Annotated in this window: 213 protein-coding genes, 3 tRNA genes and 1 pseudogene (1 of these 217 cut by a window edge); 106 read left to right on the top strand and 111 right to left on the bottom strand. The window is 47.8% G+C overall.

Annotated features, from left to right (window positions below):
- The first annotated feature begins 689 nt into the window (after positions 1-689).
- From F458_RS0106745 to F458_RS0106710, 5 genes are all read left to right on the top strand, one after another.
- Positions 690-1,202, top strand: a complete 513-nt coding sequence (locus F458_RS0106745) for a GNAT family N-acetyltransferase (RefSeq protein WP_018982632.1) — start codon at positions 690-692, stop codon at positions 1,200-1,202.
- Between the two features lie 1,059 nt (positions 1,203-2,261).
- On the top strand, positions 2,262-2,576 hold the full coding sequence (locus F458_RS0106735; protein ID WP_156824185.1) for a hypothetical protein: 315 nt from the start codon (positions 2,262-2,264) through the stop codon (positions 2,574-2,576).
- Positions 2,577-3,086: 510 nt separating this feature from the next.
- Positions 3,087-3,641, top strand: coding sequence for a P-loop NTPase family protein (locus F458_RS0106725; protein ID WP_018982628.1), 555 nt, complete (start codon positions 3,087-3,089; stop codon positions 3,639-3,641).
- 630 nt (positions 3,642-4,271) lie between these two features.
- Entirely contained in the window at positions 4,272-4,931 is a 660-nt protein-coding gene (locus F458_RS0106715; RefSeq protein WP_018982626.1) for an NADPH-dependent FMN reductase, read from the top strand.
- A gap of 263 nt (positions 4,932-5,194) precedes the next feature.
- The gene (locus F458_RS0106710; RefSeq protein WP_018982625.1) at positions 5,195-6,145 is read left to right on the top strand and encodes a transposase; all 951 of its coding nucleotides are present in this window, start codon (positions 5,195-5,197) and stop codon (positions 6,143-6,145) included.
- A gap of 278 nt (positions 6,146-6,423) precedes the next feature.
- Here the strand turns inward: F458_RS0106710 and F458_RS19175 are convergent, their stop codons facing one another.
- The gene (locus F458_RS19175; RefSeq protein WP_018982624.1) at positions 6,424-7,689 is read right to left on the bottom strand and encodes an MFS transporter; all 1,266 of its coding nucleotides are present in this window, start codon (positions 7,687-7,689) and stop codon (positions 6,424-6,426) included.
- 656 nt (positions 7,690-8,345) lie between these two features.
- Here F458_RS19175 and F458_RS0106700 point away from each other — a divergent pair.
- The 3 genes from F458_RS0106700 to F458_RS19170 all read left to right on the top strand — a co-directional run bounded on the left by F458_RS0106700 (position 8,346) and on the right by F458_RS19170 (position 10,296).
- Positions 8,346-8,594 carry an RNA recognition motif domain-containing protein gene (locus F458_RS0106700; RefSeq protein WP_018982623.1) on the top strand — a complete coding sequence of 83 codons (249 nt, stop codon included), beginning with the start codon at positions 8,346-8,348 and terminating at the stop codon, positions 8,592-8,594.
- A 627-nt stretch (positions 8,595-9,221) separates the two neighbouring features.
- Positions 9,222-9,512, top strand: a complete 291-nt coding sequence (locus F458_RS0106695; protein ID WP_018982622.1) for a hypothetical protein — start codon at positions 9,222-9,224, stop codon at positions 9,510-9,512.
- A 271-nt stretch (positions 9,513-9,783) separates the two neighbouring features.
- Positions 9,784-10,296, top strand: coding sequence for a DUF2306 domain-containing protein (locus tag F458_RS19170; protein WP_018982621.1), 513 nt, complete (start codon positions 9,784-9,786; stop codon positions 10,294-10,296).
- Between the two features lie 39 nt (positions 10,297-10,335).
- On the opposite strand, the gene F458_RS0106685 is transcribed toward F458_RS19170, so the two are convergent.
- On the bottom strand, positions 10,336-10,539 hold the full coding sequence (locus F458_RS0106685; RefSeq protein ID WP_156824184.1) for a hypothetical protein: 204 nt from the start codon (positions 10,537-10,539) through the stop codon (positions 10,336-10,338).
- Positions 10,540-10,664: 125 nt separating this feature from the next.
- Here F458_RS0106685 and F458_RS0106680 point away from each other — a divergent pair, with 125 nt between their 5' ends.
- The 12 genes from F458_RS0106680 (at position 10,665) to F458_RS0106615 (ending at position 22,649) form a co-directional block, all read left to right on the top strand.
- On the top strand, positions 10,665-12,494 hold the full coding sequence (locus F458_RS0106680) for an alpha-amylase family glycosyl hydrolase (RefSeq protein ID WP_018982619.1): 1,830 nt from the start codon (positions 10,665-10,667) through the stop codon (positions 12,492-12,494).
- Between the two features lie 105 nt (positions 12,495-12,599).
- Positions 12,600-15,008, top strand: a complete 2,409-nt coding sequence (locus F458_RS0106675; RefSeq protein ID WP_018982618.1) for a TIM-barrel domain-containing protein — start codon at positions 12,600-12,602, stop codon at positions 15,006-15,008.
- 1,043 nt (positions 15,009-16,051) lie between these two features.
- The gene (locus F458_RS19165; protein WP_018982616.1) at positions 16,052-16,588 is read left to right on the top strand and encodes a hypothetical protein; all 537 of its coding nucleotides are present in this window, start codon (positions 16,052-16,054) and stop codon (positions 16,586-16,588) included.
- A gap of 66 nt (positions 16,589-16,654) precedes the next feature.
- On the top strand, positions 16,655-16,834 hold the full coding sequence (locus tag F458_RS19160) for a hypothetical protein (protein ID WP_018982615.1): 180 nt from the start codon (positions 16,655-16,657) through the stop codon (positions 16,832-16,834).
- 291 nt (positions 16,835-17,125) lie between these two features.
- Positions 17,126-17,704, top strand: a complete 579-nt coding sequence (locus F458_RS0106655; RefSeq protein WP_018982614.1) for a hypothetical protein — start codon at positions 17,126-17,128, stop codon at positions 17,702-17,704.
- A 57-nt stretch (positions 17,705-17,761) separates the two neighbouring features.
- A complete protein-coding gene (locus tag F458_RS20855; RefSeq protein ID WP_018982613.1) occupies positions 17,762-18,217 on the top strand; it encodes a hypothetical protein in 456 nt (151 codons plus the stop codon).
- Positions 18,214-18,666 (top strand): hypothetical protein, encoded by a 453-nt coding sequence (locus F458_RS0106645; RefSeq protein ID WP_018982612.1) that lies wholly within the window; start codon positions 18,214-18,216, stop codon positions 18,664-18,666. The genes F458_RS20855 and F458_RS0106645 overlap by 4 nt, the downstream gene beginning before the upstream one ends.
- A 344-nt stretch (positions 18,667-19,010) precedes the next feature.
- The gene (locus tag F458_RS0106640; RefSeq protein WP_018982611.1) at positions 19,011-19,406 is read left to right on the top strand and encodes a DUF4870 family protein; all 396 of its coding nucleotides are present in this window, start codon (positions 19,011-19,013) and stop codon (positions 19,404-19,406) included.
- Positions 19,407-19,670: 264 nt separating this feature from the next.
- Complete coding sequence (locus tag F458_RS0106635; RefSeq protein WP_018982610.1) at positions 19,671-20,270, top strand: DUF6151 family protein; 600 nt, start codon at positions 19,671-19,673, stop codon at positions 20,268-20,270.
- Between the two features lie 442 nt (positions 20,271-20,712).
- Positions 20,713-21,216, top strand: coding sequence for a hypothetical protein (locus F458_RS0106625; protein WP_018982608.1), 504 nt, complete (start codon positions 20,713-20,715; stop codon positions 21,214-21,216).
- A 236-nt stretch (positions 21,217-21,452) separates the two neighbouring features.
- The gene (locus F458_RS0106620) at positions 21,453-21,806 is read left to right on the top strand and encodes a hypothetical protein (protein ID WP_018982607.1); all 354 of its coding nucleotides are present in this window, start codon (positions 21,453-21,455) and stop codon (positions 21,804-21,806) included.
- Between the two features lie 192 nt (positions 21,807-21,998).
- Complete coding sequence (locus F458_RS0106615; RefSeq protein WP_018982606.1) at positions 21,999-22,649, top strand: YitT family protein; 651 nt, start codon at positions 21,999-22,001, stop codon at positions 22,647-22,649.
- Between the two features lie 258 nt (positions 22,650-22,907).
- Here the strand turns inward: F458_RS0106615 and F458_RS0106610 are convergent, their stop codons facing one another.
- The gene (locus F458_RS0106610) at positions 22,908-23,687 is read right to left on the bottom strand and encodes a ZIP family metal transporter (RefSeq protein WP_018982605.1); all 780 of its coding nucleotides are present in this window, start codon (positions 23,685-23,687) and stop codon (positions 22,908-22,910) included.
- A gap of 51 nt (positions 23,688-23,738) precedes the next feature.
- Positions 23,739-24,854 (bottom strand): alanine racemase, encoded by a 1,116-nt coding sequence (gene alr / locus F458_RS0106605; RefSeq protein WP_018982604.1) that lies wholly within the window; start codon positions 24,852-24,854, stop codon positions 23,739-23,741.
- Between the two features lie 152 nt (positions 24,855-25,006).
- Between alr and murQ the strand changes: the two genes are divergently transcribed.
- The 4 genes from murQ to F458_RS19150 all read left to right on the top strand — a co-directional run bounded on the left by murQ (position 25,007) and on the right by F458_RS19150 (position 31,292).
- On the top strand, positions 25,007-25,933 hold the full coding sequence (gene murQ, locus F458_RS0106600; RefSeq protein ID WP_018982603.1) for an N-acetylmuramic acid 6-phosphate etherase: 927 nt from the start codon (positions 25,007-25,009) through the stop codon (positions 25,931-25,933).
- Positions 25,930-27,078: an exo-beta-N-acetylmuramidase NamZ family protein gene (locus tag F458_RS0106595; protein WP_018982602.1), complete on the top strand. Its 1,149-nt coding sequence runs from the start codon at positions 25,930-25,932 to the stop codon at positions 27,076-27,078. The genes murQ and F458_RS0106595 overlap by 4 nt, the downstream gene beginning before the upstream one ends.
- A 117-nt stretch (positions 27,079-27,195) precedes the next feature.
- Entirely contained in the window at positions 27,196-29,961 is a 2,766-nt protein-coding gene (locus tag F458_RS19155; RefSeq protein ID WP_040610156.1) for an FAD-binding and (Fe-S)-binding domain-containing protein, read from the top strand.
- The gene (locus F458_RS19150; protein ID WP_018982600.1) at positions 29,961-31,292 is read left to right on the top strand and encodes a M14 family zinc carboxypeptidase; all 1,332 of its coding nucleotides are present in this window, start codon (positions 29,961-29,963) and stop codon (positions 31,290-31,292) included. The genes F458_RS19155 and F458_RS19150 overlap by 1 nt, the downstream gene beginning before the upstream one ends.
- A 5-nt stretch (positions 31,293-31,297) precedes the next feature.
- On the opposite strand, the gene F458_RS0106580 is transcribed toward F458_RS19150, so the two are convergent.
- Positions 31,298-33,136 carry a glycoside hydrolase family 3 N-terminal domain-containing protein gene (locus F458_RS0106580; RefSeq protein WP_018982599.1) on the bottom strand — a complete coding sequence of 613 codons (1,839 nt, stop codon included), beginning with the start codon at positions 33,134-33,136 and terminating at the stop codon, positions 31,298-31,300.
- Between the two features lie 194 nt (positions 33,137-33,330).
- Between F458_RS0106580 and F458_RS0106575 the strand changes: the two genes are divergently transcribed.
- Positions 33,331-34,704, top strand: a complete 1,374-nt coding sequence (locus tag F458_RS0106575; protein ID WP_018982598.1) for a Na+/H+ antiporter NhaC family protein — start codon at positions 33,331-33,333, stop codon at positions 34,702-34,704.
- Between the two features lie 3 nt (positions 34,705-34,707).
- Here F458_RS0106575 and F458_RS0106570 read toward each other — a convergent pair whose 3' ends face one another.
- The 5 genes from F458_RS0106570 to F458_RS0106555 form a co-directional block, all read right to left on the bottom strand.
- A complete protein-coding gene (locus F458_RS0106570; RefSeq protein ID WP_018982597.1) occupies positions 34,708-35,124 on the bottom strand; it encodes a VOC family protein in 417 nt (138 codons plus the stop codon).
- A 10-nt stretch (positions 35,125-35,134) separates the two neighbouring features.
- Positions 35,135-36,550 carry an aldehyde dehydrogenase family protein gene (locus tag F458_RS0106565; protein ID WP_018982596.1) on the bottom strand — a complete coding sequence of 472 codons (1,416 nt, stop codon included), beginning with the start codon at positions 36,548-36,550 and terminating at the stop codon, positions 35,135-35,137.
- Positions 36,551-36,688: 138 nt separating this feature from the next.
- A complete protein-coding gene (locus F458_RS0106560) occupies positions 36,689-37,987 on the bottom strand; it encodes an adenylosuccinate synthase (protein WP_018982595.1) in 1,299 nt (432 codons plus the stop codon).
- Between the two features lie 158 nt (positions 37,988-38,145).
- Positions 38,146-38,346 (bottom strand): DUF2065 domain-containing protein, encoded by a 201-nt coding sequence (locus F458_RS20405; protein WP_083928595.1) that lies wholly within the window; start codon positions 38,344-38,346, stop codon positions 38,146-38,148.
- The gene (locus tag F458_RS0106555; protein WP_018982594.1) at positions 38,339-39,499 is read right to left on the bottom strand and encodes an aminotransferase class V-fold PLP-dependent enzyme; all 1,161 of its coding nucleotides are present in this window, start codon (positions 39,497-39,499) and stop codon (positions 38,339-38,341) included. The genes F458_RS20405 and F458_RS0106555 overlap by 8 nt, the downstream gene beginning before the upstream one ends.
- Positions 39,500-39,648: 149 nt before the next feature.
- Between F458_RS0106555 and F458_RS0106550 the strand changes: the two genes are divergently transcribed.
- Complete coding sequence (locus tag F458_RS0106550) at positions 39,649-40,059, top strand: hypothetical protein (RefSeq protein WP_018982593.1); 411 nt, start codon at positions 39,649-39,651, stop codon at positions 40,057-40,059.
- Positions 40,060-40,106: 47 nt separating this feature from the next.
- On the opposite strand, the gene trxA (F458_RS0106545) is transcribed toward F458_RS0106550, so the two are convergent.
- The gene (gene trxA, locus F458_RS0106545) at positions 40,107-40,967 is read right to left on the bottom strand and encodes a thioredoxin (protein WP_018982592.1); all 861 of its coding nucleotides are present in this window, start codon (positions 40,965-40,967) and stop codon (positions 40,107-40,109) included.
- Positions 40,968-41,100: 133 nt separating this feature from the next.
- Here trxA (F458_RS0106545) and F458_RS0106540 point away from each other — a divergent pair, with 133 nt between their 5' ends.
- Together F458_RS0106540 and F458_RS0106535 are read left to right on the top strand one after the other, a co-directional pair.
- Positions 41,101-41,454: a DUF962 domain-containing protein gene (locus F458_RS0106540; protein ID WP_018982591.1), complete on the top strand. Its 354-nt coding sequence runs from the start codon at positions 41,101-41,103 to the stop codon at positions 41,452-41,454.
- A 21-nt stretch (positions 41,455-41,475) separates the two neighbouring features.
- Entirely contained in the window at positions 41,476-43,545 is a 2,070-nt protein-coding gene (locus F458_RS0106535; protein ID WP_018982590.1) for a S9 family peptidase, read from the top strand.
- A gap of 60 nt (positions 43,546-43,605) precedes the next feature.
- Here F458_RS0106535 and sodC read toward each other — a convergent pair whose 3' ends face one another.
- A complete protein-coding gene (gene sodC / locus F458_RS0106530; RefSeq protein ID WP_018982589.1) occupies positions 43,606-44,124 on the bottom strand; it encodes a superoxide dismutase family protein in 519 nt (172 codons plus the stop codon).
- 523 nt (positions 44,125-44,647) lie between these two features.
- On the opposite strand from sodC, the gene F458_RS0106520 reads away from it, so the two are divergent.
- Entirely contained in the window at positions 44,648-45,499 is an 852-nt protein-coding gene (locus tag F458_RS0106520; protein ID WP_018982587.1) for an alpha/beta hydrolase, read from the top strand.
- An 87-nt stretch (positions 45,500-45,586) separates the two neighbouring features.
- Here F458_RS0106520 and F458_RS0106515 read toward each other — a convergent pair whose 3' ends face one another.
- The 12 genes from F458_RS0106515 to trxA (F458_RS0106460) form a co-directional block, all read right to left on the bottom strand.
- Entirely contained in the window at positions 45,587-45,802 is a 216-nt protein-coding gene (locus F458_RS0106515) for a TIGR02450 family Trp-rich protein (RefSeq protein ID WP_018982586.1), read from the bottom strand.
- 97 nt (positions 45,803-45,899) lie between these two features.
- Positions 45,900-46,469 carry a Tll0287-like domain-containing protein gene (locus F458_RS0106510; RefSeq protein WP_018982585.1) on the bottom strand — a complete coding sequence of 190 codons (570 nt, stop codon included), beginning with the start codon at positions 46,467-46,469 and terminating at the stop codon, positions 45,900-45,902.
- A 195-nt stretch (positions 46,470-46,664) separates the two neighbouring features.
- Entirely contained in the window at positions 46,665-47,777 is a 1,113-nt protein-coding gene (locus tag F458_RS0106505) for a PQQ-dependent sugar dehydrogenase (RefSeq protein WP_040610153.1), read from the bottom strand.
- Positions 47,778-47,790: 13 nt separating this feature from the next.
- Complete coding sequence (locus tag F458_RS0106500) at positions 47,791-48,264, bottom strand: Dps family protein (RefSeq protein ID WP_018982583.1); 474 nt, start codon at positions 48,262-48,264, stop codon at positions 47,791-47,793.
- 102 nt (positions 48,265-48,366) lie between these two features.
- Positions 48,367-48,837 carry a copper chaperone PCu(A)C gene (locus tag F458_RS0106495; RefSeq protein ID WP_018982582.1) on the bottom strand — a complete coding sequence of 157 codons (471 nt, stop codon included), beginning with the start codon at positions 48,835-48,837 and terminating at the stop codon, positions 48,367-48,369.
- A gap of 68 nt (positions 48,838-48,905) precedes the next feature.
- Positions 48,906-48,981: transfer RNA gene (locus F458_RS0106490), tRNA-Thr, on the bottom strand.
- A gap of 99 nt (positions 48,982-49,080) precedes the next feature.
- Entirely contained in the window at positions 49,081-50,223 is a 1,143-nt protein-coding gene (locus F458_RS0106485; protein WP_018982581.1) for a 5-(carboxyamino)imidazole ribonucleotide synthase, read from the bottom strand.
- The gene (gene purE, locus F458_RS0106480) at positions 50,220-50,711 is read right to left on the bottom strand and encodes a 5-(carboxyamino)imidazole ribonucleotide mutase (protein ID WP_018982580.1); all 492 of its coding nucleotides are present in this window, start codon (positions 50,709-50,711) and stop codon (positions 50,220-50,222) included. Before purE ends, F458_RS0106485 begins: the two co-directional genes overlap by 4 nt.
- Positions 50,712-51,030: 319 nt before the next feature.
- Complete coding sequence (locus tag F458_RS0106475) at positions 51,031-53,787, bottom strand: ATP-binding protein (protein WP_018982579.1); 2,757 nt, start codon at positions 53,785-53,787, stop codon at positions 51,031-51,033.
- 35 nt (positions 53,788-53,822) lie between these two features.
- Entirely contained in the window at positions 53,823-55,112 is a 1,290-nt protein-coding gene (locus tag F458_RS0106470) for an amidohydrolase (RefSeq protein ID WP_018982578.1), read from the bottom strand.
- Between the two features lie 143 nt (positions 55,113-55,255).
- Entirely contained in the window at positions 55,256-56,521 is a 1,266-nt protein-coding gene (gene rho / locus F458_RS0106465) for a transcription termination factor Rho (RefSeq protein ID WP_018982577.1), read from the bottom strand.
- Between the two features lie 307 nt (positions 56,522-56,828).
- Positions 56,829-57,155: a thioredoxin TrxA gene (trxA, locus tag F458_RS0106460; protein WP_018982576.1), complete on the bottom strand. Its 327-nt coding sequence runs from the start codon at positions 57,153-57,155 to the stop codon at positions 56,829-56,831.
- Positions 57,156-57,256: 101 nt separating this feature from the next.
- On the opposite strand from trxA (F458_RS0106460), the gene rhlB reads away from it, so the two are divergent.
- Together rhlB and F458_RS0106450 are read left to right on the top strand one after the other, a co-directional pair.
- A complete protein-coding gene (rhlB, locus tag F458_RS0106455; RefSeq protein ID WP_018982575.1) occupies positions 57,257-58,534 on the top strand; it encodes an ATP-dependent RNA helicase RhlB in 1,278 nt (425 codons plus the stop codon).
- 2 nt (positions 58,535-58,536) lie between these two features.
- Complete coding sequence (locus F458_RS0106450) at positions 58,537-60,048, top strand: Ppx/GppA phosphatase family protein (RefSeq protein ID WP_018982574.1); 1,512 nt, start codon at positions 58,537-58,539, stop codon at positions 60,046-60,048.
- Between the two features lie 12 nt (positions 60,049-60,060).
- On the opposite strand, the gene hemB is transcribed toward F458_RS0106450, so the two are convergent.
- Genes hemB through tatA form a run of 7 tightly spaced genes read right to left on the bottom strand, consistent with a single transcriptional unit; the run spans position 60,061 to position 65,624 of the window.
- Positions 60,061-61,059, bottom strand: a complete 999-nt coding sequence (gene hemB / locus F458_RS0106445; RefSeq protein WP_018982573.1) for a porphobilinogen synthase — start codon at positions 61,057-61,059, stop codon at positions 60,061-60,063.
- Positions 61,056-62,960, bottom strand: a complete 1,905-nt coding sequence (locus tag F458_RS0106440) for a sensor domain-containing diguanylate cyclase (RefSeq protein ID WP_018982572.1) — start codon at positions 62,958-62,960, stop codon at positions 61,056-61,058. The genes hemB and F458_RS0106440 overlap by 4 nt, the downstream gene beginning before the upstream one ends.
- Before the next feature lie 16 nt (positions 62,961-62,976).
- Positions 62,977-63,744: a TatD family hydrolase gene (locus tag F458_RS0106435; RefSeq protein WP_018982571.1), complete on the bottom strand. Its 768-nt coding sequence runs from the start codon at positions 63,742-63,744 to the stop codon at positions 62,977-62,979.
- On the bottom strand, positions 63,745-64,296 hold the full coding sequence (locus F458_RS0106430) for a hypothetical protein (protein ID WP_156824182.1): 552 nt from the start codon (positions 64,294-64,296) through the stop codon (positions 63,745-63,747).
- A gap of 28 nt (positions 64,297-64,324) precedes the next feature.
- On the bottom strand, positions 64,325-65,077 hold the full coding sequence (tatC, locus tag F458_RS0106425) for a twin-arginine translocase subunit TatC (RefSeq protein WP_018982569.1): 753 nt from the start codon (positions 65,075-65,077) through the stop codon (positions 64,325-64,327).
- Positions 65,074-65,376 (bottom strand): Sec-independent protein translocase protein TatB, encoded by a 303-nt coding sequence (gene tatB, locus F458_RS0106420; RefSeq protein ID WP_018982568.1) that lies wholly within the window; start codon positions 65,374-65,376, stop codon positions 65,074-65,076. The genes tatC and tatB overlap by 4 nt, the downstream gene beginning before the upstream one ends.
- Complete coding sequence (gene tatA / locus F458_RS0106415) at positions 65,376-65,624, bottom strand: Sec-independent protein translocase subunit TatA (RefSeq protein ID WP_018982567.1); 249 nt, start codon at positions 65,622-65,624, stop codon at positions 65,376-65,378. Before tatA ends, tatB begins: the two co-directional genes overlap by 1 nt.
- A gap of 180 nt (positions 65,625-65,804) precedes the next feature.
- On the opposite strand from tatA, the gene F458_RS0106410 reads away from it, so the two are divergent.
- A complete protein-coding gene (locus F458_RS0106410; RefSeq protein WP_018982566.1) occupies positions 65,805-66,761 on the top strand; it encodes a hypothetical protein in 957 nt (318 codons plus the stop codon).
- 23 nt (positions 66,762-66,784) lie between these two features.
- On the opposite strand, the gene ilvN is transcribed toward F458_RS0106410, so the two are convergent.
- The gene (gene ilvN / locus F458_RS0106405; protein WP_018982565.1) at positions 66,785-67,282 is read right to left on the bottom strand and encodes an acetolactate synthase small subunit; all 498 of its coding nucleotides are present in this window, start codon (positions 67,280-67,282) and stop codon (positions 66,785-66,787) included.
- Entirely contained in the window at positions 67,282-69,000 is a 1,719-nt protein-coding gene (locus tag F458_RS0106400) for an acetolactate synthase 3 large subunit (protein ID WP_018982564.1), read from the bottom strand. Before F458_RS0106400 ends, ilvN begins: the two co-directional genes overlap by 1 nt.
- A 702-nt stretch (positions 69,001-69,702) precedes the next feature.
- Between F458_RS0106400 and F458_RS0106395 the strand changes: the two genes are divergently transcribed.
- Positions 69,703-70,569 carry an alpha/beta hydrolase gene (locus F458_RS0106395; protein WP_018982563.1) on the top strand — a complete coding sequence of 289 codons (867 nt, stop codon included), beginning with the start codon at positions 69,703-69,705 and terminating at the stop codon, positions 70,567-70,569.
- A gap of 4 nt (positions 70,570-70,573) precedes the next feature.
- Complete coding sequence (gene kynU / locus F458_RS0106390) at positions 70,574-71,809, top strand: kynureninase (protein ID WP_018982562.1); 1,236 nt, start codon at positions 70,574-70,576, stop codon at positions 71,807-71,809.
- 108 nt (positions 71,810-71,917) lie between these two features.
- Here kynU and F458_RS0106385 read toward each other — a convergent pair whose 3' ends face one another.
- Positions 71,918-72,241: a hypothetical protein gene (locus tag F458_RS0106385; RefSeq protein WP_018982561.1), complete on the bottom strand. Its 324-nt coding sequence runs from the start codon at positions 72,239-72,241 to the stop codon at positions 71,918-71,920.
- Positions 72,242-72,473: 232 nt separating this feature from the next.
- Here F458_RS0106385 and F458_RS0106380 point away from each other — a divergent pair, with 232 nt between their 5' ends.
- Positions 72,474-73,427, top strand: a complete 954-nt coding sequence (locus tag F458_RS0106380) for a mechanosensitive ion channel family protein (RefSeq protein WP_018982560.1) — start codon at positions 72,474-72,476, stop codon at positions 73,425-73,427.
- A gap of 198 nt (positions 73,428-73,625) precedes the next feature.
- On the opposite strand, the gene F458_RS0106370 is transcribed toward F458_RS0106380, so the two are convergent.
- The 5 genes from F458_RS0106370 to orn all read right to left on the bottom strand — a co-directional run bounded on the left by F458_RS0106370 (position 73,626) and on the right by orn (position 77,307).
- The gene (locus F458_RS0106370; RefSeq protein ID WP_018982558.1) at positions 73,626-74,117 is read right to left on the bottom strand and encodes a DUF4442 domain-containing protein; all 492 of its coding nucleotides are present in this window, start codon (positions 74,115-74,117) and stop codon (positions 73,626-73,628) included.
- A gap of 560 nt (positions 74,118-74,677) precedes the next feature.
- Positions 74,678-75,706: a sodium:calcium antiporter gene (locus F458_RS0106360; RefSeq protein WP_018982556.1), complete on the bottom strand. Its 1,029-nt coding sequence runs from the start codon at positions 75,704-75,706 to the stop codon at positions 74,678-74,680.
- Between the two features lie 761 nt (positions 75,707-76,467).
- Positions 76,468-76,542 (bottom strand) — tRNA-Gly (locus F458_RS0106350).
- A gap of 21 nt (positions 76,543-76,563) precedes the next feature.
- Positions 76,564-76,638 (bottom strand) — tRNA-Gly (locus F458_RS0106345).
- 123 nt (positions 76,639-76,761) lie between these two features.
- Entirely contained in the window at positions 76,762-77,307 is a 546-nt protein-coding gene (orn, locus tag F458_RS0106340) for an oligoribonuclease (RefSeq protein ID WP_018982554.1), read from the bottom strand.
- A gap of 85 nt (positions 77,308-77,392) precedes the next feature.
- Between orn and rsgA the strand changes: the two genes are divergently transcribed.
- From rsgA to F458_RS0106320, 4 genes are all read left to right on the top strand, one after another.
- Positions 77,393-78,427: a small ribosomal subunit biogenesis GTPase RsgA gene (gene rsgA, locus F458_RS0106335; protein ID WP_018982553.1), complete on the top strand. Its 1,035-nt coding sequence runs from the start codon at positions 77,393-77,395 to the stop codon at positions 78,425-78,427.
- A gap of 115 nt (positions 78,428-78,542) precedes the next feature.
- Complete coding sequence (asd, locus tag F458_RS0106330) at positions 78,543-79,445, top strand: archaetidylserine decarboxylase (RefSeq protein ID WP_018982552.1); 903 nt, start codon at positions 78,543-78,545, stop codon at positions 79,443-79,445.
- Positions 79,446-80,318 (top strand): DMT family transporter, encoded by an 873-nt coding sequence (locus F458_RS0106325; protein WP_018982551.1) that lies wholly within the window; start codon positions 79,446-79,448, stop codon positions 80,316-80,318.
- Positions 80,318-81,013 carry a glycerophosphodiester phosphodiesterase gene (locus F458_RS0106320; protein WP_018982550.1) on the top strand — a complete coding sequence of 232 codons (696 nt, stop codon included), beginning with the start codon at positions 80,318-80,320 and terminating at the stop codon, positions 81,011-81,013. Before F458_RS0106325 ends, F458_RS0106320 begins: the two co-directional genes overlap by 1 nt.
- On the opposite strand, the gene F458_RS0106315 is transcribed toward F458_RS0106320, so the two are convergent.
- The 3 genes from F458_RS0106315 to F458_RS0106305 form a co-directional block, all read right to left on the bottom strand.
- The gene (locus F458_RS0106315; RefSeq protein ID WP_026294541.1) at positions 80,996-81,424 is read right to left on the bottom strand and encodes a MerC domain-containing protein; all 429 of its coding nucleotides are present in this window, start codon (positions 81,422-81,424) and stop codon (positions 80,996-80,998) included. The genes F458_RS0106320 and F458_RS0106315 overlap by 18 nt on opposite strands.
- An 84-nt stretch (positions 81,425-81,508) precedes the next feature.
- Positions 81,509-82,333 carry a divergent polysaccharide deacetylase family protein gene (locus tag F458_RS19145; RefSeq protein ID WP_018982548.1) on the bottom strand — a complete coding sequence of 275 codons (825 nt, stop codon included), beginning with the start codon at positions 82,331-82,333 and terminating at the stop codon, positions 81,509-81,511.
- Complete coding sequence (locus tag F458_RS0106305; RefSeq protein WP_018982547.1) at positions 82,334-83,482, bottom strand: murein hydrolase activator EnvC family protein; 1,149 nt, start codon at positions 83,480-83,482, stop codon at positions 82,334-82,336.
- 210 nt (positions 83,483-83,692) lie between these two features.
- Between F458_RS0106305 and F458_RS0106300 the strand changes: the two genes are divergently transcribed.
- Genes F458_RS0106300 through gpsA form a run of 4 tightly spaced genes read left to right on the top strand, consistent with a single transcriptional unit; the run spans position 83,693 to position 85,944 of the window.
- On the top strand, positions 83,693-84,118 hold the full coding sequence (locus tag F458_RS0106300; protein ID WP_018982546.1) for a rhodanese-like domain-containing protein: 426 nt from the start codon (positions 83,693-83,695) through the stop codon (positions 84,116-84,118).
- A gap of 7 nt (positions 84,119-84,125) precedes the next feature.
- Positions 84,126-84,380 (top strand): glutaredoxin 3, encoded by a 255-nt coding sequence (gene grxC, locus F458_RS0106295; protein ID WP_018982545.1) that lies wholly within the window; start codon positions 84,126-84,128, stop codon positions 84,378-84,380.
- A 39-nt stretch (positions 84,381-84,419) separates the two neighbouring features.
- Positions 84,420-84,926 carry a protein-export chaperone SecB gene (gene secB / locus F458_RS0106290; protein ID WP_018982544.1) on the top strand — a complete coding sequence of 169 codons (507 nt, stop codon included), beginning with the start codon at positions 84,420-84,422 and terminating at the stop codon, positions 84,924-84,926.
- Between the two features lie 10 nt (positions 84,927-84,936).
- On the top strand, positions 84,937-85,944 hold the full coding sequence (gpsA, locus tag F458_RS0106285) for an NAD(P)H-dependent glycerol-3-phosphate dehydrogenase (RefSeq protein WP_018982543.1): 1,008 nt from the start codon (positions 84,937-84,939) through the stop codon (positions 85,942-85,944).
- A gap of 60 nt (positions 85,945-86,004) precedes the next feature.
- Here gpsA and F458_RS0106280 read toward each other — a convergent pair whose 3' ends face one another.
- The 7 genes from F458_RS0106280 to F458_RS0106250 form a co-directional block, all read right to left on the bottom strand.
- Positions 86,005-87,414: a PepSY-associated TM helix domain-containing protein gene (locus tag F458_RS0106280; protein WP_018982542.1), complete on the bottom strand. Its 1,410-nt coding sequence runs from the start codon at positions 87,412-87,414 to the stop codon at positions 86,005-86,007.
- A gap of 3 nt (positions 87,415-87,417) precedes the next feature.
- Positions 87,418-87,945: a hypothetical protein gene (locus F458_RS0106275; RefSeq protein WP_018982541.1), complete on the bottom strand. Its 528-nt coding sequence runs from the start codon at positions 87,943-87,945 to the stop codon at positions 87,418-87,420.
- Between the two features lie 12 nt (positions 87,946-87,957).
- Positions 87,958-90,084 carry a TonB-dependent siderophore receptor gene (locus F458_RS0106270; protein ID WP_018982540.1) on the bottom strand — a complete coding sequence of 709 codons (2,127 nt, stop codon included), beginning with the start codon at positions 90,082-90,084 and terminating at the stop codon, positions 87,958-87,960.
- 105 nt (positions 90,085-90,189) lie between these two features.
- Positions 90,190-90,654 carry a tRNA (uridine(34)/cytosine(34)/5-carboxymethylaminomethyluridine(34)-2'-O)-methyltransferase TrmL gene (trmL, locus tag F458_RS0106265; RefSeq protein ID WP_018982539.1) on the bottom strand — a complete coding sequence of 155 codons (465 nt, stop codon included), beginning with the start codon at positions 90,652-90,654 and terminating at the stop codon, positions 90,190-90,192.
- Positions 90,655-90,730: 76 nt separating this feature from the next.
- Entirely contained in the window at positions 90,731-91,705 is a 975-nt protein-coding gene (locus tag F458_RS0106260) for an alpha/beta fold hydrolase (protein ID WP_018982538.1), read from the bottom strand.
- On the bottom strand, positions 91,680-93,056 hold the full coding sequence (locus F458_RS0106255; RefSeq protein WP_018982537.1) for an ATP-binding protein: 1,377 nt from the start codon (positions 93,054-93,056) through the stop codon (positions 91,680-91,682). Before F458_RS0106255 ends, F458_RS0106260 begins: the two co-directional genes overlap by 26 nt.
- Positions 93,056-93,760 (bottom strand): response regulator, encoded by a 705-nt coding sequence (locus F458_RS0106250; protein WP_018982536.1) that lies wholly within the window; start codon positions 93,758-93,760, stop codon positions 93,056-93,058. The genes F458_RS0106255 and F458_RS0106250 overlap by 1 nt, the downstream gene beginning before the upstream one ends.
- Positions 93,761-93,953: 193 nt before the next feature.
- Between F458_RS0106250 and F458_RS0106245 the strand changes: the two genes are divergently transcribed.
- The gene (locus F458_RS0106245) at positions 93,954-94,706 is read left to right on the top strand and encodes a Spy/CpxP family protein refolding chaperone (protein WP_018982535.1); all 753 of its coding nucleotides are present in this window, start codon (positions 93,954-93,956) and stop codon (positions 94,704-94,706) included.
- Here the strand turns inward: F458_RS0106245 and F458_RS0106240 are convergent.
- Entirely contained in the window at positions 94,703-95,110 is a 408-nt protein-coding gene (locus F458_RS0106240) for a methylglyoxal synthase (RefSeq protein ID WP_018982534.1), read from the bottom strand. The two genes, F458_RS0106245 and F458_RS0106240, sit on opposite strands and share 4 nt — an antisense overlap.
- Positions 95,111-95,578: 468 nt before the next feature.
- Here F458_RS0106240 and argC point away from each other — a divergent pair, with 468 nt between their 5' ends.
- The 8 genes from argC (at position 95,579) to F458_RS0106200 (ending at position 103,724) form a co-directional block, all read left to right on the top strand.
- Positions 95,579-96,598 carry an N-acetyl-gamma-glutamyl-phosphate reductase gene (gene argC / locus F458_RS0106235; protein WP_026294539.1) on the top strand — a complete coding sequence of 340 codons (1,020 nt, stop codon included), beginning with the start codon at positions 95,579-95,581 and terminating at the stop codon, positions 96,596-96,598.
- A complete protein-coding gene (gene argB / locus F458_RS0106230; RefSeq protein ID WP_018982532.1) occupies positions 96,595-97,386 on the top strand; it encodes an acetylglutamate kinase in 792 nt (263 codons plus the stop codon). The genes argC and argB overlap by 4 nt, the downstream gene beginning before the upstream one ends.
- A complete protein-coding gene (locus F458_RS0106225) occupies positions 97,383-98,294 on the top strand; it encodes an ornithine carbamoyltransferase (RefSeq protein WP_018982531.1) in 912 nt (303 codons plus the stop codon). Before argB ends, F458_RS0106225 begins: the two co-directional genes overlap by 4 nt.
- A gap of 12 nt (positions 98,295-98,306) precedes the next feature.
- Positions 98,307-99,518 (top strand): argininosuccinate synthase, encoded by a 1,212-nt coding sequence (locus F458_RS0106220; protein WP_018982530.1) that lies wholly within the window; start codon positions 98,307-98,309, stop codon positions 99,516-99,518.
- 10 nt (positions 99,519-99,528) lie between these two features.
- Positions 99,529-100,911: an argininosuccinate lyase gene (argH, locus tag F458_RS0106215; protein ID WP_018982529.1), complete on the top strand. Its 1,383-nt coding sequence runs from the start codon at positions 99,529-99,531 to the stop codon at positions 100,909-100,911.
- Between the two features lie 3 nt (positions 100,912-100,914).
- Entirely contained in the window at positions 100,915-102,228 is a 1,314-nt protein-coding gene (argA, locus tag F458_RS0106210) for an amino-acid N-acetyltransferase (RefSeq protein WP_018982528.1), read from the top strand.
- A gap of 71 nt (positions 102,229-102,299) precedes the next feature.
- Entirely contained in the window at positions 102,300-102,689 is a 390-nt protein-coding gene (locus F458_RS0106205) for a hypothetical protein (protein ID WP_018982527.1), read from the top strand.
- A gap of 159 nt (positions 102,690-102,848) precedes the next feature.
- Positions 102,849-103,724 (top strand): alpha/beta hydrolase family protein, encoded by an 876-nt coding sequence (locus F458_RS0106200; protein WP_018982526.1) that lies wholly within the window; start codon positions 102,849-102,851, stop codon positions 103,722-103,724.
- A 47-nt stretch (positions 103,725-103,771) separates the two neighbouring features.
- On the opposite strand, the gene F458_RS0106195 is transcribed toward F458_RS0106200, so the two are convergent.
- The 7 genes from F458_RS0106195 to F458_RS0106155 all read right to left on the bottom strand — a co-directional run bounded on the left by F458_RS0106195 (position 103,772) and on the right by F458_RS0106155 (position 114,577).
- Entirely contained in the window at positions 103,772-105,085 is a 1,314-nt protein-coding gene (locus F458_RS0106195) for a Na+/H+ antiporter NhaC family protein (RefSeq protein ID WP_018982525.1), read from the bottom strand.
- Positions 105,086-105,353: 268 nt separating this feature from the next.
- Positions 105,354-106,394 (bottom strand): DUF2235 domain-containing protein, encoded by a 1,041-nt coding sequence (locus F458_RS0106190; protein WP_018982524.1) that lies wholly within the window; start codon positions 106,392-106,394, stop codon positions 105,354-105,356.
- Positions 106,395-106,413: 19 nt separating this feature from the next.
- Entirely contained in the window at positions 106,414-106,878 is a 465-nt protein-coding gene (locus tag F458_RS0106185; RefSeq protein ID WP_018982523.1) for a hypothetical protein, read from the bottom strand.
- Between the two features lie 906 nt (positions 106,879-107,784).
- Complete coding sequence (gene yghU / locus F458_RS0106175) at positions 107,785-108,639, bottom strand: glutathione-dependent disulfide-bond oxidoreductase (RefSeq protein WP_018982521.1); 855 nt, start codon at positions 108,637-108,639, stop codon at positions 107,785-107,787.
- Positions 108,640-108,784: 145 nt separating this feature from the next.
- Positions 108,785-109,771: a DUF4382 domain-containing protein gene (locus F458_RS0106170; RefSeq protein WP_018982520.1), complete on the bottom strand. Its 987-nt coding sequence runs from the start codon at positions 109,769-109,771 to the stop codon at positions 108,785-108,787.
- A 406-nt stretch (positions 109,772-110,177) separates the two neighbouring features.
- Positions 110,178-111,869: an NAD-dependent malic enzyme gene (locus F458_RS0106160; RefSeq protein WP_018982518.1), complete on the bottom strand. Its 1,692-nt coding sequence runs from the start codon at positions 111,867-111,869 to the stop codon at positions 110,178-110,180.
- 62 nt (positions 111,870-111,931) lie between these two features.
- A complete protein-coding gene (locus F458_RS0106155; RefSeq protein ID WP_018982517.1) occupies positions 111,932-114,577 on the bottom strand; it encodes a penicillin-binding protein 1A in 2,646 nt (881 codons plus the stop codon).
- A gap of 142 nt (positions 114,578-114,719) precedes the next feature.
- Here F458_RS0106155 and pilM point away from each other — a divergent pair, with 142 nt between their 5' ends.
- The 10 genes from pilM to F458_RS0106105 all read left to right on the top strand — a co-directional run bounded on the left by pilM (position 114,720) and on the right by F458_RS0106105 (position 125,328).
- Positions 114,720-115,784: a type IV pilus biogenesis protein PilM gene (gene pilM, locus F458_RS0106150; protein WP_026294538.1), complete on the top strand. Its 1,065-nt coding sequence runs from the start codon at positions 114,720-114,722 to the stop codon at positions 115,782-115,784.
- Positions 115,772-116,353: a PilN domain-containing protein gene (locus F458_RS0106145; protein WP_018982515.1), complete on the top strand. Its 582-nt coding sequence runs from the start codon at positions 115,772-115,774 to the stop codon at positions 116,351-116,353. The genes pilM and F458_RS0106145 overlap by 13 nt, the downstream gene beginning before the upstream one ends.
- Before the next feature lie 2 nt (positions 116,354-116,355).
- A complete protein-coding gene (locus tag F458_RS0106140) occupies positions 116,356-116,973 on the top strand; it encodes a type IV pilus inner membrane component PilO (RefSeq protein WP_018982514.1) in 618 nt (205 codons plus the stop codon).
- A complete protein-coding gene (locus tag F458_RS0106135; RefSeq protein ID WP_018982513.1) occupies positions 116,960-117,505 on the top strand; it encodes a pilus assembly protein PilP in 546 nt (181 codons plus the stop codon). Before F458_RS0106140 ends, F458_RS0106135 begins: the two co-directional genes overlap by 14 nt.
- Positions 117,498-119,270 carry a type IV pilus secretin PilQ gene (locus F458_RS0106130; protein ID WP_018982512.1) on the top strand — a complete coding sequence of 591 codons (1,773 nt, stop codon included), beginning with the start codon at positions 117,498-117,500 and terminating at the stop codon, positions 119,268-119,270. The genes F458_RS0106135 and F458_RS0106130 overlap by 8 nt, the downstream gene beginning before the upstream one ends.
- 268 nt (positions 119,271-119,538) lie before the next feature.
- Entirely contained in the window at positions 119,539-120,057 is a 519-nt protein-coding gene (aroK, locus tag F458_RS0106125; RefSeq protein WP_018982511.1) for a shikimate kinase AroK, read from the top strand.
- A 22-nt stretch (positions 120,058-120,079) separates the two neighbouring features.
- Positions 120,080-121,153, top strand: coding sequence for a 3-dehydroquinate synthase (gene aroB / locus F458_RS0106120; RefSeq protein ID WP_018982510.1), 1,074 nt, complete (start codon positions 120,080-120,082; stop codon positions 121,151-121,153).
- 60 nt (positions 121,154-121,213) lie between these two features.
- Positions 121,214-122,638, top strand: a complete 1,425-nt coding sequence (locus F458_RS0106115) for an SPOR domain-containing protein (protein ID WP_018982509.1) — start codon at positions 121,214-121,216, stop codon at positions 122,636-122,638.
- A 174-nt stretch (positions 122,639-122,812) separates the two neighbouring features.
- A complete protein-coding gene (locus F458_RS0106110; RefSeq protein ID WP_018982508.1) occupies positions 122,813-124,273 on the top strand; it encodes a sensor domain-containing diguanylate cyclase in 1,461 nt (486 codons plus the stop codon).
- Positions 124,274-124,485: 212 nt separating this feature from the next.
- The gene (locus tag F458_RS0106105) at positions 124,486-125,328 is read left to right on the top strand and encodes a Dam family site-specific DNA-(adenine-N6)-methyltransferase (RefSeq protein WP_018982507.1); all 843 of its coding nucleotides are present in this window, start codon (positions 124,486-124,488) and stop codon (positions 125,326-125,328) included.
- Positions 125,329-125,347: 19 nt separating this feature from the next.
- On the opposite strand, the gene F458_RS20650 is transcribed toward F458_RS0106105, so the two are convergent.
- The 3 genes from F458_RS20650 to F458_RS0106090 form a co-directional block, all read right to left on the bottom strand.
- Positions 125,348-125,590, bottom strand: a complete 243-nt coding sequence (locus tag F458_RS20650) for a DUF2970 domain-containing protein (protein WP_040610114.1) — start codon at positions 125,588-125,590, stop codon at positions 125,348-125,350.
- The gene (locus tag F458_RS0106095) at positions 125,547-125,843 is read right to left on the bottom strand and encodes a hypothetical protein (protein ID WP_018982505.1); all 297 of its coding nucleotides are present in this window, start codon (positions 125,841-125,843) and stop codon (positions 125,547-125,549) included. The genes F458_RS20650 and F458_RS0106095 overlap by 44 nt, the downstream gene beginning before the upstream one ends.
- Positions 125,844-125,981: 138 nt before the next feature.
- A complete protein-coding gene (locus F458_RS0106090) occupies positions 125,982-126,710 on the bottom strand; it encodes a TorF family putative porin (RefSeq protein ID WP_018982504.1) in 729 nt (242 codons plus the stop codon).
- Positions 126,711-127,130: 420 nt separating this feature from the next.
- Here F458_RS0106090 and rpe point away from each other — a divergent pair, with 420 nt between their 5' ends.
- The 7 genes from rpe to F458_RS0106045 all read left to right on the top strand — a co-directional run bounded on the left by rpe (position 127,131) and on the right by F458_RS0106045 (position 134,605).
- Positions 127,131-127,805: a ribulose-phosphate 3-epimerase gene (gene rpe / locus F458_RS0106080; RefSeq protein ID WP_018982502.1), complete on the top strand. Its 675-nt coding sequence runs from the start codon at positions 127,131-127,133 to the stop codon at positions 127,803-127,805.
- A gap of 31 nt (positions 127,806-127,836) precedes the next feature.
- Complete coding sequence (trpS, locus tag F458_RS0106075) at positions 127,837-128,847, top strand: tryptophan--tRNA ligase (RefSeq protein WP_018982501.1); 1,011 nt, start codon at positions 127,837-127,839, stop codon at positions 128,845-128,847.
- Positions 128,848-128,855: 8 nt separating this feature from the next.
- Positions 128,856-129,452, top strand: coding sequence for an anthranilate synthase component II (locus F458_RS0106070; protein ID WP_018982500.1), 597 nt, complete (start codon positions 128,856-128,858; stop codon positions 129,450-129,452).
- Positions 129,453-130,037: 585 nt separating this feature from the next.
- A complete protein-coding gene (locus tag F458_RS0106060) occupies positions 130,038-131,246 on the top strand; it encodes an aspartate aminotransferase family protein (protein WP_018982498.1) in 1,209 nt (402 codons plus the stop codon).
- Between the two features lie 22 nt (positions 131,247-131,268).
- Positions 131,269-132,312, top strand: coding sequence for an arginine N-succinyltransferase (gene astA, locus F458_RS0106055; RefSeq protein ID WP_018982497.1), 1,044 nt, complete (start codon positions 131,269-131,271; stop codon positions 132,310-132,312).
- Between the two features lie 4 nt (positions 132,313-132,316).
- Positions 132,317-133,786 (top strand): succinylglutamate-semialdehyde dehydrogenase, encoded by a 1,470-nt coding sequence (gene astD / locus F458_RS0106050; protein ID WP_018982496.1) that lies wholly within the window; start codon positions 132,317-132,319, stop codon positions 133,784-133,786.
- 12 nt (positions 133,787-133,798) lie between these two features.
- Positions 133,799-134,605, top strand: coding sequence for a DUF1338 domain-containing protein (locus F458_RS0106045; protein WP_018982495.1), 807 nt, complete (start codon positions 133,799-133,801; stop codon positions 134,603-134,605).
- 53 nt (positions 134,606-134,658) lie between these two features.
- On the opposite strand, the gene F458_RS0106040 is transcribed toward F458_RS0106045, so the two are convergent.
- Positions 134,659-135,195, bottom strand: coding sequence for a heme NO-binding domain-containing protein (locus tag F458_RS0106040; protein WP_018982494.1), 537 nt, complete (start codon positions 135,193-135,195; stop codon positions 134,659-134,661).
- A 78-nt stretch (positions 135,196-135,273) separates the two neighbouring features.
- Positions 135,274-137,553: a DNA topoisomerase IV subunit A gene (gene parC, locus F458_RS0106035; protein WP_026294537.1), complete on the bottom strand. Its 2,280-nt coding sequence runs from the start codon at positions 137,551-137,553 to the stop codon at positions 135,274-135,276.
- A gap of 216 nt (positions 137,554-137,769) precedes the next feature.
- On the opposite strand from parC, the gene F458_RS0106030 reads away from it, so the two are divergent.
- Complete coding sequence (locus F458_RS0106030; RefSeq protein WP_018982492.1) at positions 137,770-140,919, top strand: hybrid sensor histidine kinase/response regulator; 3,150 nt, start codon at positions 137,770-137,772, stop codon at positions 140,917-140,919.
- Here the strand turns inward: F458_RS0106030 and F458_RS0106025 are convergent.
- Positions 140,909-141,604 (bottom strand): DUF2982 domain-containing protein, encoded by a 696-nt coding sequence (locus tag F458_RS0106025; protein ID WP_018982491.1) that lies wholly within the window; start codon positions 141,602-141,604, stop codon positions 140,909-140,911. The genes F458_RS0106030 and F458_RS0106025 overlap by 11 nt on opposite strands.
- 450 nt (positions 141,605-142,054) lie before the next feature.
- Here F458_RS0106025 and F458_RS0106020 point away from each other — a divergent pair, with 450 nt between their 5' ends.
- Genes F458_RS0106020 through F458_RS0106010 form a run of 3 tightly spaced genes read left to right on the top strand, consistent with a single transcriptional unit; the run spans position 142,055 to position 145,480 of the window.
- The gene (locus tag F458_RS0106020; protein ID WP_018982490.1) at positions 142,055-143,071 is read left to right on the top strand and encodes an aspartate carbamoyltransferase; all 1,017 of its coding nucleotides are present in this window, start codon (positions 142,055-142,057) and stop codon (positions 143,069-143,071) included.
- 1 nt (position 143,072) lies between these two features.
- Positions 143,073-144,353, top strand: coding sequence for a glutamate-1-semialdehyde 2,1-aminomutase (hemL, locus tag F458_RS0106015; RefSeq protein WP_026294536.1), 1,281 nt, complete (start codon positions 143,073-143,075; stop codon positions 144,351-144,353).
- Between the two features lie 23 nt (positions 144,354-144,376).
- On the top strand, positions 144,377-145,480 hold the full coding sequence (locus tag F458_RS0106010; RefSeq protein ID WP_018982488.1) for an adenylate/guanylate cyclase domain-containing protein: 1,104 nt from the start codon (positions 144,377-144,379) through the stop codon (positions 145,478-145,480).
- Here the strand turns inward: F458_RS0106010 and F458_RS0106005 are convergent.
- Positions 145,477-146,400: a Dyp-type peroxidase gene (locus F458_RS0106005; RefSeq protein ID WP_018982487.1), complete on the bottom strand. Its 924-nt coding sequence runs from the start codon at positions 146,398-146,400 to the stop codon at positions 145,477-145,479. The genes F458_RS0106010 and F458_RS0106005 overlap by 4 nt on opposite strands.
- Positions 146,401-146,454: 54 nt before the next feature.
- Positions 146,455-148,052 (bottom strand): annotated as a pseudogene (ggt, locus tag F458_RS19135) (gamma-glutamyltransferase).
- Between the two features lie 376 nt (positions 148,053-148,428).
- Between ggt and F458_RS0105990 the strand changes: the two are divergent.
- Both F458_RS0105990 and F458_RS0105985 read left to right on the top strand, forming a co-directional pair.
- The gene (locus tag F458_RS0105990) at positions 148,429-149,274 is read left to right on the top strand and encodes a glycosyltransferase family 2 protein (protein WP_018982483.1); all 846 of its coding nucleotides are present in this window, start codon (positions 148,429-148,431) and stop codon (positions 149,272-149,274) included.
- A gap of 163 nt (positions 149,275-149,437) precedes the next feature.
- A complete protein-coding gene (locus tag F458_RS0105985) occupies positions 149,438-151,504 on the top strand; it encodes a catalase (RefSeq protein ID WP_018982482.1) in 2,067 nt (688 codons plus the stop codon).
- A 260-nt stretch (positions 151,505-151,764) separates the two neighbouring features.
- Here F458_RS0105985 and F458_RS0105980 read toward each other — a convergent pair whose 3' ends face one another.
- From F458_RS0105980 to glnK, 3 genes are all read right to left on the bottom strand, one after another.
- Complete coding sequence (locus F458_RS0105980; RefSeq protein ID WP_018982481.1) at positions 151,765-153,264, bottom strand: catalase; 1,500 nt, start codon at positions 153,262-153,264, stop codon at positions 151,765-151,767.
- 291 nt (positions 153,265-153,555) lie between these two features.
- Positions 153,556-154,803, bottom strand: coding sequence for an ammonium transporter (locus F458_RS0105970; RefSeq protein WP_018982479.1), 1,248 nt, complete (start codon positions 154,801-154,803; stop codon positions 153,556-153,558).
- A gap of 28 nt (positions 154,804-154,831) precedes the next feature.
- Positions 154,832-155,170 carry a P-II family nitrogen regulator gene (glnK, locus tag F458_RS0105965; RefSeq protein ID WP_018982478.1) on the bottom strand — a complete coding sequence of 113 codons (339 nt, stop codon included), beginning with the start codon at positions 155,168-155,170 and terminating at the stop codon, positions 154,832-154,834.
- Between the two features lie 229 nt (positions 155,171-155,399).
- Between glnK and F458_RS0105960 the strand changes: the two genes are divergently transcribed.
- The 3 genes from F458_RS0105960 (at position 155,400) to F458_RS0105950 (ending at position 157,698) form a co-directional block, all read left to right on the top strand.
- Positions 155,400-156,167, top strand: a complete 768-nt coding sequence (locus F458_RS0105960) for a hypothetical protein (RefSeq protein ID WP_156824179.1) — start codon at positions 155,400-155,402, stop codon at positions 156,165-156,167.
- Between the two features lie 90 nt (positions 156,168-156,257).
- Positions 156,258-157,175, top strand: a complete 918-nt coding sequence (locus F458_RS0105955) for a DUF808 domain-containing protein (protein WP_018982476.1) — start codon at positions 156,258-156,260, stop codon at positions 157,173-157,175.
- Between the two features lie 265 nt (positions 157,176-157,440).
- Complete coding sequence (locus tag F458_RS0105950; RefSeq protein WP_018982475.1) at positions 157,441-157,698, top strand: hypothetical protein; 258 nt, start codon at positions 157,441-157,443, stop codon at positions 157,696-157,698.
- Positions 157,699-157,943: 245 nt separating this feature from the next.
- Here F458_RS0105950 and mrcB read toward each other — a convergent pair whose 3' ends face one another.
- Positions 157,944-160,250 carry a penicillin-binding protein 1B gene (gene mrcB / locus F458_RS0105940; protein ID WP_018982473.1) on the bottom strand — a complete coding sequence of 769 codons (2,307 nt, stop codon included), beginning with the start codon at positions 160,248-160,250 and terminating at the stop codon, positions 157,944-157,946.
- Positions 160,251-160,409: 159 nt separating this feature from the next.
- Between mrcB and F458_RS0105935 the strand changes: the two genes are divergently transcribed.
- Complete coding sequence (locus F458_RS0105935; protein ID WP_018982472.1) at positions 160,410-160,646, top strand: hypothetical protein; 237 nt, start codon at positions 160,410-160,412, stop codon at positions 160,644-160,646.
- A gap of 15 nt (positions 160,647-160,661) precedes the next feature.
- Entirely contained in the window at positions 160,662-162,431 is a 1,770-nt protein-coding gene (locus F458_RS0105930) for a PHA/PHB synthase family protein (protein ID WP_018982471.1), read from the top strand.
- Positions 162,432-162,499: 68 nt separating this feature from the next.
- On the opposite strand, the gene F458_RS0105925 is transcribed toward F458_RS0105930, so the two are convergent.
- A complete protein-coding gene (locus F458_RS0105925; RefSeq protein ID WP_018982470.1) occupies positions 162,500-162,898 on the bottom strand; it encodes a DUF4168 domain-containing protein in 399 nt (132 codons plus the stop codon).
- 274 nt (positions 162,899-163,172) lie between these two features.
- Here F458_RS0105925 and phaR point away from each other — a divergent pair, with 274 nt between their 5' ends.
- The 5 genes from phaR (at position 163,173) to F458_RS0105900 (ending at position 167,424) form a co-directional block, all read left to right on the top strand.
- Entirely contained in the window at positions 163,173-163,592 is a 420-nt protein-coding gene (gene phaR, locus F458_RS0105920; protein ID WP_026294534.1) for a polyhydroxyalkanoate synthesis repressor PhaR, read from the top strand.
- A gap of 162 nt (positions 163,593-163,754) precedes the next feature.
- A complete protein-coding gene (gene phaP, locus F458_RS0105915) occupies positions 163,755-164,417 on the top strand; it encodes a TIGR01841 family phasin (RefSeq protein WP_018982468.1) in 663 nt (220 codons plus the stop codon).
- A 27-nt stretch (positions 164,418-164,444) separates the two neighbouring features.
- Positions 164,445-164,792 carry a phasin family protein gene (locus F458_RS0105910; protein WP_018982467.1) on the top strand — a complete coding sequence of 116 codons (348 nt, stop codon included), beginning with the start codon at positions 164,445-164,447 and terminating at the stop codon, positions 164,790-164,792.
- 114 nt (positions 164,793-164,906) lie between these two features.
- Entirely contained in the window at positions 164,907-166,124 is a 1,218-nt protein-coding gene (locus tag F458_RS0105905; RefSeq protein WP_018982466.1) for a polyhydroxyalkanoate depolymerase, read from the top strand.
- A gap of 73 nt (positions 166,125-166,197) precedes the next feature.
- On the top strand, positions 166,198-167,424 hold the full coding sequence (locus F458_RS0105900; RefSeq protein ID WP_018982465.1) for a lytic murein transglycosylase: 1,227 nt from the start codon (positions 166,198-166,200) through the stop codon (positions 167,422-167,424).
- A gap of 26 nt (positions 167,425-167,450) precedes the next feature.
- Here the strand turns inward: F458_RS0105900 and phbB are convergent, their stop codons facing one another.
- From phbB to hrpB, 3 genes are all read right to left on the bottom strand, one after another.
- The gene (gene phbB / locus F458_RS0105895) at positions 167,451-168,173 is read right to left on the bottom strand and encodes an acetoacetyl-CoA reductase (protein ID WP_018982464.1); all 723 of its coding nucleotides are present in this window, start codon (positions 168,171-168,173) and stop codon (positions 167,451-167,453) included.
- Positions 168,174-168,404: 231 nt separating this feature from the next.
- Positions 168,405-169,790 carry an MBL fold metallo-hydrolase gene (locus F458_RS0105890; protein ID WP_018982463.1) on the bottom strand — a complete coding sequence of 462 codons (1,386 nt, stop codon included), beginning with the start codon at positions 169,788-169,790 and terminating at the stop codon, positions 168,405-168,407.
- Between the two features lie 66 nt (positions 169,791-169,856).
- Positions 169,857-172,370 (bottom strand): ATP-dependent helicase HrpB, encoded by a 2,514-nt coding sequence (hrpB, locus tag F458_RS19130; protein ID WP_018982462.1) that lies wholly within the window; start codon positions 172,368-172,370, stop codon positions 169,857-169,859.
- A 104-nt stretch (positions 172,371-172,474) separates the two neighbouring features.
- Between hrpB and thpR the strand changes: the two genes are divergently transcribed.
- Together thpR and purU are read left to right on the top strand one after the other, a co-directional pair.
- Positions 172,475-173,092, top strand: coding sequence for an RNA 2',3'-cyclic phosphodiesterase (thpR, locus tag F458_RS0105880; RefSeq protein ID WP_018982461.1), 618 nt, complete (start codon positions 172,475-172,477; stop codon positions 173,090-173,092).
- 70 nt (positions 173,093-173,162) lie between these two features.
- A complete protein-coding gene (gene purU / locus F458_RS0105875; RefSeq protein WP_018982460.1) occupies positions 173,163-174,017 on the top strand; it encodes a formyltetrahydrofolate deformylase in 855 nt (284 codons plus the stop codon).
- 3 nt (positions 174,018-174,020) lie between these two features.
- On the opposite strand, the gene F458_RS0105870 is transcribed toward purU, so the two are convergent.
- Positions 174,021-174,539: a YgjV family protein gene (locus tag F458_RS0105870; protein ID WP_018982459.1), complete on the bottom strand. Its 519-nt coding sequence runs from the start codon at positions 174,537-174,539 to the stop codon at positions 174,021-174,023.
- Between the two features lie 242 nt (positions 174,540-174,781).
- On the opposite strand from F458_RS0105870, the gene F458_RS0105865 reads away from it, so the two are divergent.
- Together F458_RS0105865 and F458_RS0105855 are read left to right on the top strand one after the other, a co-directional pair.
- Positions 174,782-176,962 carry a M3 family metallopeptidase gene (locus F458_RS0105865; protein WP_018982458.1) on the top strand — a complete coding sequence of 727 codons (2,181 nt, stop codon included), beginning with the start codon at positions 174,782-174,784 and terminating at the stop codon, positions 176,960-176,962.
- A gap of 208 nt (positions 176,963-177,170) precedes the next feature.
- Positions 177,171-179,090 (top strand): methyl-accepting chemotaxis protein, encoded by a 1,920-nt coding sequence (locus F458_RS0105855; protein ID WP_018982456.1) that lies wholly within the window; start codon positions 177,171-177,173, stop codon positions 179,088-179,090.
- A gap of 33 nt (positions 179,091-179,123) precedes the next feature.
- Here F458_RS0105855 and F458_RS0105850 read toward each other — a convergent pair whose 3' ends face one another.
- Complete coding sequence (locus F458_RS0105850) at positions 179,124-179,981, bottom strand: hypothetical protein (protein WP_018982455.1); 858 nt, start codon at positions 179,979-179,981, stop codon at positions 179,124-179,126.
- Between the two features lie 204 nt (positions 179,982-180,185).
- Between F458_RS0105850 and F458_RS0105845 the strand changes: the two genes are divergently transcribed.
- The gene (locus F458_RS0105845; RefSeq protein WP_018982454.1) at positions 180,186-181,985 is read left to right on the top strand and encodes a cation:proton antiporter; all 1,800 of its coding nucleotides are present in this window, start codon (positions 180,186-180,188) and stop codon (positions 181,983-181,985) included.
- A gap of 255 nt (positions 181,986-182,240) precedes the next feature.
- Here F458_RS0105845 and F458_RS0105840 read toward each other — a convergent pair whose 3' ends face one another.
- The 12 genes from F458_RS0105840 to rpsJ all read right to left on the bottom strand — a co-directional run bounded on the left by F458_RS0105840 (position 182,241) and on the right by rpsJ (position 188,693).
- Positions 182,241-183,551 carry a 3-deoxy-D-manno-octulosonic acid transferase gene (locus F458_RS0105840; protein ID WP_018982453.1) on the bottom strand — a complete coding sequence of 437 codons (1,311 nt, stop codon included), beginning with the start codon at positions 183,549-183,551 and terminating at the stop codon, positions 182,241-182,243.
- 204 nt (positions 183,552-183,755) lie between these two features.
- Positions 183,756-184,013, bottom strand: coding sequence for a 30S ribosomal protein S17 (gene rpsQ, locus F458_RS0105835; protein WP_018982452.1), 258 nt, complete (start codon positions 184,011-184,013; stop codon positions 183,756-183,758).
- Positions 184,013-184,204: a 50S ribosomal protein L29 gene (gene rpmC / locus F458_RS0105830; RefSeq protein WP_018982451.1), complete on the bottom strand. Its 192-nt coding sequence runs from the start codon at positions 184,202-184,204 to the stop codon at positions 184,013-184,015. The genes rpsQ and rpmC overlap by 1 nt, the downstream gene beginning before the upstream one ends.
- Complete coding sequence (gene rplP / locus F458_RS0105825) at positions 184,204-184,617, bottom strand: 50S ribosomal protein L16 (RefSeq protein ID WP_018982450.1); 414 nt, start codon at positions 184,615-184,617, stop codon at positions 184,204-184,206. Before rplP ends, rpmC begins: the two co-directional genes overlap by 1 nt.
- A 2-nt stretch (positions 184,618-184,619) precedes the next feature.
- Complete coding sequence (gene rpsC, locus F458_RS0105820; RefSeq protein ID WP_018982449.1) at positions 184,620-185,321, bottom strand: 30S ribosomal protein S3; 702 nt, start codon at positions 185,319-185,321, stop codon at positions 184,620-184,622.
- A gap of 9 nt (positions 185,322-185,330) precedes the next feature.
- Positions 185,331-185,663, bottom strand: a complete 333-nt coding sequence (gene rplV, locus F458_RS0105815) for a 50S ribosomal protein L22 (protein ID WP_018982448.1) — start codon at positions 185,661-185,663, stop codon at positions 185,331-185,333.
- 11 nt (positions 185,664-185,674) lie between these two features.
- Complete coding sequence (gene rpsS / locus F458_RS0105810) at positions 185,675-185,950, bottom strand: 30S ribosomal protein S19 (protein WP_018982447.1); 276 nt, start codon at positions 185,948-185,950, stop codon at positions 185,675-185,677.
- 15 nt (positions 185,951-185,965) lie between these two features.
- The gene (gene rplB / locus F458_RS0105805) at positions 185,966-186,790 is read right to left on the bottom strand and encodes a 50S ribosomal protein L2 (protein ID WP_018982446.1); all 825 of its coding nucleotides are present in this window, start codon (positions 186,788-186,790) and stop codon (positions 185,966-185,968) included.
- 14 nt (positions 186,791-186,804) lie between these two features.
- On the bottom strand, positions 186,805-187,104 hold the full coding sequence (gene rplW / locus F458_RS0105800) for a 50S ribosomal protein L23 (protein ID WP_018982445.1): 300 nt from the start codon (positions 187,102-187,104) through the stop codon (positions 186,805-186,807).
- Positions 187,101-187,706, bottom strand: a complete 606-nt coding sequence (gene rplD, locus F458_RS0105795; protein WP_018982444.1) for a 50S ribosomal protein L4 — start codon at positions 187,704-187,706, stop codon at positions 187,101-187,103. Before rplD ends, rplW begins: the two co-directional genes overlap by 4 nt.
- Before the next feature lie 18 nt (positions 187,707-187,724).
- On the bottom strand, positions 187,725-188,363 hold the full coding sequence (gene rplC, locus F458_RS0105790; protein ID WP_018982443.1) for a 50S ribosomal protein L3: 639 nt from the start codon (positions 188,361-188,363) through the stop codon (positions 187,725-187,727).
- 18 nt (positions 188,364-188,381) lie between these two features.
- On the bottom strand, positions 188,382-188,693 hold the full coding sequence (rpsJ, locus tag F458_RS0105785) for a 30S ribosomal protein S10 (RefSeq protein ID WP_006012796.1): 312 nt from the start codon (positions 188,691-188,693) through the stop codon (positions 188,382-188,384).
- Between the two features lie 616 nt (positions 188,694-189,309).
- On the opposite strand from rpsJ, the gene F458_RS0105780 reads away from it, so the two are divergent.
- Both F458_RS0105780 and F458_RS0105770 read left to right on the top strand, forming a co-directional pair.
- The gene (locus tag F458_RS0105780; protein ID WP_156824193.1) at positions 189,310-191,526 is read left to right on the top strand and encodes a GspE/PulE family protein; all 2,217 of its coding nucleotides are present in this window, start codon (positions 189,310-189,312) and stop codon (positions 191,524-191,526) included.
- Positions 191,527-191,757: 231 nt separating this feature from the next.
- On the top strand, positions 191,758-193,458 hold the full coding sequence (locus F458_RS0105770; protein WP_018982440.1) for a potassium/proton antiporter: 1,701 nt from the start codon (positions 191,758-191,760) through the stop codon (positions 193,456-193,458).
- Between the two features lie 2 nt (positions 193,459-193,460).
- Here F458_RS0105770 and F458_RS0105765 read toward each other — a convergent pair whose 3' ends face one another.
- Entirely contained in the window at positions 193,461-194,219 is a 759-nt protein-coding gene (locus F458_RS0105765; RefSeq protein WP_026294531.1) for a sugar-binding protein, read from the bottom strand.
- Between the two features lie 278 nt (positions 194,220-194,497).
- Here F458_RS0105765 and F458_RS0105760 point away from each other — a divergent pair, with 278 nt between their 5' ends.
- Positions 194,498-195,064 (top strand): hypothetical protein, encoded by a 567-nt coding sequence (locus tag F458_RS0105760; protein WP_018982438.1) that lies wholly within the window; start codon positions 194,498-194,500, stop codon positions 195,062-195,064.
- On the opposite strand, the gene F458_RS0105755 is transcribed toward F458_RS0105760, so the two are convergent.
- Positions 195,057-198,902 (bottom strand): helix-turn-helix domain-containing protein, encoded by a 3,846-nt coding sequence (locus tag F458_RS0105755; protein WP_169334829.1) that lies wholly within the window; start codon positions 198,900-198,902, stop codon positions 195,057-195,059. The two genes, F458_RS0105760 and F458_RS0105755, sit on opposite strands and share 8 nt — an antisense overlap.
- A gap of 235 nt (positions 198,903-199,137) precedes the next feature.
- On the opposite strand from F458_RS0105755, the gene F458_RS20645 reads away from it, so the two are divergent.
- The gene (locus F458_RS20645) at positions 199,138-199,305 is read left to right on the top strand and encodes a hypothetical protein (RefSeq protein ID WP_018982436.1); all 168 of its coding nucleotides are present in this window, start codon (positions 199,138-199,140) and stop codon (positions 199,303-199,305) included.
- Here the strand turns inward: F458_RS20645 and F458_RS0105745 are convergent.
- Genes F458_RS0105745 through F458_RS0105735 form a run of 3 tightly spaced genes read right to left on the bottom strand, consistent with a single transcriptional unit; the run spans position 199,297 to position 201,482 of the window.
- Positions 199,297-199,803: an HAD family hydrolase gene (locus F458_RS0105745; protein WP_018982435.1), complete on the bottom strand. Its 507-nt coding sequence runs from the start codon at positions 199,801-199,803 to the stop codon at positions 199,297-199,299. The two genes, F458_RS20645 and F458_RS0105745, sit on opposite strands and share 9 nt — an antisense overlap.
- A gap of 18 nt (positions 199,804-199,821) precedes the next feature.
- Positions 199,822-201,078 (bottom strand): Y-family DNA polymerase, encoded by a 1,257-nt coding sequence (locus tag F458_RS0105740; RefSeq protein ID WP_018982434.1) that lies wholly within the window; start codon positions 201,076-201,078, stop codon positions 199,822-199,824.
- Positions 201,066-201,482 (bottom strand): S24 family peptidase, encoded by a 417-nt coding sequence (locus F458_RS0105735; RefSeq protein WP_018982433.1) that lies wholly within the window; start codon positions 201,480-201,482, stop codon positions 201,066-201,068. The genes F458_RS0105740 and F458_RS0105735 overlap by 13 nt, the downstream gene beginning before the upstream one ends.
- A 90-nt stretch (positions 201,483-201,572) precedes the next feature.
- Here F458_RS0105735 and F458_RS0105730 point away from each other — a divergent pair, with 90 nt between their 5' ends.
- The 3 genes from F458_RS0105730 to F458_RS0105720 all read left to right on the top strand — a co-directional run bounded on the left by F458_RS0105730 (position 201,573) and on the right by F458_RS0105720 (position 203,953).
- Positions 201,573-201,866: a YebG family protein gene (locus F458_RS0105730; protein ID WP_018982432.1), complete on the top strand. Its 294-nt coding sequence runs from the start codon at positions 201,573-201,575 to the stop codon at positions 201,864-201,866.
- A gap of 78 nt (positions 201,867-201,944) precedes the next feature.
- The gene (locus F458_RS0105725; RefSeq protein WP_018982431.1) at positions 201,945-202,658 is read left to right on the top strand and encodes an ATP-binding cassette domain-containing protein; all 714 of its coding nucleotides are present in this window, start codon (positions 201,945-201,947) and stop codon (positions 202,656-202,658) included.
- Positions 202,655-203,953 carry an ABC transporter permease gene (locus tag F458_RS0105720; protein ID WP_018982430.1) on the top strand — a complete coding sequence of 433 codons (1,299 nt, stop codon included), beginning with the start codon at positions 202,655-202,657 and terminating at the stop codon, positions 203,951-203,953. The genes F458_RS0105725 and F458_RS0105720 overlap by 4 nt, the downstream gene beginning before the upstream one ends.
- Here the strand turns inward: F458_RS0105720 and F458_RS0105715 are convergent.
- The 8 genes from F458_RS0105715 to F458_RS0105680 all read right to left on the bottom strand — a co-directional run bounded on the left by F458_RS0105715 (position 203,950) and on the right by F458_RS0105680 (position 214,075).
- The gene (locus tag F458_RS0105715) at positions 203,950-205,533 is read right to left on the bottom strand and encodes a methyl-accepting chemotaxis protein (RefSeq protein WP_018982429.1); all 1,584 of its coding nucleotides are present in this window, start codon (positions 205,531-205,533) and stop codon (positions 203,950-203,952) included. The two genes, F458_RS0105720 and F458_RS0105715, sit on opposite strands and share 4 nt — an antisense overlap.
- A gap of 432 nt (positions 205,534-205,965) precedes the next feature.
- A complete protein-coding gene (locus tag F458_RS21150; RefSeq protein WP_018982428.1) occupies positions 205,966-207,060 on the bottom strand; it encodes a methyl-accepting chemotaxis protein in 1,095 nt (364 codons plus the stop codon).
- Between the two features lie 154 nt (positions 207,061-207,214).
- Positions 207,215-208,735 (bottom strand): ATP-binding cassette domain-containing protein, encoded by a 1,521-nt coding sequence (locus F458_RS0105705; RefSeq protein WP_018982427.1) that lies wholly within the window; start codon positions 208,733-208,735, stop codon positions 207,215-207,217.
- On the bottom strand, positions 208,732-210,336 hold the full coding sequence (locus tag F458_RS19125; protein WP_018982426.1) for an ATP-binding cassette domain-containing protein: 1,605 nt from the start codon (positions 210,334-210,336) through the stop codon (positions 208,732-208,734). The genes F458_RS0105705 and F458_RS19125 overlap by 4 nt, the downstream gene beginning before the upstream one ends.
- Before the next feature lie 9 nt (positions 210,337-210,345).
- Positions 210,346-210,459, bottom strand: a complete 114-nt coding sequence (gene cydX / locus F458_RS20395; protein WP_018982425.1) for a cytochrome bd-I oxidase subunit CydX — start codon at positions 210,457-210,459, stop codon at positions 210,346-210,348.
- An 8-nt stretch (positions 210,460-210,467) separates the two neighbouring features.
- Positions 210,468-211,604: a cytochrome d ubiquinol oxidase subunit II gene (gene cydB, locus F458_RS0105690; RefSeq protein WP_018982424.1), complete on the bottom strand. Its 1,137-nt coding sequence runs from the start codon at positions 211,602-211,604 to the stop codon at positions 210,468-210,470.
- Positions 211,601-213,178 carry a cytochrome ubiquinol oxidase subunit I gene (locus F458_RS0105685; protein WP_018982423.1) on the bottom strand — a complete coding sequence of 526 codons (1,578 nt, stop codon included), beginning with the start codon at positions 213,176-213,178 and terminating at the stop codon, positions 211,601-211,603. The genes cydB and F458_RS0105685 overlap by 4 nt, the downstream gene beginning before the upstream one ends.
- 129 nt (positions 213,179-213,307) lie before the next feature.
- A complete protein-coding gene (locus F458_RS0105680; protein ID WP_018982422.1) occupies positions 213,308-214,075 on the bottom strand; it encodes a sulfite exporter TauE/SafE family protein in 768 nt (255 codons plus the stop codon).
- 196 nt (positions 214,076-214,271) lie between these two features.
- On the opposite strand from F458_RS0105680, the gene F458_RS20055 reads away from it, so the two are divergent.
- The 3 genes from F458_RS20055 to F458_RS0105665 all read left to right on the top strand — a co-directional run bounded on the left by F458_RS20055 (position 214,272) and on the right by F458_RS0105665 (position 216,886).
- Positions 214,272-214,712 (top strand): VOC family protein, encoded by a 441-nt coding sequence (locus tag F458_RS20055; RefSeq protein ID WP_018982421.1) that lies wholly within the window; start codon positions 214,272-214,274, stop codon positions 214,710-214,712.
- 292 nt (positions 214,713-215,004) lie between these two features.
- Positions 215,005-215,559: a BON domain-containing protein gene (locus tag F458_RS0105670; protein WP_018982420.1), complete on the top strand. Its 555-nt coding sequence runs from the start codon at positions 215,005-215,007 to the stop codon at positions 215,557-215,559.
- 142 nt (positions 215,560-215,701) lie between these two features.
- Positions 215,702-216,886, top strand: a complete 1,185-nt coding sequence (locus F458_RS0105665; RefSeq protein WP_018982419.1) for an MFS transporter — start codon at positions 215,702-215,704, stop codon at positions 216,884-216,886.
- A gap of 3 nt (positions 216,887-216,889) precedes the next feature.
- Here F458_RS0105665 and F458_RS0105660 read toward each other — a convergent pair whose 3' ends face one another.
- The 6 genes from F458_RS0105660 to F458_RS0105635 form a co-directional block, all read right to left on the bottom strand.
- Positions 216,890-217,375 carry a hypothetical protein gene (locus F458_RS0105660; RefSeq protein ID WP_156824177.1) on the bottom strand — a complete coding sequence of 162 codons (486 nt, stop codon included), beginning with the start codon at positions 217,373-217,375 and terminating at the stop codon, positions 216,890-216,892.
- A gap of 123 nt (positions 217,376-217,498) precedes the next feature.
- Positions 217,499-218,764, bottom strand: a complete 1,266-nt coding sequence (locus F458_RS19115) for a sensor domain-containing phosphodiesterase (protein WP_083928591.1) — start codon at positions 218,762-218,764, stop codon at positions 217,499-217,501.
- A gap of 1,115 nt (positions 218,765-219,879) precedes the next feature.
- Positions 219,880-220,302, bottom strand: coding sequence for an antitoxin Xre/MbcA/ParS toxin-binding domain-containing protein (locus tag F458_RS19110; protein WP_018982416.1), 423 nt, complete (start codon positions 220,300-220,302; stop codon positions 219,880-219,882).
- A 142-nt stretch (positions 220,303-220,444) separates the two neighbouring features.
- A complete protein-coding gene (locus F458_RS0105645) occupies positions 220,445-221,005 on the bottom strand; it encodes a CBS domain-containing protein (RefSeq protein ID WP_018982415.1) in 561 nt (186 codons plus the stop codon).
- Between the two features lie 63 nt (positions 221,006-221,068).
- Positions 221,069-221,374, bottom strand: coding sequence for a hypothetical protein (locus F458_RS0105640; RefSeq protein WP_018982414.1), 306 nt, complete (start codon positions 221,372-221,374; stop codon positions 221,069-221,071).
- Positions 221,375-221,521: 147 nt separating this feature from the next.
- Positions 221,522-222,814 (bottom strand): NAD(P)/FAD-dependent oxidoreductase, encoded by a 1,293-nt coding sequence (locus F458_RS0105635; RefSeq protein ID WP_018982413.1) that lies wholly within the window; start codon positions 222,812-222,814, stop codon positions 221,522-221,524.
- Between the two features lie 226 nt (positions 222,815-223,040).
- Between F458_RS0105635 and F458_RS0105630 the strand changes: the two genes are divergently transcribed.
- Positions 223,041-223,508 (top strand): DUF2721 domain-containing protein, encoded by a 468-nt coding sequence (locus tag F458_RS0105630; RefSeq protein WP_018982412.1) that lies wholly within the window; start codon positions 223,041-223,043, stop codon positions 223,506-223,508.
- 34 nt (positions 223,509-223,542) lie between these two features.
- Here F458_RS0105630 and F458_RS0105625 read toward each other — a convergent pair whose 3' ends face one another.
- On the bottom strand, positions 223,543-224,163 hold the full coding sequence (locus tag F458_RS0105625) for a flavin reductase family protein (RefSeq protein ID WP_018982411.1): 621 nt from the start codon (positions 224,161-224,163) through the stop codon (positions 223,543-223,545).
- 169 nt (positions 224,164-224,332) lie between these two features.
- On the opposite strand from F458_RS0105625, the gene F458_RS0105620 reads away from it, so the two are divergent.
- A complete protein-coding gene (locus F458_RS0105620; protein WP_018982410.1) occupies positions 224,333-225,379 on the top strand; it encodes an alpha/beta fold hydrolase in 1,047 nt (348 codons plus the stop codon).
- A gap of 21 nt (positions 225,380-225,400) precedes the next feature.
- On the opposite strand, the gene F458_RS0105615 is transcribed toward F458_RS0105620, so the two are convergent.
- Positions 225,401-225,679 carry a hypothetical protein gene (locus F458_RS0105615; protein WP_018982409.1) on the bottom strand — a complete coding sequence of 93 codons (279 nt, stop codon included), beginning with the start codon at positions 225,677-225,679 and terminating at the stop codon, positions 225,401-225,403.
- 149 nt (positions 225,680-225,828) lie between these two features.
- Between F458_RS0105615 and gpmA the strand changes: the two genes are divergently transcribed.
- The 3 genes from gpmA to F458_RS0105595 all read left to right on the top strand — a co-directional run bounded on the left by gpmA (position 225,829) and on the right by F458_RS0105595 (position 227,831).
- Positions 225,829-226,575, top strand: a complete 747-nt coding sequence (gpmA, locus tag F458_RS0105605) for a 2,3-diphosphoglycerate-dependent phosphoglycerate mutase (RefSeq protein WP_018982408.1) — start codon at positions 225,829-225,831, stop codon at positions 226,573-226,575.
- Between the two features lie 138 nt (positions 226,576-226,713).
- Entirely contained in the window at positions 226,714-227,286 is a 573-nt protein-coding gene (locus F458_RS0105600; RefSeq protein WP_018982407.1) for a flavodoxin family protein, read from the top strand.
- A gap of 98 nt (positions 227,287-227,384) precedes the next feature.
- A complete protein-coding gene (locus F458_RS0105595; RefSeq protein WP_018982406.1) occupies positions 227,385-227,831 on the top strand; it encodes a DUF3859 domain-containing protein in 447 nt (148 codons plus the stop codon).
- On the opposite strand, the gene arsB is transcribed toward F458_RS0105595, so the two are convergent.
- From arsB to F458_RS19105, 3 genes are read right to left on the bottom strand one after another with little or no spacing between them, the layout of a single operon-like run.
- A complete protein-coding gene (gene arsB, locus F458_RS0105590) occupies positions 227,828-228,841 on the bottom strand; it encodes an ACR3 family arsenite efflux transporter (RefSeq protein WP_018982405.1) in 1,014 nt (337 codons plus the stop codon). The two genes, F458_RS0105595 and arsB, sit on opposite strands and share 4 nt — an antisense overlap.
- 12 nt (positions 228,842-228,853) lie before the next feature.
- Positions 228,854-229,324, bottom strand: coding sequence for an arsenate reductase ArsC (locus F458_RS0105585; protein WP_018982404.1), 471 nt, complete (start codon positions 229,322-229,324; stop codon positions 228,854-228,856).
- Positions 229,325-229,326: 2 nt separating this feature from the next.
- Positions 229,327-229,662: a metalloregulator ArsR/SmtB family transcription factor gene (locus F458_RS19105; RefSeq protein WP_018982403.1), complete on the bottom strand. Its 336-nt coding sequence runs from the start codon at positions 229,660-229,662 to the stop codon at positions 229,327-229,329.
- Positions 229,663-229,936: 274 nt separating this feature from the next.
- Here F458_RS19105 and F458_RS0105575 point away from each other — a divergent pair, with 274 nt between their 5' ends.
- Positions 229,937-230,686, top strand: partial view of an alcohol dehydrogenase catalytic domain-containing protein gene (locus F458_RS0105575; protein WP_018982402.1) — the 5' portion only. The gene runs 204 nt beyond the window's last position; only the first 750 of its 954 coding nucleotides appear in the window; its start codon is at positions 229,937-229,939; the stop codon falls past the right edge of the window.

The raw sequence follows: 230,686 nt of genomic DNA, 5'->3' as shown, positions 1-230,686 counted from the left end.
AGAAAGGTCTTCGTTCTTAACAGGATATGGGGAGAAAGGGTGGGAGATTATCGCGGTTGACAAACTTACTTACACTTTTCGTAGGCCTATTTCTAGCTAGTTCGACTACAGTAAGCTCCCGTAGCCACTTGCGCTGGCTTGTAAGGATATAATTTCGCGAATGTAGTGGCGATTTATTGTCTCCCAGAGCTTAACGGTTGGTCTTGCTTGATATACCCGGTGTTAAGCAACGAAATAAAAGGATTTATTATGAATAAGATGGTTACTTGCCCTATCAGTTGCACTTTTATCTACATCAACGCTTGCAGATGATAGGTTTGGTGTATCTATTGGTACTCCCTCTCTGGTTAACTTTGTTTATAAGGGTCATGTCGCAAATCTTCCTATTCAGGTGTCAGCGGTTATTGAGGAGACACTTACAGAGGTATCGAAGTTGGCTACCGATTTGTTGAACGCAGAGGCGCATTTTCATGGGGTGGGGTTTATGTTGAAGCAGGCATTTCTGTTGGTTCAGGGGGTTACTTTAATCCACAACTGTTGATTCAGGCGGGATACCTCTGGCGTTTTTAGATCCAGCCAATCATCACGCTTAACACGATTGACCGCAGTCGCTGGAAGACAATCTCCACACAGATTTGTAATTGCAACGCTATGGTTACACCGTTAAGCGAAATGCTTAGGAATTTGAATTGATACCGACATTGAAAGCGAAAAGAATCTGTCTTCGACCCCACCGTCTCTCAGATTCCAAAGATGTTCAGCGGTTGGCAGGCGAAAAGATTATTGCTGAAATGACCGCTAACATCCCACACCCCTATGCTGATGGTGTGGCGAAAAAGTGGATTTCAAATCATGCCGGCAGGTTCAAAAACAGAGAAGCAATTACGTTTGCGATTCAGCTCTCTGAAACTAGGGAATACATAGGCACAGTAAGCATCACCCAAATCGACCGCTTTTTTGGAAATTTAGGTTATTGGATTGGTACTCCATATTGGGGTAATGGTTATTGTACTGAAGCTGCCTGCTTAATCATCAATTATGCTTTTAATGAGTTTGGCCTGAAATTACTCTACGCCAGGCACCTACCGGAGAACCCTGCGTCTGGAAATGTTATAGCCAAAAATGGCTTTGAATACAAAAGTCACGTGTTAGTTGGCCACCGAGAACTCTTGCATTATGAGTTGTCGTTTTGGAAGTGGTAAGATATTCAGAACAAAAGACTTTAAGCTCACACCTCTTTCCAGCAGAGAAACTTTATAAATCGCTGAATATTGATAACTGAGGTTTAAAATTTTTCCACTGCTCTTTTATAGTTCGCTAGCGATCGCTATGTCTTCCTTATTTGCATCATCCCTATTGGTTTTCCTAAACGATTATCCCGTGATACTGGTGTAAAGTACTTAGTTACACTGCTTGCTATAAATATCCTTATTTTGTGTGCAGCACAATTACTCATAGAACCTAAGATAAAAACCAGAATAGATTTACTAATAACCATCCCCGCATTATGCTTTCAGTTATTTTCTATATTTTTATTCTTAGAGCTGAGTAAATGATGATCCGATCAATAGTAATTTATCTGGTTTTTTATTTCCGTAACAGCCTCTTACTATAACTTTTGCACCCAGTAAAGCTGTGCATAGAACATAAAATGAGGCATTAATTCAGCCCGAATTAGCCTCCCAAACTCGGATGTAGAGCTTGGCGTGCTGAAGGAGCAGGAGCGCAACATTATTCACTATTGTCTGCAGAAAAGTAATAGTGCCTACGGACATCGTATTTTAATTTTAAGCCGGGTTATTCGCTCGGATAAATGCAGCTATATGATCAATAATGAAGTGTAAAAAAGCTTTATAAAAAACGATCATGAAAAGCCATAATTCCTGTTTATCTGACAAAAATTAACTATCATAATCCATCAAGAGTATCACCCTCAACATACACGCGGGCCTGTGCACTGTACTTAACAATCAACCCTTGTATTCATTTTCTGCCTGCTGCAGTATTGTCGTCTTAGAAAACTGTTCACTCTTAATTTTTACAAAAAATAAAAACATAATTTTATATCTTTTCATCGCTGGTTATGCCTAATTCAACTCACAGTTATTGATTCAAGCTGACTGGATGTGCCAGATTTACTTATGTTACATACCCTTTATTATTGCGAAAAATAATAATAATTAGATTATGCCACCTTTTGTTGGTGCAATGTTATCTTCATGGCCAGAGATTGGCCGAAAGTAAAAAATAAGGATATCCTTGTGAATAAGATAATCACAACTCAGTTCAATATTATTGCTACCCTTGCATTAATATTTGTTGAAATTCTTCATACAGCAGTAACGCATGAGTCGGGCTCTTCAAGTGGTGATACCTTAATGGCCACCTATGTAAGTTCTGACCTAAGCCTCCTTTTTATATTAATAAATATTGGATTACTTTCGGCCTTGATAATGTCCGGATTATTTAAACACGTATGGAATGCATTAATTTCCGATATTTTCAATCTAAGAGAAATTGTATTTAACGAAGCTTATGCTGTTTGCATCATTGTTTCCTGGGTTCTTTGGGGTTAGTGATGACAAGCGTTGTTACCTATTTTTACTGGGCATAAAAATAGATTACATTATAATAAAGTACTGGCGAACGTGATAATTTGCGCTATATTAGTCCTATAATATAGAAAGGGATTTTTATGCAACCTTACAAAAACATCCAGTCTCACAATTTGACCTTATTACTACTATTAGCACGAGTAACTGCTTATCTTGGCATAGCAGCATTGTGCTTTTCAGTTTTTATTTTAGCCTTCGTCGCTCTTACCAGTGGCTTTATGACTACTATTGCAAGTCTTGTCTTTCTACCTATCTCACTCGGGGTTCTGCTTATATCGGGAGTTATGGCAGCTATTGTAGCCGTCGAGGAAAACTATAGAATCAGGACGTTGCACCTTGTAGGCATTGACAAATTATAGACGCCATAAAATTACTCGAGTTGCTCGTTGGAACGCGTGTTCGATAACTCGTTGGATCGCGTGTTCGATAAGCAGTGCAGTCACTTTTACTATTCAATGTATCCGCGGCCGGATGGGGGATGGGGAAGACAGTCTCACCGTAAGGGAATATAATTTGAAAATTGTTGTTTTTGGCAATTCTGGTTCTGGCAAATCCACCCTGGCGTTGAACATGGCACGGCGGCATAACCTGGCGCATCTGGATCTAGACACTATCGCCTGGCTACCCTCTTCTGTGCCTGAAAGAAGACCTCATGAACAATCGAGGGAGCACGTAGAGCAGTTTACCCACCACAACAAATATTGGGTAATAGAGGGGTGTTATTCTGATCTTATCGAACTTGTTATAGAAAAAGCCTCTGAAGTTATCTTTTTAAATTTACCCGTGAGCATGTGTATCGACAACGCCAGAGAGCGCCCGTGGGAGCCGCACAAATATGCCTCTAAAAAAGCTCAGGACGCGAATTTGGATATGTTGATAGACTGGATAAAGCAGTATGAAGTGAGAGATGATACGTTCTCCCAAAGCGCTCATCAACGTCTGTTCGACGCGTTCACCGGTGCTAAAAAAGAATACACCTCCAATGTGCCACACGCTGAACTGGCCAATATAGTAAGCCCATCCTAAGTGCCCGGTCGAGTACCATAATCATAGTCACGGTTATTGTTGATTAAACAATAACTTGGTACCTCCACACATAGCCGCGGTAAAAAGACATCAAAAGCGGTGCAATATTTTATTCAACAAAATAAATATGTTTATAATATTTCTCCGTTTCACTCGGCCCGATGAAGTTGCAATAACTGAAAGTTGAAGTTAGGTTGCAAATTACCGGGCGAGGAATATTTTTTATTGGCACTGATATAAAATAAAGTATATTGAACGGATCAGGGCTCGATTTCGCCTCGCTAACACTATACTAAGGAGAGGTAATGAGTAGTATGCTGAAAAAACTGGAAAAACACAGAGCAGAATCAGAGCAGAAACTGATAGTTTTCTGTGGGATAATTGCGTTGCTTTTATTGAGCATTGGTTTGAGCATAGTAGCGAATTTATTTTTATTATCACCCTCGGCTGACCTTGCTATTCGGATAATTGGGTCTGCCGTTTTGCCAGCGTGTAGTGCCGCTTACATCTTTTATCATTATTACCGACAACACTTAACAGGCTATCGATAATTCATCACTTTGGCTCCCTGTGTAGACCGTGGTGGCTTTACTCCTGATTAGTGAAGCCTAATCATAAATAAGGCATTAGATGAAATTCTTAGTTTTTCTGGGCAGTCTTCGCGATAGTACACCACCACGACCAGCCCGCCTGGGCGTTCGGGTTACTGAAGCGATTTTGGAATGTATGACCACTTGCTACGCGCAGCATGAAACAGAACTGATTGATGTTAAGGATTTTCCGCCGGATGCTATTTTTAAACCCCACTTTGCATATCCGGAAAACAAAGCCCCTTCTCAGCTCAGGGCCCTCGCTGAGAAAATCAAACATGCCGATGGGTATATCATGGTCAGCCCCGAATATAATCACACTATGAGCCCGGCTTTGGCCAACCTGTTGAACCATTTCGGCAGTTCTTTGTACTCATATAAGCCAAGTGCAATTGTTACCTATTCTGCCGGCCAATGGGGTGGAATGCGTGCCGCAGTAGGCATGCGCACATTTCTTTCTGAGCTCGGCTGCTTACCAGTTTCTGCGATGATACACGTTCCCAGAGCTCAGGAAACATTAAACGAAGACGGCTCGCTAAAGTCAGAAGAGAATAAAGATGCCTGGTTTAATTATTTTGGCCGGACATTGAATCAATTAGCCTGGTGGGCACAGGCCACCAATGAATATCGGGAAAAGGTCGATCCTCATTCATTGATAAAATCTTTTAAAAATTCTCCGCTTGAGCGCAATGCCCCCTGACACTCTGCAGCGCAACAGTCGCTTATCCAACCTGCTCACACCGCGGCTATAGTTAAGGACAGTCACCTGAAGGATGACAGTTTGAGACGCTCACTTTTACTATCGTTTAGGACAGTCACCTAAAAGAGGACAGTTTCAGACGCTCACTTTTACTGCCGAACTTTTTGTCCAATTCACGTATCTCCGAATATGGCCCTGAGTACAGTATAAATTTGTTGCTGCATCGGCATAATGGCAACATCTTTTTTGTTTGTGTTACGACCATGCCACGACCCCGCAAAAGCCTTATAAACCTTAACGACACCTCTTATTATCACTGCACCTCACGCTGTGTGCGCCGGGCGTTCTTGTGTGGTAAAGATAAGCAGACAGGGAAAAGCTACGAGCATCGACGGCAATGGGTAGAGGACCGCCTGCTATTGCTCGCTGACGTGTTTTGCGTTGACGTCTGTGCCTATGCCGTTATGACTAACCATACACATGTGGTATTGCGCATCAATAAATCCAAAGCCAACTCACTATCTGATAGTGAGGTTATCAGGCGCTGGCATAAATTGTATAAAGGTATGGTGCTTGCCCGACGGTATCTCATCCCTGCTGAGCAACAAACGCTTTCAGAAGCTGAAATTGAAACCGTAAAAAGTCTTGCACAGGTGTACCGCCATCGTCTTTATGATATCAGTTGGTTTATGCGACTGCTTAACGAATATATCGCGCGGCAAGCCAATAAAGAAGATGATTGCACCGGGCACTTCTGGGAAGGAAGGTTTAAATCTCAGGCGCTTATGGATGAAGCCGCCCTGGCAGCCTGTATGGCTTACGTGGATTTGAATCCTATCAGAGCTGGTATCGCTGACACACTTGAAACATCGAGTCACACCAGTATTAAAATGCGAATTGTCGCCGCTGAAGTAAAAACACAGCCTGCGCCTCTTCTTTCCCTTAAAAACAGCTTAGGAGATGCTGAAACGGATGCGCTACCTTTCCACATTGAGGACTACCTGGGGCTGGTTGAAGTAACCGGCCGTTACTTTCATCCAGAAAAGCGAGGAAAAATTAGTCAAACCACACCGGGCGTGCTTTCTCGCCTCGGTTTAAACACAGAATCATGGCAATTAATGGTAACCGGCATTGAAAGCGCTTTCGCAACATCCATAAGCATTGAGGAACTGAATAGACGGCGAAGCAGGCTCCTGGCAAATCGCACTGGCTGAACTTAGTCACGTAATCGTTACACACCGCTCTGTTTACCGCACCCGCTATGTATTGCTCATAGGCTTAAATACACATCCCAGAAAAGCTATCTGCCGCATTAGTACCAAGATCGCCTTTGTGTAATTTCGACGTTCAGCTTTAAAACATTTTTGTATTAATCACGTCCAATACAATTTGTATTGCTTTATGTAAACATTTCTTTTGCTCATAGTGACTGTCTTTTGGTGACTTTTCTGTGAGTATGCCACTTATAGAGTGACTGTCCCTTATATGTTTCTCATAACCGCTCATGAGTTTCAATTTCAAGCAATTGTTCTTGAGCAATCTCATCTTCTATACGCGGATCAAGTGTCGCCGCTAACGGTGATTGTGTTACATCCGACGCACTGAACACATAATCTGAATGCGCCATGCGCTCTCTGTTCTGACGACTATTTATTAGAGTGAGTAAGCTAAACATCATCGCAGATAAGACTGCAATAGCGCCGTATAAAGAGGTATGTCCCAGCAACGTCATGATTTGTGCTAACGCAATTGAGCCGATGCCCGCCCCACAGCCAAATATCACAAGCAGTGCTGCCGATACACCGACTCGCTCATCATCTGAAACTCTTGAATTCGCCAATGCAGAGGCCAGTGGGTACAACGTAAATGCAAAGGTGCCAAACAGATAGGAGAGTATGAACATTTGAGCCTCGCTTAACTCTTCCATCATAAATGCGGCACCTACAATAATTAGCGCTATAGCATTAAACCTCAGCAGAAGGCTTCGTCTTACACGGTCGGAAAGAACGCCCATAGGCCACTGCGCCAACAACCCTGCTACGATAGCCACAGACATAAACAAAGCTATTTCCTGCGCATCAAACCCCGCTTGATTAGCAAACACAGGGGCCAAGCCGTAAAAACTACCATTTATTATCCCGGCAAAAGCCATAGCTGTAAGTGATTGCGGCACCAATTTAAAGTAACTTAGCGTACTCGTTTCCAGAGGTTTTATCGGTCTAGGATGAATCCGACGTGTCAGCGCTATGGGTACAATTCCAACTGATACGACAAAGCACACGAGAAATAAAGGTGCATAATCCAGCGTCTCAAACTGCGCCAAAGCTAATTGCCCCAACACCGTGCCCAGATATGACGTGATCATATAAACAGAAAATACCCGGCCGCGTTGCTCATGGTTGGCTTGCTCGTTGAGCCAACTCTCCAAAATCATGAAATTACACATCATACCGATACCGACAACGAGCCGAAGCGCTAACCACACATAAAGGTTATCAATGACACCATGCAGAGAAACACACGCTGTAACTCCCGCCGTACAAGCTGCAAATGAACGAATATGCCCCACTGACTTAATTAAAAAATAGCCAACCTTAGCGCCGAAAAGCAAGCCCAGGTAATACAAACTAGTTAAAGCACCTATCCAAATAGTTGAAACATTTTGCTGGCCGAGATAGAGGGCAAGATAGGTGGTAAGTAGCCCCATACCACCAACCAGAAAGAAATTTGCCAAGTATAAAGAGAAAAAAGCGCGCACGCAGCCACCCTGAGAATAACGTTTCGCTAACGATAGTTGTTTTTTGTATATTTCGATAATACTTTATCAATAACAGGTAAAAATATTGTCTCCCCCACCACCGTAGCGCTTCATCCACTGACTGTACTCAACCTTCTATCATGTTTGGTAACCCCAAAGCCTAAGTAATCCGACCAATATTTATTAGGGACAGTCACTATGGTGATAGACGCGTTCGATTGAGTACTTAAGCTCATAATATCTTTGGTAGGCAGTCTTTGGAGCGTTTTTAAGGAACTTTGTAACGAACAAGCTTACTGAAATATTATATCTATCCTCCTTTGCTCTTCGGCTGAAGAGCGTATTTTCCAGGACCAGTCGCTTCTGCTCTCACATTTCTGATTTTTTCTGGCAGTATCTGGAGAATGTTACCTGCGCTTTTTTTCAAAACTTATAGTATCCTGCTATGCACGATGACTTTGCAGCCTCAGCACTATTTTAGATGGATGACGATAGATGGCCGGACGCTGAATAGTTATTAAATATAAGTTCGACTGTCGTGTCGTAATGAAAGAGGCATTTGCTGTCAACACCAGAGCCTTTCTTTGCCAAAAAAAGACTCTTACTTTATCAATATTGAAGTTATTCATTGAATATGAATATTATCTGGAAAACATATGAAACTATTGGTCCGAAACTTAGATCGAGCAACTACTGAGGAAGAACTGAAAAGTCTTTTTGAAAAATTTGGTTCGGTGCAATCATGCAATTTAGTGATAGATTCAGATACCGGTAAGTCCAAGGGATTTGGTTTTGTTGAGATGCCAAAGGTAGTTGAAGCGAAGGCCGCATTGCAAAATCTTGATGGCACACCAATTGGCGATAATAAAATTCGAGTCAGAAAGGCCGAGAATAAAAAACTTTAGTCTTTTTTAGCGCTTTCCCGCGACCTATACCATATCGCTTCCACTTTTTGCTTAATGCGTTAGCTGGCTAACAATATTGTAAGGATTTACTCCTTTCAAGTCTGATAGCGTCTGGGTATTTTATATCTGGTAAAGCCTGTTGTCGCCAGGCGAAGTCAAGTGACTGTCCATTGTTTGCTTAAAGTGACTGTCCGTTGTCTACTGCTATATCGCTCCCAGCTATCGTTTAATGCGTTAGATGGCAATAATCTTGAAAGGGTTTACTCCTTCAAAGTCTCATAGCCTCTGGATATTTTATATCTGGTAAGCCTTTAAGCACCAGACAAAGTCGAGTGACTGTCCAATGTCTGTCGCAATGCCTGTCGCTAAGCATTTTTTCACTGCTAAAACAGAGTATTCCTGATGCGAAACCGCACTCTTTGTTTGCTTTTCTTGCCATATACTGGCCCAGGGTAGAGCTGACTCTAAATTGCCCGATTAGATAAAGTATAGAAAACGCTTTACCTCACTAATCAAGACACAAGCTCAGGTATACGACGTACGTTTGGGAAAATAAGCTCCCCGCTATTTTGAAATAATAACCGGGACTACGAAGTATTTTTACCCCAGTAAATAAGGATATGTTCTATGTCGAAAATAAAACCCGTTGTGCCGAATCGCATTGTGGCCGGTATATGGCTGGTTTTATCAATATTGCTTGCAGGGACTGCCATTACGCTGATGTCTGCTGGTTTAATCTTATTGGTACCCGCGATATTGGGTTTAGCCTGGCTGGTGTTTGTGATGGCAAGACAGCGCACAGTTACCCTGGCGCTGCCAGTAGAAAAATATGAACGGTTAATGCGCTGGTCAGGCCTGATAACCGCGCTTTGGGCAAGTCTTGCCACTGCGCTGACCGACCTAATATCTCTACCATGATCGGCTAAAGCACTTCACCTTTATGGTACACAAAATGCAGTTAACTGTCTGCTTCATAAAGAGTTATATCTCATAGTGAAAAGACAATGTTGAATCTGATCGCACTATAGTACAAAGGATGATGCCATATGATAGCGACACGCAAAAATTTAAAAAACATACATTATTGCAGGATTAACCAGACGCTATATAATTCAGATAATCGTAGAGTCAGCGTTTAACTTTCCGTAAGTAGGATAACAGACGGCAAACTTTTCAGAGATTCGACAAGATGGAAGCGTTTATTCACGGTCCGACAGGCGCAGTTCACACTATTTTTGCAAGTGCAGCACTCCTACTTGGCGCGTTTGTTCTGTTTAAGCCTAAGGGGACAAAACAACATCGAATATATGGTTACCTGTACGTAGTTAGTATGCTCTTGCTCAACATTACCGCCATTCCTATCACCAACATGACAGGCAGTATCGGTTTTTTCCATGTTTTCATAGTAATTAGTCTGCCCACGATACTAATGGCCATGTATTACCCGCTTTTCGCCCGGACAACGAAAAACTGGATGATCAAACATTTTTCGTATATGTACTGGAGCTATGTAGGACTTATCGCCGCTTTTATTGCTGAGGTTATGGTAAGACTGCCATTGCTTATGGGCCAGTCCAGCCCGTCCTTTGAACAACCTGGATCTGCAACAGCCAGCATTTTCACTGCTACAGTTATAATGTTATTTGTGATGGCAGTGGCTGAGTACCTGTTCAGAAAATACCGTCGCCAATTATTTCATTAATCTGCTTTGTTAAACGTGTACTCATAGATGAGCCTTGATTTAAAAGTCGTGCAGAGAACTTGCCAGGTCAATTTGCACGCTCCCCACTTGCCACTTATCGGTACCCCCTTCGATGCCCCACAATTTACTATCAAAGCCAATAAGCTTGTCAGTTACTTCTCCACTGTAATCCGCGGGCTTGTATGCTGTTGCCAATAATACCTGCCTCGCAAGCTCTGAATACGTATGTATATTCCTTAACATGGTGTTAACCGTTATGCTGAGTGGATCGAATACCAACGGAACCTTATATGCACCATTTAACTTTCCGAACATTTTGGCGTTGCGCCGCAGTGATGATTAGCGCTACGGCCCTCCTCTCCTGCACTATGAGTGAAGAAAACCGTCTACACAAAAACGAATCCGCCAGTTCTGCTGACTCGACGAAAAACGCCGGCAAACCCGTGGTGTATCAGGTTTTCACCCGGCTTTTTGGCAATACCAATACTACCAATAAACCCTGGGGTACACTGGCAGAAAACGGTGTAGGTAAATTTGATGATTTTACTGATACGGCTCTCACGGAGATCCGTAAATTAGGGGTTTCCCACATTTGGTATACCGGCGTTCCTCATCATGCACTGGTTACTGATTACACCGAATACGGTATATCCCAGGATGATCCTGATGTGGTTAAGGGACGCGCGGGTTCCCCTTACGCGGTTAAAGATTATTACAGCGTAAACCCTGATCTTGCTACCAACCCCGCCAAACGCCTGGAAGAGTTTGAAGCGCTTATTGCCCGTACCCATGCCCATGATATGAAAGTGATTATTGATATAGTCCCTAACCATGTAGCCCGTGATTATGAATCATTAGACTCACCAAGTGACGTCAGTGATTTTGGGGCCAATGACGATACCACGGTCACTTACGCCCGTGATAATAATTTTTATTATGTGGTGAACGAAGATTTTGCGGTACCGCAGGACGATAATTACATCCCGCTGGGTGGTGATTCCCATCCGCTTGCAGATGGTAAGTTTGTTGAAAGACCGGCAAAATGGACGGGCAATGGCGCCAGGGCCGCGCAGCCTTCGATAAATGACTGGTACGAAACAGTCAAAATCAACTATGGTGTGCGCCCGGATGGCAGTTATGACTTCCCCAGACTCCCCGCTGGTTATGCCAACAAATCTTTCTCTGAGCATGCTGCATTCTGGCAGGGCAAGTCTTTACCTGACTCCTGGTACAAATTTCGAGACATCGCTCACTACTGGCTGGACAAAGGCGTCGACGGTTTTCGTTTCGATATGGCTGAAATGGTACCTGTAGAATTCTGGTCGTTTTTAAACTCATCGATCAAGATGAAAAACCCGGAAGCATTTTTACTGGCTGAGGTGTATCAGCCGGCTAAATACCGTACCTATCTGCATCAGGGTAAGATGGACTATCTTTATGACAAAGTTGGATTTTACGACACCCTGAAAACTGTCATGCAAGGCGACGGTGATGTCTCTTCGCTACTCAAAAGCCACCAGCAGGTTAGCGACATTGCTCCGTCAATGCTCCATTTTTTGGAAAACCATGACGAACAACGTATCGCGAGCCCGGAATTTGCCGGTGACGCCAGTAAAGGTAAACCAGCCATGGTGGTCTCTTCGCTAATCAGCGCTTCTCCCATCATGCTTTACTTTGGTCAGGAAGTGGGCGAAGACGGCAGTGAAGAAACCGGCTTTGGCGACCCATCCCGTACGACTATTTTCGATTATGCCGGCGTACCTGCGCATCAGCGCTGGATGAATAATGGTGCGTTTGATGGCGGCCAGCTGTCCGCCGACGAAAAAGCATTACGTAACTTTTATCAGTCTTTGTTGACAATCGCTGCGACGAATCCGGCAGTTAATGGCGAGCTGATCAGCTTACACGATGCCAATCTGACTGACTCAAAAAATTATACCGAGCAGCAACTTGCTTTTATTCGTGCGCAAGGAGATAACCGGTTACTGGTAGTAACAAATTTCTCTGACCAAGCTGTAAAGGATCTGACAGTCACTTTGCCCCCTGGTGTTGTAAAACAACTGTCGCTACGCGCGGAACATCCGCTACGTGGTGAGCTTGACTCTGGCAATGACGCTACTTTCAAGCAGACAGAAAACAATAGCCTGGCGGTCACTTTGTCACTAAGGCCCAATGGTTCTCAGATTTTTTCATTTTAAATAAGTCCGTCATCAGAGCCGTATTGTCTGCGGTTTTGATGAATAGATGCTTCGTGCGAGGCTTTTCTGTCCCGCACGCCATTTTTTAAACAGTGGTAACGAATAATGAAACATCCATTACGCTTTGGAATAAACCGGTGGCTGGCCCTGGTACTCTTGATGTGCCTGCCACTACTAACACAGGCTCGAAACCTCGATGATATTGCGGTTGACGAAAACGCTGTTACCCTCAATCTTTCCGACGGGGTGAACGTATCGCTGCGATTCTTACCGTATAACAGTGTAGAGGTGGAATATCATGAACCTGGCGAAGGTAACTTACCGGGCCTGGCACTTGCGCCACAGCTTTCCCCCCAGCGCCCGGCGATTGAAAAAAATCAGTCCGGCTATGTATTAACAGCAGGTAAGGTCAGCATCAACGTTACTGCATCACCGTTTAAACTGACATTTGGCTATCAGGGTGAAGTCAAAACCGCTGAAGCCTCGGGGTATTTTAATACGGCCACTTTACGTGGCTTTCGCTTTCAGCTGAAAGCGGACGAAAAGCTTTATGGCGGCGGCCAGCGAGTGCTGGGCATGGATCGTCGCGGTCACAAAATGCCGCTATACAACCAGGCGCATTACGGCTATACCACTGAATCTGACCAGATGTACTACTCATTACCCGCCGTACTGTCTTCCTCTGATTACGCTATTTTGTTTGATAATACGGCAAAGGGCTCACTGGATATCGGCGCCAGCGAAAAAGATATTTTACAATTTTCCGCCGTAGCGGGGCGCAGAGCATATATTGTGACCCTGGGCAACTCCACCCGTGATGTTGCGACAAACGTGGTAAGTGTTACCGGCCGCCAGCCGTTGCCCTCGCGGTGGACACTGGGTAATTTCGCCTCACGATTTGGTTACCATACAGAACAAGAGACCCGCGAGGTCGTTCAACTGTTTCAAAAGGAGGATATGCCCCTTGATGCAGTCGTCTTGGATTTGTACTGGTTCGGCAAAGATGTCAAAGGCCATATGGGTAACCTGGAATGGGACAGCAATGCATTTCCTGACCCTGAGTCTATGATCGCTGATTTCAAACAACAGAATATTAAGACAATTTTGATCACTGAGCCTTTTATTCTGACGTCCTCAGCCAAATACGGTGAGGCCACTTCCGCTGATGCACTGGCAAAAAATATCGCTGGCGGCCCGAAAACCTTTGATTTTTTCTTCGGCAATACCGGCTTGGTGGATGTGTTCAGTGACGGTGGACAGGCATGGTTTTCGGCCCAGTATCAACGTTTGCTAAAGCAGGGTGTCGCTGGATTTTGGGGAGACCTTGGCGAGCCTGAGGTCCATCCTCAGGATACCCTGCATCAATGGAATGGCCAGCCTGTTACTGCTGATGAAATCCATAACGCTTACGGCCACAAGTGGGCTCAGCTGGTGTACAACACTCTGCAGCAGGCACAGCCTGAAAAGCGACCTTTTTTACTGATGCGCGCTGGCTTTTTAGGCTCACAAAGATATGCCATGGTGCCCTGGACCGGCGACGTCAGTCGCAGTTGGGGTGGACTAAAGCCGCAGGTTGAACTGGCGCTGCAAATGAGTGTTTTTGGTCTGGCTTATACTCATAGCGATTTAGGTGGTTTTGCCGGGGGAGAGGCCTTTGATGCGCAGCTATACTTGCGCTGGCTTCAGCTCGGTGAGTTTCAACCGGTGTTCCGCCCTCACGCCCAGGAAGACATCGCCCCGGAGCCGGTATTTCACAGCCAGCGGGTAAAAAATGTTGCCCGTAAGATATTACATGAGCGATATGCCATGTTGCCTTACAATTATTCTTTGATGGCAGAAAACAGCCTGACCGGCATGCCGCTTATGCGCCCGCTAAGCTTTTATCACGACTCCCCAGAATGGTTTGATCATGTCGACAGCTTTTACTGGGGTCCCTCGCTACTGGTCGCGCCGATCACGGAGCCAGATGTGAAACAGTGGCAAGTCTCTTTACCGCCGGGAATTTGGTTTGAGCGAGAAACAAACCAGCGCTATGAAGGTAATCAGCAGGTAAGCGTTGCTACCGATATCACGTCCATCCCCGTATTTATTAAAAATGGCGCGATAATCCCTAAAATTGAGGCTGTTAACAATACGGCGCAGGCTGATTTCAGCCGCCTTCAGGTGCATGTCTGGGCCGGTCAGGGATTTAATCAAAACACCTTTACTTACTTTGAGGATGATGGCGTCTCAGTCATAGCAGCTGGTGAGCCCCCCGCTTATCAGATTAAATTTAGTGTAAAGCCAGAAGATAACCAGATTGCACTGAGCGCGCAGGCAAAAGGTGAATATGATTCGATGCCTTCCTCACGCAGGATAACCTGGCATATTCATGGTTTAACCACTAAGCCTGCGGGTGTGACGCAAAATGGCCAACCTATAAATAACCAAGCTGTTAGCTGGAGCTCAAATAACCAGGTGCTGAAGATAAAACAGGATTTTAATGCCACGACAGCCGTGATAATTACTCCATGATATCTGGACAGTCACTGCATCGTAAGATGTAAGACCGTAAAATGTGGACAGACACTGCTTAATAATCAGCGGTACCCATTTCGCCACCGGGCGATTTAGGCATTGTCTTTCCCACCCGCAATATCAGTTGCAGTCTTCTACTTCTCAATTAAGGCCTTTATGAAATGGTCCAATGCAGTGGACAGTCACCGCCTCAATGCAGTAGACAGTCACTAAATCACAACCTGCAATGTCCACTTTAATTGGTAGCTTCCGTCATTATGGCATAGAGAAACAGGACTTCTAGCGATTCACCGACTCTTTTCACGGCTGAGGTTAAAAGGTGGACAGTCACTACTCGTAATATCCGGACAGTCACTAAAATCATCCACGCCCACCTTGCCATTAACCTCGGCTGTCCTACCTTAACCGCACATATCTTCTGGCCGATTTATCAACAACTTCACGGATGAACAATGAAATTACTTATCCTCTTTACCATATTCACGTTGGTACCATCAAACTGACAGCCTAATGGGGATGAGGCTTTTAATGAGGCATCCCTTAGTCTGCAAGGGCAAATGTTTGAAACCTTGTCACAAAAACCCGGGCGGTGCACACAAACCGGAATATGCAACTTAAATACCTGTACGCAGTTTATGGCCTCATTGTGGAACAGCCCGGGACTTTGAGCAGCTTGAAAGCTTTTTTGCCAACCTAAAAAAGTTACATCGCCATTGATACTGATGCCACCATACACGGTGTTACGGCAACGCAAACTGTTGGCCAACCGCTGGCACTGATAATAAATGAAAATACTGAACAGCATAAAAACTGCGGCAAACCGCATAACCATTTCTGATGTCTGAAAAGATAGTCGCACTGCTGGCCACGTTACAATCACATCGTATCTTTTGGTTTCTGCGCTTATGTTCACAGTCACACGTTGTAACAATTGCCATGGTGACGATATGAAAATTTTCTTTTAGCCTGAATATTATCCATTGAGTGGCTAATACACATTAGTCACCATATTTGTTTTTTTTCAGATATAAGGAAATAGTATGTTGAAAAAAACGTTGTTGGTTGTCGCCGCCCTTTCTTTATCTTCAGTGACATTGGACAGTCTCGCTCAGGGTAATCCTTCCTCATCACAGCCGCCTCCCCCTCAGAACCTGCGCACTTCGGTCGGCATTGGCGCCGGTATTATGTACAGCGGCCTCGGTGCAAATTTTGCGTTAGTTTCCGAGCACGATTTGAAATATGTTTCAGCAGGCTGCCGGTATGATGATGAATGCGGCTTTGGTATTGGGTGGATAAAGACCGACCTGATTGATACCGGGTCTAATAAACATGGTTTAGGCCTGTATTTTGCCAAGGTCGATGAAGAAGTATCACGCTCCAGATCAGTGTGGCAGTACGAAGACAGGGTCGTTTATCACACAGAGCGCAAGGATGTGTATGGAATTGGCGTTAGCTACACCTACTTTTGGAATGGCATTAATCAGCCGGGCGTGACCTTGGGTACCTCTGCCCATATTAAAAATTCAGATGACGACAATCGCCTGGGTGTTGGATTGCAATTGGGATATCAGTTTTAATCTGCTAAATAAGGTCACGAGATGGTCGCATAAATGGGCACCGAGTGATTTCAAAAAGGAAATATTATGATGAATACTCTTTACCGGATAGTGGTCGCACTGGCCTGTTTGGCGGCAGCGTTTACTGCGTATAGCTTCGGTCATGAAACGGGTATGTTTGTATTTGTCGTAGCCGGCTTTGCCCTTGAAGGAGCCTTCTGGCTAAAGCTTTTTCCCACTAAGAAAAAGACCCAGCCCCTTCTGTAGCAACGGTTGCGCATTGCGCCGCGGATCCGGGCTGTATCGAAAGAATAAAACCATCGGCGTGGATACTTTCACAAGTATCTCTTTGTTGATGGCCGGTTTACTAATTCGGTTGGTACTGCTTAACTTTTGCTTTAAGCGAACTTACAACAGATAGAACAGCATATCCGTTGTCAATTTCCAGACTGGGTGCTTTTTACATTGACCACACAATCATCACACGCGACTATACTGATGAAGTGCTGTATATGAAACATGCGTATCCACTGCTATTCAATCATAAGGAATGTGATAATGAAGTATTTATTGCTAGTCTTGCTCGCCAGTATCATAACCGCTTGCGTGTCAGGTCCGCCTGAGGCGGGCATCAATAAAGCATACTCGCAGAACGGTGCGATTGTAACTTCTCCATCCCAGCCGGGTTGGGTCTTGTTGGAGCACACCACCAATACAGTGGTTTTTGCCAGAGCATTGGCTGATAACCATTCAGTGGTCGCCAATACCTACTATTTCTGGATAGGTGACGCTGCCAGTGATGCCGTCTTTTTTGAAAAAATTATTGAAGGCAGAGAACAGACAAATAATAGAGAGCGCTTTAATCAGCTTGTGGTCGATTATCACGAAACCACATTTAAGGGCCAGCCATGCCTGAAATATCGTGGTGTAGCCGAGTACCAGCGCGACCCCACTAAAATTCCCGATAGCGATGACTATTTTAGTAATATCGGCTATATCTGCAGAGCCCCTTCTGATGCGGCCAGTGCGCTGTTAATGGAAGTCTCTTATCGCTCCTCATCAAAACAACTTCCCGTAAATATCGAACACATTGCCGACACCTTTTTTGCCGACATAACATTGACAGATAGCGACTAACCAGGGATACCGGGCAGCCCGCCCTCAGTCGGTTAAGAAAACATACAAAAGGATTTGATGGACTATTCAACGCATACCTGCAAACAATTTATTGCAGCATGGAAAATCGCAGATTCCCACCTGAAGGATCTGCAGCAGCATACTATTCGAACAAACCTGAACAAGCCCCCTACGGTAGTCCTTGCGGCGGGCCTGTCAGCTTACGGCAAGGCTAAGCGCTATAACTTCCTAAAATATCTCTGGCGTAATAATCGGATGGATTTTTCCCCCAGTCCTGCTGCGGGTAAACAACACTCGGGCCCCTGTTCGCATTGCTATTGGAAGATCAGTTGCAGAACAAATCGTAAACGCATCGACCATGCAATAATAAGGGGGGGTGCATTTAGCAGCGTGCTCATCAGTGTTAGTTGCACCGCTGGTAGCAGAAAACACTGGGTTAAAGAAGCCGGGCTTAAACTATCCGGCGTTTTATTGTGTATTGCCGGCTGCGTTACCAAAAAGGGGTTTCAATGACACTGGTCCAGTCCCGTCAGCAGCATTTCATTGCATTACTGATACGCTTTACCCTTTTTTTACTGTATACCATCGTTTTTTGCTTCTTCCTGTCTCCATTCACAGAATCAAAACAACTTCTGGTAGAAGTAGCCACAATCTGGCTGGTGGTTAATGGCAGCATTTTCATCTGGCTGGCGCTTTTTAATTCGGGCCATTCAAAGCTTGCTGAGCACAGCCTGAGGCTAGGTGAGAGTGGCATTACTTACTCGCGCTTTACCAAAAATTCATTTATTGCCTGGCAGAATATAGCAAGCTGGTGCATTAAGAAGGGTCTCAATGGCTCTTTTACCATTCGTGGAGAAGATAAAAATCACATCGCTTTTGGTTACTTCACATTTTCGTCACAGCAGCGCGAGCTTATCGCTGAAACGCTTCACCAGCACTGCCCGGACAAAAGACAATACTAAAACTACTGCTTTCGACAATGTTTAGTTTATCACGTTGACCAGTAACAAAACCGCGGCTGATTAACATCAGTCAGTCCTCACTTTCACTGAGCAGGGAAAGTCTTAAACATGGCACTGGAAAATCACCGAGAAACCACAGTAATGCTGCCACAGATAAACCCACTGGCGAATTAAAGTAGGGATAGCACCATCCCGGTGCCTGGCTTATCACATGGCTTATCTAAGTTTTTTGTCTATTTATCATGAATTTAAAAAATACTATCTACTGAAGCTAATTTATTTTATGGTAGCAATGCACAATCCAAATTAATCAATACACGCACAATTATCAGGAGAGCAAAGGGATGTCAGAAACTCAGCATAAGGAATCCACTGTAACGCACCCCCCCACCGGTCCAGTAGCTGACTCATCATTATCCGAGGCGCAACAACAGGCTAAAACCCACGCGCTGGTAGCTTATGTCTTTATGGTTCTGGGCTTAATCACCGGAATTTTCTGGCTGGCGGGCGCTATCTGGGCCATGGTGAAAAAGGGCGACGCGCGGGGTACGCTGTTTGAAGATCATTACGCTAATATCATTAAAACATTCTGGGTAGGCCTGGCGGTCACTATATTGAGTCTCATTCTGTCAGTTGTACTTATTGGCTACATCACGCTTTTTGCAGTATGGATCTGGTCAATTTATCGCATCATCAAAGGTCTTGCGCGGCTCACTTCCAACAAGCCGTATTATCAGTAATCGCCTTTGTAACGCCTGCGCTTTTACTGCTTACTTACGCGACTCACTGGTAAATCTTATCGTGGTAGGCTAAGGTCTACCACTACGGGAGCTTTTCTACACGAGCAACCTGTATAGCTGATTATTTTCAGGCTAAAGAACCCATTTAGTATTCCCAGTGTTGTCGGTATCGCTTTGTCGCTGCAGACAAAATATGGAACCTGTTGAACATAGCTTCCCCTTACGTCTTAACAACTCATTTTGATAGCAGAAGGAGGCGCAGCGATGGATCATCCACTTTCCTGTGAATGCAAAGGTATTCAGGGGCATGTTCGTCCCGGGGCCGTTGCCAGTCGCGTATTATGTTACTGCAAAGACTGCCAGGCCTTCGCCCGTTTCCTGCAAGTAGAGGATACCGTTCTTAATGTTCAGGGCGGAACCCATATCGTTCAGCTGGCTGCTTCGCGCGTGTTTTTTTCGCAGGGTAAGGAGCATCTTGCGGTTGTTCGCTTAAGTGAGCACGGGCTGCTTCGTTGGTATGCCAGCTGCTGCAATACGCCGATTGGAAACACTCTTCCTACCAGTCAGCTGCCCTTTATTGGGCTGGTGGATAACATTCTTAATCAGGCGGCTATACCCAAAGATTTTCCAGGCAAAACTGCTGTGGTACATACCCAGTCTGCTATTGGCCAGCCTAAACCTGAAGCTCACGGATTGTCAGGCACAATGTGGCGTTTCTTACGCATTGTGGCAAAAGCTCGTATGTCTGGCGCGTACAAGCGCTCGCCGTTTTTTACTGATGAAGGTAAACCTGTGGCGACACCCAAGGTGCTAACCGATGAGCAACGGGAAAGCCTGAAACAAGCACCGCGCTCTTCAAGGTAATAATGTTAAATGTTACGTTCATTGTGAAACCGCAGTCAATTGACCGGCAGTATCTGTGTCCCGGAAAAGTCGATCGGTCACTAACATAGAAATGAAACAGCGTCTTTTCCCTACTTTCTTCTCGTAGTCAACAAGCAGATACAATGAATGCGTTTCTCGGGCTGCTGTATGACCGGATTAGCCAGGGTATTATACTCGACTTTGACAATACCGATGAAATAGCCCAATTTACAACAGATTACCGACCCGCTTCATCAAACTAAATGACCAGGCTTCGCTGATAGTACTGGTGCGACCGATATTCCAAAGACCCTCTCGTTTGTATAAGAAAAAATCACGCTTATTACACTAAAGTTTAGTTTCTTAACCTCACTCTCTGGACTACTTTTTTAGTATCGGACTCCGCCAGGCTTGGCGACAGTGAAATTACAGGGAATGACTCATGGCCTATCAGCGTTGGCAGAATACAGCAGACAGCGAACGATTGTTAACCCCGCGACTATATCGGGTAATCTTTATCCTGCTTTGCCTTAGTGTGCTGTTCATAGGACTGCACTGGATGATGCTCTGTTTTTTACTGCCGCTAATAGTGATTCACGAAATTGCGCTGTTTGGAGCAAGAAAACCAAGCTTGTCGACAACCACCATTTGTCAACATAGTCCCTGGCAGGTGTTGCGCGCCTCAGACGGTTATCTGTATATCGGTAATCGTGCTCTGCCTTTATCCTCGATAACCGAAGTTACACTGAACTGTCACCCAAATTATGTGGCTTTGCAGTTGCCCTACAACAGGACTGATAATTTTTTTCCTGAAGTAAGATTCAGTCCTGTATATCTGCCGGCAGTAAAAGCGTTTATCCGGTTGCGTATGCCTGATTCCACAATGCGTGTTACTGAATCAACTGAGGCGATAGTATCTTCAGGTACCAAACACCCTGTGAGTTGATTACTAAAGCAAACGCGGTTGCTGGGCTAAGACTACCGAAGATCACTGTTAACCCGCTGCAACCTATAAGGTTACATAACTATATTATTATATTTTGACAGCTGTTATATGAAAGAATTCTAGGAATGGCTGGGGCTGTTGTATATAATTTGTTAAAACGCGTAAGCGCGTTATGCTGGTGCTGTTGTTACGCGACAGGGGCGCCTGGTTTCTCCGGGTACATAAGAGGGCATGCTATGTCTGTCTACCTTTGCATTAGCGGTTTTTTATTCAGCGCATATCTTATTGCCAACTTATGGGCAATGCGTTCAAACCGATTAAATCAGCCTTGTTATGTGCTAACAGACATGGATGGTCTGGTTGGGGTGCGGCATAACAGTTTGTCTCGCCTGTTTGCTGGTTTTGCTACACTGGTACCCAAGCAGCATATTCGCCGTATCCAGGTATCATCAGACTGCCTTATGCTATTTACCCACGCCGACGATTGTGTCAATATCTGGTTGTCTGACCGCTACCTGCCAATTAATGCTCACTACGCAAAAATGCTTTTCCCCCAGGCAGAGTTTATTGAGACGCCTTTCTTACCGTAAATTTTAAGTTTTACTGCCAATATTTACAAACATAAAACAGTGTATTAACGGTTTATACAACATTCGTAAAGCTAGCCTACCGCCTGACGTTTTTGCACCACTTTGGACATCCTCCCTGCCCCTCGTGATTACGTCTTCTAGCCGTATAATTGCGCCCGATTTGTAATACTCAGCTTCGGAAGATTTAGTCATATGCAAAAAACACAACACGGTTTTATTGAAGACCTTTTTGCGCTGGTCTGTGCCGGACTCTTTGTCGCTTTTGGTGTTTATCTGTTTCAGTCGCAAGACCTGATGGTAGGTGGTGCAGCCGGGCTTGCGCTGTTGGGAACCCATGCGTTACCAATGGATTTTGGGGTCCTGTTCTTTATTATAAACCTGCCTTTTTATGCGCTGGCGTGGACGCAGATTGGCAAACGCTTCACCATTAATACATTTATTTCGGTGACCACTGTATCGGTTCTGTCAGAGCAAATTCCAAAATTTGTCGATATCTCCAATGCGAACCCGCTATTTGCTGCGATATTCGGTGGTATGTTGATAGGCGTGGGTATGCTTATCATGTTTCGGCATACATCCAGTTTAGGAGGCGTAGGTATTCTGGCATTCTTTTTACAGGGAAAGTACGGCATTCGCGCGGGGATGTTTCAGCTTAGTGTAGACACCATTATTCTGCTCAGCGCACTCATTTTCATTGACTGGCCACTGGTAGTCATCTCTGTGCTGGCAGCAGTTTGTCTGAACATGGTCCTGTCACTCAACCATCGTCCGGAACGCTATGATGCAGCACCACGTGATCGCCAGCTTCATGCCGACCCTGGCGCTCAGCCACAGGGCAGTTAACCAAGTGTGTTGAAATTAAAAGGGCTGCCCGATGCAGCCTTTTTTTGTGCAAAAAAACCCGGCAAATGCCGGGTAGGAATATGAGGATGTCTTCACTGCTTGTTGGTATCTCACGCAAACCACGCGTTAAACAACGGATGATTTTTTGTTTTCACTGCCAGTGGGCAAGATGATACTGGCAAATCTCCCAACGCTCAGGCGACATAAGGATTATAGCGATAAATCAGGGTCTTTGCTGTTAGTCTTTCGGCTAATTTTTTACAGTAAAGTATCCAACAACATCATCAAAATGAAACCGCCCAGTAGTGTAAATGTGGCTAAATTCTGATTCCCGTTATTATGTGTCTCGGGAATAATCTCATCACTGATAATAAACAGCATCGCGCCGGCCGCAAATGCCAGTGCCCACGGCATCAACATTTCCAGACTGGCCACGGCCACAGCGCCCAGCAATCCGCCCACCGGCTCAACCAGTCCCGATGCAATGCCTATCATTGCCGAGCGCAGCGGCGTATAACCCACCGATAACAAGGCAACAGATACAGCAAGCCCTTCGGGAATATTTTGCAACCCGATACCAATTGCCAGCGTGACACCATTTTTCACTTCGCCACCGGCGAAACCTACGCCAACGGCCAGCCCTTCAGGAAAATTATGCAGTGTAATCGCGGTTACAAACAACCAAATCCTGCCCAGTTTGTAGGTATCGCCACCTTCACGGCCCCGGGAAAAATGCTCATGGGGCACATACTGGTGAATGATAAACAGAATCGCTGCACCCAGAAACGTGCCGCCGGCAACGGCTAAGGGTCCAGCGTGTTTCCAGGCGTAATTTTCTGCGCCATATTCCAGAGCAGGCAGCAGTAAGGAGAAAAAAGTCGCTGCAAGCATAATTCCGGCTGCCAGACTGAGCAGACCGTCTTCCATAGGACGAGACAATTTGCGGATGGTGAATACACCAAGCGAGCCAAGGGCCGTTCCTGCACTGGCGCACAAACTGGCCATAAAGCCCATAAAAACTACACTACCTGGGTCCATATTTTTCTTTTTTGCTGGTGATTATTAATATTAGCAAGGGGCATGAGTCGCCTACCGATGGCGAACAATGCGCGGAACCCTTGGCGAGACACGGGTCATTAACTCATAGGAGATTGTGTTGGCACAAGCGGCTACCTCCTCAATACGCAATTGCTCTCCCCATAGCTCAACCATGTCACCAACCTGAATCCCTGCAATATCAGTTACATCGACGGTAAGCATATCCATCGACACACGCCCGGCCAGCGGTGCACGCTGACCTCTGATGATGACGGGCGTTCCATTGGGGCAATGACGGGGATAGCCATCAGCATAGCCTACGCCTACCGTTGCGATCAGGCTGTCCTGACGAGCGCGCCAATACTCACCATAGCCGACTGCATCACCGGCTTTCACCTCCCGTAACGCAATGACGGATGCACTTAGCGTCATAGCTGGCTGTAACCGTGCCTGATAGTCAGCAGCATGAATCGGATCACTACCAAAAACACCCAGCCCTATACGATTCCAGGTACCATGCGTATCCGGCCAGCCCAGTGTTGCAGGCGAATTGGCGATACTCACTCCCAGACCGGCAGAAGCGGCCAGTGTATTAAACGTCTCGAGTTGCTGTCGGGTCGCGGTATTTTCTAAATCATCGGCACAGGCCATATGGGTTAACAGTACGCAGTCTGTGGTGAGAATATCACGGTATTGATGAAGCGCTCTCGCTGCGTCAGCAGGGGTCATTCCCAGACGGTGCATGCCAGTATCTATTTTCAGCCAGATAACCGGTGGACGCTCCGGCGTCATATTTCTTATCCAGTCGAGCTGTTGGCTATCGTGTACCACTAAAATCAGATTTTCGTCCCGGGCCTGGACACATTCTTCCTGCTGATGCGGCCCCTCAAGCACCACCAGAGGCGCGTCTATACCGGCCTGCCGCAATTTTATTGCTTCTTCGGTAATTGCCACCGCAAAAGCTGGTGCTATACCCTTTAAAATTTGCGCAATATTTACCGCACCATGCCCGTAGGCATCGGCTTTTATAACCACCATAGACTGGCTTTCCGGGGCCAGTCCATTCAGGTATTCAAAATTATTGATAATGGCATCTGCGTGGATGATAGCCTGAGTTTGTCTGCTCAACGTAATAGTGCTAAATGAAGGATTTGCCGTTAGTGGCATAGTAGCACGAAAATTATCAGGCAGAGATATCGCATAACCGTCGCCGGTAAATTATTTGCGATAGGTGGCAGGGCTGGTATTTTGGTAGGCTTAAAGACTTTATGCAGACAGTAGATACTGTCTGACTTTACGACTTAATTAACAGGTATTTCATGACAGGCAATGACGATACGTTGCTGAAGCAGCTTGATACGCTGATATCAGAAGGCAGAAACCCGGCCACAATGGCCATCGATGAAGGGACATCGCTGGAGATTGTGCGTAGCATCAACGACGAAGACCATAAGGTGGCGCCAGCCATCGCCAGGATTGCTCCACAAATTGCCGAGGCGGTGGATCTAATAGTTGCCAGCCTTAACCGGGGCGGGCGGCTCTTTTATGTCGGCGCGGGCACCAGCGGCAGGCTGGGTATTCTTGATGCGGTGGAATGTCGACCGACATTTTCTGTACCTGACTCACTGGTTGTCGGCATTATTGCCGGCGGGGAGCCAGCCGTCATGCACGCCGTTGAAGGCGCGGAGGATAACAGCGACGCGGGCTGCTCCGACCTTAAGGCTTACAATATCAACGCCAGCGACATCGTAGTGGGTCTTTCAGCCAGCGGGCGTACACCCTATGTCACCGGGGCGCTGACTTGTGCCCGTGAACATGGCTGTGCCACTGTCGGAGTAGCCTGTACGCCCGACTCGCCGGTGTTGCAAGCAGCTGATGTGGCCTTATGCCCGGTGGTGGGGCCTGAAGCACTCACCGGCTCCACGCGCATGAAATCTGGTACAGCGCAAAAAATGATTTTAAACATCCTGTCGACGGCCGCTATGATCCGACTGGGCAAAACCTACCAAAATCTGATGGTGGACGTAAATGCCAGTAACCAAAAGCTCAAAGCCCGAGCTATACGTATCGTTATGCAGGCTACCGACTGCGACGCCGCAACAGCGCGAACAGCACTTAACGACTCAGCGCAGCAGACCAAGGTGGCTATTTTAATGATTCTCACCGGGATGGATGCGAAAGCGGCCAGACAGTCACTGACACACCATAACGGTTTTCTTCGACGCGCAGCAGAGACCTCATCATGATACGACTACTTTTTCTATGGCTGGCTCTGGTTACACTCGCCCTACCGGCGGGCGCTATTACTGTGGGCGCCGCGCAACCCGATAATTATCTTCCGCTACTTCAAAATAAACGGGTTGCAGCTGTGGTAAATCAAACCAGCCAGACCAGTGACGCCCATTTGGTGGACTTTCTTTTAAACCAGAATATCAACGTTATAAAGGTAATGGCGCCTGAGCATGGTTTTCGCGGTCAGCAGGCGGCCGGAGAAACTGTCATTGACAATATGGATACTAAAACCGGTCTCCCGGTGGTGTCATTGTATGGCAAAAATAAAAAACCATCTCCTGACATGCTCAGTGATGTAGATATATTACTTTTTGATATTCAGGATGTCGGAGCTCGTTTTTATACTTACATAAGCACACTGCATTATGTAATGGAAGCCGCAGCCGAGCATGGTGTTGAGGTACTTGTGCTGGACCGGCCCAATCCAAACGGCGCGTTTATCGATGGCCCGGTCAGACAGCCAGGCTTTGCATCGTTTGTGGGCATGGATCCCTTGCCGCTGTTACATGGTATGACCGTGGCTGAGCTGGCCAGAATGATAAAAGGCGAACGCTGGATCAATGCCGCTGAAGCGTTAACATTGCATACGGTGCCGGTGGCTGATTATACGCGCACCATGCCCGTAAGGCTGCCTATCGCGCCCAGCCCCAACTTACCTAATCCAGCCGCCATCCGGTTATATCCGTCGCTGTGTTTATTTGAGGCTACCAGTGTCAGTGTGGGCCGGGGCACCGAGTATCCTTTTCAGCTTATCGGACATGATAAGATTCGTCTGGGTGATTTAACGATTACTCCCCAAAGCCGCCCTGCAGCACCCTCTCCGAAACTGGAAGGCGCTCAGCTGATGGCCCGGGATTTACGCCGCTCCACCCTGGCTGGGTTTGACATCAGTTTGCTGATTTCAACATACCAACAATTTACCGAAGCAGGTGAAACATTTTTCACCCATCCTGATTTTTTTGACAAGCTGGCCGGCACTGATGCGCTGCGAAAAGCCATCGTGGCCGGCCAGAGCGCGCAACAGATTGAGCAGCAATGGAAGGCAGATTTAGATGCATTTAAACAACGTCGGGCGGCCTATTTACTGTACCCGGAATAAATAAACCGGTTGCTTGCACTGGCGTTATCCAATTAAATGACGTTATGACTCCTGATTGTGAAAACTGACGTGTCTGAAGAAGCGCTGTATTGTGTAAAAAATCACTGGGACGCCTTCATGGATCAGCTGGAAGGGATACTAAACCCCGAACAGCTGATTAAGGATATCAGTCGTCGGCTTGCATACAGCACAGATGCCAGCTTTTATCATTTAACGCCCAGGCTGGTACTCAGGCTGAATAATGCCGGTGAAGTTCAACGTGTGCTCAGGCTGGCTTGCCGCTGGCTGGTGCCAGTGACCTTTCGCGCCGCCGGTACCAGCTTATCCGGCCAGGCCATCAGTGACTCGGTTTTACTACTGCTCAGTCCGGACTGGCAACAGTCGACCATCACGCACGATGGTAAGCGAATCACCTTGCAACCCGGCATAATCGGGGCGCAGGCAAACAAACTGCTGGCTCCCTACGGGCGTAAAATTGGCCCGGATCCGGCGTCTATTGCCACCTGCAAAATCGGCGGTATTGCGGCAAACAACGCTTCGGGTATGTGTTGCGGCGTTAAGCATAATAGCTATCACACATTAAGTGGCCTCACTTTTATTCTGGCTGATGGTACACAGGTTAATACTCAGGATAAGCATTCGGTAGCGCAGTTTTATCAAAAGCATCAAGGTATTATCAAAGAGATTGAACAATTGCGTGATGAGGTCAGGGCAAACTCTGCATTAGTTGAAACCATCCGACATCAGTTCAGATTCAAAAATACCCTCGGATATGGATTAAACGCTCTGCTGGATTTTGACGAGCCGGTAGAGATTATCAGTCACCTGTTGATTGGCTCGGAAGGGACACTTGGGTTTATTGCTGATATTACCTACCAAACGGTACTGATACCCCCACATCGTTATACTGGCCTTTATCTGTTTGAATCAGCCGACCAGGCCTGCGCAATTATTCCCACGCTGGCCAACGCCGGTGCCGACGCGGTAGAGCTGATGGATGCGCGCGCGCTGAACTCTGTCGCCAGCTTGCTGGCACCATTTTCCACCAGGCCGATTGCCCCGGATAATGTGGCGCTCCTTATTGAGCTAACTGCAGATAATATGCATGCGCTGGAGCAGGCTAAAGGCACAGTTGTCGGGGATTTCGCGCACGCCGGCTCGGTGTTACCGCTGCAACCTTTTACCGCCGACCAACAGGTTATAGATACGCTCTGGAAGATCCGTAAGGGACTGTTTCCGGCAGTCGGCGCCGTCCGCGAAAATGCCACTACCGTCATCATTGAAGATGTGGCATTTGATATTAACCGGCTGGCCGATGGCCTGCGCGCGCTGGCTGTGCTGTTTGCACGTTATCAGTATGATGAGGCGATTATTTTTGGTCATGCGCTGGATGGCAATGTGCATTTTGTGTTTACCCAGCGCTTTGACACTGCTGAACAGATTGAGCGTTACCGACAGTTTATTCATGATGTCAGCAACCTGGTCGTTGGGGAGCTAAACGGAACATTAAAGGCCGAGCATGGGACCGGGCGCAATATGGCACCTTTTATAGCACTGCAATGGGGCCATGAAGCAGCCGCGGTGATGCGCCGTATTAAGCAGATCCTGGACCCGGGTGATATTCTTAATCCCGGCGTTATCATCAATAATGATTCACAGGCACATTTGAAGCACCTCAAACAGCTTCCAGCCGTTGATCCCATCATTGATAACTGCATTGAATGTGGATTTTGTGAGCCTCAGTGTCCTTCAGCCTCGCTCACACTCACACCGCGACAGCGCATAGCGTTGATGCGCAGAGCTTCACTGCTACCTGAAGAGACCCGTCAGGAAATCGATAACGCATTTGCCTATTTAGGCGATAAAACCTGTGCTGCCACCGGCTTGTGTGCTACCGCCTGTCCGGTGGGAATTGATACCGGTGAATGGATTAAGCAACGCCGTTACAAAGCACACCCGAACGCCCTCAGTAGCATGGCCTCTGACCTGTCCCGCGCGCACAAAGTTGCCCGTGGTTTTTTACGCACCGCAGATGCACTCTCCCCGGTGATTGCAAAATCGCGCCTGAGTAAATTTACCGCTTTTTTGCATCAGGTTAATGACGCTATACCTGTGTATCCGGCCTCGACACCTTCAGCTGCCCGCGTTTGGCAACAACGCAGTAAGTCGTTTGAGGATAAAGTGGTCTATCTGGTCAGTTGCCCCAACCGAATCTTTGGCAGCGATAAGTCTTCTTATAATCTGGCCGATACAGTAGTCAGCCTGCTTAATAAAGCGCACATTGAAGTGCGCTACCCGCCTGCAATGCCATCCTTGTGCTGTGGTCAGCCATTTGACAGCCATGGCAACCAAACCGCAGCCCGCTCGTATCGCGAGTCGCTGCAACAGGCATTGGAGCAGGCCAGCGAACATGGTCGCTATACGGTGATTACAGACAATGGCGCCTGTGCCCTGAGCAGTCACAATTTTCCTGGCATCAGGATGATGGAGATGGCGCAATATCTGTATGAAGTGGTTGCCCCGCGTCTGCACATCACACCTCTGACAGATCCTGTGGTCCTGCATGTAACCTGCAGTAGTCAGCACCTGGATTCAGGAAAGGCGCTAAAAGCGCTGACCCGGATGCTGTGCGAACAGATCATCATTCCGGATCACATTACCTGTTGTGGTTTTGCCGGGGACAAGGGCTTCACCACACCGGCGCTGAACCAGGCTGCACTGGCTCCGTTACCCGCTGCACTTGCAGAAAACTGTCAACGCGGCATCAGTAACAGCCGAACCTGTGAAATCGGTCTGCGTCAGGCCAGTGGCATCCCTTACGACCATATCGTATATCTCATGAACGAAGTTAGTAAGCCTTTACAAACTTCTCGGATAGACTAATGAGCGCGTATATAACAACGCTACTGGCGCAATACGATGCTTTACACTGGCGCTGTCTGACCAAGCCGCAGCTGACACCGGATGATATCTATCCGGTAATGCAAACGCTGGCCAGACTTCCCGGCATAAAGCTGACATTACTTGGTCATTCCTATGCAGGCAGACCGATTTATCAATTGGAAGCCGGTAGCGGCGATGTTCGTATAATGGGCTGGACACAGATGCATGGTGATGAGTCTACGGCAACCGCTGCTGTACTTGACTGGTTTCACATACTGGGCCACCAGATTGATGCTGTCGCGCCCACCTCGTTGCTGCAGCGCTGCCGGCTTTGTTTTATTGTTATGCTCAATCCCGATGGTGCGCTGGCCAACACGCGACGCAACGCCCAGGGGATTGATATAAATCGTGACGCCAGAGCCTTGCAAACTCCGGAAGGTGCGCTGCTAATGCAGCAGGTAAAACGGTTTGCACCACATCTGGCATTTAATCTTCACGACCAAAATGCCTATTACCGGGCCGGGCATGCCAGCCATGCACCGGCGACCCTGAGTTTTTTTGCACCGCCTTTTGATGCCAGCCAAGGAATCGATGATAAACGCGACAGGGCCATGCACACTATTGCCAGTTTATACCAGATGCTCAGCGTGCACTTTGATGCGGGCATTGCCCGCTACGTCGATGCCTATTCTGCGCGTTGTTTCGGCGATACCATTGCCCGGCTTTGCAGTACAATCCTGATTGAGAGCGGCGCATATCTGGGCGACCCGTGCCGACAAACCGCCCGTAAAATGAATGTGGCAGCACTGCACTATGCGACGCTTAGGCTTACCGGCACTGTGGATGAAACACATCCCCCGGACTACTTTAGTATTCCTGAAAATATTGAAGATGGCATGTGTGATTTATTGCTGCGCCATGTTCAACTTGGCAGCACATCATATCGTTATTTTGCCGATGTCAGTATTAATCGGATTGCCGAGCATGCGTTGATTACCGATGTGGGCGATTTAAAAGAGCGTTGTGGTTTTACTGAACTTGCCTGTGATGACTGGCAATTACTGGCCGATCGTCCTTATCGGGTTCATCAGCCACTGACGCTCACAGATACTGTTTACAAAAAATTGCTCAGGCAAGGTTATAACCGCCTTATAGACAGCGAGGACTTACTAACTGTTCGCACTAGTCTGCCAGTGGTTATTTCCAGATGCGCTGGTGATGGCCCTGATGCGCCCGATACACTGCGCCAGAATATTCGCCCGGCGCTTATTTTTACCCGGCATGATACGCCCTGTATCGCCGTAGCAGACTGCACGGTTATTCGGCTGTAATCGCGCTAGTGGTCAGCCGGTATATCAATGGTTACCGGTGAACGACCCATAGGCGTATGAATTCCCAGCAACGTTTTTGCCAGCGAAGTAAATACCGCGCCGCGTGCCTCACCAGCCTCCGTCACCTCCACGTTATAGCCAAATGTTGCCAGTTGCACATCACTGAACGGATAAAAGTCGGCCACATTATAAGGCGCTCGCATAGCCACAAACACCGTGGTAGCGTTGCCGGTTTCAGCGGTTTTCATCAGTGTTTTCAGAAAATTGTGGCGACGTGGTAACGCGGTCCGTCGGTTTAGCGCACGTGGGTCATCCAGCCCGCCCATCTCTGCCACTGTATGCTGTGGGGTGATATCACCCACAATCAATACATCGTCTGGATACCAGGTTTGCCAAGGTAAGGTAGCCGGCGTATCCAAAAGCGCTCTGCAAGCCACCGTCAGCGTTTTATTTAGATTGCTTATTGCGCTAACTATGGCCCGACAGCGGGCAGCATCAGGCATCACAATGCGCCAGCGACCTGACTGCGAAAGCGGCAGATTGCCCTGCCCTCTGAGTAAGGTTATTGCCGCATCGGCCAGAGCTTGCTCGGTCTCCAGCGAGGCTGTGTCGGGTAACTTACTGGCAGTTTGCAGGCGTTGTGACAGCGGAGCCTTAATATAGCTGCCTACATCAAATTTTGTCTTCGTCCGCGCGATGCGTAATGCCGACGCTTGCATTGCGCCGAGCTCCTGTGCGTTTGAAGTGATTTTCCGCAGCAACGCTTTGCGTAACGTATGAAATTTGGCGATGTCACTTTTGTTGCGGATCACAAATGGCATCAGCGCAATATCCGCGCCCGCCTCAAATGTGCGCTGCAACGCTTGAGCAGGTGTAAAATAATGAGCGATGCCTGCCATATCCATGGCATCGGTAACAATCAGCCCGGTGTAACCCATCTCTTCTCTCAACAACCCGGTTAATATCTTCTTTGATAAGGTGGCGGGTATCACCTGCTTGTTGCCGTTACGGGTTTGAATGCGGGTATCATCCAGCGCCGGATACTGAATGTGCGCTGTCATTATCATTGCCGCAGAGGTACCGGAATTAATAATGTGTTTAAACGGCTGTAAATCCACGGCCTCAATCCGGCTTTTATTATGGGTGACCAGGGGTAAGCCAGTGTGACTGTCCACATGGGTGTCACCATGTCCGGGGAAGTGTTTAATCGCGCTAAGCACATTATGTGATTGCAATGCCTCAACAGTAATTGCGCCGAGCCTGGCAACATGCTCAGGAGACTCACCGTAACTGCGCACATTAATAACCGGATTGGCCGGATTAACATTCACATCTACCGAGGGCGCAAAGTTAACATTAAAGCCCAGTTGTTTCATTGATGAGGCCAAACCGCTGGCCACTTGTTGAGCAAACTGCTCATCCGCCGGCTGACCAGCTGCGCCGATAGCCATATTACCCACAAAGCGGGTTGCCATATCATCAGGAATACGTGCCACCCGGCCACCTTCCTGGTCAATAGCAATAAACAATGGCGGCAGATTATGTGCCGCCATCAGCGTTTGTAACTCATAGTTGAGATTGACCAGTTGGCGGGTATTTTCTATGTTCTGCGCGAACAGAATGACACCGCCGATCCGCCCGGTTATCAGTAACGACTTCACTGCATCCGGCAGATGAGTCATGGGAGTGCGACATTCAGCTGACGCGGTCGAATCCTCACAAAAATAGCGAAAATCCAGCATCAGCTTTTGCCCCAGCCAGGTTTCAGGCTCATCACTTAATGCGGATTGGGCAAGACAACAACACGATAAAAAAGCAGAAAACAAAAACGCTACGGTACGCATAAGCACCCGTTGTGAAGCAAAGATGGTCTGATACTACTGCACAGCGACGGAAAATTAAATGACTGGTGGCGCAGGCATCGCATGAATCGTTTGCAACAGGTATCATAAGTCATTATTGCTGGTAACACTTTTCCGACACCCCTTGATCAAGGTGTTCAACACCACTTACAACAATAAAATACAGGATTTACTACATGGACTGGCTGTCTGTTGTCCCCCCACTTGTGGCCATTGTGGTCGTCTTCTGGAAAAAAGAAGTCATCATGGCACTGCTACTGGCCGTATTGAGCGCAGAGGCACTGATTCTGTGGCAGACCTCAGGCAGCCTGCTGCTCTCGCCCATTACATCGATGGAGCGGGTGATTGAAGTCGCGGCCAGTCCGGGCAACACCCGGATTTTACTATTTTCTGTGATGGTAGGCGCCTTGCTGGCTTATATCAGGGATTCCGGCGGCGTAGCGGCAATGGTTAACTGGCTGACACGTAAAGGTATTGCTAAAAGCCGCCGTCAGGTAGGCGGGCTAACCATGGCAACCGGTATTGCGGTATTTATTGAGTCTAATCTGAGCGTACTCACCTCAGGCATATTTGCCCGCGGCTTATTTGATAAATTTAAAATGAGCCGTGCCCGCCTGGCGTATATTATCGACAGCACCAGCGCGCCAGTCTGTATTCTGATTTTGCTAAATGGCTGGGGTGCATTTGTCCTGGGCATGCTGGAGACCTATGAATTACCGACATCAGCGGTGAGTATTCTGTGGGGTACAGTACCACTGAATTTTTATGCTTTATTTACACTTGCGATTGTTATCTACACCATTGTTCGCGATAAAGTGCATGGGCCTATGGCCCAGGAAGAACGTCTTCAGCATCTGCAGCAAACCAGCCTGGACAGTGAGCCTGCCACCAAAGCGCGCTTTATGACAGTGCCTCTGTTGGTAATGGTCAGCAGTATGGTGGGATTTATGTTCTGGACCGGCAATGGTGTGCTGGCTGATGGCAGTGGCAGCAAATCGGTGCTTTATGCCACTATGCTGGCCACCGCTGTTGCGTACCTGTTGCTACTGGGCCATAAGCGATTTACCCATCATGAAGCAGTTAAGGTAGGTTTTAAAGGCATGGGTGAACTGTTGCCTCTGGTCACTATTGTGTTGCTATCGCTGACACTGGGCAGCAGCCTCAAAGTATTGGGCACAGGCGTATTTGTGTCAGGTATCGTGGGCGAATACCTGCCTGTAGTATTGATTGTGCCGATGCTGTTTCTGGCCGGCGCGATCATGAGCTTTACCACAGGTACATCATGGGGCACTTTTGCTATTCTTGTTCCTATCGGCGTGCCCCTTATCCAAACTCTCGGCCTGCCGCCATCGCTGGTGATCGCGGCTATTTTAGGCGGCGGTATTTTTGGCGATCACTGCTCACCGATCTCAGATACATCAGCGGTTTCATCGATTGCCGCTGGCTGTGACCTGCTCACCCATGTTCGCACGCAGCTACCTTATGCGCTACTGGCCGGTGGCATGACACTGTTCGCCTACTTTGTTGCCAGTGTTTTAATGATTGATTAGTACCTAGCTGGCGAAAAGCTGATCCGGGTCGGCAAAAGCTTTAAATTCCAGCGCATTGCCGGCCGGATCCCGGAAAAACATTGTTGCCTGTTCACCCGGCTGGCCTTCAAAACGCACATAAGGCTCAATAACAAATACGATATTCGCTTGCCTGAGTCGATCGGCCAGGCTTCTCCACTGTGTCATGGTTAATACCACGCCAAAGTGAGGAACGGGAACAGCGTGGCTGTCGACCGCATTCTCACCGGCCAGAGCTGGCATTTTTTCAACCTCGTGGGTAACCAGCTGATGGCCGAAGAAATCCCAGTCAATCCACTGGGTGTCACTGCGCCCCTGCTCACAGCCCATAATCTGAGAATAAAATGTTTTTGCCTGGGTAAGGTCATCCACTGGAATGGCCAGGTGAAATGGTTGCGGCATGAATACGCTCCTATAATAGTTTTTTTAGTGCAGACAGCTTCCAGCTCGAAAAAGGTGCATATCGAAGCTTCACGTCCAGCCAGAACTTACGCACCATTACCGCTTTAAGATGACTGAGTTGATCAAAGCCGGCTTTTCCGTGATAGCGCCCTATTCCACTGTTGCCTACACCACCAAACGGCAATTCCGGGTTAGTCATGAACATCATGGTGTCATTGATACATACGCTGCCTGCACTGACTGTTCGAATCACATGTTCCTCTATTTCCCGGCTACCGGTAAACAGATATAACGCCAACGGTTTCGGCCTTGCCTTTAGTGCTACCAGGCTGTCAAAGATTTGCGGGGTGGTAACAATGGGCAGTATTGGTCCGAATATTTCTTCCTGCATAAGTCCTGAGTCAGCCGCCGGGTCATCCACCAGTGTCGGTGCCATTACACATCGTTCATGATCAACCTGCCCGCCACTGATAATGTTTGCACCCTCAAGATAGCTTTCGAGTCGGTGCAGATGCCGCTTGTTAACAATTTTTCCGTAATCAGCGCTGGTCATGGGCGCTTTACCGTACTGTGCGCGGATCTCTTTAATAATGGCTGCAATCAGCGCATCTTTCACACAGGCTTCAACCACAATGTAATCCGGCGCTACGCACGTTTGCCCGCAATTCATCCATTTGCCCCACACGATCCGACGGGCAGCCACCGCAATATCTGCAGATCGCTCCACCAGACACGGACTTTTGCCACCCAACTCTAACGTTATTCCACTTAGATGCCGTGATGCAGCTTGCATTACGATTTTGCCCACGGCTTCTCCTCCAGTATAAAAAATATGATCAAAAGGCAGTGCCAGCAGATCAGTAGTTTCGTCCTTGCCACCTTCGATCACAGCGATCGCGGTATTGTCAAGATACCTGGGGATAAGTTTTTGGATAAGGCTGGACGTGGTTGGCGCGAGCTCTGAGGGCTTCAGTAGAACACAATTTCCTGCAGCCAGTGCTGCAATACAGGGGGCAAGGATTAACTGCAGCGGATAATTCCAGGCGCCAATGACCAGTACAGTACCTAAAGGTTCGGCGATAACATAGCTTTTACCGGGTTGAGCGACCAAGGGCGTCGATACTTTTCGAGGCTTTGCCCAACGTTTGAGACAGTGCAACGTATGTTTGATATCAGAGAGTAAAAAACCAATTTCAGAAGTCCAGCTTTCTGCCTTAGATTTACCCAAATCCTTGTACAGCGAGTCCTGCAGCGCATCAGACTCATCTTCCAGCAACCTTTTCAGTGCTGTCAGCTGACTCTTTCGCCAGCCTGTGTCAAGGGTTTTGCCGGTAGCAAAAGTTGCGTTAAGCTGATTAAAAACAGTCTCTACGCTTTGTTGTTCTGACACCGTGTTGTCAGATGGACGGGATGACGATTCCTGCATATAAGATATCGCTGCAATGGTAGGTCCCTGCAGTATATCAGAGCATCAGGAAGTTGAAAGAAAGTGGCGCATCAGAGCAGAATTATTCACCACAGCTTGTGAGCACAAGCTGTGGATAACTTTTTGGATAAAGTGTGATCACGCGTCGTAAGGATGACGCAAAATGATCGTTTCACTGCGATCCGGACCAGTTGAAATGATATCCACCGGTACACCCGTGATCTGTTCAAGACGTTTAATATAATCTTTTGCTGCCTGCGGCAGTGCATCGTAGGATTGCACGCCAAAGGTATTATCCGACCAGCCAGGCATTTCTTCATAAACCGGCGTAATACGGTCATAATCATCAGCTGCCATAGGCGGCACATCTTTTACGTTGCCCTGTGCGTCCTTATACCCCACGCATATCTGTAACGACTCGAGACCATCCAGTACATCCAGTTTTGTCAGACACAAACCAGTAATGGAATTAATCTGCACGGCGCGCTTCATGGCGACTGCATCAAACCAGCCAGTACGACGCTTGCGGCCAGTGGTAGCACCAAATTCATGGCCCTTTTCACCTAAATGCTGGCCTACATCGCAATCCAGTTCGGTGGGAAACGGACCCGACCCGACGCGCGTGGTATACGCTTTTACAATACCCAGCACGTAGTCAAGATTCAGCGGCCCAAAACCAGCGCCCGTGGCCACACCGCCAACCGTCGTATTTGACGATGTAACATAGGGATAAGTGCCATGATCGATATCCAGTAAGGTGCCCTGCGCACCTTCGAACATAATCGGGATACCGCCTTTATGAGCTTTATCCAGTGTATCGGTAACATCCACCACCATGGCTTTAAGAATATCAGCCACTGCCATGGCTTCTTCATACACTGTATCAAAATCAACGGCGTCTTCTTTGTAATATTCTGTCAGCGTGAAGTTATGTACATCCAACACCTCTTTCAATTTGGTTTTGAAATCTTCAGCGTTGAACAGATCACCTACACGTAAACCGCGGCGAGAGACTTTATCTTCGTAGGCAGGACCAATACCGCGACCGGTAGTACCGATAGCACGGGCGCCACGGGCTTTCTCCCGGGCCACATCAAGGGCGATGTGATAGGGCAAAATAAGAGGGCAGGCTTCGCTAATTTTGAGACGTTCACGAACAGGGACGCCTCGTTCTTCCAGCATTTTGATTTCGGTCATCAGCGCTTCAGGGCTCAGCACAACACCATTGCCGATAATGCAGGTAACATTATCACGAAGAATACCTGACGGAATTAAGTGCAAAACGGTCTTCTCACCGTCAATTACCAGTGTATGACCAGCATTATGGCCGCCCTGATAACGAACCACATATTTTGCACGGTCAGTCAGAAGATCTACTACTTTACCTTTACCCTCGTCACCCCACTGGGTGCCCAGTACCACTACGTTCTTAGCCATGAGTCGAATGCGTAAAAAAATTAGGCGGGGATTCTACCAGAGATCATCCACCCTGATCATCTGTTTTTGCGCGCAATTTGTGCACAATGCAGCGCGATTGCGGTGGTAATAGGTTAGTACAATTATACTGATGTTTTTGATTCGAAAAATCCGATATATCACGGATTGAGAATGATTACCAGAATAACCCCGCTGATTACTAACAGTGCACCCGTTTGTCGTAATGCGCTCCCTGGCGACTCGCTGAGCTTTCGCATCACCCGTTGCCAGCGATTGGGAAATAATAATGGCCCCAGACCTTCGAGAATGAGAACCAGCGCTATAGCCAAACCCAGGCAACTTTCCCAGGAACTACTCATGCTTCAGACACGCCAAGTCAATATCTTCGGCATCATGATACAGACCAAACCCGAAACGTAACCGATTGCCCCGATAATCCGTGAGGATATGATGAGAGCGCAAAAATTGAGCAAGCATCTCAGTGATATGTTCATCTGGCAGATTAAAAGTGAGGAAATGCCCACAGGCGTCCGGATCATCCACCATCAGATTATCACGGTTTAATAATGGGTGATTTTGCGCATCCAGATGCGTCAGAAAGTGTGCCTGAATTGCCTTCACATGTGCATAGATTTTATCCACTGTTATTTCATGTTCACGAAAAAGTGACAATACCGCCCTTAAGCGATATAGCGCACAAAAATCCATGGTGGCGCCGGCAAATCGCATCCCGTCAGCAGCATAATTAACCTGATCTGACCGTGGCTCGTGCAACTCGCCGAACTCAGCAAACCAGCCAGTATAGACGGGCCGCTGTTTACACGCTTTGGGTACATGCGCAAAACATACGCCTTCGCCTGCCTGCGCATATTTGTAGCCGCCGCCAAGATAGAAGACGCGATGTGCAAGTCTGCTAAGGTCCGTAGGCATCGCCATAAAACCATGGTAGCCATCTATAACAATCAATGTTTGTGCGTTGTCAGCCGCTTCTACAATTTGGTCAAGCTGACTGACGCTATAGCCAGAATTAAAAAACACTTGACTGAGAAAAATCATATCCCAACGGCGTTTTTTGATGGCATCAATAAAGCGCGTAGTAAAGGTATCGAAAGGTTGAGTCGCTACCTGCTCGAATGTGATCGCCCCGGTTTCATTCAACCGGTTAATCTGGCGGTTAAAACTGTGAAACTCACTGTCGGTACTTAGTATGGCCGGCTGTGCCGAGAAATCCAGACAACTGAGTAATCGTGCCACCAGCTCATGGGTGTTTGGCGCAAATACAATTTGTTCCGGCATGCCTGTGTTAAGTATGCCACTTATTTCCTTTTGTACCTGCGGTACGGCATGCGAGAAAATATGCGTCCATTTATCATCAACATAGCGGGCGCTGTCTTCCCAGTATTCAAGCATCGCATCGCGGGTAACATCCGGCCAATAGTAATGACTATGGCAAGTGTAATGCTGCTTTGATGCATTGGCGGTGAGAAACCGCCGATAAAACTGTTTGTACATTAGCACGTCACCTTGTAAAAATTTTGTAAACCTTAACAAAAAAATTTTAGTTCGAGTAGTTGTTCTAATGCCGGGATTTTCGTATAGAATTGAGATAAGCAAGCACTTACTAGTGCTTTATCTTTTATTATCCGGTGTCAGTACATATTATGCGATTTCCCAGTTATGGTCAGTACAGCCTGGAAACGTCAGGCAATATGGTCGAAGTTTATGCCACCGGCGCCTGGTCGATGCCCACTACACGCGCATTTGTCGATGAGCTGAAGCTACTCGCTGAGTCTTTTGAGCAGCCCTGGTCTGCACTGCTGGACGGACGCCGCTGGATCTTAACCACACCGGAGTGTCAAAAAGTATTGGCTGATGCCATTGTTATGTGTATTGAAAATAACTTGAAGCGGGCAGCCTACGTACTGGATGCCGGCATGGTTAAACGGGCTCAGATTGAACGTACCGACCCTAATTTGCAAACAAGACAAAATTATCCCGACTACCAACGTGATTACTTTTACAGTTATTTTGATGCGCTTAAATGGTTAAAAGCCCAGGGATTTGAGCCGTAACAAAAAAGCCTGCTGGTGCAGGCTTTTGCCGGGATAGGGTGGCAATCTTAGTACAACAGGCTGTATATTTTGCGTCGCCACAACGATTTTTGGGGATCACCGTCTGCCAGGGCGTTAATCATATCCAGCATGATTTTTCTGGCCTCACCAAAGCTCAGGTCGGTTAACAGAACCTCATGCAATAACGGCAATGCCTCATCAACTTTATGGGCCTGTTGGAGCTGCACTGCCAGGTCAACTTTCAGTTGCAAATCATCTGGGCGCTTTTTCACAGCCTCTTCCAACTCCCGTAACTCCGGAGAGTCAGCAGCCTGTTCTGCCAGTTCTACCTTACCGGTCAGTGTATGATAACGCTGATCCTGATCCGCCATTCGAATGGTTTCAAGTTCAACTTTAGCCTGTCCCACCGAGCCGGTCTCAATCAGGCAGTCAATATACAGATATTTGGCATCGATATTATCCGGGCTTAAATCCACCGCTTGTTTAGCTAAGGGAAAAGCACTTTGATAATCCCCCTGCTGTACCAGTTGTGCAGCTTTTTCCATTTCTGCATCACCGGGCTGAGGCAGATATTTTGCCAGCATTTCACGAATCTGGCTTTCTGTCTGCATACCAGCAAATCCATCTACGGGCTGGCCCGATTGAACGACCATAACGGTAGGCAGGTTGCGGATACCAAACTGGGCAGCTATTTCCTGCTGTTGTTCGCAATCAACCCGGGCCAGAATCATATCGTTTTTATATTCTGACGCGATTTTTTCCAGCATCGGCATGAGGTCTTTACAGGGCTCGCACCATTGCGCCCAGAAATCAACCAGCACCAATTTTTCCTGGGACTGCTGGAGAATCACTTGCTGGAAATTCTCAGGGGTAATATCCACCACATTGTTTTCGACTATGTTGTCCATCATATCTTGCCCGCAATTGTTAGATTTGCCTGATGATATGGGGCAAACCACCGAAAAAACAAGCCATCCGGGGTTTGCATTGATGTTCACGCAGACGTAGAGTTAACAGAATATTTACAAGGGTCTGTTGGTTATGGCGGAACACTCGCGTTATCAGAGCTTTAAAGATTTTTATCCGTATTATTTAAGCGAACATGAAAATGCCAGTTGTCGCGTATTACATTTTGTTGGCAGCTGGCTGGTACTAGCTGTCATCGCGGTAACTGTTATCACCGGACAATGGTGGTATTTACTGCTTCTTCCTGTGATTGGTTATGGCTTTGCCTGGGCAGGTCACTTTTTCTTTGAAAAAAACCGCCCGGCAACATTTTCGTATCCACTGTATAGCCTGATGGGTGACTGGGTTATGTTTAAAGATATCCTGGCGAACAATATCTCACTTAAAGGGCGCGCATATGATAAGCGCAACGTTCATAAATCAGAATAAAACAAACAATGAGGACAACACATGGGCATAAGAAAAATATGGTTGGGGGTAAGTACCGCTGTACTTTCAACCCTTTCCTACGCGCAAACTGCTGAGGATACACTACCCGATACGCTTCAGTATGAGGATGTGTTTAACATTGAGTACGCTTCCTCGCCCTTCTTTGATAACAGCGGTGACACCTTGTATTACGTGCGGCGCAGCATGGACATCATGGCTGACCGCACACTGTCCTCTTTATGGCAGATTGATTTGTCTGCCGGCGAACACCGCCCTTTCCTAACAGATAAAGGCAATATTTATCAGCCTGTTATATCGCCTGATGGTAAAAAGCTGGCCTTCGTCAGTGATGAAAATGGCAGCGCTCAACTCTACGTGCACTACATGGACAGCGGATTACAGGCAAAGCTGACCAGTTTGCAGGAACAGCCGTCGAATATAGTGTGGTCGCCGGATAGTCAGCAGCTTGCATTCACGGCCTTTACCCCTACCCAACCTAAAACGCTGTTTAGCGATATGCCGGGTAAGCCGGACGGTGCCAAATGGGCAGAGTCCGCGAAATACATTGAACGCACCCAGTATCGCTCAGATGGTGCCGGTTACCTGCGTGACGGCCACAGTCAGATTTATGTGCTCCCCATAGCAGGCGGTACTGCACGTCAGCTGACCACCGGTGATTATCCCAACAGTGGCAACCTGAGTTTTTCCAGTGATGGTAAGTGGCTTTACTTTGCTGGCGATCGCGCAGAAAACTTTGCGCTGCACCCGCTTCGCTCGGATATTTATCGGGTAAATACTGATACCCGACAGGTAGAACAGGTAACCACTGTAGAAGGTCCTGAAGGTAATCCTAAGGTAAGCCCTGATGGCAAGTATCTGGCGTTTACACAACTCAATGACCGTAAAAAATCATATCAAAACACAGATTTGGTGATCATGAAATTACCATCAGGTGAAATGATTCGCCTGACCAGTAATCTGGATCGTTCGCTAGGAGCTTTTGAATGGGCAAGCGACAGCAAGTCACTGGTATTTGCATATCAGGACCAGGGCAATACGCGCCTGGCCCGGAGTAGTCTGAAAGGTGATATCAGTAAAATGGATGTGAGCATAGGCGGACAATCACTGGGACGCCCCTATACATCAGGTGAATTTGCCATTGCCAAAGATGGCACTGTGGCCTTTACCACAGCCGATCCTCAGCGCCCGGCCGATTTGGCAATTGTTGGCAAAAACGGGCAGCCTAAGGTTCTCACAGCGCTTAACGAAGATGCTTTTGGGCATCTTAATCTGGCCCAGGTTGAGAAGCTAAATGTGCAGGCTTCTGTCGATGACCGTAATATCGACGCCTGGATTGCTTACCCACCCAATTATGATAAGAACAAGTCATATCCTATGATCCTGGAAATCCATGGCGGACCGCACGCTGCATATGGCCCGCACTTTTCCATGGAAATTCAGTTAATGGCCGCAAAAGGCTATGTTGTGGTCTGGTCAAATCCACGTGGCAGCTCTTCCTATGGTGAGGAGTTTGGTAACCTGATTCATCACAATTACCCTTCCGATGACTATCAGGATCTGATGGATGTGGTCGATGCAGCCGTTGCTAAAGGAAATATTGATAAAGACAACTTGTTTATCACCGGCGGTTCTGGCGGTGGTGTCCTGACAGCCTGGTCCATTGGTAAGACCGATCGCTTTGCTGCAGCGGTGGTGGCAAAACCGGTTATTAACTGGGTAAGTTTTGCACTTACCGCTGACGCCTATCCTTACTTTTCACAATACTGGATGCCGGGTAAACCCTGGGAAGTTGCTGACCATCTGTGGGATCATTCGCCATTGTCTCTGGTAGGAAATGTATCAACGCCCACATTATTGCTTACCGGCGAAGCTGACTATCGCACACCAATCAGTGAGTCTGAGCAATTTTATCAGGCCCTGCGCCTGCAGGGGGTAGACTCGGCCATGGTAAGAATACCCGGCGCATCTCATGGTATTGCAGCCAAGCCTTCAAGGCTTATCCAGAAAGTTGGCAATATCCTGGCCTGGTTTGAGCGTTATCGTAACAAAGAGAGTTCAGCAAAAAATTAACGCAAACGGATAAAAAAAGGCGGATAACTCAAAGTTGTCCGCCTTTTTTAAATTTCACATCTATTTTATGACACCGCAGGCTGCGCGAGGACCGCCGCCGCCGAGTTTTTCCGGCGAATCAGAATAGTTATCCCCGCCAGCATGGATCATAAGTGCACGATCCTGTACATCGTTCAATGTCAGACGTGTAGCGATGACGGGATGTTTAGCTTCGCCATCTTCACCCACATACAGTAAGGGCAAATCCCCCATGTGACTGTTATCAGACCATGGCAACCCATGGGAGCCTGTGTTCTCCGGATCGTAGTGACTGCCTGCCGCGCCAGCCGGGACCTTTTCGCCATTTTTCATAGCGCTATCACATGACGGGTTTTCATGCACATGAAAGCCGTGTCCACCAGGCTCAAGTCCGCGTAGCGAGGGGGTAAAAACCACGCCGTCATCGTGCTGTTCAATCATGACTGTGCCCATCTTTTCACCTGACTGTGGGTTCATCATTTCGACTTGCATAGAATCTGAAGCCGCCTGCGCGCTTAAAGCGGCAAGGGAAAAAGGAATTGCTGCTAACCATTTTTTCATTGATCGGTACCTGTTGTTAGTTTGAAAATACCCGAATGCTCTGACAGGGTTAGAAGAGAAAGCTCTCCTTTGTTGATGTTGTTACAAGGTTTTACAGGCGAACAGATCATCTCCCCATGATAATCGCCCATCGGTGACGTCATATTTAATGACTCTATAATGCCTCGACAAGCCAGTCAGCCGAGGGGCTAACGGATCCGCCTGATCGACGCTTATAAAAGATTGCCAAAAACCGCGTTGAAGCGGTGAAACCTATCTTGCTATCGACATTAACTATTAATAAAAAACTCTTTTGAATAAGTTGTTCAAAGGGGCGCGTCGACAAATGATATTCACCAAAAAAATTGGGCCCATTCAACGTGGTATCCGAATTATCATGCATATCTGTATACGAATGCTTTGTATATCCGGGATTTACAGTAGCCTCCTTTATGTGCGCTACAGCAAATAGTGCTAACTCCAGCGGCCCGGTGACCAACTAGGATAATTGAACCTTCCGATTAATACGCCAGTAGTAAATGGCATGAAACTTCTAATCATTTTACTTACATGCGCTTTGATCAGTGGCTGCGCGAAAGTGCTCTTTGCCACAGCGAATACGGCTACCCTGACTTTTGAGGGAAAGATCATTGATGATGTGGCATATGGCCCGGAAGCGCGCCAGCAACTGGATATTTTTGTGCCTGAGCTTAGCAGCGGTGAGTCCGTACCAGTGGTGATATTTTTTCATGGTGGTCGCTGGAGTTTCGGAAACAAAGATCAATATGAGTTTGTCGGTACAAAGCTGGCCTCAATGGGGTATATCGCGGTATTGCCGAACACGCGTCTTTATCCAGAGGTGAAATTTCCAACCTTCGTTGAAGATGCAGCGCAATCAGTAGCCTGGGTTCAATCTAATATTGGGAAGTATGGTGGCAATGAGCAACTGTTTATCAGTGGGCATTCCTCTGGCGCGCATATAGGCGCGTTGGTGGTTGCTGATGAACAGTATTTAAAAGCAGCCGGCGGCACTGTTTCCTTTATAGATGGTTTCATAGGCCTGGCGGGACCGTACGACTTTACACCTAAAGCCGATGACTTGAAAAAGATGTTTGGCCCGCCTGAACACTTCCCTGAGATGGTTGTCAGTCACTATATTGATGGCGACGAACCACCATTCGCGCTTCTTTATTCCCGGGACGATGATAAAGTTCATATTAGTAACCTTAAAAAACTTAAGGCGAAAATCGAACAAGAGGGCGGTAGTGTGGAGACCTTTTTATATGATGAAGGTGGTCATACGGGAACTGTCAGTGCATTTAGTTGGGCAAATCCATCAGATTTGCCCGTAGTAAAAGATATTAAGACGTTTATTGAACAGCAGTCATCGCCATAAGTGCAAGTGAAAACAAGGTCTGTGCTATAAACGGAAAGTGGACGCTGCGGTACACTACCGATAACTTATCGTACGATCCAACAACGGTTACTTCCAACCCTGGCGCCATTGTTTCTCATTCTTAAATTCCCGCCAGTTGACAGCATATTCATGCTTGGACATAACAGCCTCCAGCGTGCAGCTGATAACGCTACCATCTTCATCGAACCCCACTTCGGTGACTAAAAAATGTTTTTCTTTATTGACCGGCTTTACCGCTGTCCATTTACTGTGGATAAGTTTAGCCGGATTAATCTGATTCATACTTTTACACCTTTAGCGTGATACTTCTACAACTGAATATTGCAGTATTTTTCTTCATTTGCCCCTCATACCATTGCGTGGAGGGGGTCGGGCGTCTTCAGTATTTTTGGCTATCAGGCACAGCTTCCCAGGATAAAGTAAATGCTCCACGCAAACTGCCTGGCGCAAAACCGGTAGCTTCATCGTTGGGATAATGCGTATCGATAACCGCTTTAACATCCTGTCCCACCGATGCGCCGTGGCAACCGGTACAAACCGGGCGAGTGACAATAGCCCGCATGTAGCGAAATTCACCTTTTTGCGCATCATAGTAACTGGCTTCTGGGATGTGCTCACTGTCAGACTTCAGGCGCTTAGCAAATTCATTAAGCTGCTGCTTCTCCCAGGTATCTGGTGTATTGGCAGGATTTCTTAGCTTTAATGCGGTTCTTCCAACTGTCCAGCCAGCACGGTTAAAACGCTCAGTGACAGGCATTGCCGCAAGATGACACTCACTGACACCGGCAGGAAAACCGCCCTGTTGTATCGCATTTTGCAAACGTTCTTTTAGCGCATCACCCAACATCTTCGCTTTTTGTCTTGCATCAGCTACGGAAGGCGGCTCAGACGCCGCAATAGTAATAGTGGCAAAGCAGGATAAAACAACAGTGCTCAAAACCCGATGCATAATCTTTTCCTTCTATAAGGCGCTTATCAGGCGTTTTGGCGTCACTGATAATCTATTATCAGTATAGTGCGCCTGCAGCAATTGTGTATAACGATGGAAGGCCTCGCTGACTGCTTGATATTGTCGAAGCGTTAAAATGGACTGTACTGGTGAAGGTCAACGCTAAAGCCAGCAGATGCTGACTTTAGCGTTGAATTAGTTTGCTGGTGACAATTGCAGTAATTTGCCTTTAGGAGCATCGGTAAGTACGTAAATCAGCCCGTCCGGGCCAACTTCAACATCGCGGATGCGTTCACCACGATCTCTTAAATACTCATGCTGCTCACCGGGTTTATCTCCATCCATTTCTATACGTCTTAGATGGGTGAATTTTAACGCGCCTACCAGCAAATCACCTTTCCAGTCAGCAAAAACGGATTTATCATAAAAGGCCATACCGCTGGGCGCAATGGACGGATCCCAGTAAATCACTGGTTGCTCCATGCCTTCCTGCTTTGTCTTTTCAGATATGGTACTGCCATCATAATCGATACCGTAGGTAATTACAGGCCACCCGTAGTTAGCACCCTTACGAAGTTTGTTTACTTCATCCCCACCTTTGGGCCCATGTTCCATCGCCCAGACTTCTTTCGTTTCAGGATGCATTGTCAGGCCCTGTACGTTTCGATGGCCGTAGCTGTATATTTCCGGTGCATCACCATCAATAAACGGGTTATCTTCCGGCACTGAGCCATCGGGCCGGATTCTGACAATTTTGCCAAAATGATTATCTGTATTTTGTGCTTCGTCCATGTACTTGTAACGATCACCTAATGTGACGAACAAATTATTGTCTTTATCAAAAGCCAGCCTACAGCCAAAATGAAACCCATTATCGACCAGCGGCTCCGCTACAAAAATGGTAGAGACATTTTTCAGCGCATTATTTTTTAATGTCGCCTTGGCCACAGAACTGCTGCTGCCATTCTCGCCCTTTCGGCTATAGCAGAAATAAATCGTTTGGTTTTGGGCAAAATCCGGATCTACCTGCACATCGAGCATGCCGCCCTGATTAACCGCCTCAACCGCTGGCACGTTTGCAACAGGTTCGCTCAGTCCGTCTTCAAAGGAATATTGCCGTAAGCTGCCGGTACGCTCGGTAATCAGCAAATTACCATCGGGCAAAAATGCCATTCCCCAGGGATGGGCAAGTTCTGTCGCCAGCTCGTTGACTTCGATATCTTTTGCATCTGCCGCGACCGTCGCGGCCGAGACCAAAAGGCCTGGCAGCAAAACTGCCAGGCCTTTTACGTTTAACAATTTTTTCATAGTTAACTTTGTATTAATTAGCGGTTTGCGCACGTAACATCCACGCAGTTTTTTCGTGGATTCGCATGCGGTCAGAGATCAACGCAATGGAGGATTCATCGTCGGCATCCTGCGCCATTTTAAGCGCGGAACGACAGGTTTTAACGACCTGTTCATGACCATGACACAATAGGCCCACCATCTCTTCAGGCTCAGGCACACCTTCTACTTCCTCAATTGAGCTGAGTTCGGAAAATGCTTTATAGGTGCCCGGGGCAACGACGCCTAAAGTACGAATACGCTCAGCGATATCATCCACTGCTTCTGCCAGCTCAGTATAATGCTCCTCAAACATCAGGTGCAGTGTACGAAACTGCGGCCCGGACACATTCCAGTGAAAATTGTGAGTTTGTAAATATAATGTGTAGGAATCCGCTAACAGTGCTTTTAAACCGTCTGCAACACTATTTCTGTCAGACTCCGAAATACCTATATCAATCTTATGCATCATTCGCTCCTTTATCTGTTTTTGCGATGAATAGAAGATGTTTTTATCTGTGGTTTAGATACTGATAGATGTGCGCTTTGGATTACCCCGAGCAGAACGCACCTAATCTGAATGGTTATGATGACCGGATTTACCATTATCGCGTGCTTTCACTTTAAACGCCTGCATAACGTCATTCGTCTCTGCGAATTTAAAAGTAACGGTAATGCTGTCACCTACCGCTAGCTGACGCTTGAGCCCCGTGAGCATTATATGGTTACCGCCGGGCTGAAACTGAATTGTCTCACCAGCGTTGATATCCAGTTGCTTCATCGGGCGCATACTGATCATCCCCTCGTCCATAACTGTTTGATGAAAACCGGCTTTATCCGCCACTTTTTCATCCACCAGAATGGTTGTCAGGCTAATACGCTGAGTACCGTTATTGGTCAGCGAAAAATAGCCGGCAGCAGACGTTGCCATAGGGTAAGTAGCGCTGAAATAACTGTCAGAGATGTCGACATCGCTTTTGTCCTGCGCCCAGCTAAACTGAGTTATCGTAAGAAAAAACAGACAAAAGACGCGTAGCCACATAGTTGCTCCATGGATAAACTTTTTAATCCATATTACAACGACCGGGGAAAGAAGCAAGGAAGAAAGAATGGTGCCGACTGCCGGAATCGAACTGGCGACCTACTGATTACAAGTCAGTTGCTCTACCAACTGAGCTAAGTCGGCACACATAGGGTGCATTGAAAACGCTTTGCGCTAATCAACGGTTGCGTATTTTAGTCACACGCGGCGGCTTGTCAATAGATTAACGCCACCGCTTGCCAATTATTTATATGAACGCAGCCTGTATGCTTCTTTTTCGAGCTCTGGGAAGTATTCAGTCGGGACATAACTCATCAGTTTGTGCAGTTTATCGCCTAATTCATGATAACTGGTCGCAGTCAGATTAATATGCCCCATTTTGCGCTTTTCACGAACAGATTTGCCATACCAGTGCAGGTCGCAGCCAGGAATACTGAGCAAGTCTCTGGAGAACGCGCTGCAGCCGATAACATTGACCATGGCAGAGGGTAAGATAGCTGCTGTATCACCTAATGGCAGACCGACAAGTGCCCGCAGATGATTTTCAAACTGACTGGTGTGGGCGCCGCTTAAACTCCAGTGACCGGAATTATGAACCCGCGGTGCAAGCTCGTTAACCAGCAGTTTATCCTGGCACTGAAACATCTCAACGGCCAGAACACCGACATAATTCATTCCGTCTGCCAGCGTCCGAAAGATCGTTTCAGCTTGCTCAACCAGTGGTTCACTAAGCTGCGTAGCCGGAGCCACTGACACGTGTAACTGGCCTTTGTGATGAAGATTTTCTGCCAGTGGATAAATCTTAATCTCGCCTTTTTTGCTGCGCACACCGATAAGCGATAGCTCACGCTCGAAATTCAGCATTTTTTCAACAACCAATGGCACCGTCTCTAAATCCAGGCCCGCCAGTTCCTGTTTTATTGCCTGAAGCTCATCAACAGACTTCAGGCGCCACTGGCCATACCCGTCATACCCGTCGCGGCTGGCTTTAATGATCAGCTTGTCACCTAACGCCTCAATACAGGCATCCAGTTGATCAATCTGTGTCACAATTTGGTAAGGGCAGTTTGCAACCTCGAACTTTTCAAGAAGATGCTTTTCGCGAACGCGGTCCGCGCCTACCATGATGGCATCCATGGAAGGCATTAATTTATCGGATTTAGCAGCCTGCTCAAGCAAGCGCTCTGGGACATGCTCAAATTCTACGGTCAGCGCATCAGCTGATTCAATGGCCTGCACCAGGCTTTGTTCCAACGGTCGCTTACTTACCGGGTGCACTACACTGTCATCCTTAACATTGACGGCCTGAACTTCAATACCCAGCGGCGCACCTTCCAGATACATCATCTGGGCCAGCTGGCCGGCCCCGTAAACCAGTACTCTCATTGATCAAGCTCCAGGTTTGCATTTTGTAGCACGGTATCAGTTTGCTTACAGCGAAAAGCAATAATTGCATCTTTAACTGTTTCATCCTGCAGGGCAACAACCTGGGCAGCCAGCAAACCAGCATTAGCAGCCCCGGCTTCACCAATGGCCAGCGTGCCTACTGCAACGCCTTTAGGCATTTGCACAATGGATAACAGGGAATCCAGGCCGTTTAGCGCTTTTGATTTGACCGGGCAACCGAACACCGGAAGATGCGTATGCGCAGCGATCATCCCTGGCAAATGGGCAGCTCCGCCAGCGCCGGCAATAATACAGCTATACCCTTGCTCGTCAGCCGATTCTGCAAATTCCACCAGCAAATTAGGGGTACGGTGGGCTGAAACAACTTTCGCTTCAAAGTCCACGCCAAATTCTTTTAACATCAACGCAGCCTGCTTCATCGTAGGCCAATCTGATGTAGACCCCATAACAATTGCAACTTTAGCCATGTAGTGCTTCTCCACTGGATAAGGACAAAGTGTATCGACATGCCGGAAATGATAAGGTTATCCGGTGCCTTTGAAGGCGCCAGATTGTAGCGCAAAAAGCCCCTAAAGCCTACCGGTGAAAAGAATCGGAAGTACACTGAACAGGGCATTACTTTTGCCCCTCATTTTCTGTGTGCTGAGGTTATGAGGATTTGCAGTATGGCCATAGACAATTGTTTTGCTTTCCAGCAACGTTATCCAGGTAATTACTGCAATCGCTGGCAGATATGCTTCTATAAGCAATTAATCTCTGGCACTTACCATTTTGCCAGTAACGCTGTTAGCGGGAAATGAACCGCGCCAGCGCCGAAACAAGTGCCTCGCGCCTGACAGGTTTAGACAAATACAAGTCCATGCCAGCTGCCAGACAGGCATGTTTATCTTCATTAAATGCATTGGCGGTTAGCGCGATAACCGGCGTATGCTGATTTATACCGGTGGACTTACGCAAACACCGGGTTGTTTCAAAGCCATCTTTTACCGGCATTTGACAATCCATCAGAATCACATCAAAGCGTCGTTTTTCCAGTACCTTTAAGGCTGTTTCACCCTCCGGCACACGCAAACTTTTAAGTTCAAGATGGCTAAGCATATCAATAACAATTTGTGCATTGACATCATTATCCTCGACCACCAGGACCCTTGCATCAGGCCGGAGCAGCACGGCCTGCGTGTTGCAGCCCTTTGCGAGCGTCTGTTCGCCTATATTCAGCGGTAGCTGAACAGTAAATGTTGAACCCTTGTTCAGCTCACTATGAAGGTTTATATTTCCACCCAGAATATGCACCAGCTTTTGCGTAATAGACAGGCCCAGTCCGGTGCCACCAAAATTTCGGGTGGTGGACGCATCTGCCTGAGTAAACTCTTCGAAAATTTGCTGTTGCTGCTCCGGGCTGATACCTATTCCTGTGTCAGCTACCTTGATCGTTAAAATACTCTGTGCATAGCTAGTCTCAAGCATAACATGTCCGCCTGGCGTGAATTTTATGGCGTTGCTGAGTAGATTGTTAAGTATTTGACTGATCTTAACCGGGTCGCCCTGCACAAACTCCGGGATGTCCAGATTGTGGGACGTTACCCTGGTCCCTTGTTGTTCAGCCGATTGTTGATAAGTAGCCACCGCCGTTGCCAGTAATTCCGGCAACGCAAAACTGACAGACTCAGTTATCATTTTACCGGCTTCTATCTTGGTCAGATCCAGAATTGCATCCAGAATCATTAATAGTTGTGTTGCTGACTGTGCAATCGTGCTTACCCGTTTGAAGGTAATTTCATCCAGATCCTGTTGCAGAAGATTGTCGCAGTTACCAATAATGCCGTTCATTGGCGTACGTATCTCGTGGCTCATGTTTGCTAAAAACTCAGTTTTAGCCTGACTAGCCTGCTCAGCATTACGCAATGCCTCTTTCAACGATTCGGTTTTTTGTTGAACATGACTTTCTAACGTATTGTTGAGCTCTTCAAGTTGCCGGTTTAAATCCTGTTGGCGTTGGTGGGAAGCCGCGAGCTTGCCAAAAGCAAATTTTAGCCGCTGTTGTAACTGCGCAAAGGCCTCATCCAGTGCGCCAATCTCTCTTAAATAAAGCCGACTGCTGTGTTCAATGGCCAGCGTGGTAGGCGTGGTCGGATTAAAATGCTTAAAGTGCTGCGCCAGACTCTGCAATGGCTTTGCCAACAGAAAGGCAATACCAAAGCCAGCTAAAAATCCAAGCGCACAAATGAGCACCATCAGAGCCAGCGCGGTAAGAACATATTCACTGATCATACGTTCATAGCTTTCCACATCGTAATACAGACTGATCTGCCACGGCGCGAGAGTCAGGTTTGCACTGCGGTGCAACCATGTAATGTTATTAAATTGATGTAGCCCCTCACAATACTGCGCTTCACAACGCATAATCGCTGGTTTTTTTAAACGTTCGAGGCCCAGGGCCGCAGAAGCAAAAATGACTTTGTCATCACTGTCCTGAATGAGAATAGAAAACCCCGGAATATTTTGCCCGTCAAAATAGGCAAAACTATCCAGCGATAGGGAGCCCTCCAGAATGCCTGCGAACTGACCCGCTGTATTTTCTATTGGCGCAGAGATTGCCACAATAATATCATCACCAAATCCGCGGCCTTCAAATGCTTTAGAAATAAAGGGTCTGCCGGTATCGGCCACGACTGAAAAGTAGGGACGCTCACTGACATTGGTCATCTCCTGCGCTTTGGCACGGTGCATCATTCGTTCAGGAAAAGCTCCGGTTATCTCCCCCTGTTCATCAGTAATTAACAGAGTAAGAAAACTGGGGTTGGCAATAGCCAGCTGTTGCAAAAGAACCTGAGGAGTGACGGCGGTTGAAGATAACAACGCAGCACTTTGTACTACTGCAGACTGGTGGGCCGAGATAAAGCTGTTCAACTGCTCTGAGAGCACAAGTGTGCGCTGCTCAAGATAAAGATCGATATCATCCATCTGATCGATCTGAACACTGTAGATATGTAGATAATTGACCACCATGTTGCCCAGGAAAAACACAGCGGCAAACAAGTAGGTCAATAAAGGCCGAAAGCTCACTGGCGCCGAGTCTCTGGAGGGTCTAACGGCGAATACGATCAGATAAATGAGATGCCCCCCTACCAGCGCTGTGATGCCAGACAACCAGGTCACCACTACCGAAGTCAGAGCCACAACCAGAATCTGATCATTGAACCCGTACTGTATAACCGCCAGGGCCGGAAGCGAAAACAGCGACCACAATACGCCTGCTATGCTCAGCGCTTTAAAATGGCCTCTGCCATAACACAATAAACTGGTGATAAATGGCTGGGCGGTGAGAACCAGCAGAGCCAGGTAATTGTCGTAGCGCCACCATAAAGGTGCATAAATCAGGGTTATCAGCCAGAACGCGATACGAGGGGGGCATAACAAAGCAACGGCGATAGCCATTACCCCTCCAAAGGCAGCGACGCCTTCGGAGATAATGGGTTCTGGCAGAAAATTTAAAATAGCACCGAGGGCAGTAAAAACTACTGCAATAACTGCTGACTGCACCCTGCCCTCTACATCAATTTGACTTCAGGTAAACGTTAATTGTTTTTGTTCATGTAGTCTATTGTCATATTGGTTAATAGACTTACGCCTAATTTCATGCCTTTGTCGTCAACGTAAAACTCAGGTGTGTGGTGTGCAGGTGATTCTTCCACTGACACATCAAGCGGTTTTCCGCCTACCCAGAGATATAAACCGGGGACTTCTTCCTGGAAAAACGAAAAGTCTTCCGCGCCGGTCACCGGTTTGGATAACAAGACATTATCCTCGCCCGCTGTTGCTTTGAGTGTTGGTAGCATTTGCGCCGTAAGATCAGGATCGTTAAATGTTATCGGGTAGCTGTAATCCAGCGGTAAAGTCAGCTCGGCTTTAGCTCCCATACTACTGGCAATGCCCTGCACTTTTCGCTCCATTGCTTCATAAATATGTTCCCGGGCATCTTTACTCAAAGTACGAATGGTGCCAACCAGTTCGACTTCCTCAGGAATAATATTAGACCGGTTGCCGCCATGAATAGATCCTACTGATACTACCGCAGCACTGTCGATTACCTTGATTTCCCTGCTTACGATAGTTTGCAGCGACATCACCATCTGGGCGGCTGTCACAATAGGATCGACGCTTTTCCACGGATACGCACCGTGGGCCTGTTTACCCTTGATGACAATTTTAAACGGATCTACAGCAGCCATAGCACCTTCAGGCGTATAGCGCACTTTACCGATATCGGTATTAGCATTGATATGAAGCCCAAAAATCACATCCACGTCGGGTGACTTAAGCACGCCTTCCTTAACCATAACCTCAGCGCCGCCTTTTTCCCCTGGCGGTGCGCCCTCTTCAGCAGGCTGAAATATAAACTTGACCTTGCCGTGCAGCTGGTCTTTCATTTGCGATAAGACCTCGGCAGCGCCCATTAGCATGGCCATGTGTGTATCATGCCCACAGGCATGCATTACAGGTACGGTATTGCCGTTATACTCGGCAGTTTTGGTAGATTTCCACGGTAAGTCATTGCGTTCTTCAACCGGCAACCCATCCATATCAGCCCGCAGTGCCACAACCGGGCCTGGTCGGCCACTGTCCAGCACAGCCACAACACCGGTTTTTGCTACTTCTGTAGTGATCTCCACATCCAGTGTTTTTAAGTATTCAGTGATATATTTGGCAGTTTCGAATTCACGGTTTGAAAGTTCTGGATTTTCATGAAAATGGTGCCGCCATTCGATAACCTGCGGCTCCACCTTGTCTACCAGCTCATTCACACTTTGCGCAGCGGCGGCACTACAAGCCAGACTCAGTGCTAATCCTAAAAGTGTTTTTTTCATGTGTATTCCCCTTATTATGTTTTTGTACAGTACCAAAAATAAACAGGACAGGGGAATAAAGATCATCGGCGTTCAGAGCAACCACATTTTTCGGGCATAAAAAAGCGCACATTAAGTGTGCGCTTTTTAGAACAGATACTGCGTTAGCTCTTCTGACGCTTCATTGCACCAAAGAATTCATCATTCGTTTTGGTCATGGAAAGTTTGTTAATCAAAAATTCCATGGCATCAATTTCTGACATCTCATGCACAATCTTACGCAGGATCCACATTTTCTGTAGTTCATCCTGGCTGGTCAGCAATTCTTCACGACGTGTCCCTGAACGATTAAAATCAATCGCAGGGAAAACACGCTTCTCGGCAATTTTGCGGTTCAGGTGCATTTCCATATTACCTGTGCCTTTAAACTCTTCGTAGATAACTTCATCCATTTTAGAGCCGGTATCAATCAATGCGGTAGCAATGATGGTCAGGCTGCCGCCTTCTTCCACATTTCGCGCTGCGCCGAAGAAACGCTTGGGTTTATGCAATGCGTTGGCATCGACACCACCGGTAAGGACCTTACCTGACGATGGAATAACGGTGTTGTATGCACGTGCCAGCCGAGTGATTGAATCAAGCAGAATGACAACATCTTTTTTATGCTCAACCAGCCGTTTGGCCTTTTCAATAACCATTTCAGCAACCTGAACATGGCGACTGGCTGGCTCATCAAAGGTGGAGGCAACCACTTCACCCTGGACCAGGCGATGCATCTCGGTCACTTCCTCAGGACGCTCATCAATGAGCAAGACCATCAATTCACATTCTGGCTGGTTCGCAGCGATAGATTGCGCAATATTTTGCAGCAGGAGTGTTTTACCTGCCTTAGGCGGCGCAACAATCAAACCACGCTGGCCTTTGCCAATTGGTGACGCCAGATCTAAAACCCGCGCGGTAATATCTTCAGTAGAACCGTTGCCTCGCTCCATACGAAGGCGAGAGGCGGCATGAAGCGGCGTGAGGTTTTCAAAAAGGATTTTATTACGGGAGTTTTCAGGCTTGTCGAAGTTAACTTCGCGAATCTTTAGCAGTGCAAAATAACGTTCACTGTCTTTAGGAGGCCTAATCTTTCCGGCAATAGTATCACCGGTGCGCAGGTTGAAACGTCGAATCTGGCTGGGCGATACATAAATGTCATCGGGACCGGCTAAATACGAAGAGTCAGCAGAGCGAAGAAATCCAAAACCATCCTGTAGAATCTCCAGAACGCCGTCGCCAAAAATGTCTTCACCGCTTTTGGCATGGGCTTTCAGAATTGAGAAAATGATGTCTTGTTTTCTGGCTCGCGCCATATTATCCAGGCCCATTTCTTCGGCCAGGGCAACCAACTCACTGATTGGTTTGTTCTTTAGTTCTGTTAAATTCATACTGGTGGGTCTTTGTGTGTGCTTGGACTTCGCTTACAGACTACTCGGTCACTTATTCATTATTAGAAAAGGTTTGTATACCCAGATTCGGGCTAGCAGAACGCTGCTCAGATGAGAGCTACCAAAACGTTAGCACCATAATTGCGATGCGTCCAGCATTTTACTCAACACAGGGCAAAAAAGATCGATTTTTTATTCTTCCGGCAATACTGCCGGTATTCATTACTTTCAACACCATACACAAACTTTGCAACAATCCAATAAAAAAGGCATCCCTGAGGATGCCTTTTTTTGCACACATTTCGCTTTACAGGTTTTCGTTCAAAAATTCTGTTAGCTGTGCTTTTGATAACGCGCCAACTTTTGTCGCAGCTACATTACCACCTTTAAAAAGTAATAACGTAGGAATGCCACGAATGCCATATTTTGGCGGCGTTTCATTATTTTCATCGACATTCAACTTACCAACTGTTAACTTGCCTTCAAACTCGGAAGCAACTTCTTCCAGAATCGGCGCGATCATTTTACATGGTCCGCACCATTCAGCCCAGAAGTCGACTAGCACAGGACCGTCAGCATTGATAACGTCTGCTTCAAATTTGTCGTCAGTTAACTGGATAATATTGTCGCTCATTCTGTTCTCCATCGATTGGTCAGTCGCTGATTTGTTCAGCCACACCATAAGTGTTATAAGAAACTGTCTTTTTTAATGCAAGCACTGATAAGCTATAAGCTATGCAAACAACTCATTTAACCGAAACAAACTTTTCCGATTTACCTATCAATGACAAGGTACTTTCGGCGCTTCAATCAGCAAATTTCACCCATTGTACACCGATTCAGGCTTTAGCTTTACCTCCATTACTGGATGGTCTTGATATTGCCGGACAAGCCCAAACCGGTACCGGTAAAACTATCGCGTTTCTGGTTGCTACGTTCCACTATCTATTGGCTAATCCTGCCAAAGATAACGCGGATCCGAAAGGCCCGAAAGCAATAATTATGGCACCGACCCGTGAACTGGCCATGCAAATCTACAATGACGCCAAACCCCTGAGTGAACACACCGGGCTATCACTTGGTTTGATATATGGGGGTGAAGGATATCAAAGTCAACGCGAATCGCTTGAAGAAGGTGTCGATATTATAATTGGCACTACCGGCCGTATTCTGGATTATTATAAGCAGAATGTATTCACTTTGAACCATATTCAGGTGGCCGTGCTGGATGAAGCCGACCGTATGTTTGACCTGGGTTTCATTAAAGATATCCGCTTTTTGTTTAAGCGCATGCCCGCAGCGTCTGAGCGTCTAAGTATGTTATTTTCTGCTACCCTTAGTTATCGGGTGCAGGAACTGGCTTACGAGCACATGAATAATCCTACGCATGTTCAGGTTGAACCTGAAACCAAAACCGCCAAACGGGTCAGTGAAGAGCTTTTTTATCCCTCGGACGAGGATAAGATGCGTTTACTGCTGACACTGATGGAAGAAGAATGGCCCGAACGCGCCATTGTTTTTGCCAATACCAAGCATACCTGTGAAAAGGTTAACGACTGGTTAGAGGCTGATGGTCACCGGGTCGGTTTACTCAGCGGTGATGTGCCCCAGAAGAAGCGTATGAGCATTCTGGATGATTTCACCAAGGGCAAACTGGATATACTGGTGGCCACCGATGTCGCCGCCCGCGGCCTACATATTGATTCAGTCAGCCATGTTTTCAATTACGACTTACCTGACGATGCAGAGGATTATGTTCATCGGATTGGTCGTACTGGCCGGGCGGGTAAAAGCGGGATTGCAATCAGCTTCGCCTGTGAAAAATATGCATTGAATCTGCCGGCCATTGAGCAGTACATTCAACATGCTATACCTGTGACCGATTACGATCGTACCGCGCTGCTGGAAGATTTAAAGGCACCTCGTGCACGCCAGCGCAAACGTACGCCCAATGCCCGTAATTCCAATCGACGTGGCAGAGGCCGGGGAAAACCGTCAAATAAGAATAACTAAGTATGCAGCCTGAAATCCAACACGATACGTTGGTCCACAGTGAGCACTATGCCGCAGTAGACCTGGGGTCAAACAGTTTTCATATGGTCGTTGTCCATGTGGTTAATGGCAATGTTCAGATCATTGGTAAGGTCAAACAGAAAGTTCGTTTGGCTGCCGGCTTGAATGAAAACTTGGAGTTGGACGACATTAGCATGGAGCGAGGTTGGCAATGTTTGCAAACCTTCGCTGAACGTCTGCAGGACATTCCCCCTTCTAATATTCGTATCGTGGCCACGGCCACATTACGTCTTGCTACTAATGCTCAGGTTTTTATTCAAAAAGCTGAGCAAATTTTAAACCACAAATTAAATGTTATTTCCGGCGAAGAGGAAGCCCGGCAGATTTACCTTGGGGTAGCATATACATCTGCCAACCAGGGGAACTCACTGGTTATCGATATCGGTGGCGCCAGTACCGAAATCATCATTGGCAATGACATGCAGCCTATTCATATGAAAAGTCTGGACATGGGTTGCGTGACATTTATGGAGCGCTATTTCTGTCAAGGTGCCATTACTCAGGCTAATTTTACTGCAGCAAAAGCGGCTGCCGGCGAGCTGTTAGACACTGTCAGTGATGCGTTTTTATGTTTCGACTGGCAAAACTGTCTGGGCGCCTCGGGTACGCCACAGGCAATCACCGAAATTCTCGTTGCCCAGCAAATCAGCGATGCAATTCGTCTTGATTATTTATACGAGCTAGAGAAACAGTGTATTGATTGCGGCTCTATTGAAAAGCTTGATATCAAAGGCCTGGAAGAGAACCGTAAACCTATTTTCCCCAGCGGCCTGGCTATACTTATTTGTCTGTTTGAGAAGCTGAATATCACAGCCATGAATATTTCAGCCGGGGCGCTGCGCGAGGGCCTTATCTACGGCATGCTGGATAATTTGCAGGAAAACGACCGGCGTGTTCAAACCCTAAATCATGCAATTAGCCGTTACCATATCGAAAAATCCCACGCCGACTCGGTGCGAGGGATGTCACTTAACCTATGTCGCCAGCTATGTGCTCAGACAGCGATTTGCCATCTCGACACAGAAGCGGTGCTCGGTGCAGCTGCAACGTTGCATGAAATAGGTTTGCATATTGAATATAAAAAACATCATCAACACGGCGCCTATATTCTTTCACATATCGATTTGCCCGGTTACACGCGTTTGCAGCGACAGGCAATTCGTGACCTGGTACTGTCCCATCGCCTGAATATTAATCTCAAAACCTTTGACGATTATCACGCCGACCTGAAGCCGATGTTGTTGGCGCTGGTGAGAATCTTGCGCATCGCCACAGTATTGTGTCTGCGCCGTCACAATAAGCACATTCCCGATGTGCAACTAACCGTTAATGATGATCGGTGGACACTGACACTGCCTGAAGGCTGGCTTGCCGGTCACCCGCTTATCAATGCTGAACTGGCCAATGAGACCTGGTTGCAGCATCGTGCGGGATGGGACCTGGATTGTAGGTGACAGCCTGTCAGCCTAGCGGTTGAGCAGCTCAGCTGCATCGGGGGCAAAATAGGTCAGGATGCCGTCCGCGCCGGCGCGTTTAAATGCCAGCAGAGATTCCAGAATGACACTGTCCTTATCCAGCCAGCCATTCGCAAATGCGGCCTGATGCATCGCATATTCCCCGCTAACCTGATAAGCAAATGTTGGCACCTGCAATTCCTGTTTACAGCGACGCACAATATCCAGATAGGGCATACCTGGTTTTACCATCACCATGTCGGCCCCCTCCTGTAGGTCCAGTACGATTTCGTGAATGGCTTCATCACTGTTGGCCGGATCCATTTGGTAGGACTTTTTATTACCGCCTTTGATATTGCCGGCTGAGCCTACTGCATCACGAAACGGACCATAGTATGCTGACGCGTATTTTGCAGAATATGCCATGATGCAGGTGTTAACATGCCCAGCCTTTTCCAGAGACTGACGAATAGCGCCAATACGGCCGTCCATCATGTCCGACGGGGCGACCATATCTGCCCCCGCTTCAGCATGAGATAAAGCCTGTTTTTTCAGTACCTCTACCGTTTTGTCATTAAGCACATAGCCATTTTCATCTATTAGCCCATCCTGCCCGTGGGAGGTAAATGGATCCAGCGCGACGTCGGTCATGAGAATGATGTTATTAAAGTGTTGTTTGATTTGTCGGACCGCCTGCTGCACCAGCCCCTGAGGATTAAACGCTTCACTGGCGCACTCTGTTTTATCTTCAGAAGGGGTGACCGGAAACGGCGCATAAGTGCGTATACCAAGGTCCACCAGCCTTTCGATCTCTTTAAGCCACAAATCCACAGATAAGCGATATACCCCAGGCATGGAAGGCACTGCTTCGCGCTTATTGGTCCCGGGCAGAATAAATATCGGATAAATTAAATCAGCGGTACTCAACTGGGTTTCAGCAACCATGTCGCGCAGAGCATCATGAGCGCGCAGACGACGCATTCGCCGTGAAGGATAGGTAGAAAATGTCATACAATCTGTCCTGATAGTAGTTCTGCTTTGACCTGATTGCGGCCATTATTTTTAGCAGCGTAAAGTAATTTATCGGCATGCTTAAACAGTGCCGTCTCATCGTTATCGCTGGTGATGACAGTGCAAGCAGCCCCCGCACTGATGCTGATATGAAGCTGGTAACCATCAATCTCAAGGGTTTTACCTGTCACGGCCAAACGCATTGCTTCGGCGACCTGCGTGGCGCCTGCTATGTCCGTGTTGGGCAACAGCACGACAAACTCCTCACCGCCATAGCGGCAAATATCGTCACCAGGTCGTTTTAACTCGTCTTTTAACAGTAGAGCCATCTGGCACAAGCAGGCATCACCCACAGCATGTCCGTAGTTATCATTAATTTTCTTAAAATGGTCAATATCAATCAGTACGATAGACAGCGGAGTTTGCTCGCGTCGGCTGCGACGACTTTCTGCTATTAACCGCTTATCAAAGTGACGGCGGTTGCGGATGCCGGTCAGCGGGTCAATGGTGTTAAGGTTGGATAGTTCCTGATTAGCATCTGATAATTCTCGCAGCGCAACTTCCAGCTCCAGGGTTCTTTCCTGCACCTGATATTCTAAATCTTTCTGATACTGTTGCTGCACATTGAGCAAGTCTTCGCGCGCTTTAAGCATGGCTTTTTCCTGGGTCAGGGCCTGCTCTTTGATAGAAAAAATCTGCTCACGATTGTGGCTGTAATTTATCGCCAGGACCAGCGCCAGCAACAATGTCTCAACACTGGCACCCAACATTAACAATAAATTCGATGGCACAGGAGACGTTATGACACCCAGATTGTCTAGACTGACAGCAAACGCACTAAGCAACAGAATAAACCAGGCAAATGCATAGTAGCGGGCAATTTTTACGCCCTTGATGGCAATCCAGACCCCGACACCCAGCGCAAAGATCACACTGATGCTTACCATGATAAGAAAGGCTCTGATTAGTAAGCCATATGGTAGGATAAAACTAACCAGCAAACTAAACAAAAACAGAACAGCGAGGGCTTTCAGGACACGGGATAAAGGTCGGCTGAAACGCGATACGTTAAGGATCCTGTCGGAAAATAAAACCGCAAACATGATGGTGGAATTGGCAAACACAACCACCGCCCGCCCCTGAAACCAGGTTTGCTCCGGCCAGATAACTGCATAGCCGATACCATGCATTGCAGCAATAGTAAGTGCTAAGGAAAAAACATACCCCGAATACACAAAAAATGTTTTACTGCGGTTGGTAATAAACAAAAAGAAATTACTGGCTCCAATCGCACACAGCAGTCCCAGAAAAATACCCAGCATCAGATTCTGGGTGGCGGTATAACTGACAAAGCGGTCTTTCTGCCAATATCTAATGGGTAGTTTAAGCGAGCCTGAGCTTTCCACCCGCAAATAAATATCGAGTCGCCCGGCATGCTCGGGCAACTCAAAAGCCAGCGTAGGCACCAGTAACTCTCTTGCATCATAGCGCAGTATATCGCCGCCGATGGCTTTCTTAATCAGCCGTTGCGAGCCGGGGTCGACGATGTAAATCTCCACCCTGTCCAGCAGCGGATAGTTGATTTCCAGAATATGATCTTGCTGGGCAGCTTTATCAGGCAATGAAAAGCGAAACCAGTAACCCCTATCATCCATCCCCAGGTTGACGGGGTTTTCCGTGGTTAACCAGCGGCTATCCGGTGTAGCGAGAATATCAGTCAGAGACAGCGAAGAGGCAGGCGCAGAATGCTCAGCAAAATAGGATAAACCTGTAATACTGGCTTCGTTGCTCTGGTAAGGCGTTAAGGTTTTATAAATAAAAATAAGAAAGCCGGCAATAATAATAAATACCAGCAACAACCAGCCATCATAGTTTCGTTGCGCCTTTGCGTTTAACAGCATCGCGTTAAACCTTATATCAGATTCCGAATAAGCGAAATGTATTGGTAACACTTGCCGACGCAACTTCCGTTACGGGGCGACTCATCAACGTTGCTACCTGCTCACCCACCGCACGGATAAATGCCGGCTCATTATTACGCCGTCGTGGACGCTGATTTTTGGGAAACAGATATGGCGCATCGGTTTCAAGAATAAGTTTATCCAGTGGCATCTCGGGTATCGCGGCGCGCAGGTCTTCTGCGCGCCGCGGATCACAGACCCAGCCGGTGATACCAATATAAAGACCCATTGATAAATACGTCTGCATTTGCGCCTGCGTTCCCGTAAAACAATGGGCAATACCGCTTAGATTATTAATACTCTCAAGACAACTGAGCTGTTGGTCAAAGGCATCTCGCTCATGCAGATAAACCGGCTTATGCAGGCGCTCGGCAATTTCAAGCTGCGCGTTAAACACAGCGATCTGCGTATCCGGGGGCGAAAAATTGCGGTTGAAGTCTAATCCGCATTCGCCCACGGCCACCACTCCAGGCCCGGTCGCGAGTTGTTCAAGACGTTGTAAGTCGTTATCACTGACATGCCTGGCATTATGCGGATGTACACCGATGGTGTAACACAGTGTATTAGGGTATTGCTGATACAGCACGGCGGCGGTATCCCACTCTTGTGGGTGGGTGGTGATCATGCAAAGACGGGTGACATTTGCCGTCAACGCATTAGCGATAACCGCATGCGGATCAAAGCGTTTGTCCAGTAAATTTACCCCTGCATCAAACCACTGCATTTATTTCAGTCGCTCCACTTTTGTTCGCCGACTGGTGCCTTCAATACCCAGATAAAAGACGCCCATGAAGCCGCGTTTGACAACTGCTATATCATCCACCTCGCCATGAAAATACTCCTTTTTTTTCTGCTGCCAGACCATACCGTTTGCCAGCGTATAGATGCGGTTTCCACGGCGATTTTCTTCAACACTAACTACCCTGCTGCTTATCTCATTGATTTCTTCACCAGGCTCAGGGCGATTTTCTAAGCCAAATTGCCGCTTTTTCTGTGCAGCCGACTGAGGTGCTGCGGAATTAGCCGCTTGCTGAGGGATGCTTTGTTCAGCGTTATCGGCAGTATCATTGTCAGAGGAGGCACCATTTGAGCCAGACTCTGACTCGGTGGCTGACCCGGCAAGCTCTTCAGCAGCCAGTGTGTCGAAGCATGTTAAGCGTTGCTTATCACCGGTTATCTTTGCACACTGCTCTAGTGATACCGGCGCTTTAGCGACACTGCTGTTGGCAAATGCCAGACTCAGCAGCGTGAGTAATACAAGTTCTGTCCGTGGCATTATTGTTTTTCTCCGATAATCAATTGTTCTATCCATCCGTAGCGGTGTGATCATCCTGTTCATCATCATTTTTCTTACCATAAAATCCGCCCACAATGACACCAATTTCAAAAAGTAACCACATGGGCACTGCCAGTAATGTCTGGGAAATAATGTCTGGGGGGGTCAGCAGCATGCCAATTACAAATACCCCAACAATGACAAAAGGACGCTTAGCCCGCAGCGAGTCTGCATCGGTGACGCCCGTCCAGCACATCAGAATAATGGCGATAGGAATTTCAAAGGATACACCAAATGCAAAAAACAGTTTTAAGACAAAATCGAGGTAAGAAGAAATATCCGTACTCACAGTTACACCGCTGGGTGCGACGCTGGTAAAAAACGCGAAGGCCAGTGGAAATACCACGAAGTAAGCGAAAGCCATGCCAGCATAAAATAGCAGGGTACTGGAGACCAACAGCGGTATAACCAGCTTTTTCTCTGTGGTGTACAACCCCGGCGCAATAAAGGCCCATACCTGGTATAGCACATAGGGAATGGCGATAAAGAAAGACAGTACGAGGGTCAGCTTAAAAGGCGCGAAAAATGGTGATGCAACATCAGTTGCAATCATGGATGCATTTTCAGGCAAGACTGCCATTAACGGACTGGCAAGATAGTGATAAAGATCTTCGGCAAAATAGACCAAACAAAGAAATACGACAAGTACACTAAGTAGGGCACGAAGAATTCGATTTCGCAGCTCCACGAGGTGCGAAATCAGATTATTGGTGTCAGTCATTGCTTTTTCTTATAGGGTTCTTGTACAGACTCAGCGGCTTCCTTGAGCTCATCGACGCTTTTCTGCAAATCTTCAGAGACGTCTTTGAGACCCTGCTGCTCTGCTTTTCTAAGATTTTCGTGTAGCTCGTGTACACGCAGCTGATGCTCCACCTCTTGCTTAAAGCCACTGGCGGCATTGCGCACGCTGCGCACTGTATTTAGCGTAGAGCGAATAGCCCCGGGCAAGCGCTCTGGTCCCAACACTAATAGTGCGAGTACGCCAATAACAAGCAGTTCCCAAAAACCGATATCAAACATCAGGACTTTTCTTTAACATCGCTCTGCGTAGTGGTAGTGGATGCTGTTTTATTTTTATTATCCACTTTCTGATGCTCAGTAAAATCGGCATCGCCCTGCTGATTTTTTTGCTCGTCGTCATCAACAGCTTTTTTGAACCCTTTAATGGCACCGCCCAAATCCGAACCAATGCTTTTCAAACGTTTCGTGCCAAATAACAGAACGACAATGGCAAGTACAATCAGCAACTGCCAGACACTAATACCCATAACTTTCTCCTTTGCACGTATTGTTACAGTATGCCATTGCCTGTCTTTGCTTTCACCACAATATTTCGTGAACAAAAACTTGCTGTCAGATAAAGATTCATACGTATTTACGGTTCTGTTTGACTTCGTTTGAATATAACTTAATGCTGAAGACAGGAAAGCTAAGTTGTAAGGCAAGGTATGGCGTGTTTATCACTGATGTTCTGTTCGTTACTGGCGATGCCCGGTGACATCATCACTGAGCCGGCAGTGTTGCCTGAAACACCGGTTATCACCACACCGGACAATTTGCCCGATACCTGGATGGACCTGTGGCAACGTAATCTGACCCAGTCAATGAATTACACGGTGCAACAACTCGACAGTTTTTTTGCGCTGAAGGGCTCCAACCGGCATGAGGATGCGCGCGCAGAAGGCCGGATAAGCCTTGGCTGGGAACCCAGAAGCCGTGATTTAGCTGAGTTTGATGTACGGTTTAAAATTCGGGTGCAGCTGCCGGCATTAGAAAACCGGGTTGATCTGATGCTTAGCGATGATGAGGACAGTCAGCAAAATGCCTCCATCAAGGCGGCCCGTCAACCTATCGAGCGCCGCCGACGTAATACCACTATAGCGTTGCGTTACCGATCCAGTGATAATGCCCGCATGTCCTATAAGATAGGCACCGGCCGCCGCGGTCAGATTTACACTAAAGCCCGCTATGCCGATATGGCTGCGTATTCGGACCAGCTGGCGCTATTTTATGATGCCGAGGCATATGCTTTCACCCGTGACCAGTTTGGCGCTGAATTGGGCGCCACCGTTCAGTTTATTAGCCAGAGTGAGCATGTTTTCCGGTTCAATAATCGCTTTTTCTACCGCGATCGCTTTGAAGATTGGGTATGGCGTCATGAGGCGCAGTATCTGCAACCGGTGGACAATAAGACCGCCGTCATCTACACCTTGTTTACTGAAGGCGAATCGCGCCCTAATTACCGCTTGGGTGAAGTGTATACCAGCGCCAGGTGGCGTTCGAACCCCACCCGGGACTGGCTGTTTTTTGAAGTTGAACCTTTTGTGCTTTTCACCCGGGATGAAGGATTCAAACCTTCCTATGGTGTGGCACTGCGGGTCGAAGCGTATTATGGCAATCCGTAAGCGGGTGGCTGTTGACCAACCTGTCAGGGCCGCAACGCTCTTTCACCACGGGCTAAGCCACATACGCCGGTACGTGAAGATTCAATAATCTCCGCACACTGATTGATGGTAGTTGCAAAGGCATCGAGTTTATCGGTGGTACCAGTAATTTCAATGGTGTAGTTACTGGCGTTTACATCCACAATCCTGGCCCTGAAGATATCCGTATTGCGCTTAACTTCCGCGCGCATGGTCTCAGTCCTGGTGGCCACTTTTACCAGCATCAGTTCACGTTCAACGTGCGCATTCTCTGTCAAATCAACCACTTTGAGAACATCAATGAGCTTATTTACCTGTTTCGTAATTTGCTCAATGACTTTATTATCCCCGTGGGTGGTGATGGTCAAACGAGACAACGACGGGTCGTCAGTAGGCGCTACGCACAGCGAGTCCACATTATAACCGCGCTGCGAAAACACACCGACAATGCGTGACAGTGCGCCCGGGGCATTCTCCATTAACACCGAAATAATTCTTTTCATCAGGTGCGCTCCGTTTTACTAAGCCGCATATCATCCATGGCGCCATGTTTAATTTGCATCGGATAGACATGCTCATTCTGATCAACAGCTATATCCATAAATACCAACCGATCGGTGTAGCTAAAGCATCTCTTCATTGCCTCATCCAGCTCATCGGGGTGTTCTACTTTGATACCCACGTGTCCATAAGCTTCGGCAAGTTTGACAAAGTCAGGCATAGAATCCATATAAGAATGCGAATATCGCCCTTTGTAATTCATATCCTGCCATTGCCTGACCATCCCCAGCGCTCGGTTATTCAGGGAAATAATTTTCACTGGCAGGTTGTATTGCAGACAGGTAGAAAGTTCCTGAATGTTCATCTGAATACTGCCATCGCCGGTAACCACCACTGAGACTGCCTCCGGATGCGCAAACTGAACGCCCATAGCAGCGGGCAAACCAAAGCCCATGGTGCCCAAACCGCCGGAATTAATCCACTGGCGAGGTTTTTTATAAGGGTAATATAGTGCCGCAAACATCTGGTGCTGGCCAACATCTGATGAAATAAAGGCCTCACCACCGGTGTGTTTGTACAAAGACTGAATCACAGCCTGGGGCTTGATACTTTCTTCGCTCGCAGCGTAATTAAGGCATTGCCGGGAACGCCATTGATTGACCTGCTCCCACCACGGTGATATCCGGGTGCGCTGCTCACTAAGATCATGCTTATCAAGTGCACTGAGCAGCTGTTGCGCAACCTTGTCGACGCTACCCACCACAGGAATGTGAGCGTTCACCGTTTTTGAGATAGATGCAGGGTCAATGTCCACGTGGATAATATCAGCGTGAGGACAAAACTTATCAACGTTGTTAGTAACCCGGTCATCAAACCGTGCACCCAGCGCTAAAATGCAGTCTGCATTATGCATGCATTTATTCGCTTCGAGGGTACCGTGCATGCCCAGCATTCCGACAAATTGTTCATGGGTACCGGAAATAGCACCAAGCCCCATAAGTGTGCAGGTAACCGGCGCATTGAGCCGCTCGGCAAGCTCTGTAACTATCGCTGAGGCATCACTGGCGATGGCTCCGCCACCCACATATAAAACAGGCCGTTTTGCTGTGGTCAGTGACTGTACCGCTTTTTTAATTTGCTTAGCGTGCCCTTTTTCAGTGGGGTTGTAAGAGCGCATGCTGACATCCTGGGGGAACGAATAAGGATGCTCTTCCTGCACATTAACAATGTCTTTGGGCAAATCCACTACGACAGGTCCGGGCCGGCCGGTATTAGCAATATAAAAAGCCTTCGCGATAGCTTCAGGAATATCGACGGCACGCTTGACCAGAAAACTGTGTTTTACAATGGGACGTGAGCACCCCACCATATCGGTCTCCTGAAACGCATCCTCACCGATATGCATTGAAGGCACCTGGCCGGAGAGCACGACCATAGGTATTGAATCCATATAAGCGGTAGCAATACCGGTAATTGTATTGGTTGCCCCCGGTCCGGAAGTAACCAGTACGGTGCCTGTTTTACCTGTAGAGCGGGCATATCCATCTGCCATATGGGCAGCAGCCTGCTCATGGCGTACCAGAACGTGCTTAACCTCATCTTGTGCAAACAGTGCATCATAAATATCCAGGACCGCACCACCGGGATAACCAAACACGTGCGTAACACCTACATCTTTCAACGCCTCCACCACCATGGCGGCGCCCGACATCATTTTCACTGTCGTCTCTCCTCTGGTTGCCCGGAAATAAAATATCGCCTATAGCCGGACTATATCGAAGGACCAGGAAAGATAAAACAGTAAAAACACAAAAAAGTGAAATATATGTTCTCGTATAGAATATAAATAGGACAAACAGTTCGCATGAATGCTATAAAAACCGGAAATTAGCAATATTTAACAACTTTATAACATTGCTCGTCACTCATGAAATGGCCCCTTTCAGGTGTATCTATTGTTGGCCCTTGTTGATCTGCTTCATTTTCATTACGGTGCCAGCCTCCTAAGTAAATACTGGCAGTTTAAGGCCGGTGTATACGCGCCATGTACTTATGGCAGGCGCGCTCTGCTAACGTTGCTGGTGGTCGTGTTTCCCTAGCACTTCTATGTAACCTCGTTCAAGGTCGGTGGCTGGCGCCAGGCTATCTTCCTTTAATGCAGTCAGGAATGAGCCATACGCTGCTAAAGCGCAGCGCTCTGTTCTGAGCGCAATGTAAAAATTCTGATAGACGTTTTTTTAGGGTGAAGAAAAGGTGATGTCAAACCAAGTCTGTCAGGATCCTCAAATGTTCATGTGACTGTCACACAAGAAGCGCCAGCTGGTTAACTTATAGCTATTTTTATCATTCACGTAACGCGGTACTTGCAACTTCTTTGCTTTGTTGCTCCTATATGGTGCTAAGCAGATGTAAAGGTAACAAAATGCGCGTTTGGGCTCTTTTAATCGGATTAATCGTTATAAGCGGATGTCAGATTGGTCCGTCTCCCGTTAGCCAGCCGCCTCAACTGGTAGAAACAGACTGGGGAATTTATCCTTTTGCAGAAAATGTGAGCTTCAGCCAGGTGCTGCAACTAGACTACCGGGAAGCCGATAAAACCCTCAGCTACGGCAGTGATCCGCTGCAATTTGGTAAGTTATGGCTGCCTGCTGATACCAGAGTCGCCGCCCCGCTGGTTATCTTTATTCACGGCGGCTGCTGGCTATCAGACTACGATCTGAGTCACAGTTACGCCATGGCCACAGCATTAGCCCGGGCCGGCTTTGCGGTATGGTCTGTGGAGTACCGGCGTACGGGTGATCCGGGTGGGGGCTGGCCGGGAAGCCTTCATGATGTAGTCCAGGCCATCAACTATATTCAGTTGCAAGACAATGACGCTGTGGATCTTCAGTCTGTTACACTTACGGGGCATTCTGCCGGCGGCCATCTGGCAATGCTGGCTGAACCACAAGTCGCGCGCCCCATAACAAATACGCTGGGTCTGGCCCCTATTATAGATATTGAAACCTATGGGCAAGGTCAGAACAGTTGCCAGCGCGCCACTCATTCGTTTATGGGCGGAACCCACGCACAGCGCACCGCTGAATATGCACGGGCAAACCTGTTAAATGCTAAGCTGAGGGGTGATGTTAACATTCTGTCCGGTGAACTGGACACGATTGTGCCGTTACCGGCAAATCCACTGACAGATAAGGCATTCAGGCAGGTTCCCGGGGCAGGACATTTTGACTGGTTGCATCCCGGAACGCCGGCATTTGCGGTCTTTATCGAACTATTAAAAAATAAGTGAGCCTATGACGTTATACACTATTGAACAGCTGGATGACCAGGATCCGCTCGCCGCGAAACGGGCGCTGTTTGACTTACCTGAAGATGTTATCTATCTGGACGGCAACTCGTTAGGCGCCCTACCCCATGCCAGTATTCAGCGAGTACAGGAAGTGGTGACGCACCAGTGGGGCAACGACTTAATCGGCTCATGGAACAAACACGGCTGGATTGACCTGCCGCAAAAAACCGGTGATAAAATCGCGTCCCTGCTCGGTGCCGGCCCCGGACAGGTTATTGTGTGTGATTCGATTTCAGTGAATCTTTACAAATTGCTGATAACAGCGCTGGAGATGCAGCCTGGTCGAGCCACGGTGGTCTCAGAACAAGGTAACTTTCCGACCGATTTATACATGGTTCAGGGGGTGCAGGCTTTACTTGGTGAAAAACGCTGTAATTTACTCACAGTAGCGGCCGATAGTATCGAACACGCACTTACCGAAGATGTAGCGGTATTGATGCTCACCCACATTAACTTTCGCTCAGGTCAGCTTCACGATATGCAACGCCTGACCCGGCTGGCCCATGCTAAAGGCATTCTGGTCATCTGGGATTTGGCGCACAGCGCAGGTGCTGTACCGTTAAACTTAGATGACTGCGGGGTGGATTTTGCCGTTGGTTGTGGCTACAAGTACCTCAATGGCGGCCCTGGTGCGCCTGCTTTTTTATATGCCGCCACCAGGCATCATGAGAAGATAAACCAGCCTTTAGCAGGTTGGATGGGCCATGCTAATCCGTTTGCATTTTCACAAGACTACCAGCCGGCGCCTGGAATTAAGCAATTTTTAGCCGGAACACCGTCGATAATTGCAATGGCTGCTCTGGATGCTGCTTTGGATGTATTCAACGATATTGATATGACCACAGTTCGTGAAAAATCTGTAGCATTGACCCAGCTTTTTTTACAGCTCAAGCAGCAACACACCGACCTGGATGAACTGATTTTGTGTTCACCCGAAGATACCAGCCAAAGAGGCAGCCAGTTGTCTTTTTGTCACGACGACGCGTATGCTATTTGTCAGGCCTTGATCGACAATGGTGTAGTGCCGGACTTTCGCGCCCCGGATATTGTGCGCTTTGGCTTTACTCCCTTATATTTAAGCTTTGCTGATATCGCCAATGCTGTAGAAATATTGCAAAAGGTGATGCATGAAAAGCGCTACCAGAAAGACAAATATAAACAGCGTGCAACGGTGACGTAAGTTATCGCAAGTATTATTTGCAAAAAAACGAGCAAAGTGAGGAAAAAGCGGCATTGCTGCTCCTTTTTCGGCTCACATTGATAATAAATGCCTATAACTTAGGCCCGATCAACGGCTTGGCGAATCACGTGCGGTAAGGGATATCTTTGCAGCCAGGGGCTGGATGATTCTGGTCAGCCCCGAAATGCTGCCAGCGTCGCTTTTTGTCCACCGACAACAAAGAACGCTGCTGCCTTTTCTCAGGTTGCAGTGCCATTTCTCATACGTGGCATCAAAGCTACGATAAGCATCTGTCTGCTCCCAGCCGTTCTCCCTATAACTGGTCAATATATTTTCAAATGTATGCTCAGCAATGCCCTCAATAATTTTTAAATCGTTGCGCTTATAGTTTAAGGCAATTAGCTTGTTTCTTAGCATGGCTATCAGTTTCATTTTCCACCTGATACAAATTGAATGAGCGCAAACGCCTGAACATCCTGGGTTCGAAGTGCATACACATCCATCATTACTGTCTACTTGCTATGTCTGACTGATTGCATCTTATTCGAGCACCTGCTTTATAAGGTCGGCACTCGCTGATTAAACGTTATCGACAAAGAATTTGCCGCAAAGATCGCGGGATCATATACACTTAGCCATCTGGTTATCAATTCAATTATCGCCAATGAGAAATCAATTCTTCTATGTTGCCTTATTTCTTTTTAGTTGCCAGACGTTCGCCCAGAATACGACCGCTCAGAACAAAATAAGCGCTGTGGAGGATCTTTCCCCCCATGAAACACTTGAAAATACAGTGGTCAACATTGTTCACAGCTTTATAGAACACCTGCCGTATCTATTGGCCGGGCTACTGGTCCTGTTGCTGACGTGGCTAATGGCAAATGTGTTTGGAATGGTAGTACGCAAACTAACCCGACATATGCGACAGTCCCTCAGCGAGCTGTTTGAGCGGCTTACCCACATTGGTGTGTGGGCACTGGGCCTGTTACTCGCTGCTATGGTAGTTTTTCCGGGTTTAACGCCGGCCAAGGCTCTGGGGGGCCTGGGGTTAGCATCGATTGCTATCGGTTTTGCATTCAAAGAAATTTTTGAAAACTTTTTTGCCGGTGTGCTGTTGCTGTGGAAATACCCTTTTGAAAAAGGTGATTTTATTGAATGCGAATCTATTCTGGGAAAAGTGGAAAATATCTCTGTGCGCATGACCACCATCCGCAAAACTAACGGCGAGCTGGTGGTGGTACCTAATTCATTTTTATTTAAAAACGCAGTGAATGTACTGACTGATCAGGATTTACGCCGTATCACTATTATGACCGGCGTGGCCTACAGTGAAGATGCCGATCGCGCTGCTAGTTTATTGGAAAACGCCCTGGCAGCGTGTAAAACTGTAGACAGCCGTAATCCTGTGCAGGTCTTTCTTAATGGGTTTGGTGACAGCAGTATTGATATTGAGGTTACTTGGTGGACGGGGCCTACACCGCTAGATCACAGACGATCGCGCAGTGAAGTGGTCAGCGTAATAAAACGCACTCTTGATGAAGCCGGCATAGAGATCCCATTCCCTTACCGTACAATGACATTTAAAGACCCGCTTATGATCAGGCAGGAGCCAAGCTAAGTGTGAAAAGGACAGCGCGTACAGAGGCAAATTGGTTGTTTTGTCGTTAAAGCTGAAGCTTGAAGAGCCCCGCCCGGGTCAGACAGGTAACCAGCCCGGGCGGGTCAATAGCAAAGTCAGTGGCAGCGCACCAATCACGCTGGTTTACAAGTTAAAACTGCTGTATAAAACCTGACGGGCGCGGTCAACTTGGGCTGTTCAGCGTTTTCTGGGAACCCATGCCCACAGCATTTCACAAATTACAGGTTCAATGCCTGTAGCATCAGTAACCTTGACCTCAACCAGTACTTCTCCCTTATCCAGTTCATTCATTTGCCTGATTTGCTCGTCGGTCAGCCTGGCCACGGCTGTCATATTACCGCTGGCTCGCTTTACATAATTAAGCTTCATCGATTTGATTAATGGAAGCTTGTCACCGGGCAGGTTTGTTCCAACCACAAATCCGGTGGCAGATTCAGCCAACAACGCCATGCCTGCAGCGTGCACACTGCCAATGTGATTTTGTACTTTTTTATAATTTTTCTGGCGGAAGGTAACAGATTGCAAGTCGGTACTGAGAATATCCAGACTGACGGTGCGGGTCAGCTTTACCTTAAAACGGAACATCCAGGTCAAAAGACGACGGGACAGCCAGGGCGGGTATGTATTAACTTTTTCCGCAAAGGCGCGTAATGGATTGGATTTAGCCATAATAGTTTAATCTGTTAGCTGGTAAGACCAGTACAATAGTGTGTACGCTACGCAATTGCAACTCTCTGTCAATTCGCTCTGACGTTGCAAAAAAATATTTCATCTGTTCTGAGATAGCTTTTTGCCAAACAAGCTATTTACCACACTTTAGTAAATATAAAAATGCTGATTTTGAGCAGCCACCTCAAGTGATAAAAGGGGCTCGGCAGGGTGTTTGCGACTGGTTAAATTTCCAACAGCACTGCAATTAAGGCTAGTCTAATGGGCCTTAAGTTAGTAGAAAATATGCTTAAAACACAGGTCGCAGCTTATTATTATTGTTATTACATTGAAATCAGGATTTATTATTTGAAATCTGCTACCCAGCGCAGTTTCTACAATTGAGATAAGCATTATGGACAGTTAAGTGTAAGCAGCTGGTTTATCGACACGTAAAATGGACATGCGTTTATACGCTTCGAAATTTAACTAAACAATACGGTGCCGTCAGGCAGTGCCGTCGTCATTGGTAAGTAGCAGGCACCAGAGCGTTGCTGGGGCCTTTTTCAACTGATGGCGCTTTAACGAAATATCTCGAAAAACGCGGCGGTGAAATAGATGCCAAGCATCGCCACGCTTTCGACCCCGATTCCCCCGGGTCCGCGACGTTGCCGTGCAATTAATCCGGCTAACAGGATAGAGGTCATCAGAATACCGGTTCCCAGCCAGTAAAGATCTGACGTACCCACCGCATGGTAGAGAGACCCTTCGCGATACGATATATCAGAAAAAACCAGAAATAGCGTATCAAAGGTGTTGCCGCCAATGATGCCACCGACAGCCAGTTGCAAAGCACCCCGCCGTACCGCCACCAGGGTGGTTACCAGTTCCGGAAGCGATGTGACGACCGCGGTAATGAGCGACCCAACGAGACTGGCGGTGAGCCCGAACCGGGTTATAAATATGCCGCCAATTTGACTGATAACCCAGCCACCTGCGCCCATTACCAGCACAAGGCCGATGAACGATACGATAGGCCCCCGTGCGGATTTATGGGCTTCGTTCTCGTTTTCGGGCTCATCCTTTCGAGTTTCAAAGGTCATTACTGGCTTCCACATCGGTGTTTCAGAGATACTCGATGAGACGCCGACACCATACAGGTACGTGACAAAGAGTACCCCGGAAATGGGATGCACGCCGAAATAAGCGACCTCAGGGCCGGCCAGCGCACAGAGCGGCATAGACAGCAGCACTATTAGCATAACGCCCTGAAAAAGATTGGTGGGCTCCGCTGCCGCATGTTCCAGGTTGACCTTTTTGTAAATCGTATCGGCGATGGCCAAAAACAGCGTTTGCGCCGCAATTCCACCCACTGCGTTTGAAAAGGCAAATGAGGCGTTGCCATCGAGCGCAGCGTTGACTGATACAACCACACCGGCCAGCGATGTCGCGCCGCCAAGAATCAGACCACCGGCCATCGCTTCGCCCATGCGAGTACGATCAGCGATAATATCGGCAAGCCGTGTGGCCCGAATGGACGACAGCACTACAGCTACACAGGCAACAAAAAACGCAGCGAGAAGCAGCGTTAGGGATAAGGACTCGAACATGGGCGGTCAAGGTCCGTGTGACACAAAGAATAATCACAGTAAAACATCACCCGGCGCTATACAACAGGTTTTATTTTGTAAACACTGGTTGGGCGCTGGCTATCATGGGGTGAGTACTTGTAGCGATTAAACCAATATTGCGAATAAAAAATTCAGGGCAATTTTTTTGATAAACAGCGGCGCGTAAGCTAGCCAACTGGCAGAAGTTCAATTTGCTGATAATAAGAGGGTGGTTGATAGCTAATCATCTATAGATGCTCCGGCTGAAAACCTATCGGGCAACAAATTTATCCGCTACGCTTATGATTTTTGTGATCAGGGATTGGCATAGGAATATCAGGTGAAAAAGTTTATAAACTACGCATGTATAGCAATCGCCTTAGTGGTAGTAGTCACTTATGTATCAGAGGGTTTATGGGTCGATGGCTGGGGCGGAGTAGCTACCATTATGGTCGTCTTTTTTGCATCCTCAGTAACCATATTTACGTTGACAGGCGTTTTTTGTATATGGAAGTTTTTCACAAAAAGTTCTGAACAAATACCTGTCCCACTACTCATCATGTTGTATTTCTCCGGTTTTTTTCTACTGATACTTTTTCTTATAAGGCTCGGCTAAATAAAAATGTTTAACCGGAGGCGGAGTATCGTAGCTTCAAATCAGTTTGAGATAAAAAACGAGATGCGTATCTGGCAACCACGTTGTCGCGACCTGTCGCGAGACGTAACTAAACCGGAAGCTGATTTAAGAACATAAGAGAATTTGGAGCGGGAAACGAGATTCGAACTCGCGACCCCAACCTTGGCAAGGTTGTGCTCTACCACTGAGCTATTCCCGCACTTTGGATATGACTGAAAATTGGAGCGGGAAACGAGATTCGAACTCGCGACCCCAACCTTGGCAAGGTTGTGCTCTACCACTGAGCTATTCCCGCACACTCTACTTTTCAGTAAATTTACGAAACGGCTGTCCCGTAAAAGTGGAGCGCATTGTACAAAAATTCTGGCAATGCGCAATACCTAAATGCTACAAAAGTGCAAAAAACCGAAGTGACTGACTAAATACTAAACACTTTTTCACGATAAAACTTCAGTTCTTCGATAGATTCACGAATATCGTCAAGCGCCAGATGCACACCTTGCTTGGTAAATCCTTCCAGTGCCTCGGGTTTCCATCGGCGGGTAAGTTCTTTGATAGTACTGACATCAATACTTCGGTAATGAAAATATGCCTCCAGCTCTGGCATATATTTAACCATAAAACGGCGATCTTGACCGATAGTATTGCCACACAAAGGCGATTTTCCCGCATCAACATAGTCTTGCAAAAACGCGATGGTCTGCTCGGCAGCCTGCGCTTCATTAATGTTACTTTCCTGACAACGCTTGGTCAGCCCGCTTTCACCATGGGTTTTGGTACACCACTCGTCCATGCCATCCAGAATATTATCAGGCTGGTGCACTGCGATAACCGGGCCTTCAGCCAGAATATTCAATTGGGGATCGGTAACAATTGTGGCAATCTCGAGCACTTTACAGGTTTCTGGATCGAGCCCGGTCATTTCCATATCGATCCAAACCAGGTTCAAATCATGTTTACTCATTTATCGATCCTTTTTCTTTTAACGTGGCACCAGGGCCATACAAACGTTATGATTGAAGCAGTATACGCTAACTTATCATGGAATCGTGGCGAAAAAACCAAAACTCACTCAACGGCAAAAACGTCAGGTAGCGACAAATCGCAAGCGTCGCCTGGATGATAAACAAAATACGCCTGCAGCTAAAGCTGACGCGGCTAATTTACAGGCCGGCACAGTCATTGGCCGCTTCGGCAAACACGCTGATGTAGAAGATTCTGCCGGCGCTGTCTCTCGATGCCATATCCGCCGTACTATTGACTCGGTGGTTTGTGGCGATAATGTTTTATTTGATGCTGGTGAAAGCGTTCAGGAAGGCGTCAGTGGCGTGATAGAGATTGTGCAGGACAGACAATCGGTACTCACCCGGCCGGACTTTTACGATGGCGTTAAACCCATTGCAGCAAATATCGACCAAATCATTATCGTCAGCGCGGTTATCCCCAGCTTGTCACTGAATATTATCGATCGCTACATTGTGGCCTGTGAAGATATTGGCATTACACCGGTTATCGTGCTGAACAAAGTAGAACTGCTTGATGATGCTACACAAGAGCAAACACGCGAGCTTTTGGCTGAATATGAGGCGCTGGGTTACAAGGTGCATTACACCAGCTGCAAAACACAGCAAGGCATTGAAACATTAGATGCGTTGTTAAATGACAAAGTAAGCATTTTTGTCGGTCAGTCCGGGGTGGGTAAATCAAGTATAATAAACCGCGTTTTGCCCGATGCTGATGAGGTGGTTGGCGAGGTATCGGATAATTCAGGGCTGGGCCAGCACACTACCACGGCCGCTAAATTACTGCACCTTCCGGCTGGCGGTGATTTAATCGATTCTCCTGGAGTGCGGGAGTTTGGGCTGTGGCATCTGCCTGTTGAGCGGGTTACCTGGGGCTTTATTGAATTTCGCGATTTTCTGGGTGGCTGCAAATTCCGCGACTGCAAACATCTGAATGATCCCGGCTGTCTGATTCGGCAGGCTACAGAGGAAGGAAAAATCAGTCCGGCCCGCTATGCCAGTTATCATCGGATCCTGGCATCCATGGAAGAAAACCGGCCAAGCCACAGTGGTCCTTTCTGAATATCCGCCAATAATGGTTGCCGTTATGCCATCCGGCAACCTCTCATAACCGTAAGATCCTTTTTATCCGCAAAAGATACGGTACAATCTCGCTGTCAAAAAAAGGAGAAGCACTGTGCTGGACTGGTTAAAAGTCAATCTGCAATATTTGTTACCCAAGCATCTGATTTCCAGACTGATTGGTAAACTTGCTGCCGCCCGGGCCGGAAAGGTCACTACCTGGCTTATCAAATTGTTTATCAAACATTATAGGGTTGATATGCATGAGGCGCTGTATTCTAAGCCTGAACACTATAAAACCTTTAACGAGTTTTTCACGCGGCCGCTTCAGCCTGACGCGCGCCCCATTGAAGGGGACGAGAAAACACTGGTGCATCCGGTGGACGGCGCAGTCAGTCAGTTTGGCGATATTCTTGATGACAGTATTTTTCAGGCCAAAGGGCATAACTATAGTCTTACCTCGTTATTAGGCGGTAAACCTGAAGTGGCACAACTGTTTAAAGGGGGCAAGTTTGCTACGGTCTATCTGGCACCGCGCGACTATCACCGTATTCACATGCCTGTGGACGGTACGCTGACTGACATGATTTATGTGCCTGGCGAACTGTTTTCAGTTAACCCACTTACCGCCAGCAATATTCCTGGCTTATTTGCCCGCAACGAGCGGGTGGTTGCCTTATTTGACACGCCTGTCGGTAAAATGGCGATGGTGCTGGTCGGCGCCACTATCGTGGCAAGCATTGAAACTATCTGGGCAGGGACCATTTCGCCACCCGCCGGTAAGAATGTGCAACACTGGCAATACGACACAGACACCGAGTCGAGTGTGCATATTAAGAAAGGTGAGGAGCTGGGCCGGTTCAAACTAGGCTCTACCATCGTTGCTTGTTTTGAACCCAATGCCATTGAATTTGCTGACCTGACGGCCGGACAGGTTACCCGTTTAGGGGAGCGTTTTGCCGAACGAAGTGATGTAGCTGAACAGCGTATACCAAATCAAGATCAAGATCCGGTCTAGATGGATCCGGTAAAACGCAGCCTTATCACGCTGCACCTGACAGTCATTTTACTGGGCGGAACGGCACTTTTTTCCCAGATTATCCCGTTATCTGCCAGAGATATCACGCTGGGCCGTTCGGTATTTGCCTGTATTGCATTAATTGCCTTTCTGGTACTGACCAAAACGTCACTTAGGTTAAACAGTAAAAAAGACTACGCCGTAGCGGTGGCGTTGGGTGTGCTTATGGCCATGCACTGGGTGACCTACTTTGCTGCTATGCAATACGCAGGGGTCTCTGTAGGCATGATTGCGTTATTTACCTTCCCGGTTATCACTGTGCTTATTGAGCCATTTTTTGAAAAAACACGATTAGCCTGGCAGGATTTTTTCAGTGCAGTGGTGGTTTTTGTTGGCATTGCACTGATAGTGCCGGAAGGAACCATCAGTAACGATGTGACGCTGGGCGTCGTTGTGGGAATTATCTCGGCCGTACTCTACGCCATACGCAATCTGGTACATCGTCAGCATTTTTCTCACTACTCCGGCGCTAAAGCTATGGCCTGGCAAATTTTACTGGTATGTCTATGTCTCATCCCATTAAGTACCGGCGGGTTACCTGAGGCATCCTGGTCCACCTGGGGCTTGCTACTAACGCTGGGCACGCTGTTTACAGCCCTGCCTCATGCTCTTATTGCTGCCTCTTTGACACACCTTAAAGCGACTACATTTTCACTTATCGCCTGTATGCAGCCCTTCTACGGGGTATTACTGGCAATCGTATTATTGGGAGAGTCACCAGGCTGGAAAACCCTGTTGGGCGGGATTCTTGTGACCTCCGCGTCAGTCTACGAAACAGTGAAAACCCACAAACATGCAAAAGGAGCGCGTTAATGTGGATACTGGCACATCGTGGCGCCAGCAAGCAGGCCCCTGAGAATACCCAAAAGGCGTTTCGTCTGGCGATGGCCCAGCAGGCTACCGGAGTAGAATTTGATACGTATCAGGTAGAAGACGAAATTATCGTGATTCATGATCGGCGACTTGAACGGACGACTGACGGACATGGCCAGATAAATAATGCCAGCCTTTCCTATCTGCGCTCTCTTGATGCAGGCGACGGCGAACCGATTCCTTTTCTTACCGATGCTTTACGATGTTTACCTGACAACACAATATGCAATGTTGAAATCAAGTCACTGTATGATATTCCGCGCTGGTTGCTGGCACTGGATGCAGCGGTCAGTCAGACTGGATTTAACCGGGACAATCTGATTGTTTCATCATTTAACCATCGCTGGCTGAAGCGCATTCACCAGCTTGAACCTGAGCTAAAGCTTGGTGCATTAACCTCCTCTTATCCCGAAGAGGGCGTAGCCTTTGCCAAAAAGCTCAATGCCTTCTCCGTGCACGTCAGTCTGGATGTGGTGGATGAAGAACTGGTGAAAATGGCTAAAGAAGAAGGGTTGCCAATTCTGGTGTTCACCGTGGACAACCCTGAGGATATGTTAACCCTGCAAGCCTGGGGGGTTGACGGTATTTTTACCAACGTTCCGGAACAAGCAGTAAGCTTACTTGGCAGCACCTGACAACGAAGGCGCATAAGCCAGTTTTCGCTGATACCGCGTACGCCGGATTAGACGCATATTGATAACATGCGCCATGACAATAAGCATAGCACCGGTAGCAATAGTGAATGGCTCAAACTGCTCCCCTAAAATATTCTTGTGCCAGTAAATAAGACCACCAGTGGCAATTATTGCAACCGGATAGTACTGACCATGAAAGCGAAGCGTACCCGCAATAAGCGCGATGCCGCCAATAAGCATTGAGATGATTAGTATGGTTCGCTCAAACCAGGTCTGAGCAAAAAATGTGGAAGAAACCAGCGGCAACAATGGCACCAGAACGGGCAAAGACAGGCAATGAACCGCACATAAGCTGGAGATCCATATCCCTAATTTGTCCAATTTTGATGGATTGTCGGTAGATAGTGCCACGCGCGTCACCCAGTCTGGTTAATCAATAAACGTTATAATATAACATTCCGTGCTATTTCTAAACACTTTCTGATAATTTTAATTTTACTGGGGCGCACGCTGCGCAGGTACAGCAACTGACACATCGTCTGTTGTTGTTTCATGAGAAGGCAAAATATGGCTCACTGGCACAAGCTCAGCGCCATAATCGCTCTGCAATACATCGTTGAGAAAGGCCACCGTTTCCGGGTAAGGGTGGGCTATCGCCACGGCTGTTCCCTGTTCGTGGGCGCGATGAATGAGTCTGGCAAACTGCACTTTCATAAACGACAGAGTCGGCTCGTGGTCCAGAAAAATGTGCCTACGCAACGCCGGCACACCCAGCTTAGTAGCAACGCCTTCAGCGACAGACTGCGCACTGGTGCGACTGTCCATAAAAAACAAACCGCGCTGTTTGATCACTTGCATAATCGCTTGCATAGGCAACGCCTGCTGAGTGAGTTTACTACCCATGTGATTATTTACTCCCACCGCCTGGGGCAGTTCATCCAGGGAACGTTGCATCTGTAGTGTAATATCATCAGGCAGCATGTTGCTGGTCAGTCCCGCTGGCCCTAAATATTTTGCGCTAAGTGATTCCATGGGCATGTGTAACATAACTTCACGGCCCTGGGCGGTGGCCTGGGTAGCCAGCGGCCGGCTAAGTGGCGTAAAAGGTAATACAGAAATGGTCACTGCAGTAGGTAGCGTCAATGCCTGCCAATCAGTCTTGCGGTAGCCTAAGTCATCCAGAATAATAACAATTTTTGCCTTGCTTTCAGCCTGCACATTTATCGCAGGAAAAAGCAGCGCTAAGATTGTAATTATCAGGCTATATTTTGCTAACGTCCTGAACGGAGCCAGGCAATATTTGGATAAGTAAAAAAGCATTTATATGTTCAGCCAGGATGCCGGATTAAGCGCCTTGCCTTTATGTCGTATTTCAAAATAAAGATTGGGGTAACTCTGGCCGCCGCTTTGACCCACCAGCGCGATTGTGTCGCCCTGAGCCACTTTATCGCCAGCCTGTTTCAGCAACGCCTGATTATGACCATATACGCTCATGTACCCTTTACCGTGATCCACAATAGCCACTAGACCGAAGCCTTTAAGCCAGTTGGCATATAGCACCTGGCCTGCGGCAATTGCGTTGACTGAGCGGCCTTCAGAGGCTTCTATAACAATTCCTTTCCACCGCACCTGACCTTGCCGTCGTTCGCCGAACAAACGGCGGACACGTCCATCAGCCGGCACCGGCAATTTGCCTTTGGCCTGAGCCAGACCATCCATCGTTTGCTTGGCGCGTTCAGCTGCCCGTCGAGCTTCTTCCACTGCATTAATCAAGGCCTGTTCTGAGGCTCGCAACTCCTCTACCTGGGCTGCATCTGTGGCGATTTTCTGGTTGAGTCTTGCCAGTGTTTGCTCCCTGTCTTGTTGCCGGGCCAGAAGGGTCGCCTTTTGATTTTGTTGGCGGGCTAATAACTCATTCAGTTCCGTGGCTTTTTCTTCCAATTGAGCATTAACCTGCTCAAGCCTGGCCACATTTGATTTAAACCGGTTAATTTCGTCCTTACGCGCCTGGCTCACATACTTGTAATAAGCCAAAACTCGTTCGAATGATTTAGCCTCCTGTTGGTAAAAAACCATTTTGGCGTAGTCATAATGCCCTGCCATAAAGGCGCTACGTAACTGACTGGCAAGCATGGACTGCTGCTCAACAATGGCATCTTTAAGGGATTGCTGCTCAGCTTCCAGTTCTTCCTGCTGTCGACGATTCGCCATAAGCGCCTGCTGAGTATCATTGAGGATTTTGGCCGCTCGACCAATTTGCTGTTCTGACTCTGCCAGAATTGCCTGTAATTCCTGGGCGTTAGCCTGATTAGCTTTAAGTGTTTCCTGACGTTGCTTTAGCTGTGCCTGTAATTCTGCCAGCTTTTCTTCTGCCGATTCCTGCGCCAGCACATTGACACCACCCAACATGAAAAAACACGTCAGGACGCGCCATAGCGTCAATACGCTTCGATACTGCTGATTATTCATGCATAAGGTCTGATTCCATCATTCTTGAGACATTTCACCAGTTTTTCTACAGCCCGGCAAGTTAAGCCTCGCCGCAGACTGATGAGTATGGCCTTATTCTGATGCGAAGAAACACAGACTTTTGAGCAAAGAAGGCGCCTCAGCGCTGGTTTCTCAGCTGATTTTCTATATACTTTGCTCTCTTTTTTGTGATCTGTAAGGTTAGAAGTCATGGATCAGCTCATCGAATTTGCAAGCAACAACATTATTCTTGCCGGCCTGTGGGTAGCACTGGTTGTCATGCTGGTATACAGTTTTATCAGTGGGCTTACCTCCCCGGTGAAAGAAGTCGGTACCCACGAGCTTACCCAGCTGGTGAATAAAAAAGATGCGATCGTCCTCGATGTCCGGCCCCCCAAAGAATACAGAAGCGGCCATATTCTGGGCGCCAGACAGATAAAACAGGAAGAAGTTAAAAACCGCGACTTTAAGAAGCTTGAAAACCAGAAAGACAAACCCATTATTGTTGTATGTGGCGTAGGCAATAATGCACGAACCATTGGAACAGCAATGGCAAAAGCAGGCTTCAGTGACGTCAGAATTTTAAAAGGCGGGATGAATGCCTGGCAAAGTGCCAGCCTCCCCCTCGCGAAATAGGACTTTTATGAGTAAGGTAGAAATTTATACCAAAGGGTATTGTCCTTTTTGTCATCGTGCTAAGGCGCTGTTAGATCAAAAAGGCGTCAGCTATACGGAAATTGAGATTGATATGCAGCCAGAGCGCCGTGATGAGATGATTACCCGCGCGAATGGCGGGTATACAGTTCCTCAGATATTCATCGGCGAACATCATGTCGGTGGGTGCGATGAAATGTACGCACTGGAAGCCCAGAACAAACTTGATGCATTGCTCGCGTAAATGCGAAAAATGCAGATTAAAACATAACTAGGAAGCAGCATGGCAGAAGAAAATCAAACAAATGGCGCACCTAACGCAGATCAGGCACAGCAGGGTCCGCAATTTAACATTCAACGGATTTACACCAAAGATATTTCCTTTGAGTCACCAAATGCACCAAGCGTTTTCACCAAAGAATGGAAACCTGAGGTAAAACTGGATCTGGACACAAAAACAGCAGAACTGGAAACTAATGTTTATGAAGTAACATTATCAGTAACGGTCACGGCATCATTGGGTGAAGAGACTGCGTTTTTATGTGAGGTACAACAAGCGGGTATCTTTGCCATCGGTGAAATGCCGGAAGCAAACAAAGCCCATACCCTTGGCTCATTTTGTCCCAACGTACTGTTCCCGTATGCCCGTGAGACCATTTCCAATCTGGTAAATCGTGGTACCTTCCCGCCACTGAATCTGGCGCCGGTTAATTTTGATGCCATCTTTTCTGCATACATGCAAAAGCGTGCACAGCAGGGTCAGGATGGTCAGCAGCAGTTAGACGCGTAATCCACCAATTATGCAAAACTTAGAATCTATTACGGTTCTCGGGGCGGGGTCTTACGGCACCGCCCTTGCTTTTTGTCTGGCCCGAAACGGTAACCCCACCTACCTGTGGGGCCGCGATAAAGCCCATATAGAAGCCTTACAGTCGTCCCGTGAAAACGCGCGGTATTTACCTGGCGCACGTTTTCCTGACGCACTGATTGCTGATGCCGATCTGGCCCGGGTTGTTAACGCCAGTCGGGACATTCTGGTGGTGGTACCAAGCCATGCGTTCAAAGCGATGCTGACCGCTATCAAGCCTTTATTACGTGATGATCACCGAATTATCTGGGCTACTAAAGGCCTGGAGCCCGGCACTGGCAGATTATTACGAGAAGTGGCGCTGGACATTTTGGGCGATCAATATCCATTAGCCGTGCTCTCAGGTCCAACCTTCGCCAAAGAAATGGTAGCCGGCCTGCCTACCGCCGTGTCATTGTCATCAACCAGTCAGTCCCTGATCGATGACTTTGCCTGTAAGCTTCATTGCAGCAAATCTTTTCGGGTGTATAAGAATCCCGATTTTATCGGTGTACAGTTAGGTGGTGCGGTTAAAAATGTTATTGCTATAGGTGCCGGACTTGCTGACGGGTTAGGATTTGGTGCTAATGCGCGCACGGCCCTCATCACCCGTGGCTTAGCAGAACTTACCCGGCTAGGGGTTACGTTAGGTGCCAAACCAGAGACATTTATGGGTATGGCTGGTCTGGGCGATCTAGTCCTTACCTGTACTGATAATCAGTCCCGAAACCGTCGCTTTGGTCTCGCCCTGGGTCAGGGCAAGGAAGTAAATGCGGCGATGGAAGCGATTGGACAGGTGGTGGAAGGTTACAGGAATACAGAAGAAGTCCATACTCTGGCCCAGAGGATGGGCGTTGAGATGCCTATCTGCGATCAAATCTATGCTGTGCTTTACCAGGGCAAATCTCCTAAAGAAGCGGCTGTGACGCTTTTAGCCAGAGATTTGAAAAACGAATTGTAAGCCTGAGCAGATAACATTCTTTAACAAAAAAGCCGCTCTAATCAGCGGCTTTTTTATTCACTATGCATCTTTGTATAATGGATGCCCTGCCCGCCACCAGCACCAGATGGCCAGTAGCAACAGTGCTATATTGATCTGCAGTGATGCCACCGACATAAATGCTGCCTGATGGACAATAGCATAGCCTGTCAGTAGCAATATGAGGCTTATTGAAGTGGTTCTTAACCAGAAGCGCCTGTTCAAGCCGGGTATTATCACACTGAGTCCACATGCCAGTAACAATAAGGCCCAGAAACTAAGTGTGGTTGCCACAGGCAAAAACAACGCACCTAAAGCACTCAACGATAGCGCACTGACACTCCCCCAGACAACTGCACTCCATACACGCGACAACCTTGGCGGGTTAGTCTGTTTTACCAGCCATATATCCATGCCTGAAACGCAAAGCGCGGTGAGCATTATTCCCAGAACGAAATAAAGCCCTTTCACCGGCAGACCGGCGAAGTCGCCAAAATGCAGCCGATATATGGAGTAGATAAGCTGTTTTCCCCAGTGACCGTCGTCATAATGCGCAGTATCCAGAAACTCACCCTGACTATTAAAACGGTAATTTTCTGAGTAGATCAGCTTGTCAGTGACCTGTGCATAAATCTCTATAAATTGTTGCGGTGTCCCTACATCATGAACCGTCAGAAAAATCGGTTTATGTCCCGTATCCATTTCATTGAAGTGGCTGATTGCGGTGTCCACCGCCGGAAAGTTCGTCGGTTGTGATAATACCGGCTCAGGCGTGAAGACCTTATCCATAACGGCCTGGCGATCGCCACCTTCATCTACTTGCGCGACCAGCGCCAGAATAAGACCCGCCATGCCAAAATAAGTGCCGGTTACGCCTATCATCAAGTGAAACGGCGAAGCCCAGACCCCAAACCGATTGTGTAAGTCGATACGGCCGGCCTGTCCGCTGCCACCCCGGCGCCATTTGAACGCATCCCGGACTAACTTTTTATGAGCAAAGAAGCCAGTGATCACCAGCATGCAGATCACTGCGCCTAACGCACTGACCGCTATCATTCCAAATGAGGAAGGCAGATGCAGATAATAATGCAGATCTAGCACCATCTGCGACCAGTCAAACGCCTCTTTTTCCAGTAAGTTCCCTGATTTATCAGCAAAAAAAGCAGTATGATCATTTTCCACCACCAAGCGTGGGATACCCGAGGTGGGAAAAACAACGTAATAATGCTCGGTCTCTTGCGGATATTTATCAGCAAATGTAGTCAGCGCCTTATCTACTGCACGAGGGTTTACCTGTTCAAACTCCTCAATCTGAGGTTGCTCCCACCTTTCCAGTTCCTGGTTGAAAACCACGACAGTACCAGACAGGCAGATTAAATATAAAAAAGCACTTATAAAAACGCCCACCCAGCGGTGCGCGTTAAGTGCCGGCTTTCGTGAAAATATACTCATTAATCAGATTACCAGTGTCACGCCAAACACGCCGGTAAGCGCAAGCTGCCAACCCAGAGCGCGCCAATGTTTGTTTCGGCTCATAAAATGAAACATCATACCAGCCCAGAATAAAGGCTGAAGAACCACGCAAATAGCCAGCTGCCCCGCGTCTTCAACAGGCAGCAGGCGGCTAATACTTACGGCCAGAATTAAGCTGAGCCCAAGCTGCGCAATCAGCAAAATAGCACCGGTAGTGATATGGCCAGCAGCTTTATGCCAGGAAATGTCCAAAGCCCGTAAAACCGGTTTTTTCCTGTCGAAGGGCTTGAAGGAGCGTTCAGCAAAAATTCCCGCCCAGACTATGATACCGGGTAGAAACAATGCCAGAAAAACGGCCTGCTCCCAGCCACCGGCACGGCTGAACGCAAAGGCGCTCAGCCCGAGTAACGGTAACGCGCTCACCCAGGCAATCGTGGTGCGCTGACGCCAGCTCAGGTAAACCGCAGCCGACGCCATTACGCAACTAATCAGGGCAAGAATACTATACACGCTGTTTTCCTATCAGAACTGGTACGTCAGTGACGCATTAATATTTCTTTCTAAGCCCGGAAAACAATCTCCGCGGGTCAGACAAGATGTCAGATAGGTTTTATCAGTGAGGTTGCGCACATTGAGCCGCGCTGTGAGGCGCTCACTAAGCATTGTTTCAACCATCAGGTCGACCAGCGTGTAGTCAGGCGTTTCATAGCGCAATGTCGCGTTTTCCGACACACTTTCACCTACATACCGCACCCCGGTCCCCATACGCCAGTCACTTAGCATTTCAGGCTCCCAGGTTAACCATAATGACGCATTACTGTCAGGCTGTCCGGCCAGCTCAAACCCGTTGGGGTCTTCAGCATCCAGCACAGACGCGTTGAGCTCTGCAGTGAATTCACCCATTACAAAGCGGCTTTCAAGTTCAACCCCGGTAATGGAGGACTCCCCCTGTTGCTGTCCGGCTTCTGCAGGCAATGTATTAGGATTCGGCAAGTTTGAAATTTCAATATCGTACCAGGCCACTGTTATAAAGCCGGGAATTGACTGAAGTGCGTATTTAAGACCGGCTTCATACTGACGCCCCTCTTCCGGCTTCAATTGATTTCCATCAATGCTCAGACCTACGACCGTTTCGAAAGATTCTGCATAGCTGACATAGGGTGACAAGCCATTATCAAAGCGATACAACACGCCGGCAGAATAGGATGTCTGCGAATCTTCCTGCGTGGTTACCCCGTTGTCGTTATCAACTTTGTCATGGCGTAGTCCCAATGTAAAACGCCACTTATCCAGTGAAATTTGATCGGACAGATACAAACCCAGATCGCGCACGGTCTGCTCGGGCTGATCGTTATATATCGCATCAAACACGCTCTGTTCAGGCGCCCCGGTATATTGAGGGTTAGCCAAATCGAGCGCATAACGGAAATCTCCGTCAAAGGCGCCGCCACCGGTAAAGTAAGCTGAATTTGTGTCAGTAGTGACATGCTGATACTGCACGCCGCCAAGGAAATTATGTGTTAATGGCCCCGTTTGCACCTCTTTGCCAAGACGCACGTCAATGGCTTTTTGTTCAAAGGTGTTGTCTGCCTGATAGAATGTTCGTGCGGCGGTGGTATCGGTAGGTGCTACCTGCATACCGGTAAACGCATTCAGATAACGGCTTACTCCGGCACCGGTGAATACCGGCCACGCCTGATGATAGTCAGCTTCGCCATCTCGCCACAACGCGGTAAACGTTAACTGCGTCGTATCATCAAACGCATGTTCACCAAGCAGGGTTAACTGCTTTGACTCTGTCTTATAGCGATTAAAGTCCGGTTCACCGGCATAGACATTTTGATCAGGCAGATAACTGCCATCTGGTAATGGATTCAGGGTACCTTCGATAGGAATAAACTGCGCAGCAGTATCGCTGTCAGTATCCTGGAACATACCAATCAGCGTGATTTTAGTCGCATCAGTAGGGGCGAAGCTAACCGAAGGCATTAACAAGCGCGTATCATCATTCACATAATCAACCTGGGTATCTGCATCCCGGTAAATACCCACAAGTCGACCCTGCCAGACTTCATCACTGGTCAGCGCGCCATTGACATCCACATTCAGCTGCTTTTTGTCAAAGCTGCCATATTCGAGCATAATTTCGCTGCCCACAGACATATTTGGTGTTTTGGATACATAATTTACCAGACCGCCCGGCGACCCCTGACCGTAGAGCACAGAGGCTGGGCCCTTTAACAATTCAACCTGTTCCAGAGTATACACTTCTGCGCGTGTTGAATTGTAGCTGCCAAATAACTCTTGGATTGAATCGCGGTAGCGCGGCACAGTCAGGCCCCGGCTACTGATGGCATCGCCTCGCGTGGCAAAACCATAAGTTTCGCCAGTGACACCCGCCATATAGGTTACCGTTTGCGACAGGTTGAACGCGCCTTTATCTTCAAGATCAGCAGCAGTTTCGATAGAAACAGAACGAGCCAGTTCCACGATAGGAACATTTGACTTGGTCGCGCCAAAGGCGCTTCTCACCCCGGTGACTTCAATTTTTTCAACATCAGAGGCGTCCGGTTCGTTTTGTTGAGCAACAGAGGAAAATGCGTGCAGCGCGCCACATACAGACAGCGCCAGAAGAGTTGGTTTATTCATATAAATAAGTGTTTGTGTGTATTGTCCCTAAGATGCGGCTATTCTAGCGAGTCATCCCACCGTTGTAAACAATAACGATTCTTATTTACATGCGCATTCACTAATTTACCGGGCGCCCGGATAGCCGAACTGACGCCAGCTCTCATACACAAACACCGACACTGCATTGGATAAATTCATGCTGCGACTATCCGGCAACATAGGGATTCGGACACGATTTTCAGGCGGCAATGACTGGATAAAATCATCGGGCAGCCCGCGTGTTTCGGGACCGAAAATCAGCGCATCACCCTGCTTATAGTTTACATCTGAGTGAAATGAACGTCCTTTGGTAGTGCACGCCAATAAACGCCGGGGATGATGAGCATCAATATATGCTGACAAATCTGCATGGCGCTGAACATTGGCAAACTCGTGATAATCCAGACCGGCACGACGTACGCGCTTATCATCCCAGTCAAAGCCTAATGGCTCGATAAGATGCAGCGCAAAGCCGCTATTAGCACACAAGCGAATAATATTACCGGTATTGGGCGGTATCTCCGGCTGGTAAAGAACGATATCAATCATGGTGATTATCCTGGCTTTAGTCGCGGTAAGGATATGCTGGCGACCCTGCGCCGACAAGCTTTACATCATCTGAGCGTTACAGGTGAGCATAAAAAAAGCGCAGTATGGACTCCATTGTCGGGCGGCGATATTCATCAGATTCGATCAATAACTCATGTTCAGCGCCGGGGATTTGAGTAAAAGAACAATGGGGCATTTTTGCTGCCACTACCTGCTGAGCGGCATTATCCACCACTTTATCAGCGCCGGCACTTAATAATAATGCAGGTAAACGGATCTGATCCGCCTGCTCGTGAATAACCTGCATGGCCGTGCGTGCTGCCGAGAGCCATTGGCCGGTGACGCCGCCAAGCTGAATCTCGGGGGACTCATCATACAGTCGTCGAAACCAATGATAGCGTACCTGGCTATGCGTAAGTTTGTTAGCTGAAAACGGAACGGGATTATAATCGGATTGGCCGAAAAAAAAGTCAGCGGCTTTCCCCCGTCTTTCGGAGCGCTTGTTGCTCATCCACAAAAGCAGATTTGCAATGCTGTCAGGTAACGCCGGGCGAATTCCGAACATTGGTGAGCAAAATGCCGCGCAATCAAAAATGTCTGGGTAGCGTAATACTGATAAAGCGCCAATAGCACTGCCCATGGAATGACATAGCAGGGCCAGCCTGCCGACCTGACGCGGCTTTACCACTTGTTGGTAAAATGCTGCCAAATCCTGTACATAATCATCGAACGAACTGACATACCCATGATGAGGATTATCCGTCATTCTGCCGGAAAGCCCCTGGCCGCGATGATCAAGAATGAAAACCGCCAACTGATGCTCATACAAGTCATAGATAACTTCTTTATACTTGAGCAACGACTCAATGCGGCCTGAACTAATAACCACTGAGCCCTGACAATTCTCGGGAATAGTCCAGGCGTAGCTTACCGGCACGCCATGTTGTCCCTCAAATTGTCCATGGGTTACCTGAGTGTCCCAAAAGGGCTCTATAACCGTTTTCATATGGCGGGTTAGTTCATTTTCAGTGGTCAGCTTTATCTGGATCATGATGTTGCGTTATCGGCACCTTAAGAATGACGGATAAGCCCCCAGCTTCTGAAGGCTTGGCTAAGATAGTGCCATGATGCGTGGTCACCGCGGCTTTTGCAATGGCCAGGCCCAACCCTGCCCCGCCGGTTGTTCTGTCGCGGGCAGAACTTACCCGGTAGAAAGGTTCAAATATCGCCTGGCAGGTCTTTTCAGCTAAACCGGGTCCATCATCATCTACCTGAAAGTACCAGTAGCCGGATGAAATACTAACAGTCACAACGACACGGGATACCGCATACCGAATGGCATTTCTAAGCACATTTTCGGTCGCCGCTGAGATAAGTGGCTGGTCCGCTGTGACGGTGATTTCGGGCACGCAAGACACTGTAATGACTTTGCCTGCCTGACTGGCCTCAAAATCAGCATCTTCCAGGATAGTAGTAAGTAATGCTGACAGGGTATGTTGCTCAAATTTGGCGGGTTGCACTTCGGCCCGTGTCAGGGTCAGTAACTGCTCAATCAATGCCTCCATGCTGTTTGCTTCTTTTTCAATCCGGGCCAGCGTGCGGGTTTCCATAGGTTGCTGGCTGGCCAGACCCAGCGCCATTTGCAGACGGGTCAGCGGTGAACGTAGTTCATGGGAAATATCTGCCAGCAAACGCTGCTGAGACTGCCACATGGTTTGTAATTGCGCTGCCATACGATTGAAGTTTTGCGCCAGCTCAGCCAATTCATCCCGACGCTGGCTGGCCAACCCCACCCGGGCCTCAAGGTCGCCTGCAGCCAGACGCTGACTGGCTTGTTGAATGCGATGGATAGGCTTAACCAGGGAGCGGGCAAACAGCCACGATAAAAAAATGCTTACCAAAATACCCGTACCTATCCACCAGCTGACCATTTCAAATGGCTCAGCGGGACGTTTCCGATCGGTGAGAAATAATGTGTACGCATTATTTTGAAAACCAAAATGGCTTGGACCCAATAAAATTCTGCCTTGCTGCTGTAATGCAATAGGCGCTTGCTGATGTTGTATATTATTCAGGTGCTGGCGAAATTCAGGGCCCAACAAGCCTGGTGCGCCAGGCCCGATAATGTCACCTGCTTTATTCAGAACTATCAAATGATAAGGCACTGCCCTGCTTGTTCTGCGCAGCGCACGGGAAAGTGACTGTCCACGCTGTGCAGCGTCAGCAAGTAACTGGTTGGTTTTATGCAATGCTTCTATCTGTCGCTGGGTCGGCGTAGTCAGTGCGACAGCGTCGTTCCAGGCACGGCTTAACCAAAACGCACTGCCCGCTGTGACCAGTGTCGTGAGCCAGAACCATAAAAACACGCGACCAGCCAGACGCCTGGCGGGATTGAATACCATCACCCGGTCACCAGCAAGTAGCCAGCCCCCCTGATGGTTTTTATTTTTTCTTGGTCCGACACGATTGCAAGCTTTCGGCGCAGATTGCTGACATGCATATCAATACTGCGATCATAGGCACTTAGCTTTTTTTCCAGGACACGATGAGATATGGCTTCTTTAGTGACCCGTTCGCCAGCATGCGTCATCAACAGGTGGAGTATAGAAAACTCGGTTCCGGTCAGAGTCAGGGGTTGCCCTTCGCATTCAGCATACTGGCGAGCGGCGCTGATAAGCATTCCATTGATTTTTATATCCTGCTGATGGCTTAGGGAGGTGGTTAACGCCAACCGGCGCAAAATAGCGCTGATTCTGGCCAGTAGCTCACGGTGATTAAATGGTTTTGGCAAATAATCGTCCGCACCTAATTCAAGCCCCAAAATACGATCGTAGTCATCACCCCGGGCTGTTAGCATCAAAACCGGTGTTGAATGGGTAGTCCGCAGTCGTTTAAGAACCTCGAACCCATTTAGCTTTGGCATCATCACATCCAGCAGGATAAGATCAAAAACGTCCTTACCAGTGGCGACTTGCAGACCGCATTCGCCATCATTTGCCAGCGTGACATGCAGTCCTTCATTTTCCAGATAGTCTTTGAGCATGCTGGCGAGCTCTGCATCATCGTCAATAATTAAAATGCGGTGAAGAGATTCGGATGTATACATAAACGTTTTCTCACAACAGCGGGTTAGTCAGGTTGCCTGATTTCATCAGACCACAGCCACAGGCCACCTATATTAGCTTAAAGCCAGAGTAAATCCCGCAACTGCCAATATCTTTACACAAGCTTTACACAGTCCAGACCCTTCTTTGCAGAAAAGACTTTTACACTGAGTCTCGTCAACTCAGGAGATAGCAATGAAACAACCACTACTAATCGCAACAATCAGCGCAGTCTTGTTCACCACATCAGGGCTAGCAAGTGCAAAGAATCACCATGGGCAGCAACGGTCTGGTATTCCACGGGTCTACCACTCGCTGAACCTGACCACCACGCAACAGGCCCAGATTCGAGAAATCGTAACGTCATTGCGTCCGCAGAACCGTCAGCAAGCAAAACGGAATCATGCTGACCTAATAGAATTTGAAAATGAGAATGCATTTCTGGCGGCGTTTAGCGAGCGCATCCAAAAACACAAAGAAAAAGCATTAGCGCGCGCTAAGGCACGCCATGAGATCTATCAGTTGCTTAGCACAACACAAAAGCAGGCGCTGAAAGAAAAAGGAGCCCGTAAGCCGGCTCGCAAACATCACCCAGAGGGCCGCACTGACGGGCTTCCTGCGCACTTTGGCGCGTTAGATTTATCGGCTGCGCAAAAGCTGGCAATCACTGCCATTGTCAATGCCGGTGTGGAGATTAAACGGGACACAAAACAACTATTTTTACGTTTGCGAGATCAAGAACGCGAAATGATTTATGCCGAAAACTTTGATGAAGCGGCCTGGTTGGATTGGTTTGATACCTATGCTGGCGAAAAGCGCACTGCGGCTCTTAGCAGGTTTCATCGTAAAAACGGGCTGATTGCGCAACTGACCCCAGCGCAATCAGAAATGCTCGCAAAGATGCACCATGCACCTAAACGAGGCCATCACCGGAGCAGGTATTATTAATATGCCGGTTTTTCAGGGGTGAAATCCTGACTCAAAAACAACGGCGAGGTCACTATCAGATCCGCCGTTGCGCTGGTACAGGCTACCGGAATATTCCATACTGAACAAAGCCTGAGCAAGGCTTTGACATCGGGGTCGTGAGGCGCTGGGTTTAGCGGGTCCCAAAAGAAAAACAGTGCATCCAGCTCACCTTCTGCGATTTTTGCACCGATTTGCTGGTCCCCGCCCAATGGACCACTTTTAAGACGCTGTACCGTTAACCCGGTTTCTTCGTTAATACGCTGACCAGTGGTGCCTGTAGCAACTATGTCACATTGTTTCATTATGCTTAGATGTTTATTTATCCACGTTAAGAGTTCGTTCTTTTTATGATCGTGGGCGACCAGAGCTATTCGTTTTAACATATCGGTGAACCTGTTTTTTAGCTGTTAAGCGCTCTTTATAGGCTGATAACCAAATGATTTCAATGGCCGAATATACTTTCAGACCGATTGTTTGAAAGTATATATCAAGTGCTTACAAGAAGTGTGAACATTGGTAGCAGATCTGACCAGAATAAATATTTATATAAATTATTTGAATATTTATTCTAATTAGGTAAGATGACTCTTCGTCCCGTTCAACCGTCATTTTCATTAGGATACTTGTATGACGAAAACATTCGCAGGCTATTATCCATCAGATGATGCCTCATTACCGGTTGTTACTCCCTCGACTCGCTGCGTTTCGCGGTGTGCCCGACGACGTTTTCCCGCATAGCACGCGTATATACGTAGCCCACCTTTTAGCTTTATCTGTGTATTCGGTCGCCCTCTGGCACCAGGTGATAAAGGTAGAAGGTGCTTTTTTACTTTCTTGTCTACACTGTCATTATGTTAAAAGTATCAATTATTGGCGCCAGCGGTTATGCCGGGGCGCAGTTAGTCGAATTAGTCAGCAATCATCCGCAGATGGTACTCAAACGCACGCTGGTCTCTGCCCAGAGTGATGACGCTGGCAAAACAATAACCTCATTGCATCCCCGGTTATCTCATTTGCCGGCTATGGAGCTAGAGCCGGTCAGCGATAATCTGATTGAGCTGCTGGCCAGTACCATGGATGTGATTTTTCTTGCTACCCCCCACCAGGCCAGCCATAAATGGGTAGAACCTTTAAGCGCCGGCAATGCCAAGGTCTTGGATCTCTCCGGAGCCTTTAGATTAAAAGACACTGAAGTATTCAAACAATATTACGGTTTCTCCCATACCGCGGATACCGCACTGGCTAAAGCTGTTTATGGGCTGGCGGAATGGTATCCGCAGGAAATTGCCGAGGCCTCTGTCATTGCGGTGCCCGGATGTTACCCCACTGCCGCATTGTTTGCCCTTAAACCACTGATGGAAGCTGGTTTGCTGGATACACAGGTTCGTCCGGTTATCAATGCAGTCTCAGGCGTGAGTGGTGCTGGCAGAAAGGCGAGCCTGACCACCAGCTTCTATGAAGTCAGTCTGCAGGCCTACGGTGTTCTTGGTCACCGGCATACGCCTGAAATTGAGGCTTATGCTCACACCCCGGTCATTTTCACGCCTCATTTAGGCAACTTTAAACGAGGTATTCTGGCCACGGTTACCGTCAAAACGGTACCGCAAACCAATCCGACGCAACTTGAGAATGCGTTTAAGAGTGCTTATCAGGATAAGCCACTAGTGCGGCTTTTGGACCATTTCCCCAAAGTGGACGATGTTGCCCTGACCCCATTCGTGGATGTTCACGCTAAACTTGATACAGATAGTGGCTATGCGGTTATTGGCGTGGCTATCGATAATGTCATGAAGGGTGCAGCTTCTCAGGCTATACAATGTGCAAACCTCATCAGCGGTCTGCCTTCAGAAAAAGGATTACTTTTTTCATGATGTCTCATCCTGTGGTTTTAAAAGTAGGCGGCGCGCTGCTTGATAATAAAGAAGCGGCGCGCCTGCTCATGCAGCATATTGCACAACTGCAACAAGAGCGGGCGGTCGTTTTGGTTCACGGTGGTGGTCCTGTGGTCGAATCGATGATGAATAAACTGGGGCTGACCAGTCACAAAATCGATGGGTTGCGGGTGACGCCCGATGCACACATGCCGGTGGTATGCGGCGCGCTGGCAGGCACCGCTAATAAACAACTGTGCGCGCTTGCTATAGCCGGCGGACTGACTCCCATTGGATTGTCCCTGATGGACGGTAACATGATTCACTGTCAGGTGATGTCTGCTGAGTTAGGGGCGGTCGGCCTGGCCTCGCCGGGCAGTAGCGTATTACTGGAGATGCTTATTAGCGAGCAGATGCTGCCGGTTATAAGTTCTATTGGCTGTGATAATGAGGGACGTTTACTCAACATCAATGCTGATCAGGCCGCCACTGCCATCGCTCAGCTTTTGGGCGCTGAATTGTTATTACTGTCAAACGTTGAGGGAGTGCTGGATGACCAGGGGCAGCGGCTGCCCATGCTGAACCGTCAACAACTGGCATCCCTGGTCGAAACCAAGGTTATCACTGAAGGCATGAAAGTGAAAACCGATGCTGCGCTGCAGGCCGCCAATGAGTTAGGTCGGGCTGTCTTTATCGCCAGCTGGCAGGCTTCACCCCAGGACATACTCAACGCCAACACTGGTTCACAGATACAACCAGACGCTGCACACGCCGGAGAGATTTCATGAAACAGGATTTACTTACTTTTGCAGACTGGACGCCCGAGGCCATGGAGCAACTGCTGACATTGGCCCAGACGATAAAGCAATCGCCTGCTCGCTATGCCAATGTACTAAAAGGAAAATCAGTGGTCGCGCTATTTGAAAAGCCGTCGCTGCGAACCCGGGTAAGTTTTGATATCGGCATTAACAAGCTGGGCGGACATATGGTGTATCTCGACAGTCAGGCCGGTAAACTGGCTGGTCGAGAAGATGCCATAGATGTTGCCGCCAACCTGTCCTGCTGGGCAGATGCTATTGTGGCCAGAGTATTTTCCCACCGTACCCTGGAGCAATTTGCTCAGGCGGCCCGGGTACCGGTGATAAACGCCCTGTGTGATGTTTACCATCCCTGTCAGGCACTGGCCGATTACCTGACCATTTACGAAACCTTTGGACAGGTAAAAGGAATGACGCTGGCTTATATTGGTGACGGTAATAATGTCACGCATTCTTTGTTGATTGCCGGTGCGTTACTTGGCTGTCATCAGGTTGTCATCACCCCTGCAGATCATAATGTTGACCAGGCTGTAATAAAAAAAGCCCAGTCAATTGCCCAGTCCACTGGCGCCCGTATTACACAAAGTGACAATCTGAGCGCAGCGAAAGGCGCCGATATATTGTACACCGATACGTGGTTATCGATGGGTGACGATACGCCGCTAGCAACGATTAAAGAAAAATTCATGCCCTATCAGGTTAACGAAGCCCTGATGCAGCAAAGCGGTGCACGGTTTGTGATGCACTGCCAGCCAGCCCACCGTGATTTAGAGATAACCGGCTCGCTGATCGACAGCGACAGTGCATTATTAATGACCCAGGCGGAAAACCGCATGCATGGGCAAAACGCTATTTTAACCCAGTTGCTGGGTGCGTAAGAGGATTTGGAAATGACTAAAAAAGTAAACAAAGTAGTACTGGCTTATTCCGGCGGATTGGACACATCTGCCATCGTGCCCTGGCTTAAAGAAAATTACGACTGCGAAGTGGTCGCCTTTGCCGCTGATGTGGGTCAGGGAGACGATGAACTGGAAGGACTACATGATAAGGCCATCGCCTCTGGCGCCAGTGAATGCCATATCGTTGACCTTAAAGAGGAGTTTGTAAGAGACTATATTTATCCCACTATCAAAACCGGTGCCGTTTATGAAGGTGAATATTTACTGGGTACGTCAATGGCACGCCCGGTTATCGCAAAAGCCCAGGTTGCGGTGGCGCGTAAGGTTGGCGCCGATGCGCTGAGTCATGGTTGCACCGGTAAGGGCAACGATCAGGTGCGGTTCGAAAGTACCTTTGCGGCGCTGGCACCAGATCTACAGGTCGTCGCTCCCTGGCGGGAATGGGACATGGTGTCACGGGAAGACTTGCTGGATTATCTGGCCCAACGGGATATCCCAACGACGGCTTCTGCCACCAAAATTTACAGCCGCGATGCCAATGCCTGGCACATTTCTCATGAAGGCGGCGAGCTGGAAGATCCCTGGCAGGAGCCGTCAAAGCAGGTCTGGACCATGACGGTAGATCCGGAACAGGCGCCTGACCAACCTGAGCGGGTCACAGTGTCTTTTAATAAGGGCGAATTGACCCATGTGAATAACGAAGCACTTTCGCCCTATCAGGCACTGGAAAAGCTTAATACACTGGCTGCAGCGCACGGCGTGGGGCGAATCGACATCGTCGAAAACCGGTTAGTTGGCATGAAATCTCGAGGATGCTATGAAACCCCCGGCGGCACGGTGATGATGAAAGCCTATAAAGCACTGGAAACCATGGTGCTGGATAAGGCCGCCTTAAAATACCGTGAACAGATCGGTCTGGAGTTTGCGCATGTTATGTATGACGGGCGGTGGTTCACCGCCTTAAATGATGCCTTATTGGCTGGCGCAGACGCTTTCGCTCAAAAAGTGACCGGAGATATTGTCGTTAAACTTTACAAGGGTACCGCTACCGTAACCCAGCGCCGTTCTCCTAACAGCCTTTACTCAGAAGACTTTGCCACCTTTGGTGCCGATGATGTCTACGACCAAAAACACGCCGAAGGCTTCATCCGTCTGTTCAGTTTATCCAGCCGTATTGCTGCACTGAAAGACCAGCACAAATAAGGAGAAATTTATGGCGTTATGGGGCGGCCGATTCAGTGCTGGTAGCAGTAGTATGTTTCGTCAGGTCAACGACTCTCTGCCATTTGATCAGGTAATGGCGGTGCAGGATCTGCAAGGCTCGATAGTCTGGTCAAGAGCGTTGTATAAAGCGGGAGTGTTGACTGCCGATGAACAGAAGCAATTGGCACTGGCACTTAGTGAACTAAAAGAACAGGCAGAACAGGGCTTGCTGGATTTCTCGGCCAGTACCGAAGAGGATATTCACAGCTTTGTTGAGGCAGCGCTGATTGAAAAGCTTGGGGATACTGGCAGAAAACTGCATACCGGACGCAGCAGAAATGATCAGGTTGCCACGGATTTTAGGCTGTGGGTGCGCGCCCACGTGACTTCTTTACGTGAAGATTTGCACACTGTTTTAGGTGCATTGCTGAACGTGGCCGATCGTCACCGCGAGGCCATTATCCCTGGCTATACGCATTTGCAGCGTGCCCAGCCGGTCTTATTCGCCCACTGGTGTCTGGCTTATGTGGAAATGTTTAAGCGGGATATAACCCGGCTGGAGGATTTGACCACACGCCTTAATCAGTGCCCCCTGGGTTGCGGCGCACTGGCCGGTACAACCTACCCGGTAGACCGTCATGCTATTGCCGAAGAACTTGGGTTTGATGGCCCCTGCCTAAACAGCCTGGATGCAGTCTCTGACCGGGATTTTGTACTGGAGCTGTTGTTTTGTGCCAGCACCAGCATGATGCATATTTCACGTATGGCAGAAGATCTGATTTTTTACAATTCAGGGGAAGCCGGCTTTTTACAGCTGGGTGATGCAGTAACCTCCGGCTCTTCATTAATGCCGCAAAAGAAAAATCCTGATGCGCTGGAGCTGATGCGAGGTAAATGTGGCCGGGTATTTGGTGCCTTGCAATCGCTACTGGTCACGATGAAAGGCTTGCCCCTGGCATATAACAAGGATATGCAGGAAGACAAAGAAGGCGCCATAGACACAGTAAACCAATGGCATTGCTGCCTGTGCATTGCCGCAGAGGTGTTGGACTCACTGAGCCTTAACGAGTCACGCTGCCGTGAAGCCGCCGCACAGGGATTTGCTAATGCTACCGAGCTGGCTGACTATCTGGTGGAAAAGGGCATTCCGTTTCGTACCGGCCACGATATTGCTGGTCAGGTGGTTCTTAAAGCTATCCAGGAAGGCTGCGCCATTGAAGACTTATCCTTAACTAGCCTGCAGGCAGTCTGCGATAAAATTGATGAAGATGTTTATCCGGTATTGCAGCTTGAATACGGTATCAACAAGCGCAATATACTCGGTGGCACCAGCATGCAAACAGTGAGTGATGCGCTGGATAAAGCGTTGTCTGAGCTAGCGGCAAAGGATTAAACAATGGTTTTACAGCACCAGGAAGGGATTAAACTGTTCCGGAACTCGCTCCCGTACATCAATGCGCACCGGGGCAAAACGTTTGTGCTGATGTTTGGGGGAGAGGCCATTGAGCATGACAACTTTGCCAATATCATTCACGATATCGCCTTGCTGGCGAGTTTAGGGGTCAGACTGGTACTGGTACATGGGGCCCGGCCCCAGATTGATGAGCGGGTGGCTTTAAGAGCCATCGAAAGTCGCTTTGCCAATGGCGTGCGGGTAACGGATAAACCTACGCTGGAGTGTGTCAAAGATGCGGCTGGCTCTGTGCGCTCTCAGATTGAGGCGTTATTGACAATGGGCCTGCCAAACTCGCCTATGCATGGTGCGCAAATACGTGTTTGTACCGGTAACCTGGTGGTTGCCAAGCCTATGGGTGTGCGCGATGGTATTGACTTTGAAAACACCGGGATGGTGCGACGTATCGATACTACCGGCATCAACGACCATCTCAATGATGGTTCTATCGTTTTATTGTCTCCCATGGGCTACTCTGCCACCGGTGAGGTGTTCAACCTGTCTCACGAAGATGTCGCCACCCAGGCCGCCATTGCGCTTGAAGCAGACAAGATAATCGTTTTTTCAAACTATGATGGCGTGTACAACCAAGATGGAAAACTGTTGCGCACCATCGAACGGCCGCTTCTTGAAGAGATGATCGCATCGGGCCAGATCAATACTGAAAAAACAGTATTACGCGCACTAACCACCAGCGTAGCAGCGGGTATCCCCCGGGCCCATTGCGTCAGTTACGAAAAAGACGGTGCTCTGTTGCAGGAATTATTTACCCGCGATGGAACCGGCTCTTTAGTATTAGAGCACCATTACGAGCAACTACGCCCGGCTACCATTGACGATGTCGGTGGTATTTTAAATCTGATAAAACCGTTGGAAGAGAGTGGCGCACTGGTTAAACGCTCCCGTGAACGACTGGAAAGTGAGATTGATCAATTTATTGTCATTGTGCGCGACGGCATGATTATCGGATGTGCCGCTTTGTATCTGTACCCGGAAGATAACTGCGCAGAGCTTGCCTGTGTTGCCACTCATGCTGACTACCGCGGTAAAAATCGCGGCGAGCGTATCCTCGAGGCGGTGAAAAATCGTGCCCTGGAAAATCAGATAAGTACACTATTTGTATTGACCACCCTTACCGCCCATTGGTTTCTTGAGCAGGGTTTTGTACCAGCGGATATAAGAGTTTTACCCGGCGCCAAAAAGGAACTGTATAACTTTCAGCGTAATTCCAAAGTATTCACCCTTGCATTGGGCTGACACGAATCTGCATGGCATTGCCGGTTATTCTCACGTAGAATCTCGCGTGCGCAACCAGAAAGGCTCATGCTATGAATTACCGCTTAATCTGCTATTTTTCTCTCTTTATTTTTCTTGCCGGCGGCTGCAGCTATGTAAAACAGCCCAATGACAGAAAAATGAAGAAGCTTCTTTCAGGCATGCCTGAGTATGCGGCTGAAGAAGATTTTGGTAACCGTGATTTTCGTTTTCTGATAGTCAGAGATGGTGATAGCGTTACGGAGCCTGCGGTTCCCGAATGTCTGGTCACCCGGTTTGGAACGAAAGAACTATCCAATACCAGTTATGAACAAGACAGTTATGCATATGAGAAATATGCTGCGGTAGCCACTGTCTATGCCAAACATTTCAACGCCGCCTTGTTAAGAGCATTAACTCAGCGTGACTGGGATAAATGTGACAGCAATATACCCGCATCTTAAACGTAATTTTACTGTTTTGTATGAATCTGCATTTTATTTAAGCAATCGCACACTCTGTAGTGAATTAGTCCGGCTTGCCATTGTCTATACGAAGCCAGCAGGGTTGATTCTTCTTGCTGAATAGCTTCTACTGGTAAGATAATGGTAAGAGGAAGACATATGCAAGAGCCTGTTACGCTTCAATGCGAAGATGGCTATCGGTTGTCAGGTACACTTTTCAGGCCCACTAAACCGCTGTGCGGGGCAATAATAATCGCGCCGGCTACAGGTATCAAACGGCAATTCTATACAAATTTCGCAACCTTTTTAGCTGATTACGGATTTGCCGTACTGACTTTCGATAACCGTGGGATTGGTGAATCCGTCAATACCACATTGCGTAAAAGCGATGCCGACCTTATCGCCTGGGGAAAGCAGGATATGCCTGCTGCCCTCAACACAATAGAAAAGTATTTTCCCGGACAATCATATTTTCTTGTGGGTCATAGCGCCGGTGGCCAGCTGATTGGCCTGATGAACAATGCACATAAACTAAAAGCTTTCATAAACTTTGGCAGCTCTTCAGGCTCGCTGCGAAACATGCGATTGCGTTATCGGCTGAAAGCGCACTTCTTCATGAATTTTTTCATCCCTCTTTCAAATCTCATATTCGGCCATACTAAAGCGCACTGGATAGGCATGGGTGAACCCCTGCCCAGAGGCGTTGCACGCCAATGGCGGCAGTGGTGCAATGGCTCAGGCTATGTTCAAACCAGTTTTGGCAAAGAGGTTACTGAACATTATTATTCCAGCCTGACAATCCCTTCTAAGTGGATTATTGCCAGTGATGATGATATTGCCAACGAAGCAAACCTTAAAGAAATGATTGCGGTGTACGAAGGTAGCAATGCCCGCTACTGTGTCCTTTACCCGGCTGCTTTCGGTCTGGATGATATTGGCCACATGCGCTTTTTCTCCCGCCATTCCCGGCGCCTGTGGCCATTAGTGACGAACTTTTTCGATGAACATTTACAGCCAGAGGGAGGTACGTTTTAGTCGCAAGACAATGCGATCTTCCTCTTCTCGTATGATTTCTTTGCGATTTAAAGACTCGCTTCAACTGGCTGGTTAAACTTCGGCCATCCGGTGGCTACAGACAGCAGGCCAAAAACCATCAACATCATTGGATACCAGCAATACAGGGTTAACGAAAGTGGTGAGATCCCACCAATAGCGGCTGCCGTGAGCAGTTGCGGACTGTATGGCACCAGGCCCTGACAGGCACAGGAAAAAATATCGAGTAAACTGGCAATACGCCTGGGGTCAGCATCATATTCGCCACCTAAATCTTTAGCAATGGGGCCGGCGGTAACGATAGCGATAGTGTTGTTCGCGGTGGTAAGATCCAAAAAACTTACCAGCGATGCGATACTCAATTCCGCGCCCCGCTTTGACCTGACTCGCCGGGTTAGCAAACGAATGAGCCAGCTAATGCCGCCGTATGCGCTCATCAGCGCCACAATACCGCCTATGGTGATAGCGATGAGTGCCAGGTTCTGCATCCAGTCCATACCGGTCTGAATACTGGCAAACAAGCCCAGCGTATCCAATGAGCCGTTTAAAAGACCTACTGCGGCAGCGCTACCAATGCCACTGGCAAGCACCAGAACGACATTCATTCCAATAAGGGCGCAGCCTACAATAATTACAAAAGGCAGCACATTGATAAGGTCATAGGATTTCTCCTCCAGTTGTGGTGGGTGCCCCACATCCAGTGAAAATAAAACAATTGCAGTTAAGATTGCCGCCGGCAGAACCACCAGAAGGTTGGCTTTAAACTTATCGGTTAACTTTACGTTTTGGCTCCGGGTTGCGGCGATTGTGGTATCTGATACAAAAGACAAATTATCCCCAAACATTGCTCCGGAGATAACTACGCCCAACAATAGTGGCACCGAGAGGCCTAGTGATTCAGCAAGCCCCACACCAATAGGCGAGAGCGCCGTAATTGTGCCCATGGAGGTTCCCATGGCAAAAGAAATAAAACAGCAAATAACAAACAAGCCGGGTAAGATCAGAGACTGCGGTACCCATGTCAGTGCCAGATTTACCGTAGCATCCCGGGCACCAATGTCGATGGTCAGCGAATAAAACGCTCCGGCCATCAAAAAGATAATGACCAGCAGGATGATATTACTATTACCACCACCCTGGCAAAACAGCTGCACTTTTTCAGTTATCGACAGTTGTTTGTCTTTAGGCTGCAGCAACAGTGCATAGCCAGCAGCCAGCATAAATCCGACCAATACCGGCATCGCGGTAATGTCACTGGTTGCCACACCAGCGCTGATAATCAGCGCGACAAAAACAAATATTGGGGTGATACCCAGAATGTTAGGGGATGGAGAGGACTGCATTGCGCTTACACCAGAATGAAAACTAAAGGTCAGCGCAGGAGCCTAGCGCATCTGCCGGTGCTTTCAAGTAATTACTTAGGCTAAAAAAAAGTAAATTATTCTCTAAATTCAGGTGTACGGGGTCAGACTCGATGTGACAAGTACCCGTTTTTAAGGTGCCGCTGTCAGATTAGGATTAAGCGAGTACACTTAAATTGGTAATTGGCTAAGTCTGCCGCCGGCGCTATGTTAATATAATGGTAACCAGCGCTTTACTTCAAAAAAGCGTCTATTTCTCACACTCATTTGGCCAGCCGTACTTCTCCACATAATCCCGAAGATTTTCAGCATCTTTGGCATACCTTTTATCTTTTTCAAATCGGTCTTTAACCGATTGGTGTATAGATACTGTACCCTTACCGTGCGCTATACGTCTCATGTGCTCGCCTCTCAGTCGGTAAAAATGCCGTTTAGAAGGGTTGAGTTTTGGTAATTGACTGGCTTGTGTGGCTTTCGTCCAGTGCAGCTCTAATTCCAACCCGAACTGGCTCGCTTGATTAGCCATCCACTGCATGGGAATGTGTGACGCTAAATCTCCATTGTCATCGGGTTTGAGGCCACCTCCTACATCACTGTGATAGCCGCAAAACCAGGTTTGCTTTAAATCTAAACCAGGTACCGGATCCCATATAGCGGGCATAAAATCTTCGCGTCTCTCATCTATCGCCAAGGCATGCCGGGCTACTCGCACATTTTTGCCTAATTTGGTGTCATAGAACTCATCACGATCTTCAAAAAGGCCTAGAAAAGATATGGGAATGCCTAATGCGCCAACGGTATCCCAGACACCCACAAAAAATACTTCCCGGCTTGGATGACTGTACTCTTTGCGAAAGTTTACCGAGTTCTCGCCGGAGGGCTTATTTTGTGCTCCCTTTTTTCTGTATATAGTGAAAGCGTCTTCAACGCGGTTTGCATGTTCGCGTTTTAAAATGCCGCAATTATTAATAAGGCCACACAGAGAGCGTACAGTATATGCCCCTCGACTAAAGCCAAACAAAAAAAGTTTGTCACCCGCAGTATAGTTTTGGATTATATACCGATAGGCATCCTGAATATTTTTCATAACGCCTTTACCCGTAATACCGCCACTTAGATTGTCGTAATAACTCCCGATCCCCCAGTCGTAAAATACTTGCTGAGCAACGCCCTTCTCTGTCACAGGGTTTATTGATCTGGCAAACCTCAGTACGTTAGTAGGCAAATCTTTTTTTGCATCCTTTTCCGGACGATTCCAGGTACCATCACTGCAAATAACAATATGTTTCATGAGGATTTCTCCTGCAATTTTACGCTGCCATTAGTTCAGACTGGTCTGCATCCTTTGCTTTATAAAAATCCCAGCCTTTTCGCGCCGCGTTGATGATGACACCAATGACAAAACGAATAGCGATGAACTCTGCCGATTCCGGTAAATACGGAATATCGATTTTTTGATTCGCAAGACCTGACAGTCTGCTTATCAGACGTGTGGCTTCATCATCTGAAAGGCCCTTATCGACACTTCTGACCAAGCCATAAATTTCATTAGGCAAGCTGTCATACAGAAAGCCATCGACTTTGAGAACGACCTTGATAAGAATCTTCTCTTCCGTAGTTTCGCCGATGATGGGAACATTGATGAGATCGTTAAGTCGCTCAGCAAGCGCCTTCACTTCATCCTGAGTCATCTTGCTGCGTTTACCCGGTGGGGCGTAATATTCATCTAATAGTTGTTTGAACTGCTCGTCAGTCAAATCGACAATTTTTGGCATAATTGCTCACTCCTCATAAACGTTGAGGGCGATCGTAGAGAGACGGGCTAAGCCTGGTCGCACTACTACACAAATTCGTTGTCTCTTATAGCCAGACAGCAAAGATAGGTCTCACAGCAAGTAGGAACTATGTAGCCGTTAATTCAGCGATGTATACGGCAGGGTTTAAAGCATATGCATAGTCAAACTGAGATAGGTATATTAACTTGGCGTTACTAAAGGTATTTATAGACTACGCGTTGAAAAGTGCCAAATCAGAGGCACAGATAACAGAGTAGCGATATAAAATTGCACCGCCACTCTTAGACGATCATGGTAGCGTTAGTAATATAGCGCCAGGGAAGAATAGAAATGGAACCAGACTACTCGACTTACAGCCTGAGAGATTTATTAGAAGCGCGGGAGGCAATTGATAAAGCCGCTCATCCGCTTCGATACTTCAAAATCTGTCAGAAAGTAGAGGACAGAGTTAAGCAACCCGCTAATCTGAAGGCATATCACAACAAAGGTTTTATGGCAGTAATTATTTATATAAAAGCCATGATGCTGTTCGCTGGATTCTATTTTTACTTATCAGCTATATATTGCATACACAGAAGGGCATATTTCATGGCAAGGACGGTCAACATATTATGCAGAACGACATCCAGAAGCCTTCAATCTTACCGTGATAATAATTATCGCACTCCTAATCTTTAGCTTATACATCGTGTTTTCGAACCACTGGATAAAACGAAAACCGGATAAATAGGAATGACAGTCGCCTGAAACGATAAAAGATAAGCTAAACACAGTGGACCTACTGTTTGTGTATGAACCCTTTTACAAAAAGAAATTAATACTGGACACTATCCACCATACGAGAACATTCTATTCAGGGGGCAAGCAGCGTTGCCCCCAATGATTCTACTTCATCGCTTTATCGATATCGCTGGCTTTGTGGCGCTCTTTCAGTTGGGCGTCATCACCCCAGAAACGATTCACAATGATGCCGCGCTGCACCGCTTTACGCTCCGCGACTTGCTTTGCCCAGCGCATTAGATGTGTATAGTCCTCTACCTGCAGAAATTTTGCTGCATCGTACAACTTACCCAATACTAGATTTCCATACCACGGCCAAATCGCCATATCAGCGATAGAGTATTCATCCCCGGCCATATACTCATTAAACGACAGATGCTTATCCAGCACGTCCAGCTGACGTTTGGTCTCCATCGTGAAGCGATCAATCGGGTACTTCATGCTATAGGGAGCATAGGCGTAAAAGTGGCCGAAACCGCCGCCAAGATAAGGTGCTGAACCAACTTGCCAGAACAGCCAGTTGTTACATTCGGTGCGGGCAATAGGGTCCTCAGGCACAAAGCGTTCAAATTTTTCGGCCAGATACTGAAGGATTGAGCCTGACTCAAAAAGTCTGATAGGTGGATTTTGTGAGTGATCCATCAAAGCGGGGATTTTTGAATTCGGGTTTACACCCACAAAGCCGGTGGAAAACTGATCGCCATCACCAATGGCCACAGGCCAGGCGTCATAGTCGGCTTTTTTCACGCCGGCTGCCAGCAGTTCTTCCAACATTATGGTGACTTTTTGACCGTTGGGGGTGGCCATGGAGTAGAGCTGAAGATCATGTTCCCCGACCGGTAAGGCTTCTTCATGAGTAGGGCCCGACGAAGGTCGGTTAGTTTTGGAAAACTGGCTGCCGTCTTCTTTTTCCCATTTCCACACTTTGGGCGGGGTATATTGGCTTTTCTCTTTGCTCATTATCGCTCCGTTGCGCATAGTAACTAATAGGCTAGGTACGCGATATATCTGATTTTGGTTGAGCGGTTATAAAAAAGGGCAGACACATCATGCCTCTGCCCTGTTAAATAAAAGGCGAGCCTTCCGTTGCTCGCAAACTGGTTAGCTAGTTGAATGTCACCGGGGTTGTTTCACCCGCCACGACGACCGTTTCTTCAACTGCCTGAAATTCAAAATCTTCATCTGTTTCCGGCTCATCCTGGTACGCCAGACAACTAAATGCGAGGGTATAATCGCCAGCCGGCACATAACCAAGAGTAAAATTGTATGTGTCTGCGGTGTCGTCATAGATAACATTGGCTGACGTTACAGGCCGAATCTCACCGCTTTGAAGGTCAGCATCATCACCCAGCATAGACGTATCAAGCGCAATTCCCTCATACAAGTACACCGCATTGCCCCTATGCGCATCTGCTTTAACCATACAGTCTGCGTCATTTATAAGCCCCATAGATACTCTCCCCAGTAGCGTCCCGACCGTATCATTCCGAACCAGCCTTACACCTCTGGGTTTGAGAAAAACCTCGTTTTTCCCCACCGGGTTGACTAAGCTTTTGCGCAAATCAAACTCTACAGTGAATGTCTGATCTGTTTGCGGTTCGGCAACAAATCCATCAAGCTTCAGCTTTTGTCCAGGTACCGACAGCGGATACGTCCCCGAGTCCATAACAATGTACGAATCCTCTTCAATAACCATGCGTAGGTGGCTATACTGGCCGGAGGGAATTTCAAAATCGTCTATCAGATTGACAAATTTCTCTCCCTGCAACGTGAGTAAATCAATCATTCGCGGGCTACCGGTAGAGTCGCTGACATCAATGATGATGGGATCACCGTTGCCGATTAACTCAACTTCCCTGAAATAGACCATCACTTCTGAGGCGTTATCTACCGGGGCATCTGAAATGTTGAGCGTAAAGTTTGTAATAAAACGCTCAGTATCTGTATTTTGATTTTCCGAGACTGTGTCACTATCGCTTCCTGAGCCGCCACAGGCACCAAGTGCAAACAACAAGGGCAAACACGCTGCATTACGCAACTTTTTCTTGATTACAGGGACAGTTACATTTTCTGTCAGTACTAGGTGCAACAAATCGGTTTCCTTTCGTTACTGTAAATCCGCCACCTATAGCAACAAGCCGTCGTGACCTGACGTATGCCCAAGGTTAAGCGACAACTGTGCCACATCAACAAACCGCTATATTTTCATAAACTTATATATTTTTTGTGCAAGAATGGAATAGCTACAAAAGAGCAAATGTTGCAGTCCTGCAACACTTGACTGTAAGCGTTATCATGAGATCAGGCAGATGCTCAGTTATTAACCAGGATAACCATCAGGATCACTTGCCTTTATTTTGCAAGGTGTGGCGGGTCAGACAATTGCGGGAAAAAGCGCGCAAGCAAAATATGTTGCCAGATACAGACAAACCATTAACAGGCTGTCAGTACATACAAAAAAAGCGGCCAGGCCGCTTTTTTTAATTTATGCCAGAAACTTAAATACTGACACGCTTATAAGGCCGGTATTCCGGTTGCCAGAAGTTACGTTCGATACTTTCCATTAAGGCTTCCTCAGTCATTTCAAGCGCCAGGTCCTGCTCCATAGCAACCCTGCCGACGGCATAGGCTATCTGCCTGCCTAAGTCAGCAATTTGGGTCAGCGGGGGCAACAGTTCGCCGGTGCCGGTATTTGCCAGTGGTGATGCTGACGCTAGCGCATTGCTGGCAGCCATCAACATTTCATCACTTATCAGTCTGGCTTTACTGGCGATGACACCTAAGCCGATACCTGGAAAAATGTAGCTGTTATTACATTGCGCAATAGGGAATGTTTTCCCTTTATACTCAACAGGCTTGAACGGACTGCCCGTGGCAATAACCACCTCACCGTCGGTCCACTCGATAACCTGTTCAGGTCTTGCTTCAACCTGGCGGGATGGATTACTTAAGGGGAAGATGATAGGAAGTTCACAGTTAAGCTTCATAGCCTTCACCACCTGCTCAGTAAACAAGCCGGGCTGACCGGAAACCCCAATCAGAATATCAGGGTGTACGCAGTTAACCACATCTAGCAGAGACGCATACTCACCAGAAAAACTCCAGCTTTCAATCTGCGCAAGCGGCGTAGCCAACTTGCTTTGGAAATCCCGTAGATCACTCATCCCTTCGGTGAGCAGTCCATACCTGTCGACCATGAAGATTTGTCGACGCGCCTCTTCATCAGATAAACCTTCATGTCGCATTTGCTGAACCAGCATTTCAGCGATACCACATCCGGCCGAGCCAGCGCCGACAAAGACCACGTTTAAATCTGACAACTTCTGCGACTTCATTCGACAGGCCGCCAGAATAGTCCCCAGTGTCACCGCTGCGGTCCCCTGAATATCATCATTGAAACAGCAGATTTCATCGCGATACCGATTTAACAGTGGCATAGCGTTGGGTTGAGCAAAATCTTCAAACTGAATCATGACTTCGGGCCAGCGGCGCTTTACTGCCTTGATGAACATATCGATAAATTCATCGTAATCCTGCTGCCCGATACGCGGGTGCCGTGCGCCCATATACATAGGATCATTGAGCAGCTTTTCATTATTTGTGCCCACATCCAGCATCACTGGCAATGTGTAAGCCGGACTAATACCACCGCAGGCGGTATACAGCGATAACTTCCCGATGGGAATCCCCATGCCACCAATTCCCTGGTCGCCCAGACCAAGAATACGTTCTCCATCGGTCACTACAATAACTTTGACCTTTCGTTTCGTAGCATTGCGAACAATATCATCCAACTGATGACGCTCTTCCCACGATACAAACAAGCCTCGTGAGGAGCGGTATATATCAGAAAATTGTTCACAGGCATCCCCCACTGTCGGGGTATAGATAATAGGCATCATTTCATCTATATGGCGCTGGACCAACCGATAAAACAACGTTTCGTTATTGTCTTGGATAGCCCGAAGATAGATATGCTTGTTAAGCGGGTCATCAAACGTGTTGTACTGCATATAAGCGCGTTCGACCTGCTCCTCGATGGTTTCAAAGCGCGGTGGCAGCAAACCGGTCAGATTGAATGAAGCTCGCTCCCGGGCTGTAAACGAACTGCCCTTGTTCAACAGCGGTGTTTCTAATAATGAAGGCCCGGAATGGGGGATGTAAAGATATCGGTTTTCGTCTTGGGACATTGTTCTTCCGAATGTTAGTTCAGGCAATCTCTGCCCTGAGCCCTCTCAGGTACAAAAGTGAGTTAAAATATTTCTTCTGGCTCAGGCGCGTTTTTTGTATTTTCTTGTGCAGGATCGACAATATCATCATCTCTGACATAACTTGTCGGTTCTGTTCCTTTTTCAAAATACTCAAATAGTGTCGTATGGTCGGTGCGCCGGGTCAACTTCCCACTGGTACGATCAATTCGCACCCGCACAATATCTTCCGGGGTCGGCAAGGCGGCCTCGGGTTCTCCATCTAACACCACCTGCATAAACCGAATCCAGGCCGGCTGCGCTGCATGCGAACCGCTTTCACTGCCAATCATAGCGTTGCCAATCCAGTTGAACCGATCAGGATTACGATTGATCAGGTTCTGATTTCGGGTAGCGCGACCCAGATTGCGGTTCATATCATCAAACCCGACCCAGGCCGTTACCACCAGGTTTTTTTGAAAACCTGAAAACCATGCGTCTCTTGAATCGTTGGTAGTACCTGTTTTGCCTGCCAGGTCATTGCGCTGCAACAGATTTTTTGCCCGCCAGCCGGTCCCCATCCAATAGGTTTTTTTATTCCAGCTACCATTAGCCTGCACACCGGTACGCATCATATCGGCCACCAAAAAGGCGTTTTGCGCACTGATAACCCGCGGCGCCGGACGTTTGGCCGGTTCACCCGGTGAGGTCTCCAGACCTACATCCAATGCCTGCGCCAGGCGCGACTCAACATCGTTTTGCATTTCATCGCTGTCTTCATCGCACTCGTCACAGGCCCAGACAGGATCCGATTGCCATAACAATGTGTTTTGCTCATCAAGCACTCGATCGATAAAGTGAGGGTTTATTAGATAGCCACCATTGGCAATGACTGCCATGCCGCGGGCAACCTCTAGCGGCGTATGCGAGCCTGACCCCAGCGCCAGGGTTTCATCCCGTGGGATATCTTCACGGGCGAAGCCAAACCGTTCAAGGTAGGTAGCAGTATTATCCAGCCCGACGCCCCGCAGCAGACGCACCGACACCACGTTTTTGGATTTCCCCAGGGCGACCCGCATCCGAATAGGTCCATCGTACTCCGGAGGGGAGTTCTTAGGGCGCCACGCCACGCCCGTCGCCTGATTCCATTGATTGATAGGCGCATCGTTTATAATCGAGGCGGTGGTGTAGCCACTGTGTAAGGCGGCTGAATAAACAAAGGGTTTGATATTTGAGCCCACCTGCCGCTTGGCTTGCGTGGCACGATTAAACTGGCTTTCATAAAAGCTGTAGCCACCTATCACTGCCTGTGCTGCACCATTTTTTGGATTCAGGGCGATCAATGCACCACTTGCTGTGGGCAGTTGAGCTAATCGCCATTGGCCTTCTTGTTTACGAATATGAATGACCGCACCCTCGCGAACAATATCCGCAGCCACCTCTGGTTCGTCACCCTGACGGGAGTCGGTAATATATGGGCGCGCCCAGTCGATGTTCTGCCAGGTTAACGTTCGCTTCTGCCCGTCAGCATCTACCACCTCTAGAGACTGCTCCAGTACCTCAGTGACCACTGCCGGCACCAGTGGACCAAGCCGCTTGTAAGCATTCAGTGCATCGACGATCTGCTGGTGATTCCAGGTTTGCGCAGTGGCTACCGGCTCATCTTCATCATTTTGTGTACTTGACGAGTCACGTTGAGATTTCGGCAATGTCTCTTCTTCGGCTTCAGGCTGATTCCACAAATAGCCCAACGGTCCACGGTAGCCGTGGCGCTCATCATAATCATGCAGGTTTCTGACCACTGCATTTTGAGCGGCTTCCTGAATTTGGGAGGGCGCGGTGGCATAAACCTGATATCCGCCGGTTTCGGCTTCTTCTTTGCCGTAAATCTCAACCATTTCATTGTAAATGAGATCCGCCAGATACGGCGCACTAACCTCAATTTCAGCACCATGTTTTTTCGCGGTCACCGATGCTGCGTTAGCCTCATCAAATTGCTGCCGGCTTATTAACTGCTCATCCAGCATGCGCAATAAAACCACCCGGCGACGCTCTACCGCGCGGTCTGGCCTGCTGATTGGATTTAGCACGGATGGTGCCTTGGGCAGACCAGCGATGGTTGCCATTTGGGCCAGGTTGAGTGCCTGCAGGGGTTTGCCATAGTATACCTGGGCAGCAGCACCAACCCCGAAGGCACGATGGCCGAGCTCGACTTTATTCAGGTAAAGCTCAAGGATTTCTTCTTTGCTCAGCAACTGCTCCATATGCCAGGCAATAAAGATTTCTTTAATCTTACGGATGTAAGTTTTCTCACGCGTCAGAAAGAAACCGCGGGCCAGCTGCATGGTGAGCGTACTGGCACCCTGTTGTTTTTCGCCCGTTACCAGCAAATTTAATGCAGCCCGTCCAATTCCGATAGGGTCAATCCCCGCATGCTGATAGAACCGGCTGTCCTCAGTGGCCAGTATCGCATCAATCATTTGTTGCGGAACTTCCTCAAGTTTCACTGGGATCCGCCGTTTAACTCCATACTGAGAGATGAGCTTGCCATCACGTGTGTAAATACGCATGGGCGTTTGCAACTTAACATCCTTCAGAACAGTGACACTGGGCAGGTCTGGTTTGATATAAAAATAAATACCGATCAAGGCTGCTGAGCCGATGATAGCGCCGATAAAAGTAAGAATTAAAAGGGATTTTAAAAACTTCACGAAGACTTCATTACCAAGGCCGAAATGCCCAATTGATTAATATTCTATACGTACGTGCTTTTATGAGAACCATATATTCAAAAAAAGTGCGTAAGATTCTAATTTAAAGCAGACCCCAAACTTTGGATCACCGGTTACCACCATGAAATCGTTGTTTAGGAAAAAGATGCCGTCTATTGTGGGCCTTGACATAGGCACTCGTCAAATTAAAGCGGTGCTAATTGAGAAATCCGGCGACCAGTGCAAACTGGCGGGCTTTGCCTGTGAAATGATCAACAAAGAGGCCTTTAATGAACGCGAAATCCGTGATTTCGATGCGGTGAGCCTGGCCCTCAAGAAAGTACAAAAAGCACTTAAAGTAAAAGGGAAACACGTAGCCATTGGGGTTTCCGGCACATCTGTGATCACAAAGATAGTACAGATGGAGCCAGACCAGAGCGATTATGAACTGGAAGGTCAGATAGAAATAGAAGCTGACAGCTTAATTCCCTACCCCCTTGATGAAGTGTATCTGGACTTTGAGGAGCTTGGGCCAAGTAAAAGCCATGCAGGTAAAGTAAATGTGCTGTTATCAGCAGCGCACAAAGATATGGTAGACAACCGTATTACGCTTGTCAGAGAAGTTCCTTTTGAGCCCAAAGTTGTTGATATTGAGGGCTATGCGCTGGGCAATGCCCTTACTCATTTTTATCCGGCTGGTAAAGATGAACGGCTTTGCTGTATCAATATTGGCGCCACGCTGCTGCAGGTTTGTGTCTGGCAAAATAACGAAGTGATATATGCCAAGGAGCATACCTTTGGCATGGGCATGCTGGTGCAGGATATCTCTGTGATTCAGATGCTGGACAAAGAAGAGGCAGAAAGACAGTTGCTGGCGAAAACCCTGACCGGGAATTGGCAACAGGAAACCCTGCCGATTTTCACAGCCAACCTGGTCCAGCAAATTAACCGGGCACTGCAGATGTATATCAGTACCGCCCATGCAGAGCGTCCATCCAAATTATTATTAAGCGGAGGGGGCGCGACACTGCCAGCGCTCACCGATGCACTGCAGCAGGACCTGGGTCTGGATATCGAGATATTTAATCCGTTCGCTAATATGCAAATTGGTGAAAAAATTGACGCTCAACGTCTGCACGATGTCGCCCCGCAATTGGCAATTGCTGCAGGTCTGGCAAGCCGGAGTTTCGACACATGGCACATGTAAATCTGCTTCCCTGGCGCGAACAACAGCGCCAGTTACAAAAGAAAAATTATTTAGGCTCGCTGGCTTTGGTGGCCCTGATCATCGGCTTTATTTTCTGGAGCGTCGGTCAGGCCATTGATCGTCAAACTCACAACCAAAATATGCGCAATACATTTCTTACTCAGGAAATTAATAAGCTTGATGCGCAAATTTCCCAGATACAGAAAATAAAAGAAAAGAAAAATGCCATCGAGCAACGCATGGCTCTTATTGGTCAGTTACAGGTAAGCCGCAATGTAGCGCCACGTATTTTTCACGAACTGGCGCAAATTGTGCCACCGGGCGTTTCTTTTCGCTCCATGCAACGCTCAGGAAACCTTATAACCATTGAGGGCATCAGCGAGTCGAATAATCGTCTGTCCGATTTTATGCGGCGACTTGAAAACTCCAGTGTCTTTTCTGCCGGCGATCTTTCATCAATTGTCGCTGATACCTCGGCCGCTGATGCTGTCAGTGGTTTCACTCTGACCTTTAATATCAGTCCGGATGTTGCGCCAGTGTCGGCTGACACCCCTACCAAGAAGAGTTAGCGATGAAGTTTGACGTAAATAAACTTAAAGAGCTTAACGAACTGGATTTCGAACAAGTAGCAATCTGGCCGAAGGAAATTAAGCTGGTGGTTGCTCTGTTTGTGGCTATTGTGGTCGCGTTGCTTAGCTATTGGTTTGTAGTCAAACCCAAACTCCCTATTCTGGAAGCTGCGCAAAGCAAGGAAGCCGAGCTTAAAATGCAGTTCGAGGCCAAGTACCGTATCGCCGTCAATTTAGACGCTTACAAGGCCCAACTGACCCAAATAAAGCAAGACTTCTCCTCAATGTTGCGTTCACTGCCAACCAGTAATGAAACGCCGGGGTTACTGGACGATATTACCTATGTGGGTACATCGTCTGGCCTGACTTTTAAAGTCCTTAACTGGCAACAGGAAATTCCCAAAGAGTTTTATACGGAACTTCCCATCCAAATGGAAGTAAGTGGCGACTACCATAGCTTCGGCCAGTTTGCTTCCAAAATCGCCGATCTACCACGTATTGTCACACTCCATGACTTCAAGCTGGACCAGCAAAATCAGCGTTTACAGTTACGTTTGCAGGCCAAAACGTACCGTACAGCATTGACCGGTGTGCAGGAGGAAAACAATGAAGCTGAGTAACGTCATTTTTCCGTCACTTTGTGTTGGCCTGCTATCTGCATGTGCGCCCCAACTGGATGATTTGACAACGTATACTAATCAGATAAAGCAGAAAACTCAGGTGCGCATAGAGCCCTATCCGGAGTTTTCCTCCCAACCTGCGTTTCAGTATTCGTCTGCAGATCGTCGTAGTCCGTTTAAACGACCCGTCGACCGCAGTGAACCGCTGGTGACAAAGCGCCAGACCAATTGTTTGCAGCCTGATTATGATCGTAAAAAAGAGTCACTGGAACAGTATGGATTAGATGCGCTGGCCTACACCGGTAGTTTTAAAAGCCAGGGAACCGAATGGGTGTTATTTAAAACTGCTGACGGTTCCTTACTGAAAGGCACGAAAGGCAGCCGCATCGGTTTATTTTACGGCACAATCCAAACCATTAACCGTCAGTCAGTAAAAATAGAGCAGTTGCTTCCCGATGGTGCGGGATGCTGGCAAAGGGAAGAAACCACGCTGACGTTAGCCACGCCAGCAGGAGAGAACAATAATGTCTGAGCGATATATTTTTAATAAACGACTAGGTCAGTCGAGTCGGGGCAAAAAGATGCTTTTCGGCAGTCTGCTGGTTTTATTTTTTATCATGAATGGCATGCCGCTGGCAGGAGCACAGGAAGATCCGGTGTTGCTGGACCCCTACGAGCAAAACGAAGACGGTTTCAATAATATTCTGACCAATATCGATTTTACCCGGGCCAAAAATAATACTGCAGTGACCCTGGTTTCCTTTGAGAACGATAAGGTTAATCCGCAGTTGGTAGAAGCAAAGGGTCAGCTTACCGTTAACTTACCTGGTGTGGCGTTGGCTGAAGAACAGTTTGTAGAACTTGACGTGACTCAGTTTGGTACTGCGGTTACGCATATAGAAAGCTTTCAGGATGAAGATTCTGCTCGCCTGGTCATCGATTACGTTGATCCGGTTTTTGCGCGTCACACCATGACAGAAGAAGGGCTTCGGATTGAAATTGAGCCTATGAGCGAAGAAGAGCAGGAAGCACTCAACAGTAAATCAAAATACACCGGCAAACCTATCTCGTTAGATTTTCAGGATGTGCCGGTGCGCCAGGTCTTACAAATTATCGCACAGGTGAATGATTTCAATCTCGTTACCACCGATACTGTGACCGGTAACGTTACTATCCAGCTATCGGGAGTGCCCTGGGATCAGGCGCTGGATATGATTTTGCGTATCAAAGGATTGGATAAACGGCTAGATGGCAACATTCTGTTGGTAGCACCTTCAGAGGAGTTGGCCGCGCGCGAAACCCAACAATTGCAATCAAAGCAAAAAGTAAAAGAGCTGGCGCCTATGCAAACGGCCAACATCACGGTTAATTATGCTAAGGCTCAGGAAATGGCGGCCATCCTGAAATCTGAACAGGGCGGGATACTTAGCGAGCGTGGTTCAGTCAGTGTGGATGAGCGCACCAATACCTTATTGGTTAGAGATACCCAGGAATCCATCGATCAGGCAAGAGCAACCATAAACGCGCTGGATATCCCGGTAAAACAAGTACTCATTGAGTCACGTATGGTCACCGTCCGCGATAATGTCGGTGAAGAACTTGGCGTACGCTGGGGTATCACTGATCGCGGCACTGATACCAGTGTTTCTGGGTCGTTGGAAGGCGCGGATACTGCTGCCGGTGGTGTTTTACCTTCCGTCAACAACCGCTTAAACGTTAATCTTCCGGTGTCCAGCGCAGCCGGTCGAATCGGGTTTCAGGTGGCCAGCCTCGTTGACGGCACCATTCTTGATTTAGAGTTATCTGCACTGGAGTCCGAAAATAAAGGTGAAATCATCGCAAGCCCGCGTATTACGGTGGCTAACCAACGTGAAGCTTACATTGAACAAGGTACCGAAATACCGTACGTCCAGGCCACGTCTTCAGGCGCGACCTCGGTTGAGTTCAAAAAAGCGGTGCTCAGTCTACAGGTAACGCCCCATATAACGCCGGATAATCGGGTTATTCTGGATCTGGTTGTAACCCAGGATACCCGTGGTGAAACGGTATCTACCTCGACCGGTCCGGCAGTGGCCATCGATACTCAGGAAATTAAAACTCAGGTATTGGTTGAAAATGGAGAAACCGTAGTATTAGGCGGTATTTTCCAGCAATTAAGCACCGATGATATTTCTAAAGTGCCTCTGTTTGGTGACTTGCCAGTCGTTGGCCGGTTATTTAAAAAGAGCTCTCAAGTGTTTCAAAAGCGCGAACTTCTTATCTTCGTTACACCCAAAATCGTAACTGAGACACTCTAAAATCCGCAAAATCTGAAAAAGGCGTCTCAGGACGCCTTTTTTTGTCATTTATCCGCTGCTAAACCACTGTTTTTCAAGCACGTCGATTAAAACAACAACAAAACTTGCATCGACATAGATGAAACTGAGATAATCCCGCTCTCGAAATTAAAGCGAGGTTCTGGAGTGGTGCTTATAAGTCGAGATTATGAGCACGCGTAAATGGGTAGGCTGAGAAGATGGAAGACGCGCCACCCCTAACATAATGAAAGTTGTGATATAAGCAAATATGGCTGAAAAACGTAATATCTTTTTGGTTGGCCCAATGGGCGCAGGCAAAAGTACCATTGGCAGACATCTGGCAGACGAGCTTCACCTTGATTTTTTTGACTCGGATCAGGAAATCGAACGACGTACCGGCGCTGACATTGCGTGGATTTTCGATTTAGAGGGTGAAGAAGGCTTCCGCAAGCGCGAAGAAAATGTCATTTACGACCTCACTGATAAGCAGGGTGTGGTGTTGGCTACTGGTGGTGGCTCCGTGATGAACAAAGACGTTCGTAATCGTCTTTCGGCACGGGGTATCGTGGTATATCTGCAAACTACCATTGATAAGCAGGTTGCGCGGACTCAACGCGACAAGCGTCGCCCATTGTTGCAAAATGGCGAACCCGAAGTAGTTCTGCGTGAGCTGGCAGAAGTGCGCAATCCGCTTTATGAAGAGGTAGCGGATTATGTCATTGATACCGATGACCAGTCTGCGCGCGCCGTCGCAAATCAGATTGTCAGTAAAATTGGTTTGTTTTAATTAAACGTCAGGAGTTGCGCTCATGTCGACGCTAACAGTGGATTTAAACGAGCGTAGTTATCCTATTGAAATAAAAGCCGGTCTGCTTGAGCAGACTGGCTTTTTTATGCCCTATATAAAAGGGCCGTTGGCGGTTATTGTCACCAATGAAACAATCGCGCCTTTGTATCTGCAAAAAATCATTGAGGCCTGCGGTGACAAGCAGATAGAAACCATTGTTATCCCCGATGGTGAACAATACAAATCGCTGGCCCAGTACGAAAAAATTATGACGCGGCTGCTGGAAATCAACGCTTCCCGGGATACTACACTGATTGCCCTGGGTGGCGGGGTAATTGGCGACTTATGTGGTTTTGTCGCCAGCACTTATCAACGTGGCGTTCCGTTTATTCAGGTCCCCACTACTCTGCTTTCGCAGGTAGATTCATCGGTCGGGGGAAAAACAGCGGTGAACCATCCGCTGGGTAAAAATATGATTGGCGCATTTTACCAGCCAGTCTTTGTCGCTATTGATACAACCACCCTGAATACGCTGCCAGCCAGGGAGTTTGCTGCGGGGATGGCCGAGGTTATCAAGTACGGCATTATCTATGATGCTGACTTTTTTGCCCAACTAGAACTTGCCGTTGATGCGCATCTGCAACTGGATGAAGCAACACTGACACAAACTATTTATCGATGCTGTCAAATAAAAGCTGAAGTCGTGGCACAGGATGAGCGTGAAGGCGGCTTGCGCGCCATATTGAATTTAGGCCACACCTTTGGTCATGCCATTGAGGCCGAGCAAGGGTACGGTAACTGGCTGCATGGTGAAGCTGTAGCTGCGGGAATGGTAATGGCCTGCAGGGCTGCACAGCAATTAGGCTGGCTTGATACTGAACAGACTCAGCGGGTGGCGGCGCTACTTAACGCCTTTGCATTGCCCACCGAAGGCCCTGCATCAATGTCATTTGATGCTTATCTGCGGCATATGCGTAGAGATAAAAAGGTAGAGGCAGGCCAGATCAGGTTTGTCCTGCCCCGAGGAATAGGTAAAGCTGAAGTAACCCGACAGCTAAGCGATGAAATGCTCAAAACCATACTTGTCAGACAGTAATTAGCGGCATCTGAATGACACAATCTGGCAAAGGTCAGCATCGGTCAACAGGGAGCGCACATGCAATCATCACTGCATGAACGACTGGAATATCTGATAAATTACTCGTCTCAGCTGATTTTTGTCAGCGGCGATTCTGTCGCGCAGCAGAAAAAGACACTTGACGCATTTGTCTTTAATCAAAACGATGATACGGACATTGCTTATCTAACAGCCAAGCCAGGCCTGGAACTGTCAGATTATCGTCTTCAGCTATGTCATCAGCTACTGGGTCAACAGGTCGGTAGTTATGTCCGCCCCCTCAACGAATTACTTGCAGCGTTAAATGAGCATCAGGGCCCGGTTCTTATTACCATTACGCAGGCGGAATATTTACCTGACGCGTTGTTACAGGAGTTATGGGATCTCGTCCTGCAAAGTCGCTTTGCCAGCAATAAGCAGCATCTGAATGTCTTGTTGTTCGGACAATCAGCCTGGGCCGAAAGTGCAAAACAATGGCTTCCTGCGAAAAACACCAGCACGCCGTTACTTATCAGCAGTCAGTCGGTAATGGCGCGACAGGTTGGCTCTGAGCTGGATGAAATGATAAGCCAGCGACGCCAGGCTTTTCAGGCCCGCCTGGATGAACGTAACGTAGAACAGTATAGTGCACCCAAAAATCGCTTAAAATCCCCCTGGTTGTGGGGTAGCGCGGTGTTGACCTTTGTGGCCTCTTTTACCGCAATTTTCGCCTGGCAATATGAAAGTGAGCTCGGCGCACTGTTTTCCCCTATTGATGATGATTCTGTTGAGGCTGTATCACCAGCTCCACCTGGCAGCGCTTATCAAGAGCTACTGACTGCTCCCGCACAGACTGTTTTAGACAATCAGTCTCAAAATACAGTCAATGAAGATGAGGCTGCCGAGACCAGCGCAACCGGCTTCAAAAGTGAGCAGTCAACTATTACTGATTGGCAGACGGCGGTGAAGAATATGAAAACAGTCAATGCTTCAGATAAACAAAGGGATGAAGATGCCGGCGATTCAACTTTGACAGAGAAAAGCTCAACGAATGGTGTAAGTGAGGAGCCAGTTCCCTTTGTCGATGCGGCGGTTGCTGCAGAATTGTTGGCAGCCATAGAGAACCAAGAGGCGGCACTTCCTGAAGCGAGTCCTTCTGCCGATAAAACGGCTAAGGACACTGGGCTGGATAACACGACGCTGACTTCTCTACTAACTGCCGATGACTTTGTTATTCAACTGGCAGGTTTAAAAGATAAGGCCCTGCTACAGGCTTTTATTTCGGATCATCAGTTACAGGATAAGGTCTGGATTTACCAAACTCAGCGTTACGGTGGTTCGTGGTTCGTGTTACTTTTTCGACAGCCGTTTGGCTCTGTTACAGAAGCCCGTCAGGCGATGGCACTTTTACCTCACTTTCCGGGGAAAAAAGATGCCTTTGTCAAATCAGCGAGCCAGGTACTTAATGAATTAAAGACGTCCTGAGGACAGAATAACCACTTTTGCCCTTTCACCAATAAAAGTTCTGTTTTTTATAAAACGTGATCAAACCCACTTAGTCTAATGTATAAGTACTATCTCATTAACCGGATATGCGCCTACTTGACATCATATTTTTCGGGATTTCAACGGGTTGTCCCGACATAGACAAGTAACCACATGCAAAAATATTCTCAACTAATCACACGTCCTCGCAAACTCCAGTATGGTATTTTGTCACTGCTCGCTATTGCTGTTCTGGTGGGTTCAGCATGGGTTCTGACTATCGCGCAAATGCCCGGTAAACAGTCTTTGGGATTTCTTGGCTCGTACGGTACCGCTGTTTTTATCTTTGAAGCGATTTCGGCGATATTGCTCTACGCTCATTATCGAAGAACCGGCCTGCTCACCTTCGCGGTACTCGCCATGGCCTACCTGTGGGTTACGGTGCTGGCTCCTTTTCAGGTAGGGCTGTTAACAGAAAATCTGGATACATTTTCGTTGATTACAGCAACAACCGGTGACGCGGCGTGGTTGTGGATAGCCTGGCACATTGGTTTTCCCGTGCTTATCACAGCGGCTATGATTGTGGATGGTAGCTATCCGATTATTACCCGTCGTATACGTCGATGGAGTTTGGTCCTATTTGGCTCTGAACTATTAATTATTGGGGCTATTCTGGCTGCAACTCTGTTGTCCTGGTTTGAATTACCCTCTCTGGTCTCCGAAACGCGTCAATTTTCCGATGCGCTTTCATTGATCTACGGTCCGGCTGTGATGTTTTGTTGTGCCATGGCACTTACCGTGGTGGTGGTAAAAGGTAAATTTGAAAATGCCATTTATTCGTGGCTGGCGCTGGCGATGCTCGCAGCACTTTGTGAGGCTATTGTGGTTGTTTATTCTGGCTCCCGGTTTAGCTACGGGTGGTACGCCTCGCGGATCTTAAATTTAGTGTCGTCAGCAGCAGTGATGATTAGTTTGCTGATTGAAAATGTTCATCTGCAGCATAAAGTGGTAAAGCAGAATCAAACACTTAAAAGAATGGCAACTATGGATGAATTGTCTGGCCTTTCCAATCGCCGGGAACTTGACGAGCGTCTCAAAGCAGAAATAAAACGCGCTATGCGTGATCGCACTACCACCAGCATGATTCTACTGGATATCGACAAATTTAAGCAGTTTAATGACACTCATGGTCACCTGACAGGTGATTTGTGTCTTAAGCACGTGGCCAAGTGTCTGCAGCGTAATATCTTAAGGCATACTGATTTGGCGGCCCGTTACGGCGGTGAAGAGTTTGCTATTTTGTTGCCAAATACCAGCGAGGATGATGCCTTTGACCTGGCCGAGCATATTCGCAAAACCATTGCCTATTCTCCAATCGTGATGGAGGACGGTAAGATGTTGTCAGTTACCGCTAGTTTTGGGGTCGCATCGCTTGTTCCCAGTCAGGCAGAAGATGCCACGGAATTGCTGAGTATTGCTGATGCCTCACTTTATAGTGCTAAAAGAGCGGGTCGTAACTGTGTACAACGCCCTTCTCAATCATGGCATGCCAGCCGTGAGGCACTGGAAAAGAAGGTCTCTTCAAACACCCACTATTTGCGTGGAAGAACCGTAAGCACCGGGCAAAAGCGTTGAGTGGAGCATGTCATCTTTAGGCGTAATTGATGCTAAGTTCATATTGTTGGTTGTCGCGATCGATGATGCCGGATACAATCACTTAACTGGGTAATGTGTTGGTTCGCTTCGTCTGACTTTTTTTAGCGCTACACCTGCCAAATAGTAACAGTCCATTTCGATTTTGAAGCACAAGCGTGACTTCGACTGCGTGTAGGTATTAATCAATCAGCATGACGCAAAAGAAAAGCCGGGCCTTTTTGAAGTGGGCCGGGGGAAAGTACAGTCTGGTAGAGCACATTAATGCGAGGTTGCCACAAGCTAACAAACTCATAGAGCCTTTTGTTGGTGCTGGCTCAGTGTTTCTGAATTCCGACTACAAACGATATCTGCTTAACGATATTAATCCTGACCTCATTAATCTTTATAACTTGCTCAAAGCACAGCCTGACGCTCTGGTTTTTGATACGCAGCGTTATTTCACGCAAGCGTTTAATCGTGAGGATGTATATTACGCACTGCGTGAAGAGTTTAATTCAACCAGTGACGATTATCATCGGGCTGTATTGTTCGTTTATCTTAACCGTCATGGCTACAATGGCCTATGCAGATATAGCTTATCCGGGCGGTTTAACGTGCCGTTTGGCCGGTATAAGAAACCCTATTTCCCTGCAGAAGAAATGTATCGGTTTGCTGAAAAAGCGCAGCGTGCCACTTTCACTTGCCTGCCATTTGAAAAGATATTTTCACGGGCCAGAAAAGGTAATGTCATTTACTGCGATCCGCCCTACGCCCCTATTAGCAAAACGGCAGCATTTACCAGTTACGCAACCCGTGGTTTCGGCATGGACGCACAGTCGCGTCTGGCTTCGCTGGCCCACCAAACCTCTACCCGCCGCGGTATTCCCGTATTAATATCTAATCACGATCTACCCGTAATACGTGCATTGTATCAGGGAGCATCCATTTCAATGTTGTCGGTGAAACGCTCAATAAGTCAAAAGGGGTCACTGCGCCGACCTGCAGCCGAAGTGCTGGCCTACTTTCCACCGCCAGAGATGGCAAACGCTTTATAACAAAGTCTGCCATGTCGTATTAGCTTGTGATTATCAATACCAGTGCTAGTAAGCTAAGTACCAACAACAGAGTAAAAATCACACCGACTATAATAAAAGGCAACGGCGAGCCTTCAGAAAAGTCCCGCTGATAATTTTGCTGACTTTGCACGCCAAACGCGCTGGCCAGCACACTCCCTATAACTGAGATGATTCGAGAACGAGGCTTTTCAGACTTATTAGCTGCCTGTTCCCGAGAAACGACCGTCTGTTTCGCCGCCATACAGAAGCTCCATTAAGTCGAAAAAGTGAAACTGGAAGGAAAGAGAATTGCCAGAGACCCAGGCTTTCCAGCTGATCTGTTCATTACTGTGGCAGGGTTGAAAGCCTATCAGGCGCTCTGATGAAATATCCGCCACTGTCGCAGACTCACACTGTCCGAGGTCATCTGTGATATGCACGGCGACCAACATCCACAAGCCAGCTGAAGCACTCCCCAGAGCAGCCAATGTTTTTACCTTTTCCCTGATAAACATAGTAGGCTCTTCGTTTAAAATTTAACCTCAGTATAATACAGTGTTAAAAATGAACAAGCTGATCTTTAGCGTAGGTAAATAAAAAAACCGGTAGAGTTGAGGGCTGGTTCCTCTACCGGTGTGGTTCAGGTATGTCTGTTATAGCTGAAAATCGACACCATAGGATACAACGAACTTTATTTCGTCGTTATCAAAACCACCGCCAGCTGCAGGCTCGCTATCGTCCATATCGGTGCCGGTTATCGCAAAGGCAAAGCCATCTTTTGACAGCGATACAGCCCAGTCAATATAACTGTCTGTTAATCCATTAAATGCTTCAGCGAAATCGCCCTGATGATGGCCAACATGCAGGCCAAGTTCGGTGCCGTTCATCACAGGCATAGCATAATCTAACGACACGTAAGTTGCTTTGCCAAAACCAAAATCCTGCCCCGGGGCTTCATCGGCTTCTGTATTGGCAAGCACGTAAAGACTTACGCTCAAATTTTCATATCCGATGGAGCCGTAAATTTCACCAAAATCAAATTCAGCTTCTGAATCATAGTTATAATACAGGTAACCCACGTCGTAACTGAATCCTTCAGCCATGCCAGCAAATCCGGCATACAAATCGTGTTCATAAGAATAAACATCATCGGCCCCGTACTGAACGTTTGACGCCCAGGTACCAGCATAAAAGCCACTGTCGTGAAAGTAATCAATACCACCCTGGACGGCGGCTTCATTGGTGGTTTGTGTCAAACCGCGCCAGATATAGTTGTTGGTTACGCTGACATTGGCTGTGAGGTCGTCCGCATAGACTGGCGCGCTGATAACAGAAGCGGCCAATAACGACATAATTACAGGGGCAAGAAGTCTCTTTCTCATGGGTGTTCTCCAAAACGCGTTAAGTCGATAATATTTAAGTTTTTTCTGTCATTTCTTATTGTTGGGATGACTTAACGCAAAAGCGGTGCCCGCCAGTGAGGGTAATTAGATAAACCCTAAAAAAAATGCATAAATAGCTGTTTAGTATGAATAAATATTTTTACTATACGAACTCGCCCCGCGCTCAGGATAACCACCTGCTTATACGTGATGCACCAATTAGCAGCAGCCTGAAAACCACTGCACAAAAAAAGCGCAGGCAGTATAAGCGCCGCATCACGGTAGTATTAACCCATGAAGTGGCGATAAAAATACGGTAGGCTTTCTGCTTTACTTGCCTGGTGACGGACGCTTACATCAAGACTGTGGCACCGTTATAAGCTCTGCAGGCATTAACTTACTGAAATCAGGAACATTAGTATGTCTGAATTTGTCATTGCTCCGTCTATTCTGGCGGCGGATTTTGCCCGTCTTGGTGAAGAAGTTGACGCAGTACTAAACGCCGGCGCAGATGTGGTTCATTTTGATGTGATGGATAATCATTATGTGCCTAATCTGACTATCGGTCCCATGGTTTGTAAAGCGTTGCGCGATTATGGCGTGACAGCGCCGATTGATGTTCATCTAATGGTTCAGCCTGTGGATGCGCTGATTGAAAAGTTTGCAGAGGCAGGTGCCACTTATATCAGTTTTCACCCCGAGGCCTCGGCACATGTTGATCGGTCAATTCAGGCGATCATTGATGCAGGCTGTAAACCGGGCTTGGTACTGAATCCGGCCACGCCATTACATTATCTTGACTACACACTGGACAAACTTCATCACGTGCTGGTTATGTCGGTAAATCCCGGATTCGGTGGGCAGGAGTTTCTTGCTTCCACCTATGATAAACTTCGCGGTGTTAAGCGTCGCATTCAGCAAAGTGGTAAAAATATTCGAATTGAAATTGACGGTGGCGTAAAAGTGGATAACATTCGTGCCGTAGCTGAAGCAGGCGCAGATATGTTTGTGGCGGGTTCAGCCATATTCAACGAGCCGGATTACGCGGCTGTCATCAATAGCATGCGTCGCGAGCTGGAACAGGTCGCACGTTAACCATTACTACCAATTAGTTTCAGGAAGCATCATGAGTCATAAACCTATTGTTTTAAGCGGCTGCCAGCCATCAGGGCAGTTAACCATCGGCAATTACATGGGCGCACTTAAACAGTGGGTATCGATGCAGGACGATTTCGACTGCCTGTATATGCTGGTTGACTTGCATGCAATCACAGTGCGTCAGGATCCTGAAACGCTCTATAACGCCTGCCTTGATGGTCTTGCATTGTATCTTGCCTGCGGCATTGACCCTGACAAAAGTACACTATTTGTACAATCTCATGTGCCGGAGCATGCACAATTATCCTGGGTGCTGAACTGTTATGCGCAGATGGGCGAACTAAATCGCATGACTCAGTTTAAAGACAAGTCGGCCAAAAATATGAATAATGTAAATGTTGGTTTATACGCTTATCCTGTTTTACAGGCAGCTGACATTTTACTGTATCAGGCGGATAAGGTACCGGTGGGAGAAGATCAAAAACAACATCTTGAATTGACGCGAGATATCGCAACCCGCTTTAATAATCTTTATGCGGGTGACGTTTTCACATTACCGGATCCCTACATTCCAGAATTTGGGGCGCGTATCATGAGCTTACAAGAGCCCGATCGCAAAATGTCCAAGTCTGACACCAACCCGAACAATTTTATTGGCTTACTGGAAGAGCCAAAAAAACTGACGAAAAAGATTAAACGCGCCGTTACAGACTCCGACGAACAGGCCAGAATCTATTTCAATCCGGCAGAAAAGCCAGGGGTTTCTAATTTGCTTACTCTGCTGTCGCTGGCGACGGGGAAATCTGTTGAGACCCTGGTTCCTGAATACGAAGATAAAATGTACGGTCACCTGAAGGGCGATGTGGCTGATGCGATTGTCGCGCTGGTTGAACCTATTCAGCAAAAATTTCAGACGCTTAGGAACGATCGCGCGTACTTAGACAGCGTAATGAAGGCGGGGGCCGCTAAAGCGTCGGAAAAAGCCACTGTGACGCTCGAAAATGTTTACAAGGCAGTAGGATTTATCACCAAACCGTAGCGCCCCCTGTGTTGTTACTTATCGATAATTTTGATTCGTTTACCCACAACCTTGCCCGGTACTTTGTTGAACTGGGCGAGGACGTTCAGGTTATACGCAATGATCAACTTTCAGTCGCCGACATCGACGCGCTGGCCCCGCAAAAAATTGTGATATCACCCGGACCTTGCACACCCGACCAGTCAGGGATAAGCCTTGATGTAATCCGCTATGCCAGTGGCCAGATTCCACTACTGGGGGTATGTCTTGGTCATCAGGCCATAGGGCAGGTGTTTGGAGCAAGAATAATCGGCGCACGGCATATTCTGCATGGCAAAGTCTCTGCGGTAAATCATGCTGACAGTGGTTTGTTTACCAATCTACCCTCGCCCTTCAATGCCACCCGATACCATTCTTTGGTCATCGATCCTGCCACACTACCAGCAGAGTTTCAGGTTGATGCCTGGTGTCAGGAAAGTCAGGACTATCGCGAAATTATGGCGATTTCGCACATCACTAAACCCATTTGGGGAATTCAGTTCCACCCTGAATCCCTACTCACTGAGCATGGACACATTATGTTGAACAACTTTCTGTCCCGGGCACGCACTTTTCGCTCTCGTTAACCGCAGCTCTGATATAGCTCCACAACCTGATTTTGAGCGTGGTTCAGATATTCTCTATAGTAAACACTTTGCATCATCTCTGCCTTTAAAAAGCAAACCGCACCTCTTGAGCCGACGTATTATAGCGATAAAGAGCGCAGAGCAGTGCTGGGATATGCGTACCTGGTTGGTCATCTTCTTAAAAAACAATCAGCAGCAGCTTTTTGTGACAGTAGGCTACCTGTTTGCCGCAAATGGTGAAACCTGCCGGAATTTTCAGACTGGTTGGTATCTGACTAACGACTGATAAAAAATTTTGTGGGTAATCATGCAGGCGTTCCAGACTATCGGCAACCGTACCTGATTATCTAATGCTCATCTTCATTTACGCGTTATGTCTTCGCGACACACTCAGCACCGGCACTAGATAGTTATTCACTTTTCGTGCAAAAGAAGCCAAACCCCTTGAAATTAAAGGGGTTGAGGCTGGTAGCGGGGAGACAAAAGGCGCTATTGATGACATAATATTGACCAAATTAATTTTCTTATTGTGTTTCAGCGATGCCGATTTCAGGCCTGAAACGCCGGATGAAGAGGTAATTACCTATGAATGTAACTCGCGCAACGTTTGATGAAGTAATGGTTCCTAACTACAACCCGGCCGCGATGGTTCCGGTACGTGGAGAAGGGTCTCGTGTTTGGGATCAGAACGGTGTTGAGTACGTCGATTTTGCCGGCGGTATTGCAGTAAATGTACTGGGTCATTGCCATCCTGAGCTGGTCAAAGCACTGAATGAGCAGGGCAGTAAACTGTGGCATCTGAGCAATGTGTTTACTAACGAGCCAGCGCTTCGTCTGGCTACTAAATTAACTGACGCCACCTTTGCCGACCGCGTCTATTTTGCCAACTCAGGGGCTGAAGCTAACGAAGCAGCACTGAAACTGGCAAGACGCTGGGCGCTGGATAAGTTTGGCGAAGAAAAAGATCAGATCATTGCGTTTAACAAAGGCTTTCATGGCCGTACCTTTTTCACCGTAACGGTCGGTGGTCAGGCTGCTTATTCCGATGGATTTGGGCCGAAGCCCGGCGCTGTCGAACATTGTGAATATAACAATCTTGAAGCGTTTGAAAAGCTAATTTCAGATAAAACCTGCGCGGTAATGATGGAGCCGCTACAGGGCGAAGGTGGCATTATCTCGCCCGACCCGGAATTTGTAAAAGGTGTTCGCGAGCTATGCGATAAGCACAACGCCCTGCTGATCTTTGATGAGGTGCAGTCTGGCGTAGGTCGTACTGGTCATTTGTACGCATATATGGGTCTGGGCGTGACGCCCGACATTCTGACCTCAGCGAAGTCCTTAGGTGGTGGGTTTCCTGTCGGTGCTATGCTGACGACTACAGCCATTGCTGAGCATCTTAAACCTGGTACCCATGGTAGCACCTATGGCGGCAACCCGCTGGCGTGTGCGGTAGCAGAAAAAGCACTGGATATCGTAAATACACCGGAAGTACTCAATGGCGTTGAGGCTAAAGAAGCACTGTATCGCGAACTGCTTGGCAAAATTAACGATAAGTACCATGTCTTCGAAGAGATTCGTGGCAAAGGCATGCTTTTAGGCTGTGCTTTGAACAAAGACTATGAGGGTCGCGCCCGTGACTTTTTGGTGGAATCTGCTAATCAGCACCTGATGGTACTTATCGCGGGTGCCAATGTGGTGCGTTTTGCACCATCTCTGATTATTCCTGAAGAAGATATTCGGGAAGGTCTGGCGCGTTTCGAGCGTGCTGTTGCAGCGGTTGTTGAAGCCAAGTAATTAACCAGTTGAGTCTGCGAAAATGAATATTATTCGTCCAATCAGACGAAGCGATTATCCATCCTTGCACGAAATTGCTGTGGAATCTGGAATCGGCTTTACGTCGTTGCCGGTCAACAAAGAGTTGCTGAGTAACAAAATAGAGCGCGCTGAGAAAGCTTTCTCCAGCCAGGTCGATGGGCCTGGTTGCGAGTCTTATCTGTTTGTTATGGAAGATACGCAAACCGGTAAAGTAGTCGGAACCACAGGTATCGAAGCTGCCGTAGGGCTTGATGATGCATTTTACCATTACCACATGGGTAAAGTTGTGCACGCGTCACGAGAACTCAAAATTCACAATACCGTGGATATTCTGACTTTTTGTAATGACTACACCGGTGTTACCGAAATTTGTACACTCTTTCTGCGCGAAGGCGCCAGAGGGGGCATCAATGGACGTTTTCTGTCGAAAGTCAGATTTTTGTTCATGATGGAGCATCGCGAGCGTTTTGCTGAAACCATCATCGCAGAGATGCGTGGGGTCAGTGATGAAGAGGGGCAATCCCCTTTCTGGCAGTGGCTGGAAGAGCATTTCTTCTCAATGGATTTCCCGACTGCTGATTACTTATCAGGCATCGGTAATAAAGTCTTTATTGCCGAGTTAATGCCAAAATATCCTATCTACGTGAATCTGCTAAGTACCCGGGCACAGGAAGTAATTGGTCAGGTGCATGAAAAAACCCGGCCTGCCCTGCAGTTGTTGCAGGAAGAGGGGTTTAGTTGCCGTGGTTATGTGGATATTTTTGATGCCGGACCCACAGTCGAGGCAAATCTGACGCATATCAGAACTGCCCAGGAAAGTCAGAAGCTGCCCATTATTATCGACGATCAGACAGCAGCTCAGGGCCGTAGCTATTATATCATCAATACGTCAGTAGAAGATTTCAGAGCAGTGGCTACCGAGATGGTCGTCAGTGAAGAACAGCAGGTTGCGGTAATCTCGCGCCAGGCTGCTGCGGCTTTGAATATCAGTGCTGGAGAATACGTGCGCTTTGCGCCCGTTCATTCAAGATCAAAAACAGGATAACCAGATGCAATCAACACACTTTATCAATGGTGAATGGGTCGCCGGTGAAGGCCATGCCATCACATCAATCGATCCGGCAAAAAACGCAGTTATCTGGGAAGGCCAGTCGGCCACTGCACAACAGGTTGATCTGGCAATCAAGGCTGCCCGACACGCTGCGCCACAATGGGCCAGAAAAACCGCTGAAGAACGCCTGACTATAATTAAAAAGTTCAGCGAGCTTCTTGAAGAAAACAAAGATGCTCTGGCAAAAGTCATTGCCCGGGAAACCGGTAAGCCAGAATGGGAAACGGCCACAGAGGTGGCTGCCATGATTGGTAAAATCGGCATTTCAGAGAAAGCTTATAATGAGCGCACCGGCACAGTGGAAAACTCCGTACCGGTAGGCAAAGCATACATCCGCCATAAGCCTCATGGGGTGGTGGCTGTGTTTGGCCCGTACAATCTGCCAGGCCACTTGCCCAACGGGCACATAGTACCAGCACTGCTGGCTGGCAATACGGTTATTTTCAAACCCAGTGATCTGACGCCAATGGTGGCGCAGGAAACCATTAAGTTGTGGGAACAAGCGGATCTGCCAAAGGGCGTACTGAATCTTGTCCAGGGTGAAGTGGAAACGGGTAAAGCCCTTGCCTCTCATGCCGGCATTGACGGCTTGTTTTTCACCGGTAGCTCACGCACCGGTAAAATACTCCATGAACAGTTTTCCGGCCATCCGGGTAAGATTCTGGCGTTGGAAATGGGTGGCAATAATCCTCTCATTGTTAAAGATGTCGAAGATACCGAGGCCGCAGTGCACGATATCGTGCAATCTGCGTATGTAACGTCAGGGCAGCGCTGTACCTGTGCACGTCGGGTTTTTATTCCCGCCACGGAACAGGGCGATGCAATACTGTCTCGCCTGATTGAGGTTGCTAAGAATATACGGGTCGGCGACTATGATGCTGAAGAGCAACCATTTATGGGTGCAATGATCTCAGCGCAAGCCGCTAAATTAATGGTTGATGCACAGGCAAAGCTTGAAGACATGGGCGCCAACGTGCTGCTTCGTCTGACGCAAAGCGACCCTGAAAAGGGCTTTGCGACACCAGGCGTGATAGACGTGACTGGCATACTTGATAAGCTGCCCGATGAAGAACACTTTGGCCCCATGCTCAAAGTGATCCGCTATAACGATTTTGACAGTGCCATTGAGGAAGCCAACAACACCAGCTTTGGTTTGTCCGCCGGTCTTCTAAGTGATAGTGCTGATGACTGGCAATATTTCTTTGACCGCATCCGTGCAGGCATCGTGAACTGGAACCGCCCTATTACCGGGGCTAGCAGTGCGGCGCCATTCGGAGGCATAGGCGACAGTGGTAACCATCGCGCCAGCGCGTTCTATGCAGCTGACTACTGTGCATACCCAGTGGCATCTGTTGAGCTTGAAAAAGTGACATTGCCGGGCAAGTTGAGTCCTGGCCTGTCTTTGTAAGAGGGAGTTTTTATGCACACTAATGTTGATACCCTATTTGAACATCTGTGGGAAGATTATGTAGATATCACGCCATCTGCTTACAAGATTCATGAGTTGTTGGCAGATAGCGAAGATGGTGACGAAATCGTCAATGATCATGTTGCGTTTCGTACCTTCAACTTGCCGAAAACATCGCTGGACAAACTTGCAGCGCACTTTCTTGCTCTTGGCTATGAAGAAAAGGGCGAGTATGATTTTGAAGCAAAAAAACTGGATGCCCGTCATTTCGAGCATCCTGATGAAACCAAACCCAAGGTTTTCATCAGTGAATTGCGCGTTCTGGAGTTGTCAGAAAAGGCCCAAAAAATTATCCATCACTTGGTCGAACAAATGGACGATGAAGCTGTTGAGGCTGACAACTTTTTGTACTCAGGCAAGCACTGGACTGTCTCTAAAGCAGAGTACGATATGCTACTTGAAGAGTCTGAATACGCTGCCTGGCTGGCAGCGTGGGGTTTTCGTGCTAACCACTTTACGGTGAGCGTTAACTTCCTCAATAAGACGCAGGAGTTGGCTGACGTCAATCAGATGCTTAAAGATGCCGGCTTTACGTTAAATTCGTCGGGTGGTGAGATTAAAGGCGGTGAGTCTGTGTATTTGGCCCAGTCAGCAACCATGGCAGACCACGCATATGTTAAGTTTGAAGCTGAGTCGAAAATGATTCCAAGCTGCTTTTATGAATTTGCCCAGCGTTATAAAATGCCGGATGGCAAATACTACAAAGGCTTTGTTGCATCATCGGCTGACAAAATCTTTGAAAGTACCAATACCAAGTAGATAAGATACAAAAAAAGCTCAACAGTTTTCTGTTGAGCTTTTTTAATCCGCAATCAAACCACACTTAAACTGAATTCATAAGTATGAGGGGTAGCGGTTTTTATCGTTTCTCTGGTTAACTCATCCCCAAAATGCGCAGCGGCTCCATCCATTAAGCCTTCTGCCAGCGCAAATAAATCTCTGGATGATTCATACCTCAACCGCATCGCTTTCTCGGTACGTGATAACACCGTAAAGTGAGGTAGATCTGCATCCGGATAAAGTGCCTTTACCTGAACGTGAATATCATCGTCCAGTACCTCCAGCACATCAAGCACCGATTCGCGCCCGGCCATAACCTGCCCGTGGGATTGCGCCAACCGCCCAAACAGATAAAAGCCAAAATCATGCTGAAGATTATCGAACGTCTTACCGGTTTTTTCTTCGAGTACTTGCAGAATTTTAACCAGATCGTCAAACGGGTAACGCCCTACTGCTATATAACTTCCCTTTGTTTCCAGACCTGCCTCCTGAACAATCTCATCAGCAAACTCCGGAGAGACCTTTTCTTCCAGCATCTCAATCAAGGATGTAAATACAATTCCCAGCATTAATATATTTTCCGGCCTGTTGTTTTAAAGGTATCGTTCACTGACCGGGGCGCAGCATGTAAACATCGCTGCAAGCGATCAGGCGGAGGAACTATCCGGTGATGCAGGCAGAATGATTTCAATATTATCCACGCGCTGTAATCCTCTGGGTAATTTATTGCCCCGACGTCCCCGCTCACCCCGATAGTGCTCAAGATCAGAAGGGCTTAGTGTCATATTGCGTTTACCGGCATGAACCTTTACAGATGCGTTTGCCGGAACCACGGTTAACACCTTAACAAACTCTTCGCGGCTTTGTGCTTTTGCTGACGGAATATTGATGATTTTGTTTCCTTTGCCTTTACCCAAACTGGGTAAGTCGGTCAACGGGAACAGCAGCATACGCCCTTCGTTGGAAATCGCCATACACAAGTCCGATTCAGGATTGTTAACCCTCACCGGCGGCAATACTTTTGCTGCCTTGGGCAGATTCAGATAAGCCTTACCTGCTTTGTTTTTGCTGACCATATCGGCAAAACAACCAACAAACCCATAACCGCCGTCTGACGCCATCAGAAAACGTTGTTCATCGGCCCCCATCAGAACGTCGATAAACTGTTCACCGGCTACCATGTTAAACCGGCCGGTAAGCGGTTCTCCCTGGCTTCTGGCTGAGGGCAGCGAGTGGGCATCACAGGCAAATGTACGCCCGGTAGAATCCAAAAATACAGCGGGTTGATTACTGCGGCCCTGGGCACTGGCCTGGAAGCCGTCTCCTGCTTTGTAACTAAGGCCTTCTACATCAACATCATGACCTTTGGCAGCGCGTCCCCAGCCTTTTTCAGATAACACCACGGTAACCGCTTCACTGGGAATAAGTTCTTTTTCAGACAACGCTTTGGCTTCGGCGCGCTCAACAAGTGGTGAGCGCCGATCATCACCGTACGTTTCTGCATCTGCCAGAATCTCTTTTTTGACCAGGGTTTTCAGGCGTTTTTCTGAACCAAGAATTTTTTGCAATTTGTCCCTTTCGGCTTCCAGTTCAGACTGCTCTCCCCGAATTCTCATTTCTTCCAGTTTGGCCAGATGACGTAGTTTCAGCTCAAGTATTGCTTCAGCCTGCTTTTCCGATAACGAGAAACGCGCGATTAGTTCGGGCTTGGGCTTATCATAAGTACGGATAATCTCGATGACTTCGTCAATGTTTAAAAAGGCAACCAGTAACCCTTCGAGAATGTGCAGGCGTGCAAGCACCTTTTCCAGTCTGTAACTCAATCTGCGGGTGACTGTATCTTTCCGATAAACCAGCCACTCGGTAAGTATGGTGCGTAAATCTTTGACCTGCGGACGCCCATCCAACCCAATCATATTCAGGTTTACACGATAATTTTTCTCCAGATCCGTGGTCGCAAACAGATGCTGCATCAACTGTTGAGTGTCAACGCGATTAGAGCGCGGTGTGACCACCAGACGAGTCGGATTCTCATGATCTGACTCATCACGTAAATCACTTACCATCGGCAATTTTTTAGCCTGCATCTGGGCCGCAATCTGCTCTAGTATTTTCGCGCCCGAGGCGTGGTGCGGTAGCGCTGTAATAATGATATCGCCCGCTTCCTCGCGATATACCGCGCGCATTTTTATACTGCCACGGCCAGTTTCATACAACCTCGCGATATCCGCACGCGGAGTGATGATTTCAGCTTCTGTTGGATAATCCGGCCCTTGTACCCACTCCAGAATTTCATCCATGCTGGTTTTGCTGTTATCCAGCAGTGCCGCGCAAGCCTGAGCAAGCTCTCTAACGTTATGGGGCGGTATATCAGTGGCCATCCCCACCGCAATGCCGCTCACCCCGTTTAGCAGGATGTGAGGCAGACGGGCAGGTAAAACCTTGGGCTCGTTAAGGGTGCCGTCAAAATTAGGGATCCAGTCAGCGGTACCTTGTCCCAACTCGTTAAGCAGTATTTCAGAGAAGCGCGAAAGCCGTGCCTCGGTATAACGCATGGCCGCAAACGATTTAGGATCATCGGGCGCACCCCAGTTACCCTGCCCGTCAACCAATGGGTAGCGGTAGGAAAAAGGCTGCGCCATCAGGACCATCGCTTCATAACACGCAGAGTCACCGTGGGGATGGAATTTCCCCAGGACATCGCCTACTGTTCTGGCTGATTTTTTATATTTGGCGGTCGCACTGAGTCCCAGGTCAGACATGGCATAAATGATTCGCCGCTGAACCGGCTTCAGGCCATCGGCGATATTCGGCAAAGCCCGATCCATGATGACGTACATGGAATAGTTAAGATAAGCATCTTCAGTAAAACGGCGTAATGGGAGCTGCTCAACCCCATCCTGACTAATCGTGATTTGGTCGCTCATGGAATATTCGTTATTGTTTAATACCACTGCATCTTCAGCCATTGTGGGGCAAAGCAGGGGGTAACGCAACTTAAGGCGCATACCGGATAACAGATTAATCCGCTCTGGTATCGCATTGTAGCCGCCACTTTTGTCCAGCCTGCTACACCTAAACTTTGAAAACTACCCAGAAGTGGTGTTTTAATAAGACCTTTAACGTTTACCGATACTGGCACAATGCGCGTAGCATCTTTTCTTTGGTTTATTATTACGGTGGCACTGAGTAGCGTTGGGGCGCAAGCGCAAACCACTATTCAGTTATTTGATGAAGATGCCAGCGTGGATCTTTCCAGCAATTTTGCCATTTATCGGGAGACTGGCATCCCGCTGACTATCGGCGAGGTGCTGGAACGCAAGCGCCAATTTCAGTGGTATACCGAGAAAAATCCTAATTTCGGCTTTCGGGAAAATGGTATGTGGTTGTCCACCCGTATCAGTAATGTCAGCAATCTCTCCAACTGGATTTTTACCATTGACTTCAGCCAACTGGATAAAGTGGACTTTTATCTGGTATCGGGTGATAAGGTTATCCTGCAAAGTCATCAGGGCAAACTTCAGAGCGAGCAGCGTTTTCGCGTTCCCACCTTGCGCGCGGATTTGCCTGTGGCCACCCCCCTTGAACTGTTTTTACGTGTTCAAAGTCACTCTTCCAGCCTGATAGTGCCTTTAAAAGTTACCCCTGAGCCGATTCACAGCACTATCTGGCAGATAGACAGTACTATGTGGGGACTGTTCTACGGCGGCCTGATTATTCTGGCGATTTATAATCTGGTGCTTTTCTTTCAGGTCAGAGAGGCCAGCCTGCTGGCCTATGTCTGTTATGTAATCGCCGTTATTTTCTGGCAACTGATATGGGGCGGCCATATTCAGGCATTTAGCGCCGGCCCCACGCCGGCCTGGCTAGCCAGTCACACAGAACTTATGTTTGTTTTCGTTGGCATGAGTTCCGGCATGTTCTCCATTTTATTTCTCAACACTAAAAAAAATGCGCCTACCGCTCATCCTATTGTCATTGCCATGTTGGGACTCCAGGCATTTGTTGGCCTGATCTGTCTGCTCCACCTTCTACCGGTGACCTGGAAGCACAACCTGGTCTACGGAGCTGGAATGGCAGGTGTATGTAGTTATATTTATGCTGGCTTTGAAGCATTCTTCAACCGTTTTGAGCCAGCTCGTTACTTTATATTTGCCTGGACGATGCTATCGGCAGGCGCAATTGCCGGCATGCTTAGCCTAATGGGTCTGTTACCCTCGAACCAGTTCATCACTTATTGTTTTCAGGTCGGGGTTTTTCTGGAGTCTGCACTGTTTTCAGTTGCACTGATTCAAAAAAGCAGAACCCAGCTTGAAACCGAGGTTCAGCAGGCAACAGACGATTTGCGTAACAACATGGAATTAATTGAAGAGCAAAATGCCCGACTGGATATCGCGCGCAAAGATGCAATAAAAGCCAGCAATGTTAAATCTCAGTTCCTGGCTAATATGAGTCATGAAATTCGTACCCCCCTTAACGCTATACTGGGCTTTAGCCGCGAACTGGGTAATGCTCCGTTGCCTGCCGATCAGCAGGAGCAGGTACGCATCGTAAACACGGCAGCGGATAATCTGTTGAGTATCGTGAACGATGTGCTGGATTTTTCCAAAATCGAAGCAGGTAAGTTACAAATTAATAATCAGCCGTTTTCTCCGATAAAAGAAATTGAAGAGCTGGTAACCATTATGTCTAAATCAGCCCACTCCAAACGGCTGGAATTTGTTTTTGACATGGATCCACTACCAGAAAAGCTGATTGGAGATTTGTTTCGCATCAAGCAAGTCCTCAACAATTTGCTAAGTAATGCGCTCAAGTTTACTTCCAGTGGCTCGGTCGCCCTGAGAGTCAAAAACAAAGCCCTGGCACATGGCCTGCAGGAAATTGAGTTTGTTATCGAAGATACCGGTATCGGTATCAGCCGACAGGACAGAAAAAAACTCTTCAGCGCATTTTCGCAACTGGATGATTCAACTAACCGCAGTTACCAGGGAACGGGGCTAGGGCTGGTCATCTGTCGGGAACTGGTGCGTCTTATGCGCGGCGAAATGAAGCTGCGCAGCGATCCCGGTCTGGGCAGTATCTTTACCATCAATTTAAAAATGAATCGGCTCAGCCACAAATACGCTATGGCAGCCACCAACAGATGGAAGGACAAGCACGTAGTTATTTTTGATCCCGTGCCGGCAACCCGGCGAGCCACTGCAGCTATGTTGTGCAATCTTGGGGCTCAGGTAACCAGTGCTGAGAGTCTAAGATTCTTAAAGCGCCTTGACCTAAAACCCGACTATTTATTTGCCACTCTTCCGGTTAGCAAGCTTAATTATCGCGATGCAATGCTCAGTGAGCTGGTGCAAATTCCCGCTGAGCGACGTGTATTGTGGTATTCCGGTGCCGATCCTATTAATCAGTACCCCAGTCTGGCGCAGCATTTTTATTCAAAAATCCGGATGCCTGCAACGTTAACTAAGCTGGAAGACTTGCTTTATCACAAAGCCAGCGATCTTAAAAACCCCTTACAAAGCAAGTTGGACAGCTTGCCGCATGCCCGGGTTTTAGCGGTAGATGATATGGAGATGAACCTTAAGCTGCTACAAACCTGGCTTCGAACCAGTCCGCTGACACTGACGACCTCCACCAGTGGTGCGGATGCGGTCAACCGTTGTGAAACCACTGAATTTGATATCATCCTGATGGATGTACAAATGCCCGGAATGGATGGTCTGCAGGCCACCAAACGTATACGCAAAACAGCGTTAAACATGGGCACCCCCATAATTGCTGTCACAGCGCACGCGTTTAAAGAGGAGCAGGAGCGCCTGCTGGCTTCGGGTATGGACGACTATTTGCCCAAACCCATCAACCAGGCTAGCCTGGTCGAAATTATTCGCCGCTGGTGTCAGTCAAATGCACCACCGTGCCAGTCAAAGTCAACGCTCGACTGGGATTTAGCGGTGGAACGTACAAACCGTGATGATGATACTGCCCGAGAGTTGCTGGCTGATTTTGTCAGGCTTTTACCTGATTCCATCCGGCAGATTAAGGCTGGCTGGGAGGACTCTGACTTTGGGGAAATGCAAAATGAAGTACACCGGCTCCATGGCGCATGCTGCTACACCGGTGTCCCAAAGCTCCAGCAGCTTGCCCATGATTTAGAAAGCGCATTAAAACGAGACAAAAAAATGCTGGTTGCTGAGCTGTTACCAGTATTTTTAGAAGAAGCAGTCGAGGTGATCAGCGAGGCAGATGTGTGGCTGGACAGAAGCCGTCCCCTGCCCTCACAGGTTAGCGATTAGTGATGTCATCACGGGCCTGCTGACAATCCCGCATCAGATGGACAAAATCCGTTGGTGAGCGGTCCAGATCCGATGATGATACATAGATATCATAACCCAGACGCGCCCGCAGTTGGGTCATGCGGTTTGCCAGCATCGCTTTGATCCCGGTGAGTACTTCACCAGTTTCCAGCGTGTAATGTTTATCATCAAAAAGCTCTTGGTTAAAGCAATCACCCGAGGCACAGTTTTTATCAAAATTGTGTAATAACAGGGGCCGCTGCTCCATCAAAAGGTGGGTGGCGAGTCTGGGCGATACAGTGCTTAAAAAAGGGGCATACTCCTTCAGCCGAATCCCCACCGCTTCCAGATTTACATGTTCCAGTCCCTGCTGCACCCGGGGACAATCCACGCGCTGAACATTATCCCACTCGATAACCCAGTTACCACGACGATGGTGATACAGGATGTGCTGAGGCGAAATTTCTATGCTGTGGTCAGGCTCCCGGAGTTTGAACCAACCAACCAGAAGGGTAACCAATGAGGCGCTGGTTAAAAAAATACCCGCGAGAAACAGCCAGGACGGGGCCAGAACCAGACACAGGACAGAAACAGCAAGAGCTAGTCCACCGATAAAAATTGTGGTGATCCCATTGCGCTTAGAGGTAGCACGGATAAGAATTGGCGCGCTTTCATTCGAAGACATAAAAATAAACCACCATCATTATAATCGCCCAAATCAGATACAGCCGAATGCGACGACATTTTTCGCAATTGGTATGCCACCATCGGGAAAGTACTGACCGCTGTTTCTTTTGCGTACTCATGCGCATAAATTAATGCCCTGTTAAGCGAGGGTATAGAAGCACCTGGAGTGAGGTGACAATGTCCGCCTAATCATTCTGACACAACATTTTACTATGCCCGCTAACGTTCGCCTTAAAGCGCGCTTAACGTTGGTTATGCACAAGGATATCAGCGGTATAGTGGGTTGTGTACGCTGCGCCTTATAGTAAAGTTTACCCTGTTCGCAGCGCGAAACAAAGACGCACTGTGTTAGACATTTTTCATTTACCGCCGGGCCACCAGCAATGCTCTACAGGGGGGTGACTTTTTGCTATTCTAACACCGTCCCTGTTTAACTATGAGACCATCGATGACAGAGTTTACCGGTAATCATATTCTTTCCGTTGATCAGTTTGATCGAGACGCGATAGAAAAAGTGTTCGCAGTAGCGGCTACCATGCAGCCCTATGCACGCCGCCAAAAGCGTACCAAAGTGCTGGATGGTGCTATTCTTGGGAATCTATTTTTTGAAGCCAGTACCCGCACCCGCGTCAGTTTTGGAACAGCCTTTAATTTATTGGGCGGAGAAGTGCGGGAAACCACCGGGATGACCAGTTCTGCGTTAGCAAAAGGTGAATCCTTATATGATACAGCCCGGGTGTTAAGTGGTTATTCTGACATTATCGCCATGCGTCATCCTGCGGCCGGTTCGGTCAGCGAATTTGCCCAGGGTAGCCGCGTGCCGGTGATCAATGGTGGCGACGGGGCCAATGAACACCCGACCCAGGCATTGCTGGATTTGTACACTATCTTGCGTGAGCGTGAATACCAGGGTAAAGGGATTGATGGCCTGCATATCGCGATGATCGGTGATTTACGCTATGGTCGCACGGTGCATTCGTTGTCACGCCTGCTGAGCCTGTTCAATAATATTCGCTTTACCCTGATTTCTCCTAAAGAACTGGCCATGCCCCAACCCATCATTGATGCAATTGAAAATGCGGGTCATCATCTGACTATCACTGAGTTACTTGAAGGCAACATGGATGCCGATATTTGCTATCAGACCCGCATTCAGGAAGAACGTTTTCCTTCTCAGGAAGAGGCAAATAAGTACCGTGGCAAATTTCGTCTAAATCAGTCAATTTACACCCGTCACTTTCAGTCCAATACCGTTATCATGCATCCGCTGCCCCGAGACTCTCGTGCCGAGGCGAATGAGCTGGATAACGATCTGAACTTAAATCCGAACCTTGCCATATTCAGACAAACTGATAATGGCGTTCTGGTCAGAATGGCGCTGTTTGCGCTGACTCTGGGCGTAGAAGACAAGTTCACGCAGTATGAGCGTGACGTTGTATGGTTCAGCAACAAGAGTAATGAATAATATGCAAAAATCCGAAGCCCTCTTTGCCCGTGCGCAAAAAACTATTCCTGGCGGCGTAAATTCACCAGTGAGAGCGTTTAAAGCGGTGGGTGGCACGCCCCGTTTCATAACCAAAGCCGACGGTCCCTACATGTGGGACGCTGACGGTAAGCGTTATATCGACTATGTACTATCCTGGGGACCGATGGTATTAGGGCATAATAATGACAAAATTCGTGAAGCGGTTATTGAAGCTGCCGCCAGTGGTCTGAGTTTTGGCGCTCCGACTGAAGCTGAAATTCTGATGGCGGAAAAAGTGAACCAGATGGTTCCTTCGATGGAAATGGTCAGAATGGTGAACTCCGGCACTGAAGCGACGATGTCATCTATCCGCATTGCCCGTGGCTATACGGGACGCAATAAAATTGTGAAATTTGAAGGTTGCTACCATGGGCATGCAGATTCGCTGCTGGTAAAAGCTGGCTCCGGGGCGCTGACCATGGGGGTACCCAGCTCACCGGGTGTGCCCGATGAGGTAGCCAAACACACATTAACTGTTGAATTTAATAATTTAGACAGCGTCGAGGCGGTGTTTAAAGAACACGGTGACGATATCGCCTGCATTATTGTAGAGCCGGTAGCTGGCAATATGAATTGCATTCCACCGGTGGAGGGCTTTTTAGAAGGGCTCCGCGCTATATGTGACAAATACGGCACCGTACTGATTTTTGATGAAGTCATGACCGGCTTTCGGGTTTCTCGGGGTGGTGCTCAGGAGCGGTACGGCGTTACGCCTGATATTACCTGTCTGGGCAAGGTTATCGGCGGCGGTATGCCAGTAGGTGCTTTTGGTGGCAAGCGCGATATTATCAGCCATGTTTCGCCCACCGGACCGGTTTATCAGGCTGGTACATTATCCGGTAATCCCGTCGCAATGGCAGCGGGTTTGGCGGCACTGACCCAGTTACAGCAGGATGATATTTATCCGGGAATTTACCGCAGCACTGAACAGCTGGTAAATGGTATGCAAGCGCTGGCCGACAAACATGGCGTTCCAATGACCACCAACCATGCCGGAAGTATGTTTGGGGTGTTTTTTACAGATGTTGAAAAAGTGGTTAATTACCAGCAAGCTATAAACTGTAACACTGAGCAGTTTAAGAAATTTTATCACGGCATGCTGGATCAGGGGGTTTACCTGGCACCAGCCTCTTATGAAGCAGGGTTCGTTTCCAGCCAGCATGATGAAGCCGTTGTGCAGGACACGCTCGACGCGGCGGATGTGGTTCTGGCCACTTTGTAATGTGACGTAAAAAAGAGAAAGATGTGACTGACTACACCCTGATGTTACTCATAATTATTATGATTCTGGCGAGTTATGGTGTAGCAGTCACTGTTTTATATATTCGGCGTCGTACGCCTGCCCCGTCCGATGAACAAAAATTACTGGCTCAGCGACAGCGACCGCAGGCTTCCTCCGATCAGGACAAAGAGCGCCTGTTTGCACAGCGCGCCGATGATGCTCTGAAACTCACCAAAACATTTCAAAAGTTTATTCCCCGTCAGTTTGTGGATCATTTTGCTAAACACGGTAAAACAGAGCTTGAGCTGGGCTACGCCGACGAAGATGAAGTTGCCATTTTATTTTGTGACATTCGTGGCTTTACCGGTCTATCTGAAAAGATGGTTCCTCATCAGTTGATGAGTTTTTTAAATTCTTATTTTTTGCGAATGAATGAGCCCATCCATCAGAATCATGGTTTTATTGATAAGTTTATTGGCGATGCCATCATGGCGCTGTTTGACCACCCTGGCGGTACGCCTTCACACAAAGCCACAGATGCATTAAATGCTGCGCTGGATTTGCGCAAAGCTCTGGCACTGTACAACGAACACCGCAGAAAAAGCGGCTACCAGCCGGTTGATATTGGCATAGGCATTCACTACGGCCCGGTTATCATTGGCACCGTAGGATCAGAAGACAGAATGGATACCACCGTCATTGGTGACAGTGTCAATATTGCCTATCGACTGGAAACACTGTCGCCCATTTACCATGCTGACATCATCGTCAGCGCCACAACACTGGATACGGTAGACACCACACTTGCCCGAAAAACCCGGTTGCTTGACTGGGTGCGCGTAAAAGGCCGGCGGGCGCCGATTGAAATTTATGAAGTACTGGCTCATTTACCAGAAGATGAACAGACAAAAAAGAAAGCCGCGGATGCAGCTATTCAAGCCGGTATAAAGCAACGTAAAGCACAGCAATGGGATGCTGCCACGGCATTTTTCACTCAGGCACTTGAGCAGTCACCACAGGATCCTCTGCCGACCCTGCACCTGGCGGCAATCTCACAGTTGCGTCAGGCCACACTGCCTGAGTCCTGGGATGGCGCTATCGTAGTTGAAACCACCCACCCGCGTTAAGTTATACGTTCTCCCATACTGCGTATGAATGTTACCGAGGGTGCAAAGTAGGCGCCACCGGTCTGGGCACTGGTAAAATCTAACCATCGGTCGTAATCGCCTTCACTGTTGCCATAAATCTGGCTGTGCAACATCGCTTTAAAGGGTTGCGCGGAAGCAGCACAGCTGATAAAAAACAAACCTTGTTCATTCATATCACCGTAGGGCATACCCTGTTTGACCATACTGGGTAAGTCATTTTGTGCGCCAGATGCGGCTGCCCTGACACAATGAGAAGACGACGATTGTTCAGGGCTGGGCAGATTGTGCTCGCGGGTCAATCCCATAACCTGTTCTTGCTGGCGCTGAGAAAGCGACATCCAGCGTCTGAGGTCGTGTCGGTATCGCTGAATATGAATGTAACTGCCGCCGACAAAATCTGGCTCTTGCGCCTGCACCACGGCGACCTGCCTGCGCTTCATGCCGCGTGGGTTATCGGCACCGTAAATATAGCCATTCAAATCCCGCCCATCCAGATAACGAAAACCTCTGGTTTGATCTACGAGCTCCACATGCAAATGCAGTAATGCCATGATTTCGATACCAATTGCGTGGCATATATCAAGCCGGTCAGCCCGAATCTGAATAAACAGATCGGTGGGTGTATTGGGTGCAGAGCGGTCTTCGCACTGCATTTGAGGGAAAGGGGCCAGACCTTCAGGAATAGGGCCCGGATAGAGCTCAGTCCAGTAGCCTGCACCTACCGCCACCATCCCGGTAACCATTGCCTCAAAATGTTCATTTTCATAATGGTCAAAAATGTCCATTACTCTGGCCAGCTTTTCTTTTATCGCATCACTTTCGTCATCCACAACATTAAGCGACAGATATTGGGCATGTAAGTTTGGCTCGGCACATACGCCTTTTTGCGGCTGGCTCATGCGTTTTTCCTTTGCCACCTTCAGGTGGTTGTTTTCGTTATCTTTTAAGTGTGGCTAATAGCCAGCCGCTTGTCCATCTTTACGGCTTTCTGAGGCGCCGATATACAGCTGACGTCTACTATCCAACTGAATGGCCTGATAACCACCGTACAAACCTACTGCAGGTTGCAGCGTATGACCCATTTTCATAAGCTTGCGCTGCGTTTTCACTGGTATGCCTGATTCCAGGTGGACCTGACCGCCGTCCTCCATGCGCTCACCGGTCGGGCTGGCTGATCCGGTATGGACCACGCGTGGCGCATCGCCGGCTTCCTGAAGGTTCATGCCAAAGTCGATAAGATTCATGATAATCTGAGCATGCATTTGCGGCTGAGTGGCGCCGCCCATAACACCAAAGCTTAGCCACGGTTGCCCGTTACGGGTAACAAACGCCGGGATAATGGTATGAAAAGGTCGCTTACCCGGCGCATACTCATTGGCATGCCCCTTTTGCAAGGTAAATAGCTCACCCCGGTTTTGCAGAATAAAGCCCAGTCCTGGCGGCGTCATGCCTGACCCCATTCCCCGGTAGTTGCTTTGTATCAGCGAGACCATATTACCCTGTGCATCGGCGACTGTGAGATATACGGTATCACCATCATTGAGGCCTGCATCCACCCGCTTTGCGGCTTTATCCGGATCAATCAGTTGGCGACGTTTTTTCGCATAGTCTTTGGAAATAAGTTGCTTAACCGGTAGCTGCCCGAATGCCGGGTCGCCGTAGAATTTCGCCCGGTCTGCAAAAGCCAGCTTTTTAGCCTCAACAAACGTGTGAATATAGTCTGCAGAGCCGAAACCCATACCTTCAACATCATATTGCTCCATAATGTTTAGAATCTGCAGGGCCGCAATGCCCTGACCATTAGGAGGCAGCTCCCACACATCATATCCGCGGTAATTGGCAGACACCGGCTCAACCCACTCGGACTCGTGGGAGGCTAAATCATCATATTTGAGATACCCACCCTGCTCTTTCATGTAGGCGGCAATAGTGCGCGCGATATCACCTTTGTAAAACGCATCGGCACCACCGGTAGCGATTTTTTCATAGGTACTCGCCAGTCCTGGATTTTTAAAGATATCGCCTTTTTGCGGAGGGTTTCCGTCGGGTAAAAACACCTCGGCAAACCCGTCGTATTTACCAATGCGCTGAGTATTCACAGCCCAGTAGTAGGCGATAAGTTCGCTGACCGGAAATCCGTCTTTCGCATAGTTGATGGCAGGTGTCAGGATATCCTGCATAGGTAATGAGCCGAACCGATTATGCAGCTCAAACCAGCCATCCACCGCACCTGGTACTGAAACAGGCAACGGACCAAAGGGCGGTATTTGCGTGAGTCCTTTTTCGGCAAAGACGTCTTTTGTCAGTGATTGAGGCGAGCGGCCCGATGCATTGAGCCCATACAGCTGTTTACTTTCAGCATCCCAGACAATGGCAAATAAATCACCGCCAACGCCAGCGCCGGTAGGCTCCACCAGCCCAAGCACTGCGTTAGCCGCTATGGCAGCATCCACTGCGGTTCCGCCCTGTTTGAGTATATCCAGCGCTACCTGGGTGGCCAGTGGCTGGCAAAAGGTTCGCCGGTGACACGATCATATGCCACAGCAGGCATTACAGCTACCACTAATAGATAAATCAGCCAGCGCATCTTTCCTTCCTCTTTAGTAAAAATGTTTTATCTGCTTTTAAATCATACTATTTACTGTATGTAATATTTTCCTGACTTGTTTTACTTCTTTATCGCTAAACAAGCATTACGTGCATTTTTCCCATTGACACTTATCAAGCGATATCAGTGTAAGCAACTGATACTGAAATTCATTTATTTTCCGCTACCAGTTTTATCACATTTTCTGCGCGATTTGACAGATTGCTGGCATAAAACCCGCTTATCTTCAAAACAAACATTAACGTATTTTCATTTTCGTGTTTGATCGTGTCATGTGTGAACAAGATGCATTCTTGCGTCTTAACATCAGGAGGACCGTATGCATCAGGAATTTAGTGTTGTCACCATTGTAAAAGGACGTATTCGACAGCTGACTAACCTGATCAAGAGCATAGAGAAAAGTAACGTTCTGCCTGCAGAGTTTATCGTTGTATGGATGGCATCCCCCTGCAGCGAGTCTCTTATTACCAGTAAACACTTCGCAATTCAGCATAAGTTTGTTGCTAATGACCAGTTGCCTATCCCCAGGGCCCGGAATAAAGGACTGGCAAGCGCGCTGAGCAGCCATATTGTTTACCTTGATGTCGATTGTATCTGTGGTGCTGACACGCTGGCACGGATGGTTGCAGCCCTACAACCGGGGCGGGTGGTAACCACTCAGATAGCGCATTTACAGGCACTTGCAGAGCATACTGATTACGAGAGGCTGGCTGCTCAGACGGTTGACCAATTGGATTACCCCGGTGTCCCGCTAGAAACAGATATCTCCATGTCAGCGTTTCATACCACAGCATTTGCGCTGCACGCAGAGGACTTTAACCGAACAGGTGGTTTTGATGAAAGTTATTCCGGGTTCGGGGTTGGCGATGTGGACTTTGCAGCGCGGTGTGAAACAAGCGGTATTCATCTCTACATCTTGCCCGACAAAATTTTAAGACAATTTCATCCCAGAGTAGAGCCGCCCATCAATCATCTGTCAGATATTGTGCACAATGCCGCTATTTTCAAACGTAAATGGGGTACCTATCCGGTAAAAAACTGGCTAAACCAATTTGCTGATGAGGGGCTGATTAATGACGATTTTAATGAAAACGGCTTAAAGGTTCGTCGGCTCCCGACAAAAAAGGAAATCAGTGAACATATGATTTACACCCCCGATTACTAGTGTAAGGGTGAGATTAAAGAAATTTAATCGCTTTTTCTTACATTGCGAATCGGGAAAAACGATGAACGTAAATGATTAAATATTTGTAAAAGTGATGTTGTACCTACTTATGTGTTGTGTGGGGTTTATTCTAAACGACAAACGATAGAAGGGATCGTAAACCATGGCTGAATCCTTTAAATATAAAGGCAACAAGGGGAATGGGGGTGAACTGCACCAGCTTCCTGAAGCAGATGACCAGAGAATGACCACTGCGCAGGGATGCCCTGTCAGTGATAACCAGAATTCATTAAAAGCAGGAGAAAGAGGCCCGACACTGTTAGAAGACCAGGTCATGCGCGAAAAAATATTCGCTTTCGACCACGAGCGTATTCCTGAGCGCGTGGTACATGCCCGCGGATATGGTGCCCACGGCTATTTTGAATCTTATGGCAACGCCTCTGATCTTACCTGCGCCGATCTTTTTCAGCGTAAAGGTGAAAAAATACCTGTTTTCACACGCTTCTCAACGGTAGCAGGTAACAAGGGTTCAGGAGATGTCGCCCGAGATGTGCGCGGCTTTGCCGTAAAATTTTATACTCAGGAAGGTAACTGGGATTTAGTCGGTAATAATATTCCGGTGTTCTTTATTCAGGATGCAATGAAGTTTCCTGATCTTATTCATGCCGCCAAACAGGAGCCCGATCGAGGTTTCCCTCAGGCACAGACAGCCCATGATAATTTCTGGGATTTCGCCAGTCTGTCACCTGAATCTGTACATATGTTGATGTGGGCCATGTCAGATCGAGCAATTCCGCGTTCTTTCCGATTCATGGAAGGGTTTGGCGTTCACACATTCAAGTTTATAAATGCAAATGGCGATGAGAAGTTCGTCAAATTTCACTGGAAACCTACATCAGGGCTTCAGTCAGTGGTTTGGAACGAAGCATTGAAAATCAATGGGGCAGATCCTGATTTCCATCGAAGAGATCTCTGGGACAATATTCAGGTCGGTAACTTCCCGGAATGGGAACTAGGCGTGCAGGTCTTTGACCAGGAATTTGCAGACAATTTTGAGTTTGATGTTTTCGATGCGACAAAACTTATCCCTGAAGAGCAGATTCCGGTAACCAAAATCGGTAAAATGGTGCTCAATCGTGTGGTCGACAACTTTTTCGCAGAAACCGAACAAGTTGCATTTTGTACGCAAAACATTGTTCCTGGTATAGACTTCACACAGGATCCGCTGCTGCAAGGTCGTAATTTCTCTTACCTGGATACCCAGACTAAGCGTTTAGGCGGCCCCAATTTCACTCATATTCCTATTAACGCTCCGCAGTGCCCTATGCGACATTTTCAGCAGGATGGGCATATGGCAATGAAGAATCCAAAAGGCCGCGTCAATTATGAACCCAACTCCTGGGATCGTGATGAGAACAATCCGCGGGCCTGCCCGGCACATGGTTTTAAGAGTTCCTCGCAACATATTGAAGGAGACAAGCTGCGGTATCGTTCTGAAACTTTCTCAGATCATTACAGTCAGGCATTGCAATTTTACAACAGTCAGACCGACGTTGAAAAAATGCATATTCAGAATGCTTTTGTTTTCGAGCTGTCTAAGGTGGAAAAACAGGCAATCCGGGAACGCGTGGTTTCCCATCTGCTAAATGTAGATGAAGATTTGGCACACGCTGTTGCTAAAGGGCTTGGTTTACCGGAAATGCCGGAAAAAGCAGAAGCAGCAATGCCCACTCGTACCGATCTTAAAGTATCTGATGCACTGAGTATTCTTAAAAACGGGCCAGCTTCTTTCGCGGGTCGTAAGCTGGGTATTTTCTGTAGTGATGGTGCAGACAGTGAGCAATTAAATTCGCTAATCACCGCAGTGAAAAAAGAAGGTGCTATGCATGAGGTTATCGCACCTACTATCAATGGGGTTACCTTATCAGACGGTTCACACATTGAAGGTAATCAGAAAATAGATGGCGGCCCTTCAGTGCTTTACGATGCGGTAGCGGTACTTCTTTCTGACAAACAGGTAGACGAGATCTGTAAGGTTCCTGAAGCAAAGGATTTTGTCATGGATGCGTTTGCACATCAGAAGTTTGTTATCTATAACGATGCTGCGAAAAAGTTGTTTGATGAGTTAAATCTTACGGCAAAAATGGACGATGGCTTTATTGATATTACCACCAATGAAGCAAATAAAATCATCGGCAATCTACGTAACCTGCGTTTCTGGCAACGCTAAGTAACAATGCATGCCTCATTCGGGGCATGCTTTTTCTTTTTCCACCTGTTTGTAAATAACAACTTCTCTCTTAATTCCACACCTTTTCATCTGCAACATCATCTTATTTAATACTGATATTGGCACATGTAAAACCCAGTAAGCTTTGTGCAAGACTACTGTATTATTTGTCTTAAGGGCGGTCTTTTTTCCATAAAAAAACGCCCTGAACGGGGTTACCGCCGGGCGCTTTTTTATTTGTATCAGATTATTGCGAAATACTACTGATCATCCATAGGCGTATCATCCGTCACAGGTACTGCATTAACATCAGTATCCAGCGCTTCTACCGCGTTTCTTACCCCTGCAGCATAGTCCGGATGCACTTTTTCAAGTACCGCATACCAGCGTTCTTTAACACTATCAGAACACGGTCCCATTGCTGCAGCATAATTGTTGTACAGGCGTTGTTTATGATCATCACTAAACATATTGTACAACGCGCGCGGCTGCTTGTAGTCAATGTCTGACTCTTCCTGATAATAACGATCCGCATCACCATCAATACGTAATGGTGGCTCTTGTACCGACTCATCAGCCACAGGACCATCGTACTGATTTGGCTCGTAATACGCATCGGGGTTGCCAAAATCGTTGCTAAAGAATCGCATTGCACCATCTTTATGGTAATGGTTTACCTTAGCATTTTTCGGCGCATTTGCTGGCAGAGCCTCATAGTGCGTGCCTAAGCGGTAACGATGCGCATCGGCATAGGCAAAAACCCGTGACTGCAGCATTTTATCCGGACTGAACCCAATCCCGGGAACAACGTTAGAAGGACTATACGCGGCATTCTCGACCATCTGAAAATAGTTTTCAGGAACCTGATTCATTTCAAGTTCACCCACTTCAATCAATGGGTAATCATCGTGGGGCCATACTTTTGTGATATCAAACGGGTTATATTCCTGTTGACCAGCCTCTTCTTCCGGCATCACCTGAATATACAACGTCCACTTAGGGTACTCGCCAGATTCCACTGCATTAATCAAATCTTCCTGATACGATTCACGGGTTTTACCAATCAGAGATTCCGCTTCCTCATTGGTATAGTGTTCATGGCCTTGCTGAGTTTTAAAATGAAACTTCACCCAGAAACGTTCACCCTTAGCATTCCACATACTGAAGGTATGAGAACCATAGCCATTCATGTACATAGGGTTTTTGGGTATACCGCGATCCGACATCAAAATAGTGACCTGATGCACAGACTCAGGTTGCGCTGCCCAAAAATCAAACATTGCCTCGGGGCTACGTAGGTTTGTTTTAGGGTGACGCTTCTGCGTACGGATGAAGTCAGGAAATTTATAGCCGTCGCGAATGAAAAAGATAGGTGTGTTGTTACCTACCATATCCCAGTTGCCCTGTTCGGTATAAAATTTCAGACTAAACCCGCGCACATCACGCTCTGCATCGGCGGCACCTGATTCACCGGCAACCGTTGACCAGCGACTCAGAACATCAGTGGTTTTACCGATTTCAGAAAACATATTGGCACAGGTATATTGGGTGATGTCATGGGTTACCTTAAAGGTTCCCTGTAACCCCCACCCCTTCGCGTGAACAGTACGTTCCGGGATCCGCTCCCTGTTTTGATGGGCAAGCTTTTCGATAAGCTGATAATCATCAAGTAATAGCGGGCCGCGGGCGCCCGCAGTCTTTGAGGTTTCATTGGTAGGTACCGGCGTACCGGCTGAAGTAGTAAGCGTTGGCTTCTTCATAATTATTTCCTGCTAACTATAGTTAGTATGATTACTCTAATGCAGCACCTTTTGATTAATCGTTTTTCTGTATTCACAACTTTTATAAACCAGATTGACGATATACCACCGCTATCATTGCACTGCGTATGTTAGCTTTAGCAATGAAGCGCAAAGGTTTTTTGGACCAGCGGACACCGCTGGAGTTTTTTCTCATCGGCAAACATGTTTTCGAAGGCAATAAAAAAGCCCCGCAAGCGGGGCTGAATGAAAGGATTTGGGCTTATCTGATTTATTATTTTGCCCGGTTGTTTATTTGCGGCTTCCGACAAAGTCAGGATAGGCTTCAAGTCCGCACTCGCTGGTATCTACGCCATCAAATTCTTCTTCAGGCGTTACCCGGATACCCATTATGGCTTTAATAACTAACCAGACGATAAGACTGGTAACAAAGACCCAGATGAAAATTGTCAGAGCGCCCAGTAATTGTCCGCCAACACTTGCCCCTTCATTAGTCAGAGGGACCAGTAATAAACCAAGCAAACCAACCACACCGTGAACAGAGATCGCTCCCACTGGATCATCTATTTTCATCTTATCCAGGGTCACAATGCTAAAGACCACTAACAGGCCACCAATTGCACCAAAGACAGTGGCGATCAGAGGAGTTGGAGTGGAAGGCTCGGCAGTGATGGCCACCAGCCCCGCTAATGCACCATTTAGCGCCATGGTCAGGTCAGCTTTACCAAACATAACACGAGCTAATAGCAGCGCTGCAATGGTACCGCCTGCGGCGGCCGCGTTGGTGTTCATAAATACAACGGCTACTGAGTTAGCACTTTCTACTGTAGCGGTTGCTAATACCGAACCGCCGTTGAAACCGAACCATCCCATCCACAAAATAAACGTACCTAATGTGGCCAGAGGTAAGTTGGCACCGGGGATTGCATTGATTTTGCCATCCGCCGTATATTTTCCTTTGCGGGGACCCAGAATAAGCACACCAGCCAGAGCCGCTGCCGCGCCTGCCATGTGAACAATACCCGACCCTGCAAAATCTGAAAAGCCATTGTCGCCCAGTGAATATAAGCCAAATACTGATTCACCACCCCATGTCCAGGCACCTTCCATTGGATAAATGAAACCAGTCATAATCACAGCAAAGGTTAAGAATGCCCATAACTTCATACGCTCAGCAACAGCACCGGATACAATGGACATCGCAGTGGCGACAAACACCACTTGAAAGAAGAAGTCGGCAGACGGTGCGTAGGTTGCAGCATCGCCTTCAACATCAGTCGCACCATCGCCGACGATGCCACTTAAAAACCAGCTGAAGTCGTCACCTCCATACATGATGCCGTACCCGCAGACCATATACATAGTGCAGGCAATAGCATACAGAGAAATATTTTTAGTCAGAATTTCGGTGGTATTTTTTGCCCGAACCAGACCGGCCTCAAGCATGGCAAATCCGGCAGCCATCCACATGACTAACGCGCCACAAATCAAAAAGTAAAAGGTATCCAGTGCATACCCAAGTTCAAACGTGATTTCCATTATACTCTCTCCGCAATCTTATCGTGGGTTACAACGCGTCAACGTCTGACTCACCAGTCCGAATCCGGACGGCTTGCTCGAGATCGTAAACAAACACTTTACCGTCGCCGATTTTGCCGGTTTTGGCTGCGTCGGCGATGACCTCCACAAGGCGATCTACCTGGTCATCCATTACGGCGATCTCCAGTTTCACTTTCGGTAAAAAGTCCACCTGGTATTCCGCGCCCCGGTATAGTTCGGTATGACCTTTTTGACGTCCGAAACCTTTTACCTCAGTGACGGTCAAACCCTCTACTCCGACTTCTGAGATGGCTTCGCGAACATCATCAAGCTTGAAAGGCTTGATAATCGCTGTAACTAGTTTCATGTGCAGCTCCAATGGTTCGATGGTGATGTTATGGCACATTGCGTGCGTTTTTAAGCAACAATTCAAAAGCCAAGCCACAAATTAATATTTATGAAAATCATATATTTATTCATTTTACCACGCAGTAATTTTGCTTTTTAAGCACCTTTTTGGTGCAACCAGGATTTGATGCGTTATTTTTGTGCAATCGTTACTTTCTTTTTTGTGCACGTAGAACAGGGTTTTATCAGTGACAATGGATGTGTTGGTCATTAACACAATGACAGAGGGCAAAACCGATTTATCCGACCGCTTGAGCGGTAAATGGCTGCGTAACAAAGATAAATATGGTGCATGGGCGGTCGCCATCACCGCACATGTTTTGACAGGTGTAACGATTTGGTATTTTTCAGCAGTTCCTGAATATCTCTGGCAGTCACCGGCCACCAGGCCAATCGAAGCCCGCTTGGTATTTCCGCTGGCGGATACGACAAAACCCACCGCCCCGTCTGAGACGACAACGGCGATAACAGAGGGTGTTGTCTCGTCTTCTTCTGCAGCACAGGCACCCCGCTCTGCCCCGACTCACACCAGTCGTTCTGTATCCGCTGATGAGAATAATAGCGTCACTGAATCAGCACCAGGTTCATCCCAAGCGCCGTTGTCTCAGGCAACTCCTGCAGAAACAAACCAGGTCGAGCCGGTAGTAAGTGCATCGGGTGCCCTGAATGAGTATTTTGCCCGCGAACAGCAACGTCACATTTCAAAACTGGGTGGGGCAAACGCCAGGCGCGCTTTGGAAGAAAAAAACCATCCTCGTATAGTTGATCTGCGTAAAGGAAAATCTGTTGCAATATCCGAGTTCCCCATTACCAAAAAAGTGCGCTGCGACAATACCGCCAATAAGATTTTAACAGCGCTAAGCGGATATGCCGGCGGAACACTGCGATGTTCGGATACACCGGATATTTCACCCCACATTGATAAGCGTCTGCGAGAATCAGGCGTCAACCAGTAAGCGGTTATTTTAACCTGCTGCGATAATGGGGTGACAATCCATAGACTGGCGGTATGCTGTGACAAATAAAAACAGTGAGGATATTCAAATTTGGCTGCTGCAAACTTACTTGCGTTAATTGATGATATCGCCACCTTGCTCGATGATGTCTCTGTGATGTCTAAAGTGGCTGCGAAGAAAACCGCAGGGGTGCTGGGGGACGATTTGGCGTTAAACGCCGATCAGGTCCGTGGCGTCAAGCCAGACCGGGAGCTTCCCGTGGTCTGGGCTGTGGCTAAGGGTTCCCTGCTTAATAAAGTGATTTTAGTGCCCGCAGCGCTATTAATCAGTGCGTTTATCCCGGTTCTCATTGTTATTCTGCTGGTCCTCGGCGGTCTTTATCTTTGTTTTGAGGGAGCAGAAAAAGTGCTCCATCGGTTTTTTCCCCATCATACCGAAGCAGAGCGGGATCAGCGTCTGGCCCAGCTAGCGGATGCAGATGTCGATCTGGTGGCGCTGGAAAAAGAGAAAATTAAAGGTGCTATCCGGACAGATTTTATTCTCTCAGCAGAAATTATAGTAATAGCGCTGGGCAGCATCGCAGGTGCAGATTTTACTACACAGGTAGCAGTATTATGTGCCTTGAGTATCGCTATCACAGTAGGTGTGTACGGGCTTGTGGCTGCAATTGTGAAAATGGACGACGTGGGGCTCTACCTGCTCCGCAAATCTCTTACTGGCAACTTCAACAGCGTTCAGAAAATTAGCGGCAGGGCGTTGCTAATTACCGCCCCACTGCTTATGAAAACGCTGGCAATCGTCGGTACAATAGCAATGTTTCTGGTCGGGGGTGGCATACTTACTCACAATATTGCGCTGATTCATCATTTTGCTGGTGCAATCATCTCTGGTATTGCATTACCCGAGGTCATAGTCAGTTTGATAGTAGACGGCCTGATGGGCTTTCTGGCCGGCGCGATTGTGGTGGGCGTCGTTGCGCTGCTTTCTCGTCTACGTAACACTACCTGATGGGTCAATTCTTAACAGCTCGTTAGCAATCTCAGTTACAATCAGGTGGTCAACCTGACCATCTGCTTGTGAAAAAAACCACTTTTTAGCGACACCCTTCTTCCTAACTCCGCTACGTTTTCACCTTAAAAATTAAAATCATTAATTTTCAATGCCTTAAATTTAATTTTTGGAGTGGCACAACTCTCGCTATAGCTATAGCGACTTACTACTTACTGGCTGCCAGTCGTACCGAGCAGTATTTACTATGAATTAAGGAATGAAGATGAAAACTGTTATCAAACTTAGCTGTGTAGTCGCGTTTAGCATGGGTATCGGTACCGCCCACGCCTGTGAAAAAAGCCCTCTGGAAACTGAAGCGCAGCAGATGCTTGCCGCAACGGCGGAACAAACTAAAGCGGAAATTCGTATGGCCACGCGTCATGATCTGAGTCAGGAATGGTTGCTGGCACCTGTAGATCACCAGCCAACGCTCACCGCGAACACTGACTCTGCCGAGACTATCGGCGATGACGATGCGTAAAAGGACTGTCATTATGATTATCAGTCAAACTGCAGTATTTCTGGCGGCGATGGCACCGCTGGGCGCTTACGTAGCAAGTGTTCTAATATTTTCGGGCGTGCGCAAGCTGTTTACTTTACGTTAATTATTCTCCCTGGATGATCCTGAACTTTTGGATCCCCCTTTAAGGCAATATTGATGAACCTTTCGGCCAGGCCTGTTTGCCGTATCTTTTTCAGCAATATTGCGCTTAAAGGGGTTTTTTCTTAAAACCAGCGTTCCCACCAGCTTTTTTCGTCATCTGCGTCGTTTTGTTCAACCGCCTTACCCGCGCAATCACTTTGTGGTGGCGGCAGTACATCCTGTATTGCCGGAACACTCAGTGAATTGGGGCACCCCGGTATAACCACCTCACCAGTATTCTGATCAAAATGAGCGATTCCCAGACCATCAGGAAAGCGCCTTGATAGTGATTTTGGACTTTGCAAACGCTGATAATTAATAAATACGGGTAAGGCGCCACTGGCTCCGGTCAGATTTATATTTTCATTGTCATCATTACCTACCCAGACCGTGCTGACATTATTTCTGTCAAAACCACTGAACCAGGCATCGTGATAATCATCGGTGGTACCGGTTTTGCCAGCCATGTTGACGTTGGGAAACACCTTACCAAGGCGTTTTGCTGTTCCTTCCCGGGTGACTTTATATAGGCCGTAGTTAAGTAAATAGGTAGCAGCTTCATCAGCGCGCTGCGAATAAAATTCCGCGTGTTTCCACAGTAAGTTATTACTGGCTGACATCACAGCGGTCACACTGTGTAATGGTACATAGCGGCCATTATTGGAAATGGTCTGGTACATCTGATTTGTTTGCAAAGGCGTCATAGTTACCGCCCCCAGTGTCATCGCCGGCACCTCTTTGATCTGCGTCTCAACGCCCAGCCGCCTGACAGTACGGGCAACCTTATCCAGCCCTAGTGACATACCCAGATTAACAGTAGGCACATTCAGCGACTCCACAAGGCCGGTGATCAATGGCACGCTGTCACGGAACGCTTTATCGTAGTTACGCGGTGACCACATCTTACCGTCGTTGCTTTTTAACGTAATCGGTTTATCTTCCAGGGGCGTGGCCAGATTATATTGAGTAGGATCTTCAAGCGCGGTCAGATAAACCGCGGGTTTAATCAGAGAACCGATTTGACGTCTTGCATCAATTGCGCGGTTAAAGCCACTAAAACCTGCATCCCGTGCACCTACAATAGCCCGGATACCGCCGCTACTGATATCGGAAACCACCATGGCCCCTTCCAACTTCGCCTTCCGGTTTTTTTGCAAACTGCCAAGGGTGGAAGTCAGCGCCTTTTCAGCTCTTCGCTGTGCATAAATATCTAACGTAGTAAACACTTTGACGCCTGAATCCCGCAGACTTGGATCAGCAAGAATATCATTTAACTCCAGCCTCACTTTCTGCATGTAGGCAGGATGTTTACCACTTGCCAGACTTGCACCTGAAGCTAAATCCAACGGCGCATCAAGATATTTTTCATAAGCTTTGGCAGTGATTTCGTTACTTTCAAACAAGAGCCGCAAGATGAGGTTTCTGCGTTCGATTACCCGCTCTGGAAAGCGCCGTGGATTATAGTAAGACGGGCCTTTTATCATTGCCACCAGAGTGGCAATCTCAGGCACATTTAGCTCATTAGCAGGTCGATCAAAAAAATAGTAGCTTGCCAGACCAAACCCGTGTACCGCTTTATTGCCATCCTGGGCGAGAAATACCTCGTTCATGTAAGCCTGCAGAATCTCGGTTTTGCTGTAACGGGCATCAATGATAACCGCCATAACCGCTTCCTTCGCTTTTCTGATTAGTGATTGCTCGCGGGTCAGATAGAGGTTCTTAACCAGTTGCTGCGTCAGGGTACTGCCGCCCTGCACCGTGCGGCCAGCTTTCAGGTTGGCCACTAATGCTCTGAGAATTGATAATGGCGCCACCCCGTGATGATCGTAAAAGTCGCGATCCTCCACCAGCGTCAGGGTTTTGGGTAACATCTCAGGTACCGAATCCAACGTTACCAGCATGCGATCTTCTCGGGAACCGCTGACGAGCCGGGTTACCAGCCACGGTTCGAGTCGAATGCTGTTAATCTGGCGCGCAGCGGTATTATCGGTAATATTGGCAATGCGCTTATTGGCCCAGTTGATGGTAATTTTACGCAGCGGCTCAGGACCGTTGGCAAAATGAAACGCGCGGCGCATGACTATCAGCTTACCATTCCAGTAAGCATATTCTCCGCTGCTTTTGGGGGTAGTGACCTTGCGGTAGCCCAATAACTCCAATTCATCCAACACTTCCTGAGGCGTAATCTCAAGACGCTCGTTTAAGATCAGCGGGCGAGCAAATATTTGCGCAGGCACTTCCCACTTATTGCCTGAAAATGTGTGTTTGATCTGCGCATCGAGATATATGACGTATCCCGCCATTACGATGGCAGCAACAATAACAAGTTTTAAAAACAGGCCAGAAAATAGCCCGCGATTTTTTTTCGCTTTAGTTTGTTTTTTAGCCACTTATCATGCCATGATGAGAATACACTGCGTGGATTCTGCGTGTTTCCCTGCGCAATTTCCAGTGTATTGGCTGTCAGATTGGCCACGGTAGTGTAAGTGAGCTGTCTGCACTTGCTTAACCGTCTGATCATTAGACACTTTATTCGTGAGGAACGAATCATGAAGATTTCCATCGATGTCGATATGTCGCCCCAGGAAGCTCGGGAATTATTTGGCTGGCCCGATCTAAGCAAGCTCCATGAAACCACCCTGTCGGCTCTGAATGAGCAACTTGCCGGCGGTAATCAGGAAGCCTTGTTGGAAATGCTGAAACCTTATCTGTCCAATAGTCAGAATGCTTTTTCAATGTATCAGAAGTTTTTTGAGAATATGGCCACGCAAGGCCAGAAAAAGTAGTCACAGGAAGGTTTTATGCAACAGCAAGATTATAGTGATGTGATGAGCATGCTGAATCAGTATGCCACACAATTTAATACCATGGTGCATGATATTCTGGCTAAGCGTGAACCCGGCGAAACAATACCGGGCATGTTCGATGCCGAGCGCTTTTCGCAGTTACTCAAAGATAATGTAGAAGTGGACACCGCCAGCCTGATGCAGCATCACATGGCATTTATGAAAGAACAAAATGCGCTGTGGCAACAGGCGACAAAAGCAATGCTGGGTGAAAAGATGCAGCCGGTAATTGACGAAGACAGCTCGGATAAACGCTTCGCCCATACTGACTGGCACAGTGATCCCGTATTTAGTTATCTTCGGCAGTCTTACCTGATTAATGCAAAAATGTTCCAGGGCATGGTGGATTCCATGCAGTTCAGTGACCCAAAGGCCGCGGAGCAGGTGCGTTTCTATACACGCCAGTATATCAACTCAGTTTGCCCCACCAACTATTTACTCTCTAACCCGGAAGTTTGCGAAGAAATATTAAAAACCCGGGGGGAAAATCTTGTCAAAGGTATCAATAACTTTCTCAAAGACCTGGAGCACAGTCCATTAGAGGCGTTCAAAATCACGCAGACACCGGCCGATGCATTTACGGTGGGAGAAGACCTGGCCACAACCCCGGGTGAAGTGATTTACCAAAACGAACTTTTTGAGCTGATTCATTACACACCTACTCAAAATAAACATTACGCCCGGCCTGTGCTGTTTGTTCCACCTTTTATCAATAAATACTACATTCTGGATTTGAACGAGAGAAAATCGGCAGTCAAAGGTCTTTTAGATGAGGGGTTTTCTGTTTATATGATGTCGTGGGTGAACCCGGATGCCTCCCTGGCTGATCAGGATTTCACAGATTATATGCACAAAGGCCCAATTACGGCGATGGATATTGTAGGCAAAGTTAGTGGGCAGAAAAAAATTAATATGGTGGGCTTTTGTGTTGGCGGCACACTACTTGGTATGACCGCGGCGTATCTGCGCGCTAAGAACGACACCCGCATCGGCTCTTTGACGCTGCTTACCACGCTGCTTGATTTTACTGAGCAGGGAGAGATAGGTAATTATCTGACGGAAAGCACGCTGCCAGTCATGGAGCAAAATGCAGACATCAAGGGCGTTTATGATGGCCGGATCCTGGGGCTAAGTTTTTCTTTGCTGCGTGAAAATAATTTATTCTGGTCTTATTTTATCAATAACTATCTTAAAGGCCATGATCCGGCGCCGTTTGATATTTTGTACTGGAACAGTGACCCTACCAATATTACGGCAGCCTGCTTCAAACAATATGTACGTACAACGTATTGGGAGAACAAACTCAAAGAACCGGGCGGTATTACGATTGATGGCATTGATATCGATCTGAGTAAAATTGACATGCCCGTGTATTTTCTTGCCACCATGGCTGACCATATTGTTTTGTGGCAAGGCGCTTATAAAGGTACGCAGCTGGTAAAAGGCGAAACGCGTTTTGTTTTAGCGGGCTCGGGACACCTGGCAGGAGTCATAAATCCGGTTAACGGGGGTAAATACCCACACTGGATTAATACAGACTTACCAGCACAAGGCGAAAAATGGTTTGAAGGTGCTGAAAAAGTAGAAGGATCGTGGTGGCCAGATTGGTATTCCTGGATGCAGGCGCAAAACAAGCAGAAGGTTACTGCAATCAAACCTGGTACGCATAAAGATTACCCAGCGCTGGAAAGTGCGCCAGGGAGCTACGTTAAAAAAATGCTGTAAATATTGTGGGCAATAAAAAAGGCAGCGGTTGTCGCTGCCTCTTTATAATTACATAACCACATGATGTCTTAGCTATTTTCCTGCTGGTTTTCACGCGCTATAGTAAGCACACGTTCACGCAGTGTTTCATCTGTTTGCACGCGCTGAGCAATAGTAGTGTATTTATCTACTGTCAGGCCGGTCTTCTCTATTTCATCAACCATTTCAGCCTGAGCCTGCTTCTGAATTTTCTGTGCTTCTTCAGGGCTTTCTACTTCTTTAAACTTTGGATCATACTTATTGGCAACTGTGCTTACTGCTTCCATTGCCATAGTGAATTTTTCCAGTGTAGCGTCATCGTACTTAGCCATTTGCTGCTGTGAGGATTGCTCCATAGACTGCTGTGAGGAAGATTCCTGCGCCTGTGCGGTAAAAGAGGCACATGCAATAACAGCGCTAGCGGCGAACGTTTTAACAAATTTGTTCATACTTTGACTCCAGGTCAGTGTAAATTTGCCCCGTCTAAGAGGGCGCTCAATGTAATACAAGCCAGATTCATACCAAGATCCTGTGTTGGTCATGGATCAACGACTTATCGTTATCTGTCACGCTAACATACCTAAATACGTTGACGAAAGGGTGAGAAAACTGTAGCTAACAGCACACACCACCATGATGAAAACTGACGCTGTTCGGATTGTCTTGCTCTGCTCCAAGGCATTCGCTACTCTGATGACAGCGCTTCATCACCACTGGTGCAAAATGATTACCATAAAAAAGTATCCCAATCGCCGTTTATACGACACGTCAAAAAGTCAGTATGTAAATCTCGATTACATTAAAACCCTGATTGATGAACGCGAGGATTTTACGGTTATAGATTCAAAAACCGAAGAAGACATCACCAAGTCTCTTTTACTGCAAATCATCAGTGAATCTGAAACCGATGAGAACCAGTCTCTGCTAACCAACTCATTGCTCAAACAACTGATTCGTTATTACGACACCGATATGGAAATTTACGTGCGGCAGTATCTCGAACAAAGTCTGGTGCATTTTATTGAACAACAGGACCAGGTTCAGGGCATGATGAAAAACATGTTGGATAATAATCCTTTCAATATCTTCAATAAGATGATGGAGGAGAATATTCATATGTGGACAAAGAAGCCTAAGAAATAATTCTGTGCTGCATCGCAGCAGAAAATGACATTTCTATATAGCCAATCAGTATAAGTAGCCATGCTGCGTTGCAGCAAAAAAAGTTGACGAAGCGCTCTCACCTGTCTATTATTTAAACATCGCTGCTGCAGCGCAGCATTTAATTTGATGAGGGAGACTACTATGTTTGGCTTTTTTTCAGAACAGCTGAAATCGACTACCAACCCTGTTCAGTCGTTATTTACCACCAATGCAAAAACACTCGAAAGTCTTGCACAACAGCAAACTGAATTGTGGACCGGCATGATGTCTGATGGGGTCAAATACATGAAAACGGTTAGCGTCCAACCCGAAATCAAAACGATCTTAGCGGCTAATAATGAATACGCAGCCTCGGTTCGCGAGCGATGGGTCAACAGCTCCAGGGCGACACTACAAACCCTGGCTGATCTTCAGGCTCAGAGTACCGAGACGGTAGCACAGACAGCGGAACAAACCACTGAATCAGTTAAACGTAAAGCCAGTAATGCAGCAGATTCTGTCACCACGTCTGCTGAGACTACGGCTAAATCTGCCGATGAGATGAAACAGCAAGCTGAATCTACCAGCAAAGCGGTATCTCAGTCTGTGAAGCAGGCAGGTGAGGCAACAGCGCAGGCCAGCGAAAAAGCTGCGCAATCGGTGACGAGTGCAGCGGACAAGGCGACAGCAGCGCCCACTAAGACAACCCAGAATAGTAGCACGTCGGCGAGCACGGCCAAGACCCCGGCCCGCACACGAAAAACGACGGCTTCGCCAAAATCAGGTGCAGCCAAAAAAGATACTGATACCAAATCAACCAGTTAACCTTTCGTTATACTTTGGAGATAGACCATGTTTGAACAAATGAATGAACAATTTAAAACTGCAATGAAGCCAATGAGTGATTTGGCCAGCCTTAATCTTAGCACCATGCAAAGCCTGGCTGAAAAGCAGACCGAGCTGTACTCAACAATGATGTCTGAAAGTATGAATTATTTTGAGCAGCTTAGTGGCAAAAAAGACGTTATGGCTGTGGCTGAAACACAAAAAGCATATGTTGAGTCTATGCAGGAAAAAATGGCTGATACGGCGAAAAGCTCTTATTCAATAATGAGTGAAGCGCAGGAGAAAGCCGGTGAAATGGTGAAAGGAATGAGCGATTTAATGACTTCTTCCTTCGCCAACGCGACAAAGAAGTAATCTGAATCAGGCTGGCAGTTCTGCCAGCTTTTTTTATTATGTAACACCAGACCCTGCCCGCTTGCTCATATCATTGACTGCGCTGACCCAAACCTTGTTTTTCGGAGAAATGTGATGAATTACCAGGCTTATGATTACCTGACTCGTACCGCGAATATCATGCATGAAGGCTTGAGCCTGATAAATTCGGTGGTAAGTCATCCGGCGAACTTGTATTCGCACACATTGCCGGGCCGTATAACCCGTGCGTCTCTTGAGACCGCTATGAGACTTACCCAGCGCTATGAAAAAATGGGCTTTGACATCAATGAAGTTACAATCGATGGCAAGCATCACACCGTGCGTGAAGAAGTCGCTGTCAGCTACCCCTTTTGTGATCTGATTCACTTTAACCGAAAAGGTGTTAAAGATAACCACAAAGTATTGTTGGTAGCTCCGCTTTCTGGTCATTTTGCAACACTGCTCAAAGGTACCGTAGAAGCATTGTTGCCCGATCATGAGGTTTATGTGACAGACTGGGCAGATGCAAAAGAGGTTCCCTTAGAAGAAGGGCCTTTTACGTTTGATTGTTATGTGGAATACCTCGTCTCTTTTCAAGAATTTCTCGGTCCGGATACGCATCTTATTGCGATTTGTCAGCCTACTGTACAAGCACTGATTGCTACTGCTGTGTTGGCTGAAAAAGGCAGTGATTGCGTTCCCAAAACGCTGACGCTAATGGCGGGTCCGCTGGATACCAGCAAAAACCCAACCCGTGTTAACGAGTTTGCCCAACAGCATTCAATGTCCTGGTTTCGCAACGTTGCTATCATGAAAGTGCCACATGGTTATCCTGGTGAGGGCCGCGAAGTGTACCCCGGGTTCATGCAGCTGGGCGGCTTTATTAGTATGAACCAGCAGTCGCACATGCGTAAGTACGGAAACTTTTTCCAAAACCTGGTGTATGGAGAAGAAGAAGACGCAGATCGCTTCCGTGCTTTTTATGATGAGTACATGGCTGTGCTGGACATCCCTGCTGAATTTTATCTGGAAACAATAGAACGTGTTTTCAAAAATAATGAGCTGGTTAATGGCGCCATTACTTATAAAGGTGAGCCGGTCAACTTTGAAGCTATTACTGATACTCCCCTGCTTACTGTTGAAGGGGCAGATGATGATATCTGTGGTTTAGGCCAGACAGAGGCCGCACAGAAAATATGTAAAAGCCTTCCGGCCAATAAGCGGCAGCACTATATTCAGCAAGGCGCTGGGCACTATGGCATTTTCAGTGGCTCAAAGTTCCGTAAACATGTGCGGCCTTTGATTACAGAATTTATTCATAAGAACGACTGATATCGCATAATTTAATTCGCCTGCGGAAGCTGCTTTAAGATAGCATGGTGGCTTCCCGATTCGAGGTGAATGTATGAAACGTATTTTAGCCGTGGTATCAGCCTTAGCCACAACCACCTTTTTTTCTTCTTTTACGAATGCTCAGGCTCAAAATGAGAATAGTTTTGAGCAGTGCAAATCGCGCTTATCATCCCAGGCTGTTGATGAAGGTGTTGCCCGCACTGTGGTAGACGATGCGTTCGCCAGTATTGCGTATCAGCCACGGGTTATTGAGCTGGACCGCAGCCAGCCAGAATTTGTGACTACTTTTCCGTCTTATTTCAGTAAGCGCGTTACCGAGTGGCGCGTCAATAAAGGCCGTGAGCTTATTGATGAGCATAGTGAACTACTGAGAAACCTTGAGCAGAAATATGGCATACCTCCCCATTATCTGGTGGCATTCTGGGGGCTGGAAACCAACTATGGTGGCTACAAGGGCAAAATGCCGGTACTTAGCTCACTGGCTACATTAGCCTGTGATCCGCGCCGAAGCACTTATTTCACGCAAGAGCTGATGACGGCACTTAAACTGATGGAACGAGAATCATTGTCCGCCGATACTATGGTGGGCTCCTGGGCCGGAGCCATGGGGCATACACAGTTCATGCCGTCTGCTTATTATCAGTACGCCACAGATGGCGATCAAAACGGCCAGGTTAACCTATGGGACAGTGAGGCCGATGCCCTCACCAGTGCCGCAAATTTTCTGGCTAATTTAGGTTGGGAGCCCGGCTTTCGTTGGGGCCGGGAAGTTTCCCTGCCGGATAATTTTGACTATCGTCTGTCAGGTTATAAGCAGCGCCGCCCTATTAGCGAATGGGCAGAAAAGGGTGTTACGTTACCGCGGGGCGCAAAACTACCTGACAGTGACATCGAATCATATGTTGTGGTGCCAGCAGGCCATGAAGGGCCAGCGTTTCTCGCCTACCATAATTTTCGGGTCATTATGCGCTGGAACAATTCCGAATTCTACGCCATTGCTGTGGGCCAGTTAGCAAACCAACTTGCCGGCAGCGATGGACTGGTATCGTCATTACCTGACCTACCGGCTTACAGCCGCGATGATATATTGCAAATGCAGAAAAAGCTGAACCAGAAAGGCTTTGATGTAGGCAAGCCTGATGGCATCCTTGGTCCGGCGACAAGAGCCGGGATCAGAGAATATCAGTTAGCCAACGATCTTATTGCTGATGGTTTTCCTACGCTCGAGGTCATGGACTCATTAAACGTACAACTTCAGGCAGACACTACGTCCGCCTGACGTTGAATTTAATGCCTGGAGGGCGGCTAGTACATGTGCTGGCCGCCATTGACGGAGATGGTAGATCCGGTGATAAAAGTCGCCTCATCATCGACCAGGAATAAAACTGTTCGGGCAATGTCTTGTGGTGAGCCTAACCGGCCGACAGGAATCTTGGCGATAATTTTTTGTAACACATCTTCAGGCACTGCGCGGACCATATCAGTATCGACATAACCGGGGGCAATTGCATTTACGGTAATACCTTTACCTGCACCCTCCTGCGCCAGCGCCTTTGTGAAACCGTGAATACCCGACTTTGCTGCGGCATAGTTTACTTGTCCGTACTGACCGGCCTGTCCGTTGATGGAACCAACATTAACAATGCGTCCAAACTGACGATTACGCATGCCTTCGATAACGGCTCGCGATGTATTAAAGCAAGACCCCAGATTGGTTTTAATAACCGCTTCCCATTGCTCTGCATCCATTCTGTGCATCGTACCGTCACGGGTAATTCCTGCGTTGTTTACCAGCACATCTACCGGCCCATAATCACTTTCTATCTGCGCTATGGCATCTTTTGTCTGTGCATAATCTGATACATCAAACTTTATTGCCGCAATACCGGTTTTGTCCATAAAACGCTTGGCTGCCTCATCATTTCCGCCATAGTTGGCAACCACTTTATAGCCTGCGTCTTTGAGCGCCACGCTGATAGCTTCACCAATACCACGCGTCCCTCCGGTAACCAGTGCTACTCTGCTCATAATTCTCATCCTTTCTGGGTTGTTTAATATCTATGCTAACAACTCAGTATAAGCACGAAATCTGCACAACAATAGAGCAAAAATTAAACTTTTTTAGATCATATGTTAAACATATGTAAATAAAACCCTTTCCATATATTAAAAGCCTTATTAATCATCATGTTAAATCTTACTATAGCGATGTTCTCCAGCGCTGGTCACTCCTCCGACCAAATGAGTGATAAGTCTGTTTCATTTATCCTTATGCAACCGCGTCCAGGCTGCCATTGAACCCTGAAATACATCGATGTGATGAAAGCCTTGTTTTTCAAGAAAACTGGCGGCTACTGTTGCACGCATTCCTGAGCCACAAAAACAAGTGTAATGTAGGGTTGAATCAAGATTTTTAAATTCGGTAAAAAGATGCCCCAGATACAGATGTTCGCTGTGCGGCAAGGCCTTAGTATTCACTTCTTCCTGCTTGCGAACGTCCAGCAGACGCCATGACTGAGATCCTTCGTCTATGCGATGGGCTACCGTTGCAGCTGAGACCATTTCAAGAGCACCAATTTTGTGGTCGATATCGTTTTCGCCGGTCATCACGGGAAGCGCAGTAACATAACCGGGAAACCAGCTGTAACCCATGCGCTGAAGTTGTAACGCGGTGTCATATGCCTGCGCTGATTCGTCACATACGATAATGATCGGTTTGTCATATTGCAGAAACCATCCTCCATATGCAGAAGCCAACCCGCCGGGTAGAAATACACTGCCTTTAATATGTGTCGAACAGTATGTGCTGATGGCACGAACATCAAGAAGTTGAATCTCACCGTCGCTAACCTGATCATACACCGCATCGGCCTCTCTTTGTGGCAACCGGGGCAGTGAAATGGGAGCAATCCGCTTCTGCTGACCGATAGAATTATACCTCTCCATTTGTTCAAAATAAGGCGCATAATAATGGGTTTCGCTGAGTTTTTTGTCGATAAAAGCTTGTCTGTCGCGGACTGACCATGCCGGATTATGACGTCTTTCGTAACCCAGCGTGGTGAACTCACGGTCTGCCATTCCAGCGCCGCATACTGAACCTGCGCCGTGGGCAGGATAGACGATCACCGTTTCCGGAAGGTCGAATAATTTCTGTAAGCTATCGTAAAGCAGCCCTGCAACATGCTCTTTTTCATCAGGATAGAAATCAGTCCGCCCGACTTCATTGACGAAAAGGGTATCCCCGGTGAAAATTGCTACGGGTTCGTCGCTCACTGCGTTATCGCTAACACTGATACAGATACTGTCTTTTGTGTGGCCGGGAGTTTCAATAACGGTAAGGGTTAGCGCCCCAACCGAAACTGTGTCATTACTCTGCACACTTTGTGCGTATTCTATTTTAGCGTCCGCATTAATTCCGTGATAAACCGGTATATCGAGATCCTCGCCCAACGCCGCGGCGCCCGAAATAAAATCCTCATTGCGATGGGTTTCGATCACGCACTGAATACTGACATTTTGGCGGGCTGCCTCATCCAGATACTGTGCTATATCCCGCTGCGGATCCACAATAAACGCTTCCCCCTGACTGGAGACCAAATAAGACAACTGCGCCAGACCGGTGGCTTTGAAACTGACAACTTGCATAAGGATTCTCCTGAGCAAATGATGTACGATTATTACCTTTCGAACTGTGCAGCGAGATCAAATATGTCAGTCTGTATACTTTTTTGTGCGGGTGGTAGGCGTGGCTGATGCGGGGTCGTCAGGCCAATAATGTTTTGGGTAGCGCCCCTTCATTTCCTTCTTGATTTGCTGGTAACTTCCCTGCCAGAACGCAGCCAGATCCCGCGTCATCTGCAAGGGTCTTCCGGCGGGTGACAGCAGTGATAACGTTACTGGATAGGGCTCATGCCCCACACTGATGGATTCAGTACTTCCGTACATCTCTTGCATTTTAACAGCTAAAATCACCTGCCCGTCAGCACGGTAATTCAACGCCCGTTTATTGCCCACAGGCACAGTAACCATCTCCGGTAAAAAGTGCTCAAGCGCATGCTGCTGAGGCCAGGGGAGCGATTGTTGCAATAATGTCCGCCAACCAATTTTGCTTACGTCGTCCCAGCGTTTGCAAAGCGCCAGCTGTTTCAGCAACGTGCCTTCATCCAGCAGTGATAATACAGATTGAGAGGTTTGCGGCCAGGGTTCAGGTAGGTCGAACGCCTGGGGCTGGGGCAGGTCAAGCTGGACTGCCAACCTAAGCCGGTGTAACCATTGGCGGGCTGGTTCGGACAGGGGTAATGCATTATCATCCAGCGTGCGCAGATATTTGAGCCAGGCTACGGCAATGGCTTTTTTACCCGGCCCGGCAACCGGTTCGCTATTTAGCAAAATCTGATGAAAGCGGGTGATTTTCCGCGCTTGCATCTGGGCCTGCTGGGGATCATAACTGACCTCTTCGGATTGTTCGAAGCCGTCCTTAAACCAGGTTTTCACTGTTTTTTCAGTTAACGCTTCAGCCAGCCGGATTTTTACCTGAGACCCAATTTGCTGACCATCAAGTACGGCTAGCCACTTGCTGTCTGGCACCCGCCCTGCCCATTCAGCACCTCTGCCGTTGGCCATTTTCCACTGATCGTTTTGCCAGTAAGCAAGATGATCCTCATAAGCAAATGCAATCGCCAGAGCAATGTCTTCAGAATGAAGGTCGTGGGGCGCGCAAAGCCGATAGTCAGCAGAACTACTGATAAGTCTTGTCCAGTATCTGTTAGCAAGATTACGTAAACGCTTCAGCCTGCCACTATCTAATTTAACCAGGGCCTCACTCACCGTAGATGCCTGATTTTTTCCGCTATCTTCGGCCAGTGCCGCGACCCATACTGCTGCCTGAAACAGACCAGGGCCATGAGTGGCTATATTTTGGCAGGATTTACTGAGCATATGGGCCAGGCGGGGATGGCAGGGCAGACTGGCCAGCTCACGTCCGTAGTTTGTGATAACCGCTGTACTGGCAGTATTTTGAGTAACCGCCCCTACTTGCTGCAGGGTGGTAACGGCACTGGCAGTCTGTGCTGCAGAAGGCTGATCCAGCATCGCCAGTTCGCTTAGTTGAGTGCCCCAGCTTAACGCTTCCAGAAGCACCCCGGTCACGTCTTCCCGCAAAATTTGTGGCAGCGCATAGGCCGCTAACCGATCTTGCTGCTCTTTACTCCACATCCTGTAACAAATACCTGGCCTGAGCCTGCCCGCACGACCTTTACGTTGGGTGGCGGAGGCCTGTGAAATCATTTGTTGATTAAGCTGTGTGTAACCGTTGACAGGATTAAATACAGCGACGTTTTCCATTCCACTGTCAATAACCGCGTCAATATTTTCAATGGTCAGGGATGTTTCGGCCACATTAGTAGCCAAAATGACCTTCTGCCGGCCATTCGGGTCTGGTCTGAGCGCACTGGTCTGGGCATCTTTGGTTGCTGCCCCATACAACTGATGAATGACCGGCTGAGATGATGGCGTGTGCTGGTTGAGTAATTGCGCAACTTTGTTGATGGCGCCCATTCCTGGTAAAAAGACCAGTACATCCCCTGTTACCTGCTCACACGCCAAACGTGTATAGTGCGCCACTTTTTCATGCAGCAGATGGCCTGGCACCTGCCCGCTGTAATGCTCCTCGACATCGAACATTCGCCCCTGGGCAGTACAAACATGCGCATTAGGTAGAAGCTGTTTCAACGCAGCAGTATCCAAAGTGGCCGACATCACCAGTAGCCGTAAATCCTCGCGCAGCCCCTGCTGCACATCCAGGGCCAATGCCAGACCAAAATCACTGTGAATGCTGCGTTCATGAAATTCATCGAAAATAATCAGCCCCACCTCACCGAGTTCCGGGTCTTGCTGTATGCGACGGGCCAGAATGCCTTCGGTAATAACTTCCAGCCGGGTTTGACCCGACACGGCGCTCTCGCCCCGAATGCGATAGCCCACCTGCTGGCCCACCGGTTCGCCGAGCAAAGTGGCAAGATAAGCGGCAAGACTTCTCACCACGACGCGGCGCGGCTGCATCAGAAGAATTTTTTTCCCGGTCACCTGGGTCAGTAATGCCAGTGGAATAACGGTGGATTTTCCGGCCCCCGGCGGTGCCGCCACAATGGCATTAGACGTTGTCAGGGCGTTGGTCAGCTCACTTACAATTGAATAGGCCGGGAATTGTTTAAGATGGTGCTGCATAAATGGATGTATTAATCAGATAAAACTCACTTTATCCTATTGTACGTACTCAACAAGTAATTGCATGAGTATTACTGCAAGTTACAAATGAGAAGGAGTAAGCAATGACAATGCGGTGTTTTATCGGGCTGGATTTGCCCCCGGCCACAAAACTGGCGCTTGAAGCCTGGCGTAAAAAAGCGCTGCCGGAGGTAAAAGAAAAAGCACCAGCCAAACGCGGCGCCAAGCCGGCAAAGACTGCAGAACCGGTAGCCGTCCCCACTGTTAATCTGCACATTACATTGGCGTTTCTGGGCACTATAACACCTCGTCAGCATGAAGCAGTTATGCGGGAAATGGAAACCGTTAAGGGTCAACCATTTTCCTTACGCCTGAATACCACGGGGATTTGGGACGGCCCCAAAATCTTACAGGCGGCCCCTGAAGAACCTGACGACGCGCTTGTTGAGCTAGCTCGCCAGGTGCGCAAAGCGGCCCGGCGTGCCGGCGTTGAGGTGGACAATCAGCCCTATCGCCCCCACGTGACGCTGGTGCGTAAAGCCACATCGATGCTACCACCGCCACTGTTTACACCCGACATTGAAGCCAGCTTTGATCAGTTTCACTTATTTGAATCTTTCAGCCATCCGCAAGGTGTCCACTATCCGATTCGTCACAGCTGGCCATTGCTTCCTAATCTCTCGGTAAGAGAGCGGCTAAGACAAGGCCTGCTGGACGAATAATATCAACAGTCCTTTACATCCGCCTCAGGCATGAGTAAAAAGAAACCAACATTTAGATATTTACGTCATCATGAAACAAACATTCAGACTGGTTATTGACTGCCCCGATCAAATTGGCCTGGTGGCCAGCGTCTCGCAATTTCTGGCCGACTACGGGGCTACCATTGTCGAAGCCAGCCATCATACCGATCTGCAAACCGGCCGCTTTTTTATGCGACATGAAATTGGTACCGCCAATCTGAAGCTTAGCTATGATGAGTTTGTTGAGGCCTTTACGCCGCTGGCTAATGAATATCAAATGCAATGGAAGCTCAGTGATTCTATTCAACGCCAGCGGGTGGCCTTACTGGGCAGTGTAGAATCACATTGTCTGGTGGATTTGCTTCACCGCTGGCACACCGGCGAGCTTTATTGCGATATTCCCTGCGTCATTTCTAATCACCCCCAGATGCAGGAGTTTGCTGACTGGTATCAGGTACCTTTTCACTGGATTGATTTTAAGGCGCTGGGCAAAGAGGCGGCCTTTGCGCAAATTCAAACGTTGCTTAGTGATTACCAGATAGATTTAACAGTGCTTGCCCGATTTATGCAGATTTTGCCTCAAACGATGTGTCAGGCTCTGGACGGTAAAGCCATCAATATCCATCACAGCTTCCTGCCGTCCTTTGCCGGCGCGCGTCCCTATCAGCAGGCGTATGATCGTGGTGTAAAACTCATTGGTGCCACTTGCCACTATGTCACTCAGGACTTAGATGAAGGCCCCATCATTGAGCAAAGCGTCAAACGCATCAGTCACAGTGACAACGCGCTGGATATGGTTCGCAAAGGCAAAGACTGTGAAGTCACCGCACTGGCTCACGGGGTACGCTATCATCTGGAAGACCGCGTTATTATCCACCGCAATAAAACCGTGGTGTTTGCCTGACAGTTAAACCACCACCCGGCGTGAGCGACGCATAAGCTGAACATAAAACCAGCTGTTAGATAGCGCGAAAAGCAACTCGGTGATCGCCACGCCCCAGGTCTGATTGATGATTGCGTAAGCGGCAAAGACCACAGATCCGCTGATCATGCACAATCGCAGTCCTGCTTCTCTACAATGCAGTTCACCAAAACGATACAGGATAAAGGTTATCAGCGGCATTATCTCAAGCCAGCTGGTTTTGCCTGTTTTCAGGTTAATATAACCTATCAGCAGGGACATCATCACGATTAACAGGACTGTGAGTTTTTGCTTCACTAATTTATTTGTCACCAGCCGGTAAGTGGTACTACATCCTGCAACAGTCATGACCAGCGCGCCAGCCCAGGCATGCTGAAAAGCCATCAGCGAAGCGATGGTAATACACAACCCCAGGTTCAAAAACAGCAACTTTCTTTCAGTGCTGGACCAGAAAGACAAAATCGCTATGACAACCGGCGCACTGTGCATCATCAATTCAACCATTTGCCTTCTCCTCTGCCCGCTACTGGCTAAAAATCAGGCGCAGTCTAATCCCACATGCCCTCTATGCTCAAGGACTTTTTGGTTACGAATTTGTGACGCCCTGTAACACCGTAATGACATGAGGGAAAACCGATGAATTTACAGGTTTGCGCGGTGATGACAGGGCGATCCTATTTAACTTGTTGACGGTATCCTCTAGTATAAAAAAACCTACACAATGATAATTAACGACAGGAAGAAAAATGGGAAAATTTAAAGCCTCGATGACAGCGGCTGCAGTGGTACTCGGGCTAAGTGCCTGTAGTAGCCAGACAGACACCGACGCTATGGACAATAAGGTAGCAGCGGAACAGCCCCAGTTCGATAATGTCTTATTACAGCAATATCAAGGCCCTTATGGCGGGGTGCCAGCGTTCGATAAAATGCAGCTGGAAGATTTAAAACCGGCCTTGGAAAAGGGTATGGCAATGAACCTTGCCGAGATTGAACAGATTGCCAACAACCCGAATCCTCCCACGTTTGAAAATACTATTGCAGCAATGGAAAGAGCGGGTAAGCCTTTGGAACGGGTTTTCACCTATTGGGGCATTTGGAGATCGAATAAATCGAGCCCTGAATTCCGCGAAATTCAGACAGAAATGTCGCCCAAAATCTCCGCGTTTTTTACCAAAATCACACAAAACGCAAAACTCTTCGAGCGGGTTAAAGAAGTTTACGAAAGCGATGAACTGGACAATCTTACTGAAGAAGAGCAGCGTGTCACCTGGCTGACCTACAATAACTTTGCACGCAATGGCGCCACCCTTGATGGTGAGAAAAAAGAGCGCTATGCACAAATCAATCAGGAACTAGCCAAGCTACATACCCAATTTTCCAATAACATTCTCGCTGATGAAGAAGGTTATGTCACTTACATTGACGAAAACGAGCTAAGCGGCCTGCCCGAATCATTTGTTAAAGCCGCCGCAGCTGCAGCAAAAACCCGAGGTCGTGATGGCGAGTACGCTATTACCAATACACGTTCCTCTATGGATCCGTTTCTGACCTATTCTGATGAGCGCGAGCTGCGCGAAAAAGTATGGCGCACCTATTACAACCGGGGTGACAATAACGATGCTCAGGATAATAATGAAATCATCAAACAAATTTTAACGTTGCGGGACGAACGCGTTGAATTGTTAGGTTATGATAACTATGCCTCCTGGCGGTTAGAAGATCGAATGGCCAAAACACCTGAAAATGCCATGGATTTAATGATGAAGGTATGGCCGGCGGCCACCGCCCGGGTTGAGGAAGAAGTGGCTGATATGCAGGCTATCGCCGATGAGCAGGGCGACGACATCACAATTAAGCCATGGGATTACCGCTATTACGCAGAAAAAGTGCGTAAAGCAAAATACGACCTGGATTCTAACGAAGTTAAACAATATCTACAGTTAGGCAAGCTCCGGGAAGCGATGTTTTATGTAGCAGGCCGTTTGTTTAACTTTGAGTTCACACCCATCGAAGAAGGCACAGTGCCGGTATTTAATCCTGAAGTAAAAGTCTGGGAAGTGACCGACAAAACCTCTGGTGAGCATATTGGTCTATGGTACCTTGACCCGTTTGCCCGCAAAGGGAAGCGCTCCGGTGCGTGGGCGACTACCTACCGCGATTACATCACTTTTGATGGTGAGCAAACTGTACTGGCGTCCAACAACTCTAACTTTGTACAGGGCGCAGAGGGCGAGCCAACACTTATTTCATGGGATGATGCAGAAACCTATTTCCATGAATTTGGTCATGCCCTGCATTTCCTGTCTGCCGATGTAGCCTACCCAACCTCACACTCTGGTGTGCGTGACTACACGGAATTTCAGTCACAGTTGCTGGAGCGCTGGCTAACCACTGATGAGGTTATCGATAACTATCTGGTTCACTACAAAACCGGCGAGCCAATTCCTGATGACCTGGTGGCGAAGATAAAACGTGCATCTACCTTCAATGAGGGGTTCAAGACCACAGAGTATATGGCCTCCGCTATCATGGATCTGAAGTATCACACCATGGATCCGGAAAATATCGACCCAGATAAGTTTGAAAAAGAACAGCTTGAGAAGCTGGGCATGCCAGAAGAAGTGGTAATGCGCCACCGCAGTCCGCATTTTGGCCATATCTTCTCTAGCGAAGGCTATGCTGCGGCCTACTACGGCTACATGTGGGCCGAAGTACTTACTGCAGATGCGGCCGAGGCGTTTGCCGAAGCACCAGGCGGCTTCTACGACGAGGAGATGGCTGACAAGCTGGTTAAGTACTTATTTTCTGTGCGAAATGCCATGGACCCGGCAGAGGCTTATCGCAAGTTCCGGGGCCGCGATGCCAAAGTCGACGCGTTGATGCGAGACCGCGGTTTTCCACTGCCTGATGAGCAAGAGAAAAACTAAGCATCTGACCTTAACCCGCCGCGCCCGCGGCGGGTTTTAGTATGCATCCCGCCTTTCACCGCCTCTTTTTTGACCACCGCAAAACCTACCGCCGTTTTTATCTCAACTAAAGATAACTGATGTCGATAACGATAGTTATAAGCAAACACTCTTAATAGTCGTCGTATCGTTATAGCAACCCCGGCGCCTGCATTGTTGTGGTAATAACATGAAATTAAGCATCTTCAGCATTAAACAAAAACTTATCTTTCTCCTTATCATTGCCGTGCTGGCTACCACTATTCTGGTGAGCATCGTCAATCAATTACTCACCCGGGATCTTATCCGTTCATCTGTAGAAAACTCAGAGCTGCCCAATATTGTAAAACGACTGGCTAACCGTGTGGATAAAGAAGTCAGTATGATGGCGGCCGTGGCACATAGTATCGCCACCAACCCGGACATTCTTAAATGGTCTGCTAGTGGTGCCCCGGCGCAAGGTGAACAGTCTATGGTGAATTATTTAAATTCGCTGGCCAGTTACAATAATCTTAGCGTGGCATCCTTTGCCGATCGGCAGACATTCAATTACTGGAATCAGGAAGGGTTTTTGCGCACGCTGAAAAATGATGAGATGGATGGTTGGTTTTTTGCTTATAAAGACAGTGGCCAGCAAACATCTTACAGCTTATACAATGATCCGGTCAGAGGATTCCAGCTTTACGCTAACTACCAGCAAGTTGATGGGCGCGGCATGTCTGGTGTGTCTAAATCGGTTGATGAGTTGGTGGGTATACTGAACCAGGTCAGAGTAGCCCAGACCGGCAAAGTCTTTCTAACGGATGCATCAGGTACAGTTATTGCGCATTCAGATGAAGATAAACTTGGCAACAGCACGCTGGCTAGCCTGACCAACGAAGCGACCAGCAATCAGCTTCTTACCAACAGTAATTTTACTCTGGCGGAGTTTGACCACAGCCGTGGCGGTTTTCTCTTAGCCGCCAGCTTTATTCCCAGTGCAAACTGGTATGTGGTGGCCCAGGTACCAGAGCATGAATTATATGCGGATCTAAACACCGCCACCCAGGAATCTTTGATTTGGTCTTTAGGTGTCGCCGCGATTTTTGCGCTAATCGGGGTATTGTTTGCAGCCTCGATTACCCGCCCACTAGAGCATCTGGCTGATGCTTTTCAGAGTCTGGGCCGTGGTAACGGCGATTTGACCAGCCGGTTGCCAAAACCGCCACAAAAAGAAATGCGCAGACTGGTGGAAGGATTCAACCAATTCATTGAGTCACTGCACCAGACCATTTCCTCCATCGTCACTGATAGCGAACAGGTTCGCCTGGCCGCCGGTCAGGTTACTGAAAGCACGCGGATAACCCGTTCTAATAACCAGACCCAACGCGACCGCACCGTTCAGGTCGCCACCGCTGTCACACAGATGGCAAGCTCTGTACAGGAAATAGCGCGTTCCGCTCAGTCAGCCGCTGATAACGCTCAGCATTCAACCCAAACGACACATCAGGGACATTCACTGACAAAAAACACGGTTGTTCAGATTGATGCCCTGGCAGATCAGATTGCCAAGGTTGCTGATACCATTTCAACATTGAATACGCATACCTGTGCTATTGGCAGTATTTTGGATACCATCAGAGGTATTTCAGAACAAACCAATTTACTGGCCTTGAATGCGGCTATAGAAGCTGCCAGAGCCGGCGATCATGGCCGGGGCTTTTCGGTGGTGGCCGATGAAGTACGCACACTGGCGCAGCGCGCTGCGGAGGCGACCGACGAAATCCAACAGAAGATAGACAGCTTTCAAAAAGACAGTGAACAGGCTGTGAGCCAGATGCAAAATAGTCGTGAGCAGACCTCTGCAGTCGTTCACAGCGCCCGGGAAATTGATGAGCTGCTTACCACCATCGCGCAGAGTACCCTACAGATTAATGATATGAACACCCAGATTGCCACCGCCACAGTGCAACAATCATCTGTGGTAGAAGATATAAATAAAAATATAAACGAGATTAGTGACAACAATGAGGACAATCTGGCGACAGCATCTCAGTTGGTCAGTGCCAGTGAGCAGTTGGATCTGGTGGCGCAAAACCTGTCCAGACAGGTAAGTCATTTCCGCCTTTAACCCTTGCAGGGCGGCAATGTGCTCGTGCCGCATTTACTGTAGTTTCACGCGAATCAGTCTGGCATCCTGTAGCGGCGAGGCCTCCTGGGTGAGCCAGACTTCTCCGCTTGCTGCCACACAGACGCCCTCAACCTGACCAAAATCTTCAAGTTCGCTTATCCCGGTAACCGCGTAGGTCTCGCTTAATGTCGCCAGAAAGGGTCGCAGGAAGCCCAACAGGTTGCTGGTGTAACCGACGACTACATAGCGCTGATTGTGCTCGTCCCAGTCTGCGCCGGTAATAATCCCGGGCAAGCCATCGATGTCGGCTACCGGTGTGAGAACCTGGGCGGTTGGGGAGGCGTCAATTTCATAAACATGGGCGATGTCACTCTCCCAGCTTTTAGAAAACATAACCAGTTTGTTGTTCTTTATAGTCAGCGCTTCCGCATCGTAATCATGGTTGTAAGGGAAGTTTGCTGCAGGGTTGTTGCCTTCATATGTTAGTCGGTATGACTGTTCTTTTTGATAGGTCTGCCGGTTTACCTGCCGGATGGAGACATAGTTACGCTGCCCGCGATTATTGCCGATATCGCCAATAAAAAAGAAATCATCGTTGGCGGTAATGGCCTCTATATCTTTATTGGGCAACGATAATTCCTCAAGCCGGCTAATGGTGCCCTGATCATTAAGAAAATATAACGTCGATGAATTGCCGGAATCATTTACCGTGACCGCACCATCTTTAGTACAAAAAAGTCCTGAGCTTTCGTTTATTTCATCGGGCAACGGTGTATGTTTAACCATTGTCACCGTTAGCGCAGATTGGGGGGTAGAGGCGGCACATCCGCCGGCTCCCACTGTGATAAGTAATACAAATAGTATGCTTGCAGCGATAATGCTGTGATTCATCGACGTTACTACCTCAAAAATATGAACGCTTTTGCTTCGTGGCGACTGATAAATGAAGACGGCCAGTATGCAGACGAGGATCACAACTGTTTCCCCCTCGACTCATCCGTCTTGCGCTAAAAACAGTACAAAGCATCAACTATAAAAACTTCAACACGCTTCGCGCAATCTTAACAGCGCATTGTATTTGTAAGGGAATTTACCTTGTCAGAGTCATTAATCAGTCTAGTCAGTGTTGGCCTGCTATCAATTGCCTGCCAGTTTCTGGCCTATAAGATTCGTTTGCCCGCCATACTTCCGCTGCTTCTTGTGGGGATTCTCGTGGGCCCGGGACTTAATCTGCTTAATGCAGATGATTTATTCGGCGATTTATTATTTCCAGTGGTATCGTTGTCAGTCGCAATAATCCTCTTTGAAGGGGCACTGACGCTGCGTTTCAAAGATATTCGCGGCCATAGCAATATGGTCAGAAACCTTTGTAGTATTGGCGTGCTGGTAACCTGGATTGTGTCGACGCTGGCCGCGCATTATGCATTAAGCTTATCCTGGCAGCTGTCATTTTTGTTTGGCGCGATCGTTACCGTGACAGGCCCGACTGTCATCATCCCCATGATTCGAACTGTACGGCCCCAGAGTAACGTTTCCAACATCTTGCGCTGGGAAGGGATTATCATCGATCCAATCGGTGCCCTACTGGCTGTTTTAGTCTTTGAATATATCGTGGCTTCTCAGGCAGAGGCGATTACCCACACCCTGGTGGCATTTGGCAAGACCGTCGGCATCGGTATTGTTCTGGGATTGTTGGCCGGCTACTCACTGGGTTACTGTCTGCGTAAAAAATGGATCCCCCATTATCTTCAGAATACTGCTGTTCTGACCATTGTGCTGGGCGCCTTTGCTGCATCAAACTATGTTGCTCATGAGTCAGGATTGCTGACAGTTACCATTATGGGCATGGTGCTGGCAAACATGAAAAATGTCGACGTCGACGATATCCTAGAATTCAAGGAAACCCTCAGCGTACTGTTAATTTCCGGGCTGTTTATTTTACTTGCTACCCGTCTGGAGTTTCAGGCAATCGCCAATGTTGGATCGGGTATCGTGCTGGTTCTGCTTGCAGTCATGTTTGTAGCCAGACCATTATCGGTGGTTATCTCGGCAATCGGCACCCAGCTTAACTGGCGCGAGATAGCGCTGATTAGTTGGATCGCTCCCCGCGGTATCGTGGCAGCCGCCGTCTCTGCCTTATTTTCGCTTAAACTGGAACAAATCGGCTATGAAGGTGCCGGTGTTATTGTACCGATTGTATTTCTGGTGATTATTACTACCGTTGTGGTCCAAAGTCTGACCGCCAAGCCAGTGGCATCGCTACTTAAGATGCGTGCGCCGCCGCCCAATGGTTTCTTAATTTTTGGTGGCAGCAAATTCAGCCGGCTTATGGCTGAGGAAATGATTGCCCAGGACATTCCGGTTACTATTGCAGATACCAACTGGGATGCTGTCAGAGAAGCCAGAATGCTCGAAATACCGGCTTATTTTGGTAATCCGGCATCGGACCACGCTGCTCGTCACATGGATATGGATCGTTTAGGCAGAGTCCTGGTAATGTCCCCTTACAAACAGCTTAACCCTGTGATTGCCTATCACTTCGAATACACGCTTGGCAAAGACAAGGTGTGGGGCCTGAATACTAATGAGCAAACTGCACGGCCTAGTCATCAGGTTGGGGAAAGATACGCAAAACGCACAACACTGTTTGATGAAGGCGTTACATACGGTTATCTGGCCACTGCGGTGTCACATGGCGCTGTCGTAAAGACAACCCGCATCACTGAAGAATTCACGTATGAAGATTATTTAGAACAGTATGGAGATCGGGTGATTCCGCTGATTGCCATTGATGCTGAAAATAGATCACATGTAATTTTACTGGGGCAGGATTTAGAGGTTGCACCGGACTGGCGCCTAATCAGTCTTATTCGTTCAGAGGATGAGCCTGTTTAAAAAAATGCACCCTGTCTTGTGACAGGGTGCGTCTCCCTGGAGGTATGGAAAGGCGGCGTTTTATTAAGAAAAACAGAATGGTTATTTTTTTACCTGCTCTATTCCACGGCTAATATTTTGCAAACAACAAGCCAAGATTATAAATCATTGTTTTATATAATTATTGTAAATTTTTGTTTATAACCACTCTGGCCAGTAGTAAAGTATTGGTGCAACATGTCTTACCAGTGCACCAATGCTGGGTTCACTTTACAATCAGTTAGTAATTTTTTGCAGACAATATAATGTCTTATCCAACGCGCCGCTGTTTTCAGCAAGGACCTGCTTTGCGGCCTGTCCGGCCTCTGATGCTTCCGCAGGCCTGTCAATCCACCGTTGAATACAACGTGTGATCTCCGCCGTATTGCCTACTACATGCAAAGCGCCGCTACTTTCTAAATACTCACAAATAACCGGATTATTGTAAGTGTGTGGCCCCATCATGATAGGTATGCCAAAAGCGGCTGGCTCAAGCGCATTATGGCCGCCACGGTCTGCCAGCGACCCACCTACAAAGGCAACATTCGCGCAGCTGTAAGCTTCATTCAGGCGGCCCATTTCATCCAACAGCACAACCTCGGTTTCATCATCACAGGCCTCGTTAGTAGACGTGCGAACAAAACGCTTATGTTTGCTGGCCAGAAGATCGGCAACCTCATCAAAACGTTCAGGATGCCGGGGCACCAGAAAGAGAAGCGGACTGCCAGTGCTCGGACCGGGCTGCAACTGGTCAATAGCAGCAATCAAAGTTTGCTCTTCAGGTGCGTGAGTGCTTCCGGCTACAATTATAAACCGGGTGGAACGATCAAGATTATTGAACTCAGCGTTCAGTTCATCGCCCAGTGATACTGCCTGATCGAACTTTATATTGTTGGTCAGAACCAGATTTCCTTCAGGCATTCCCAGATGCAGATAGTTATTATAATCACGCATCCCTTGTGCACATACACAGGATAATTTTTTCAGCATAGGCAAAAACAGCCCGCGCAGTTTCCCATAACGCTTAGCAGAGCGATCAGTCATACGTGCATTCACAACCATTACAGGAATCTGCTTTTTCCAGCAGGCATGAATAAGATTAGGCCATAACTCTACTTCCGTGATGCATACCGCTTTGGGACGAATACGCGACAGCATCCAGCGCATGGAAAATGGAAAATCAAAGGGTAAATAAAAGTGGTGCACTGTTTTGCCAAAAATGGCGCGCACCCGAGCTGAGCCTGTGGGCGTGGTCGTGCTGATACTAATTGCAGCTGTTGGCTCATGCTGCATGATCTGGCGAATCAGACAGGACGCGGCGACAACCTCACCTACAGACACACAATGAAAAAAATAGCCGCCGGTTTGCTCAGGTCTGGCAACGCAACCAAACCGCGACAAGAAGTGGCGACTATCATGGCGCTGTTTGCGGACACCTCGTTTTAATAGACTGAGGTAAGCAAGTGGCGCCGCCAACACCAGCAGGATGCTATACAGCCATCGTAGTGCTGTTTGTGCAACAGTTTCTTGATAACGGTGTTGTTCCACGGTTCACTCCTGTTTACGTTGACCCAAGGCGATAAGGGCAACCTGATAGTGGGACATAGCAGTTAATATGTATTATACAGATAAGATTTCTTTTTGCGTGTCTTGCCAGAGTACCTTGAGCAGCAACGGTAGTGTGCCAGTCTAACAGACACAAAAAAGCCGCTCCTGAGAGCGGCTTTTTTAGTTTCTGCAAAAGCAGCGCGATTAAACGCCCGCTTTTTCTACAACGCTAACCAACGTCCAGGTTTTGTTCTTGGACAGAGGACGACACTCGCGAATAGTCACGGTATCGCCTTCATTGGCAGTGTTGTCTTCATCATGGGCGTGAAGTTTAGTAGAACGCTTCATGAACTTCCCATAGATAGGATGCTTAACGAACCGTTCAACAACAACAGTGATAGTTTTATCCATCTTGTTGCTAACCACACGACCTTGTACTGTACGAATTTTTTGCTCAGTCATTACGCATCAGCCTTTTGAGTCAGAATGGTTTTAACACGCGCGATGTTACGACGCACTTTTTTCAACTGATCAGATTTTTCAAGCTGACCGGTTGTGTGCTGCATGCGCAGGTTGAACTGTTCGCGTAGCAGGTTCAATAACTCTGCATTCAGCTCTTCTACGCTTTTCTCTCTCAGTTCAGTCGCTTTCATTACATCACCGTCCGAGTTACAAAGGTTGTTTTAAATGGCAGTTTTGCCGCTGCCAGTTCAAACGCCTCACGTGCCAGAGACTCAGGAACACCTTCCATCTCATACAGAACACGGCCAGGTTGAATTTGGCATACCCAGTACTCAACGTTACCTTTACCTTTACCTTGACGAACCTCTAGCGGCTTCTCAGTAATTGGTTTATCAGGAAAAACCCGAATCCAGATTTTACCCTGACGCTTAACGTGACGAGTCATAGCACGACGCGCTGCTTCGATTTGGCGCGCAGTCATACGACCACGACCAGTTGCTTTCAGGCCATATGTACCGAAGCTTACTTTGCTACCTGCAACAGCAAGACCACGGTTACGACCTTTATGCTGTTTACGAAATTTCGTACGCTTAGGTTGTAACATGATTAGCCCTCTCGCTTAGCGCTGCGGCCTTTCTTCTTAGGTTGAGCAGGTGGCTGCTCATGGTTTGTAGGCAATCCGCCCAAAACTTCACCTTTGAAGATCCATACTTTCACGCCGATGATACCGTAAGTAGTAGACGCTTCTGATGTCGCATAATCGATGTCTGCACGGAATGTGTGCAGCGGAACGCGACCTTCGCGGTACCATTCTGTACGTGCGATCTCTGCACCGCCCAGACGGCCACTAACTTCTACTTTGATACCTTTAGCACCAAGGCGCATTGCATTTTGTACCGCGCGCTTCATCGCACGACGGAACATAACACGGCGCTCAAGCTGACTAGAGATGCTATCAGCAACTAGCTGACCATCTAGCTCTGGCTTGCGTACTTCAGCAATATTGATCTGAGCAGGCACACCGGCCAGCTTAGATACGTGGTTACGCAGCTTTTCTACGTCTTCGCCTTTCTTACCGATAACAACACCTGGGCGTGCTGTGTGAATAGTCACACGTACACTCTTCGCCGGGCGCTCGATAACAATTTTAGAAAGAGAAGCGTTTTTCAGTTTCTTTGTCAGGTACTGACGTACCTGATGATCGTTGTACAGATTATCCGCATAGTCTGAAGTATTAGCGTACCAGGTAGAAATCCATGGTTTGCTGATACCCAGGCGTATACCTGTAGGATGTACCTTCTGTCCCATTATCTACTCCTAGTTATCCGCTACAACCACAGTGATGTGACTGCTACGCTTAAAGATACGGTCTGCACGGCCTTTAGCACGTGGCTTGATACGCTTCATTGTTGGACCTTCGTCAACGAAGATCTTAGCGATACGCAGCTCGTCAATATCGGCACCGTCATTATGCTCAGCATTTGCAATAGCAGACTCAAGTACTTTCTTAACTAATCCTGCGCTCTTCTTAGAGCTGTACGTCAAAAGCTCAAGAGCTTTCTCAACGTGCATTCCGCGAACCTGATCCGCAACCAAGCGTGCTTTTTGAGCCGACGTGCGGGCAAAACGATGTTTAGCTAATGCTTCCATTTTCCTACCCCTTAACGTTTGCTTTTCTTATCCGCGATATGACCGCGGTAAGTACGCGTTGGCGCGAATTCGCCCAACTTATGGCCGACCATTTCGTCACTAATAATGACAGGTACATGTTGGCGACCGTTATGGACCGCAATGGTCAACCCAATCATATCTGGGATGATCATGGAACGGCGTGACCAGGTTTTAATTGGTTTACGCTCGTTCTTTTCCACTGCAGCCTCTACCTTCTTCAGCAAGTGAAGGTCAATAAATGGACCTTTCTTGAGAGAACGTGGCATGGTGAATCCTCGCTTTTACTTGTTACGACGACGTACGATAAGTTTATCAGTACGCTTGTTGCTTCGGGTCTTCTTACCTTTAGTAGGAGTACCCCAAGGTGATACTGGGTGACGGCCACCGGAAGTACGTCCTTCACCACCACCGTGTGGGTGGTCTACCGGGTTCATGGCAACACCACGAACAGTAGGACGGACACCGCGCCAGCGCGTTGCACCGGCTTTACCCAGAGAACGTAGCATATGCTCTGCATTGCCAACTTCGCCAATTGTGGCGCGGCAATCAGACAATACCTTACGCATTTCGCCAGAACGCAGACGCAAAGTAACATAGTTACCTTCACGAGCCAGGATCTGAGCGTAAGCGCCGGCAGAACGTGCAATCTGTGCACCTTTACCAGGCTTCATCTCGATAGCGTGTACAACTGAACCTACCGGCATGTTACGCATAGGCATAGCATTACCAGCTTTAATCGGTGACTGTGTGCCAGATTGAACCTGGTCACCAGCTTTAATTCCTTTAGGAGCCAGCATGTAACGACGCTCACCGTCTGCATACAAAACCAAAGCAATGTTTGCGGAACGGTTAGGATCGTATTCCAGACGCTCTACAGTGGCTGGAATGCCATCTTTATTGCGTTTGAAATCAATCAGACGGTAGTGATGCTTATGACCACCACCAACGTGACGTACAGTAATACGACCGTTGTTATTACGACCGCCATTCTTGCTGTTTTTTTCCAGCAAAGGTGCGTAAGGCGCACCCTTATGCAGGTCGTGGTTAATTACTTTAACAACGTGACGACGACCGGCAGAAGTTGGCTTAGCTTTCATTAATGGCATTTCTAATCCCCTTCTTACTCAGCGCCACCGACAAAGTCGATGTCCTGACCTTCTTTAAGCGAAACATACGCTTTTTTCCAGTCGCTGCGTTTACCGAAAGACATACCGTGACGCTTAGTCTTACCTTTAACGTTCACAGTGCGAACACCTTCAACTTCAACTTCAAACAGCTTTTCAACGGCTGCTCTTACTTCAGCTTTAGTTGCGTCTTTCGCTACTTTAAATACAACAGTGTTGCCGGTTTCAGCAGCCAGTGTTGACTTCTCTGAAACGTGAGGTGCTTTAAGCACCTTCAGTAGACGTTCTTCATTCATACTAACGCCTCCTCAAGCTGTTTAACTGCATCAGCAGTGATTAGCACTTTTTCAAATGCAATCAGGCTTACAGGGTCGATACCAGCTACGTCACGAACGTCAACCTTATACAGGTTACGTGCCGCAAGAAACAGATTTTCTTCTACTTCTGCAGTCACGATCAGAACGTCGTTCAATTCCAGATCGTTAAGTTTGCCAACAAGATCTTTTGTCTTAGGTGCGTCTACACCGAACTTTTCAACCACAACCAAACGGTCCTGACGTACCAGTTCAGACAAGATGCTTCTGATCGCACCGCGGTACATTTTCTTGTTAACTTTTTGCTCATGGTCACGAGGCTTTGCAGCGAATGCGCGGCCACCACCAACCCAAATTGGGCTGCGGATTGTACCGGCACGTGCACGGCCAGTACCTTTTTGACGCCATGGCTTCTTACCGCCACCACGAACTTCAGCGCGAGTTTTTTGCGCTTTTGTACCCTGACGAGCGCCTGCACCGTAAGCTACAACGACCTGGTGTACCAGAGATTCGTTGAATTCACGTCCAAAGGTCGCTTCGGATACTTCAAGAGCGCTTTGCGCGTCTTTCAATGTTAATTCCATCAGTTCACTCCCCAGACGTTACGCTTTAACAGCTGGCTTGACGATAACGTCGCTGCCAGTTGCGCCAGGTACGGCACCTTTAACCAGTAACAGGTTATTTTCCAGGTCAACACGTACAACTTCCAAAGATTGCGTAGTCACTTGCTTGTTACCAAGCTGACCAGCCATTTTCTTACCTTTGAAAACTTTACCTGGTGATTGGTTTTGACCAATTGAACCAGGAGCACGGTGCGACAAAGAGTTACCGTGTGTCATACGTTGTGAACTAAAGTTCCAACGTTTGATAGCACCGGCAAAACCTTTACCTTTAGATGTACCTGTTACATCAATTTTTTTAGTGTCGTTGAAGATTTCAACAGTGATTTCACTGCCCACTTCAATATCGTCACCTTCGTTGTCTCCCAGGCGGAATTCCCAGAAACCGCGACCGGCGTCAACACCTGCTTTAGCAAATTGACCTGCTTCAGCTTTGTTGATGCGGTTCGCTTTCTTGGTTCCAGCAGTAACCTGAAGAGCGCGATAACCGTCAGTATCATCAGTGCGTAACTGAGTAACTCGGTTTGGGGTCGCTTCAATAACAGTCACAGGGATAGATGTGCCATCTTCAGTGAAGATGCGAGTCATACCCACTTTACGACCGACTAGACCAATCGCCATTGTTATAACCCTCTCTTGTTAGCCCAGGCTGATTTGAACATCAACGCCGGCAGCCAAGTCCAAACGCATCAGAGCATCAACTGTTTTATCAGTTGGCTCAATGATGTCTACCAAACGCTTGTGAGTACGAATCTCATATTGATCACGTGCGTCTTTATTCACGTGAGGAGATGTCAACACCGTATAGCGTTCTTTGCGAGTAGGCAGAGGAATTGGACCGCTGACCTGAGCACCAGTACGTTTCGCCGTTTCAACGATTTCAGCCGTAGACTGATCGATCAACTTGTGATCAAACGCTTTCAAACGAATACGAATTCTTTGATTTGGCATCGATTAAGCTCCAATCGAAAGAACAAAAAAATTCACCCTTTCTCTTCCCTTTTTGGTACGGAAAGAAAGGATGTGCGTAAACCGGTGGTTCCAAATCGGAACCCTGTTCTTATTTCTAGCACGCCAGCAACAGGTTTTGACATCCCTAAGGATTGGAACGCGTTACTTTGGCATCCACCCTAAAAGCAGTGTGGTTGCGGCTAAAACTTTTTGCCCTTACTTGGGCAGAGGCGCGCATTATATATAGATAAGACTAATTTGCAAGCCCTATTCGCAGAAAAAGTAAACAGCGGCTGTTTTTGTCAAATAATGTTCAAGCCCGGCCTTCCTTTTTATTCACTGTGTAAATGCATTGCTAATGCAAACCAAGTAAACGCACCTTTAACGCAGTTTCCCAACGGCTTCTTTGCCCGGTTGTGGGAGGCCCGGCTAGTGGCGCAGACGGCTGTACATTAGCACTGAGTGTCGACTAAAAGATTGCTGCGTTCATCCGATAAGTATAAGGTGAAGATTATTCTGACAAATTCTATTAGTAAATGAATTCCTGCTCTGAGCTTTGCTTAACGCAGGTACAATGATTCGACAAAACGACGGCGCAGTTAGCAGATTAGTAATGATGATAAACAGTGACCAGCATAAGCTGGATGAAATAAGTACAACCCTGAGTAACCACTCAACCTTAATGGGCGCATATTCTGAACTGGAAAAAATACTATTATCGTTATTTGATGCATCTCGCATGAGTATTTTTCAGCGTCGTCGCCAACATCAGGATTTGGTTGCCCGTTTTAAAACCGGCAAGGAAACCACGGAAATCAAGGTTCCTATCAGCCCCTTATCCATTGCCGGGTATGTTGCCCTGGCACAGCTACCTGTTCTTATTAGCGATCCCTATGACACTAATGAACTGGGCAGTGTTCATCCCCGCCTGCGCTTTGCGGATAAGTTCGATAAGTCCAGCTCCTTTAAAACCCACAACATATTGTGTGTGCCTATACTCAATGCAGGCGTGCTGCTGGGTGTAATGCAAATAATTAATAAAAAAAATGGCGCATTCGACGATACCGACCTGGATCTGGCCAGACAAGTCTGTGAAATTCTGGGCCAGAAATTTCGCTACGAACTCGGTGGTACAGCCAACCCTTTCGACTCTTTGTTGCACCAGGGATTGATAGAAGAGCGCGCACTTAAAGAGTTACTTGATAGCTCGCAGGACCACCGTCATGTCGTACAACGCCTGATGACCGAATCCCGGTTGTCAGAAGCCCAGATTGGCAATTCACTTTCAATACACTACCAGGTGCCGTATCTGCCATATCTACCCGACAAATACCATCTTTATCAAAATGACAGTAAGCTGAATCTGTCTTATCTGAAACGTAACGTAGTGGCAGTGATAGCCGACGTTCACGATAATCCCATCGTACTAATGGCGGAACCCAACAATGCGGCCCTGCTCATGGAAATCGAAAGCGCCATGGGGATTGATGCCTACGACATTGCGGTGGGTCTGCCCACCCAGATTCTTCAGTATCTGGGTGAAGGTAGTGGCGGCGCGGCGCCCGGTGAGATGAGTGAAATTCTGGATGAAATTGGCTCATCGTCTGATGAGAATGATGAACAAGCGGATGAGTTGTCGGACGATGCACCAGCAGTAGTTCGCTTGGTCAGCCGCATTTTACAAGATGCCAAACGACTAAATGCGTCGGATATTCACGTGGATCCGGAAAAGTCCGGCCCCACCCGTGTGCGTATGCGTATCGACGGCGTCTGTCGCGATATGAATCAGATCCCCCGCGGGCACCATAGCGCAGTGATAGCGCGAATCAAAATCATGTCCAATCTGAATATCGCCGAAAAACGTGTCCCTCAGGATGGCAAGCTTACATTTGGTATGAATGGCCAGCCCGTTGAAGTGAGGGTAGCGACTATTCCTACTGTCGCCGGTGAAGGTGTAGTAATGCGTATACTGGCCTCTGGTGGCGCCATGCCAATTGATAAAATGAACCTCGCTCCGGCCAACATGGCGCGCCTGGAAACTATGATCAAAAAGCCGCATGGTATATTGCTGGTAGTGGGCCCAACCGGTTCCGGTAAGACCACCACCCTGCACGCTGTTTTAGGCTATCTGAATTCACCGGATAAAAAAATCTGGACAGCAGAAGACCCGGTAGAGATTACCCAGGCCGGACTACAGCAGGTTCAGGTGAGCCCTAAAATTGGCTTTACCTTTGCCAACGCGCTGCGAGCATTCTTGCGGGCCGATCCGGATATCATTCTGATTGGTGAGATGCGGGACAAAGAAACCGCCCATGCCGGTATTGAAGCTTCCCTGACGGGTCACCTGGTGTTATCCACACTGCATACCAATTCAGCACCTGAAACCATAACCCGCTTACTTGATTTAGGCCTGGATCCGGTGAACTTTTCCGATGCCTGTGTAGGTATACTGGCTCAGCGCCTGATTCGGACGCTTTGTAGCAACTGCAAAGAAACCTATCCTGCCAGTCAGGAAGACATTGCGTTTATTCGGCGTCAGTACGGTGATAAACACATCGATGAGCTTAATTTGCCCGAGCCTTTGATGCTGTATAAAGGTGCCGGCTGTGATGAATGCGGCGGTACCGGCTACCGCGGACGTACCGGCGTTCACGAACTATTGGGTATGACGCCAGAGTTACGTTCGCTTATTTACAAAGAATCCAGCGTTGCAGCGATGAAGTCCCAGGCTATGAACGATGGCATGCGTACACTGGTACAGGATGCCTTATTTAAAGCAGTTAAAGGCGATACTGATATCGCTCAGGTACAGATAATCAGCGGCGCAGAATAATCTTACCGGGTAGTTTCCTGCCTGGTAAGACAGGTGATTTACCACGCTGAGAGTTGCTGCTTTCAGCGTCAACTTATATTCAGTTAAACCTAAATTCCCGGTTAGGCTTATACATGTTTGTTTATGGCAATATCACGCTGCAGGATCGCCTTGCCCCGCTGTCTGCACGTATGTCTAGCCGCTGGCATATTGCTAATCTTTTGTCGCTTCTTACCAGTTAGAGAATCGTGTATGTTTGCTGTCGATTTTGAAATCCTTATTGCCGCTTTACTACTTTTTGCCGGCATACTGTCCAGTAAACTATCACCCCGTCTCGGCTTACCCATGCTGGTGTTATTTTTAATTGTCGGCATGCTGGCTGGCGAAGCCGGGATTGGCGGTATACAGTTTGATAACGCCACCACAGCGCATGCGTTAGGCACGCTGGCGCTGGCTGTCATACTTTTTGATGGGGGGCTGCAAACCTCTATGTCGGCCATCAGGCTTGCCTGGAAACCTGCATCTTTGTTATCGACCGCGGGTGTGGCGATTACTGCCGGTATCACCGGGGTAGCTGCTGCATATATTCTGGGTATTCCCTTATTGGTAGGGCTCTTACTTGGCGCTATCGTAGGCTCTACCGACGCTGCTGCTGTTTTTTCTATTCTGCGAAGCGCTGGTATTCATATAAAACCACGCCTCAAATCGACCCTGGAAATTGAAAGTGCGTCGAATGATCCCATGGCTATTTTTCTGGTGGTCGGCTTATTAGAGCTTATTACCGGAGACATGACCCTGGGCCCGGATATGGCCCTTCTATTTATTAAACAAATGGGTATCGGCGCCGTCACCGGGCTTTTTATTGGATGGGTTGCCATCAAAATGATCAACCGTATTGAACTTATCGCTGCCGGTTTATATCCGGTTCTAATTGCGGTGTGTGGCGCTATCGCATTTGGCGCAGCGGCATCACTGGGGGGCAGTGGATTTCTGGCAACATTTATAGCCGGTGTCATTATTGGCAATAGTCGGTTTGTATTTCAGCAGGCCACATTCTTGTTTATGGACGGGCTGGCGTGGCTTAGCCAGATTGCCATGTTTGTGATGCTTGGATTGCTGGTCAATCCACCACTTTTACTTGATGTATGGGCAGAAGGCCTGGTAATAGCTATTATTCTGGTGTTTATCGCCCGCCCTTTGGCAGTCGCCCCCCTGCTTGCCTTGACCGGTTTTTCCGCTCGCGAAACAACGCTGATTTCCTGGGTGGGGTTACGTGGTTCTGTCCCTATTATCCTGGCGATTTTTCCTTTACTGTTTGGGATAGATGAGGCTGGCCTGGTCTTCAATGTAGTATTTTTTGTGGTACTGCTGTCAGCAACCGTGCAAGGCTCAACCTTACCCTGGGCTGCTCGTAAACTCAAACTTACCCAGTTGCCTCCGGCCTGCCCCGTTAAGCCTCTGGAAATACCTTCGCTGGGCGGGGTGAACGCAGATATTGTAGAAATTGTATTGGGCGAGCGGTCACGCGCCTGCGGCTATACTCTGCAAGCTCTACCGCTACCCGAGGGCGTTAACATCGTGATGTTGGTCAGGGATAAAAAAGTGCTCCCGCCTCAACCCAGTACTAAGTTGCAGCCTGATGACCATCTGTTTATTACACTGAGGCCGCAATTGCGTGCCTATCTGGACGCCCTGTTTCACTGCAGCGAAGAATCAGTGGATACGTCGCTGCATACTGCGGTTCAACTTTCCGCGGACACGCCACTAAGTGCCCTGGCCTATTTTTATGACGCGCCGTTTGCCGAAGATGACCACAGACTTGCCGCCCACTTCCTTGAAGAGCATCTCACAGAAGTCGAAGCCGGTGCGCTGGTTGAGCAGGCCCATTGCTCATTGGCAGTACATACTCTGGAAGAGGGCATTATTCGCCAGGTTACTTACTCCCCGGGTTGACATTACCATGCCGTCTTCGGTTTAAGCTCCAGCTTCCCGAACACGGAGGCGTCAATATAGCCGCGGTTTTTATCGCCATTTACCGGTTCTATCGCATGGGACCCGATAAAATGTTCGCGCGTATCGCTGCCATCGTTATCGCAATAGGCCAACATAAATCCAATGATTTTGTTAGCTTTCAGGTTTACCGGATCGCCGGGAGAGGCGGTGTTAAATGTATCAGGGTAAAGCTTAACAGCCACCTCCCAGACAATACGGTAAGGCGATTCTGTTTGGCGTGTCCATTTACTCGTTACGTGATCGTTAAGCAGGATGACGCTGTTGTCGTTTTGCGCGTTACCAAAGTCAGCTACATTACCATCCAGGGCAATATGGTAAGCGAACGCATTGAAACTGTATAAATGGTTGCCACCAGAGGCATCTTCATCGATAAAAATTTCCAGACAGTCATCGTCCCAGTATGCGTCCTTTGGATCAGGATGGGTATCAATGAGGACATCGTCAGTGATCTCTGCCAGCAAATACAGATAGTCTTCATCCCAAAGCAGCTTGTATCGTCCTGAAAAATCTTCGCTTGTCGGCATATCACCTATGATGTGGTGGTCCAGCGCGTACCAGTCAGCATGTTGCCAGTCTTTCTCTTGCGCCTTTCCATCAATGGTAATCTTTGACGTAGCCGGGTATACAGGCTGTGGTGAAGACACTGCCTCGGCAGAACAACTGGCACTAGCCAGCAATAAAAGTGGAAATAAGCGGTTCATGGACGTCCTTTTGTTAGCAATTGCATAATTTTTACAGAAGTTGTTGTCAAAAAGTGTCAGCTTTTTAAACAGTTTTCCATCGTGCACTTTGGCCACTTTTAAAAGACTAAAAATTGTACTTGTTTTTCAGTTTGTTAAGTGGAATTGCCAGCTGTCAATTTTTTGGCACTGTCAATGCATCAATATTAAAGCGGTGAAGGACACAATCGCAACGGTTTTCGAAAACACAGACTGACATGAGGGCGGTGCTGTTTTGATAAAACAGCCTGATACGATAAATGACGCTTAATCAATTACCTGCTTATGCTACATCTTTAGTCCAGGCTCAGCGTGAAACGCACGTTTCTACGGAAGCAATCCCGCGCACTGCACGCATACCATCCGGCTCTGGCCTCAATACTGATGCGGAAGGTCAGCGCGAACATAGCCATCAGAATGCCCGGGCATATCATGATGCATTAAGATCTTCTCGCCGTCGTCGTAAATATGATACTCCGCAAGTGTTACGTAAAGATAGTACAGTCACTTCATTGCCTGAAAGGCAGTGGAAAAATGCAGCGGCTGAAGAAAAACGCTGCCCTTCTACCGGGATTTATACTGACTGCGGGAATGACCATAATGTCGATGCGACCATTCAACAGCTACGTGACAAAGCGTTGATGCTGCAGTTAGTTATAATGAATAACCCGGGTGGTTTTTTTAGTGCGACATCCCGTACGCTTCTTGAGCGCTTGAAACATATACAGCATGTTTTGCAGCGCGAGGTGGAACACGAGGCAGAACGACTGAGACATTACCAACCCAATACAGATCGTTGTGGTAATCTGATTGATGAAGTCAGCTAGCGGGCGCTTCCGCGATACGATCCTGGTACTGGCTTGGCGTTTCGTTACAGCTGGCTTTAAAGCTTCGGCTAAAATACGAGGTTGTATTAAATCCCACTTCGTATGCGACTTCCGTAACCTGGTGTCCCTGACTCAACATAATTTTCGCCCGATGGATACGATATTCCTTCAGGGTTTCGCTAAAACTCATTGCAAAAATAGCCCTTAACTTTCGCGACAATTGCCTATCACTCATCGCCAGAGCGCTGGCGGCCTCGAGTTTGCCAAATCCTTCCTCTTGATAATGCGCTGCCAACAGATTAATAAACCGTGTGTAGAAAGCCTGATCCCTGGCGTTTTCGAATTCGGGAATAGCGAAAGGTGAGAGGGCGTTGACGCTATTTTTCTCATGAGAACTCCGAGCATGCCGGCCCACCAGGTTATGAACAGTATAGCGTAATTCACCAATATCAACCGGTTTGACCAACACATTGTCAATACCAAGATCAACACACTTTTGCATTATATTGGTCGAGGGCACTTCGCTGATAAGCAGAAAAGGAATATGATTAAACCGACTGTCGGCCTTCATTGCACTTATTAGCTGGTACCCATCACAATAGGGCATGTTCGTGTCGCTGATTACCAGACAGGTTGGCACAGCTGCCATAACCTGTAATGCATGCTTACCATCAGTTGACTCAAGACAGTTATAATCTGACTTTAGTGCATCAGCAAGATACTGACGCATGTCGGGGTTGTCCTCCACAATCAGAACAACTGGCCGATTAGTTTCTACCCGGGGCAATTTGGGTAATACTTCCGTGACCGCCGGAGCAGAAGCGCTAAGCCCTTCAGACAGGTTTATAAGCGGCAGATAAACAGAAAAACAATTGCCTTTAACCGGGTCGCTATCAAGCCCGAACCAACCTGCATTGGCCAGTGTAGCTTCTCTTACCAGCGAAAGCTTAGGCGACCAATCCCCCTCTGTTTTATCCCCGTAGCTGGCCACATTATCAAATATACTGGCTTGCTCTTCCTCGCTCATGGCGGGCTCTGAATCGCGTATCTGAATAACCAGGTGCAGTGCCTCACACCGAGTATGTAGTGCTATCTCAGTCCCTTCAGTACATCGCTCTAAAACGCTGGTAACCAAGCTATAGAATATTTTTTCCAATGAGCCAGACAATAGGGTAATAGCGCCGGTAGCGCGCAACCGCGTCGACAAACAAATATTCTTTTGGGAAATTACCGGCTCAAGATTAGCCAGCAGCCTGGGGATATGTTGCCTTATCTGGTAGGTCTGTTTTTTGCGCTTTTTAGATTGCTCCAGCTGTTCTATTTCAGTCATCTGGTTGATAAGAAGATGCAGCCGCTTTGCATTTCGAGCCATTACATTGATGCGCTGGCCATTGCCGGTATCATTTGGGTTTTCCTTAATGTACTGCAACGGCCCTAGTATAAGCGCCAGCGGCGTCTGTACTTCTCTGGCGACCTTAAGGAAAACCTGATGCTTGCGGCTTAAGAGCGTTTTTATGTACGTTTGCGTATGAGTAAGCTCGTGACGTTGTTCATCGACTTTACCAGACAACGCCTCACTCTGTGCATTCAAACGCTTTTTCAACGCGCGAATTCCAAAGCTAAGTACAACAATAAAAATAAGTATATAGCAGATAAATGCATAGAGAGTCAGCCACCATGGCGGGGCGACGTGAATAATAAGCGAGTTGATTGGGTTTGGTCGGTTGCTGACCTCGAGAACAGTCCTACTTTGGAATATATGTTCTCCCGGAGATAAATCGCTAAAAATAACTTCACTCTCATTACTATCAAGTGATACCCATTGACCATCTATACCATGCATTCGATACTGAATTTTTAGGCTTTCATAATCCAGATAATTTGCCACACCCAGTCTGAATACAATTGAATCTTTATCTGATTCAACTTCCATTTTAGTAGTACCTTCAGAAAAAAGGCTCGTTTCACTGAGATGAGTTTTCTTTGACTCTTCTTTTTTATTTATCGATATCGCTGAAAAAATATGAACCGGCGAGGAATGGTTAAGATACTCTTTGATACTTTCTCGAAGTGAATTGTGGTTGATTATATAAATAAATCTATCGCCGTAAACAGTTGAAATACTGCTCGTAGATCGGATTGCATCGTATTCAAAATCGTTATCTGAAATGCCAAACGTGCGGTCTAGCGGGACAGTGATATCTTTTTTGCTATCAACGTAAAACAATCCTGTGTTAGTGGCGACCAATAATTCCGAGCCAGAAATGCTTCCAATGCCTCTCACCACGCTTTCTTTCAGGATGGCATTATCATACTGGCTATCCTTCTCTGCTATTTTCAATAATGCTCCCTCTGCAGAACAGGTCCACACTTGCTCGTTTGGGTATATATGTATGCAGGCAGTATTCCAGTCCAGGCCTTCGAACGCTTTTTTAAAAACTACTTCTTTATCAGCATTTATCTCTGCGTGATATCCTCCCTGACCAACAACGCCAACATAAATAGGTCCTTCTAAATTATTATTCGAAAGTAGGCTTACCTCACTGACAAAAGGTAAAGGTAATGCCTTACCGTGCTGAAAGCGATAAAGGTTGTTTCCCTGTTTAGAATTTACTACTAAGAAACTTCCGTTTTCACTTAAAGCCGTATCGGTAACTACTCCATTAATTTGGCTTTTTGCAAATATGTTTTCTTTGCCAAGAACCCCTAGAGTACGAAGAGACACACTATAGACATTTCCATCCTCATCAATAACATCGACGCCCTCCGGGAACATTGAAAGAATCCAGGTTTTTTTCGTTGTTGGTAGAGTTATGCGTTTTGAACTATTACTGCTAGAGTCATAAATCGTTACTGCTTTGGGGCTTGTGTACCAAAAGCTGGTTTCGTTTTTAAACGCTATATCGTTAACCAGTCCCGTTTCTATTATTTTATTGTGATTTAAGATTTGTAAGTCGGTTGCATATTCTGGAATAACAAACAAGCCACGCTGAGTATCAGCGCCATAGAGATTACTCTGTTCATCGAATGAAAAACGCCACACGATTTCAACAAAAGCAGTTTGAAATGATGGAAACAAGTGGGTAGGAAGTTGCAACAGCTCACGGTCTTCGTCTACCGTAAACAATCTTTCTGCGGCCACCCATAACCTGCCATTTGGTGCTCTTTTGATTTCATAAACGGGCTCATTCTGCTCAATTCCAATATCTGATGGTCTTGCTGTGACATGTGATATATGGTTACTTTTGAGATCAATACGATGAAGCCCTAAGTCAGAACCAATAAATAAGTTATCTTCTTCTGCATAGAGAGCTGTTAATTTGCTTACTGCGGGAAAGAATTCTTCTATAGAATAGGACACCAACCTTTTTGTTAATTTGTTATAAGCAAACACGCCTTTTCGTTCTTCAATCCACCATAGTTTTTCCTTATGAACATCAAAAGAAATAATATTGCGATTTCGGCCTTCTAATATTTCCGACAGCGCACTTACTTGCTTGCCTGACTCTAGATTGAAAGCAGTTATGTCACTACCGGTGTTAATAAAAATAATCTTATTACGAACTTTTAGGCTCCAGGCCCTGGCGTGCAAAGTATCTGGAACAATCTTCAAGCGCTGGGGCTCCGCAATACCCGGCCACAATGTATAAATTCCGTCGCCGTAAGCCACAAAGACTAAGCGGCCATCTGATAGCGCCGAAACCTCAGTTATAAAGTTGCTCTTGATTATTGAACCCGGAGCGGACTTTGAAATATGAATGACTTCATTACCTATAAGCCCGAATAGGCCGTTTTCAGATCCAAGCCATATACCTGTAGATGTGACTTTTACTGACAAAATAAGTCCAGTCTTATAGTCGGAAAACGCTTTTGTTACTTGCAGGGGAGTTGTGCTGAAGGCGGCAACACTTTTAGATAGCAGCACTATTAAAATTGGGACAACCGGAAGAAGATACCGCATTGATTACATCCTTGTCCTGATATTGAAACATAGAACTTCAAGCGTTCTATACTAAGACTCCAGCTTCCATTGGAGGCTTTTCAACGACATATTTTAAATATAGGGAATGTATATGAAAAAAGGTATTAGCCAAAAGTTGAATACGCTAACGCAGAACGAAATAGAAAAAGTCTCAGGTGGCTTGGTTTCAAAACAGCACTTTGTTGTTACCCATTACGATGAACGCAATATCCTTCCAAGGCTTCCTCCAATAGGCAACCCCAAAGGGCCTTCAAACTAATAAAAATCGCATGCCCGCGCGCTCCGCAGCAATGCGATCATACTCAAAGTCACCTACATACAGGCAGCGGCTGGGGCAAAACCCCCACTCCGCTGCGATATTGAGTAACGCTGTGGGGTCAGGTTTTGGCGGGGCATCTTCGCGCGTTAGTATTTTAGCAATTGGAATTTGATTTGTTTGTATCTTTATCCTGGTCGCTGGCCGGCTGTTGCGGGTAACGATAGCCATTGGCACACCCTGTTCCCGGGAGGCTTCAACCAGCGCTTTACCATTGCTAAGCCAGCGCGCGCCCCTAGCGTCACTCAGTTCCTGTTCAATAACAAATGCAGCCGCCTTGTTTCGCAGCGTCTCGTCACTGATTTCATCAATAAAAGTAAGAATATCCACCTCGGCGGGACAACCAATCTCTTTTCGGATTTGCGTAAAGTCCAAACTCGATTCCACCAGCGTGCCATCTAAATCGAAGATAACACCGTCAACATTTGCAAAATCGATCATATTTTTCTACCCATCCGCTTAACAAAGAATTTTTGGAATATCGCGCCAGTTCGTCGTGTAGTGTGGCGAAAGAAAATTTCGCTTCATTGACCACTTTACGTCAACCCCTTTGGCCGCGACGCCTAATGTATTCTTACCATAACGACGGTTAATCAGGTCCATGCATTGCATTAATTCTGGTTTAGATTGACGTGATTCAAACAAGTCTGGCTGAATCTGATCCTGCGTACAGATGTCAATCGCACCTACACCACTTTTGTGAAATCGAATACCTGGCTGATAAATCTCACGGGCAGCCTGTGTAGTGGCGCGCACCAGACTACTGGTGTCATTTACCGGATAGGCGAATGTATGCTGAACTGACTTGTGATAATGCCCTTGCACCGCGAACGGATTGGCGTGAGCAAAAACCGTTATCACTCTTACCATGCTATTTTGTGCCCGCAGTTTTGCTGCCACCCTTTCAGCATGCCAGGCCAGTGACTGACGTAGTGCAGTTAAATCGGTCACAGGAATACCAAACGCCCGGGTCGAGAAGGTCTGCTTTTTCTCGGTAGGTAAACTGGTCCAATCAAAACAGGGGGTTCCGTTAAGTTCCCTGATGGTGCGTTCGAGTTCAACCGAGAATTGAGCTCGCATGGATCTGGGATCAGCGGCTGCTAATAATTTTGCTGAAGTGATTCCCATATCATTCAGCCGTTTAGATAAGCGTTTCCCTACGCCCCAGATATCATTGGCTTGCAGCTGCGCCAAAACACGATCTAAAACACTGTCATTTACAAGAATTGCTTTGCCCCGGCCGGTTTTACGTTTCTTAGCAACATAGCTAGCCACTTTAGCTAGCGTAGGGGTCAAGCTAATGCCTACGCTTACCGGCAATCGCAGCTCCTGATACACCGCCTCTTTTATTTTTTCTGCGTATTCATGCCAACCTTCCTGAGGCACCCACTCACCAAAGTCTAAAAAGCACTCGTCAATACTATAAACATGCTGACGGGGCCCAAAACGACCGATGATTTGCATCATCTTGTTGGATAAATCGTCGTACAGCTCGTAGTTAGACGAGCGGATGATTGCATTATGTGAGCGCAGCATATCCTGCACCTTGTAATAGGGACCAAACTTTTTTACCCCCAGCTGCTTTGCCTGGTCGCACAGGGCACATATGCATCCATCGTTGTTGGTCAGCACGACCACCGGTTTATTGCGAATGGCCGGGTCGAAGACTTTTTCTGCCGCAGCATAGAAACTATTAGCATCGACTAACGCAAACATTGCGCTAACTGCCGGGTGTACCGATGCAGACGTACAGAACGAATCACAATCCCTTCCTCTTCAAAAGTGTCGCCTTCTCGAAGCTTATGCCCGTACTGATTGCTGCCTGGTGAAAGCAGTGTGTGGGTATTGCGATCGAACAATTTACACACAAAACTGCCATTAAGGTTAGCCACTACAACATCCAGGGGAGAGGCTATCGCAGCACGGTCAACGATGAGCAGATCGCCATCAAAAATGCCTACGCCAGTCATAGAATCACCGCTGGCCTGACCGATAAATGTGGCGGTGGGATGCTCAATTAGCAGCTCATCCAGATCCAGCTTGAGCTGACGGTACTCCGCCGCCGGAGACTCAAAGCCGCTAATTCCAGCCTGTGCAAAAACAGGAATAACTTTTAACATACTGCATATCTCAGGTTGCGTTTTATACTGTTTGTATATACAGTATTTGTAGTTGTCTCGTTAAAGTCAAATTATAAATCGGAGTGCATCATGGCGATTACCGTACAGTATGTCGTAACACATAAAGAGGTTGAAAAGCTTGTGACCACTGATAAAAAAGCTGCAGATCAGTACGATAAGATGCTTGATACTGCTGACAATCTGGCCGGATTCATGACGGCTATGGGAATTAAAATGGAAGAGGCAAAGATGGAAGAGCTATCCATTTTGCTGTCAAAAAATAAGGATAAAGTAGGCAAGCTGCTAAAAGGCACAGCGCTTAAAAATGTGCTTGAAGACGGCAGTGCAGATGTGGTGACCCTGAAAGCAGGAAATGAGAACTAAGCACAAACCGTTGTGGCGCTTTTTTTATCTCACAAGAGTTGTTATAACAGCAGCATATTTTTATAACAACTGAACCGAATGACCGAACCTGCCCAGATAAAAAACGATACATCCGCTGATTTGGCAGTTTGCATGACGGGCGTTACCTTTGCCTACGACAAATCAGCGTTGCCGGTTATTGATATAGAATCCTGGGAATTGCCCAAAGGCCGACATATTTTTATCTCAGGCGCTTCGGGTTCAGGTAAAAGTACACTGCTGAATCTTTTGACGGGTACGCTGCAAGCGTCATCCGGCAACATAGAGTTACTGGGAAAACCCTTTTCAAAGCTATCCGCTCGTCGTAAAGATGCCTTTAGGGCGCAAAATATCGGTGTAGTATTTCAACAATTCAATTTGATTGGATATTTAACCGTTTATCAAAATCTGGCTGTAGCTGCTTATTTCGCGAAAAATCAAACCGTGGATGTTGCAGCGAGAGCGACGACCCTGCTTAATAAACTGCAGCTTCCGACTGATGTGCTACATAAACGTGCAGACTTGCTAAGCGTGGGACAGCAGCAACGCGTCGCTATCGCCCGGGCTCTTATCAATGAACCTTCGCTGGTCATTGTTGATGAGCCCACATCGGCCTTAGATGCTGATGCCAGAGATAAATTCATGCAGTTATTGTTAGAAGCAACAGCACACAGTGCTGTTATCTTTGTCAGTCACGACAAGAGTCTTGCACAATACTTCGATGAACAAACAGATATGTCCTGCCTCAATCGGCCCTCTGGGAGCCCTGTATGATTGGTAAAATTGCACTAGCCAGTCTAAAACACCGTCGCACTTCTGTGCTCTTAACCCTCATTTCTATTGTAATAAGTGTGAGTCTGTTACTGGGGGTTGAGTTTATCCGTGGTCAGGTAAAGCAAAGTTTTACCCGCACAGTGTCAGGGGTCGATTTGATTGTTGGTGCGCCCACCGGCAATCTTAATTTATTGCTGTATTCGGTGTTCCATATGGGCAACGCGACCAATGGCATTAGCTGGGAGCAGGTGGATAAGCTTAAACAAAATAAGCTGGTAGACTGGGTTATTCCTGTTTCTTTGGGTGATAGTCATCAGGGCTACCGAGTAGTGGGCACAGATAATCGTTACTTTTCTCATTATCAATACGGCGATAAGCAGAGTATTCAGTTTGCTAAAGGCGGGCCTTTCACAACAAAGCGGTCAGCAGTGGTTGGCAGCCAGGTAGCTGAAGCATTAGACTATCAGGTTGGAGATGAGATCGTTATCGCACATGGCCTGGGTAATGTCAGTTTCAAGCAGCATGATGATCATCCATTCAGGGTAAGCGGCATCTTGTCACCCACCGGTACGCCTATTGATAAAGCGGTGCACGTTACTTTACAGGGCGTGGAAATGATGCATGAGAATGCACGGCGAGGCACCTCGCGATCTATGCGTATACAAAAGCCTGAGCCTGAAGCAGCGCTGTCTGCTGAAGAGCCCGAACATGCCCATCACGAAGATAAACATGAAGCCGCTCAGCTAACTCAGGTTACCGCCATTTTTGTAGGGTTAACCAGCCGGGCGGCTGCCCTTCAATTGCAGTATCAGCTAAATCAGAATAATGAGGAGCCGGTACTGGCAATTCTGCCCGGCATGGCACTGTCACAGTTGTGGCAGCTTATGGGGGGCATCGAGAAATTATTGCTTGGCATTTCGGTACTAATATTAGTTGCCTCATTGATTGGCCTGATAACCATGTTGCTGGCCAGCATGCGGGAACGGCGCCACGAGATTGCGGTATTACGAGCCATGGGGGCGGGCCCGGTGGCCATTTTATGGCTGGTTCAGACTGAAGCGCTTTTGCTGGCACTGGGTGCATGCCTGATAGCCCTTGGACTCGACTCACTATTGTTTGTCGGCCTAAAAGATTTTCTAAGCACAAAGTTTGGTTTATTCATCACCGGCAATCTGCTCACGGTTAACAGTGGCGTAATCATTATCTGTGTATTGGCCGCCACCTGGCTATGCAGCTTTGTACCAGCGCTGGCGGCTTACCGCCAGGCCTTGCATGCTGGGTTAAGCCAGCGTTAATCGCCCACTCTGCCGGCACTGGAAAAACGGGTAATTACAGAGTTAACCTGCGCCACCGTTTTGCGTAATTGCTCGCTGGATTCCAGCGATTGCTTAGACGCTTTTTCTGTATCCTGAGCGCCATCAGCAATATCCACAATTTGTTGATTAATGTGCTCGGCAACGCTGCTTTGCTCTTCGACGGCAGATGACATTTCAATAGTCTGGTCAGCAATAATACTGACCGCCTGGTTAATTTCAGCCAGCGTGGTGCGCGTCTCTTCCACGGTTTCAGCACCGCGGGTAGCAGCATCCAACCCGGCATCGGAAACACGCACTGCTCGCTCGGACCGCTCTGCCAGAATTTGAATAATATTATGAATTTTGTCTGTAGACTCTCGGGTCTTAGACGCTAAAGAGCGCACTTCATCAGCAACAACTGCAAAGCCTCGCCCTTGTTCACCGGCTCTGGCTGCTTCGATTGCTGCGTTAAGGGCTAACAAATTAGTTTGTTCAGCAATAGTTGAAATAATACTGGCGGCCTCGCCTATATCACTGGTGGACTGAGCTAACTCCTGTACTGTTGTCGCAATGGACTGTACAGCCTCTTTCAGCTCATTGATTGACTGTAACGCCATATCCGCTTTGTTATTACCATCTTCAACATTTTTGGATGCCTCGCGTGCACTACTGGCATTTGTCTCGACCCGCTGAGCCACCTCATTGATAGCTTGCGACATTTGGTGTACTGCCGATGCTATTTGCTGAGTAGCCTGGTTTTGTTGAGCCACCACACTACTAGCACTAAGAGCCTGGTCGTGTGTGCTATCGGCAATGCTATTAAGACCATTTGCGGCATCTTCAATCCTGGTGAGAGCGGTACGGGATCGAGCCAACTCACAGCCTAATACCAGTTTAGCTCTGGCTTTATGGCCCACATCTGAAAAATAAGTCTGTGCGACTGTTTGATCGCTGAAGCTTCCCGGACTAAGTCCGATAAGCGCTTCCCAATCCTTGCGTTCGCTCCACCGAGCCCACAAACCAGCAATTATAAAGCCAGCGGCACTGGCTGCCGCCGGCAGGGATCCACTGATGCCACCGACTATTCCTGTAGTAATAATTCCTGGCACTAAATACGGCAAGCTATCGACCAATAAGCCCTTACCTGCTCGCCCTGCACTGGCAGCATTCTTGTCCTGTCTAAGGCGCTGATAAACCTCCTCTGCTCGATTTATTTCGGCGGGCAAGGCTGGCACACGTACCGATTCATAGCCGACAATTGCACCATTTTCATAAACCGGTGTTACAAACGCAGAAACCCAGTAATGATCGCCGTCTTTACGGCGATTTTTAACCAGGCCCATCCAGATATTTCCGGACTCGAGGGTTTGCCACATTTTTTTAAATACCGCCTGTGGCATGTCGGGATGGCGAACTACATTATGATTTTTCCCCACCAGCTCATCTTTCGCGTAACCACTCACCTCGATGAACTGCTGATTGCAATGTGTGATAACGCCGCGATTATCTGTTGAGGAAATAAGACGATAGTCGGTTGGAAAACTATATTCCCGATTTGTGACAGGCTGGTTATTTCGCATATATTATAGTCTCCGTCCTTCCTTGAAAGTTGTTACCGGCAAAGCGCTGACCAGCTTTACGTCAAAGCCAAACTGATCGTTGTTTTACCAAAATGTGCTCAAATGTGAGAGAGCCGGGTTACCACTCCTACGAAGTGGTGAATCGTAGAACTACTAGCGCGGTAATGTGTTGAAAAATTACTCGTCGTGTCAGGCCATTATATCGGCCACCTACGTATTCTAATAAGTATTCAATTCAATACATAAAAGTGAATGCATATACAGAATCACCACTACAAAGGTGGCGTAAGTATAGAAAAAAATGAGAGTTTTTAAAGTCAGGGGAAAGAAATGTTGTCATAGCCAGGCTGGGCGCCTGGCAGAATGTATATCTATTGAAATATCGAATGAGGGTAGATTGGGAAAGACCTGCGTCTGCCCTAACCGTTATTATCAGCGCATTACTTCGCCGGCGAGACGGTCAAGTAGCGTCATCGTCTCCTGACTGGCCTGCTCCATTTCATCAATAAGACGATATGCTTTTTCTTTGTCATTATTTTGCATAGCCACTAACGCTTCTGTGCCAGCACGGTGCACTTTTGCATGGGGGATATCCAGCCGCGTAAAAATCTCACTCTGTGCAATGGGTTTACCCGCTTGCTGTTGATACCATTGTCCCAGGCGGCATGTGCGGTGATCCGCAAAGTCATCAGCGTGTTTTTGACTGTCGCCTTTGATTACCGCATAAACCTCACTTTTCCAGGCAACGTGGTCAAGTTTGACCGTCTGAATAAATGTCTGGTGAGCCGCCACAGTAATAGTTTGCTTCATGCTGCCGCAAAAGGTGACCATCTTATCGTAGTCCTGACTAAGATCATCCACCCCCGAAGTCAGGTGGCTATTATTATCCTGAAGCTCTGACACCGCACCAACTGCCGCTTTCGTTGACTGAATAATTCCCTTGACCAGCTCTGCCACCTCGCTGGCCGACTTGTTTGTTTCATTCGCTAACGCCCGAACTTCATCAGCGACCACACTGAACCCGCGCCCTGCATCGCCGGCACGCGCTGCTTCTATTGCCGCATTAAGCGCCAGCAGGTTGGTCTGGTCGGAAATACTGGTAATGGTACTGACAAACTTGTTGATACTATCGGCAGTATCCGAAAGACCTGCAATCCGCTCACTCATCTGCCCCATCCGATTATTGAGTGCTTCCATCGCCTGACTGATGCTTTTCAGTGAGGCGGAGCTAGAGGTGACCAGACTATCAATGTCATTCAACTTATGGGTTTCATTACTGATAACGTCATAAGAATTCGCTACTGTTTCGCGAATGCCGACGACCTGATGCATTGATTCCATCAGCGCAGATGTAAGCATATCGCTGGCGTCTGCGTCAGTCTGTTTTTTCAACACACTATATCGGCTGCGTTCCTCATCCAATGCAGTTTCAAGATTGTAAACTTTATCTTGTAATGCTGCTTTTTCCGCCTCAAGGCGGGCTATCTCTTGTTGTTTTTCGTCAAAGGAAGATTTTAAGACGAACATAACCGCCTCTTAATAAGTAAATGATGTCAGATGATACTGACAGGGTTAAGAAAAACCTATTGGTCAAAAGTCCCGAATTGGCACCCACAAGCATCAGGTCGTAATATGTAAGAGGTATATCGGCTTATCAGAGGGTTAACTTTACTGTTATTTTTCAGATACTCGCCTGCTGATCAGTAACGGTCAGCCCGCTATTCATAACGACAGTGCAATCCACCCTGAGCGACGACGCACGGATGTGGGTTGCAATAACAATGAGATGGGTGTGAGATAATGTATTAAAAAGACTGACCAGCTTGCTACGGCTAAAAACATCCAGCCCCTCAAAGGGCTCATCCACCAACAAGACTTTTTTATTGGTCAATAGTGCGCGGGCAATAGCCAGACGCTTACTTTCGCCGCCGGATAATGTGCGCCCGCCAGCACCCAGCCACTGACTGAGTTCGGTTAGGTAGCCCAGCCCGACGCTTGCGAGCACCTCCAGCAACTTATCATTACTGCACCGACGCGCCGGGTCAAGATTGTCCCGCAGCGTAGCCTGCAAAACCGTGGGCGCCTGCTGAACATATAGCCAGGGCTCAACAAGGCCCTGAGGCAATGACAATGTATCGCTGTATTTTTTGCCAAAAAAGGGAATTTCCCCGGCCAGCGCCTGTAGCAACGATGATTTACCGGTGCCGGAAGGGCCACTTACAGTAACAATACCGCATTGGGGCAATACAGTATCCACCGGCTCCATAGGCCGTCCGCGTGCCGCGAAGCGCTGTAACCGTATCTTCCCCACAGGCGCGGTGATAACAGGCACATGGCGCAGAGATAAATCTGACAGTGCCTGGCGCGCCTTATTAAAACGAGCCGCAAAAGTAGCCGTGGCCGCAGATCGACCTAACCAGTCTGGCGCTGCCAACAAAATCATCGGTACAATCATCGCCAGAGGATTGTGCAAAACGCCGGCAGCGGGCCAGGCAACCATGATTATCACCATCAAAAACGCCAGCGCCTGAATAGTCCAGACGGCTTTTTCGGACAGCGACTGTAATCTATTTTCCAGTGACCAAACTGGCATCGCCGTAGGTCGGTTATGCTGACCCGGCGCGTACAAATGCCATAATGAACTGGTCCGCAAATAGGCTTCACTGCGTTCAGCCAGTGCCTGTTCAGCCAGAACCTGCTCGGCCGCCACATCCAGGCTTTTCACCACCACGCCAATTGTAATAGCCAGCCACACCATTCCCAATACCACAATAAAAATGGTACCGGGTAACACCAGATAAAGACCTGCTGCCAGCAGCGCCGGAAGCACGATAACGGCCGTGGCAACCTGAGCAATACAGGCCACCCATACCGATGCGACTGTCTCCGTATGTGCACTTAGCGCCTCAGCCAGTTGCGCCCGGCGTGCAATGCGATGATGTAACAGACGACCAAACAGACCGTCCCGTAATACCGCTGTGCGCGCCAGTAAGTCTTTGTGACCTACCCACATATGCCCGTAACCGGATGCGATGCGAATTAATGCCAGCGCTCTGATTGCCACAGCAGGTAACATATAGTTAAACCCAATCGGTGCGACTGCACAGGCGGCAATAAACCAGGCTGAAACCACCAGAATCGACAAGCCCGCGATACCATGCAGGACAGCCAGACATAAAGACACCCACGGCGTTGATTTCATATATTTTCCTGAACCTGACGAATATGCTGATCCTCAATGTGCCAGATAGCCGAGAACCAATCTTTTTTCAGTGATTTGTGCGACACCCATATGACGGTTTTGTCCTGACAACAGTGTCGAATCAGCCTGCATATGTTGGTATGCTGATCTTCTGGTAAATGCGCTGTTGGCTCATCAAGTAACCAGACCTGTGCATCTCTTAACAATAACCTGGCGATGGCAAGCCGTTGTAGCTCGCCGCCTGACAACGCGGGCACATCGCCCATCAGTGTGTCCAGTCCCGCCGGCAGATTACTAATGGCACTGCCCAACCCCACCTGCTGCAATTTGTGGTACAACTGACTATCGGGATAGGCGTACCCAAGGCATAAATTTTCACGCAAGGTTCCGGGTAAAAAAGCGGGTTGCTGGGTTAGCAATACTGCTCTACCAGCCAACTTATGAGAGGCCTGACGAAAACCCGCAAGCGCCTCAAGTAGCGCAGTTTTCCCTGCTCCGGAAACCCCGGAGACCTGCACCCAGTCTCCAGGAGTAATTCTGAGCTCTTTGGCTTTAAGCAAGGGCATCTGCATAGTAAAATCTGATGCGCTAAAGCCGCTAAATATTTCCGGGGTAGACTTGTCCATCACTGTCGGCCCAAGCAGTCCTGCCAACGCCTCACTGGCTGCTTCAGCCTGCGCTTTTTGGTGATAAAACTGTCCCAGCTTTTTAAGCTGGCTAAGTAACAGTGGCGTAGTTAGCAGCACCCACAGACCTGAAAAAAAGGTTACCTGAGGGCCCATCTGTAATTCTCCCAGCAGGCTGAAGCCGATATACACTGCGATGAGCGCTACGGCCAGGGTTGAGAAGAAATCCAGCACCGTCGAGGATAAGAATGCCACGGACACCACTTTCATCGTGCGTATATTCAATGCCAGACTGGCATCTTTAAGATGTTGTTGCTGTACGACGTGTGCGCCAGTACCTGCCAGTACGGGAAGTGCCATTAACCGGTCGGAGAACAAACTTCCCAGACGGGTTAAAGCCGTGAACTCCCGGCGGTGAAGGTACGCGGCTCCCTTACCCACCACAATCATAAACAAAGGCACTACCGGCAAGGTCAGCAGTAACATGGCGCCGATAAAATAATTCATATAAAAAATAACCGTCAAAGCAATCAGCGGCACAATCACTGCAACATATTGTTGCACGCAGTAATCTGTTCGCCAGTTGACGATGGCGGGGATATGTTTTTGCCACACCAACTGCCAGTGATAAACCGGCCTGGTTCGCACCAGCGCATGCTGACGAAGCATGAGCTGCTGACTGAAACACTGTTCAAGAATGTACAGTTGACGGGTTCGCAACCGGTGAGCCAGGTGCTGACCTATCCCTTCTAGAATCCAGTGACCAGTTAACATAATCGCCAGACCAGCCGTTATCAGTGAATCTGCAGGCTGACCAGTGACAATCCACTGGTCGGCGATAGAGGCAAAAAAACCAAAGGCAGCGATGAGCATCAACGCCTTACCCACGCTTACGGCAATAGCAGGTGTCAGCCCCGGCAGTGCCACATGACTAAGCTCTGCATCCAGCCACTGCTGTAACGGTGATTGCCTCATTTTTCTGCCTTACGCTTGGTTATCGCTACGGTCCATATCTTCGGTAGATTCCAGCCACATTGCATTGATGATGCCGAATGCACAGGCCAGAAGAACCCCCAGTATCCAGGTGAAGTACCACATAATGTCTCCTAATAAATAGCGTGTGATTTATCCAGGTCGTCTGATTTGAGACGCCCCCGCATGACATAAAACCCGTAAGCGGTATACCCCAGCACCAGAGGAACAAAGATACAGGCGACAACAAACATAATTTTTAACGTCATCAGACTGGACGTGGCGTCCCACATTGTCAGGCTGGCATCAGGCATTACTGTGCTTGGCATCAGAAACGGAAACATCGAAAATCCTGCGGTCAGTATGATGCCGCTTATCATCAGGCTGCTGCTGACAAAAGCCCAGCCTGGCCGTCTTGCTTTTGAACACCCTGCGCACATCAGCCCACCAACAATACCAAGCAGCGGTGCAACGACCATCCATGGGTAGGCGGCGTAATTGTTCATCCATGCTCCCGGTTCCTGAACCACCGATTTAAGCAACGGATTAGACGTGCCCTGGGTATCCAGCGAGGAGGTAATAACAAACCCCTCGATGCCAAAGGCAATCCACAGGCCTGCCACAATAAATAGCGCTACTGTTGTCAGCGATAAAATAACTGCGGTAGCCCGGGCCCTCACTTCCACAAAGCCATCTGTTTTCATTTGCAGCCAGGTGGCCCCGTGATTTAGCAACATAGATACCGACACCAGCCCTGTCAGTAGCGCAAAAGGTGTTAACAGTCCGAAAAAGCTGCCGGTATAAGTTGACTTAAGGGTGTCATCAAGCTCAAAGGGGACACCCAGAAGCAAATTACCAAATGCCACACCAAAGATGAGCGAAGGGACGATTCCGCCGGCAAACAAAGCCCAATCCCAGCCTTTGCGCCATTGGGCATTAGGTAGTTTACTGCGGTAATCGAAACCAATCGGCCGCATCCATAATGCAATCAGCGTAAGCGCCAACGCCAGGTAAAAGCCTGAAAAAGCGGTAGCATAAATCATCGGCCATGCCGCAAAAATCGCTCCTCCGGCGGTGATGAACCAGACCTGATTGCCATCCCAGTGTGGACCAATCGTATTAATCATCACCCGGCGCTCTTTGTCGTTATGCCCAATGATGGTGAGCAGGGCGCCCACGCCTAAATCAAAACCATCTGTGATGGCAAAGCCAATCAGCAACACCCCGACCAGGCACCACCAGATAATTCGTAATACTTCGTAGTCGATCATGCTCTTACTCCTTCATCAGTGCTCAGTCCAATGGTGTCATTGATGTGGTCATCATCCTCGGGCGGAACCGGCCCTTTTTTGGCAAATTTTTTCATTAAAGAGAAGGCGATAATGAACATGACTGTATAAAACACACTGTAAAGCACCAGAGTAGTTACCACGTCAGATACACTGAGATTTGAAACTGAGGTATGCACCGGCAGTACTTCGGCGATTGACCAGGGCTGACGACCATATTCAGCAACGAACCACCCGGCTTCGCAGGCAATCCAGGGTAGCGGTAAACTATACAGGGAGGCTTTCAGCAGCCAGCGCGGCTGGGTGATTCGGTGTTTGGTACTGTAATAAAAGGCAGCAATGAATAGCGCCAGCATTAAAAAGCCGCATACCACCATCAGCCTGAATGACCAGAACAAGGGTGCTACCGCAGGAATACTGTAGTCCACGGCTTTAGCCAGCGCGGTATCGGTTGGGTTAGTAATGTCGGTGGTGTAGGGCTCCAGCAGCATAGCGTAGCCAAGGTTGTCCTTATGCTGGTTAAACAGCGCCGTTTCCTGCTCACTGGCCTCGCCTTTGCGTACCTTGTCCAGTTGCTCGTAGGCAATGACGCCAGAAAGAATCTTTTGCCGATGCGCTACTTTAAGATCTTTTAAGCCTGTCACTTCCTCATCCAGTGAGCGAGTGGCAATAAGCCCCATCAGCCAGGGAATTTTCACAGCATACTCTGTTTGTTCTTTTGCCTCATTGGGAAGGCCAAAGAGTGTAAATGCGGCAGGGGCCGGGTGGGTTTCATACTCCGCTTCTACCGCGGCTAATTTGACTTTCTGTACATCGCCCAATTCATAACCGCTTTCATCACCAAGGACGATAACCGATAGCACAGAAGCAAGACCAAAGCTTGCGGCAATGGCAAATGAGCGGCGGGCGAACGCAATATGTTTGTGGTTAAGCAAGTAATAGCTGGAAATGGCCAGCACAAAGATGGCACCAGTCACATAACCGGCAGACACCGTGTGGACAAATTTTACCTGAGCGACCGGATTGAACACGACCTCCGCAAAACTGGTCATTTCCATGCGCATGGATTCAAAGTTAAATTCAGCGCCCACCGGGTATTGCATCCAGCCATTGGCGATGAGTATCCAAAGCGCAGAAAAGTTTGAGCCCAGGGCCACCAGCCAGGTCGTCATAAGGTGCTTCACCTTCGACATTTTGTCCCAGCCAAAAAAGAACAGCCCGACAAATGTGGATTCCAGAAAGAATGCCATCAGCCCTTCAATGGCCAGTGGCGCACCGAATATGTCTCCTACATAGTGAGAATAGTAAGACCAGTTCATACCGAACTGAAACTCCATAGTCAGGCCGGTCGCAACCCCGATGGCAAAGTTTATCCCAAACAACTTGCCCCAGAACTTTGTCATTTCCCGATAAATTTCTTTACCGGTCATTACATATACTGACTCCATGATGGCAAGCAGGAAGCTTAAGCCCAGAGTCAGTGGCACAAAAATGAAGTGAAACATGGCAGTCAGTGCAAACTGCCAGCGCGATAGTTCAACTAACGTATCGCTCATGGTGTGTCTCCTTAGTACAAATTCAGATTCTCAAACGGGCATGAGAATCCACTGCGCTAAGTGGACCACAGATCAAAAAAGCAATACTTGATCTAACGCAAATGTTCCGAAAAACCAGATAACAAACAGTCAGTAAAACAGGGTACAGCCAACCTGATACAATAAACGCAGAGCCAACAGCGTAACTATCCATTTAAATGCACGCTTAAAATGCCCGGTAGGTATTCTCACCAGCATTTTCAGGCCAACCCATGTTCCCAGCGTACCGCTGATAACCATTGCCAGGATTAAAAACGCCCACTGGTAAATAGCGAACCCTACGAAGGTGAACACCACCCCCTTGAGGGCGTGCTGAACCGTCATGCATGCTGCAAATGTTGCCGTTAACCTGAGCTTGTCATCATAGTTTCGGTGGATAAAAGCCGCTACCAGAGGACCGGCAGCCCCTACAAACATAGAAATTAACGTAGTAATGCCACCGGCAGCAACATAGCCACTTGCCGAGGTTTCGCGGATGTCGGGCTTCGGACCCCACACCAGAAAAAGAATAAACGTTGCCACCGCCAGTTGTATCCAGATAACAGGCAGCTGAACAATCACAAACGATGCTACGATGGCACCTGCCAGCGCTCCTGCAAGAAAGTAACAAAAGACGGCTCTATCCAGGTGCCGTACTGTCATTAATGCCCGATTGCCGTTCGCACCGAGTTGCACCAACCCGTGCACGGGAATGAGCGCGTGCACCGGTACCGTTGAAGCCAGGACCGCTAACAATAATACGCCCCCTCCAACTCCCATGGCCGCGGTGAACAGCGCGGTTACAAAAGCGGTAATCATTAAAACCAGAGCGGTCACCAATGAAATACTGTCAAAGGCGGTCAGGTAGTCGGCTAGCATCATGCATCCTTGTGTTGGCAGCGCCATATAGTACATAACTACGCAATCTGTCTCATAATGCTTATTTGTGACGTTTTGAAAATTGGTTGAGTGTAGATGCGCATCAAATACCTGGGTGTAAAAAAATGTACCGACGTGCGCGCTGGCTCAGGGCTACAATTTTGCCCTGGCTGGTGCATATTCTTAGTGGTGCGATATGAGTGATAACTTTATTTTTTCGTCGTTTATTCTTCTGGTTGATGATGAAGAGGAAGCAAGTGCCTTTTACATCGACAAGCTTGGCTTTACCCGGATAGACGATAGACCACGCGCCGACGGGTCACGTTGGGTTACTCTGGCCCCGGCCGAAGGCAGCCCGATGCAAATTGTACTCAAGCGTGCCGTGACTCGTGATGAACAGGCAATGGTCGGACTGCAGGCTGGAGATGGTATTATTGGCACCCTTACAGTCAGACACCTGGCCGGCCTGCGCATCATGCTCACCAAATGTGATGTGCATGTGACGGCTTCAACCTTCGAGCCGGATGAGACTAAAGCATTTGTGATCTCTGACTTGTATGGCAACCGGTGGGAGTTTGTTCAGGCCAGTACTGCGGCATGTACCAATGATAACTTGCCATTAGCGTCAGTGAGTTAACGGCGCTGTCCTGCGCCTTAACCTGAGACTGCACGAAACCCAATATCGCCGATTAGAGCGGCTGGATGAGCAGGCGGAAGATATCCTTTGTGCCTGCCCTGTCTGAGTATGAAAGTAACGACACTCATCAAGTAATATCTTCCCACTGAGCGCTAAACATCGTACAAGAAACCTTCCTGCAATAATTAAAATAACTAATAATCAAATAGTTAATAACAAAACAAAGTATGGCATATATTTGGCTTATCTTTAACCAAAGGTAAATTAACAGGGCAAGCTACCAGTGAAAAGAATGTTTCTGCTTTACGCAGTAATGGCCTTAAGCGTTACTACATCATCGTCGGTTATGGCAGCCAGTGAGTCTAATGACTGGAAGGCATCGGCAAACGATGCATGGATTGATGGCAAGGTAGAAGCCACCCTGTTGTTTAACGGTAAGCTGAATACGCTGGATATTAATACGGATGTTAAAAACGGTACGGTTATTTTAACCGGTAAGGTAAACAGCGAAGTGGATAAGCGGTTAGCCACTGAACTGGCGCAGTCTATTGAGGGTGTTGATGCGGTTGATAATCGTTTATCAGTAGTGTCTCCGGAAGATTATGAAGGCAAGTGGGACACATTCACTGACGATATGAAAGATGCCAAGATAGTGACCGTGATAAAAGCCCGCTTGATGCTAGAGTCTGAATTATCTGCCGGCGATATAAGTGTAGATGTGCACCAGGGCGTTGTTACATTATCCGGCACCGTTAGAACGCCCAGTGAGAGAGATCTGGCGGTAGCCATTGCAAAGAACACCGATGACGTAAGCGACGTCAAAAGTGAACTGTCAGTTGACAGTTAATCTCCCCTTAAGGCCAAATCAGGCCTTTCAATACCTCTGATTTCTCCCGCCCTCTGGCGGGAGCTTTTTTATGAATCCACGGGCGTTTGTTGCTCATGTTATCATAAGCATTTTCTGATGCTTCCTTTCTTGCGATAACCTCATGACGTATGTGATTTTGTTTTGTGCATTACTGGCGACTGCCGTGGGCCAGAGTGTTTTTCTCACAGTACTGCCCTCGTTAGGACGCGAAGTCGGGCTGAGCGAGCTTCAGGTGGCAATTATGATGTCTAGCTCCGCATTGGTATTTGCAGTTGGCGCTAATGGCTGGAGCAGAGTCTCTGCGCATTTTGGATACAAACGTCTGTTGATGACTGGCCTGGCTGGCTATACGCTGGGCACGTTTATATTTGCTTCATTATGGTGGCTGGGGCTAGCCGGTATGTTAACCGGCACGGCTTTATTCATAATATTGCTGATTGCGCGTAGTTTACAATCATCCATTATGTCAGCCACTCCGCCTTCGGCGGTTGGCTACGTGGTGGCAATGAGCCAACAGTCCCATCGCGCTGCAGCCATCAGCAAAGTCACTTCGGCAAATAATTTAGGGCAGGTGCTGGGGCCTCCGCTGGCCGGGTTACTGGTTGTATTTGGCCTGTTGGCGCCTTTGTACAGCATATTGATATTAACCATCTTTGCCTGGTTATTGGTATGGTACAAGCTTCCTGCCTTTGAAGCTCCACCCAGTGCAGCGCACTCTCGTGGGGGCTCAGCGACTACGCCGGTAGCCACCTCAACCAAAGTTTTTATCATTGGATGCGCAAGCTTATTTGTTTGTATGGCAATGATGCAACAAAGTCTGTCGTTCTTTCTGATGGACGACAATGGTGCGACTACTGTCGAGGCTGCTCAGCTTACCGGCGCAGCGATGATGGTCAGTGCGGTATTCTCTCTCATCATTCAGTTCGGGGTGGTGCAGCGTCATTTACTACGTCCGGAAACGCTCATTTGTCTGGCCCTGCCACTACTAAGTGCAGCCTATTTTCTGATATCAGTGCATCAGACAATTATTGTGCTTTATATTGCCATGGGACTATTAGGTCTTGGAATGGGAGCGGCTTATCCATCATTAGCGGCTATTGCCACTATGCGATGTTTACCTGAGCGGCAAAGCCGCGTAACCGGAATGATTACAGCCACGCCAGCTATGGGCTATATCATCGGGCCACCGCTGTCAGCCTTGTTTTACCATATTAATCATCGCTTACCTTTCGCTGTAGCGGGGGGAATCATGGTATTAGTAGCTTTGCTGCAAATTTATAAACTCACCGCCAGACATTCCCCCTGATGATTAGCCTATATCCTTATACGAAAAGGAGAAATACCAGCGTTTAGCGAGTTTCATATCAAAATCAATTTCATCGATTGCGCCCTGCTCAATCTTTTCGACAGCAGTATCATAATTATGGGTGATGGGATTGTAAGGTGCCGGGTCAGGTACATTATAGCGATAAGCAAATTGCTCGTACCCCGTGGCATACTCATCTTCGTAAATACGCATTGTCAACGCGCACCTACCATCAGCCTGGCGGTAAATAATGTTTTCGATATTCATCGTATCTGCAAGTGCCAGTAGTGTTTGATTTACCGATGAATCTGAGGTAATGGCTATCTCGTCTGCGCCACTTTCTTCTCCGCTATCGCAAGCCAGCGCGGCGATCATTGAGAAAGTGGCGCGGTTTTCTTCAAAATGTGTTTGCATCTCTTCGAAGGTGGGTCGTCCTGAGCACCCGAAAAGAAGTAATAACAGTCCAATACCACAGACAAATTTGCGCATAACCGAATCTAAGTTCTAAAGTGAATGTAACAATGCCGCGTACCTACAGCATTTTTAGCCTATCAATCCTGTCTTAGAATGTAAAAAAACCGACATGTAAATGTCGGTTTTTTTAACTGCAAATTAATTAATACTATCTGGCATTTTATGCGGACTGGCTGATGAAAGCTGCTCAAACCCCATCGGTCGTGAGAAATACCAGCCTTGAAAAAAGCGCACGCCCAATGCTTCAAGCGCTCGATATTCTTCTATCGTTTCAACGCCTTCTGCTACAACTTCACAATCAAAACTATTTGCAAAGGCTAGCAAACCGGTTACCAGAGCCTGACGCTTAGTATCATTGTGTATATTGCTGGCCAGGCTTAAATCCAGTTTTATCACATCAGGTTCAATTTCTAGGATATGTTTAAGACTGGCAAAACCAGCTCCTACATCATCAATACAAATTTTAAACCCTTTATCGGTCAGCGGTCTGAGAAACTCCCGGAAGCGTTCATAATTGGTAATTCGCACATGTTCTGTCAATTCAAGACGCAGTTGATTGCTATCTACATTATTGAGCAGTTCAGGTAACAGACCACTTTCCATCATGCGCGGACTGACATTCACCGCGACTTTAAGTCCCAGCCCTACCTCATTAGCCTGAGTGAGACGCTCTGCGACTTTATGCACAATGGCACTTTCCACTTCCAGCCCCAGGTCCACTAAATCAGCATCACTTAACCATTCATTTGGTGGCCGGTAGGGCTCGGTATTGAATCGGGCCAGTACTTCATAGTACTCATAATTCTGGCTGCTGCGACCATAAATTGGTTGAAATACAACATCCAGCTTGCCGTTATCAATCACAGCTCTGACTTGCTTTCGAATAATATCCTGTTTTTTCTTACTGCTATAAGTACGCCCCAGCACCTGTCCGATATAAGATGCGATGATTTGCAATAGCTCCAGATCGCGCTCATCGAGTGATTCATTCGGCCCCTTATCATAACAACACAAAGTACCGTATATCTCACCATCCTTAAGCGGTATAGGCACACCAATGTAAGATCCAATATCTAATGCTCTGGTAACGGGCATTTCATTAGTTATGGGATCAGCACTGGTATCAGCGATTATATTACTGAGCTGCCCTTCTGCAATTTTAAAGCAATAAGACTGGTCAAGTGGATCAGTGTCGCCAAACTGCAGATTACACCAACTTTCCGCATCTTTGTCTTTACGTACCAGCTCTATCTGCCTGTCGGTTTCGGTAAATCGTGAAGTAAAAGCGACGTCCATTTTTAAATACTGACGAACCGCTTCAAGCAACATGGACAAGTCCGCTACATTTCCTGTCCTTGTGGGATCGGCTCCACTCAGAAACGCCTCGATTTTTTGCTGCGACATAGAACATTCTCTATTGTCCGGGCCTCACTTCATCAACCCGGAAGGGGTAATCCATTTAACATCTATCCGAGCCATCTGGACCGGTTAGCATTTCCGCTCCGGATGGAAAAGTAAGATGAAACACTATAATTTCAATTTTGACGTTTTGGTGCCTGCTTATTGTAGCTATGTATGCTGGCCTTCGCACTATATCCTTTATAATAGCAGAGCGGATGCCTTAATCTCAAAGGCCCTGACAGCCTGTATGCAGGCCCGATTGAGGCGAGAATGATTAATACCAGATTTAACGAAATATTTGAGTATTAAAATGAATACCTTTATATGAAAATTAAGAGCGATGTTATTTAAGCGTATTGCTATATTCGTTTCATCGCTTCGGTATCCCATCTCTATCCAAAGCGATAACCATGTGTATTCCAAATCGTTAACCGAGGTCCTCCAAGCCTCGGTTTTTTTATGTCTGCGAAAAAGCCTCTATTTACCACATCACACAAATTTCACTATACATTGTTGCTGCAAGGCAACACCTGCACACTAATCAGACAAATCATTTACGCTAAGCATAGGACTGACAGGTGTGACCACATATATGAAGACTAGCTTTGCCAGAGTAATATTTTGGTTATTCCCGCCATTAACAATGCTCCTCTGGCAGGATATTACATATCATCCGCAACAATCTCACAACGCGCCGTGTCGCAAGATTTTATATTTACCCAATTAATCCGAACAGATAATCTCATTATCAGACTCATCGCGGTTTTTCGAGTAATAACTTCTCACTATGATCAAAGCTGATGGCGAGCAGTTATGTATGAATGATGTCCGAATAGCGCGGTAAAAGCGTTGGTTCGCAGCTGTTTTGATGCAATTCTGCACAATGATGGAAAAATGAAGCGAAAGGGAGCGTACTGAGTGACAATCAAGCTTATTTTGTTCGCTTTATATTGGGCGAATGGATAGTCTGACGCATTCAGACATTCCGCCAGATAATTATCGAGCCTTATGGTTTAATGGGCGGCTGGGACAAGGTCAAGTGTCCTATTGTCATGGGATTAAAATGACAAAGACGCGACCAAGTAAAAGGTCTCCAAATAAGTAACGATTACAGCAGATTAACGTCGGTAGTTAAGTCGTTTGCCCGCTTTGCGCGGCTGTCCAGGAAGCATAAATGAGGGCGGTGATACCGGTTTTTCTTTTTGTTCGGATTGCAGGTAATCACTAATATAATTAATGCCGGCAAGGTTATGACAAGTTTCTTTAGGAATAGCACCCAAGTGCGGATTGGGCCGATTAAACCAGCTGACCATCTGCGCAGTATCCCCATCTGACATAGCATAGAGTAAATGGTACATGCGGATAAACGCTATTTGCATCTCGCTTTCATTGGATGTGCTCTCAAATCCGACAAATGATGTCTGACGTAATGCATTTTCAGATACGCCCATCAACTGAGCCGCCTCGTGGACGCTAAGGCCCAGTTCTTCGTACGCCCAGGTAAAAGCTTTCATTACTACCGCGGGTGGGTTATTTGCCATCTTCACGCCATCACTCCTATTGTCACAGTTTATCAGTAAACTTAAAGCCATTTACTTCTGTGCAATAATTGCTCCATAAATATAGATTTTATCGCAAATGTCCGGGTCGTTCGCAATGACCCGGACAAGTGCACCTATCTACTCAGGCAGCTAATATGCGGGACAGTTCCGCAAAAGTTGGGCGACTGCGAATATCCAGCTGAAGTTTTAAAAATTCAGCAATATCGTCAGCACTGATCAGGCCGCGGATTTCGTGATTTTTCTGATCGGTCACCAAACAATGCTGGTGTCCGTAGGAGCAAAGTGTTTCAACAACGTCCTTTATTCGGGCCCGCTGTACTTCATCAAACGCAACACTGTGTAACTGGTCACGTGGCTGCATGCAGTCTGCGGCAAATATATCCTCGCGTGCGGTACCCCGGCCCACAATTTGTAGCAATCGTTCTTCGCTAACATCCTGGGGGGTAATGAGCCCACAAAACCTTTCGTGACTGTCCGTCACTAATGCTGCACTAACATGCGACTGCTTCAAAAGGGGCAGAATATTTACCGCAGGGGTTGCTGAACTTATCCGGTAAGGAGCATAAATACTAAAGTCAGCAATGATATCCATTGCCGGAGAATCCAGTGTTAACGCTTGATTAGCATGCGGCCATGCGAGTCTGTCAGACGGATCTGTTTTAAATAAAGATAGGGTGTGCATAGGAATATGCCTTATTCATTGTTTAAGAAAAAGCAGCATTTGCTGCATTAATTTGTACGCAACTTAAACTAATGAACGAGGGGGGGCCCGAATGGAAAGCGTGTAATGCCGGGGTTGGGAAAAGCCTGTGCAAAGTGCGGTATCCGGACTCCAGCAACGTTGAACAACATCTGCTGTCACATCCTGAAATAACACGTCTGTATCGATGTCTGTCTGTTCATCGGCACATTCAGCGGCAAGCTGACCCAATATGACAGCAATGGTCTCAGGCTTACACTGAACTACCTGCCTGTCAGATACTATGGTGCCGTTGGCCTCTATGGGCAACAACAATAGTAAGCTTACAATGGCGAGCCAGTGTTTAATCAAGAGTAGAGCCTTAGCAGTTGAGACGTAAAATGTAGTATAGGGGCGATAAATAAAATTTCAGCTGGCACTGGTCTCAATAAACGACACGTTTGCCGAATAATGCACTCCAGACTATAACGCCGCTGAAGTGCATATTAACTAGACTGCCTAGTGCAGTTTGAATTTCGGCCTGACAATATTACTCACCTTACGGCTTAATAAAGTCATCATACCTTTGAGCCAGCCATGCACGCTGAACTGATGGTTGTTATACAATGAGACATAGACCAGTTTTGCCAGCCGCCCCTCAACAAACATACTGCTGTTAGACAGTGAGCCCATCAGACTGCCAACGGTACTGTATCGACTTAAATGCACCAGCGAGCCATAATCCTTATAGGTGAAAGTTTCCAGCGACTTACCCTTGAGTAAATTGATAATATTATCACCCGCGGTACTGGCCATTTGGTGGGCTGACTGCGCCCGTGGCGGGACCCAGGAACCATCGTCCTGCTCAAAGCCGGCACAGTCGCCAATTACCAGAATATGGTCATCAACTGTGCTTTGCAGGTATTTGTTGACCAGGATTTGGTTAGCCTTATTTGTTTCAAATACATCCATCTCAACCAAAAAGTCCGGCGCCTTAACCCCTGCCGACCAGACCATAAGATCAGCTTTGATGAGCTCATCCTCACTGGTAATGAAGCCCTCCTCACTAGCTTTTGAGACCATTGTTCCTTCGCGCAGGGTAATGCCAAGTTTTTGCAACGCTTGTTTTGCAGAGGCAGCAATTTTCTCTGGCAGCGCAGGTAAAATACGTGGACCAGCCTCAATAATAGTGACGTTCAACCGGTCTGAGGACATACCTGGCATGCCATACGCTTTGGCAAGATTCGCGATGTGATGAAGCTGTGCAGCCAGTTCGGTACCTGTGGCCCCGGCGCCCACAATACCCACCTGTAAGGCAGTTTTATCGACTTCTGACTGATTAATCCGCAACAGCTGATTGAGCAGTGCACGATGGAACTTTTCAGCCTGATCAAGGGAATCAAGTGTATAGCAATGATCTTTAACGCCGGGGGTCCCGAAATCATTACAAACACTCCCCATCGCCAGAACCAGATAGTCGTAACTTATGGTTCGCTCGGGAAGGATTTCCACCCCTTTTTCATCATACAGAGGACTCAGCTGGATTTTTTTGGACTCCCGGTGTATGTCCACCAATTCGCCCAGTTCAAAGCGGTAATGATGTTTGACCGCGTGCATCCGGTAATCAACACCATCTGAGTTCTTATCGATAACCCCGGCAGCGACTTCGTGTAGCAACGGTTTCCAGACATGCGTGCGCGAGCGGTCGACCAACACCACCTCCGCTTTTTCTGATTTGCCCAGCGAATTGCTCAACCGGGTAACAAGCTCAAGGCCGCCTGCTCCGCCCCCCACAACCACGATACGTTTCATAATTAACCCTGTTTTAATCGTTCCAGCCATTTACACTTGCGTTAAATGCATATGGCTGGCGCGACAGAGCTAAGGTTAATACGGTTCAAACCGCGGTTCACTATCAGTTTTTATGCTGAGTAGCAGCATATTGTCATATGACTCATCGTCACTGCATTGATTTTTTTGTCAATCAGGCCGGGGATTTGCATCCTCCGCAGAGTTAATTGAACACAAGGACATTACCATGGATACCTTAATACCTAGTTTGTCACAGCTTATCGAATTTTCTGTTGCACCGGTATTTCTTTTGACTGGTATCGCCGGCTTCTTAGGCGTCATGTCCGGCCGGCTTGGACGAATCTCGGACCGTGTCAGAATTGCGGAACGCCAGATTGAGACACTGGCGGACCCACAGCTGGTAGAGCGTTCAAAGCAGGAAATCATTGTTCTGTGGAGCCGGGTCAGGGCGGCCAACTGGGCCATCGGTTTTTGTGTCGCTTCAGGGCTGATGATTTGCCTGGTAATTGGTCTGCTTTTCGCCGGTTCATTGCTGGTAATAGATCTAAAAATGCCTATCATCATATTGTTTGTACTGGCTATGTTACTGCTCATCTGCGCGCTGTTGCTATTTTTAGTGGAGGTACGCCTGGCCACGCATTCTATCAATATTGTCAGAACTGTTCATAAACCCAGGCGTGACCGGCCCGCCTAGGTTTGATAATCCGCACCGCACCGACGCCTGGCGACTAACCCGGGCGTGGCATGATGCGTTTGCCCGCTTCATCAATCGTAAAATAATCGCCGGTGCCGCCACCGCGCAGTACGGGTTTACCCGCCACGGTTTGGTAAACGCCATCTTTGATAACAGTTTTATCAATATGCACTGCCACGACTTCACCAAATATCATCCAGGTATCAACGTCTTCCTGCGCTTTATTTTTTAACCTGACTATCTGCGTTTTTTTACACTCCATAATAACCGGGCTATCAGCAACATGAGGTACGGCCACACAGCGCGACTGTGCTTTTTTCAGATTTCCCACTGAAAATTCATCAACATCGCTGCTAACACTGGCACTGGTTTGATTCATTTTTTCCATCAATGGCTCGCTGACCAGATTCCAGCAGAACTCGCCGGTTTGCTCTATATTGCGAACAGTATCTTTATAGCCCACACTGGCAAAGCCAATGATAGGAGGGACATAGTTAAAGGCATTGAAAAAGCTGTAAGGCGCAAGGTTTACCTGTCCGTCGTTATCCTGACTTGAAATCCAGCCGATGGGACGAGGCGCAATAATGGCATTAAAAGGGTCGTGCGCAAGCCCATGGCCATTTTGAGGTTCATAGTAATGATAATCGTGCGACATAGAGCATCCTTAAAATAATAATTACGTCGGCGGGGCGCCGGCCATACCGACCTGGGACCATTGCAGACCGTTTTTTCGCGGTCAGAATACAGAGTAAAAAAACAGCCGATTGAACCGTGCGCCGACGTTTCGGTATAAAGGGATTACTATACAGCGCCAGGGAAACAAAATGAAAGCATGGCCGATTATGTTGCTTGCCTTATTTTTTACGCTTGCAACGCACGCCCAACGTACCAACGTTGATGACTACGAGCAGCTTAAGTATGACGCCACGTTAACCGGTAAGCCCTACCCTTTCGAGGTTCACAGGGTCACCATTTCGAGCCAGGGCAATGATCTGAGTATGGCGTACATGTATTTACCGCCAAAAGATGATTTTCCGGTTGTTACGCTTTTTCACGGCAAAAACTTTAACGGCGCCTACTGGCAAACCACGGCGAACTGGCTGAGTGACCAGGGCTACGGCGTCTTGATGCCCGACCAGATCGGCTTTGGTAAATCAGATAAGCCCACCGACTATCAGTATAGTTTTGCTGCTCTGGCAAACAACACCAAAACCTTACTCGATAAGCTCAATATCAATAAAACTATTGTTGTGGGCCATTCAATGGGAGGCATGCTGGCCACGCGTTTTTCTCTCATGTACGGTAAAACTGCGCAGCGCCTGGTTCTGGTAAACCCCATTGGTCTGGAAAATTATCTGATTTACGAAAATTATCCGGATGTTAATACAACTTACCGCAGTGAGTTGAAAAAGATGCCGGAAGACATTGTTAACTACCAGAAGAAAAATTATTACGATGGAAAGTGGAATGAGCGTTATGCAGAACATGCCGAATTTCTGATCGGCTGGGTGCAGGGCCCGGACTGGCCCATTTTGGCCAAAGTAAGTGCGCTAACTTACGATATGCTTCTTACCCAGCCTGTGATTGAGGAATTTAAATACCTCGATCTCCCGGTGACACTAATTCTGGGAACCAGAGATCGCACCGCGCCAGGCAGGGACCTTAAAAAATCAGGTATCGAACGGGAGTTGGGTCGTTACGATAAGCTCGGCCAACAAATTAAACAACGCAATCAGGCAGTCACGGTGGTTGAGCTTGAAGGCCTGGGGCATCTGCCCCATATCGAAGATTTTGACCGTTTCAAATCGCCGTTTCTCGAAGCTATAGTGAGAAAGACACAGCAAGCAACTGAATTACAATCCTCTGACTAGAGGATTGTAATCTGACCAGCTTTAATGCTTGATTTTACGTGGTTTATTAGTAAGCACAGAAGAGCGTGAACCACGTGGCTTATAATGATAACGTTTGGTTGCTTTCATAGCGTGATCATCTTGTGCAGGAGCCTGTGGCTTGCGCACTTGTGACTGACTTAATGTATATCTAAAACACATAACAACCTCTGCTTCTAAGTATGCGTAACGTCTAAGTGGAGCAAGCGCATTATTAATGATGTATAAAGCCAGCGCGCCGGTAGATGTCACTTTGTCCTGATTCACAAGAGCATGTTGCACAACTCGTGCCAGTCATTTATGGGCGTGGTCTGGCTAGATTTTTTGGCTGCTATGATAGATGATAGCCTGATGAAAGTGGTCAGGCTGGCTGTTGGCTAACATGCAGCGCATATTTTGAATCAAACTTAGCCTCAAAGGGTAATTTTTTTATGTATAAACTGGTACTTATTCGCCACGGCGAAAGCCAATGGAATCTTGAAAATCGCTTCACCGGATGGCATGACGTCGACCTGACTGAAACCGGTGTCGCTCAGGCAATCAATGCGGGTAAATTGCTCCAGGACGCCGGCTTTGAATTCGATTTAGCGTATACATCTGTTCTGTTGCGCGCTATTAAAACCCTTAATCTATCACTGGAAGAGATGGGGCAGCACTATCTGCCAGTTGAACGCCACTGGCGGCTGAATGAGCGTCATTACGGCGCGCTCACCGGGCTGGACAAAGCAGAAACTGCTGAGAAGCATGGTGAAGAGCAGGTAAAAATGTGGCGTCGCAGTTTTGATGTGCCGCCCCCGTCTGTGGAAACCGATAGCGAGCATTTTCCAGGTCATGACCGTCGATACAGACACATCGACCCTGCCATCCTGCCACGTGCCGAGAGCCTTAAATTAACCATCGAACGGGTCCTTCCCTACTGGCACGATGTTATTCGGCCCAGTATTCAGGATGGTAAGCGCATTATTATTGCTGCGCATGGGAACAGTTTACGTGCACTCGTGAAATATCTGGACGGTATGAGCGAAGAAGAAGTGCTGGAACTGAATATTCCAACGGGCGTTCCACTGGTTTATGAGCTGGACGAAGATATGAAGCCTATCTCGAAAGAGTACCTTGGCGATCCGGAAGAAATCAAAAAAATGGTTAACTCTGTGGCTAATCAGGGCAAATCAAAATAAAGCCTGGATGATAGCCCAAAAAAACCGCGCTACTGCGCGGTTTTTTTGTATGAACCCCTTCGCTAGATTCGCTCAACAGCACTTTTTGTAACCAACTTTCGTAAGTAGGTATCAATACCTTGAAACTCAGGAGAGATTATGAAAATTGCAGTGGTATTTCACAGCGGCTATGGCCATACCAAAAGATTGGCAGAGGCATTTTTCGCAGAACTTGAAGAAAACGCTAAAACTCAAAGCACATTAATCGAAATTGACGAGAATGGCGACATCACAGACGGGCAGTGGTCGGTACTTGATGATGCCGATGCCATTGTTTTCGGCTCGCCAACCTACATGGGTATGGCATCCTGGCAATTCAAAAAATTTGCTGATGCTACCAGTGAACGCTGGTTTGAGGATAAATGGCGAAACAAAGTTGCCGCTGGCTTTACCAATTCAGGCTCTATGAATGGCGACAAACATTCCACCTTGCATTATTTCGTCACACTGGCAGGCCAGCACGGTATGTTGTGGGCAAACATGGGCATGAAACCGTCCAATACCAAAGATGCCAGCCGCGATGATATCAATTATGTTGGCGGGTTTATCGGGCTGATGGCACAATCGCCGGTTGATTCAGATGCCGATGAAGCGCCGCCTAAAGGTGACTTGGAAACCGCAAAAGCATACGCCAAGCGGGTTATTGAAGTCACTGAAAAGTGGATTAGCTAGATCTCTTTGCCCGGTGCAATCCTGTACCGGGTCTCTTATCCTGCTCATCTTGTTCTGCTATCCTTTGCCGCTGGAGTTAACCAGAAGAAGAGATAGCTATGGCGAAACACAAACCCTCTGTGGAAATTGTCAGTTACGGCATTTATAAACACTGGGACGCCAGGTCAAAAGCTCTGCCGAAAATTGATCGGTTCACCACATCTATCCCTGGTGAACTGAACATTGAATTTGGCTATATCGTCAATATCAAACGGGCTAAAAACGCAAAACTCAGATACTGCGTTTTTCATCCAGACATTCCTGATGAAGACGGTGAGATTATGCCCCCTTTCGAGGGTATAGAATATGTAGGCAACAATGACTGGGATTTTTATCTTGGAGATACACTGTGGGAGCCGGTTTCAAATAAAACCGGGCCATGGCGCATGACACTGGAGCTGGATGGCAAAATTGTGGCAGACAAAACCTTTATGGTCGAAGACGAAGCGCCCTACGAGGGCGCTTCGTTCTGGAAACGCGGTAAGCTCAGACCCAGAGGTTATTAGTCAAACCAGTGGCGTGTTCGGTTAGCAAACCAGACCAGTGAAAGCATTACCGGTACTTCCACCAGCACGCCAACCACAGTAGCCAGTGCGGCGCCGGAGTGCAGGCCGAATAGCGAAATAGCGACGGCGACTGCCAGCTCAAAAAAGTTTGAGGTGCCTATCATACACGCCGGTGCAGCAACGTTGTGGGGTAATCGTAGTCGTTTAGCCAGGAAGTACGCTATGGCAAAAATCCCATACGTCTGAATGAGTAAGGGTATGGCAATTAACACAATACTTTGCGGCTTTTCTAAAATACTCGTAGCCTGAAAACTGAACAGTAAAATCAGTGTTGCCAGTAACCCGAGAATCGACAGCGGCTTTAGTTTATTAACCAGCGATGTGACCGCTTGCTCGTCCCGTTTAAGTAGCTCCCTTCGAGTAATCAGGCCCGCCACCAGGGGCAAAATTACATACAGCACTACCGACAAAAGCAATGTGTCCCACGGCACGGCAATATCTGAGACGCCCAATAACAGACCGGCTAATGGGGCAAAAGCAAAAATCATAATGACATCATTGACCGATACCTGGACCAGCGTATAGTTAGCATCGCCCCGGGTTAAATGGCTCCACACAAATACCATGGCTGTACACGGCGCCACACCCAGTAAAATCATCCCGGCGATGTATTCGTTTGCGGTCTGTGGATCAACCCATTCAGCAAACAGCCCTTTGAAGAACAGCCAACCTAATAAAGCCATAGTAAACGGCTTTATCAGCCAGTTAATGACCAGCGTAAGCACCAGCCCTTTCGGCTTTTTGCCCACATCTTTGAGCGCCGCGAAGTCTACCTGAATCATGATGGGGTAAATCATCAGCCAGATGAGTACCGCTACCACCAGATTGACATGTGCCACCTCAAATTGCGATACAGCGGCAAAAACGTCCGGCGCCAATTTTCCTGCGGCAACCCCGACTACAATGCATAATGCTACCCAAAGCGATAAGTAGCGCTCAAACATTCCCATACATGACTCCTTTTACTGAGCACCTAGTTTATTCAGAGCAACCCGCAATGCATCGCCCTCCAAATCAGCCTTTGCTATCGCATTTAGTGCATGCGCTCGCCGCTCTACTTCTGAGATAACCTCTTCAAAAGCGCGTTTTTGCTGTTCTTCACTCTCTGAAACTTTAGACGGATCCGGTAACCCCCAATGCACTTTGAGTGAGCGGGAAAAGTATACCGGGCAGGCTTCACCTGCGGCGGCATCGCACACCGTTATCACTACACCAGGTTCAAACTGTTCAAAATCGTCCCACGACTGACTTTGCAGGCCTGTGGTGGAATAACCGGCTGCCGCTAAGTATTTTAGGGTCAGAGGATGTACCTGCCCGGCCGGTTCACTGCCGGCACTTTTAGCCAGAATTGTTGCACCGGCGATGTGGTTGACTATCGCCTCGCTCAACACACTGCGACACCGGTTATGGGTGCATATAAATAAAATTTTCATGATCACGTATCCTGACAGTTTGTGGCAGAGGCATTTGTTAGATTGCGGTTCGCCTCTTCAAGGTAAGATTGATGGGATGCTTCGGTAGTAAACAGCACAGTTTTCGCCCAATCGGGTAGCCTCGGATGCAAATGGTAATACATCCACTTACCCCGTCGCTCAGCCTCGACCAACTTACACTTTCGCAAGTCGGCCAGGTGCCGGGAGATTTTTGGCTGGCTTGATTGCAGCGCATCAGTCAGGTCGCAGACACAAAGCTGCTTGTGGGCCACCAGCAGTAATAAAATTTTCAGCCGAGTGTCATCGGCCAGACATTTGTAAAAAGCTAAAACGGGCATACACACATACATTATTTCAGATATATGTATTAGCGTATGTGTTCAGGGCGTATGTGTCCAGTCATTTTATTTAGCATCGGCAATATATGAGCATCGCGCGGTGGCAAAAGGTGCGCGCAAGAAAGCATCGCTTTACCAGTAGGCTCCAGAGTATTTGGTTATTAACTAAACCAACTGGGGCCTGTTGGCCGTTTAAGCTACAGACCTTTTCAATTCACCAACGCTTCACACACATTGTATTTGCAATACAAGTTAGGTGAGCAGGATTATCATTATGACAGACACAGCATTTCCAGCATGGCATTTTCAAAAGGCCGGTCGCTCACTTTATCGGGAGAGCCTCGAAACGCCCAGGTTAGCGGATGATGAAATTTTGATTGAGAACAGCGCTAGCGGTATTAACCCGGTTGATTGGAAATTTATTGATGATAATCCGCTAAACTGGCCTAAAGGCCGAGTTCCCGGCGTGGATGGCACAGGTATAGTGATTGCGACTGGCAAAGGAATTGATGATGAGATGGTTGGCCAGCGCATAGCCTATCATCAGTCTTTAAAGCTAAATGGTAGCTTTGCTGCCTGCACGGTGGTCAAGGCCAGCCGGGTAATGCAACTTCCTGGCAAAATGTCTTACGAATTTGCCGCTGCTCTGCCCTGTCCTATGCTCACTGCCTGGCAGGCGGTAAGCAAAATTCCCCCCAAGCCTGGCAGTAAAGTGCTGGTTGCCGGAATGGGCTCGGTGAACAAGATTGCAGTACAGTTGCTAACACGCGCAGATTTTGAAGTGCATGCGCTATCCGGCAGTCTTACCAGTGAAGAAGCACAGACACTGGGGGTTGCCGCTGTGCATCGCAGCGCCGATGATCTCCGGCAACAGTACTTTGCCGTAATTGATGCAGTGGGGCCCGACAATGCCGCAGGTCTTGTCCCGTTACTTACTGCCAATGGTCACGTAGTATGCATTCAGGGCCGTATCGAAAAACCCGTGGATCCTGCATTTACCCGAACCATTTCTTATCATGAAGTA

Source organism: Salinimonas chungwhensis DSM 16280, from assembly GCF_000378185.1.
Classification (GTDB): Bacteria; Pseudomonadota; Gammaproteobacteria; order Enterobacterales; family Alteromonadaceae; genus Alteromonas; species Alteromonas chungwhensis.
The sequence above is the reverse complement of the archived record's forward strand: the minus strand, read 5'-3'. Positions and strand labels throughout refer to the sequence as shown.

What these genes read in the sequence shown, in the direction of transcription:
- F458_RS0106135 (WP_018982513.1), top strand. Translation starts at nt 116,960, where the DNA reads ATGAAGCTGAGTAACGTCATTTTTCCGTCACTTTGTGTTGGCCTGCTA.
- F458_RS0106145 (WP_018982515.1), top strand. Translation starts at nt 115,772, where the DNA reads ATGGCACATGTAAATCTGCTTCCCTGGCGCGAACAACAGCGCCAGTTA.
- aroB (WP_018982510.1), top strand. Translation starts at nt 120,080, where the DNA reads ATGTCGACGCTAACAGTGGATTTAAACGAGCGTAGTTATCCTATTGAA.
- trmL (WP_018982539.1), bottom strand. Translation starts at nt 90,654, where the DNA reads ATGATTGATATCGTTCTTTACCAGCCGGAGATACCGCCCAATACCGGT.
- F458_RS0105905 (WP_018982466.1), top strand. Translation starts at nt 164,907, where the DNA reads ATGAATTACCAGGCTTATGATTACCTGACTCGTACCGCGAATATCATG.
- F458_RS0105850 (WP_018982455.1), bottom strand. Translation starts at nt 179,981, where the DNA reads ATGAATCACAGCATTATCGCTGCAAGCATACTATTTGTATTACTTATC.
- yghU (WP_018982521.1), bottom strand. Translation starts at nt 108,639, where the DNA reads ATGAGCAAAGAGAAAAGCCAATATACCCCGCCCAAAGTGTGGAAATGG.
- F458_RS0106250 (WP_018982536.1), bottom strand. Translation starts at nt 93,760, where the DNA reads ATGTATACATCCGAATCTCTTCACCGCATTTTAATTATTGACGATGAT.
- F458_RS0106580 (WP_018982599.1), bottom strand. Translation starts at nt 33,136, where the DNA reads ATGCGTACCGTAGCGTTTTTGTTTTCTGCTTTTTTATCGTGTTGTTGT.
- cydB (WP_018982424.1), bottom strand. Translation starts at nt 211,604, where the DNA reads ATGATCGACTACGAAGTATTACGAATTATCTGGTGGTGCCTGGTCGGG.
- F458_RS0105990 (WP_018982483.1), top strand. Translation starts at nt 148,429, where the DNA reads ATGCATCAGGAATTTAGTGTTGTCACCATTGTAAAAGGACGTATTCGA.
- thpR (WP_018982461.1), top strand. Translation starts at nt 172,475, where the DNA reads ATGACAATGCGGTGTTTTATCGGGCTGGATTTGCCCCCGGCCACAAAA.
- rhlB (WP_018982575.1), top strand. Translation starts at nt 57,257, where the DNA reads ATGCAAACAACTCATTTAACCGAAACAAACTTTTCCGATTTACCTATC.
- orn (WP_018982554.1), bottom strand. Translation starts at nt 77,307, where the DNA reads ATGAGTAAACATGATTTGAACCTGGTTTGGATCGATATGGAAATGACC.
- F458_RS0106515 (WP_018982586.1), bottom strand. Translation starts at nt 45,802, where the DNA reads ATGAATCAGATTAATCCGGCTAAACTTATCCACAGTAAATGGACAGCG.
- rplV (WP_018982448.1), bottom strand. Translation starts at nt 185,663, where the DNA reads ATGGAAGCATTAGCTAAACATCGTTTTGCCCGCACGTCGGCTCAAAAA.
- F458_RS0105585 (WP_018982404.1), bottom strand. Translation starts at nt 229,324, where the DNA reads ATGAAAATTTTATTTATATGCACCCATAACCGGTGTCGCAGTGTGTTG.
- F458_RS19105 (WP_018982403.1), bottom strand. Translation starts at nt 229,662, where the DNA reads ATGCCCGTTTTAGCTTTTTACAAATGTCTGGCCGATGACACTCGGCTG.
- F458_RS0106470 (WP_018982578.1), bottom strand. Translation starts at nt 55,112, where the DNA reads ATGAAAAAAACACTTTTAGGATTAGCACTGAGTCTGGCTTGTAGTGCC.
- F458_RS0105900 (WP_018982465.1), top strand. Translation starts at nt 166,198, where the DNA reads ATGAAACGTATTTTAGCCGTGGTATCAGCCTTAGCCACAACCACCTTT.
- F458_RS0106060 (WP_018982498.1), top strand. Translation starts at nt 130,038, where the DNA reads ATGAATGTAACTCGCGCAACGTTTGATGAAGTAATGGTTCCTAACTAC.
- F458_RS0106320 (WP_018982550.1), top strand. Translation starts at nt 80,318, where the DNA reads ATGTGGATACTGGCACATCGTGGCGCCAGCAAGCAGGCCCCTGAGAAT.
- F458_RS0106495 (WP_018982582.1), bottom strand. Translation starts at nt 48,837, where the DNA reads ATGTGGCTACGCGTCTTTTGTCTGTTTTTTCTTACGATAACTCAGTTT.
- F458_RS0106325 (WP_018982551.1), top strand. Translation starts at nt 79,446, where the DNA reads ATGGATCCGGTAAAACGCAGCCTTATCACGCTGCACCTGACAGTCATT.
- F458_RS0105645 (WP_018982415.1), bottom strand. Translation starts at nt 221,005, where the DNA reads ATGCACACCCTATCTTTATTTAAAACAGATCCGTCTGACAGACTCGCA.
- F458_RS19115 (WP_083928591.1), bottom strand. Translation starts at nt 218,764, where the DNA reads ATGTCGCAGCAAAAAATCGAGGCGTTTCTGAGTGGAGCCGATCCCACA.
- rho (WP_018982577.1), bottom strand. Translation starts at nt 56,521, where the DNA reads ATGAATTTAACAGAACTAAAGAACAAACCAATCAGTGAGTTGGTTGCC.
- F458_RS0106430 (WP_156824182.1), bottom strand. Translation starts at nt 64,296, where the DNA reads ATGCCACGGACAGAACTTGTATTACTCACGCTGCTGAGTCTGGCATTT.
- trxA (WP_018982576.1), bottom strand. Translation starts at nt 57,155, where the DNA reads ATGAGCGACAATATTATCCAGTTAACTGACGACAAATTTGAAGCAGAC.
- F458_RS0106130 (WP_018982512.1), top strand. Translation starts at nt 117,498, where the DNA reads ATGTCTGAGCGATATATTTTTAATAAACGACTAGGTCAGTCGAGTCGG.
- F458_RS0106370 (WP_018982558.1), bottom strand. Translation starts at nt 74,117, where the DNA reads ATGGCTAAATCCAATCCATTACGCGCCTTTGCGGAAAAAGTTAATACA.
- F458_RS0105595 (WP_018982406.1), top strand. Translation starts at nt 227,385, where the DNA reads ATGGCGAAACACAAACCCTCTGTGGAAATTGTCAGTTACGGCATTTAT.
- argA (WP_018982528.1), top strand. Translation starts at nt 100,915, where the DNA reads ATGGTTTTACAGCACCAGGAAGGGATTAAACTGTTCCGGAACTCGCTC.
- rpsJ (WP_006012796.1), bottom strand. Translation starts at nt 188,693, where the DNA reads ATGCCAAATCAAAGAATTCGTATTCGTTTGAAAGCGTTTGATCACAAG.
- F458_RS0105930 (WP_018982471.1), top strand. Translation starts at nt 160,662, where the DNA reads ATGCAACAGCAAGATTATAGTGATGTGATGAGCATGCTGAATCAGTAT.
- phaP (WP_018982468.1), top strand. Translation starts at nt 163,755, where the DNA reads ATGTTTGGCTTTTTTTCAGAACAGCTGAAATCGACTACCAACCCTGTT.
- F458_RS0106280 (WP_018982542.1), bottom strand. Translation starts at nt 87,414, where the DNA reads ATGAGTATATTTTCACGAAAGCCGGCACTTAACGCGCACCGCTGGGTG.
- F458_RS0105680 (WP_018982422.1), bottom strand. Translation starts at nt 214,075, where the DNA reads ATGCTAGCCGACTACCTGACCGCCTTTGACAGTATTTCATTGGTGACC.
- F458_RS0105910 (WP_018982467.1), top strand. Translation starts at nt 164,445, where the DNA reads ATGTTTGAACAAATGAATGAACAATTTAAAACTGCAATGAAGCCAATG.
- F458_RS0106645 (WP_018982612.1), top strand. Translation starts at nt 18,214, where the DNA reads ATGACACTGGTCCAGTCCCGTCAGCAGCATTTCATTGCATTACTGATA.
- F458_RS0105625 (WP_018982411.1), bottom strand. Translation starts at nt 224,163, where the DNA reads ATGTCGCACGATTATCATTACTATGAACCTCAAAATGGCCATGGGCTT.
- F458_RS0105925 (WP_018982470.1), bottom strand. Translation starts at nt 162,898, where the DNA reads ATGAACAAATTTGTTAAAACGTTCGCCGCTAGCGCTGTTATTGCATGT.
- F458_RS0106450 (WP_018982574.1), top strand. Translation starts at nt 58,537, where the DNA reads ATGCAGCCTGAAATCCAACACGATACGTTGGTCCACAGTGAGCACTAT.
- F458_RS0105870 (WP_018982459.1), bottom strand. Translation starts at nt 174,539, where the DNA reads ATGGTTGAATTGATGATGCACAGTGCGCCGGTTGTCATAGCGATTTTG.
- F458_RS0106270 (WP_018982540.1), bottom strand. Translation starts at nt 90,084, where the DNA reads ATGAATAAACCAACTCTTCTGGCGCTGTCTGTATGTGGCGCGCTGCAC.
- F458_RS0106380 (WP_018982560.1), top strand. Translation starts at nt 72,474, where the DNA reads ATGAGAAATCAATTCTTCTATGTTGCCTTATTTCTTTTTAGTTGCCAG.
- rplP (WP_018982450.1), bottom strand. Translation starts at nt 184,617, where the DNA reads ATGTTACAACCTAAGCGTACGAAATTTCGTAAACAGCATAAAGGTCGT.
- argB (WP_018982532.1), top strand. Translation starts at nt 96,595, where the DNA reads ATGATGTCTCATCCTGTGGTTTTAAAAGTAGGCGGCGCGCTGCTTGAT.
- F458_RS0105715 (WP_018982429.1), bottom strand. Translation starts at nt 205,533, where the DNA reads ATGCGAAATAACCAGCCTGTCACAAATCGGGAATATAGTTTTCCAACC.
- F458_RS0106635 (WP_018982610.1), top strand. Translation starts at nt 19,671, where the DNA reads ATGGATCATCCACTTTCCTGTGAATGCAAAGGTATTCAGGGGCATGTT.
- F458_RS19145 (WP_018982548.1), bottom strand. Translation starts at nt 82,333, where the DNA reads ATGCTTTTTTACTTATCCAAATATTGCCTGGCTCCGTTCAGGACGTTA.
- F458_RS0106520 (WP_018982587.1), top strand. Translation starts at nt 44,648, where the DNA reads ATGAAACTTCTAATCATTTTACTTACATGCGCTTTGATCAGTGGCTGC.
- kynU (WP_018982562.1), top strand. Translation starts at nt 70,574, where the DNA reads ATGACGTTATACACTATTGAACAGCTGGATGACCAGGATCCGCTCGCC.
- F458_RS19150 (WP_018982600.1), top strand. Translation starts at nt 29,961, where the DNA reads ATGAGCGCGTATATAACAACGCTACTGGCGCAATACGATGCTTTACAC.
- F458_RS0106090 (WP_018982504.1), bottom strand. Translation starts at nt 126,710, where the DNA reads ATGAGAAAGAGACTTCTTGCCCCTGTAATTATGTCGTTATTGGCCGCT.
- rpe (WP_018982502.1), top strand. Translation starts at nt 127,131, where the DNA reads ATGTCTGAATTTGTCATTGCTCCGTCTATTCTGGCGGCGGATTTTGCC.
- F458_RS0106160 (WP_018982518.1), bottom strand. Translation starts at nt 111,869, where the DNA reads ATGTCCCAAGACGAAAACCGATATCTTTACATCCCCCATTCCGGGCCT.
- F458_RS0105740 (WP_018982434.1), bottom strand. Translation starts at nt 201,078, where the DNA reads ATGTTTGCGTTAGTCGATGCTAATAGTTTCTATGCTGCGGCAGAAAAA.
- F458_RS19110 (WP_018982416.1), bottom strand. Translation starts at nt 220,302, where the DNA reads ATGGCAAATAACCCACCCGCGGTAGTAATGAAAGCTTTTACCTGGGCG.
- F458_RS0106185 (WP_018982523.1), bottom strand. Translation starts at nt 106,878, where the DNA reads ATGCCAAAAATTGTCGATTTGACTGACGAGCAGTTCAAACAACTATTA.
- alr (WP_018982604.1), bottom strand. Translation starts at nt 24,854, where the DNA reads ATGCCACTAACGGCAAATCCTTCATTTAGCACTATTACGTTGAGCAGA.
- F458_RS0106095 (WP_018982505.1), bottom strand. Translation starts at nt 125,843, where the DNA reads ATGTTTATCAGGGAAAAGGTAAAAACATTGGCTGCTCTGGGGAGTGCT.
- F458_RS0106715 (WP_018982626.1), top strand. Translation starts at nt 4,272, where the DNA reads ATGAAATTCTTAGTTTTTCTGGGCAGTCTTCGCGATAGTACACCACCA.
- sodC (WP_018982589.1), bottom strand. Translation starts at nt 44,124, where the DNA reads ATGAAAAAATGGTTAGCAGCAATTCCTTTTTCCCTTGCCGCTTTAAGC.
- F458_RS0105745 (WP_018982435.1), bottom strand. Translation starts at nt 199,803, where the DNA reads ATGATCGATTTTGCAAATGTTGACGGTGTTATCTTCGATTTAGATGGC.
- F458_RS0106435 (WP_018982571.1), bottom strand. Translation starts at nt 63,744, where the DNA reads ATGCAGTGGTTTGATGCAGGGGTAAATTTACTGGACAAACGCTTTGAT.
- F458_RS0106510 (WP_018982585.1), bottom strand. Translation starts at nt 46,469, where the DNA reads ATGCATCGGGTTTTGAGCACTGTTGTTTTATCCTGCTTTGCCACTATT.
- F458_RS0105770 (WP_018982440.1), top strand. Translation starts at nt 191,758, where the DNA reads ATGTTTGCTGTCGATTTTGAAATCCTTATTGCCGCTTTACTACTTTTT.
- F458_RS0106220 (WP_018982530.1), top strand. Translation starts at nt 98,307, where the DNA reads ATGACTAAAAAAGTAAACAAAGTAGTACTGGCTTATTCCGGCGGATTG.
- F458_RS0106540 (WP_018982591.1), top strand. Translation starts at nt 41,101, where the DNA reads ATGGCGGAACACTCGCGTTATCAGAGCTTTAAAGATTTTTATCCGTAT.
- F458_RS0105600 (WP_018982407.1), top strand. Translation starts at nt 226,714, where the DNA reads ATGAAAATTGCAGTGGTATTTCACAGCGGCTATGGCCATACCAAAAGA.
- hemL (WP_026294536.1), top strand. Translation starts at nt 143,073, where the DNA reads ATGCAAAAATCCGAAGCCCTCTTTGCCCGTGCGCAAAAAACTATTCCT.
- F458_RS0106440 (WP_018982572.1), bottom strand. Translation starts at nt 62,960, where the DNA reads ATGCTGTTAAACGCAAAGGCGCAACGAAACTATGATGGCTGGTTGTTG.
- F458_RS0106245 (WP_018982535.1), top strand. Translation starts at nt 93,954, where the DNA reads ATGAAACAACCACTACTAATCGCAACAATCAGCGCAGTCTTGTTCACC.
- F458_RS0106565 (WP_018982596.1), bottom strand. Translation starts at nt 36,550, where the DNA reads ATGCAGGAATCGTCATCCCGTCCATCTGACAACACGGTGTCAGAACAA.
- ilvN (WP_018982565.1), bottom strand. Translation starts at nt 67,282, where the DNA reads ATGAAAAGAATTATTTCGGTGTTAATGGAGAATGCCCCGGGCGCACTG.
- astD (WP_018982496.1), top strand. Translation starts at nt 132,317, where the DNA reads ATGCAATCAACACACTTTATCAATGGTGAATGGGTCGCCGGTGAAGGC.
- F458_RS0106140 (WP_018982514.1), top strand. Translation starts at nt 116,356, where the DNA reads ATGAAGTTTGACGTAAATAAACTTAAAGAGCTTAACGAACTGGATTTC.
- F458_RS0106205 (WP_018982527.1), top strand. Translation starts at nt 102,300, where the DNA reads ATGAATTACCGCTTAATCTGCTATTTTTCTCTCTTTATTTTTCTTGCC.
- F458_RS0106005 (WP_018982487.1), bottom strand. Translation starts at nt 146,400, where the DNA reads ATGAGCCAGCCGCAAAAAGGCGTATGTGCCGAGCCAAACTTACATGCC.
- F458_RS0105620 (WP_018982410.1), top strand. Translation starts at nt 224,333, where the DNA reads ATGAAAGCATGGCCGATTATGTTGCTTGCCTTATTTTTTACGCTTGCA.
- F458_RS0106305 (WP_018982547.1), bottom strand. Translation starts at nt 83,482, where the DNA reads ATGAATAATCAGCAGTATCGAAGCGTATTGACGCTATGGCGCGTCCTG.
- cydX (WP_018982425.1), bottom strand. Translation starts at nt 210,459, where the DNA reads ATGTGGTACTTCACCTGGATACTGGGGGTTCTTCTGGCCTGTGCATTC.
- F458_RS0106020 (WP_018982490.1), top strand. Translation starts at nt 142,055, where the DNA reads ATGACAGAGTTTACCGGTAATCATATTCTTTCCGTTGATCAGTTTGAT.
- F458_RS0106550 (WP_018982593.1), top strand. Translation starts at nt 39,649, where the DNA reads ATGCGATTTCCCAGTTATGGTCAGTACAGCCTGGAAACGTCAGGCAAT.
- F458_RS0106225 (WP_018982531.1), top strand. Translation starts at nt 97,383, where the DNA reads ATGAAACAGGATTTACTTACTTTTGCAGACTGGACGCCCGAGGCCATG.
- F458_RS0105705 (WP_018982427.1), bottom strand. Translation starts at nt 208,735, where the DNA reads ATGAAATCAACGCCGTGGGTGTCTTTATGTCTGGCTGTCCTGCATGGT.
- F458_RS0106110 (WP_018982508.1), top strand. Translation starts at nt 122,813, where the DNA reads ATGCAAAAATATTCTCAACTAATCACACGTCCTCGCAAACTCCAGTAT.
- F458_RS0106025 (WP_018982491.1), bottom strand. Translation starts at nt 141,604, where the DNA reads ATGTCTTCGAATGAAAGCGCGCCAATTCTTATCCGTGCTACCTCTAAG.
- glnK (WP_018982478.1), bottom strand. Translation starts at nt 155,170, where the DNA reads ATGAAACTAGTTACAGCGATTATCAAGCCTTTCAAGCTTGATGATGTT.
- F458_RS0106190 (WP_018982524.1), bottom strand. Translation starts at nt 106,394, where the DNA reads ATGAAACATATTGTTATTTGCAGTGATGGTACCTGGAATCGTCCGGAA.
- F458_RS0106535 (WP_018982590.1), top strand. Translation starts at nt 41,476, where the DNA reads ATGGGCATAAGAAAAATATGGTTGGGGGTAAGTACCGCTGTACTTTCA.
- F458_RS0106505 (WP_040610153.1), bottom strand. Translation starts at nt 47,777, where the DNA reads ATGAAAAAATTGTTAAACGTAAAAGGCCTGGCAGTTTTGCTGCCAGGC.
- rplC (WP_018982443.1), bottom strand. Translation starts at nt 188,363, where the DNA reads ATGGCGATTGGTCTAGTCGGTCGTAAAGTGGGTATGACTCGCATCTTC.
- F458_RS0105670 (WP_018982420.1), top strand. Translation starts at nt 215,005, where the DNA reads ATGTTTCTGCTTTACGCAGTAATGGCCTTAAGCGTTACTACATCATCG.
- phbB (WP_018982464.1), bottom strand. Translation starts at nt 168,173, where the DNA reads ATGAGCAGAGTAGCACTGGTTACCGGAGGGACGCGTGGTATTGGTGAA.
- F458_RS0105735 (WP_018982433.1), bottom strand. Translation starts at nt 201,482, where the DNA reads ATGTTAAAAGTTATTCCTGTTTTTGCACAGGCTGGAATTAGCGGCTTT.
- F458_RS0106260 (WP_018982538.1), bottom strand. Translation starts at nt 91,705, where the DNA reads ATGATCCAGATAAAGCTGACCACTGAAAATGAACTAACCCGCCATATG.
- F458_RS0106625 (WP_018982608.1), top strand. Translation starts at nt 20,713, where the DNA reads ATGGCCTATCAGCGTTGGCAGAATACAGCAGACAGCGAACGATTGTTA.
- F458_RS0105935 (WP_018982472.1), top strand. Translation starts at nt 160,410, where the DNA reads ATGAAGATTTCCATCGATGTCGATATGTCGCCCCAGGAAGCTCGGGAA.
- F458_RS0106700 (WP_018982623.1), top strand. Translation starts at nt 8,346, where the DNA reads ATGAAACTATTGGTCCGAAACTTAGATCGAGCAACTACTGAGGAAGAA.
- F458_RS21150 (WP_018982428.1), bottom strand. Translation starts at nt 207,060, where the DNA reads ATGTTCGTCTTAAAATCTTCCTTTGACGAAAAACAACAAGAGATAGCC.
- F458_RS0105855 (WP_018982456.1), top strand. Translation starts at nt 177,171, where the DNA reads ATGAAATTAAGCATCTTCAGCATTAAACAAAAACTTATCTTTCTCCTT.
- F458_RS0106385 (WP_018982561.1), bottom strand. Translation starts at nt 72,241, where the DNA reads ATGAAACTGATAGCCATGCTAAGAAACAAGCTAATTGCCTTAAACTAT.
- rpsQ (WP_018982452.1), bottom strand. Translation starts at nt 184,013, where the DNA reads ATGACTGAGCAAAAAATTCGTACAGTACAAGGTCGTGTGGTTAGCAAC.
- F458_RS0105720 (WP_018982430.1), top strand. Translation starts at nt 202,655, where the DNA reads ATGATTGGTAAAATTGCACTAGCCAGTCTAAAACACCGTCGCACTTCT.
- F458_RS0106105 (WP_018982507.1), top strand. Translation starts at nt 124,486, where the DNA reads ATGACGCAAAAGAAAAGCCGGGCCTTTTTGAAGTGGGCCGGGGGAAAG.
- F458_RS20405 (WP_083928595.1), bottom strand. Translation starts at nt 38,346, where the DNA reads ATGAGTAGTTCCTGGGAAAGTTGCCTGGGTTTGGCTATAGCGCTGGTT.
- hrpB (WP_018982462.1), bottom strand. Translation starts at nt 172,370, where the DNA reads ATGCAGCACCATCTTAAACAATTCCCGGCCTATTCAATTGTAAGTGAG.
- F458_RS0106485 (WP_018982581.1), bottom strand. Translation starts at nt 50,223, where the DNA reads ATGAGAGTACTGGTTTACGGGGCCGGCCAGCTGGCCCAGATGATGTAT.
- murQ (WP_018982603.1), top strand. Translation starts at nt 25,007, where the DNA reads ATGACAGGCAATGACGATACGTTGCTGAAGCAGCTTGATACGCTGATA.
- F458_RS19160 (WP_018982615.1), top strand. Translation starts at nt 16,655, where the DNA reads ATGATGAATACTCTTTACCGGATAGTGGTCGCACTGGCCTGTTTGGCG.
- F458_RS0106685 (WP_156824184.1), bottom strand. Translation starts at nt 10,539, where the DNA reads ATGTTAAGGAATATACATACGTATTCAGAGCTTGCGAGGCAGGTATTA.
- F458_RS0105890 (WP_018982463.1), bottom strand. Translation starts at nt 169,790, where the DNA reads ATGCAAGTTGTCAGTTTCAAAGCCACCGGTCTGGCGCAGTTGTCTTAT.
- pilM (WP_026294538.1), top strand. Translation starts at nt 114,720, where the DNA reads ATGAAATCGTTGTTTAGGAAAAAGATGCCGTCTATTGTGGGCCTTGAC.
- rpsC (WP_018982449.1), bottom strand. Translation starts at nt 185,321, where the DNA reads ATGGGACAGAAGGTACATCCTACAGGTATACGCCTGGGTATCAGCAAA.
- F458_RS0106655 (WP_018982614.1), top strand. Translation starts at nt 17,126, where the DNA reads ATGAAGTATTTATTGCTAGTCTTGCTCGCCAGTATCATAACCGCTTGC.
- phaR (WP_026294534.1), top strand. Translation starts at nt 163,173, where the DNA reads ATGATTACCATAAAAAAGTATCCCAATCGCCGTTTATACGACACGTCA.
- F458_RS0106395 (WP_018982563.1), top strand. Translation starts at nt 69,703, where the DNA reads ATGCGCGTTTGGGCTCTTTTAATCGGATTAATCGTTATAAGCGGATGT.
- argC (WP_026294539.1), top strand. Translation starts at nt 95,579, where the DNA reads ATGTTAAAAGTATCAATTATTGGCGCCAGCGGTTATGCCGGGGCGCAG.
- F458_RS0106030 (WP_018982492.1), top strand. Translation starts at nt 137,770, where the DNA reads ATGCGCGTAGCATCTTTTCTTTGGTTTATTATTACGGTGGCACTGAGT.
- F458_RS20055 (WP_018982421.1), top strand. Translation starts at nt 214,272, where the DNA reads ATGAGTGATAACTTTATTTTTTCGTCGTTTATTCTTCTGGTTGATGAT.
- F458_RS0105725 (WP_018982431.1), top strand. Translation starts at nt 201,945, where the DNA reads ATGACCGAACCTGCCCAGATAAAAAACGATACATCCGCTGATTTGGCA.
- arsB (WP_018982405.1), bottom strand. Translation starts at nt 228,841, where the DNA reads ATGGGAATGTTTGAGCGCTACTTATCGCTTTGGGTAGCATTATGCATT.
- gpsA (WP_018982543.1), top strand. Translation starts at nt 84,937, where the DNA reads ATGCAAAACTTAGAATCTATTACGGTTCTCGGGGCGGGGTCTTACGGC.
- F458_RS0106680 (WP_018982619.1), top strand. Translation starts at nt 10,665, where the DNA reads ATGAGTGAAGAAAACCGTCTACACAAAAACGAATCCGCCAGTTCTGCT.
- rplB (WP_018982446.1), bottom strand. Translation starts at nt 186,790, where the DNA reads ATGCCATTAATGAAAGCTAAGCCAACTTCTGCCGGTCGTCGTCACGTT.
- parC (WP_026294537.1), bottom strand. Translation starts at nt 137,553, where the DNA reads ATGAGCGACCAAATCACGATTAGTCAGGATGGGGTTGAGCAGCTCCCA.
- F458_RS0106560 (WP_018982595.1), bottom strand. Translation starts at nt 37,987, where the DNA reads ATGGCTAAGAACGTAGTGGTACTGGGCACCCAGTGGGGTGACGAGGGT.
- F458_RS20645 (WP_018982436.1), top strand. Translation starts at nt 199,138, where the DNA reads ATGAAAAAAGGTATTAGCCAAAAGTTGAATACGCTAACGCAGAACGAA.
- purE (WP_018982580.1), bottom strand. Translation starts at nt 50,711, where the DNA reads ATGGCTAAAGTTGCAATTGTTATGGGGTCTACATCAGATTGGCCTACG.
- F458_RS20650 (WP_040610114.1), bottom strand. Translation starts at nt 125,590, where the DNA reads ATGGCGGCGAAACAGACGGTCGTTTCTCGGGAACAGGCAGCTAATAAG.
- F458_RS0105970 (WP_018982479.1), bottom strand. Translation starts at nt 154,803, where the DNA reads ATGGAAATCACGTTTGAACTTGGGTATGCACTGGATACCTTTTACTTT.
- F458_RS0106240 (WP_018982534.1), bottom strand. Translation starts at nt 95,110, where the DNA reads ATGTTAAAACGAATAGCTCTGGTCGCCCACGATCATAAAAAGAACGAA.
- rplD (WP_018982444.1), bottom strand. Translation starts at nt 187,706, where the DNA reads ATGGAATTAACATTGAAAGACGCGCAAAGCGCTCTTGAAGTATCCGAA.
- F458_RS0105765 (WP_026294531.1), bottom strand. Translation starts at nt 194,219, where the DNA reads ATGAACCGCTTATTTCCACTTTTATTGCTGGCTAGTGCCAGTTGTTCT.
- F458_RS0106195 (WP_018982525.1), bottom strand. Translation starts at nt 105,085, where the DNA reads ATGCAGTCCTCTCCATCCCCTAACATTCTGGGTATCACCCCAATATTT.
- trxA (WP_018982592.1), bottom strand. Translation starts at nt 40,967, where the DNA reads ATGGACAACATAGTCGAAAACAATGTGGTGGATATTACCCCTGAGAAT.
- F458_RS0106200 (WP_018982526.1), top strand. Translation starts at nt 102,849, where the DNA reads ATGCAAGAGCCTGTTACGCTTCAATGCGAAGATGGCTATCGGTTGTCA.
- F458_RS0106615 (WP_018982606.1), top strand. Translation starts at nt 21,999, where the DNA reads ATGCAAAAAACACAACACGGTTTTATTGAAGACCTTTTTGCGCTGGTC.
- F458_RS0105980 (WP_018982481.1), bottom strand. Translation starts at nt 153,264, where the DNA reads ATGAAGAAGCCAACGCTTACTACTTCAGCCGGTACGCCGGTACCTACC.
- grxC (WP_018982545.1), top strand. Translation starts at nt 84,126, where the DNA reads ATGAGTAAGGTAGAAATTTATACCAAAGGGTATTGTCCTTTTTGTCAT.
- rpsS (WP_018982447.1), bottom strand. Translation starts at nt 185,950, where the DNA reads ATGCCACGTTCTCTCAAGAAAGGTCCATTTATTGACCTTCACTTGCTG.
- F458_RS0106575 (WP_018982598.1), top strand. Translation starts at nt 33,331, where the DNA reads ATGGACTGGCTGTCTGTTGTCCCCCCACTTGTGGCCATTGTGGTCGTC.
- F458_RS0106610 (WP_018982605.1), bottom strand. Translation starts at nt 23,687, where the DNA reads ATGGACCCAGGTAGTGTAGTTTTTATGGGCTTTATGGCCAGTTTGTGC.
- F458_RS19165 (WP_018982616.1), top strand. Translation starts at nt 16,052, where the DNA reads ATGTTGAAAAAAACGTTGTTGGTTGTCGCCGCCCTTTCTTTATCTTCA.
- F458_RS0106410 (WP_018982566.1), top strand. Translation starts at nt 65,805, where the DNA reads ATGGCGTGTTTATCACTGATGTTCTGTTCGTTACTGGCGATGCCCGGT.
- aroK (WP_018982511.1), top strand. Translation starts at nt 119,539, where the DNA reads ATGGCTGAAAAACGTAATATCTTTTTGGTTGGCCCAATGGGCGCAGGC.
- F458_RS0105865 (WP_018982458.1), top strand. Translation starts at nt 174,782, where the DNA reads ATGGGAAAATTTAAAGCCTCGATGACAGCGGCTGCAGTGGTACTCGGG.
- F458_RS20855 (WP_018982613.1), top strand. Translation starts at nt 17,762, where the DNA reads ATGGACTATTCAACGCATACCTGCAAACAATTTATTGCAGCATGGAAA.
- trpS (WP_018982501.1), top strand. Translation starts at nt 127,837, where the DNA reads ATGAGTCATAAACCTATTGTTTTAAGCGGCTGCCAGCCATCAGGGCAG.
- F458_RS0105685 (WP_018982423.1), bottom strand. Translation starts at nt 213,178, where the DNA reads ATGAGCGATACGTTAGTTGAACTATCGCGCTGGCAGTTTGCACTGACT.
- F458_RS0105780 (WP_156824193.1), top strand. Translation starts at nt 189,310, where the DNA reads ATGATAAACAGTGACCAGCATAAGCTGGATGAAATAAGTACAACCCTG.
- F458_RS0106725 (WP_018982628.1), top strand. Translation starts at nt 3,087, where the DNA reads ATGGGGGATGGGGAAGACAGTCTCACCGTAAGGGAATATAATTTGAAA.
- tatA (WP_018982567.1), bottom strand. Translation starts at nt 65,624, where the DNA reads ATGGGTATTAGTGTCTGGCAGTTGCTGATTGTACTTGCCATTGTCGTT.
- F458_RS0105730 (WP_018982432.1), top strand. Translation starts at nt 201,573, where the DNA reads ATGGCGATTACCGTACAGTATGTCGTAACACATAAAGAGGTTGAAAAG.
- F458_RS0106115 (WP_018982509.1), top strand. Translation starts at nt 121,214, where the DNA reads ATGCAATCATCACTGCATGAACGACTGGAATATCTGATAAATTACTCG.
- secB (WP_018982544.1), top strand. Translation starts at nt 84,420, where the DNA reads ATGGCAGAAGAAAATCAAACAAATGGCGCACCTAACGCAGATCAGGCA.
- F458_RS0106640 (WP_018982611.1), top strand. Translation starts at nt 19,011, where the DNA reads ATGTCAGAAACTCAGCATAAGGAATCCACTGTAACGCACCCCCCCACC.
- rplW (WP_018982445.1), bottom strand. Translation starts at nt 187,104, where the DNA reads ATGAATGAAGAACGTCTACTGAAGGTGCTTAAAGCACCTCACGTTTCA.
- F458_RS0106555 (WP_018982594.1), bottom strand. Translation starts at nt 39,499, where the DNA reads ATGTACAAACAGTTTTATCGGCGGTTTCTCACCGCCAATGCATCAAAG.
- F458_RS0106255 (WP_018982537.1), bottom strand. Translation starts at nt 93,056, where the DNA reads ATGGTATTCAATCCCGCCAGGCGTCTGGCTGGTCGCGTGTTTTTATGG.
- argH (WP_018982529.1), top strand. Translation starts at nt 99,529, where the DNA reads ATGGCGTTATGGGGCGGCCGATTCAGTGCTGGTAGCAGTAGTATGTTT.
- F458_RS0106675 (WP_018982618.1), top strand. Translation starts at nt 12,600, where the DNA reads ATGAAACATCCATTACGCTTTGGAATAAACCGGTGGCTGGCCCTGGTA.
- tatB (WP_018982568.1), bottom strand. Translation starts at nt 65,376, where the DNA reads ATGTTTGATATCGGTTTTTGGGAACTGCTTGTTATTGGCGTACTCGCA.
- F458_RS0106570 (WP_018982597.1), bottom strand. Translation starts at nt 35,124, where the DNA reads ATGCCGCAACCATTTCACCTGGCCATTCCAGTGGATGACCTTACCCAG.
- F458_RS0106045 (WP_018982495.1), top strand. Translation starts at nt 133,799, where the DNA reads ATGCACACTAATGTTGATACCCTATTTGAACATCTGTGGGAAGATTAT.
- F458_RS0106300 (WP_018982546.1), top strand. Translation starts at nt 83,693, where the DNA reads ATGGATCAGCTCATCGAATTTGCAAGCAACAACATTATTCTTGCCGGC.
- F458_RS0106620 (WP_018982607.1), top strand. Translation starts at nt 21,453, where the DNA reads ATGTCTGTCTACCTTTGCATTAGCGGTTTTTTATTCAGCGCATATCTT.
- tatC (WP_018982569.1), bottom strand. Translation starts at nt 65,077, where the DNA reads ATGACTGACACCAATAATCTGATTTCGCACCTCGTGGAGCTGCGAAAT.
- hemB (WP_018982573.1), bottom strand. Translation starts at nt 61,059, where the DNA reads ATGACATTTTCTACCTATCCTTCACGGCGAATGCGTCGTCTGCGCGCT.
- F458_RS0106595 (WP_018982602.1), top strand. Translation starts at nt 25,930, where the DNA reads ATGATACGACTACTTTTTCTATGGCTGGCTCTGGTTACACTCGCCCTA.
- F458_RS0105985 (WP_018982482.1), top strand. Translation starts at nt 149,438, where the DNA reads ATGGCTGAATCCTTTAAATATAAAGGCAACAAGGGGAATGGGGGTGAA.
- F458_RS0106500 (WP_018982583.1), bottom strand. Translation starts at nt 48,264, where the DNA reads ATGCATAAGATTGATATAGGTATTTCGGAGTCTGACAGAAATAGTGTT.
- F458_RS0105950 (WP_018982475.1), top strand. Translation starts at nt 157,441, where the DNA reads ATGAAAACTGTTATCAAACTTAGCTGTGTAGTCGCGTTTAGCATGGGT.
- F458_RS0106710 (WP_018982625.1), top strand. Translation starts at nt 5,195, where the DNA reads ATGCCACGACCCCGCAAAAGCCTTATAAACCTTAACGACACCTCTTAT.
- F458_RS0106040 (WP_018982494.1), bottom strand. Translation starts at nt 135,195, where the DNA reads ATGCTGGGAATTGTATTTACATCCTTGATTGAGATGCTGGAAGAAAAG.
- F458_RS0105635 (WP_018982413.1), bottom strand. Translation starts at nt 222,814, where the DNA reads ATGAAACGTATCGTGGTTGTGGGGGGCGGAGCAGGCGGCCTTGAGCTT.
- F458_RS0106695 (WP_018982622.1), top strand. Translation starts at nt 9,222, where the DNA reads ATGTCGAAAATAAAACCCGTTGTGCCGAATCGCATTGTGGCCGGTATA.
- F458_RS0105660 (WP_156824177.1), bottom strand. Translation starts at nt 217,375, where the DNA reads ATGCGCAAATTTGTCTGTGGTATTGGACTGTTATTACTTCTTTTCGGG.
- F458_RS0105630 (WP_018982412.1), top strand. Translation starts at nt 223,041, where the DNA reads ATGGATACCTTAATACCTAGTTTGTCACAGCTTATCGAATTTTCTGTT.
- F458_RS0106360 (WP_018982556.1), bottom strand. Translation starts at nt 75,706, where the DNA reads ATGTTCGAGTCCTTATCCCTAACGCTGCTTCTCGCTGCGTTTTTTGTT.
- gpmA (WP_018982408.1), top strand. Translation starts at nt 225,829, where the DNA reads ATGTATAAACTGGTACTTATTCGCCACGGCGAAAGCCAATGGAATCTT.
- F458_RS0105760 (WP_018982438.1), top strand. Translation starts at nt 194,498, where the DNA reads ATGACGCTTAATCAATTACCTGCTTATGCTACATCTTTAGTCCAGGCT.
- rpmC (WP_018982451.1), bottom strand. Translation starts at nt 184,204, where the DNA reads ATGAAAGCGACTGAACTGAGAGAGAAAAGCGTAGAAGAGCTGAATGCA.
- purU (WP_018982460.1), top strand. Translation starts at nt 173,163, where the DNA reads ATGAAACAAACATTCAGACTGGTTATTGACTGCCCCGATCAAATTGGC.
- F458_RS19155 (WP_040610156.1), top strand. Translation starts at nt 27,196, where the DNA reads ATGGATCAGCTGGAAGGGATACTAAACCCCGAACAGCTGATTAAGGAT.
- F458_RS19125 (WP_018982426.1), bottom strand. Translation starts at nt 210,336, where the DNA reads ATGAGGCAATCACCGTTACAGCAGTGGCTGGATGCAGAGCTTAGTCAT.
- F458_RS19170 (WP_018982621.1), top strand. Translation starts at nt 9,784, where the DNA reads ATGGAAGCGTTTATTCACGGTCCGACAGGCGCAGTTCACACTATTTTT.
- F458_RS0105665 (WP_018982419.1), top strand. Translation starts at nt 215,702, where the DNA reads ATGACGTATGTGATTTTGTTTTGTGCATTACTGGCGACTGCCGTGGGC.
- astA (WP_018982497.1), top strand. Translation starts at nt 131,269, where the DNA reads ATGAATATTATTCGTCCAATCAGACGAAGCGATTATCCATCCTTGCAC.